152 protein-coding genes, 1 tRNA gene and 1 pseudogene are annotated in these 176,316 nt (G+C 72.0%); 66 read left to right on the top strand and 88 right to left on the bottom strand.

Going from position 1 to position 176,316, the window contains the following annotated elements; genetic code table 11:
* The first annotated feature begins 133 nt into the window (after positions 1 to 133).
* Positions 134 to 1,570, top strand: coding sequence for a carboxylesterase/lipase family protein (locus AC3WRT_RS07520; RefSeq protein ID WP_492720840.1), 1,437 nt, complete (start codon positions 134 to 136; stop codon positions 1,568 to 1,570).
* A gap of 64 nt (positions 1,571 to 1,634) precedes the next feature.
* Here AC3WRT_RS07520 and AC3WRT_RS07515 read toward each other — a convergent pair whose 3' ends face one another.
* From AC3WRT_RS07515 to AC3WRT_RS07505, 3 genes are all read right to left on the bottom strand, one after another.
* Complete coding sequence (locus tag AC3WRT_RS07515) at positions 1,635 to 2,279, bottom strand: superoxide dismutase (RefSeq protein ID WP_492720839.1); 645 nt, start codon at positions 2,277 to 2,279, stop codon at positions 1,635 to 1,637.
* Between the two features lie 102 nt (positions 2,280 to 2,381).
* The gene (locus AC3WRT_RS07510) at positions 2,382 to 2,852 is read right to left on the bottom strand and encodes a heme-degrading domain-containing protein (RefSeq protein WP_492720838.1); all 471 of its coding nucleotides are present in this window, start codon (positions 2,850 to 2,852) and stop codon (positions 2,382 to 2,384) included.
* 31 nt (positions 2,853 to 2,883) lie between these two features.
* On the bottom strand, positions 2,884 to 6,330 hold the full coding sequence (locus AC3WRT_RS07505; protein ID WP_492720837.1) for a DEAD/DEAH box helicase: 3,447 nt from the start codon (positions 6,328 to 6,330) through the stop codon (positions 2,884 to 2,886).
* Positions 6,331 to 6,397: 67 nt separating this feature from the next.
* Between AC3WRT_RS07505 and AC3WRT_RS07500 the strand changes: the two genes are divergently transcribed.
* Entirely contained in the window at positions 6,398 to 6,889 is a 492-nt protein-coding gene (locus tag AC3WRT_RS07500) for an acyl-CoA thioesterase (protein ID WP_492720836.1), read from the top strand.
* Complete coding sequence (locus AC3WRT_RS07495) at positions 6,886 to 7,377, top strand: hypothetical protein (RefSeq protein WP_492720835.1); 492 nt, start codon at positions 6,886 to 6,888, stop codon at positions 7,375 to 7,377. The genes AC3WRT_RS07500 and AC3WRT_RS07495 overlap by 4 nt, the downstream gene beginning before the upstream one ends.
* A 122-nt stretch (positions 7,378 to 7,499) precedes the next feature.
* On the opposite strand, the gene AC3WRT_RS07490 is transcribed toward AC3WRT_RS07495, so the two are convergent.
* Positions 7,500 to 11,021 (bottom strand): ATP-binding cassette domain-containing protein, encoded by a 3,522-nt coding sequence (locus AC3WRT_RS07490; RefSeq protein ID WP_492720834.1) that lies wholly within the window; start codon positions 11,019 to 11,021, stop codon positions 7,500 to 7,502.
* Between the two features lie 74 nt (positions 11,022 to 11,095).
* Positions 11,096 to 11,284: a hypothetical protein gene (locus tag AC3WRT_RS07485; RefSeq protein ID WP_492720833.1), complete on the bottom strand. Its 189-nt coding sequence runs from the start codon at positions 11,282 to 11,284 to the stop codon at positions 11,096 to 11,098.
* 269 nt (positions 11,285 to 11,553) lie between these two features.
* On the opposite strand from AC3WRT_RS07485, the gene AC3WRT_RS07480 reads away from it, so the two are divergent.
* Positions 11,554 to 12,741, top strand: coding sequence for a carboxylate-amine ligase (locus tag AC3WRT_RS07480; RefSeq protein ID WP_492720832.1), 1,188 nt, complete (start codon positions 11,554 to 11,556; stop codon positions 12,739 to 12,741).
* A 42-nt stretch (positions 12,742 to 12,783) separates the two neighbouring features.
* Positions 12,784 to 14,268, top strand: coding sequence for an aminotransferase class I/II-fold pyridoxal phosphate-dependent enzyme (locus tag AC3WRT_RS07475; protein WP_492720831.1), 1,485 nt, complete (start codon positions 12,784 to 12,786; stop codon positions 14,266 to 14,268).
* Here the strand turns inward: AC3WRT_RS07475 and AC3WRT_RS07470 are convergent.
* From AC3WRT_RS07470 to AC3WRT_RS07460, 3 genes are read right to left on the bottom strand one after another with little or no spacing between them, the layout of a single operon-like run.
* Positions 14,255 to 15,079, bottom strand: a complete 825-nt coding sequence (locus AC3WRT_RS07470) for an SDR family NAD(P)-dependent oxidoreductase (protein ID WP_492720830.1) — start codon at positions 15,077 to 15,079, stop codon at positions 14,255 to 14,257. The two genes, AC3WRT_RS07475 and AC3WRT_RS07470, sit on opposite strands and share 14 nt — an antisense overlap.
* Positions 15,080 to 15,089: 10 nt before the next feature.
* Positions 15,090 to 16,061 (bottom strand): NADPH:quinone oxidoreductase family protein, encoded by a 972-nt coding sequence (locus tag AC3WRT_RS07465; protein WP_492720829.1) that lies wholly within the window; start codon positions 16,059 to 16,061, stop codon positions 15,090 to 15,092.
* Positions 16,058 to 18,343: an exo-beta-d-1,3/1,6-glucosidase gene (locus tag AC3WRT_RS07460; RefSeq protein WP_492720828.1), complete on the bottom strand. Its 2,286-nt coding sequence runs from the start codon at positions 18,341 to 18,343 to the stop codon at positions 16,058 to 16,060. Before AC3WRT_RS07460 ends, AC3WRT_RS07465 begins: the two co-directional genes overlap by 4 nt.
* Positions 18,344 to 18,384: 41 nt before the next feature.
* On the opposite strand from AC3WRT_RS07460, the gene AC3WRT_RS07455 reads away from it, so the two are divergent.
* The gene (locus AC3WRT_RS07455) at positions 18,385 to 19,650 is read left to right on the top strand and encodes a DUF4921 family protein (RefSeq protein WP_492720827.1); all 1,266 of its coding nucleotides are present in this window, start codon (positions 18,385 to 18,387) and stop codon (positions 19,648 to 19,650) included.
* A 2-nt stretch (positions 19,651 to 19,652) separates the two neighbouring features.
* Here AC3WRT_RS07455 and AC3WRT_RS07450 read toward each other — a convergent pair.
* The 3 genes and pseudogenes from AC3WRT_RS07450 to AC3WRT_RS07440 form a co-directional block, all read right to left on the bottom strand.
* Positions 19,653 to 19,933, bottom strand: a pseudogene (locus AC3WRT_RS07450) (DUF3072 domain-containing protein).
* Between the two features lie 20 nt (positions 19,934 to 19,953).
* A complete protein-coding gene (locus tag AC3WRT_RS07445; RefSeq protein ID WP_492720826.1) occupies positions 19,954 to 20,163 on the bottom strand; it encodes a hypothetical protein in 210 nt (69 codons plus the stop codon).
* A gap of 867 nt (positions 20,164 to 21,030) precedes the next feature.
* Positions 21,031 to 22,476 carry a flavin-containing monooxygenase gene (locus AC3WRT_RS07440; RefSeq protein ID WP_492720825.1) on the bottom strand — a complete coding sequence of 482 codons (1,446 nt, stop codon included), beginning with the start codon at positions 22,474 to 22,476 and terminating at the stop codon, positions 21,031 to 21,033.
* Between the two features lie 76 nt (positions 22,477 to 22,552).
* Here AC3WRT_RS07440 and AC3WRT_RS07435 point away from each other — a divergent pair, with 76 nt between their 5' ends.
* Entirely contained in the window at positions 22,553 to 24,574 is a 2,022-nt protein-coding gene (locus AC3WRT_RS07435) for an oxidoreductase (RefSeq protein WP_492720824.1), read from the top strand.
* Positions 24,575 to 24,616: 42 nt separating this feature from the next.
* Here the strand turns inward: AC3WRT_RS07435 and AC3WRT_RS07430 are convergent, their stop codons facing one another.
* From AC3WRT_RS07430 to AC3WRT_RS07405, 6 genes are all read right to left on the bottom strand, one after another.
* Positions 24,617 to 25,918 carry an adenylate/guanylate cyclase domain-containing protein gene (locus AC3WRT_RS07430; protein ID WP_492720823.1) on the bottom strand — a complete coding sequence of 434 codons (1,302 nt, stop codon included), beginning with the start codon at positions 25,916 to 25,918 and terminating at the stop codon, positions 24,617 to 24,619.
* Between the two features lie 32 nt (positions 25,919 to 25,950).
* Positions 25,951 to 27,237 carry a glycosyltransferase gene (locus tag AC3WRT_RS07425; RefSeq protein ID WP_492720822.1) on the bottom strand — a complete coding sequence of 429 codons (1,287 nt, stop codon included), beginning with the start codon at positions 27,235 to 27,237 and terminating at the stop codon, positions 25,951 to 25,953.
* A gap of 1 nt (position 27,238) precedes the next feature.
* Positions 27,239 to 28,273 (bottom strand): LLM class flavin-dependent oxidoreductase, encoded by a 1,035-nt coding sequence (locus AC3WRT_RS07420; protein ID WP_492720821.1) that lies wholly within the window; start codon positions 28,271 to 28,273, stop codon positions 27,239 to 27,241.
* Positions 28,270 to 28,812 carry a 2'-5' RNA ligase family protein gene (locus AC3WRT_RS07415; protein ID WP_492720820.1) on the bottom strand — a complete coding sequence of 181 codons (543 nt, stop codon included), beginning with the start codon at positions 28,810 to 28,812 and terminating at the stop codon, positions 28,270 to 28,272. The genes AC3WRT_RS07420 and AC3WRT_RS07415 overlap by 4 nt, the downstream gene beginning before the upstream one ends.
* Positions 28,813 to 28,814: 2 nt before the next feature.
* Positions 28,815 to 29,705 (bottom strand): P-loop NTPase family protein, encoded by an 891-nt coding sequence (locus AC3WRT_RS07410; protein WP_492720819.1) that lies wholly within the window; start codon positions 29,703 to 29,705, stop codon positions 28,815 to 28,817.
* A gap of 83 nt (positions 29,706 to 29,788) precedes the next feature.
* The gene (locus AC3WRT_RS07405) at positions 29,789 to 30,226 is read right to left on the bottom strand and encodes a MarR family winged helix-turn-helix transcriptional regulator (protein WP_492720818.1); all 438 of its coding nucleotides are present in this window, start codon (positions 30,224 to 30,226) and stop codon (positions 29,789 to 29,791) included.
* Between the two features lie 88 nt (positions 30,227 to 30,314).
* On the opposite strand from AC3WRT_RS07405, the gene AC3WRT_RS07400 reads away from it, so the two are divergent.
* From AC3WRT_RS07400 to AC3WRT_RS07390, 3 genes are all read left to right on the top strand, one after another.
* Entirely contained in the window at positions 30,315 to 32,171 is a 1,857-nt protein-coding gene (locus AC3WRT_RS07400) for an ABC transporter ATP-binding protein (protein WP_492720817.1), read from the top strand.
* A gap of 80 nt (positions 32,172 to 32,251) precedes the next feature.
* Positions 32,252 to 32,770 carry a PH domain-containing protein gene (locus AC3WRT_RS07395; protein ID WP_492720816.1) on the top strand — a complete coding sequence of 173 codons (519 nt, stop codon included), beginning with the start codon at positions 32,252 to 32,254 and terminating at the stop codon, positions 32,768 to 32,770.
* Positions 32,767 to 34,257, top strand: a complete 1,491-nt coding sequence (locus tag AC3WRT_RS07390) for a PH domain-containing protein (RefSeq protein WP_492720815.1) — start codon at positions 32,767 to 32,769, stop codon at positions 34,255 to 34,257. The genes AC3WRT_RS07395 and AC3WRT_RS07390 overlap by 4 nt, the downstream gene beginning before the upstream one ends.
* 16 nt (positions 34,258 to 34,273) lie before the next feature.
* Here the strand turns inward: AC3WRT_RS07390 and AC3WRT_RS07385 are convergent, their stop codons facing one another.
* Positions 34,274 to 35,317 (bottom strand): LacI family DNA-binding transcriptional regulator, encoded by a 1,044-nt coding sequence (locus tag AC3WRT_RS07385; protein ID WP_492720814.1) that lies wholly within the window; start codon positions 35,315 to 35,317, stop codon positions 34,274 to 34,276.
* A gap of 7 nt (positions 35,318 to 35,324) precedes the next feature.
* Positions 35,325 to 37,775, bottom strand: a complete 2,451-nt coding sequence (locus AC3WRT_RS07380; protein WP_492720813.1) for a glycoside hydrolase family 3 N-terminal domain-containing protein — start codon at positions 37,773 to 37,775, stop codon at positions 35,325 to 35,327.
* Positions 37,776 to 38,033: 258 nt separating this feature from the next.
* On the opposite strand from AC3WRT_RS07380, the gene AC3WRT_RS07375 reads away from it, so the two are divergent.
* The 3 genes from AC3WRT_RS07375 (at position 38,034) to AC3WRT_RS07365 (ending at position 41,158) form a co-directional block, all read left to right on the top strand.
* The gene (locus tag AC3WRT_RS07375) at positions 38,034 to 39,383 is read left to right on the top strand and encodes an extracellular solute-binding protein (protein ID WP_492720812.1); all 1,350 of its coding nucleotides are present in this window, start codon (positions 38,034 to 38,036) and stop codon (positions 39,381 to 39,383) included.
* A 77-nt stretch (positions 39,384 to 39,460) separates the two neighbouring features.
* Positions 39,461 to 40,306, top strand: coding sequence for a carbohydrate ABC transporter permease (locus tag AC3WRT_RS07370; RefSeq protein WP_492720848.1), 846 nt, complete (start codon positions 39,461 to 39,463; stop codon positions 40,304 to 40,306).
* A gap of 3 nt (positions 40,307 to 40,309) precedes the next feature.
* Positions 40,310 to 41,158, top strand: a complete 849-nt coding sequence (locus AC3WRT_RS07365) for a carbohydrate ABC transporter permease (RefSeq protein ID WP_492720811.1) — start codon at positions 40,310 to 40,312, stop codon at positions 41,156 to 41,158.
* A gap of 24 nt (positions 41,159 to 41,182) precedes the next feature.
* Here AC3WRT_RS07365 and AC3WRT_RS07360 read toward each other — a convergent pair whose 3' ends face one another.
* A complete protein-coding gene (locus AC3WRT_RS07360) occupies positions 41,183 to 43,003 on the bottom strand; it encodes a BCCT family transporter (RefSeq protein ID WP_492720810.1) in 1,821 nt (606 codons plus the stop codon).
* 200 nt (positions 43,004 to 43,203) lie between these two features.
* Positions 43,204 to 44,607, bottom strand: a complete 1,404-nt coding sequence (locus AC3WRT_RS07355; RefSeq protein ID WP_492720809.1) for a cation:dicarboxylate symporter family transporter — start codon at positions 44,605 to 44,607, stop codon at positions 43,204 to 43,206.
* A gap of 116 nt (positions 44,608 to 44,723) precedes the next feature.
* Here AC3WRT_RS07355 and AC3WRT_RS07350 point away from each other — a divergent pair, with 116 nt between their 5' ends.
* Genes AC3WRT_RS07350 through AC3WRT_RS07340 form a run of 3 tightly spaced genes read left to right on the top strand, consistent with a single transcriptional unit; the run spans position 44,724 to position 47,319 of the window.
* Positions 44,724 to 46,370, top strand: coding sequence for a sensor histidine kinase (locus tag AC3WRT_RS07350; protein ID WP_492720808.1), 1,647 nt, complete (start codon positions 44,724 to 44,726; stop codon positions 46,368 to 46,370).
* Positions 46,363 to 47,061, top strand: coding sequence for a response regulator (locus AC3WRT_RS07345; RefSeq protein WP_492720807.1), 699 nt, complete (start codon positions 46,363 to 46,365; stop codon positions 47,059 to 47,061). Before AC3WRT_RS07350 ends, AC3WRT_RS07345 begins: the two co-directional genes overlap by 8 nt.
* 48 nt (positions 47,062 to 47,109) lie before the next feature.
* Positions 47,110 to 47,319 (top strand): hypothetical protein, encoded by a 210-nt coding sequence (locus AC3WRT_RS07340; protein WP_492720806.1) that lies wholly within the window; start codon positions 47,110 to 47,112, stop codon positions 47,317 to 47,319.
* Between the two features lie 34 nt (positions 47,320 to 47,353).
* Here AC3WRT_RS07340 and AC3WRT_RS07335 read toward each other — a convergent pair whose 3' ends face one another.
* Together AC3WRT_RS07335 and AC3WRT_RS07330 are read right to left on the bottom strand one after the other, a co-directional pair.
* Positions 47,354 to 48,778: a carboxyl transferase domain-containing protein gene (locus AC3WRT_RS07335; RefSeq protein ID WP_492720805.1), complete on the bottom strand. Its 1,425-nt coding sequence runs from the start codon at positions 48,776 to 48,778 to the stop codon at positions 47,354 to 47,356.
* A complete protein-coding gene (locus AC3WRT_RS07330; RefSeq protein WP_492720804.1) occupies positions 48,778 to 49,953 on the bottom strand; it encodes a CaiB/BaiF CoA transferase family protein in 1,176 nt (391 codons plus the stop codon). Before AC3WRT_RS07330 ends, AC3WRT_RS07335 begins: the two co-directional genes overlap by 1 nt.
* Positions 49,954 to 50,260: 307 nt before the next feature.
* Between AC3WRT_RS07330 and AC3WRT_RS07325 the strand changes: the two genes are divergently transcribed.
* The gene (locus AC3WRT_RS07325; RefSeq protein WP_492720803.1) at positions 50,261 to 51,667 is read left to right on the top strand and encodes an alkaline phosphatase PhoX; all 1,407 of its coding nucleotides are present in this window, start codon (positions 50,261 to 50,263) and stop codon (positions 51,665 to 51,667) included.
* 90 nt (positions 51,668 to 51,757) lie between these two features.
* Here the strand turns inward: AC3WRT_RS07325 and AC3WRT_RS07320 are convergent, their stop codons facing one another.
* From AC3WRT_RS07320 to AC3WRT_RS07305, 4 genes are all read right to left on the bottom strand, one after another.
* Complete coding sequence (locus tag AC3WRT_RS07320) at positions 51,758 to 53,287, bottom strand: peptide MFS transporter (RefSeq protein ID WP_492720802.1); 1,530 nt, start codon at positions 53,285 to 53,287, stop codon at positions 51,758 to 51,760.
* 78 nt (positions 53,288 to 53,365) lie between these two features.
* Positions 53,366 to 55,045: a 5,6-dimethylbenzimidazole synthase gene (bluB, locus tag AC3WRT_RS07315; RefSeq protein ID WP_492720801.1), complete on the bottom strand. Its 1,680-nt coding sequence runs from the start codon at positions 55,043 to 55,045 to the stop codon at positions 53,366 to 53,368.
* A gap of 19 nt (positions 55,046 to 55,064) precedes the next feature.
* Positions 55,065 to 55,916, bottom strand: coding sequence for an SDR family NAD(P)-dependent oxidoreductase (locus AC3WRT_RS07310; protein WP_492720800.1), 852 nt, complete (start codon positions 55,914 to 55,916; stop codon positions 55,065 to 55,067).
* A gap of 34 nt (positions 55,917 to 55,950) precedes the next feature.
* Entirely contained in the window at positions 55,951 to 56,463 is a 513-nt protein-coding gene (locus AC3WRT_RS07305; RefSeq protein WP_492720799.1) for a MarR family winged helix-turn-helix transcriptional regulator, read from the bottom strand.
* Between the two features lie 130 nt (positions 56,464 to 56,593).
* On the opposite strand from AC3WRT_RS07305, the gene AC3WRT_RS07300 reads away from it, so the two are divergent.
* Positions 56,594 to 57,922, top strand: coding sequence for an MFS transporter (locus tag AC3WRT_RS07300; RefSeq protein ID WP_492720798.1), 1,329 nt, complete (start codon positions 56,594 to 56,596; stop codon positions 57,920 to 57,922).
* Between the two features lie 142 nt (positions 57,923 to 58,064).
* The gene (locus AC3WRT_RS07295; RefSeq protein WP_492720797.1) at positions 58,065 to 58,412 is read left to right on the top strand and encodes a hypothetical protein; all 348 of its coding nucleotides are present in this window, start codon (positions 58,065 to 58,067) and stop codon (positions 58,410 to 58,412) included.
* A 61-nt stretch (positions 58,413 to 58,473) separates the two neighbouring features.
* On the opposite strand, the gene AC3WRT_RS07290 is transcribed toward AC3WRT_RS07295, so the two are convergent.
* A complete protein-coding gene (locus tag AC3WRT_RS07290) occupies positions 58,474 to 59,619 on the bottom strand; it encodes an aminotransferase class I/II-fold pyridoxal phosphate-dependent enzyme (protein WP_492720847.1) in 1,146 nt (381 codons plus the stop codon).
* 132 nt (positions 59,620 to 59,751) lie between these two features.
* Here AC3WRT_RS07290 and AC3WRT_RS07285 point away from each other — a divergent pair, with 132 nt between their 5' ends.
* Positions 59,752 to 60,285: a phosphoribosyltransferase gene (locus tag AC3WRT_RS07285; RefSeq protein ID WP_492720796.1), complete on the top strand. Its 534-nt coding sequence runs from the start codon at positions 59,752 to 59,754 to the stop codon at positions 60,283 to 60,285.
* On the opposite strand, the gene AC3WRT_RS07280 is transcribed toward AC3WRT_RS07285, so the two are convergent.
* Positions 60,260 to 60,700 carry an SRPBCC family protein gene (locus AC3WRT_RS07280; protein ID WP_492720795.1) on the bottom strand — a complete coding sequence of 147 codons (441 nt, stop codon included), beginning with the start codon at positions 60,698 to 60,700 and terminating at the stop codon, positions 60,260 to 60,262. The two genes, AC3WRT_RS07285 and AC3WRT_RS07280, sit on opposite strands and share 26 nt — an antisense overlap.
* Before the next feature lie 84 nt (positions 60,701 to 60,784).
* Between AC3WRT_RS07280 and AC3WRT_RS07275 the strand changes: the two genes are divergently transcribed.
* Positions 60,785 to 61,657 (top strand): LLM class F420-dependent oxidoreductase, encoded by an 873-nt coding sequence (locus tag AC3WRT_RS07275; protein WP_492720794.1) that lies wholly within the window; start codon positions 60,785 to 60,787, stop codon positions 61,655 to 61,657.
* A gap of 62 nt (positions 61,658 to 61,719) precedes the next feature.
* Here AC3WRT_RS07275 and AC3WRT_RS07270 read toward each other — a convergent pair whose 3' ends face one another.
* The 3 genes from AC3WRT_RS07270 to AC3WRT_RS07260 all read right to left on the bottom strand — a co-directional run bounded on the left by AC3WRT_RS07270 (position 61,720) and on the right by AC3WRT_RS07260 (position 65,781).
* Entirely contained in the window at positions 61,720 to 62,622 is a 903-nt protein-coding gene (locus tag AC3WRT_RS07270) for a DUF2705 family protein (RefSeq protein WP_492720793.1), read from the bottom strand.
* The gene (locus tag AC3WRT_RS07265; protein ID WP_492720792.1) at positions 62,619 to 65,459 is read right to left on the bottom strand and encodes an alpha/beta fold hydrolase; all 2,841 of its coding nucleotides are present in this window, start codon (positions 65,457 to 65,459) and stop codon (positions 62,619 to 62,621) included. The genes AC3WRT_RS07270 and AC3WRT_RS07265 overlap by 4 nt, the downstream gene beginning before the upstream one ends.
* A 73-nt stretch (positions 65,460 to 65,532) precedes the next feature.
* Complete coding sequence (locus AC3WRT_RS07260; protein WP_492720791.1) at positions 65,533 to 65,781, bottom strand: hypothetical protein; 249 nt, start codon at positions 65,779 to 65,781, stop codon at positions 65,533 to 65,535.
* A 72-nt stretch (positions 65,782 to 65,853) separates the two neighbouring features.
* On the opposite strand from AC3WRT_RS07260, the gene tpx reads away from it, so the two are divergent.
* The gene (gene tpx / locus AC3WRT_RS07255; RefSeq protein ID WP_492720790.1) at positions 65,854 to 66,348 is read left to right on the top strand and encodes a thiol peroxidase; all 495 of its coding nucleotides are present in this window, start codon (positions 65,854 to 65,856) and stop codon (positions 66,346 to 66,348) included.
* 34 nt (positions 66,349 to 66,382) lie between these two features.
* Here tpx and glpK read toward each other — a convergent pair whose 3' ends face one another.
* Positions 66,383 to 67,909, bottom strand: coding sequence for a glycerol kinase GlpK (gene glpK, locus AC3WRT_RS07250; RefSeq protein ID WP_492720789.1), 1,527 nt, complete (start codon positions 67,907 to 67,909; stop codon positions 66,383 to 66,385).
* Positions 67,910 to 68,225: 316 nt separating this feature from the next.
* Between glpK and AC3WRT_RS07245 the strand changes: the two genes are divergently transcribed.
* The 4 genes from AC3WRT_RS07245 (at position 68,226) to AC3WRT_RS07230 (ending at position 72,802) form a co-directional block, all read left to right on the top strand.
* Entirely contained in the window at positions 68,226 to 68,621 is a 396-nt protein-coding gene (locus AC3WRT_RS07245) for a hypothetical protein (protein ID WP_492720788.1), read from the top strand.
* Between the two features lie 169 nt (positions 68,622 to 68,790).
* Positions 68,791 to 70,515: a glycerol-3-phosphate dehydrogenase/oxidase gene (locus tag AC3WRT_RS07240; protein WP_492720787.1), complete on the top strand. Its 1,725-nt coding sequence runs from the start codon at positions 68,791 to 68,793 to the stop codon at positions 70,513 to 70,515.
* Between the two features lie 88 nt (positions 70,516 to 70,603).
* Positions 70,604 to 71,842 (top strand): hypothetical protein, encoded by a 1,239-nt coding sequence (locus AC3WRT_RS07235; protein WP_492720786.1) that lies wholly within the window; start codon positions 70,604 to 70,606, stop codon positions 71,840 to 71,842.
* Positions 71,843 to 71,872: 30 nt separating this feature from the next.
* Positions 71,873 to 72,802, top strand: a complete 930-nt coding sequence (locus AC3WRT_RS07230) for a carbohydrate kinase family protein (RefSeq protein ID WP_492720846.1) — start codon at positions 71,873 to 71,875, stop codon at positions 72,800 to 72,802.
* Here AC3WRT_RS07230 and AC3WRT_RS07225 read toward each other — a convergent pair.
* Positions 72,779 to 73,207, bottom strand: coding sequence for a VOC family protein (locus AC3WRT_RS07225; RefSeq protein ID WP_492720785.1), 429 nt, complete (start codon positions 73,205 to 73,207; stop codon positions 72,779 to 72,781). The two genes, AC3WRT_RS07230 and AC3WRT_RS07225, sit on opposite strands and share 24 nt — an antisense overlap.
* A 69-nt stretch (positions 73,208 to 73,276) precedes the next feature.
* Positions 73,277 to 74,146: a DNA-formamidopyrimidine glycosylase family protein gene (locus tag AC3WRT_RS07220; RefSeq protein ID WP_492720784.1), complete on the bottom strand. Its 870-nt coding sequence runs from the start codon at positions 74,144 to 74,146 to the stop codon at positions 73,277 to 73,279.
* Between the two features lie 124 nt (positions 74,147 to 74,270).
* Between AC3WRT_RS07220 and AC3WRT_RS07215 the strand changes: the two genes are divergently transcribed.
* A complete protein-coding gene (locus tag AC3WRT_RS07215) occupies positions 74,271 to 75,158 on the top strand; it encodes a hypothetical protein (RefSeq protein WP_492720783.1) in 888 nt (295 codons plus the stop codon).
* A gap of 58 nt (positions 75,159 to 75,216) precedes the next feature.
* On the opposite strand, the gene AC3WRT_RS07210 is transcribed toward AC3WRT_RS07215, so the two are convergent.
* The 6 genes from AC3WRT_RS07210 to AC3WRT_RS07185 all read right to left on the bottom strand — a co-directional run bounded on the left by AC3WRT_RS07210 (position 75,217) and on the right by AC3WRT_RS07185 (position 86,182).
* Positions 75,217 to 77,319, bottom strand: coding sequence for a multicopper oxidase family protein (locus AC3WRT_RS07210; RefSeq protein WP_492720782.1), 2,103 nt, complete (start codon positions 77,317 to 77,319; stop codon positions 75,217 to 75,219).
* A gap of 219 nt (positions 77,320 to 77,538) precedes the next feature.
* Positions 77,539 to 82,443: an ATP-dependent helicase gene (locus tag AC3WRT_RS07205; protein ID WP_492720781.1), complete on the bottom strand. Its 4,905-nt coding sequence runs from the start codon at positions 82,441 to 82,443 to the stop codon at positions 77,539 to 77,541.
* 101 nt (positions 82,444 to 82,544) lie between these two features.
* Complete coding sequence (locus AC3WRT_RS07200) at positions 82,545 to 82,730, bottom strand: universal stress protein (protein WP_492720845.1); 186 nt, start codon at positions 82,728 to 82,730, stop codon at positions 82,545 to 82,547.
* A gap of 129 nt (positions 82,731 to 82,859) precedes the next feature.
* Positions 82,860 to 84,722 (bottom strand): SelB domain-containing protein, encoded by a 1,863-nt coding sequence (locus AC3WRT_RS07195; protein ID WP_492720780.1) that lies wholly within the window; start codon positions 84,720 to 84,722, stop codon positions 82,860 to 82,862.
* 1 nt (position 84,723) lies between these two features.
* Entirely contained in the window at positions 84,724 to 86,052 is a 1,329-nt protein-coding gene (gene selA, locus AC3WRT_RS07190; RefSeq protein WP_492720779.1) for an L-seryl-tRNA(Sec) selenium transferase, read from the bottom strand.
* A gap of 34 nt (positions 86,053 to 86,086) precedes the next feature.
* Positions 86,087 to 86,182: transfer RNA gene (locus AC3WRT_RS07185), tRNA-Sec, on the bottom strand.
* Positions 86,183 to 86,231: 49 nt separating this feature from the next.
* On the opposite strand from AC3WRT_RS07185, the gene selD reads away from it, so the two are divergent.
* Together selD and AC3WRT_RS07175 are read left to right on the top strand one after the other, a co-directional pair.
* Positions 86,232 to 87,227, top strand: coding sequence for a selenide, water dikinase SelD (gene selD / locus AC3WRT_RS07180; RefSeq protein ID WP_492720778.1), 996 nt, complete (start codon positions 86,232 to 86,234; stop codon positions 87,225 to 87,227).
* 18 nt (positions 87,228 to 87,245) lie between these two features.
* Positions 87,246 to 87,644: a rhodanese-like domain-containing protein gene (locus AC3WRT_RS07175; RefSeq protein ID WP_492720777.1), complete on the top strand. Its 399-nt coding sequence runs from the start codon at positions 87,246 to 87,248 to the stop codon at positions 87,642 to 87,644.
* 24 nt (positions 87,645 to 87,668) lie between these two features.
* On the opposite strand, the gene AC3WRT_RS07170 is transcribed toward AC3WRT_RS07175, so the two are convergent.
* Genes AC3WRT_RS07170 through fdh form a run of 4 tightly spaced genes read right to left on the bottom strand, consistent with a single transcriptional unit; the run spans position 87,669 to position 94,666 of the window.
* Positions 87,669 to 89,036, bottom strand: coding sequence for an OFA family MFS transporter (locus tag AC3WRT_RS07170; protein ID WP_492720776.1), 1,368 nt, complete (start codon positions 89,034 to 89,036; stop codon positions 87,669 to 87,671).
* Positions 89,037 to 89,095: 59 nt separating this feature from the next.
* Positions 89,096 to 90,211 carry an NrfD/PsrC family molybdoenzyme membrane anchor subunit gene (gene nrfD / locus AC3WRT_RS07165; RefSeq protein ID WP_492720775.1) on the bottom strand — a complete coding sequence of 372 codons (1,116 nt, stop codon included), beginning with the start codon at positions 90,209 to 90,211 and terminating at the stop codon, positions 89,096 to 89,098.
* Complete coding sequence (locus AC3WRT_RS07160) at positions 90,208 to 91,341, bottom strand: 4Fe-4S dicluster domain-containing protein (protein ID WP_492720774.1); 1,134 nt, start codon at positions 91,339 to 91,341, stop codon at positions 90,208 to 90,210. Before AC3WRT_RS07160 ends, nrfD begins: the two co-directional genes overlap by 4 nt.
* Positions 91,342 to 91,345: 4 nt before the next feature.
* Positions 91,346 to 94,666 (bottom strand): formate dehydrogenase, encoded by a 3,321-nt coding sequence (gene fdh, locus AC3WRT_RS07155; protein ID WP_492720773.1) that lies wholly within the window; start codon positions 94,664 to 94,666, stop codon positions 91,346 to 91,348.
* A gap of 138 nt (positions 94,667 to 94,804) precedes the next feature.
* Here fdh and AC3WRT_RS07150 point away from each other — a divergent pair, with 138 nt between their 5' ends.
* Positions 94,805 to 95,902, top strand: a complete 1,098-nt coding sequence (locus AC3WRT_RS07150) for an FUSC family protein (protein ID WP_492720772.1) — start codon at positions 94,805 to 94,807, stop codon at positions 95,900 to 95,902.
* Here the strand turns inward: AC3WRT_RS07150 and AC3WRT_RS07145 are convergent.
* Positions 95,869 to 97,002 (bottom strand): alpha/beta hydrolase, encoded by a 1,134-nt coding sequence (locus AC3WRT_RS07145; RefSeq protein ID WP_492720771.1) that lies wholly within the window; start codon positions 97,000 to 97,002, stop codon positions 95,869 to 95,871. The genes AC3WRT_RS07150 and AC3WRT_RS07145 overlap by 34 nt on opposite strands.
* Positions 97,003 to 97,141: 139 nt before the next feature.
* Here AC3WRT_RS07145 and AC3WRT_RS07140 point away from each other — a divergent pair, with 139 nt between their 5' ends.
* The 4 genes from AC3WRT_RS07140 (at position 97,142) to AC3WRT_RS07125 (ending at position 101,770) form a co-directional block, all read left to right on the top strand.
* Positions 97,142 to 99,691 carry a DEAD/DEAH box helicase gene (locus tag AC3WRT_RS07140; protein ID WP_492720770.1) on the top strand — a complete coding sequence of 850 codons (2,550 nt, stop codon included), beginning with the start codon at positions 97,142 to 97,144 and terminating at the stop codon, positions 99,689 to 99,691.
* 3 nt (positions 99,692 to 99,694) lie between these two features.
* Positions 99,695 to 100,579 (top strand): acyl-CoA thioester hydrolase/BAAT C-terminal domain-containing protein, encoded by an 885-nt coding sequence (locus AC3WRT_RS07135; RefSeq protein WP_492720769.1) that lies wholly within the window; start codon positions 99,695 to 99,697, stop codon positions 100,577 to 100,579.
* Between the two features lie 107 nt (positions 100,580 to 100,686).
* A complete protein-coding gene (locus AC3WRT_RS07130; protein ID WP_492720768.1) occupies positions 100,687 to 100,878 on the top strand; it encodes a hypothetical protein in 192 nt (63 codons plus the stop codon).
* A 106-nt stretch (positions 100,879 to 100,984) separates the two neighbouring features.
* Entirely contained in the window at positions 100,985 to 101,770 is a 786-nt protein-coding gene (locus AC3WRT_RS07125; protein ID WP_492720767.1) for a DUF1206 domain-containing protein, read from the top strand.
* Positions 101,771 to 101,857: 87 nt separating this feature from the next.
* Here AC3WRT_RS07125 and AC3WRT_RS07120 read toward each other — a convergent pair whose 3' ends face one another.
* From AC3WRT_RS07120 to AC3WRT_RS07110, 3 genes are read right to left on the bottom strand one after another with little or no spacing between them, the layout of a single operon-like run.
* A complete protein-coding gene (locus AC3WRT_RS07120; RefSeq protein WP_492720766.1) occupies positions 101,858 to 102,589 on the bottom strand; it encodes a phosphatase PAP2 family protein in 732 nt (243 codons plus the stop codon).
* Positions 102,586 to 103,329: a phosphatase PAP2 family protein gene (locus AC3WRT_RS07115; RefSeq protein WP_492720765.1), complete on the bottom strand. Its 744-nt coding sequence runs from the start codon at positions 103,327 to 103,329 to the stop codon at positions 102,586 to 102,588. Before AC3WRT_RS07115 ends, AC3WRT_RS07120 begins: the two co-directional genes overlap by 4 nt.
* Complete coding sequence (locus AC3WRT_RS07110; RefSeq protein ID WP_492720764.1) at positions 103,322 to 104,323, bottom strand: diacylglycerol/lipid kinase family protein; 1,002 nt, start codon at positions 104,321 to 104,323, stop codon at positions 103,322 to 103,324. Before AC3WRT_RS07110 ends, AC3WRT_RS07115 begins: the two co-directional genes overlap by 8 nt.
* A 140-nt stretch (positions 104,324 to 104,463) precedes the next feature.
* Between AC3WRT_RS07110 and AC3WRT_RS07105 the strand changes: the two genes are divergently transcribed.
* A complete protein-coding gene (locus AC3WRT_RS07105) occupies positions 104,464 to 105,102 on the top strand; it encodes a DUF1345 domain-containing protein (RefSeq protein WP_492720763.1) in 639 nt (212 codons plus the stop codon).
* A gap of 8 nt (positions 105,103 to 105,110) precedes the next feature.
* On the opposite strand, the gene AC3WRT_RS07100 is transcribed toward AC3WRT_RS07105, so the two are convergent.
* Together AC3WRT_RS07100 and AC3WRT_RS07095 are read right to left on the bottom strand one after the other, a co-directional pair.
* Positions 105,111 to 106,409, bottom strand: a complete 1,299-nt coding sequence (locus AC3WRT_RS07100) for an ATP-grasp domain-containing protein (RefSeq protein ID WP_492720762.1) — start codon at positions 106,407 to 106,409, stop codon at positions 105,111 to 105,113.
* Between the two features lie 10 nt (positions 106,410 to 106,419).
* Positions 106,420 to 107,169, bottom strand: a complete 750-nt coding sequence (locus tag AC3WRT_RS07095; RefSeq protein WP_492720761.1) for an alpha/beta hydrolase — start codon at positions 107,167 to 107,169, stop codon at positions 106,420 to 106,422.
* Positions 107,170 to 107,342: 173 nt separating this feature from the next.
* On the opposite strand from AC3WRT_RS07095, the gene AC3WRT_RS07090 reads away from it, so the two are divergent.
* Positions 107,343 to 108,074, top strand: coding sequence for an ANTAR domain-containing protein (locus AC3WRT_RS07090; RefSeq protein ID WP_492720760.1), 732 nt, complete (start codon positions 107,343 to 107,345; stop codon positions 108,072 to 108,074).
* On the top strand, positions 108,071 to 108,781 hold the full coding sequence (locus tag AC3WRT_RS07085; RefSeq protein WP_492720759.1) for a GAF and ANTAR domain-containing protein: 711 nt from the start codon (positions 108,071 to 108,073) through the stop codon (positions 108,779 to 108,781). Before AC3WRT_RS07090 ends, AC3WRT_RS07085 begins: the two co-directional genes overlap by 4 nt.
* Before the next feature lie 91 nt (positions 108,782 to 108,872).
* Here the strand turns inward: AC3WRT_RS07085 and AC3WRT_RS07080 are convergent, their stop codons facing one another.
* Together AC3WRT_RS07080 and AC3WRT_RS07075 are read right to left on the bottom strand one after the other, a co-directional pair.
* Entirely contained in the window at positions 108,873 to 110,318 is a 1,446-nt protein-coding gene (locus tag AC3WRT_RS07080; protein WP_492720758.1) for an MFS transporter, read from the bottom strand.
* Positions 110,319 to 110,335: 17 nt separating this feature from the next.
* Entirely contained in the window at positions 110,336 to 111,661 is a 1,326-nt protein-coding gene (locus AC3WRT_RS07075) for a M20/M25/M40 family metallo-hydrolase (RefSeq protein WP_492720757.1), read from the bottom strand.
* A 307-nt stretch (positions 111,662 to 111,968) separates the two neighbouring features.
* On the opposite strand from AC3WRT_RS07075, the gene AC3WRT_RS07070 reads away from it, so the two are divergent.
* Positions 111,969 to 113,597 (top strand): LLM class flavin-dependent oxidoreductase, encoded by a 1,629-nt coding sequence (locus AC3WRT_RS07070; RefSeq protein ID WP_492720756.1) that lies wholly within the window; start codon positions 111,969 to 111,971, stop codon positions 113,595 to 113,597.
* Between the two features lie 99 nt (positions 113,598 to 113,696).
* Here the strand turns inward: AC3WRT_RS07070 and AC3WRT_RS07065 are convergent, their stop codons facing one another.
* Positions 113,697 to 114,257: a type 1 glutamine amidotransferase domain-containing protein gene (locus tag AC3WRT_RS07065; RefSeq protein ID WP_492720755.1), complete on the bottom strand. Its 561-nt coding sequence runs from the start codon at positions 114,255 to 114,257 to the stop codon at positions 113,697 to 113,699.
* A gap of 155 nt (positions 114,258 to 114,412) precedes the next feature.
* Between AC3WRT_RS07065 and AC3WRT_RS07060 the strand changes: the two genes are divergently transcribed.
* Together AC3WRT_RS07060 and AC3WRT_RS07055 are read left to right on the top strand one after the other, a co-directional pair.
* Positions 114,413 to 115,132, top strand: a complete 720-nt coding sequence (locus AC3WRT_RS07060) for an MBL fold metallo-hydrolase (protein WP_492720754.1) — start codon at positions 114,413 to 114,415, stop codon at positions 115,130 to 115,132.
* Between the two features lie 132 nt (positions 115,133 to 115,264).
* Positions 115,265 to 116,251, top strand: coding sequence for an LLM class F420-dependent oxidoreductase (locus AC3WRT_RS07055; RefSeq protein WP_492720753.1), 987 nt, complete (start codon positions 115,265 to 115,267; stop codon positions 116,249 to 116,251).
* Positions 116,252 to 116,269: 18 nt separating this feature from the next.
* Here AC3WRT_RS07055 and AC3WRT_RS07050 read toward each other — a convergent pair whose 3' ends face one another.
* Together AC3WRT_RS07050 and AC3WRT_RS07045 are read right to left on the bottom strand one after the other, a co-directional pair.
* Entirely contained in the window at positions 116,270 to 116,794 is a 525-nt protein-coding gene (locus AC3WRT_RS07050; protein WP_492720752.1) for a DUF4395 domain-containing protein, read from the bottom strand.
* Between the two features lie 80 nt (positions 116,795 to 116,874).
* Positions 116,875 to 118,395: an MFS transporter gene (locus tag AC3WRT_RS07045; protein ID WP_492720751.1), complete on the bottom strand. Its 1,521-nt coding sequence runs from the start codon at positions 118,393 to 118,395 to the stop codon at positions 116,875 to 116,877.
* An 80-nt stretch (positions 118,396 to 118,475) separates the two neighbouring features.
* Here AC3WRT_RS07045 and AC3WRT_RS07040 point away from each other — a divergent pair, with 80 nt between their 5' ends.
* The 3 genes from AC3WRT_RS07040 (at position 118,476) to AC3WRT_RS07030 (ending at position 120,421) form a co-directional block, all read left to right on the top strand.
* Positions 118,476 to 119,273 carry a deoxyribonuclease IV gene (locus tag AC3WRT_RS07040; RefSeq protein ID WP_492720750.1) on the top strand — a complete coding sequence of 266 codons (798 nt, stop codon included), beginning with the start codon at positions 118,476 to 118,478 and terminating at the stop codon, positions 119,271 to 119,273.
* Between the two features lie 290 nt (positions 119,274 to 119,563).
* Positions 119,564 to 119,968, top strand: a complete 405-nt coding sequence (locus tag AC3WRT_RS07035; protein ID WP_492720749.1) for a DUF6855 family protein — start codon at positions 119,564 to 119,566, stop codon at positions 119,966 to 119,968.
* 51 nt (positions 119,969 to 120,019) lie between these two features.
* Positions 120,020 to 120,421 (top strand): DUF3224 domain-containing protein, encoded by a 402-nt coding sequence (locus AC3WRT_RS07030; RefSeq protein WP_492720748.1) that lies wholly within the window; start codon positions 120,020 to 120,022, stop codon positions 120,419 to 120,421.
* A gap of 108 nt (positions 120,422 to 120,529) precedes the next feature.
* On the opposite strand, the gene AC3WRT_RS07025 is transcribed toward AC3WRT_RS07030, so the two are convergent.
* The gene (locus AC3WRT_RS07025; protein ID WP_492720747.1) at positions 120,530 to 125,650 is read right to left on the bottom strand and encodes a GH92 family glycosyl hydrolase; all 5,121 of its coding nucleotides are present in this window, start codon (positions 125,648 to 125,650) and stop codon (positions 120,530 to 120,532) included.
* A 222-nt stretch (positions 125,651 to 125,872) separates the two neighbouring features.
* Between AC3WRT_RS07025 and AC3WRT_RS07020 the strand changes: the two genes are divergently transcribed.
* Positions 125,873 to 126,904 (top strand): LacI family DNA-binding transcriptional regulator, encoded by a 1,032-nt coding sequence (locus AC3WRT_RS07020; protein ID WP_492720746.1) that lies wholly within the window; start codon positions 125,873 to 125,875, stop codon positions 126,902 to 126,904.
* A gap of 121 nt (positions 126,905 to 127,025) precedes the next feature.
* Entirely contained in the window at positions 127,026 to 128,072 is a 1,047-nt protein-coding gene (locus tag AC3WRT_RS07015) for a class I mannose-6-phosphate isomerase (RefSeq protein WP_492720745.1), read from the top strand.
* 21 nt (positions 128,073 to 128,093) lie between these two features.
* Here the strand turns inward: AC3WRT_RS07015 and AC3WRT_RS07010 are convergent, their stop codons facing one another.
* The gene (locus AC3WRT_RS07010) at positions 128,094 to 128,963 is read right to left on the bottom strand and encodes an ABC transporter permease (protein ID WP_492720744.1); all 870 of its coding nucleotides are present in this window, start codon (positions 128,961 to 128,963) and stop codon (positions 128,094 to 128,096) included.
* Positions 128,960 to 130,009, bottom strand: a complete 1,050-nt coding sequence (locus AC3WRT_RS07005; RefSeq protein ID WP_492720743.1) for an ATP-binding cassette domain-containing protein — start codon at positions 130,007 to 130,009, stop codon at positions 128,960 to 128,962. The genes AC3WRT_RS07010 and AC3WRT_RS07005 overlap by 4 nt, the downstream gene beginning before the upstream one ends.
* Before the next feature lie 277 nt (positions 130,010 to 130,286).
* On the opposite strand from AC3WRT_RS07005, the gene AC3WRT_RS07000 reads away from it, so the two are divergent.
* A complete protein-coding gene (locus AC3WRT_RS07000) occupies positions 130,287 to 130,694 on the top strand; it encodes a helix-turn-helix domain-containing protein (protein ID WP_492720742.1) in 408 nt (135 codons plus the stop codon).
* Positions 130,695 to 130,750: 56 nt separating this feature from the next.
* Here the strand turns inward: AC3WRT_RS07000 and AC3WRT_RS06995 are convergent, their stop codons facing one another.
* On the bottom strand, positions 130,751 to 131,704 hold the full coding sequence (locus AC3WRT_RS06995) for a phage tail tip lysozyme (RefSeq protein WP_492720741.1): 954 nt from the start codon (positions 131,702 to 131,704) through the stop codon (positions 130,751 to 130,753).
* A 13-nt stretch (positions 131,705 to 131,717) separates the two neighbouring features.
* The gene (locus tag AC3WRT_RS06990) at positions 131,718 to 133,502 is read right to left on the bottom strand and encodes a peptidoglycan-binding protein (RefSeq protein WP_492720740.1); all 1,785 of its coding nucleotides are present in this window, start codon (positions 133,500 to 133,502) and stop codon (positions 131,718 to 131,720) included.
* Between the two features lie 304 nt (positions 133,503 to 133,806).
* Here AC3WRT_RS06990 and AC3WRT_RS06985 point away from each other — a divergent pair, with 304 nt between their 5' ends.
* A complete protein-coding gene (locus AC3WRT_RS06985; RefSeq protein WP_492720739.1) occupies positions 133,807 to 134,310 on the top strand; it encodes a helix-turn-helix domain-containing protein in 504 nt (167 codons plus the stop codon).
* A gap of 152 nt (positions 134,311 to 134,462) precedes the next feature.
* Here the strand turns inward: AC3WRT_RS06985 and AC3WRT_RS06980 are convergent, their stop codons facing one another.
* Positions 134,463 to 135,074, bottom strand: a complete 612-nt coding sequence (locus tag AC3WRT_RS06980) for a ClpP family protease (RefSeq protein WP_492720844.1) — start codon at positions 135,072 to 135,074, stop codon at positions 134,463 to 134,465.
* Between the two features lie 23 nt (positions 135,075 to 135,097).
* The gene (locus AC3WRT_RS06975) at positions 135,098 to 135,706 is read right to left on the bottom strand and encodes an ATP-dependent Clp protease proteolytic subunit (RefSeq protein WP_492720738.1); all 609 of its coding nucleotides are present in this window, start codon (positions 135,704 to 135,706) and stop codon (positions 135,098 to 135,100) included.
* Positions 135,707 to 135,865: 159 nt separating this feature from the next.
* On the opposite strand from AC3WRT_RS06975, the gene AC3WRT_RS06970 reads away from it, so the two are divergent.
* Entirely contained in the window at positions 135,866 to 137,512 is a 1,647-nt protein-coding gene (locus AC3WRT_RS06970; protein ID WP_492720737.1) for an FAD-binding dehydrogenase, read from the top strand.
* Between the two features lie 13 nt (positions 137,513 to 137,525).
* Here AC3WRT_RS06970 and AC3WRT_RS06965 read toward each other — a convergent pair whose 3' ends face one another.
* The 5 genes from AC3WRT_RS06965 to AC3WRT_RS06945 form a co-directional block, all read right to left on the bottom strand.
* The gene (locus AC3WRT_RS06965; RefSeq protein WP_492720736.1) at positions 137,526 to 138,608 is read right to left on the bottom strand and encodes a DNA polymerase IV; all 1,083 of its coding nucleotides are present in this window, start codon (positions 138,606 to 138,608) and stop codon (positions 137,526 to 137,528) included.
* A 33-nt stretch (positions 138,609 to 138,641) separates the two neighbouring features.
* Positions 138,642 to 139,109, bottom strand: coding sequence for a hypothetical protein (locus AC3WRT_RS06960; protein ID WP_492720735.1), 468 nt, complete (start codon positions 139,107 to 139,109; stop codon positions 138,642 to 138,644).
* 94 nt (positions 139,110 to 139,203) lie between these two features.
* Positions 139,204 to 140,250, bottom strand: a complete 1,047-nt coding sequence (locus tag AC3WRT_RS06955; RefSeq protein WP_492720734.1) for a hypothetical protein — start codon at positions 140,248 to 140,250, stop codon at positions 139,204 to 139,206.
* 145 nt (positions 140,251 to 140,395) lie between these two features.
* Positions 140,396 to 142,612, bottom strand: coding sequence for a penicillin acylase family protein (locus tag AC3WRT_RS06950; RefSeq protein WP_492720733.1), 2,217 nt, complete (start codon positions 142,610 to 142,612; stop codon positions 140,396 to 140,398).
* Between the two features lie 14 nt (positions 142,613 to 142,626).
* A complete protein-coding gene (locus tag AC3WRT_RS06945; protein WP_492720732.1) occupies positions 142,627 to 143,076 on the bottom strand; it encodes a hypothetical protein in 450 nt (149 codons plus the stop codon).
* Positions 143,077 to 143,117: 41 nt separating this feature from the next.
* On the opposite strand from AC3WRT_RS06945, the gene AC3WRT_RS06940 reads away from it, so the two are divergent.
* The 3 genes from AC3WRT_RS06940 (at position 143,118) to AC3WRT_RS06930 (ending at position 145,034) form a co-directional block, all read left to right on the top strand.
* Positions 143,118 to 143,513 (top strand): DUF2237 family protein, encoded by a 396-nt coding sequence (locus AC3WRT_RS06940; protein WP_492720731.1) that lies wholly within the window; start codon positions 143,118 to 143,120, stop codon positions 143,511 to 143,513.
* Positions 143,510 to 144,289 carry a pentapeptide repeat-containing protein gene (locus tag AC3WRT_RS06935; protein ID WP_492720730.1) on the top strand — a complete coding sequence of 260 codons (780 nt, stop codon included), beginning with the start codon at positions 143,510 to 143,512 and terminating at the stop codon, positions 144,287 to 144,289. Before AC3WRT_RS06940 ends, AC3WRT_RS06935 begins: the two co-directional genes overlap by 4 nt.
* A gap of 97 nt (positions 144,290 to 144,386) precedes the next feature.
* Complete coding sequence (locus AC3WRT_RS06930; RefSeq protein ID WP_492720729.1) at positions 144,387 to 145,034, top strand: hypothetical protein; 648 nt, start codon at positions 144,387 to 144,389, stop codon at positions 145,032 to 145,034.
* Between the two features lie 28 nt (positions 145,035 to 145,062).
* Here AC3WRT_RS06930 and AC3WRT_RS06925 read toward each other — a convergent pair whose 3' ends face one another.
* Positions 145,063 to 146,043 (bottom strand): DUF389 domain-containing protein, encoded by a 981-nt coding sequence (locus AC3WRT_RS06925; protein WP_492720728.1) that lies wholly within the window; start codon positions 146,041 to 146,043, stop codon positions 145,063 to 145,065.
* Between the two features lie 112 nt (positions 146,044 to 146,155).
* On the opposite strand from AC3WRT_RS06925, the gene AC3WRT_RS06920 reads away from it, so the two are divergent.
* Entirely contained in the window at positions 146,156 to 147,070 is a 915-nt protein-coding gene (locus AC3WRT_RS06920; protein WP_492720727.1) for a cation diffusion facilitator family transporter, read from the top strand.
* Positions 147,071 to 147,122: 52 nt separating this feature from the next.
* Entirely contained in the window at positions 147,123 to 148,313 is a 1,191-nt protein-coding gene (locus tag AC3WRT_RS06915) for an MFS transporter (protein WP_492720726.1), read from the top strand.
* On the opposite strand, the gene AC3WRT_RS06910 is transcribed toward AC3WRT_RS06915, so the two are convergent.
* Both AC3WRT_RS06910 and AC3WRT_RS06905 read right to left on the bottom strand, forming a co-directional pair.
* The gene (locus AC3WRT_RS06910; RefSeq protein WP_492720843.1) at positions 148,276 to 148,773 is read right to left on the bottom strand and encodes an aminotransferase class I/II-fold pyridoxal phosphate-dependent enzyme; all 498 of its coding nucleotides are present in this window, start codon (positions 148,771 to 148,773) and stop codon (positions 148,276 to 148,278) included. The two genes, AC3WRT_RS06915 and AC3WRT_RS06910, sit on opposite strands and share 38 nt — an antisense overlap.
* The gene (locus tag AC3WRT_RS06905; protein WP_492720725.1) at positions 148,674 to 149,741 is read right to left on the bottom strand and encodes an aminotransferase-like domain-containing protein; all 1,068 of its coding nucleotides are present in this window, start codon (positions 149,739 to 149,741) and stop codon (positions 148,674 to 148,676) included. Before AC3WRT_RS06905 ends, AC3WRT_RS06910 begins: the two co-directional genes overlap by 100 nt.
* Positions 149,742 to 149,821: 80 nt before the next feature.
* Between AC3WRT_RS06905 and AC3WRT_RS06900 the strand changes: the two genes are divergently transcribed.
* Together AC3WRT_RS06900 and AC3WRT_RS06895 are read left to right on the top strand one after the other, a co-directional pair.
* Positions 149,822 to 151,147: an APC family permease gene (locus tag AC3WRT_RS06900; RefSeq protein ID WP_492720724.1), complete on the top strand. Its 1,326-nt coding sequence runs from the start codon at positions 149,822 to 149,824 to the stop codon at positions 151,145 to 151,147.
* 116 nt (positions 151,148 to 151,263) lie between these two features.
* Complete coding sequence (locus tag AC3WRT_RS06895) at positions 151,264 to 153,216, top strand: APC family permease (protein ID WP_492720723.1); 1,953 nt, start codon at positions 151,264 to 151,266, stop codon at positions 153,214 to 153,216.
* A gap of 33 nt (positions 153,217 to 153,249) precedes the next feature.
* On the opposite strand, the gene AC3WRT_RS06890 is transcribed toward AC3WRT_RS06895, so the two are convergent.
* On the bottom strand, positions 153,250 to 153,783 hold the full coding sequence (locus AC3WRT_RS06890) for a GNAT family N-acetyltransferase (RefSeq protein ID WP_492720722.1): 534 nt from the start codon (positions 153,781 to 153,783) through the stop codon (positions 153,250 to 153,252).
* A 359-nt stretch (positions 153,784 to 154,142) separates the two neighbouring features.
* Between AC3WRT_RS06890 and AC3WRT_RS06885 the strand changes: the two genes are divergently transcribed.
* The 4 genes from AC3WRT_RS06885 (at position 154,143) to AC3WRT_RS06870 (ending at position 157,448) form a co-directional block, all read left to right on the top strand.
* Positions 154,143 to 154,622, top strand: coding sequence for a helix-turn-helix transcriptional regulator (locus AC3WRT_RS06885; protein WP_492720721.1), 480 nt, complete (start codon positions 154,143 to 154,145; stop codon positions 154,620 to 154,622).
* Entirely contained in the window at positions 154,595 to 155,632 is a 1,038-nt protein-coding gene (locus tag AC3WRT_RS06880) for a GTP pyrophosphokinase (protein ID WP_492720720.1), read from the top strand. The genes AC3WRT_RS06885 and AC3WRT_RS06880 overlap by 28 nt, the downstream gene beginning before the upstream one ends.
* Before the next feature lie 109 nt (positions 155,633 to 155,741).
* Positions 155,742 to 156,173 carry a YciI family protein gene (locus tag AC3WRT_RS06875; RefSeq protein WP_492720719.1) on the top strand — a complete coding sequence of 144 codons (432 nt, stop codon included), beginning with the start codon at positions 155,742 to 155,744 and terminating at the stop codon, positions 156,171 to 156,173.
* Positions 156,174 to 157,448 (top strand): DUF6596 domain-containing protein, encoded by a 1,275-nt coding sequence (locus tag AC3WRT_RS06870; RefSeq protein WP_492720718.1) that lies wholly within the window; start codon positions 156,174 to 156,176, stop codon positions 157,446 to 157,448.
* Here AC3WRT_RS06870 and AC3WRT_RS06865 read toward each other — a convergent pair.
* Positions 157,435 to 157,965 (bottom strand): DinB family protein, encoded by a 531-nt coding sequence (locus AC3WRT_RS06865; protein ID WP_492720717.1) that lies wholly within the window; start codon positions 157,963 to 157,965, stop codon positions 157,435 to 157,437. The two genes, AC3WRT_RS06870 and AC3WRT_RS06865, sit on opposite strands and share 14 nt — an antisense overlap.
* A gap of 69 nt (positions 157,966 to 158,034) precedes the next feature.
* On the opposite strand from AC3WRT_RS06865, the gene AC3WRT_RS06860 reads away from it, so the two are divergent.
* The 3 genes from AC3WRT_RS06860 to AC3WRT_RS06850 are packed head-to-tail and all read left to right on the top strand — an operon-like array spanning position 158,035 to position 161,456.
* On the top strand, positions 158,035 to 158,664 hold the full coding sequence (locus tag AC3WRT_RS06860; protein WP_492720716.1) for a LysE family translocator: 630 nt from the start codon (positions 158,035 to 158,037) through the stop codon (positions 158,662 to 158,664).
* 33 nt (positions 158,665 to 158,697) lie between these two features.
* A complete protein-coding gene (locus AC3WRT_RS06855) occupies positions 158,698 to 160,176 on the top strand; it encodes an FAD-binding oxidoreductase (protein ID WP_492720715.1) in 1,479 nt (492 codons plus the stop codon).
* The gene (locus AC3WRT_RS06850) at positions 160,173 to 161,456 is read left to right on the top strand and encodes a class I SAM-dependent methyltransferase (protein WP_492720714.1); all 1,284 of its coding nucleotides are present in this window, start codon (positions 160,173 to 160,175) and stop codon (positions 161,454 to 161,456) included. Before AC3WRT_RS06855 ends, AC3WRT_RS06850 begins: the two co-directional genes overlap by 4 nt.
* A gap of 12 nt (positions 161,457 to 161,468) precedes the next feature.
* Here AC3WRT_RS06850 and AC3WRT_RS06845 read toward each other — a convergent pair whose 3' ends face one another.
* On the bottom strand, positions 161,469 to 162,026 hold the full coding sequence (locus AC3WRT_RS06845) for a hemerythrin domain-containing protein (protein ID WP_492720712.1): 558 nt from the start codon (positions 162,024 to 162,026) through the stop codon (positions 161,469 to 161,471).
* Positions 162,027 to 162,210: 184 nt separating this feature from the next.
* Between AC3WRT_RS06845 and AC3WRT_RS06840 the strand changes: the two genes are divergently transcribed.
* The gene (locus AC3WRT_RS06840; RefSeq protein WP_492720709.1) at positions 162,211 to 162,783 is read left to right on the top strand and encodes a DoxX family protein; all 573 of its coding nucleotides are present in this window, start codon (positions 162,211 to 162,213) and stop codon (positions 162,781 to 162,783) included.
* A 289-nt stretch (positions 162,784 to 163,072) separates the two neighbouring features.
* Positions 163,073 to 163,612: a hypothetical protein gene (locus tag AC3WRT_RS06835; RefSeq protein ID WP_492720706.1), complete on the top strand. Its 540-nt coding sequence runs from the start codon at positions 163,073 to 163,075 to the stop codon at positions 163,610 to 163,612.
* Between the two features lie 52 nt (positions 163,613 to 163,664).
* Here AC3WRT_RS06835 and AC3WRT_RS06830 read toward each other — a convergent pair whose 3' ends face one another.
* The 4 genes from AC3WRT_RS06830 to AC3WRT_RS06815 all read right to left on the bottom strand — a co-directional run bounded on the left by AC3WRT_RS06830 (position 163,665) and on the right by AC3WRT_RS06815 (position 165,605).
* On the bottom strand, positions 163,665 to 164,450 hold the full coding sequence (locus AC3WRT_RS06830) for an LLM class flavin-dependent oxidoreductase (protein WP_492720703.1): 786 nt from the start codon (positions 164,448 to 164,450) through the stop codon (positions 163,665 to 163,667).
* Positions 164,451 to 164,511: 61 nt separating this feature from the next.
* On the bottom strand, positions 164,512 to 164,772 hold the full coding sequence (locus tag AC3WRT_RS06825; protein WP_492720699.1) for a metal-sensitive transcriptional regulator: 261 nt from the start codon (positions 164,770 to 164,772) through the stop codon (positions 164,512 to 164,514).
* Between the two features lie 75 nt (positions 164,773 to 164,847).
* A complete protein-coding gene (locus AC3WRT_RS06820; RefSeq protein WP_492720697.1) occupies positions 164,848 to 165,183 on the bottom strand; it encodes a YnfA family protein in 336 nt (111 codons plus the stop codon).
* A 23-nt stretch (positions 165,184 to 165,206) separates the two neighbouring features.
* Complete coding sequence (locus AC3WRT_RS06815) at positions 165,207 to 165,605, bottom strand: VOC family protein (RefSeq protein WP_492720696.1); 399 nt, start codon at positions 165,603 to 165,605, stop codon at positions 165,207 to 165,209.
* 129 nt (positions 165,606 to 165,734) lie between these two features.
* On the opposite strand from AC3WRT_RS06815, the gene AC3WRT_RS06810 reads away from it, so the two are divergent.
* Positions 165,735 to 165,956: a hypothetical protein gene (locus tag AC3WRT_RS06810; RefSeq protein ID WP_492720694.1), complete on the top strand. Its 222-nt coding sequence runs from the start codon at positions 165,735 to 165,737 to the stop codon at positions 165,954 to 165,956.
* On the opposite strand, the gene AC3WRT_RS06805 is transcribed toward AC3WRT_RS06810, so the two are convergent.
* A complete protein-coding gene (locus AC3WRT_RS06805) occupies positions 165,953 to 166,573 on the bottom strand; it encodes a class I SAM-dependent methyltransferase (protein WP_492720692.1) in 621 nt (206 codons plus the stop codon). The genes AC3WRT_RS06810 and AC3WRT_RS06805 overlap by 4 nt on opposite strands.
* A 134-nt stretch (positions 166,574 to 166,707) precedes the next feature.
* Here AC3WRT_RS06805 and AC3WRT_RS06800 point away from each other — a divergent pair, with 134 nt between their 5' ends.
* The gene (locus AC3WRT_RS06800; protein ID WP_492720688.1) at positions 166,708 to 167,229 is read left to right on the top strand and encodes a flavodoxin family protein; all 522 of its coding nucleotides are present in this window, start codon (positions 166,708 to 166,710) and stop codon (positions 167,227 to 167,229) included.
* Positions 167,230 to 167,237: 8 nt separating this feature from the next.
* Here the strand turns inward: AC3WRT_RS06800 and AC3WRT_RS06795 are convergent, their stop codons facing one another.
* The 9 genes from AC3WRT_RS06795 to AC3WRT_RS06755 all read right to left on the bottom strand — a co-directional run bounded on the left by AC3WRT_RS06795 (position 167,238) and on the right by AC3WRT_RS06755 (position 176,208).
* Positions 167,238 to 168,188, bottom strand: a complete 951-nt coding sequence (locus tag AC3WRT_RS06795; protein ID WP_492720686.1) for an alpha/beta fold hydrolase — start codon at positions 168,186 to 168,188, stop codon at positions 167,238 to 167,240.
* Between the two features lie 9 nt (positions 168,189 to 168,197).
* Complete coding sequence (locus tag AC3WRT_RS06790; protein WP_492720842.1) at positions 168,198 to 169,433, bottom strand: RNA polymerase sigma factor; 1,236 nt, start codon at positions 169,431 to 169,433, stop codon at positions 168,198 to 168,200.
* 13 nt (positions 169,434 to 169,446) lie between these two features.
* On the bottom strand, positions 169,447 to 169,827 hold the full coding sequence (locus AC3WRT_RS06785) for a YciI family protein (RefSeq protein ID WP_492720684.1): 381 nt from the start codon (positions 169,825 to 169,827) through the stop codon (positions 169,447 to 169,449).
* A 116-nt stretch (positions 169,828 to 169,943) separates the two neighbouring features.
* Complete coding sequence (locus AC3WRT_RS06780; RefSeq protein ID WP_492720682.1) at positions 169,944 to 170,315, bottom strand: VOC family protein; 372 nt, start codon at positions 170,313 to 170,315, stop codon at positions 169,944 to 169,946.
* 35 nt (positions 170,316 to 170,350) lie between these two features.
* On the bottom strand, positions 170,351 to 171,361 hold the full coding sequence (locus AC3WRT_RS06775; RefSeq protein ID WP_492720679.1) for a sugar phosphate isomerase/epimerase family protein: 1,011 nt from the start codon (positions 171,359 to 171,361) through the stop codon (positions 170,351 to 170,353).
* A 189-nt stretch (positions 171,362 to 171,550) separates the two neighbouring features.
* Complete coding sequence (locus tag AC3WRT_RS06770) at positions 171,551 to 172,672, bottom strand: sugar phosphate isomerase/epimerase family protein (RefSeq protein ID WP_492720677.1); 1,122 nt, start codon at positions 172,670 to 172,672, stop codon at positions 171,551 to 171,553.
* A gap of 97 nt (positions 172,673 to 172,769) precedes the next feature.
* A complete protein-coding gene (locus AC3WRT_RS06765; RefSeq protein WP_492720675.1) occupies positions 172,770 to 174,002 on the bottom strand; it encodes a Gfo/Idh/MocA family protein in 1,233 nt (410 codons plus the stop codon).
* 97 nt (positions 174,003 to 174,099) lie between these two features.
* The gene (locus AC3WRT_RS06760) at positions 174,100 to 175,161 is read right to left on the bottom strand and encodes a substrate-binding domain-containing protein (RefSeq protein ID WP_492720672.1); all 1,062 of its coding nucleotides are present in this window, start codon (positions 175,159 to 175,161) and stop codon (positions 174,100 to 174,102) included.
* A gap of 84 nt (positions 175,162 to 175,245) precedes the next feature.
* Positions 175,246 to 176,208, bottom strand: a complete 963-nt coding sequence (locus AC3WRT_RS06755) for an ABC transporter permease (protein WP_492720841.1) — start codon at positions 176,206 to 176,208, stop codon at positions 175,246 to 175,248.
* Between the last annotated feature and the right edge of the window lie 108 nt (positions 176,209 to 176,316).

The raw sequence follows: 176,316 nt of genomic DNA, 5'->3' as shown, positions 1-176,316 counted from the left end.
ACCCCCACTCCCTCCGTCGAGTGGGCACTTTCCCACGCCCCCGCTCACGGGCAGCGCCTCGCCCGACCCACGGCCTGAACAGGTCGCCGATATCAGCTGGCGCGCCGACCGGTGGGCTGAGGATGATCGCCCTGTGGACGTCGACATCACAGTCACCGGTGGCCTGGTGCGCGGCCGAGCCGAGGCCGACCTCGTGGTCTTCCGCGGGATCCCGTACGCCGCGCCGCCCGAGCGGTTCGGTGTTCCGCAGCCGGTGATCCCCTGGGACGGCCCGCGCGCGGCAACCAGCTTCGGGCCGCCACCCCCGCAGTCCGCGAGCTTCGGCATGGACCACCAGGCCGCCGACGACGGCGACGACTGGCTGACGGTCAACGTGTGGTCTCCCGACCTCGGCGGCGGGCTGCCGGTCATGGTGTGGATCCAGGGCGGTGCCTATACGTTCGGCATGTCCGGGCTCCCGGAGTACGACGGCAGCAACCTCGCTCGAGACGGCGTCGTCGTGGTGACCTTCAACTACCGCGTCGGGCTCGAGGGCTTCGGCCACGTCGACGGGACGATCGCCAACCGCGGCCTGCTGGACCAGGTGGCGGCGCTCGAGTGGGTGCAGCTCAACATCCGCGCGTTCGGCGGCGACCCCGGCCGCGTCACCACGTTCGGCCAGTCGGCGGGGGGCGGGTCGGTGGCGGCGCTGATGGCCATGCCGCGAGCGGCCGGACTGTTCCACCGCGCGATCGCGCAGAGCGTGCCGGGCACGTACTTCACGCCCGAGCTGGCCGCTGACATCACACGAGAGTGCGCCGCCGAGCTGGGACTCGACCCTTCCCAGCTGCTCGAGGTGGAGCCTCGACTGTTGCCTGCCGCGGCCGATGCCGTCGCAGCGAGGATGGGTGAGTACGTGGGCCGGTGGGGAGCGGCTGCACACGCGTCCACCCCGTTCGCGCCGGTCGTCGACGGCGACGTGCTGCCCACGACGCCATGGCAGGGACTGACCGGACAGGTGGAGCTCCTCGTCGGGCACACGCGTCACGAGCAGCGGTTGTTGACGGCCCTGAGCGGGATGCTGGGCGAGATCACCGAGGCACAGGCCGTCGAGACCGCGCTCGTCTTCGGGCCTGATCCGCAGCGCTACCGGGAGAGCTTCCCGGACCCCGAGAAGCTCTACGAGGTGGTGCGCTCGGACTGGCTCTTCCGGATGCCGTCGCTGAAGCTCGCCCAGGCGCAGCTCGCGGCGGGTGGCACGGCCTACCTCTACGAGCTGACGTGGCCCGCTCCGGGCATGGGTGGCGCCTTCGGCGCCTGCCACGGTCTCGACGTGCCACTGGTGTTCGGCAACCTCACGACCGGACAGCCGGCGATGCTGATCGGCACGCCGACCGCGGAGGCCCAGGCCGTGTCGGACCAGATGCGCCACGCGTGGACGGCGTTCGCGACGAACGGCGACCCTGGCTGGCCGACCCATGACACCGGCCTGACTCGGATCTTCGACGTCGACCCGGCGGTCACCGACTATCCCGAGCAGGTGTCCCGCGAGATCTGGAAGGACTACCCGGAGGTGCTCGACCTGGCCTGAGCGCCCGGGCACCGCGAAGGGCGGGCACCCGACGGTGCCCGCCCCTGCCGATGCTGACAACCGGTCAGGCGGGGATGATGAGTCCCTGGGTCGCCTTGGCACGCTCGAGGCGAGCAGCGACGTCCTGCCAGTTGACGACGTTCCACCAGGCCTTGACGTAGTCGGCCTTGACGTTCTCGTACTGGAGGTAGAAGGCGTGCTCCCACATGTCGAGCTGGAGCAGCGGGATCTGGCCCACGGGGATGTTGCCCTGCTGGTCGAACAGCTGCATGATGTGCGGCCGCGCGGCGATGGTGTCCCAAGCGAGGATCGACCAGCCGGAGCCCTGGATCGCGTTGGCGTTGGCGCTGAAGTGCGCCTGGAACTTCTCGAAGCCGCCGAAGTACTCGTCGATCGCGGCCTTGACCTCGCCCTCGGGCTGGCCACCACCGTCAGGGCTCATGTTCTTCCAGAACACGGAGTGGTTGGTGTGCCCGCCGAGGTGGAAGGCGAGGTTCTTCTCGACTCCGTTGAGCGCAGCGTAGTCGCCGGACTCACGCAGCTCCTCCAGCTTCGCGACGGCTGCGTTGGCGCCGTCGACGTAGGTCTTGTGGTGCTTGCTGTGGTGCAGCTCCATGATGCGAGCGCTGATGTGCGGCTCGAGGGCGGCGTAGTCGTAGTCGAGATCGGGAAGCGTGTAAGCCACTTGTCGTTCCTTTCTGGAGACCATTCGGCTCCGCCCACTCTATGCCGCAGCGCAGGAGCGTCGACAAGGTGTGGGAGAGCGCGGCTGCGGGTTCGTACCCACTTGTCCCACCCTCCGACTTCGACCTCACTTGAGGTCAAGGAACCCCGCGAGCGTCTCGACGACGAGCTGGTGATCGTCGCGCTGCGGCAGGCCCGACACCGCGATGGTGCCGACGCAGCCGACGTCGCGGACGACGACCGGGAAGGCACCGCCGTGGGCGGCGTAGGCGGCCGGGTCGAGGCGAGAGCTCTCCTCGAACGTCTTGCCGGCGGCGCGGAACTGCTCACCGACGTAGAGGGAGGAGTGGCCGTAGCGGTCTACGACGGCGCTCTTGCGCTCGAGCCAGCCGTCGTTGTCGGCCGTCGCGCCGGGCAGCGCTGCGTGAAAGAGCCGCTGGCCGTTGCGCCGGATCGAGATCGCCACCGGCAAGGCCGAGGCTCGGGCCGCTTCTCGCAGTGCGACGCCCACCGCCCACGCCGTGTCGTCGTCGAAGCGGTCGAAGACGAGCCGGGCCTCCTGGGCGGCGAGCTCGTCGAGGGTGGGGTTCTGGGTCACGGCCCGATTGTGCACCTGACCGGGCCGTGCATCACGAGAGCGCCAGCAGGTCGCGCACGTCGTCGGCGGTGATGGCGCCCGAGAGGGCCCCGCCCTCGTCGACGACGCGCTGGAACAGGTCGCGCTTGCGCTCCTGCAGCGCGACGACCTTCTCCTCGATGGTGCCGGCCGACACGAGCCGGTAGACGGTGACCGGCCGGTCCTGCCCGATGCGGTGGGCGCGGTCGATGGCCTGCGCCTCGGCCGCAGGGTTCCACCACGGGTCGAGCACGTAGACGTAGTCGGCCTCGGTGAGCGTCAGTCCGAAGCCGCCGGCCTTGAGGCTGATGAGGAAGGCGACCGCCTCCCCCTCGCGGAAACCACGCACGACGGCCTGGCGGTCGGTCGTGGACCCGTCGAGGTATGCCGTGTCGAGCCCGGCGCGGGTCAGCGCGGACTCGACGAGGCGCAGGAAACCGGTGAACTGGCTGAAGACCAGCGCGCGGTGCCCCTCGGCGGCCAGCTCGCGCAGCTGGTCGACGAGGAAGTCGATCTTGGCCGCGGTCGCCTTGCCGGCGTGGACCTCGTCGACGAGGACGGGGTCGAGGGCGAGCTGGCGCAGCCGGGTCAGCGCAGCCAGGATCGCGACGCGGTTGGACTCGGGGTCCTCGAGCAGGCCGAGAACGCGCTGCCGCTCACGCTGCAGGTGCTGGTCGTAGATGTGCCGGTGGACCGGGTGCGGGTCGAGGGCCATGACCTGGATCTGCTTGGGCGGCAGGTCGACCGCGACCTGCTCCTTGGTGCGCCGCAGCATCAGCGGGCGGATGCGCCGGCGCAGCAGGTCGAGCAGCTCGGGGCGCTCGCCCGACTCGATCGGCTTGCGGTAGCTCTTCGTGAAGACGTCCGGTCGCGGGTAGAGGCCGGGGGCCGTGAGCGAGAGCAGGGACCAGAGGTCCATCAGGGAGTTCTCGAGGGGCGTGCCGGTGACGGCGATGGTGAAGGGGGCGCCGAGCCGGCGCACGGCGACGTGGGTCTTGGCCTGGCGGTTCTTGACGAACTGAGCCTCGTCGAGCACCACGCCGCCCCAGCGCACGCCGTGGAAGGCGGCGTCGTCGAGGCGCAGGACGGCATACGAGGTGATGACGACCTCGGCGCCGGCCACGGTGTCGGCGAGCGACTGGCCGCGCTTGCGCTCGGTCGCGGTCACCGCCACGGACGCCAGGTGTGGCGCGAAGGTCTCGAGCTCGCCCATCCACGTGCCGACGACGCTCGTCGGGGCGACGACGAGCACCGGGCCCCGACCATCGGGACCGCGGTCGCCGAGCTCTCCGCGGTCGTGGGCCCGCACGAGCGCCGCGATGACCTGGAGTGTCTTGCCCAGGCCCATGTCGTCGGCGAGGATGCCGCCGATGCGGGCGTCCCACAGCCGCGCGAGCCAGCGGTAGCCGTCGAGCTGATAGGGCCGCAGGGTCGCCCGGAGGTCGGGCGGCACCTCGGCCAGCGGTCCGGCGTCCAGGGAGCCGAGCGCCTCGACGTTGGCGGCCCACCGGGCGCTCTGCTCGTCGACGACGCCGAGTGCCGCGAGCTCGTCCCAGAGGTCGGCGTGGTGGGCGCTGAGGCGCAGCGCACCGGTCTCGGGGTCGGCGATGTCGCGGGCCTCCTCGATGAGGTCGCGCAGCCGGTGCAGCTCGGGGCGGTCGAGGCGGAAGAACGACCCCGACTCGAGCAGCATGATGTCGTCGCCGCGCGCGAGCGCGCCGAAGAGCGGCTCGAAGGGCACCTCCTCACCGTCGACCTCGACGGAGACCCGCAGGTCGAACCAGTCACCGGGGTCGGGGTCGCTGCCCTCCTGCCGCCCGCCTCCGGCGCCGACGTCGCCCACCTCGGTGGCGCCGAGCCGCACCACCGGGGCTGAGGTGACCTCCTCGAAGGCCGGGAGGTCGTCGTCGATCTCGACCGTGACGTGCTCGTCGGCCTCGAGCAGGGGCAGGGTGTCGGCGACGAACCGGGCCGCATCCAGGCCGGTGAGCACGACTCGGGGAACGAGATAGGCGTGGCCGCCGAGGTCGGAGCGCAGCGCCCCCGGCACCGGTCGCAGCGACGTGGCGGCCTGCACCGCGGCGGACTCGGCGTCACGGTCGCGCCCACCGACGGTGCCGAAGCGTTGCGTCGTGAAGGGACGCGGCGTGCCGTCGTAGGCGTGGCCGAGGTCGAGGCGTACCTCCCCGGGCACGTCGCTGACGACCCGGACGTGCACGGTGACGACCTCGGGCTGGACGTCCTCGGGCAGGTCGGGAGCGGGCAGGGGCACCTCGGAACGCACCCGGAGCCGCTGGCGCAGCCCCGGCACCACGGTGCGCAGGAAGCGGCCCCGCTCGTCGGCCGGCACCCGCAGCCCGGCGAGCGCCGAGGCGAGCGCGTCCGGACCCAGGTCGAGGTCCTGCTCGAGCGGGACGAACGCCAGCGAGCCGTCGTCGCCCTCGATCGCGAAGGCGTGCACCGGGTCACCGAGGAGCAGCCGTTCGCCGGTGGCCTCGGGCGGCAACCCCTCGACCTCGAGGTCGAGGTCGAGGTCACCGCTGCCGTCGCCGGCCCGCCTCACGAGCAGGACGAGGGTCGCAGCGTCGTCGGCGACGTGCACTGGCCCCGTGACGCCCTCGCCGGGCAGGATCTCGATGCCGGCGGCGCGCGCCTCGCGCAGCAGCGGCCAGACGTCCGGGCTCGCGTCGAGCGACAACGGCGGGGTCGCGGAGAAGTAGGTGGTGCCTCCCGAGCCGCGGCGGGCGACGTCGTGCAGACGGCCCATGATCCGCTCGTGCTCGGGCAGGAAGCGGATGCCAGGGCGCCACTGCGGCAGGGCGTCGTGCCACGAGAGGGTGCGGTGCCACGTGCCGGCCCGTGTCCAGCGGGTCGGGCGCAGGCCGTAGCTGAGCTCCGGCACCCCGCGTCGTCCGCGCTGGTCGCGGTAGACCGTGTCGACGAACAGCCCGGCCGGCATGAGGTCGCCCCGGGCCTCGGGCCGCTCGGGCGCGGGTGCGGGGCGGTCGGTCCGCGGACGCACGTGGCCGAGCACGTCGGACCAGTGCGGGGCGTGGGCGGTCGGCGCGGGGACCGGCTGCGCGAGGTCGGCCCCACCGTCGTCGTCCGCACCCGACGCCGGTTCGAGCACGTGGCCGTGGGCGATGTCGCGGGCGACCAGCATCAGGGCCACGACGTGCTTGCAGTCGGCGGCGACCGGACAGCTGCACCGGCCGCTCCACAGGTGGGAGCGGCCCTTCGGGTGCGGCCGAGCCTCGATGATCGTCTGGTACGTCTCGCTGCTGCTGCCCTCGATGGTGCCCAGCAGCATCATCCCGTCTGCGCGCGTGGCGAACGAGCGCACGCGGCGCTGAACGGCATACGCCTGCCCGCGCTCGAAGGTGCGGCTGCCCACCTGCTGGGCGATGTCGGGGTCGGTGACGTCACCGACCCACGTCGCCCGACCTACGCTCCACGCCACCCCAGCACTGTACGTTCGCCCGCCGACACCGCCGCGTCTCGTCCACAGGGTCGGGCAGGATGGCCGTATGCCGACCCCGCCGCCCTCGACCGGCTCCACCGACCCGCGCTCGCTGACGCTCGCCGACTTCCCGGTGCACCGCCGGGTGAGCACCCGGTGGTCCGACAACGACATGTACGGCCACCTCAACAACGCCGTCTACTACGAGCTGTTCGACTCCGCCATCAACGGGTGGCAGGCGGAGCACGTGACCGTCGACCCGCTGACCGACGCGACCCAAGGGGTCGTCGCGGAGTCGTCGTGCGCGTTCTACGCCGAGGTCGCGTTCCCGGCGCCGTTGGTCGTGGGCGTACGCGTGGTGCGCCTCGGGCGCAGCAGCGTCACCTACCAGCTCGGGCTCTTCGTCGATCCCGAGCGCGGTGCCACGCCCGACCCGGCCATCAAGGCGCTCGGGCACTGGGTGCACGTCGAGATCGACGCCGCCACGCGGCGGCCGACCCCGATCCCGCAGCACCTGCGGGCGCTCATGCAGGCGGCGGCGGTGGAGGCCCCGGCATGACGCCGGACTGGCTCGAGGAGACCTGGGAGGGGTGGACGGCTCGCGTCGCATCCGACCTCGCGGCCCTGACCGAGGACGACTGGATGACCTTCACGGTCCACGTGCCCTCCCAGGCGTCGAGTGCGCATGCCGCCGCGCAGGCTCCCCACCGGTGGCGCCGGCCGGGGGGACGGTCGGATGGGCGAACGGATGGTCGGCCGGGCCCCACCCGCGTGCCGGACGTCTTCGTGCAGGTGCGCCGCCTCGGGGACGTGCTGGCGCTCGAGTGCATCGGCGACACGGAGTTCGAGGGCCTGACCGAGCTGAGCCGCGACCAGCAGTCGGCCCTCACGGACCTCGGCTGGGAGCGCCAGGGCAGGGAGCCGGAGTTCAGCAGCACCTTCACCGACGGAGTGGCCGCCGCCGACCTCGTGCACGCGAGCCTCACCGAGGTCCTCGGCGCCACGACGCCCGCCGACGTCGACATCCGCCGCGCACCCCGACCGTAGGCGCTGAAGGTCAGGCGTCGACGGACGACCGTTGGTGCGCGTGATCGCGAGACACGCCGTACGACACGCCGTGACTCCTGCCCGGGGTCGACCACCGGTCGTCCGTCCGCAGGACTGGTCCATCACCCGGCGAGATGGGCCCACCTCTGGGAGAGGTCGCGCCACGGGGCCGCCTCGACGACCCGGCCGCGCTCGAGGACGACGACCCGGTCGGCCTGCGCCAGGGCGGCTGCCTTGCTCGTCGCGCCGATGACGGTCGCCCCGCCCGATCGCAGTGCAGCCCAGAGCTCGATCTCGGTGGCGGCATCGAGCGCCGAGGACACGTCGTCGGCCAGCAGCAGGTCGGCCCCACAGGCGAGCGCCCGCGCGAGGGCAAGGCGCTGCACCTGTCCGCCGGACAGCCGGACCCCGCGGTGGCCGACGAGCGCCTCCGGGCCGCCGGCCTCGGCGACGTCCCGTTCCATGCGGGCCGTCGCGAGTGCAGGCTCGACGCGACGGTCGCCGTGGTCGAGCGCGATGTTGCCGGTGAAGCTCCCGGACAGCACCCGTGGCACCTGTGCGATGTGCGAGACCCGACCGGGCCGCAGGTCGACCTCCGGCTCGGACAGGGCGCGCCCGTTCCAGAGCACCTGACCGGTGTGGGCGGTCAGCCCGGCCAACGAGGAGAGCAGGCTGGACTTGCCCGAGCCGACCTGGCCGAGCAGGAGAACCAGCTCGCCCGCGTGCACGGTGAGGTCGACGTCCTGCACGCCGATGGTGCCGTCGTCGTGAACCGCGGTCAGGCCGCGGAGCGTGAGGGTGTGCAGCGCCTCGCGCGGCCCGGGCTCCGGGTCGTCCGCGGTGCCGCGCACGAGGTCCATGCCCGGAGGGAGGTCCACCAGGTCGCCACCGCCGGCGAGCTCGCTCGTGGCGGTCATCCAGGCGCGCACGCCGGGCGCCTCGGTCACGACCGAGCCGGCGACCCGGCCGAACCAGTCGAAGCCGCTGACCGCGTTGGCGACGAGGAGCGTGATGGCGAGGGGCCACGTGCCATGGAGGAAGCCTGCCCACGCCGCGACGACACCGCACTGCACCATGACGACCGGCACACCGTCGAGCAGGGCCTGGACCCGGTGCTCCCGCACGGCTGCGTCGACCCGTCCTCCGTCGACCTGGTGCAGGTGCTGGTGCACCTGCGGGGTGGCCGCGGCGAGCTTGACCGTGCGGATCGACTCGAGCCCTGAGACCAGGGCCCTGCCGAAGTCGGCCCTTGCCGTGGAGGCTGCGGCTGCCGATCGCCCGGCCACCGGCCGTCCCAGGGTCGAGGCGAGCGCGGACACGACCATCACCACGAGCAGGACCGCACCGGCGAGCCACGTCCCGGCGATCAGCGCGGTCACCGAGGCGACGACGAGTCCGTTCGTGAAGTCGACCCAGCGGTCGGTGTAGCGGGCCAGTCGGTCGGCGTCCATGGTGCGGGCGACCACCTCGCCGGGCGGGGTGCGCACGAGCCGGCGCTGCGCGGTCTGGCCGGCGAGCACCGCGGCGCGCACGCGGAGTCGAACCTCGACCCACCAGTGGGGATAGGAACGGAAGGCCTGCGACAGCAGGAGCGGGCCGATGACGAGCGAGACGACCAGTGCCGCGGTCAGCAAGCCCGGATTCTGTCCGGCCTGCAGGTCGGTGACGATGAGTCCCCAGATCCAGCCGGTGAGGGCGCCGAACGCTCCGGTCAGCGAGGCGACGAGGAAGAGGGAGGCGCCGACCAGGCCCCACTGCGGCTGGATGCGCACGGCGTGGAGCACCTGCCGAGCCAGGCTCGGGATCGGAGCGAGCGCGGGAGGCGGCGGCGGGGTGGTACTGCGACGCGCCGAGCCGATCGCGGTGTCGTCGTGGTGGTGCTCCTCGACGGCCACCTCGTGGGCAGCCGCCTCCAGCAACCGGCGGAACGGCCCGTCGACGGTGGCCAGCCTCTCGCGCGGGCCGTGCTGGACGACGCGACCCGCCTCGAGGACGGCAACCTGCTCGGCCCGCTCCGTCGTCGACAGGCGGTGGGCGACGAGGATGCCGGTGCGACCGGAGATCAGCCGGTCCGCGGCCCGGACCACCCGCGCCTCCGTGACCGGGTCCATGCGGGCCGTGGCCTCGTCGAGCACGACGACGCGCACGTCGCGCACGAGGAGACGGGCAAATGCCACGAGCTGCTCCTCGCCCGCCGACAGCGTCGTCCCGCCCGGGCCGAGCATCGTGTCCAGTCCGGCGGGCAGCCCGCCCACCCAGTCGGTGAGCCCCAGCTCGGCGACCGCAGCCTCGACGCGAGCCCGCGGCGCATCACCGAAGAGCGTCATGTTCTCCGCGAGCGTGCCGGCGAGCACCTCGGTGCGCTGGGTCACGACACCGACGGCGGCACGCAGCTGCTGCAGGTCGAGGTCGAGGACGTCGGTGCCACCCAGCAGCACCGTGCCCCTCGGCGGCTCCACCGCCCGGGACAGCAGCGAGGCGAGCGTGGACTTGCCGGAACCCGTCCGGCCGACGAGCGCGCAGGTGTGCCCGGCCGGCACGACGAGATGGACGTTGCGGAGGGCGAACGTGCCGGTGCCGTAACTGAACTCGAGACCGCGGAACTCCACGTCGAGCGGGCGGTCGGGCAGGGGCAGCCCGCCCGTCGGCTCCGCCGGTGACCCGAGCATCGCGCGCAGGCGTAGCACCGCGCCGAACCCCTCCTGCAGGTCGGGCAGGTGCCGTGCCAGCATGTCGACGCCGCCGACGAACATCGTCGTCACGAGAAAGAGGGTGACCAGTCGCGCCGTCGACAGGTCACCGGCGAGCACGAGGGCGGTGCCGACCACGGCCACCGCGGCCAACGCGCCATGGAGGAGGCCGCCGCTGCGTCGGGTGATCCGGGCCTCGACCTGGAGCACCCTGTCGAGCGCCGCGTGGACCCGGGCCGCCATCCGGGCGTTGCGGCGCAAGACGTGCGCCTGCCCCAGCGCGGTGCGCAGGTCGTCGCGGGCGGCCACGCCCTCCTCCGTGGACGCTGCATGGTCGGTCCAGGCGGCCTCCTCGACGACCTTGCGCTCGGCGACCTGTGGCAGCAGCCGGCGCACGACCCAGTACGTCGCGAAACCCGTGAGCGGGAAGAGAACCGCGGCGGGCCACCAGGCGAGGCTCGCGACGACCCACAGTGGCCCTGAGGCGAGCAGGGTGCGCACGGCCTGCCACACGCCCCAACGCATGAGCTGGCCGACCTCCCAGGTGTCGTCGTCGATGCGGTCGAGCACCTCGCCCACCGCCTGCTCGGACAGCTCGGACAGCGGCTGGGACATCGCGGCGTCGAGCAGGTCCGCGCGCAGCGCGCCCTCGGCCCGGTCGCACACGGTCGCCCAGATCGTCTTGGCGACCGTGTCGATGAGGGCGCCGCCGACGACGCAGATCGCCAGCAGCGCGACCAGCGTCGAGGTGGCGTCCTCGGCCAGCCGACCGGCGACCATCGAACCGAGCGATGCCGCGACGGCACCGACCAGGGACAACGTGAAGCACGCGATCGTGAGCGGGCGACGGACGCGGCGCCAGTCGACGGGGACACGACCCTCCGGCGTCCCCCCAACTCGGAAAGACCCGCCCGGCTTCGTGCCGCTTGCGTCGTCGTACCCCACCCTCGTCATCGTCACAGTCCCTGAACGGTACCGACGACCACGGACAGCCCGCCTCCGGTTTTCCCGCCCGCGCCGCGACGTCCTCAGAACGCGCCGGAGCGAGGGCGGTAGCGCCGCAAAGCAGCGATGACCTGGCCCTCGCGGTGGGTGAGCTGGACCAGCTCGTTGCGCAGCGGGTCGCAAGGTCCGCGCCGGGTGCGCTCCCGGACCCGGACCTCGTCCATGCGGTCCTGCAGCTCGACCAGCTCGCGGATGAGCTCTCGGACGCCCATCGTGGATGTCCTCGGTGTGCCTGAAGAAGTGGCAGTGGTGGATGTCATCGGAATCTCCCGACGGGCGCCTCGCCCTGTCGCCTGGCCCACTGCGGTTGTAGGCACCACAACCATGAGGCTTCGTCAGCAACCATGTCAAACCGGATGCAGCCGTGGGGATTCGGCGTTTCCCACGAACCGCGGTGGGTACGGGGAGTTGAGCGTTGAACAGAAGGCGCGACGCCCCGGGCTGGGGAGGATCGCCGGCCCCGGAGACAGGAGCGCCGCCCGTGCCTGCAGCACCTCTGAGACCCAGCACGCTTCCCGAGCCCGTCGCCTCGACGGCGCCCAGTGACAGCCCACCTCTACCGAGCATCGGTGTGGAGGAGGAGTTCCTGCTCCTCGACCGGGCCACCGGACTGCCCGTCCCGGTGGCCGGCCCGGTGCTGGCCCGAGCCAGGTTCGTCGGCGGGTGCGGCGATGCCGCCCTGCAGACAGAGGTCCTCCGCTCACAGGTGGAGACCGCGACCCCCGTGTGCCACAGCCTCGACGACGTGCTCGCCAGCCTTCGCGGCTCGAGGCACGCCCTCGCGGTCGCGGCCGAGGCCCACCACGTCGGCCTCGGGTCGGTGGGCGCGTCGCCCGACTGCCAGCTCGAGCAGCCGGTCACGCAGAACACCCGCTACCTCGCCATGCGGCGCCAGGCGCCCGCCCTGCTCGACGAGCAGCTGGTCAACGGGATGCACGTGCACGTCCAGGTGCCCAGCCGCGCGCTGGGCGTCCAGGTGATGAACCGGATCCGACCGTATCTGCCTGTGCTGCTGGCCTTTTCGGCCAACTCGCCCGTCTGGCGGGGACGTGACAGCGGCTTCGCGAGCTGGCGCGCGGTGCACACGCAGCGGTGGCCCGTCGAGGGGGCCCCTCCGCGCTTCGTCGACCTCGACGACCACGACCGTCAGGTGGCCGCCCTGATCCGGACCGGCGTCATCCTGGACGTCGGGATGGTCTACTGGCAGGTCCGGCTCAGTGAGCGCCTCCCCACCGTGGAGGTGCGGGTCGCCGACGTCGCGCCCGACGTCGCGAGCGCGGCCGCGTTCGCCGGGCTGGTCCGGGGGCTCGTCGTCGAGGCGCTCGCCGACGAGGCCGCCGGGCAGCCGTGCCCCAACCCCCCGGCCGCGCTGCTGCGGGCTGCGTCGTGGCAGGCCGCACGCCACGGCCTCGGCGGCGAGCTGGTCGTGCCCAGCTCGCTGTCGGACTCGTCGGACGGCATGCCTCGGATGGAGCCGGCCGCGTCCGTGGTGCTCGAGCTCGCTTCTCGTTGCGCCGACCGCATCGGCGCAGACGGGGACCTCCTTCTGCGCCTTGTCAGCTCGGTGCTCGAGAAGGGCAACGGCGCGCAGCAGCAACGGCGAGCTCTCGCAAGGGGAGGCCTGCCGGCCCTGGTGGACCTCGTGTGTCACTCGCCACACGACGCCTGACGCCTCTGCGTCACCGCTCCCGAGGCGGGGTACTTGGTGGCCGTGGAGACGAACCAGACAGCAGACCAGCAGGCCGGGCTCGACCAGGACACGACCCCGGTCCTCGACACCATCTCGAACTTCCGGGAGCAGGACCTCTACCCATTCTCCCTACCGGGGCACCGCTTCGGGAGGGGCATCGACGAGCGAACGGCCAGCGTGCTCTCGAGGGGCGCCTTCGAGGCCGACGTCATCATGGCCAAGTCATCGGTCGGTGACGCCGAGAAGCTGTATGCCGCCGCCGTCGGGGCCCGAGACGCCGTCTTCACGACGTGCGGCTCCAGCATCTCCATCCACACCTGCCTGCTGACGATCATCGGTCCCGGCGAGAAGGTGCTCGTGGACCGCAACGTGCACAAGTCCGTGGTCGCGAGCCTGATCCTGGCCGGCGCTCAGCCGGTGTGGCTGCGGCCTTCCTGGGACCACGAGCGCGAGATCGCGCATCCGGCGACGACGGAGACGGTCAAGCAGATGCTCGAGGACGACCCCGAGATCCGCGCCGTCATGCTGATCACGCCGACCGAGTACGGCACCGGCGCGGACGTCAAGGGTGTGGCCGACCTGTGCCACGAGCGGGGCCTCCCGCTCATGGTCGACGAGGCCTGGGGTGGTCACTTCGGCTTCCACCCCGACCCACCGACGGCTGCCGTCAAGGCGGGGGCCGACCTGTCGGTCCAGAGCCTGCACAAGGCAGACGGCGGCCTGTGCCAGGCCTCGATGATCCTTGTCGGGGGTGACATCGTCGACACGGTCGACCTACGGCTGCGGCTCGACCTCATCACGACGACGAGCCCCTCGCCGCTCATGTTCGGCTCGATCGACGGGTGGCGCCGCCACCTGGCGCTCAACGGCAAGGAGCTCATCGACGGCGCCCTCAAGCGCGCGGCCATGATGCGCGAGCGCCTGGGCGCCATCGAGGGCTTCACGGTCATCGGTGAGGAGATCCACGAGACCACGGGCGTCGCCGAGTGGGACCCGCTGAAGCTGAGCGTCGACGTGACGGCCCTCGGGGTCACCGGCTACCAGGTGAAGGACTGGTTGGAGTCGGAGTGCCAGATCGCCGCCCAGCTGGGCGACGCCCGCCGCATCGTGTTCTCGCTGACGTACGCCGACGACGACGAGGCGATGGAGAGGCTCGGCGACGCGATGGAGAAGCTCGCGGCCGCTCCGCCCCAGGAGCAGCGGCCGGCACCGGCCATCCCGCCGCTCGAGGAGCTCGACCTCGAGCAGGCCATGTCCCCGCGGGAGGCCTTCTTCGCCGAGACGGAGCAGGTGGAGGACCCGGTGGGTCGCGTCGCCGCCGAGATGGTGAGCCCCTACCCGCCCGGCGTGCCGGCGGTCCTCCCCGGTGAGCGCTTCAACCAGGCGGTCGTCGACTACCTCCGGGCCGGGAAGGCTGCGGGCATGACGATCCCCGACGCCTCCGATCCGGATCTGACGACCTTCCGCGTGGTCAAGGCGGCCGCCGAGGGGCTCACGAAGGGCTGAGCGGCGTCCGGGCGGTGCGGCGCGCCGCCCGCCGCATCGCGGCGGTGTAGAGCGGGCGGACGTAACGCTTGGCCCGCCAGGCCAGGTGCCCCTCACGGTCGGTGAGGATGACATCGCGGCGGGCGTCGATGCCGCGCAGGACGGTGGCGGCGACCTCCTCGGCGCTGCGCCGGGAGCCGCTGACCATCTTCTTCCCGGCCGCCTCCATCTCGCTGTCGGCCCCCTGGAACGACGCCCCGAGGTTGGTGCGGAAGAAGGACGGGCAGACGACCGACACGTCGATGCCATGTGGCGAGAGCTCGTGGCTGAGCGTCTCGCTGAGGGCGACGACACCGGCCTTGACCGTGTTGTAGGCGGCCATCCCGGGCGCGTGCACGAGTCCGGCGAGCGAGGCGGTGTTGACGATGTGGCCGCTGCCCTGGCCCTTCAGAAGGGGCGTGAAGGTGCGGCAGCCACGGACCACTCCGAGCAGGTTGATGTCGATGATCCAGTCCCATTCGTCGATCGTCGCGACGTCGATACGCCCGCCCGCAGCGACGCCCGCGTTGTTGACGAGCAGGTCGAGCCCACCCCATGTCGTGCGGACGCGGTCCAGGGCAGCGGCCCAGTGCTCGTCCCGTCGGACGTCGAGCGTGAGGTATGCCGCGGCGTCCGGCAGCGCGTCGGGCCGCTCCTTCAGCACGTCAGTCGCGAGCACCTGGTCGCCGCGCGCGACCATGGCGCGGACGAGGGCGAGCCCCAGACCTGACGCGGCGCCGGTGACGAGAACGCGGCGCGGGGAGGTGGGCTGACGGCGGGGGCGGGACGGCATACGCCCCAACCTACTGTCGGACGGTGAGCGTCACCTTGCCGTGGGCGCGGCGCTCGTCGATCTCGGTGAGCGCGGCCACGACGTCCTCGAGCGGGTGGCGGCTGCCGATCGGCGGGGCGAGCCCGCCGGTGACGAGGAGCGGCAGGATCGCGTCCCACTGGGTGCGCAGGTAGGACGCGTCGGGTGTCCAGAAGGCGCCCCAGCCGACGCCGACCACGCTGAGGTTGTTCAGGAGCAGCCGGTTGACCTTGACCTCGGGAATCTGCCCGGCGGTGAAGCCGATGACGAGCACCCGTCCCTCTGGGGCAAGGCAGCGCAGGCTGTCGGTGAAGCGGTCGCCGCCGACCGGGTCGACGACCACGTCGACGCCGCGGCCCCCGGTCAGCTCCTTGGCAGCTTCGAGGAACCCCTCGGCGAGAAGGATGTGGTGGGCCCCGGCGGCCCGTGCCGTCTCGATCTTGTCCTCGGACGACACGACGGCGATCACGCGCGCGTCCATGGCGCGCGCCAGCTGGATGGCCGCCGTGCCGATGCCGCCGGCGGCGCCGTGGACGAGGACGTCCTCGCCGCGCTCGAGCTGCCCGCGTCGGGTCAGCGCGAAGTGCACGGTGAGGTAGTTCATCGGCAGCGCCGCCCCGACCTGGAACGGCACGTCGTCGGGCAGGGGGAAGACGAGGGCCTCAGGCACAGCGACGGTCTCGGCGAAGGCCCCGAGGACAGGGAAGGCAGCGACGCGGTCGCCCGGGTGGAACCCCGTTCCCTCGCCCGCCTCCCGCACGATGCCCGCACACTCCGCGCCCGGCACGAACGGCAGGTCCGGGCGCAGCTGGTAGAGCCCGCGCGTCATGAGTACGTCGGGGAAGCTGAGGCCCGCCTCGTGCACGTCCACGAGGACGTCGCCTGCTCGGAGGGTCGGCTCGGGCACCTCCTCGACGGTGACGGCGGACGGTCCCTCGAGGCTCGTGATGCGCGCTGCTCTCATGGGCCGACCCTAAAGGTCACACCGAGCAGGTCGGCGTCGCGGGAGCTTCGACCGACGCGCAGCTCGAAGTCGCCGGGCTCGACGACGCGCCGACCGGCAGCGTCGACGACCGAGCAGGCGGCGGCGGGGACCTCGAGGCGCGCGGTCACCGACTCACCAGGCGGCACCGTCACACGACGGAACGCCTTGAGCTCCTTCGCTGCCCACGTGACGCTGGTGACGAGGTCGGTGACGTACGCCTGCACGACCTCGTATGCCGTCCGGTCGCCCGTGTTGGTCAGCGTGACCTCTGCGGCGACGACGTCCTCGGGCGAGACCTCGGTGACGTCGAGCACGAGGTCGGACCACTCGACGGTCGTGTAGCTGAGGCCCTCGCCGAAGACGAACTGCGGCTCCTGCGTCAGGTCGGCGTAGCGGTGGCCGTGCTGTCCACGGACCTGGTTGTAGTAGGTGGGCTGCTGGCCGACGTGACGCGGGACGGAGACGGGGAGACGACCCGCCGGCTCGATGTGGCCGAGGACGAGCTCGGCGATGGCACGTCCGCCACGCATACCGGGACTGAACGCCTCGATGACGGCAGCGGCGCGCAGGGCGCTGGGAGGCAGGACGTTGGGCTTGGAGTGGAGCAGGACGACCACGACCGGCGTGCCGGCGTCGTCGAGAGCGTCCACGAGGGCGTCGAGGAGCGCGACCTGGCCGCCTTGGAGGTCGAGGGTCGCGGTCGAACAGCCTTCTCCCGTCAGGGAGATCGTGTCACCGAGCACGACCACGGCGAGGTCGGCGGCACGCGCCGTCGCCACCGCGGCGGCCAGCTGGTCGGGGTCGACGGGTGCCGCGGCCGAGATCGGCGGGCGGGGCTGGCCGTCTGGGAGGACCGGCCCCTCCGGGTCGGGGACGAGGCTCTCGATGTCGGCGCCGCGGGCATGGGTGACGGTCCACGTCGACGGGACGACGGCGCGGAAGCCGTCGAGCACGGTCTCGACGGTCTCGCGCGGGTGGCCGTCGGGCATCCAGTCGACCTGGCCCGACGCGCCGGCCCAGTCGCCGAGGTTGGCCTGCGGGTCGTCGGCGTTGGGCCCCAGGACGGCTACGGTGCGCGGGACGTCGATGGCGGCATACGGAAGCGTGCCGTCGTTCGTCAGGAGCACGAGCGAGCGTCGAGCCCCCTCGAGGTTGAGGGCGGCGTGCTCGGCGACGCCGATGACCAGCCGCTGTCGCTCGGGGTCCGGCGGGCGCGGGTTCTCGAAGAGACCGAGCTCGAGCTTGAGCCGCAGCACCCGGCGAGCGGCCTGGTCGATCTGGTCCTCGTCGAGGAGGCCCCGGGCCACGGCTTCCTGCGCGGCGTCGAAGAAGGCGGGCGTCGTCATGACGAGGTCGTTGCCGGCGTGGACGGCGACGGTAGCGGCCTCGACGTCATCGGCGCAGACCTTCTGCTCCCACACCATGCGGCCGACGTTGTCCCAGTCGGTGACCAAGGTGCCGGTGAAGCCCCACTCCCCCTTGAGCACCTCGTCCAGCAGCCAGCGGTTCGCCGTGACGGGGACGCCGTCGATGGCCTGGTAGCCGAGCATGAAGGTGCGGCAGCCCTCCTGCACCGCGCGCTCGAAGGGTGGCAGGAACCACGACGCGAGCTTGCGGCGGCTGAGGTCGGCCTCGCTCGCGTCGCGCCCGCCCTGCGTCTCCGAGTAGCCGGCGAAGTGCTTGGCGCAGGCGAGGATCGCGGTCGGGTCCGTGAGGCCGTCGCCCTGGTAGCCGCGGACCATCGCCGCGCCGAGCTCGCCGATGAGGTGCGGGTCCTCGCCGAAGGTCTCGCCGACGCGGCCCCAGCGCAGGTCCCGGGTGATGCAGAGCACGGGCGAGAAGGTCCAGTGGACGCCCGTCGCAGACACCTCGACCGCCGTGACGCGTGCTGCCTGCTCGACGAGGTCCGGGTCCCACGAGCACGCCATGCCGAGCTGCGTGGGGAAGATCGTGGCCCCCGGCCAGAAGGAGTGGCCGTGGATGCAGTCGTCCGCGGTCAGCAGCGGGATGCCGAGCCGGGTCTGCTCGGCCAGGGCGATGGCCTGGTGCATGCGTTCGGGCGAAGTGTGCAGGATCGAGCCCGCCAGCTTCGTATGGACCGTGTCCGCGACGTCGCCGCGGGCGTCGAGCTGGAGCATCTGGCCGACCTTCTCCGGCAACGTCATCCGACCGATCAGGTCGTCGAGACGCTCCTCGACGGGGAGCGACGGGTCACGGTAGGGCGGAGAGGTCGGGGCGGGCGTGTGGGCGTCGTCGGTCACGAGACGACGCTAGCCGACCCACCCGGACCTAGGCTGGCTGCGTGATCGAGCCCCTGACGCGCCTGCCCGACGGGACCATCAAGCAGATCAGCCCCATCACGGGGACCAAGGTGTGGACCCTCCCCGGCCGGGCCGCGCGGCCTCTGGGGCAGCCGAGCCGCCACCCGCAGCCGATCGACCCGCACGACCACGACCGGCACTGTGCCTTCTGCTGGGCCCGCATGCGGGAGACCACTCCGGAGATCGCGAGGCTGGTGCGCGACGCCGACGGGTGGCGCGACGTGCGGGGGCTGCTCGTCGAGCAGCTGGACGACACCGTCCCGCAGTTCCGGCTCATCCCGAACCTCTTCGAGATCCTCAGCTACGACTACTGGCACCTGGCCCACGGCTGGGAGCCGACGGCCGACTCCACGGCTCGGCGGACGGCATACCTCTCGACGCCCAGCGGGCGCGAGCACGTCACCGCCCTCGCGCGTATCCGGATGCGTGCCCGTGGCAGCGCCGGCGCGGAGGCCGTACCGCTCAGCGCGAGCGACCTTGAGCGCGAGGCCGTCGCTCTCTTCGCAGGCAACCACCAGGTCGTCGTCGCTCGCCGACACTTCGTCGACGGCGCGACGGACGAGTCGCAGCTCGCGGGGTCGGGGACCCTGACGCCCGAGGAGCACTGGAAGTACGTCGAGTTCACCATCCGGGCCATCCGCGATCTCTACCGGGACAACGACTGCGCGCAGTACGTGTCGGCCTACCAGAACTGGCTCGCGCCGGCCGGGGCGTCCTTCGACCACCTCCACAAGCAGGTCGTCGCGATCGACGAGCTCGGCGCCCAGCAGGCGCGGGAGGTGGCGCGATTGCGCAGCGAGCCGGACATGTTCGCCCGGTGGGGCGCCCGGTATGCCGTCGAGCAGGGGCTCGTCGTCGCGCACACCGAGCATGCGGTCGCCTTCGCCGGCGTCGGACACCACTACCCCGCCCTGGTGGTGCACGTGACGGACGGCAACGGCTGCCCCTGGGAGATGAGCGAGGAGCAGGTGCGCGACTTCTCCGACCTGGTCCACGCCTGCCACGCGGCGACAGGGGTGCACGTGCCCTCGAACGAGGAGTGGCACCACCGGCCGCCGTCGGTCGACCTGCCGATGCCGCTGCGGGCCGTGGTCAAGTGGCGGGTGTCGACGCTGGGCGGCTTCGAGGGTGGCACGAACATCTCCGTCAACACGATCGACCCGTGGAGCGTGCAGGAGCGCACGGTGACGAACCTGCGCCGGCTGGCGGCCGACGGACTGGTGTCGGACCGTCTCGAGATCCCCTGACGTCAGACCTGGCTGCCGTGGCCCTCGGTGCGACCCTCGCCGACCCCGCGACCGGTGGCGGACTGGAGCCGGTCGATGTGCTCGGACGCCTGCGCCTTGGTGAGGTCGGCGGGCAGGCTCTCGCCTGCCTCACGAGCCAGGGTTTCGAGGTAGCTGCGCTGCGCGCCGGTCATGGCCTCGTCGCCGGTACCCAGTCCTCTAGGTCCTTGACCGTGGAGTCGCCGGACGCCCCCGCACTGGTCGCACCGATGACATCCTTCGAAGGTGTGTTCGATTCGCTCATGACTCGCTCATACCCACTGGTCAGCCAGGTGTCGCAGCCCGGTCGAGCGCCGTCTGGAGGGCGGCTGCTGCCGCATCGACGTCGTGCGCCGTCCAGGGCGGCCCTCCGAGCTGCGCCCACGCGCAGCCGTCGGGGCGGATCACGGCCAGGAACGTCGACGTCCTCGGCGGCCCGCCGGTGGCCGGGGCCCAGCGGTCGACGATGGTGCCGCGAAGCAGGGTGGCGCTCACGGCGCCATTCCGGAGCTTCGTGGCAGTGGCGTTCGCGCACGCGGTGGCGCCAGCCAGCAGCGCTGGACCCATGGCGAGCGGGCGGTGTCGTGGGGGAACCATGACGGTGCAGGTCATGGTGCGAGCCACGCGCCCGGGGTCGGGCGTGGTCCCCGGGCGACCCGGGTCGGGGCCCGGAACGGCTGAGCTGGTCCACCTCTGCGCGCCGGAGGCATGGACGAGGGCATCGACCGACAGACCGGTCCACGGGACGGCCTCCTTGCAGTCGGGCGCGGGCGGGAGCTGACCGGGGCAGGCGTCAGCGTCGGGGCCCCGGTGCACGGTGACGGTTTCGTCCGCGACCGACTCCGGGTCTGGGCGCCAGCGGCCGTCGATCCGCAGCGGACCGGATCCCGAGCCTCGAACGTTCGTCGTGGAGCAGGCCCTCAGGTCGACGGGTGTCATCCGCGGTGTAGAGGGGGCGGCCGGTCCGGAGGTCGGCTGCAGGACCACCTGGGGTGACGGCGGCGGCCGGTGCTGCGGCGCCGCGGTGGTGCATCCTCCGACGGTCGACCCCACGGCGACGGCCAGCAGCAGCACGACGCGCCGGGGCCTCCTTCCGCGAGCGCGTGTTCGCGCCTGGAGAGCAGGGTGGCGCACGTCGCCGGTCACCAGGTCATTGTCCATGGAGCCACGCAAGCCTGATGGCTGCTGCACGGAGTGCGTGCCGTCAGAAGGGCGGCAACTCAGGAGCAATGGGCGGCGGCCCTTCCGGCGGACCGGCTCCTGCAGCGGCATCTCTGAGGCTCGCACGCCAGTCCGTGGGGAAGGTGGCGTAGCGACTGCCGGCGACCGTGTCCAGGCGAGCCCGTCGTCCTCGACGGGCTCTCAACGGGCGAACGCCATGGCCTGGGTCACGTCGCCGCGTAGCATGTCGCGCCGGTCGAGGAGGTAGTTCTGGCGCATGAGCCAGGGCGCCCCGTCGCCCTGCCGGGGGAGCTCGTCCGCCGCGCGCCGCACGTAGCCCGAAGCGAGCGGCAGCAGCGGCTGGCCCTCCATCCCCTCGGGCGCCTGCGGCGTCGCGACCCGCCAGGCGTGCTGCTGCATGTGGTTCACCAGCCGGCAGACGTAGCGGCTCGCGAGGTCGGCCCTCAGCGTCCACGAGGCGTTGACGTAGCCGACGCACACGGCGAGGTTGGGCACGCCGGCGAACATCAGTCCGCGATACACCGTGAGGTCGCCCGTGGGTCGCGGCTCGCCGTCGACGGTGAGAGCGATGCCGCCGGCGATCTTGATGCGCAGCCCGGTCGCCGTCACGACGATGTCGGCGTCGAGCTCGCGGCCCGAATGGAGGCGTATGCCGTGTGGCACGAAGGTCTCGATCGTGTCGGTGACGACGTGGGCCCGTCCACTGCGGACGGCCTCGAACAGGTCGGCATCGGGCACGACGCAGAGGCGCTGGTCCCACGGGTCGTAGGTCGGGGTGAAGTGGTCGGCGACGAGATCGGTCGAGCCCAGCGACCTCGCAGCGCCCTTGGACAGCAACGACCTCATGACGGCGGGGCGACGGCGGCTCAGCTCGTAGGCACCCATCGTCGCGAGCACGCTCTTGTAGCGGGCGGCGGTCCCGGCCGCACGAGCCGGCAGCACTTTCTGGAGCACATCGCGAGCCCTGTCCTGCCGCGGCAGCGAGGCGATCCACGTCGGCGTGCGCTGCAGCATGGTCACGTCGGCGCCCCGGTCGGCGAGCGCCGGCACGAGCGTGACGGCGGTGGCACCCGACCCGACGACGACGACCTTGCGGCCCGCCACGTCGAGATCATCCGGCCAGAACTGCGGGTGCACGACGTCACCCTCGAACGACTCCAGGCCGGGCAGCTGCGGGTCGTGCGGCCGCTCGTAGTCGTAGTAGCCGCTGCAGAGGTAGAGGAAGCCGCAGGTCAGCTGCTCGCGTACTTGATCGTGCTCGACCGTCACCGTCCAGCGGGCGTCCTCGCTCGACCAGTCAGCACCGACAACCCTGTGCCGCAGACGGATTCGTTCGGCGATGCCGTACTTCCCGGCCGTCTCGTGCAGGTAGTCGAGGATCTTCGGGCCGTCGGCGATCGCGTCGGGGTCGGTCCACGGCTCGAACGGGAAGCCGAGCGTCATCATGTCGGAGTCGGACCGGACGCCCGGGTAGCGGAAGAGGTCCCACGTGCCGCCGAGCGAGTCCCGCGCCTCGAGGATCGCCCAGGTCCGCGACGGGCTCATGGTCGAGAGGCGGTAGCCGGCGCCGATGCCGGACAGGCCGGCCCCGACGACCAGGACGTCCAGGTGCTCGAGATCGCTCATCTCGCCATTCTCACCCACTGTGACGCATGCCGCGCGACCGCCTACCGGACGGTAACCAGCGGCTACCCTCGGGCGGGTGACGACGGCATACCCCTCCCTGCTCGAACCGCTCGACCTCGGCTTCACGACGCTGCGCAACCGCGTCGTCATGGGGTCGATGCACACGGGCCTGGAGGACCGCGCCAGGGACTTCGACCGGCTCGCCGCCTACTACGCCGAACGGGCCCGCGGCGAAGTCGGCCTTCTCGTCACCGGCGGCTTCGCCCCCAACCTCGCGGGCGCGCTCTACCCCGGCAGCTCGGTGCTCGTCACGGCCCGACAGGCCCGCCGACACCGCGTCATCACGAACGCCGTGCACCGCGAGGGCGGGAAGATCGCTCTCCAGATCCTCCACGCGGGCCGCTACGCCTACCACCCGCTCGCCGTCTCCGCGTCGGCGATCAAGTCCCCGATCTCCCCCTTCGCGCCGCGGGCGCTCAGCCACCGCGGCATCCGGAGCACCGTCGCGGCCTACGCCCGCTGTGCGCGCCTGGCGCGCGAGGCCGGCTACGACGGCGTCGAGATCATGGGATCCGAGGGATACCTGATCAACCAGTTCCTCGCGCCGCGCACCAACGCGCGCACCGACGAGTGGGGTGGCTCCGCCGAGAACCGCAGTCGCCTCGCGGTCGAGGTCGTCCGTGCGGTCCGCGAGGCGGCCGGCCCCGACTTCGTCCTCGTCTACCGCCTCTCGATGCTCGACCTCGTGCCCGACGGGCAGTCCTGGGAGGAGGTCGTCGCCCTGGCCAGGAAGGTCGAGGCGGCCGGCGCGACGATTCTCAACACCGGCATCGGCTGGCACGAGGCGCGCGTCCCCACCATCGTGACCTCCGTGCCGCGCGGCGCCTTCACGCGCGTCACCGCGAAGCTCCGCCCCGAGGTCACTGTCCCGATCGTCACGTCCAACCGCATCTCGATGCCCGACCTCGCCGAGCGCGTCATCGCCGACGGCAGCGCCGACCTCGTCTCGATGGCGCGCCCCTTCCTCGCCGACCCGGACTGGGTGGCCAAGGCCGCGGGCGACCGCGCCGACGAGATCAACACCTGCATCGCCTGCAACCAGGCGTGCCTCGACCACACCTTCGCCCGGCAGACGGCGACCTGCCTCGTGAACCCGAGGGCCGTCCGCGAGACGACGCTCGTGCTCGCCCCCAGTCGTCGCTCCAAGCACGTCGCCGTCGTCGGCGCCGGTCCGGCCGGCCTCGCGGGCGCGGTCGCCCTGACCGAGCGCGGCCACCGCGTCGAGGTGTTCGAGGCCGCCGACGAGCTCGGCGGCCAGTTCGCCATCGCCATGCGGATCCCCGGCAAGGAGGAGTTCGCCGAGACCATCCGCTACTACCGCAGGCGACTCGAGCTCGGCGGCGTCAAGGTCCACCTCGGCCGCCGCGCCGAGATGGCCGACCTCATCGACTTCGACGAGGTCGTCGTCGCCACGGGCGTCGAGCCACGGGTGCCCGACGTCCCGGGCATCGACCACCCCATGGTCGTGACGTATGCCGCCGCGGTCCGCGGCGAGGCACCGCTCGGTCAGCGCGTGGCCGTCATGGGCGCCGGCGGGATCGGCGTCGACGTCTCCGAGTTCCTCACCCACGTCGAGTCACCGATCACGATCGAGCGGTGGATGGCGGAGTGGGGCGTCGGCGAGCCGGATGCGTCCCGCGGAGGGCTCGTGGAGCCGCAGCCGTCGCCGTCACCGCGTGAGGTGCACCTGCTCCAGCGCAAGCGCACCCCGATCGGCAAGGGCCTCGGCAAGACGACGGGCTGGGTGCACCGAGCGGCTCTGAAGGCCAAGGGAGTCCACCACCACGTCGGGGTCAACTACGAGCACATCGACGACGCCGGGCTGCACATCACCCACGGCGAGGACCGCTCCGACCCGCAGGTGCTCGCCGTCGACACCATCGTGCTCTGCACCGGCCAGGAGTCCGTCAACACCCTGGGTCCCGAGCTCGCGGCCGCCGGTGTGAGGGTGCACGTCATCGGCGGCGCCGACGTGGCGGCCGAGCTCGACGCCGAGCGCGCCATCCGCCAGGCCACCGAGCTCGCCACCACCATCTGACGCGAGCGTCTGACGCGAGCGCAGCCCGGCGCCGAGTCGCCCTCAGTCGTCGGCGTCCGCCTCCGCGCCTGTTCCGGCATCGAGCAGGAAGGTGCGCATCGGGCCCTTGCTCTTGACGAGGATCGTGCCGCGAGGGTGCACCATGAAGCCCGGTCCGAGGGCAGCCGCCACGCGCTCAGTCACCTGAATCTGCCCGGGCAGCCCGTGGGACTCCATCCGGCTGGCCGTGTTGACCGTGTCGCCCCAGAGGTCGTAGATGAACTTCCGCCGCCCGATCACCCCTGCGACGGCGGGTCCGGTGTCGATCCCGATACGCACGGCGAGCCACTCGCAGCCCGGCTCCCGCGCGATGGCCGCGATCTCCTCGCGCATCGCGAGCGCCACCCTGGCAACCGCCTGGAGGTGGTCCGGTCGCCGCTCGGGCATGCCCCCCGCCACCATGTAGGCGTCGCCGATCGTCTTGATCTTCTCGACCGCCTGCACTCCGGCCTCCCGGTCGAAGGCCGTGAAGATGCGGTCGAGGAGCGCGACGAGCTCGTCCGGAGGCATGACCTGGGTCCGCTCGGTGAAGCCGACGATGTCCGCGAACAGGACGGTCACGGCCTCGTAGTGCTCCGCGATGACGCCCGTGCTCCGTTTGAGCTGTTCGGCGATCGGGCCGGGCAGGACGTTGAGCAGCAGGCGCTCCGACCGCTCCTGCTCGACCTCGAGGGCGATGCGCGCCCGCTCGCGCTGCTCGACGAAGTAGCCGAGCATGGCGTAGGCGCTGACGGTCACGCCCACGACGTTGAGCACGAAGAACGTGACGACGAAGCCGGTCGGCAGGCCCGCCGGCTGCTCCGACAGCTTCGGGTCGAGCAGCGCGAGCGTCACGACCGCCGCGCAGTACGCCACGAGCCAGCCGACCGAGCGCCGGACGCCCATCAGCGCGAGCGCGGCGAGCGGCACGAAGAGCGCCCACAGCACCATGCCGCTCGACGCGACGAAACCGCCGAGCGAGGCCTGGAGCAGGCAGGGAAGCACGAGGAAGACCGTGAGCTGCGTCGTGCGGAAGACGCCGAAGCGCCGCGTCCGTGAGAGGACGACGAGCCCCACGACGGTGATCACCTGGTAGGTGGCCGGTATCGCGGCCGACACCGGATGACCGTAGGCGAGATAGGTGCCGACCCAGATGGCGGAGAGCAGCGCGATGAACACGGAGGCGAAGATCAGCATCCCCTGGCGCAGGCGCTCGTCCTGCGACCGATCGGACCGGGCCCCGATCTCGGCGAGACGCTCGACGATGCGGACGACGGCCCCTCTGAGGCCGGCCCGGGGAAGGGGGAGCACGTCGGATGCGCCCATGCCGCGATGCTACGGCGGAGGACGTCCGTCCCTCAGGCCATTCGGGGTTGCCTCGCGAGGTGGTCGTCGACGAGGGCGGCGGCCTCTCCGGCGCCGTCCTCGGCCCCCACGCGCTCACCGAGGGCGTGTGCCGCCGCGCGGGCTCCCGGGGAGAGCGCCGCCTCGAGCGCCTGCTCGAGCCGAGCGGCCGTGAGGTCCTTGCGCGGTATCGGAGGCGGGGCGACGCCGAGGTCGGCCATCCGGCGGCCCCAGTAGGGCTGGTCGGCGGCGTGCGGCACGACGACCTGCGGCACCCCGGCTCGCACTGCGGCGGCCGTCGTGCCCGCGCCGCCGTGGTGGACGACCACCGCGCAGCGCGGGAAGAGCAGGTCGTGCGGAGCGGAGCGGATCCCGATCGCGTCGGGCGTCCGGTCCACCGTCAACCCGGCGAGGCCCTCACTGACGACGCCGCGGACACCCAAGCGGCCGAGAACGGTGTCGACGTCGCTCGCCACGCCCGCCGGGTCGGGCGTCGGCATCGACCCGAAGCCGACGAAGAGGGGCGGCTCCCCCTCCGCCAGGAACGACTCGAGCGCCGGGTCCAGCGCATCGCCACCGGCGCGCTCGCGCACCCAGTAGCCGGTCTGGCGCAGCGCCGGTGGCCAGTCGGCTGCCGGGGGGACGACCTGCGGGCTGGCCGCCAGGATCGTAGGCGTGCGTTCTGCAGCGGCGACGTAGTCGCGGAATCGTCGGCGTGGCAGACCCTTTCGCGCCCGGACGAGGTCGCCGGGGGGCCGGAAGAGGTCGAGGGCCACCCGACCCGCGAGGGTGCTCCACGCAAGGTTGACCCACGAGCTGCCGCGATGGCGCACGCTCAGCCCGGTCGACTGGCCGTGGGCGCTCGGCCACACCGGCGCGAAGATCGCATACAGATGCGGCTTGGCCGGCCGCTGGTTCGGCCCACCGGTATCCAGCAGCGCGTCCACGAGGTCGAAGGTGAGCGCCCCGGACACCACCGCGTCCGCCTGGTCGACGAGACGGCGCACATCACCGGCGAGCAGCTCGGCGGTCCCGGCCATGAGCTGACGCATGAGCCGGGCCTCCCGGACCTGGGTCCGGCCCGACCCCCGCAGCGACTCGCGCCCCGGCCCCTCCCGGACCGGCCCCTCGAGGTCGAACGACAGCGGCTCGAAGTCGACTCCGCTCCCAGCCACGACGTGACCTAGGTCGGCGGGCGCGGCGAGCGACACGGCATGTCCCATCCGCCGCAGGCGCTGTCCGAGTGCGACGAGCGGCTCGACGTCACCGCGAGAGCCCATCCCGAGCAGCAGGACCCGCACGTCAGTCCCCGCCGAGCTGGGCGCGGACGCGCGGCACGACCTCCTCGGCGTAGAGGCGGATGCACTCCATGCGCTGGTCGTGCGGGAGGGTGCCGAAGGAGTACTTCAGCTGGAAGCGGGAGAGGCCGAGAACCTTTGCGGTGTCGACGATCTTGACGGCGACGGTGTCGGGCGAACCGCAGTAGACGGCCCCTCCGGGGCCGAGCTGCTGGAGCGCCTGCTCCTTGCCCATCGGCGCCCAGCGCCGCTCGCGACCGAGCTTGTTCATGTAGGGCAGGAAGTGCGGCATGAAGTCGTCGCGGGCCTGCTCGTCGGTGGCCGCGACGTAGCCCGGCGAGTGGACGCCGATCGGCAGCTCGGGCTTGCCCATCTCGGAGAGTGCGCGGCGGTAGAGGTCGGCGAGCGGAGCGAACTGACGGGCCGACCCGCCGATGATCGCGATGACGACGGGGAAGCCGTAGTGCGCGGCGCGCACGACCGACTGGGGCGTGCCGCCGACGCCGACCCACACCGGCAGGTGGCCGGACTCCGTTGCGGGCATGACCTTCTCGACCTGCACGGGCGGGCGGATCGAGCCCTGCCAGCGGACCGGCTGCTCGGCCACGACGGCCGCCAGCAGGTCCAGCTTCTCCTCGAAGAGCATCTCGTAGTCGGCGAGGTCGAGCCCGAAGAGTGGGAACGACTCGATGAACGAGCCTCTGCCGACAGTGATCTCGGCACGGCCGTGGCTGATCGCGTCGACCGTCGAGAAGCGCTGGAAGACGCGGACCGGGTCGTCGCTCGACAGGACGGTGACCGAGGTGCCGAGCCGGATGTGCTCCGTGCGGCCGGCCAGCCCGGCGAGGAGCACGTCAGGGGCGCTCACGGCGTAGTCGTCGCGGTGGTGCTCGCCGATGCCGAAGAAGTCGAGGCCGAGCCGGTCGGCGAGCTCACCCTCGGCAAGTACCTCCCGGATGACCGTTGCGGGGTGGAGCGGGGCGCCGTCGGGGCCGTTGGCGATGTCGCCGAACGTGTCGAGTCCGAGTTCGAGGCTCATGACCCCATCGTAGGTATGCCGCCGACGCGCCACGTGCGGCCGGCGGTCGGGTCCCAGCGGCGCACCGACTCGATCGCACCGTCGAGCGCGCGGGCGCGTCCGAGGACGTCGAGCGCCTCGCCGACCTGGCTCGACGCCAGGCCACGAGCGATCGTCACGTGGGGCGTCCAGCGAGCCGGGCGGACGTGCTCCGGCACGTCGGGGCACGTCGCCATGGCCGCAGCCACCGCGTGGTGCAGCAGGAGCAGGTCGGACGTGGGGACCACGAGCCTGGCGAGGACGTGGCGTCGCGAGCCCATGACGACCAAGGGCCCGAGGGCGACGCTCAACGCCGGCATACCGGCCAGCGCCCGGACGATTCGGGTCTCGACCACGGCCGGCACGCTCCCGGCGGCCGACAGCGTCACGTGGGGCGCGTTCGTCGCCCCCTCGTGACGGGCCTGGCTCGGGAGCCCGGCCTCGGCGAGGGCCATCCACTCGCGCCGGACCTCAGCGTCGGTGCCGGCGTCGAAGAGGCCCTCGACCGAGTGCAGCGGCACGGTCAGGCGATTCGGTAGGACTGAGGGCGGCCGGGGCGGGCAGCACGGGCGTCCAGACCGAGGTGGTCGGCGACGAACGCACGGACAGCAGCCGTGTGTTCGTCCCACCGACCGTCGCCGACCGGGACGACGAGCGTCGGCAGGTCGAGCCCGGCGACGACCTCGAGCTCCAGCTCACGCCGCTCACGCATGAGCTCGACGTAGCCGTCGAACCCCTCGAGACCGCGGCGCCGTCCGCGGCCCTGGCGCGTGTGGTAGTCGATGACGCGCTCCAGCCAGTCCGCGGACCGCTCCCCGGCGGCTCGTTCGAGGACCGGCCGGGGCTCGCCCGCGTCGAGGTAGACGAGCGCCGGCGCGTGCGACCGCACGGCATGGACGAGACCTGCGACGTGGCGTCTGACGACCTCGGTCGGCTGGTCGGCTCGCGCCACGAGGGCGCACACCGGGTTCTGCAGGAGGACGCACTCCCAGACCTGCACGACTCCCGGGTCGGCAGCCGGCTCCGTCCGGCCGAAGCGGCGCCAGCTGTCGGTGAGCACCCGGGAGTGGACGTCGGCCGCCAGCGCGCCGTCGTAGGCGTCGTGGGTCCGGAGTCGCTCGACCAGGGCCGCGGGCAGCGTCGGGTGCAGCGCGTGGCGCACGAGCCACAGGTCGTCGCGCTGTTCCGCGGCACCGAGCAGGGCCCGGGACATCTCGGGAGACTCCGCGGCGATGCCGAGCAGGTCCTCGGTGCCGAGCACGGCGACCTGCTCGAGGTCGACGGGGTGGTCGACCCGCCCTTCCGGCCAGTGCTGGACCTCGACCTGCTGGTCGGCGAGCCACGCTGCGATCGCGTGGGCGGTCGTGCTCTTGCCCGAGCCGGGGAGTCCTTCGACCATGACGAGGCCGTTCACTGCACCACCCACCAGATCTGACCGACCTCGCCCGGCCACGCGTGCTGCCCCTTGGCGGCAGGGAAGTTTATGACATCCGAGGCTCAGGGGTCCCGCGGGTCGAGCTTGCCGAGGATGGCGGCGAGGGAGGTGCGCTCGCGGTCGCTGAGGCCCCCGAAGAACTCCTCCGCGCCCGCCCGTCGGGCGTCGTCGACATCCGCGAGCACGGACGCGCCGAGCGGGGTGAGCGTGACGGTCATCGCGCGCCGGTCGGCGGGGTCGGGCGAGCGCTGGACGAGGCCGCGGGACTCGAGCCGGTCGACGACGTCGGTGGCCGAGCGAGCCGCGATGCGCAGGTGGTCGGCGACGACGCCGAGACGTGTGGGGCCGTGGTGCCCGATCACCCGGAGCGCGCGGGCGTCGTGGGGGGAGAGGTCGGGCCCGAGGCCGCTCGCCCAGCGGCGCCGGAGGGCGCGGGCCGCGCCCATGAGCAGCTCGTCGAGGGCGGGCTCGTCGGGGGACGGCTCGTCGGCATCGCGCATGGGCAGCAGCATACGTGAGAGTTGGCTCTTACCTCATAGTGAGGTAACCTCATCATCATGAACCGGAGAACAGATATGGAGTGACCACATGAACGACACCACCGGCAGACCAGGCGGCCGCGGCGGCCGCCAGCCCGGACGCATCGACCCGAAGGACCTGGCCCAGCTCGCCGAGTCACCCGTCTCGGTGCGACGGGTCGCGGGCCTCTTCCGCGCCCACGCCCGCACCGTCGCCGTGGTGACCGCACTGATCGTGGCGATCTCGGTCATCTCGATGGCCCAGCCCTTCCTGCTCCGCGCCGTCATCGACGACGCACTCCCCCACCAGGACGTCCGCCTGCTGCTCCTGGCCGTCGGCGGCATGCTCGCCGTCACGGTCGTCACCCAGCTGCTCGGCGTCGTGCAGACCTGGCTGACCACCAGTGTCGGCCAGCGCGTCATGCACGGCCTGCGCACCGACGTCTTCCGGCACCTGCAGCGCCAGTCCGTCGCCTTCTTCACCCGCACCCGCAGCGGCGAGGTCCAGTCGCGCCTCACCCACGACATCAGCGGCATGCAGACGGTCATCACCTCGACGGCCACCTCCATCGCCAGCAACGTCACCACCGCCGTCGCCACCGCGATCGCCATGGTCGCCCTCAGCCCCCGGCTCTCGCTGCTGTCACTGCTGGTCGTCCCGCCGGCCGTCCTGATGACCCGCAAGGTCGCCCTGCTCCGCCGGGACATCACCGCCCAGCGCCAGCGCCGGCTCGCCGACCTCCACAGCCAGGTCGAGGAGGGCCTCACCGTCAGCGGCGCCACCCTCGTCAAGACCCTCGGTGCAGGCCACGCCACCGCCGACCGCTTCGCCGCGACCTCAACCGACCTGATCGACCTCGAGCTGCGCTCGCAGCTCGCCGGCCGCTGGCGGATGGCGACGATGCAGATCGTCTTCGCCGCGATCCCGGCCCTCATCTATCTCGCGGCCGGCTTCCCGGCGACCTCGGGCGGCATGACCATCGGCACGCTCATCGCGTTCACCACGCTGCAGGCCGGCATCTTCCGTCCCCTCATGGGCCTGCTCGACGTCGGCGCCCAGTGGGTCACCTCGATGGCCCTGTTCAGCCGGATCTTCGGCTACCTCGACCTGCCCGTCGAGGTTGCCCCGCCAGCCGATCCCGTTGCGGTGCAGCACGACCGGCTGCGCGGCGAGGTCCGCTTCGAGGGCGTCGGCTTCAGCCACGACCCGAGCGCCACCGAGCCCACGTATGCCGTCGACGACGTCACGCTCCACGTGCCGGCCGGCACGACGCTGGCGCTCGTCGGCGAGACCGGGTCGGGCAAGTCGAGCCTCGCCGGCCTGCTCGCCCGGCTCCACGACCCGCAGTCAGGACGCGTCACCATCGACGGGATCGACCTGCGCGACCTCGACCCGGCCGACCTGGCCCGCATCGTCGGCGTCGTCTCGCAGGACACCTACCTCGTGCACGCCTCCATCCGCGACAACCTCCTGCTCGCGGCCCCCGGGGCGAGCGACGACGAGCTGTGGCAGGCCCTGGCCGCCGCCCAGGTCGCGCCGCTGGTCGCGAGCCTGTCCGAGGGTCTCGACACGGTCGTCGGCGCCCGCGGCCACCGCTTCTCCGGCGGCGAGAAGCAGCGCCTGGCCATCGCCCGCACGCTGCTGCGCAACCCCCGCGTGCTCATCCTCGACGAGGCGACGAGCGCGCTCGACAACGAGACGGAGCGCGGGCTGCAGGCCGCGATCGACCGGCTCATGGCCGGCCGCACCACCCTCACCATCGCGCACCGCCTCTCGACCATCCGCGATGCCGAGCAGATCGCGGTACTGGACCGAAGCCGGGTCGTCGAGCTCGGCGACCACGACGACCTCCTGGCCCGGGGCGGCCGCTACGCACGCCTCGTCGAGGCGCGGGAGGGCTCGGCTCACGAGGCGCTCGCGGCCTGAGCGTCCCGCCACCAAGGGGGCGGGGACGGCATACCTCGGTCGCCTGCCGTCTCGTGACCTCCGTGTGGCACCGTGGGGCCGTGGAAGCAGCCGACGAGCCCGTGCTTCGCGAGCCCGTGCTCCGGGAGCCCGCGCACCGGGTGTCACCCCGCGCCGTCCTCATGTGGACCGTCCAGGCCCTCGTCGTGCTGGCCGTGCTGCTGGCCGCCCAGGTGGTCTGGTGGCTCGCCGACGACGCCCCGTCACGCACCCCGCACTGGGTTGTCGGCGCGGTCTGGCTGGTGGCCGGCGCGGCGTACGCCGTGGCGATGCCGCAGTGGCGCTACCGGGTGCACCGCTGGGAGGCGACCCCGCGGGCGATCTACACCCAGAGCGGCTGGCTGTGGCAGGAGCGCCGCATCGCGCCGATCAGCCGGGTGCAGACGGTCGACCTGCATCGCGGGCCTGTCGCGCAGCTGCTCGGCCTCGCCGCCGTGACCGTGACGACCGCCTCCGCCGCCGGGCCCGTCACCATCCACGGGCTCGACCTGCCCGTGGCCCGCGAGCTCGTCGACGCCCTGACCGCCGCAGCCGTGGCCGAGGCGGGCGACGCGACGTGAGCGAGGAGACCGACGGCTGGCGGCGGCTCGACGCCCGGATGCTGCTCGTCCACCCCCTCGAGACCCTGATCCGCTTCCTCCCGGCGCTCATCGCGATCGTCCTCTTCCGGGCCGGCTCCGACGGAAACGACCGGTGGGAGCTGTATGCCGTCCCGCTCATCGTCGCGTTCGGCGTGCTGCGCTGGGTCACGACGCGCTACCGCATCGCCGACGGGCAGATCGAGCTGCGGCGTGGCCTGGTGACGAAGCAGACGACCACGGCGCGGCTCGACAAGGTGCGCGCCATCGACCTGACCGCCCAGGTGCACCACCGGCTGCTCGGGCTGGCCAAGGTCGAGGTCTCGACGGCGGGCGGCGGTCACGACCGCTTGGTCCTCGACTCGCTGAGCGTCGACGCCGGGCGCCGGCTGCGGGCCGAGCTGCTCCACCGCGTCGACCCCGCGGTGACCGGCCTGCCGGCGCCCACCGGAGCACCGGTGGACAGCGACGACATCCCCGACGAGACCTCGCCCCCGGTCGGTGACGAGCTGCTCCTGAGCCTGGACCCGTCGTGGATCCGCTACGCACCCTTCACCGTGACCGGCCTGGCGAGTGCGGCCGCGATCCTCGGCTTCGTGTCGCAGGGTTTCTCGCGCTTCTCGCAGGAGCGGTCGGTCTTCCGTGTCGGCGCCTCGCTGGTCGCACGGCTGTCGTGGTGGGTCGACGTGCTGCTCCTCCTCGGCGTCGTCTCGCTCCTCGCGGTCGGGGCCTACGTCCTGACGTTCTGGGGCTTCCGCCTGACCCGCAACCGCCTCGGCACCCTGCACACCCGCCGGGGCCTGCTGACCAACCGCGAGACGAGCATCGACGCGGCGCGTGTGCGCGGCATCCGGCTCGACGAGCCGCTCGGCCTCCGTCTCGTCGGGGCCCGACGGCTCAAGGTCGTCACGACCGGGCTCAGGCGCGAGCGCGGAGGCTCCGACTGGCTGTGCCCCCCGGCCCCGGCGGACGTCGTGACGCCCCTCGCCCTCCGCATCCGACCCGACGAGGCCGCCGTGTCAGGGACGCTCGTCCCCCATGGTCCCGCCGCGCGGCGCCGCCGGATGACCCGCGCGCTCGGGCCCGCCTCGCTCGTCGCCGCGGCGCTCGTGGCAGCACGGGTCCTCTGGGGCTGGCACGGGTCGCTGCTCCTGGTCGTGCCGATGCTCCTCGTCGCCGCAGTGGCGCTCGGCCGCGACCGCTACCGCGCCCTGGGCCACGCCGTGACGCCTGACCAGCTCGTCTCGCGTCACGGCTCGCTCGACCGGCAGCGGGTCGTGCTCGACCGCGACGGCATCATCGGCTGGAAGGTCGAGCAGTCGTTCTTCCAGCGGCGCGCGGGGGTCGCGACGCTCGTCGCGACGACCGCGGCCGGCGCCCAGCACTACGACGTCATCGACGTTCCCGTCGAGCAGGCGTATGCCGTCCTGTCGCAGCTGAGTCCCGACCTGGTGGCCGAGTTCGTCTGAGCCTCAAGAGCCGCCGTCAGACGTACGAGCGGGACAGCTCGAGGGTCGACCCGCGCAGCACCAGCTCGGTGGCCAGCTCGACGTGGTGCGACTCGATGGTCTCGCCGGCCATGAGCCGCAGGGCGGTGCGCACCGCCACGCGCCCCATCTCGACCAGCGGCTGGCGGACGGTCGTGAGCGGCGGTGACGACATGCGCGCCAGCTGCGTGTCGTCGAAGCCGACGATGCTGAGGTCCTCGGGCACGCGCAGGCCCCGGGCCCTCGCGGCCTCCATGACGCCCACGGCGATCTCGTCGGAGGCGGCGAAGATCGCGGTCGGCGGCTCCGGCAGGTCGAGCAGGGCGGCGCCGCCCGCCACGCCGTCGGCGTACATGAAGTGGGAGGAGCGGACGTAGTCAGGCGGCAGCGGGACGCCGGCGCGCTCCAGGGCGGAGCGGAACCCGTGCATGCGCGCCTCGTTGCACGAGGCCCGCGGGTGGCCGCCGAGGAAGGCGATGCGCCGGTGCCCCAGCTCGAGCAGGTGTCTGGCGGCCGACTGACCACCCGCGAAGTTGGTCGAGCCCACACTCGTCACGTCCACCGACGGCAGCTCGATCGGGTCGATGACGACCAGGTGCACACCTGAGCGCGCCAGCGCTGCAACCTGCTCCGACGACATGACGCTCGTGACGGCGATGTAGGCTCCCACCCCCGATGCGGCGAGGTCGCGGGCCCACTCACCGGGCGGACCCTGCACGGGCGGGGCCCCGGTCCTTCGTCGGGTGACGACGACCAGAGTGCCCGACTCGGCCGCCGCGTCGACCACCCCCTGGATGATCTCGGCGGAGTAGGCGTGGAGGTCACCCTCGAAGGCGAGCTCGATCGCGGCGCCCACGGTCGAGACCTGTCGTCGCGGGCCCCGCGGTCGGTAGCCGTTGCGGTCGAGCAGCTCCTGGACGCGCTGCCGCGTCTCCTCCGACACGTCGCTGCGGCCGTTGACGACCTTCGACACGGTCGCCACCGACACGCCAGCCGAGGTCGCGATCTCGGCCAGCGTCGTGCGCGGCGACAAGGAGCTCATGGACGGGTTAGCGTCCGTACCCGGTCCGGGACACCTGTACCGGCGTCGTGAGCACGCGGTCGGCCCCGACAACGCGCGTCTCGCCCGTCAGCCGCAGGACGGCCCGGCAGGGCAGCTCGGCGGCGGAGCTGCCCACCATCAGGTGCAGGTCGCCCGGCTCCACGATGCGACGGAGATCGCGGCCGGTGAAGGCCATCCGGTCGCTGTGGAGCGTGAACGTCACGACTCGAGAGTCTAGGGGCTCGAGCTCGACCCGCACGAACCCCGCCAGCTGGAGCACCGGTCGGGTCACCTGAGCCACCGGGTCGTGGAGGTAGAGCTGGACGACCTCGGTGCCGGCCCGCTCCCCCGTGTTCGTCACCCGCGCGCTGACCCGGACCTCGCCATCCGTCGCGACCTCTGTCTCGCTCAGCTCTACCCCTTCGATCTCGAAGCTCGTGTAGGAGCGGCCGTAGCCGAAGGGGTAGAGGGGCGTCGGGTCGAGCGTGCTGATGCCGTGGTGACCGACCCCGAGCAACGGCTGCAGGTAGGTGCCCGGCTGCCCACCCGGCGACCGGGGGATCTGGACCGGCAGCCGGCCCGAGGGCTGCACCCGCCCCGAGAGCACGCCCGCGATGGCGGCCGCGCCCTCTTCGCCCGGCATGAACGCCTGGACGAGGCCGGCGGCCCGACCCGCGACGTCGCCCAACGCATACGGCCTCCCGGAGACGACGACCACGACGACGGCGGTGCCGGTCGCGATCAGCTGGGCGACCAGCTCGCCCTGCACGCCGGGCAGGCTGAGGTCGGGGGCGTCACAGCCCTCACCCGACGTGCCGTGGCCGAAGAGCCCGGCCAGGTCGCCGACCGCGACGACACACAGGTCGGCATCCCGGGCCGCGGCCACGGCCTCGGCGAGACCCGACCGGTCCGAGCCGCTCGTGGCGCACCCCTCGGCGTACTCGATGCTCGCGTCGGGCAGCTCGGACCGCAGCGCGTCGACGAGGGTCGGCACGGCGACGCCGAGGCCCTTTGCCGGGTAGCGCGGCAGCACGTGGTTGGGGAATGCGTAGCACCCCATGAACGTCCGGGGGTCTTGCGCCGCCGGGCCGACGACCGCGATCTTCGTGGGCCCGGGGCGCCCCGGAGCGCTGAGGGGCAGCACGTCCCCGGCGTCGAGCAGCACGATGCTGCGCTCCGCCATGGTGCGGGCCAGTCCCCGGTTGGTGGCCGAGTCGAGCTCGACCGTGGTCGCCCGCTCGACGGAGCCCTCCGGGGTCCAGTCCGGATCGAGCAGGCCGAGACGGATCTTCTGGAGCAGCACGCGTCTCGCGGCGCGGTCGACGACGGCCTCGTCGAGGTCACCGCTCTCGACGCGCTGCGCGAGTTGCTGCCCGTAGCCGAGGGTGTCGGGCAGCTCGACGTCGATCCCGGCCGACAGGGCGAGCGCCCCCGCGTCGTCCATGCTGCCGGCGACACGGTGCATCGAGGACAGGAACGGCACGGCCCAGTAGTCCGAGACGACGGTCCCCTCGAAGCCCCACGTGTCGCGGAGGATCTCGGTGAGCAGCCACGGGTCGGCGCCGGCCGGGACCCCGTCCACGTCGGAGTACGAGTTCATGACCGAGCCGACGCCGGCCACCCGCACGGCCATCTCGAACGGCGGCAGGATGACGTCGAGCAGCTCCCGGCGGCCCATCGGGACGGGCCCGTGGTTGCGGGCCGCCCGCGCCGCGGAATAGCCCGCGAAGTGCTTGAGCGTCGCGAGGACGCCGGCCCCCTGCAGCCCACGGACGTAGGCGGCGGCCAGCATCGACACGAGGTAGGGGTCCTCGCCCATGGTCTCCTCGACCCGGCCCCACCGGTAGTCGCGGACGACGTCGAGCACGGGCGAGAGGCCCTGGTGCACGCCCAGCGCCGCCATGTCGCGGCCGATCGCCGCAGCCATGGCCCCGACCAGCTCGGGGTCGAACGTCGCCCCCCAGGCGATCGCCGCCGGGTAGACCGTCGCGCCATATGCTGTGAAGCCGGTCAGGCACTCCTCGTGGACGATCGCCGGGATCCCCAGGCGCGACTGCCCGACGACGACCCGCTGCTGGCGCACGACCTCCGCGGCGCCCTCCGTGGGGGTGATCGGGATGCTGCCGTAGACGCGGGTCAGGTGCCCCAGGCCGTGCGCGGCCGCATCGGCCAGCGCGATCGTGCCCGACGCCGCGAAGACGTCCTGCATCGGTGCGACGTTGTGCAGCTCGTCGGGGAGGGGCGCCTCGCCGTGGACCGCGTCCACGTCGGCGTGGGAGTCGTCTGCGTCGGCGGGCGACATGTCGTTGAGCGCCCACCGGCTCCCGAGCTGGCCGATCCGCTCGGCGAGAGTGAGCCGGGCGAGCAGGTCGTCGACGCGCTCCTCCGGGGTGCGTGACGGGTCGCGCCAGACCTCGTCCAGCTCGGGGTCGGTCTGCATCGGGGTGGTCTCGGTCATGGTGGTCTCCTCGAGGCACGGACTCGTCGAAACTTTCGGGATACGGTCACGACCACAGGACGCCTGCGGTGGACTCGCGATAGGACGCGACGTGCCTACTTTGTACCCGGATACGTTTCCGTCACAACCCTTGACAACGAAAAGTATCGAAAACTATCGTCCTTGTCACCAAAGCTGTTGCGTGCCCGACGCCTCTAGCCGGCGCGTGCGACACCGGCCGGCCGGCCGCCCGCGGCCACGACACATGTGGAGATCAACGTGGATCCCAGAAGCACCTCTCGTCGTACCTTCCTCGGGCTCGCCATGGGCGTCCCCCTGGCCGGCGCCCTCGCGGCGTGCGGCAGCTCCGGACCGACCACCGGCACCGCGACGGGCGGCACCGGGGGCGCCGCCGGCTCCGGCGCCTCCTACTGGTTCTTGACCGGCGCACCCGGTGAGGGCATCCGCAAGGGCGCCGTCGACCGCTTCAACGCCGCCAATCCGAGCACCCAGATCGCCGCCACCGCGTTCCAGAACGACGCCTACAAGACGAAGATCAAGACGGCCATCGGCGCCGGCCAGGCGCCCACGATCATCTGGGGCTGGGGCGGTGGCGGCCTCAAGTCGTACGTCGACGCCAGCCAGGTCGAGGACCTCACCTCATGGTTCGAGCAGAACCCCGACGTCAAGGCGAAGCTCTTCCCCTCCTCGTTCGGCGCCGTGACGGTCGGCGGCAAGATCTACGCCATGCCGTGCGAGACCGTGCAGCCCATCGTGCTCTACTACAACAAGTCGGTCTTCCAGAAGGTCGGCGTGCAGCCCCCCACCTCGTGGGACGACATCATGGCCCTGGTCCCGAAGTTCAACGACGCGGGTATCGCCCCGTTCTCGCTGGGTGGACAGTCCCGGTGGACCAACATGATGTGGCTCGAGTTCCTCTTCGACCGGATCGGCGGCCCGGAGGTCTTCCAGGCCGCCTTCGAGGGCAAGAAGGACGCCTGGTCCAACCCCGACGCGATCGCCGCCCTCACCAAGGTGCAGGACCTCGTCAAGGCGGGCGGCTTCATCAAGGGCTTCTCCTCGATCACGGCCGACTCCAACGCCGACCAGGCGCTGCTCTACACCGGCAAGGCCGCCATGATGCTGCACGGCTCCTGGACGTACGGGAGCATGAAGAGCGACGGCGGCGACTTCGTCAAGGGCGGCCACCTCGGCTGGATGAACTTCCCGCCGGTGGCCGGCGGGAAGGGAGACCCGACCAACACCGTCGGCAACCCCGGCCAGTACCTCTCGATCTCGTCCAAGGCCACCGCGGCCGAGAAGGAGACGGCCAAGAAGTTCTTCAAGACGGGCGTGCTCGACCCGACCGAGGTCAAGGCCTGGATCGACACCGGCTCCATCCCGATCGTCAAGGGCGCCGACTCCAGCATCGGAAGCTCCGAGGACGCCGAGTTCCTGAAGTTCGTCTACGGGGTGTCGAGCAACGCCAAGGTCTTCGCGCAGTCGTGGGACCAGGCCCTGCCGCCCAGCGCCGCCGAGACGCTCCTCGACAACATCGCGAAGCTCTTCCAGCTGAGCATCACTCCCGAGCAGTTCGCCACCAACCTCAACGCGGTCACGAACTCGTGACCGTCGCCAGCGTCGGGTCCGTCAGACCGGCACCGTCCCACCCGGACCAGAGCGTTCACGGTCGAACGCTCTGGTGGCTGGCGGTCCCGGCGCTGGTCTTCTTCGTCGCCTTCGGCGTCATCCCGCTCGTCGGCGTACTCCTGCTCAGCTTCACCACGTGGGACGGGATCGGCGAGGTGGTGCCCTCGGGGCTCACCAGCTGGAGGTCCGTGCTCACCGACCCGGGTCTGCCGCACGCGATGTGGGTCACCTTCCAGGTGGCGGCCCTCTCCTGGCTGTTCCAGACCCCGATGGCCATCCTGCTCGGGGTCTTCCTGGCCGGGGCACAGCGGTACCGGGCATTCCTCTCGGTGCTCTACTTCATCCCGCTGCTGCTCAGCTCTGCGGCGATCGCGATCACCTTCAAGGCCCTGCTCGACCCCAACTTCGGCATCGGCACCGGTCTCGGGCTGCCGTTCCTGTCCCAGGACTGGCTCGGTGAGCCGACGCTCGCGCTCGCCGTCGTCGTCTTCGTCGTGTCCTGGCAGTTCATCCCGTTCCACTCGCTGATCTACCAGGGCGCCGTGCGCCAGATCCCGACCTCGATGTATGAGGCCGCCCAGATCGACGGCGCCGGCCGGATGCGCCAGTTCTTCTCGATCACGCTGCCGCAGCTGAAGAACACCATCATCACGTCCTCCACGCTGATGGTCGTCGGCTCGCTGACCTTCTTCGACCTCATCTACGTGCTCACGGCCGGCGGTCCGGGGGATGCCACCCGGGTGCTCGCCCTCGACATGTACAAGCGGGGTTTCCAGGCGAACCTGATGGGTCCGGCGAGTGCCATCGGCGTCATCCTCGTCGTCGTCGGACTCCTGCTCGCCCTGCTGTTCCGACGCATCGGCGGCGGCGAGCAGACCGCCAGCCAGCTCGAGGGGGCCTGAGCCATGGCCTCCAGAGGGCAGCAGACCACACGAATCCGCAGCAGGAACTGGGTCGGCGGACTGCTCAGCTGGTTCTGGCTCGCCGTGGTGATCTTGCCGATCTACTGGATCATCATCACGAGCATCAAGAGCCAGTCCGAGTACTTCGTCACCAACCCGTTCGCGCCGCCGGCCGAGCCGACCCTCGCGGCCTACCGTCTCGTCGTCGAGTCGGGCTTCATCCGCTACTTCTTCAACAGCGTCATCGTCACGATCGGCGCTGTCGTGCCGGCGGTCCTCGTGTCGTTCATGGCCGCGTTCGCGATCATCAGGAGCCGGCCCAGCCGGTTCGTCAGGTCCTCGAACGCCGTCTTCCTCATGGGTCTGGCGATCCCCCTGCAGGCCACGATCATCCCGATCTACCTCATCATCATCCGCCTGCATCTCTACGACACCCTGCTGGCGCTGATCCTGCCGTCGATCGCCTTCGCGATCCCGCTCTCGGTCCTCGTGCTGTCGAACTTCATCCGCGACGTGCCCAACGAGCTCTTCGAGTCGATGCGCCTCGACGGCTGCAGCGAGTGGCAGACGCTCTGGCGGCTCGCGCTCCCGCTGACGCGCCCGGCCCTGGTGACAGTGACGATCTACAACGCGCTGCTCATCTGGAACGGCTTCCTGCTCCCCCTGGTCCTGACCCAGAGCCCGAACCTGCGGGTGCTGCCGCTCGCGCTGTGGACCTTCCAGGGCCAGTACGGCATCAACGTCCCGGCGATCCTCGCCGCCGTGCTGCTGACCGCCCTGCCGATCCTCGCGCTGTACATCGTCGGTCGTCGGCAACTGCTGAGCGGCCTGACGGCCGGGTTCACCAAGTAGCCGACGCGCCAGCGTCATGCCGGGTCAGAGGCGCATGGACGCGCCCACCTTCTCGGTCTCCTCGCCGACCTGGCCGGCGAGCCCGTCCTCGGCCGCCACGTCCTTGGCCTCGATGCTGTCGCCGACCGGGTCGGTCTGGACCAGCTCGCCGACTCCCTCGCCGGGCGCGGTCTCCTCGAACGTCAGCGCGAAGTCGTCACCGTGCTCGCTGACGCCCGCGACGACAGCCTGCTCGACGGCCGCGACGGCATACTGCCTCCGGACGACCTGCGGGTCGCGCGACAGGTCCTTCACGAGGGCGACCGCGAGCCCGACCATGATGACGAGGAAGGGCAGGGCCGCCACGATCGTGACGTTCTGCAGGCCCGACAGGGCGTCCTCACCGCCGATGAGCAGCATGATCGCGGCGACGGCGCCGGTGGCGGCGCCCCAGAAGATCACGGTCTTCTTCGACGGCTCGAGCGTGCCCTTCTCCGAGAGCGTGCCCATGACGATCGATGCGGCGTCGGCACCGGACACGAAGAAGATCGCGACGAGGAGCATGACGACGACCGCCGTCACGGTCGGCCAGGGCAGGTTGCCCAGCATCGCGAAGAGCGAGCCCTCGGGCGAGGCCTGGCCGGCGATGTCCTGGCCGTGCTGCTGCTGGTCGATGCCGGCGCCGCCGAAGATCGCGAACCAGATGAGCGAGACCACCGACGGGACGAGCAGCACGCCGGAGACGAACTGGCGGATCGTGCGGCCGCGCGAGATGCGGGCGATGAACATGCCGACGAACGGCGTCCAGCTGACCCACCACGCCCAGTAGAAGATCGTCCAGCCGGCGAGCCAGTCCTTCATGCCGTCCCCGCCCGCGGCGTCGGTGCGGGCAGACATCATCGCGAGGTCCTTGAAGTAGGAGCCGATGGTCGTCGGGACGAGGTTGAGGATGAAGACCGTCGGGCCGACGACGAAGACGAACACGGCCAGGGCGAGCGCGAGCACCATGTTGATGTTCGAGAGCCACTGGATCCCCTTGGCGACACCGGAGACGGCCGACAGGATGAAGCAGACCGTCAGCACCACGATGACGCCGATGAGCACGCCGTTGCCGACGGGCCCGATGCCGGCGACGATCTCGAGGCCCGAGCCGATCTGCAGGGCCCCGAGCCCGAGCGAGGTGGCCGAGCCGAAGAGGGTCGCGAAGATCGCGAAGATGTCGATGACCCGACCGGCCGGGCCGTTGGCGCGCTTCTCGCCGAAGATCGGGGCGAAGGCCGAGCTGATGAGCAGCGAACGGCCCTTGCGGAAGACGCCGTACGCGACGGCGAGGCCGACGACGGCGTAGATCGCCCACGGGTGCAGCGACCAGTGGAACATCGTCGTCGCCATGGCGGTCTGCACCGCGGCCGGGTTGCCCGCGGCGCCCGTGCCGGGCGGCGGCTTCACGAGGTGGCTCAGCGGCTCGGTCACGCCGTAGAACATCAGGCCGATGCCCATGCCGGCCGAGAACATCATCGCCACCCACGACGACGTGCGGAACTCCGGAGCCTCACCGTCGCCGCCGAGCGGGATGTTGCCGTACTTGCTGGCCGCCAGCCAGATGACGAAGACGACGAAGCCGGAGGCGACGAGCGAGAAGAGCCAGCCGGTGTTGTGGACGACGAAGTCGAGGCCGGCTGAGGCGCTCGTGCTGAGGCTCTCGGTGCCGAGGGCGCCCCACAGGACGAAGGCGATGGCCACACCGGCAGCGACGCCGAAGACGACCTTGTCGACCCGCGACGGCGGGGCCTGGTCGTGGTTCACCGGTGGCGGCTCGAGCGCCGGGTGCAGCGCGTCGTCGGGGCTCTTGGTCAGTTCACTCATACGTCATGACGGCACCCGGCGAAGGTGCCGTCCGTCTCCTCACGTTACGTGTCACAGCTGTCTCGTTTCGGCGTCCACTGTGCCGAACGACGGTGGGCAAGCGCAAAACGAGGCGTGACGACGTGACGGTGCCCGACGGCATACGAAACGGTCAAAGGGCCACAAACCGTGCGGTTTGTGGCCCTTCGACGGTGGGAGAGTCAGCGCGTGGAGCCGACCAGCTCCGGCTCGCGGGCGGGGATGCCCGAGGCGTCGCTCTCGTCGACCGCCTCGTCGTGCGAGTCGACCATGCTGGCCTCGTCGAAGCGGTCCTGGCCGGAGAGGACCCGGGCCGCCTTGTCGCGGTCGATCTCGCCGACCCACGTGCCGATCAGGACCGTCGCGATGGCGTTGCCGGCGAAGTTCGTCAGCGCGCGGGCCTCGCTCATGAGGCGGTCGATGCCGACGATGAAGCCGACGCCCGGGACGAGGTCGGGGCGGTGGCTCTGCAGGCCACCTGCGAGGGTGGCGAGGCCGGCACCGCTGACGCCGGCGGCGCCCTTGCTCGCGATGATCATGAAGACGAGCAGGCCGATCTGCTGGCCGATGCTGAACGGCTTGTCCATGGCCTCGGCGATGAAGAGGCTCGCCATCGTCAGGTAGATCGCGGTGCCGTCGAGGTTGAACGAGTAACCGGTCGGCACGGTGATGCCCACGACCGGGCGGGAGACGCCGAGGTGCTCCATCTTGGCGATGAGGCGCGGCAGGGCCGACTCCGACGACGACGTCGACAGGATGAGGAGGAACTCGCGGCCGAGGTAGCGGAAGAGCGAGAAGACGTTCATCCCCGTGACGACCTTGAGGATGCTGCCGAGGAAGGCGAAGACGAAGATCGCACACGTCGCGTAGAAGGCGAGCATCAGCAGGCCGAGGCTCTTGAGCGAGCCGATGCCGGTGGCGCCGACCAGGGCGGCCATGGCGCCGAAGGCGCCGATCGGGGCGACCCACATGACCATCGCCATGAGGCGGAAGACGAGGCGCTCGAGGTGCTTGATGCCCGTGAGGATCGGCTCCCCCGCCCGGCCCATGCTCTGCAGGGCGAAGCCGACGAGCAGGGCGATGAGCAGCGCCTGGAGCACCGAGCCCGACGTCAGCGCGGAGACGAGCGTGTCGGGGATGAGGCCCAGGACGAAGTCGACCGCGCCCTCGGAATTCTCGGCGAGCTGGGCCTGCCCCGACTTGGCCACCGCGTCGGTGAGGTCGAGGCCGGCGCCCGGCTTGACGATGTTGCCGACGACGAGGCCGATGCCCAGCGCGACGGTTGACATGGTGATGAAGTAGCCGAGGGCGAGACCGCCGACCTTGCCGACCTGGGCGGCGCGGCGCACCGAGCCGATGCCGAGGACGATGGTGCAGAAGATGATCGGCGTGATCATCATCTTGATGAGGTTGACGAAGCCGGTCCCGAGGGGCTTGAGGCTCTTGCCCACCTCGGGGAAGGCCCAGCCGACCAGGATGCCGGCGACCATCGCCACGATGACGGCGATGTAGAGGAAATGGGTGCGGTCGCGCTTCCGAGTCGTGCCCGGGCGGGCGTCGACGGCGCTGTCGGCGGTGGAACTCACGGTGACCTCCGTTGGCTGGGTCCCGTGCTGGGCACGGGACCGGTGAATGTGTCGAGGCTGCCCCCACGAGTGGTTATGGTCACCTTTGTGTTCATTGAGTTCTCACGGCCGGTCGTATGCCGTTGAGCTCGCTCGCCCGCCTGCGCCGAGCCGCCGCCCGGGCGCTGAGGGCACCCGCGCGCTGGAGCGTCGCGGGGCAGACCTTCGCGCTGCAGGTCCTCATCGCCGTGCTCGTCGTCGGCGCGGGCCTCCTGGGGGCCTACGGCCAGACCCAGCGCGCCGGCGACCAGGAGGCCATCTCGCGGGCGCTCGCCGTGGCCGAGACGATGGCCTCGACCCCGGAGGTGGCGGCGGCGGTGCAGGGGCCGGACCCGTCGGCCGCGCTGCAGCCGTATGCCGAACGGGTGCGGGCCGAGACGGCCACCGACTTCGTCGTCGTGATGAGCCGGGACGGGATCCGCTACACGCACCCGGACCCGGCGCAGATCGGCAGGAAGTTCATCGGGCACACGGAGGAGGCGCTCGCGGGCGGGGTCGTCGAGGAGGACTACACCGGCACGCTCGGGCCGTCCTCGCGCGTCGTGGTCCCGGTGACCGACCGGGGGAAGGTGGTCGCCCTCGTGTCCGTCGGCATCCGCAAGGCCGCCGTCGGTGAGCGCGTCCGCGCCCAGCTGCCGGGCCTGCTCCTCGCGGGACTCGTGGCGGCGCTGCTGTCCGGCCTCGGCACCGGCCTGGTGGCCCGGCGCATCCGGCGGCAGACGCACGGCCTCGGTGAGCAGCAGCTGCGCGAGATGTACGAGTACTACGACGCCGTGCTCCACGCGGTCACCGAGGGGCTGGTCATCACCGACCTCGACGCCCGGTTGCGGCTCGCCAACGACGAGGCGGTGCGCCTGCTCGCCCTGCCCGCCGACGCGGTCGGGCGCCCCGTCGCGGAGCTGGGCCTCGGCGACGCACTCACGGCCGCGCTGACCGACGACGCCGTGCACGAGGACGAGCTGCAGGTCACGTCGGCCCGGGTGCTCGTGCTCAACCGCGGCCCCGCCCGCTGGGAGGGCCGGCTGCTCGGCCACGTCGCGACGCTGCGCGACCGCACCGACCTAGAGGCGCTCACCGGCGAGCTCGACTCGGCCCGGGGCCTCACCGAGGCGTTGCGCTCCCAGGCGCACGAGTCGGCGAACCGGCTGCACACCATCGTGAGCCTCATCGAGCTCGGGCACACGGACCGGGCGCTCGACTTCGCCACCGACGAGCTGCAGGTCTCGCAGGTGCTCACCGACCGCGTCGTCGGCTCCGTCGACGAGCCGGCCCTGACGGCCCTGCTCCTCGGCAAGGCCGCCGAGGCGCACGAGCGTGGCATCGCCTTCGAGATCGCACCCGGCGCGCACTGGCCGCGCGACGTGGCGCCGACCCGCGACCTCGTCACCATCGTCGGCAACCTCATCGACAACGCCCTCGACGCCGTGGCCGGCGAGTCCGGGTCGCTGCAGCCGGAACGCCGCGTGCGCTTCGACTCGCGGGTCGAGGGGGCGTATGCCGTGCTCGAGGTCTCCGACGACGGGCCGGGTCTGCCGCCGGGCGCCGTCGGCGACGCCTTCCGGCGTGGTTGGTCGACGAAGGAGCAGGGCCGTGCCGGGCGCCGCGGGATCGGGCTGGCCCTGGTGGGCCAGACGGTCGACCGCCTCGGCGGGACGCTCCAGGTCTCGGGGCCACCCGGTGCGACGTTCGTGGTGCGGCTGCCGTTCGGGGGGACCGATGGCTGAGGGCGGGGCGTCCGGCGTGCTGCGGGTCCTCGTCGTCGAGGACGAGCCGATCGCGGCGGAGGCCCACACGGCATACGTCGGCAGGGTCGAGGGTTTCGAGGTCGCCGCGACGGTCGGCACGTCGCAGGCGGCGCTGAAAGCGTTGCAGGACAAGGCGATCGACGTCGTGCTGCTCGACATGAACCTTCCCGACCGCCATGGGCTGGACGTCGTGCGGGCCATGCGCGCCGCCGGCCACCGGGCCGACGTCATCGCCGTCACGTCGGCTCGCGACCTGGACGTCGTGCGCGCGGCCGTGTCGCTCGGGATCGTGCAGTATCTCTTGAAGCCGTTCGTCTTCGCCACACTGCGCGACCGGTTGCTCGCCTATCGCGCCTACCGGGAGCAGCTGACGAGCGGCGCCGAGGTCGGGACGCAGGCGGAGGTCGACGAGGTGTTCGCCGGCGCGCGCGTGGCCGCCGAGGGACGGTTGCCCAAGGGCATGGGCGAGGAGCTGCTCGGGCGGGTGTCGCGCCTGCTGCGGGAGGCCGACGGCGGCCGCTCGGCGAGCGAGCTCGGCGACGAGCTCGGGGTCAGCCGCGTGACCGCGCGCCGCTACGCCGAGTACCTCTGCGACACAAGGGTGGTCGTGCGTCGGTCGCGGTATGCCGGCGCGGGCCGTCCCGAGGTCGAGTACCTCTGGGCCCGCTGAGCCCAGGATCCCTGCGGGCGCTCGGGCCGGGCGAGTAGCGGTCCTGACGTGACCGAGAAGCAGGTCCATCGCTACATCAGCGGCCAGAACCAGTCGGCCACCAAGGTCGCCATGACGGCGCCGGTGATCCAGCGCCAGTTGGAGCGGATCCAGATGGCCGCGCCCGTGGAGCAGCGGCCGACGGCCGACGGGCGACGGGCGACGGGCGACGGGCGACGGGCGACGGGCGACGGGCGACGGCGAGTATGCCGTCGCTGACGACGCTGGCGCCGACGCTGACGCCGGAACCGGCCTAGGACTGGCGGCGCAGGGCGGCCGCACACTCCGCGACGACGGCGAGCGCCAGTGCGGCCGCGGTGTCGTGGGCCGGCTCCGGGACGATCCGGCTGACGATCCCTCGGGCTGCGAGGTCGCGAACCCCGACCTGCTGCAGCTCGGCCATCTCCGGGGCGTGCGAGACGTCGCCGTGCACGATCGCGCTCGCACCCTCCGGCGGCAGTGGCGAGAGCCACGCGTGCTCCGCCGCGATCACCTCCCGAGCCGGCAGGAGCGCGAGCGCCCCTCCCCCACAGCCCTGTCCGAGCACGACGGACACCGTGGGCACCGTCATCGTCGTCAACGTGGCGATGCACCGGGCGATCTCGCCGGCGATGGCGCGCTCCTCGGCGTGCGCCGACAGCTCGGCGCCGGGGGTGTCGATGACCGTGACGAGCGGCATACCCAGCTCCTCGGCGAGGCGCATCGCGCGCCGGGCCTCACGGAGCGCCCCGGGACCCATCGGCGACGTCGGCGACTGCCGCGCCCGGTCTTGGCCCACGAGCACGCACGGCTGACCGTCGAGGCGGGTGAGCGCGACGAGCATCGTCGAGTCCCGCTCGCCCTCGTCGGTGCCGCGCAGCCGCAGCGTGCCCGTCGCCCCGAAGCGCAGCAGCTCGCGCACCCCCGCCCGGTCGGGCCGGCGGGTCGCCTCGATCGACTCCCATGCCGTCAGGTGGCAGCTCGGCTCGCCCTCGCGGCGGTCGAGGCGCGGCTCGGTCGGCCCGTCGACGAGGACGCCGAGCGCCCGGTCGACGAGCATCGGCAGGTCCTCGGCGGCGACGACCGCGTCGAGCACGCCCTTCGCGGCGAGGTTCTCGGCCGTCTGCACCCCCGGCGGGAACGGCTCACCGTTGAGGGCCTCGTAGACCTTGGGCCCGAGGAAGCCGACGAGCGCACCCGGCTCGGCCACGGTCACGTGCCCCAGCGAACCCCAGGACGCGTAGACGCCGCCGGTGGTGGGGTGGCGCAGGTGCACGAGGTAGGGCAGGCGGGCAGCACGGTGCGCCATCAGGGCTCGCGAGATCTCGACCATCTCGACGAAGGCCGGCGTCCCCTCCTGCATCCGCGTGCCGCCGGATGCCGTCGAGGCGAGGACGGGCAGGCCCTCCGCCGTCGCGCGCCGGACGGCGGCGGTGATGCGCTGCGCGGCGGCCTGCCCGATCGAGCCGGCGAGGAAGCGGAACTCGTTGACGACGACGGCCACGGGCCGGCCGCGCACCAGGCCGCGGCCCGTCAGCACCGACTCGTCGGTGCCGGCCTTGGCCGCAGCAGCGTCCAGCTGGCGCCGGTATTCCTCCGGCTGGCCGCTGAGGTCGATCGGCTGGTCCCACGACTCGAAGGAGCCGCTGTCGAGCACGAGGTCGAGCAGCTCGTGCGCCGTCCAGGGGCGGCGCGCCATCACTCCTCCTTCAGCCAGGCGCGGATCGCCGCGCCGTCCTCGTCGAGGGTCGGGGGCGCCTCGTGGTCGCGGTGGGTCACCTCGGTGCCGTCGCCGTCGAAGAAGCGCAGCGGAGGTCCGGGCAGCGTGACGCGGCCGAGCGTCGGGTGCTCCACCTCGACGAGCAGGCCCTGGCTCAGGGTCTGGTCCCACGCATACACCTCGTCGAGGGTGCGCACCTTGCCGGCGGGCACCCCGACCTCGGCGAGCCGTGCCAGCAGCGGCTCGGCGTCCCAGTCGGCGAAGGCGGACTCGACGGCCTCGATGACGCGGTCGCGGGCGGCGACCCGCTCGGCGTTGGTCGCGAGCCCCTCCGCGGCCGGGTCGAGCCCGAAGGCCGCGCACAGCCGCTCCCACAGGCCCTCGCTGCCGACCGCGATCTGCACCGAGCCGTCGCGGCAGTGGAAGAGCCCGTACGGCGAGATCGACGGGTGGTGGTTGCCCGCGGAGCGGCCCACCTCACCGGCCACGGTCCAGCGCGTCCCCTGGAAGGCGTGGACCCCGACGACGGCGGCGAGCAGCGACGTGCGCACCACCGTGCCCCTGCCGGTGCGGTGGCGTTCGCTCAGCGCGGAGACCACCCCGAAGGCGCCGTACATGCCGGAGAGCAGGTCGGCGATGGGGACACCGACGCGCTGGGGGTCGTCGGGTCCGGAGCCGGTCAGTGACATGACGCCGGCCTCGCCCTGGGCGATCTGGTCATAGCCCGCGCGGCCCCCCTCGGGCCCGTCGTGCCCGAAGCCGGTGATCGACAGTACGACGAGGCGCGGGTTGCGCTCCATGAGGGACTCGATGCCGAGACCGAGCCGCTCGAGCACGCCCGTGCGGAAGTTCTCGACGAGCACGTCGGCCCGGTCGACGAGCGCGAGCAGCACGTCGCGGTCGGCGTCGTCCTTGAGGTCGAGGGTGATCGACTCCTTGTTGCGGTTGGCGGACAGGAAGTACGTCGACTCGCGCCGGCCCTCCTCGCCGACGAACGGCGGACCCCACCCGCGGGTGTCGTCCCCGCGGCCGGGTGCCTCGACCTTGATGACACGTGCGCCTTGGTCGGCGAGCATCATCGTCGCGTGCGGACCGGCGAGGGCGCGCGAGAGGTCGACGACGAGGACGTCGGAGAGAGGTCCGTGAGCGGTCATTTCAGTCACCATCCGGGGAGGATCAGGGGGTCCACAGGAGCAACGGGGCCGGCGATGACCATGATGTCGCTGTAGGTGAGGGTCTGCTCGTAGTACACCGGCTCGCTGACCGTGTCGCGCGCGGTTCGCCGGCATGAGCGTGCCGTTCGTGGAGAACGGACGCACGTCGACGATGGTCGAGCTGATCGGGCGAGGCGGGGGGCGAGGTGAGGGAGCTGTTCACGACTGCGCCATCTCGCGTTTGGGCGAGCCGACGCACGGATCCGGCATGGTCGGTTCCGACAACTCACCACGAAAGGGCACTCGAATGACCTCATCGATCAACCGCCGCGGGTTCTTGGGAGGCGCCGCGGCCACCGGGCTGGGAATCGCCATCACGGGCAGCATCGACGTCCTCGCCGGGTCGGGCAGCGCCCTCGCGGCGCCGCGCTCCTCGGCCGGCTACGGACCGCTGGTCCCGGACCCCAAGGGCCTGCTGTCGCTGCCGGCCGGCTTCTCGTACCGCGTCGTGACCCAGAGCGGGGTCACGCCGACCGCCGACGGCGTCCCCACCGCCAGCGACCCCGACGCCAACGGCGTGTTCCCGCGGGGCACCGGCTCCACGATTGTCAACAACCACGAGATCGGCGGCAGCGAGCCGTTCACGGTGCCGCCGCTGGCCGGGCTGACCTACGACGAGGGCGCCCGCGGCGGCACGTCGAACATCGAGGTGGACGCCGAGGGCAGCCGAGTCCGCGAGTACACCAGCGTGGCGGGAACGCACAACAACTGCGCCGGTGGCGTGACCCCCTGGGGCACCTGGCTCACCTGCGAGGAGACGGAGCAGCGTCGTGGCGGCCGGTACCTCGAGGACCACGGGTACGTGTTCGAGGTCGACCCGGCCAGCCAGGAGGCCAACCTCGGCAAGAGCCCGGTCCCGCTCAAGTTCCTCGGCCGCTTCTCGCACGAGGCGGTCGCGGTCGACCCGACGACCCATGCCATCTACGAGACCGAGGATGCCGGCGGCCCCAACGGCCTGTACTTCCGGTGGACTCCGCCCACGGGCTTCACCGGCGGCAAGGACGCGCTCCGCGAGCTCGCCCTCGGCGAGGGCGGGGACACGGCCGGTCAGCTCGAGGCGATGAGCTGCTACCGCGGCGACCGACACATCCCCGACCTGTCCCTCGCCACCCAGGCCGGCACCCGGTACAAGGTGGTGTGGAAGGCGGTGCCCGACCGCGACGCCCGGACCACCTCCGTGCGCAAGCAGTTCGCCGACGACGAGATCACCCGCAGCCGCAAGCTCGAGGGGGCCTGGTGGGGCGACGGCGGCGCCTACTTCGTGGCCAGCTTCGCCCGCAACAGCGACGGCAGCGTCAACGAGCACGACGGCCAGGTGTGGTTCTACGACTCCCGCACCGAGACCGTGACGCTGAGGTCGATCTTCGCGGTGAACCCGGACCCGGACGTCGACACCGACAGCTACGACGGGCCGGACAACATGACCCTCTCGCCATACGGCGGCATCATCCTCGCCGAGGACGGTGAGGGCATCCAGCACCTCGCCGGGGTGACCGACCAGGGCAAGTCCTACCCGCTGGCTCGCAACGAGCTCAACGGCAGCGAGTTCACCGGACCGGCCTTCAGCCCCGACGGCAAGGTGCTGTTCGCCAACATCCAGTCACCCGGCCACGTCTTCGCCATCACCGGACCCTGGAGCCGGCCGAGCAACTAACGCCCCTGACCGCGAACCCGGTTCGAGGCGATCGCGACACCGAGGTGCCGCCGGGATCACCTCGAACCGGGGGTGGGTCCGGCGGTTACCTCAGTGCGCGTAGACGCGGTCGCCGGTGTGCAGCTCGGCCGTCGACATCTTGCGACGGATCCACGGCACGAGGAGGAGCAGCACCCCGGCGACGACGAGCGTGATGACGCCGTTGACGAGGTAGTACGCCGCGTCGCTGAGGCCGCCCATCGCCTGGATGAGCTGGGCTGCGATGGCCTGGCCCGCCGCGCTGCCGAGGAACCACAGCGCCATGGCCTGGCTCGCGAAGGCCCGCGGGGCGAGCCGCGTGGTGGCCGACAGGCCCACGGGCGAGAGGCAGAGCTCGCCGATCGTCTGCATCACGAAGATGCCACCGAGGATGTAGACCGGCGCCGTGTTGCCCTGGTAGGACGCGAAGGCCCAGGCCATGGCGAGCGCCGACAGGCCGATCAGCGTCACCCCGAGGACGAACTTCATCGGCGTCGACGGGAAGCGACCGGCCCGCTTGGTCCAGATCCAGCCGAAGATCGGCGCGAGCAGCACGATGGCGAGCGGGTTGATCGACTGGAACCACTCGGGGTCGATCTTCACGCCGGCCGTCTCCGTGACGGTGTTCTTGGCGGCGAAGAGCGCCATCTTGCCGGCCGCCTGCTCGAAGATCATCCAGAAGAGCATCGCCCCGATCCACAACGGGAGGTAGGCCGCGAGGTGCGACTTCTCCTCGCGCTCGACCTTGGGGCTGCGGAACATCATCGTGAAGTAGGCGATCGGCGTCAGCACCGCGACGATCGAGATCGCGTCGATGACCTGCTCGAGCACCGTGTCCCGCCAGGAGCCCGCCAGCATGACGATCAGGACGAAGGCGACGACGGCGCCGATGGCGAGGGCCGTCACGCGGCCCCGCTCCTGCGGCGCCAGCGGGTTGGGCACGTCGTCGACGGCCGGACCCAGGGCCCTGCGTCCGGCGATGAACCACACGATGGCGATGGCCATTCCGACCGCCGCGGCGGAGAAGCCGGCGTGGTAGCCGTAGTGCTCGCGCAACCACCCGACGACGAGCGGCGAGAAGAACGAGCCGATGTTGATCGACATGTAGAAGATCGAGAAGCCGCCGTCGCGGCGGGCGTCCTCGGGCTTGTAGAGCGTGCCGACCATGGCGGACACGTTGGGCTTGAGCAGGCCGGTGCCGAGCGCGACGAGCGCGATGCCGAGCCAGGCGGTCGCCCCGGCGGGGATCGCCAGGCAGACGTGACCGGCCATGATGACGACGGCGCCGTAGAGGGTCGACCGTCGGGCACCGAAGACGCGGTCAGCGGTGAAGCCACCGATGATCGACAGCAGGTAGACCGAGGCGCCGTAGATCGCGACGACGGCCGTGCCGGTGGTCTCGTCGATGCCGAGGCCGCCGTTGGCAGCCGTGTCGATGAGGAAGTAGAGCAGGATGGCGCGCATCCCGTAGTAGGAGAAGCGCTCCCACAGCTCGACGAAGAACAGCGTGGACAGACCCTTGGGGTGGCCGAAGAAGGCGCGGTCGTCGGCGGTCGCCCCCTGCTGCGGTGTCGGTGGTCGATCCTGCGTCTGTGTGGACATGTGTTTCTCCCAGCCCCTCGTGAGGGCAGTACGACGGTTGGACAACCAACCCAAAATAGGTGCCCATCTGCGCCGGACTCAAACCGGGAAAGTGCGCGCTACGCCTTCCCGCAGGGCAAGGGCGTCCTTCACGAGACCCGTCGCCAGGGCCGCACCCACGCCCTCACCTGCACTGATGCGCAGGTCGAGGAGGGGCTCGAGGGCGAGCTCACGCAGCACGAGGGCGTGGCCCTTCTCACGTGAGCGCTGGCCGGCCACGAGGTGCGCGGCGACTGCCGGCTCGAGCCGGACGGCGGCGAGCGCGCACACCGACGTCGCGAGCCCGTCGAGCACCACCACGCCGCCCGCCTCCGCGACGCCGAGCACGACCCCCGTGAGGACGGCGAGCTCCCCGCCACCGAGCCGGCGGACGGCGTCGGCGGCGTCGACGGCGTCGAGGCGTCCGACGCGCGCGCGGGCCTTCGCGACGACCTCCCGTTTGCGCTCGATCATCGGGGCGTCGGCGGACGACCCCCGACCGACGACGTCTTCCGCGGGCACGTCGAGCAGCGCCGCGGCGACAGCAGCCGCCACCGTGGTGTTGCCGACCCCGACCTCCCCGAGGGCGACGGGGCCGGCGCCCGCCAGCGCGCGACCGCGCTCGCGTCCCAGCGCCAGCAGGGCGGCATACATCGTCTCCTCGAGCGCATCGGTGGTGACGAGATCCCCTCCGGTGCACCCGATCCCGGCATCGATCAGCTCGACGTCGAGGTCCGCCGCGCGCGCGGCGACGGCTCCCATCGACGTGCCCTCGCGGGTGGCGCGGGCCACGTCGGCGGTGACCGACCGGTCGAAGGCGCTGATGCCGTATGCCGTCACGGCGTGGTCCGCGGCCGCGACCACGAGGGTGCCCCGGCCGTCCACGGCCTCCAGCGCGGTGATGCGGTCGAGGACGGTGTCGAGGACGCCGAGCGAGCCCGGGACGGTGAGGAGGTCGTCGGAGCGGTCGCGGGCCGCCACGACGGCGGCCGGCCCGGGGGCGCGTAGGTGCGAGGGCGGGGCGTCGCGCTCGGTCCAGCGCTCGCGCATGACGACCTGCTCGAGCGGCAGCCGCCGGGACCAGCCGGATCGCTCGAGCCCCGGCTCCGGCGGGCGCTCGTCCGGCCAGCCGAGGCAGAGCCAGCCGAGGGTCTCCACCCCCTCGGGGAGCCCGAGGAGGTCGGCCAGCTCGGCCGGCTCGAAGAGGGTGACCCAGCCGAGCCCGAGCCCGTGGGCGCGGGCGGTGAGCCAGAGGTTCTCGATGGCGGCGGCGCACGACCAGAGGTCGGCGTCGGGGAAGGTGGCCCGGCCGAGCACCCCGGCGGCCGGGGTGCGGCGGTCACAGGCGACGACGACGCCGACGGGTGCCTCGCGGATCCCCTCGAGGCGCAGGTCCAGCAGCCCACGGGCCGACGCCTCGGTCATGCCGGCGGCCTGGCGCAGGCGGCAGCGGTCGGCCATGAGGGCGGCCGACTCGCGGGTCGCGGCCTCGGTCACGACGACGAAGCGCCAGGGCTGCGAGTGCCCGACGGAGGGGCCACGGTGGCCGGCAGCGAGCACCGCGGTGAGCACCTCGTCGGGCACGGGGTCGGGGCGGAAGCGGCGGATGTCGCGCCGCGCCCCGACGACCCGCTCGAGCGACGCGATGTCGTCGGGCAGGGCCCACGCGTCGGGCGCCTGCGCCCGCTCGGCAGACGACGACGGGTCGCCGATCGTCGGGACGGGCCTTCGGAAGCTCACGCGCCCGAGCCTAGTTCGGTCACTCGATCCAGGACCGGGTGACGCCCAGCACGCGGCCGCCGTCGGTGTCGGCGAGGGACATCCCGACGAAGGCCCTCGCTCCCTCGGAGGTCTGCCACCGGAAGCGGTAGTCGGTGGCGGTCACCGCGTCGGCGATGGCCACCGCGGCGTCGCGCGACGACTGGGCGTTGGCGAAGGCACCCGCGGAGCGGGCGAGGTAGGCGGCGAGCTGGGCGGCATACGGGTCGTCGGCGCCGCCGCTGTCGGCCGCCTCGGGACGGGCCACGTTGTCGACGAAGTCGCTGGCCACGGCTGCCGGCTCGATGACCGAGACGTGCACGCCGTGGGCCAGCATGACGACGGCGAGCGACTGCATGAAGCCCTCGACGGCGAACTTCGCCCCGCAGTAGGCGTCGGCGAACGGCTGCCCGACGGCGCCACCGACGCTCGTCACGGTCAGGACGTGCCCCGAGCCGGCTGCGCGCATGTGCGGCAGGACGAGCTTCGTCAGCGCGACAGGTCCGAGGTAGTTGACCTCCAGCTGGTCGCGCACCTCGTCGATCGTCAGCTGCTCGGCCGTCGCGACCGCGCCACGGCCCGCGTTGTTGACGAGGACGTCGATGCGGCCGTGGTCGGCCAGGACGCCCTCGACGCACCGACGAGAAGCCTCGTGGTCGGTGACGTCGAGCGCTCGCACCTCCACCTCGGCGCCCGCCTCGGCCGCCGCCTCGGTGAGCGCCGTCGCGCGCGACGGGTCACGCATCGTGGCCACGACCGTCAGCCCGCGGCGCGCCAGCTCGACGGCCGTGTGCAGGCCCATGCCCGAGGAGGTGCCGGTGACGAGGGCGACCGGCTTCCCGTTGTGGCTCATGGGGGCGACGCTACGCCCGTGGCGGTCGGCCGGGTCAGGCGTCGATCTCGTCGAGCCCGGCGATGACGATCTCCAGGAGCCGGGCCAGCTCGTGCCGCTCGTCGTCGGACAGGTCGCGCAGCGTGTCGCTCTCGACGACGTTCGACTCGCGCACGGCCGCACTGAACAGCGCCCAGCCGTCCTTGGTGAGCGAGACGAGCGTGCGGGTGCGGTTGGACTCGTCGGGCCGACGCTCGAGCAGGCCCCGGCCGGCCATCTTGTCGAGACGGTGGGTCATCGAGGAGGGGGCGACGTTGGACAGGTCGGCCAGCTGGGTGGGCGTCAGGCAGGTGTCGCCGGCGCGCGCGAGGGCGGCGAGCACCGACCACTCCCCCTGCGTGAGGTCGAGGTCGGCGAACTGGCGCACATACCACTGGTCGAGCCTCTTCGTCACCGCGTACACGGCCGTGATGACGCGCTGCACCGACTCCTCGCCGCCCGCCGCGACGTAGGTCGCGACGTCCGCTGCGTGCTCCTGCTGCGCGGACCGCCGCCGCTTCGCTGCCATGGGCGCATTGTCGCACTCGTGCGCGCACCTGCTAACGTTTCGAAGTCGAACTTCGATCCCGAAATATTCGATGCCGAAGCTGCGTTGACACCCCAGTCCGCCTCCAACCCCCAGAAAGGGTGTGAAACCCGTGCGCACCAAGCTGCTCATCCTGGCGTCCTCGATCGGCATGCTGGGCTGGGGCACCGTGCTGCCCTACCAGTACGCGTATGCGGCCAACACCCGCGGTTGGGGCGCGCTCGCGGCCGCTCTGGCCAGCACCCTCTTCTCGGTCGGCGCGCTCGTCGCCGCCCCCTTCGCCGGCCGCCTCAGCGACCGCTTCGACCCGGTCGCCGTGGCGGTCGTGGCCAAGCTGCTCGCCGCCGTCGGGGTCGGGAGCCTCGTCTGGGCGGAGTCCGCCCCGGCCTTCCTGCTCGGCATGTTCGTCTTCGGTCTGGGCCTGACCGCCTCCGGCCCTGCCGCCTCCGTGCTCGTGCTGCGCTGGGCCCGGAGCACCGACCGGCGCAAGGTCTTCGCCTACAAGTTCACGGCGGAGTCGATCGGCATGGCCGTCGGCGCCTTCGTCGCCGGCCAGTTCGTCGACCTGGAGAACACCGACGGCATGACGTTCGCGTTCCTCGCCGCGGGGGCCGGCTTCACCCTGTCCGCCGTGCTCATCCACGTCGCCGGCCTGGGCGCTCCCAGGGAGGTCGCCACGGACCTCGCCGCGGACGGCGCCGAGGCGCGCGTCGGCACCGCTGAGGCGCTGCGCCGGATCTTCGCAGTGCCCGCCCTGCGCTGGACCGCGGTCGTCACGGTGGCCCTCGCGCTCGGCTTCTACGCCCAGTTCGAGTCGGGCCTGCCGGCCTACGCCCTGACCGTCCTCGACGTCCACGAGTCCGCCATCGGTCTGGCCGCCGCGGTGAACTGCGCCGTCATCGTCGCCCTGCAAGTCGTCGTCGTGCGCCTCACCGCGAGGCGCAACGCCGCCAGCCTGCTCATGGTCGTCGGCATGATCTGGGTGCTTTCATGGGTCGTCCTCTCGGTCGCCCAGCTGACGCCCGAGGTCGCCTCGGCGCTCTTCGTCACGACCTTCGGCATCTTCGCCGTCGGCGAGACGATGTACGCCCCGGTGCTCAACCCGCTCACCGCGAGCCTCGCTCCTCGCGGGCTGGTCGGCACGACGCTCGGCACCTTCACGGCGATCCAGACGACCTTCTCGGCCGTCGGGCCGCTCGTCGCGGGCGCCCTGCTCGGCCTGGGTCTGGCTCCCGGCTTCCTCGGCCTGCACATCGTCATCAGCCTCGTCGCCGTCTACGGCGCCTGGCGCCTGCGGACCGCGCTGCGTACCCGCCGTGTCGACGAGCGTGTCGACGAGCGTGTCGACGAGCGTCAGGAAGCCACGACCGCAGCGGGCTCGGACGTCGCCGTGGGGTCGGCTGCGCCGGGGCCTGCCCAGGCGTCGGTCGTCGTCGCCTGACCTGCACCGCTCCAGGCCAGGCCCAGCCACCTGTGCGGTGGCTGGGCCTGGCTCATAGGGGAGGAAGTCAGGACCAAGGCCTCTTACGGGAGTGCGCCCGGCGAGCCATGCTGGAGGTAGGAAAAGGAAGGAGGTGAGGTCAATGACACAGCTCCTTCAGAAGGAACGTGTGGGGACCGAACGTCTTCCGAGACTGTTCCGCAGCCGCACGTCGGACTACACGCTCATGGTCATCGGAGCCCTGGTCGCCGCGTTGGGTGCGTACACGTATCTGGCGCCGGCCACCTGGGTCCTGGCGGGACTGAGCGCAGCGTGGTACCTCGGCAGCTGGATCGTCGGTGGCGTACTGCTCACCGCAGGCTTCGGCCTGCTCGGCGCAAGCATCCGCGACCGGTCCGGCTACTGGACCGCTGGCGCCGTGGTCAGCTTCGTGCTCGGCACGCTGGCCCTGGCCGGGGCGGTCATGGCTGCGGTACTGCTGATCATCTGATCACCGAGAAGAGGTGAGGCCAGATCGAAGCCCCCAGCAGCTGGGGGCTTCGGTGCCGGCGTCAGCGCCCGTTGAACGCCTCGATCCGCTCGATCGCCTCGCCGACCGCCGTGGCGCCGGCCGCGAAGCTGAGCCGCACCGAGTGGGCGCCGGCGCGGTCGTCGAAGTCGCCGCCGGGGGTGATGGCCACGCCCACCTCCTCCAGCAGGGCGCTGGCGTATGCCGTCGAGTCGGCCCACCGGGTCAGCTGCGGTCCGAGGTCGGCCCAGTAGTAGAACGCGCCGTCGGGCGGTGCGGACTCACCCCACCCGAGCCGAGGTGCGTTGTCCAGCAACAGCTTCCGGGTGCGTGCGAACTCGGCGACCGCCTCGTCGCACTCGCGGTAGGACTCCTCCGCGAAGGCCGACACGGCGGCATACTGCGCCGGCGCGGGCGGGCACAACGCGACGTTGCCGGCGAGCGCGTCGACGGGGCGCACGAGGTCGTCGGGCAGCAACATCCAGCCGAGCCGCCAGCCCGTCATGCCCCAGTACTTGCTGAACGAGGAGATGACGAGCGAGGTGTCGCCGAGCTCCCACGCGCACACGCCGCGAGGGTCGGCCGCACCGGGTTCGGGATAGGTGACGCCGTGGTAGATCTCGTCGCTGACGAGGCGCACACCGTGGGCGGCGCACCAGTCGGTGATCGCGGTCAGCTCGGCCCGGTCGACCATGGTGCCGGTCGGGTTGGCGGGGGAGGCGACGATGAGCCCGGCGAGCGGCCCGTCGGCCTGGGCGGCGTCGAGCAGGTCGGGCGTCGGCTGGAAGCGTGACTCCGGGCCGCAGTCGATCTCGACGACCTCGCAGCCGAGCGAGCCGAGGATGTTGCGGTAGGCGGGGTAGCCGGGGCGGGCGAGGGCCACGCGGTCGCCCACCTCGAAGGCGGCGAGGAAGGCGAGGACAAAGGCACCGGACGATCCGGTCGTGATGGCCACCCGGGCCGGGTCGACGTCCAGGTCGTACCAGCGGCCGTAGTGGGCGGCGATCTCGGCGCGCAGCTCCCGGATGCCGAGGGCCGAGGTGTACGTCAGGGCGCGGCCGGAGCCGTGGGGGCGGGCGGCCGCCTCCGACACGAGGGTGGGCGCGCCACCCGAGGGCTCCCCCGCACACAGTGAGACGACGTCGCGCCCCTCGGCCCGCAGCACGGCCACGCGGTCGAGCACGTCCATGACCTGGAAGGGCGCCACCTGCGAGCGCCGGGAGGGGTGGAGCGGTCGGGTCGAGGAGGTCACGCGGCCAGTCTGCCGCAGACCTCGACACCCGGAACACGCCGTTCACCGCGCCTCGCTAACCTCGGCCTCATGACGACAGCCCACCACGCAGACGCCTCGGAGCTCGTCGACAAGGAGGTGTTGACCTGGGACGGCTACGGCACCGCCGTGCGGGAGCTCGCCCAGCTGGTCGCCGACTCGAGCTTCCGGCCGGAGGTGCTCGTGGCCGTCGCCCGCGGTGGCCTGATTCCCGGCGGGGGCCTGTCCTATGCGCTCGGCGTCAAGCTCACCGACGCCATCAACGTCGAGTTCTACACCGATGTCGAGCAGACCCTGCCCGACCCGGTGCTGCTGGCACCGCATCTCGACACCGACAGCCTGAGGGGCCGCCGCGTCCTCGTCGTCGACGACGTCGCGGACTCCGGCCGGACGCTGGCGCTGGTGCTCGAACTGCTGCAGCGGCACGGCGCCGAGGCGCGGAGCGCGGTGCTGTACGGCAAGCCGCGCTCGGTCGTGACGCCGGACTACGTGTGGCGCCAGACCGACCTGTGGATCGTCTTCCCGTGGTCGGCGCAGCCGCCGGTCTCCGGTTCCCAGGTCACCGCGACTCCAGGATCGTCCTGATCCGGGCGAGGTCCTTCGTCATGGCACTTCGCATCGCCGCCGCCATCGGTCTCGCACCGATGGCCGCGAACCCGCTGGGCTTGCCGTTGTTGCGCAGCACCATCCGGGTGGCGCCCCCGTCGGCGGTCTCCCACTCGTACGTCGTCCGCATCGGGAAGGGCTTGCCGTCCGTCTGCATGACGAGCCGAGTGCCGGGGACGAGCTCGACGATCTCGTAGACGTACTCGATCCGTCGCCCGAGGAACCGCGCGACGAACGCGAGCCGGCTCCCCACTCTCATCGGCGGTGGCGTCTGCCAGTCGACCGACTCGATGTTGGAGTACCACTCGGGCGCATGGGACGGGTCGCCGGCATACGCGGCGACCTCGCCCACGGGCCTCGCGATGACCGTCGCGACCTGCACGTCGACCGCCATCGCCTGCCTCCTCACCGCCTGGTCCCTGATCCGGTGATTCTCTCGCACCGGACGTCCCCAGCAAGCGGACGTACTGTGCATGGCATGGACCTCGGACTGCACCTCGCCAACTTCACGTGGAGCGGCGGCTCCGCCACCTTCGTCGACGACCTGGTCCGCACCGCGCGGACCGCGGAGGACGTCGGCTTCACCAAGCTCTCCGTCATGGACCACGTCTGGCAGATCGGGCCGGTCGGGCCGAAGGAGCACGAGATGCTCGAGGCGTACACCGCCCTCGGCTTCCTCGCCGCCGTGACGGAGCGCGTCCAGCTCCTCGCCTGGGTCACGGCGACGGTCTACCGCGAGCCGGGTCTGCTGGCGAAGGAGGTCACGACCCTCGACGTGCTCTCGAAGGGTCGCGCCATGCTCGGCATCGGCGCCGCCTGGAACGAGGAGGAGTGCGTCGGTCTCGGCCTGCCCTTCCCGGGCACGGCCGAGCGGTTCGAGCGCCTCGAGGAGACGCTGCAGATCTGCCTGCAGATGTGGAGCGACAGCGAGGAGCCGTATGCCGGGAAGCACTACCGGCTCGGCCGCACCCTCAACTCGCCGCAGTCGGTGCAGCGTCCGCACCCGCCGATCCTCATCGGTGGCGGCGGGGAGAAGAAGACGCTGCGGATGGTCGCCCAGTACGCCCAGGCCTGCAACCTGTTCGACAGCCCCGACCTCGCGCACAAGCTCGACGTGCTCCGCGGGCACTGCGAGACGCTGGGCCGCGACTACGACGAGATCCAGAAGACCGTCATGGGGCCGGTCGAGCCGGGGCCGAACGGCGAGAACGTCGACGCCACCCTCGAGCACCTGCGTGACCTCGCCGGCCTCGGAGTGACTCACATGCACATGCGCGCGGAGGACGGCTCTCGTACGGACTGGCTCGAGCTCATCGGCGAGCGGATCATCCCCGAGGCCGCGAAGTTCTGACCCGCGGCCTCGGCGCCACCGCCCCGCCGCTGGCTCAGCCGACGACGGCGTACGGGTAGGGCTCAGCTGAGGATGTCGACACGGCGGAAGCGGCGGTAGGCCAGCATGGTGAAGGCGACCGCCCAGACGAGCGACCACAGCGAGCCGTGGAGCAGGTCGGTCCAGTCGGGCGAGACGGCGAGGGCGTCCTGCCAGGCCCGTGAGTAGTGCCCCGGGAAGGCGTTGCGGTAGGGGTCGAGCGCGTCAAGCTGGTCGAGGATGTTGAACAGGATGCTGACGAGCACGGCGCCGCCGACCGCGGCGAGCGGGGCGTCCGAACGCGTGCCGATCCAGAAGGCGATGGCGGCGATGGGCAGCAGCGTCACGAAGATGTAGGCCATCGCCAGCGCCAGCCGGGGAAGGAACTGGCCCCAGCTCAGGTTCTCGCCCAGCGGGTTGGTCAGCGGGTCCCAGCCGTAGGCGATGCCGCCGACGAGCAGACCCCACGCGGGCAGGAGCACGGTGGCGAGCAGCGTCGAGGCGACGCCGATCACGAGCTTGCTCGTCAGCAGGCGCGCCCGCTGCACCGGTGCGATGAGCAGGTATCGCAGCGACGACCAGGACGCCTCCGCCGGCACGGCGTCGCCGCAGAAGAGGGCGGCGAGCAGCACGAGGAGCAGCTCGGAGGCGAGGAAGACGAGCACGAGGCTGAAGTTCGCCGCGCCGCTCTGGGCGAGGTCGAAGATCCGGGTCGAGGCCCCTCCGCGGCTGTTGCTGGAGCGCTGCCCGAAGGCAAACGCCCCGACGAGGATCAGCGGGAGGGCGAGCAGCAGGCCGAAGGCCCACGTCGTACGCCGTCGTCCCCACTGCCGGCGCAGCTCGGCTCGCCACGACAGCGGGTCGCGCACCTGCTCGACATCGGTGCCTCCGTGGGCTGCAGCGGGCGAGATGGCCTCGAGCAGCGCGTCTCCGGGCTTGTCGCTCATCGCGCCCTCACCTGCCTCAGTCGCTCGACGAGGGAGGCGCCCTCGTCTCCGGGCTCGCCGGCACCGGCGGGGGCACTGGCCGACGAGATGACTCCGAGGAAGACCTCCTCGAGGTGGCGGCGGCCGCTGACGCCGACGACGGGCAGCCCCGCCGTGACGGCGGCCGCGACCACCTCGGCGCGCCCCCGGTCGGCCACGACGACGATCCGGGTCGGGGTGTCGACCCGCACCTCGGTGACGCCGTCCGCAGCCTCGAGGGCGTGCACCCCGGCGCTGAGAACGTGGTGGTCGACGTGCTCGGGCAGGTCGAGGACCGTCGTGTCGTCGCTGTCGACGAGCTCGGCGACAGGGCCCTGGGTGATGACCCGGCCGGCGTGCATGACGACGACGTGGGTGCACGTCATCTCGACCTCGGCCAGCAGGTGGCTCGAGACGACGACGGTGCGCCCGGTCTCGGCGTAGCGGCGCAGGATCGGGCGCATCGCCGCGATCTGGGGAGGGTCGAGGCCGTTGGTGGGCTCGTCGAGGATGAGCAGCTCCGGCAGGCCGAGCATGGCCTGCGCGATGCCGAGGCGCTGCTTCATGCCGTGGCTGTAGGACTTGACGGGTCGGTCGACCGCGCCGCCGAGGGCAGCGACGTCGAGCGCTTCGTCGAAGTGGGCGTCCTCAGGCGCTCGGCCCGTGGCCGACCAGTAGGCCTCGAGGTTCTGGCGTCCGGTCAGGTGCGGCAGGAAGCCAGGCCCCTCGATCAGGGCCCCGACTCGTGCCAGCACCCGCGAGCCGGCCGTGACCGGCTCGCCGAGCACGTGGACGCTGCCGGCGTCTGAGGAGATGAGGCCCATGACCATGCGCATCGTCGTCGTCTTGCCGGCGCCGTTGGGGCCGAGCAGCCCCACCACCTGGCCCTTCTCGGCGCGCCAGGTCACGTTGTCGACGGCGCGGTGACCGTCGGCGTACGTCTTGACGAGGCCCTCGACGACGAGGGGGATGTCCGCGACGTCGGGACGCGCCGGCAGGTGGCGACGGCGCTGGCGCCGCACGAACCAGCCGGCGAGCGCCGCGAGCAGCAGGAGCGCGAGGGCGGACGACGCGAGGAGCGTCTCGGTGTCGAGGCCACCGGCGACAGTGCCGTCGACCGCAGCGCCGGCGGCCACGGGCAGGGTGAGCGTGCTCGCCCCGGAGATCCGGACGACGCTCGGCGTGCGTGAGTTGGAGTAGGTCGACTCGGTGCTCGTCAGCAGCACGCGCCATCGCGTGCCGGCGGGCAGGTCGTAGGTGGCGGCCGGGAGCGAGATCGTCACGGGGGTGGGCCGGCCCGGCGTCACGGAGAGCAGCACCGGTGCCACGAGCGGGTTGGTCAGCGTCACCGAGCCGCCGGTGACGCGCCACACCGACGCGAAGAGCGTCACGTCCGGAGAGTCCGACGTGACGGTGAGGCGCATCGTCGGCGAGCCGACGACCGTGGTCGCCTCGGCGATGGGCTGCGTGTCGAGCGCCGCTGACTGCCCCGGGAGCGCTGCAATCTGGTAGGTCGAGAGATTGACCCCGAGGGCCGCGAGACCGGGCACGGCGATGAGCGATGCGGGCTGCCCGCCCGGCGGGTGCACCAGCACCCCCGAGTCGGTCGCGAGCGGCAGCTCCTTCGTCTGGAGCGGGGACCCCGACAGGCCCGGGTATGCCGTCAGGCTGTGGAGCGTCGTCGGCTGACCCTGGCGGCCGGCCGGCGTGCCGAACGTGAAAGCCGCCGTGGGAAGGGCCGACCCGCGAGGTGCCTTGTCGCGGACGTAGTGGTCGAGCCAGGTGTAGGACGCCTCCATCTCCTCCGCCTCGTGCGTGCTGGCGGCGTCGTGGCCACCGTCGCTCCACCGGACGGCATACGGCGTGCCGGTGACGGCGAGCGCCGACGCGTTGGCGTCGGCCTGGTCGAGCCCGAAGAGGGAGTCGCCGATGCCCTGGACGAGGAAGGTCGGCGCAGTCACCGCGTTCATCGTCGGCTCGGGACTGTGGGCGTGCAGCAGCGCCGTGAGCTCCGGCGTCGCGGCGCCGGTTTCGGAGGCCTGGACGAAGAGGCGGCAGATCGTCGGGTCGAAGCGACCGCAGCCGGCAGCGCCAGGCCCCGCGTCCTGGCCGCCACCTCCGCGCAGCGCCGAGAGGAAGAAGTTGGTCGCCCAGACCTGCTTGAAGGGTCCGGCGACGTTGATCGGGGAGCGTCCCGCGGCCGTGGTCGCGGGCTTGGTCAGCGCGGCCTGCGGGAAGAAGGCGTCGGCGAGGTCGTTCCAGGTGATGGCGGACACCACGCCGTCGACGCGCCGGTCCGCCCCGGCCAGCATCAGGCCCAGCGCGCCGCCGTAGGAGGCGCCCATGACACCTGCGCGAGGGTCTCCCGGGGCGTCGAGCTCGACGTCCGGGCGCTTGGCCGCGAGGTCGAGCAGCTTTCTGGCGTCGGCGATCTCGTAGGCGGGGTCGTTGAGGTGGATCCGGCCACCGGACTGGCCGTGCCCGCGTGCGCTCCACGCGATGACGACGTAGCCGCGCCCGTGCAGGTCGTTCGCCTGGCTCGTCACCGAGTCCTTGGTGCCGCCGAAGCCGTGGGCGAGCAGGACGACGGGGTGCTTGCCGCTCGCCTGCGGCCAGACCGAGACGTCGAGGCCCACCGGCGTGCCGTCCGGCTCGGGCCCGACCGGGACCGTGGTGGCCTGCGGTGTGACGGCATCGGTCGCAGAGGCGGCGGGGGCCGCCGTCGCGACCTCCTGCGCCGCGAGGGCGGCCGGGGCGGGCGCCAGCGTCAGGCTCGACCCGAGGACGAGCGCGGCGAGGAGGGGTGCCCGGACCGACATGCCCACATCACATCACGCGGCCTCGGTGGGACCGTCATCGAGCGTCCAGCCCTGGGCGGCTGCGGACCGCCGGTCAGTCGCGGGTGAGCCGCTGCTCGAGCACGTAGGCCACGACGATGCATACGACGAGCACCAAGCCGGGGGGCAGGAAGCGCGCGGCACCCTCGAGGCCCAGCCACTCGTAGGGGGCGGTGCTGAACTGGAAGAGCGACAGGTCGAGCAGGTAGCGCACGATCGGCAGCACGCCGAAGACGATGCCGACCACCCCGACGAGGTTGATGACGAAGCGCGAACGCGCTGCAGGGTCCGGCGACTCGCTCATGCCGCAAACCTACGGCTCCGGCTGCCGGCGCCCGTGTCGAGGCTGGCGCGGCGGCCCGTGTTAGATACGTCCATGGCCACCACCTTCCTCGGAGACACCCGCGTCCGCACCATCGGCGACCTGCCGGCCGTGGGCTCCCCCGCCCCGGCGTACACCCTGACCGGCACCGACCTGCGCGACGACGTGACCCTGCCCGCCGGCAAGCGCGTGGTGCTCAACATCTTCCCGAGCGTCGACACGGGCGTCTGCGCCGCGAGCGTCCGGCGCTTCAACGAGCTCGCTGTCGGCCTCGAGAACACCACGGTCGTCTGCGTCTCTGCCGACCTGCCGTTCGCGCTGAACCGCTTCTGCGGCGCCGAGGGCGTCGAGAACGTCGTCGTCGCCTCGTCGTTCCGATCCGGGTTCGGCTACGACTACGGCGTGCGGATGGAGGACGGCGGCTTCGCCGGGCTGCTCGCCCGCGCGGTCGTCGTCATCGGCGCCGACGGCACCGTCCTGCACACCGAGCTGGTCCCGGCCATTGCCCAGGAGCCGGACTACGACGCCGCGATCGCCGCGCTGGGCTGATCGTCGAGCCCCTCGCGCGGCGGCTGGCCGCCGGTCACGGCGTGTCGTCGTCGACCCAGTCGAGGGTGCGCTGGACCGCCTTCTTCCACGTGCGGAAGAGGCGCTCGCGCTCGTGCTCGTCGAGCTGCGGGCTCCACCGGCGGTCCTCGCCCCAGTTGTCGCAGATGTCGTCGGTGCTCTCCCAGTAGCCGACGGCGAGGCCGGCCGCATATGCCGCGCCTAGGGCCGTCGTCTCGGCCACGACGGGGCGCACGACGTCGACGCCGAGCAGGTCGGCCTGGAACTGCATGAGGGTCTCGTTGACGACCATCCCGCCGTCGACCCGCAGCTCAGTGAGCGGCACTCCGGAGTCGGCGTCCATCGCCTCGAGCACCTCGCGGGTCTGGAATGCCGTGGCCTCCAAGGCTGCCCGGGCGATGTGGCCCTTGTTGACGTAGCGCGTCAGACCGACGAGCGCGCCGCGCGCGTCGGGCCGCCAGTGCGGCGCGAAGAGGCCCGAGAACGCTGGCACGAAGTAGGCGCCGCCGTTGTCCTCGACGGTGGCGGCGAGCGTCTCCACCTCCTTGGCGTCCTTGATCAGGCCGAGGTTGTCGCGCAGCCACTGGACGAGGGAGCCGGTGACGGCGATGGAGCCCTCAAGGGCATAGACCGGCTTGGCGTCACCGAGCTGGTAGCAGACGGTCGTCAGCAGGCCGTTCTTCGAGGCGACGATCTCTTCGCCGGTGTTGAGGAGCATGAAGTTGCCGGTGCCGTAGGTGTTCTTCGCCGTGCCGACCTCGAGGCAGGCCTGGCCGAACGTGGCGGCCTGCTGGTCGCCCAGGATGCCCGCGACGGGGACGTCGATGAGGATGCCGGGCTGGCACGTGCCGTAGACCTCCGACGACGACCGAATCTCGGGGAGCATCGCGAGCGGCACACCGATGGCCTCGGCGATGGAGGCGTCCCAGTCGAGGGTGCGCAGGTCCATCAGCAGGGTGCGTGAGGCGTTCGTGACGTCGGTGACGTGAACGCCGCCGTCGGCCGCCCCGCCCGTGAGGTTCCAGAGCAGCCAGGTGTCGACGGTGCCGAAGAGGAGCTCGCCTGCCTCTGCGCGCTCGCGGGCACCCTCGACGTGGTCGAGGATCCAGCGCGCCTTGGGGCCTGCGAAGTACGTCGCCAGCGGCAGCCCTGTGACGTCCTTGAAGCGCTCGGTCCCCCCGTCGTGGGCCAGGGCGTCGCAGATCGCCTGGGTGCGCGTGTCCTGCCAGACGATCGCGTTGTGAACCGGCCGACCCGTCACCCGGTCCCACACGACGGTCGTCTCGCGCTGGTTCGTGATGCCCACCGCTGCGATGTGCGTGGCGTTGAGGTTGGCCTTGCCGAGGGCGCCGCCGACGACCGCCCGGGTGTTCTGCCAGATCTCCATGGGGTCGTGCTCGACCCACCCGGCACGCGGGAACACCTGCCGGTGCTCGAGCTGGTCGACGGCCACGACGCGGCCGCTGCGGTCGAACACCATGGCGCGGGTGCTCGTCGTCCCCTGGTCGATGGACACGACATGGCCTTGCTGCTGCGTCGGCATGACGAGACCGTACCGTCGCGCCGTCCGGGCGTCACCCGTGCACGACGCGGCGCGCGTCGGTGGGCTCGCCGGCGCATCGCTGGTTGCTTTGCAGCACAATGGGATTGGTTGTCCGCAAGGCTTGACCGGGGTATCGAACAAGCGTTCTACGTGGGTATGGACGACGCGCTGGCCGTGAGGACCCACCCTTGGTCCGACGCTGCCCCGCAGGATGACGCCGTCGTCGACCTCGACCACCTGGCGGGGCTCTGCCGGTCGAGAGCGAGAGGGACGCGAGCCCGTTCGGCGGCGTGAGCTGCCGATCCTTCAGCGCACCGTGCGCAAGCACGTGGCCGAGTCCCTGCTGACCCACGTGATGCCGGCCCTCGTCAGCGAGCTGCTCGAGGCGGCCGCCGATGACCTGTCTCGCACCGCACCGGACGAGGCACTGTCCGAGGCGCTGTCCGACCTCGAGGCGCAGGCCGACGCCGAGCTGCGGGTCATCGCGTCGGTCGAGCGCTGCAAGGCCGTCCTCGACGCCGTCGGCCTCGAGGCGTTGGCTCGCATCTACGACACCCACCCTCGCGACTGGCTCGACGGCGTGCGCAACACGCCAGCGATCGCCGAGACACTTCCCGATCCCCCGTCGCCCGAGTCCCATTCACCTCCATCGCCTGCACCCGAGTCGCGGGCGCCCCGTCCGTCGACCGATCCCGAGCCGCCGCCCTTCTGAGTGACGTCACCCCGGCATCGGTCGAGGGTAGTAGGCAGAGCAACCGCACGCGGTGGTCTACGAGCGCTCCACAGTCAGCTGGTACCGGGCTCGCCGGACGGGACGCCCCTGCTAACGGCCGGACCGATCGTTAGAGTGGCGGTCTCGGCAGCGACGTGGAGGGGAAGCGATGACGAGCCCAGTTCGGCTGGACACGGAGTACCGGGCGCGGGCGTCGAAGCGCTTGGCCACCAAGCAGTTCGACGTGCTCGTGGTCGGCGGTGGCGTGACCGGCGCCGGCGCGGCCCTCGACGCCGCGACCCGTGGCCTCTCGACCGCCCTCGTCGAGCAGCGCGACTTCGGGTCGGGCACCTCCTCCCGCTCCTCGAAGCTCTTCCACGGCGGGCTGCGCTACCTCGAGCAGATGAACTTCGACCTCGTCCGCGAGGCGCTCAAGGAGCGCGAGCTCATGCTCAGCCGCATCGCCCCGCACCTGGTCAAGCCCGTCTCGTTCCTCTACCCGCTCACGGGTCGAGGCTGGGAGCGCCCCTACGTCTCGGCGGGTCTCACCCTCTACGACACCATGGGCGGCGCCCGCTCCGTGCCACGGCACAAGCAGCTGACCCGCACCGGCGCCCTCAAGCTCGCCCCGGCCCTCAGGCGGGAGGCGCTCACCGGCGCGCTGCTCTACTACGACGCCCAGGCTGACGACGCCCGGCACACGCTGACCACGGTCCGCACCGCGGCGGCATACGGCGCCACGGTCGTGGCCTCCGCGCGCGTCGTCGAGCTGCTCCGCGCGGGCGAGCGCGTCGTCGGTGCGCTCGTCGAGGACGTCGAGACCGGCGAGCGCACCGAGGTCAGGGCATCCGTCGTCATCAACTGCACCGGTGTCTGGACCGACGACATCCAGACGATGGCGGGCGGTCGCGGCCGCTTCCACGTGCGCGCGAGCAAGGGCGTGCACATCGTCGTGCCCCGCGACCGGATCAACTCCGAGACCGGGCTCATCCTGCGCACCGAGAAGTCCGTCCTCTTCGTCATCCCGTGGGGCACCCACTGGATCATCGGCACGACCGACACCGACTGGGAGCTCGACCTCGCGCACCCGGCCGCCACCCGCGCCGACATCGACTACCTCCTCGAGCACGTCAACTCCGTGCTCAAGGTGCCGCTCACGCACGACGACATCCAGGGCGTCTACGCGGGGTTGCGGCCCCTGCTGTCCGGCGAGAGCGAGGACACCAGCCAGCTCTCGCGCGAGCACGCGGTCGCCCGTCCCCAGCCCGGGCTCATCTCCATCGCCGGCGGGAAGTACACCACCTACCGCGTCATGGCAGCCGACGCCGTCGACGCCGCACGCCAGGACATCGGCGGCGACGTCTCCGACAGCGTCACCGAGTTCATCCCGCTCTCGGGAGCCGAGGGCTACGTGGCACTGGTCAACCAGATCGACCGGCTGGCCCGCCACCAGGGCCTGCCGGTGTGGCGCATCACCCATCTGCTCGAGCGCTACGGATCGCTCGTCCACGAGCTCTTCGCCCTCGCCGAGGCCGACCGCTCCCTCTACGAGCCGTTGCCGGGCGCCGAGGAGTACCTCACCGTCGAGGCGTTGTATGCCGCCACGCACGAGGGCGCGCTGCACCTCGACGACGTCCTGGCGCGGCGCACCCGCATCTCCATCGAGACGCCGAGCCGTGGCGTCGACAGCGCCCGCGCCGTCGCCGAGGTCGTTGCGCCCGTGCTCGGCTGGGACGCCGAACGGGTGGAGGCGGAGGTGTCGGGCTACCTCGCCCGAGTGCAGGCGGAGCTCGACTCCCAGAAGGAGCTCGCCGACTCGGAGGCCAACGCCGAGCGCCTCAGCGCCCCGGACGCGCGTCGCATCCCGGTGAGCCGCGCGAACGAGCTCGCCTGACCGCTTCGCGGGTCACATCTCGGCCCTCACGGCCGCCGGAAGCCTCGACAAGGGCTCCCTGGTCCGGCTGCATTCCTAGACTGACGGCATGAGGACTCGACGCGGCCTGCCCGCCATGGCTGCAGCACTGGCGGCGCTCGCGCTGCTCGCGGCGGGGTGCGGCACGCCGAACCCGGCGGCGCAGGCCCATCTCCAGGGCCACGCGGCGGGCCACACCGGCCCGATCACCTCCACGGGTCCGGGCACGGGCGGCACGACGGAGACATCCGGCCATGCGACCGCGAAGCCGGTCGCCCCCGTCGCCCCGGCGGCGCTGCGCGCCGGGGAGACCGTGGGCACGGTGACGCCCCCGGTCTCCTACACGCCGAAGGCGCCGACCATCGGCACGGACGACTACCGCTGCTTCGTCCTGGACCCGAAGCTCATGCGCGACGAGTTCGTCACCGGCTTCGACATCGCGCCCGGGCAGCCGCAGGAGGTGCACCACGTCATCCTCTTCCGGGTGCCACCCTCCGGGGCAGCGGCGGCAAGGGCCCGTGATGCCGAGTCGGGCGGCACGGGCTGGACGTGCTTCGGCGGCGCGGGCCTCGGCTCGCGCGGCGGCAGCCTCGATGACGCACCGTGGGTCGGGGCGTGGGCCCCGGGTGGCCGGGAGAACGTCCTACCGGCTGACGTGGGCATCCCGATGGAGCGCGGCTCGCTGCTCGTCATGCAGGTCCACTACAACCTGCGCCACGGCGTCACCCCGGACCGGACCTCGGTGAAGCTGCGCCTCTCGGCCTCCACGAAGCTCAAGGCGCTGGAGACCATGCTCTACCCCGCCCCGGTCGAGCTCCCTTGCCGCTCGGGCAAGTCCGGCCCGCTCTGCGACCGGAGCGCGGCCGTGGCCGACGTCGCGAAGCGCTTCGGCGCCATGTCGGCACCCATCGTCAACGGCCTGCTGCTCGTCTGCCAGGGCACCATCATCCCGACTCCCGGCCCGACCCAGTCCTGCACCCGCAAGATCGAGCAGGCCGCGACCATCCGCGCCGTCGCCGGACACATGCACCTGCTCGGGTCCTCGCTGCGCATCGACCTGAACCCGGACACCCCTCGGGCGCGCACGCTCCTCGACATCAAGACGTGGGACTTCGACAACCAGGGAGCCGTGCCGATCCCGGCGACGACAATCGAGCCCGGTGACTCCATCCGAGTCAGCTGCACGCACGACCAGGCCTGGCGCGACAAGCTGCCTGACCTGCAGGGCCTTCCCGAGCGCTACGTGGTCTGGGGCGAGGGCACCACCGACGAGATGTGCCTCGGGCTGCTCAGTGTCACGCGGCCGTGACCACGGTCGGCCGTGCACAATGTGGCCGTGATGACTGACGTCCTCGTCGTCGGCGGCGCCGGCGTCGACACCATCGTGCGCGTCGACTCCCTGCCCGTCCCGCTCGCCGACTCCCACGTCGTACCGCCCATCGACACGGTCGTGGGGCACACGGGCAGCGGGGTGGCGCTCGGCTGCCACCGCCTCGGCCTGGCCACGTGCTTCGTCGACGTCATCGGCGACGACCACGAGGGGCGGATGCTGCTGTCCCGCTTCGCCGCCGAGGCCCTGCGCTTCGAGCACGTCGTCCACCCGAGCGGCACCCGTCGGGCGGTCAACCTCGTCGACCCGACCGGTCGGAGGATGTCGCTCTACGACCCACGCCATCCCTACGACCTCGCGCCCGACCCGGCCCTCTGGCGCCGACCGCTGGCCCTGACCCGGCACGTGCACGCCTCCATCATGCCGTGGACGGTCGGGGCGCTCGAGGACGCCACGGCCGCCGGGCTGACCACGTCGACCGACCTGCACGACTGGGACGGGCGCAACCCGCACCACCAGCCGTTCGCGTATGCCGCCGACCTCGTCTTCGTCTCCGGCTCGCGCCTGCAGGGGGTCGAGGACGACGTCGTCGCCGACGTGCTCGACCGAGGGCGCGCACGCCTCGTCGTGGTCATGGACGGTGCCAGCGGCAGCCGCGTGACGGTCCGCGACGGTGGCTCGTTCGCCGAGCCGGCGGTGGACCTCACGGGCCGGACCGCCGTCGACTCCAACGGCGCCGGAGACGCCTACGTCTCGGCGTTCCTGCACGCCTGGCTGTCGGGCGGGGACGCGCGCGCCGCCGCCCGCGCCGGCACGGTGGCAGGCGCCTGGGCGTGCGGCACGGCGGGGACGCACTCGAGCCTCATCGACGCCGACGAGCTCGCTCGCCGGCTCGACGAGCACTTCGGCGGAGCGTCAGGCGGGCGCGGGTTCTCCTGACCTCTCACCGGCGATGTTCAGTAGCCAGGCCGTGCCGAAGCGGTCGGTCACCATGCCGAACTCGTCGCCCCACACCTGCTTCTCGAGGGGCATGGTCACCGTGCCACCATCGCAGAGCCCTTCCCAGTAGCGGTGCAGCTCACCGTTGTCGTCGCCACTGAGGCTCACCGTGATGTTGGAACCTGACTCGTAGGGCCTGCCCTCGGGGTTGTCCGAGGCCATGATCGTGTAGCCGCTGGGCGTCTCCAGCTGGGCGTGCATCACCTTGTCGGCGTCAGGACCGCTGTTGCCGAAGTCGGCGAAGGTCGACACGTTCAGCTCGCCCCCGAAGACCTTCTGGTAGAACTCCATCGCCGCTCTGGCGTCGTCCTTGAAACCGATGTACGGGTTGAGGCGGGTCGCCATGATCGTGCTCCTTCCGGGAGGGGTGGACGCCACCACGGTAGGACTGCAGCGTGCCGTGCGGTGGCGCTTTCAGTAGGAGCGGCGTGAACGGGCGGCGCCCCGGTCGGAACCCAGCGGCGACTGGGGTCGCCCGTCGTCGGTCGGTCCCAGGCCGCCCTGGCAGCCCGGGCAGTAGAACATCGTGCGCTCGCGGGTCGGTTCACCGATCATCGCGACCCGGACCGTGGTGCCGCAGCGTCGGCACGGCCGGCCGCTGCGCGCGTGCACGTAGTGCGTCTCGTCGTTGCGGTAGCTGCCGGTGCTCGACTGCACCGCATGACGGCGACCGTTGTCGATCAGCCGGTGGGCCCTGGCCACGATGCGCTCGACGGTCCCACGCCCGAGCGTCTCGCCGGTAGCCCAGGGCGGCACGCGCTCGAGGAAGAGCGTCTCCGCGCACCACATCGTGCCGACCCCGGCAAGGTTGCGCTGGTCGAGCAGCGCCTGTCCCACCGGCACGGGGCTGCCCATCACGTTGTCCGCGGCGCGGGCGGCATCCCAGTCGGGCCCGAGGACGTCGGGGCCGAGGTGTCCCACGACGTCCGCCTCGTGGGCCGTCGGCACGAGGTCGAGCATCCCGAGCCGCAGCCCGAGGGCCGTCCAGTCCGGTGCGGCGACGAGGGCCCGCAGCTGAGGGTTGCGCCGCCACCGGCCGGCGAGCCCGGGCGTGGCCTCGATGCGCCACTGACCCTCCATCCGCAGGTGCGAGTGCAGGGTGAGGCCGCCCTCCACCCGGTGCATCACGTGCTTGCCGCGGCTGACCACCTCGAGCGTCGTACGGCCCGTGAGGTCGGCGGTGGAGATCTCGGGCCAGCGCAGGTCCGACTCGACGATCTCGCGCCCCGCGAGCGCCTCGTGGAGCCGGGTGGCCGTGCGCCAGACTGTGTCTCCCTCGGGCACGGCACCTCCTGCTGACTGGTCGTCCTCGTGCGCGGTTGCGCGTCCGTCCAGCCTATTCAGGGGCGGCGCACGCGTGGTGGTCGCAATAGCATCGCGACGTGCCCGTCACCGACTCCGATGTCCCGTGATCGGCCCCTACGCCTCAGCCGGGGCCTGGGGCGCCCGCAACGGCCCGGCGTTCATCCGGCGGCTGCTCGACCGTGAACGTGCCGGCACGTACGTCGCGCTCATCCTCGTCGATCTCGCCCTCGTGGCGATCTCGGCCACAGTGCAGGTGGCCCTCCTGCTGGTGACTCGCAACGAGCCCCTGTGGCTGCGGTCGCTAGGCGTCGGTGGCTTCGCGCTCGTCACGGCGGGAGCGGTGATGTGGCTGGTCGAGGCGGTTTCGCGTTGGTGGTGGAGCGGCCGGCGACCCGGCCGGCTCGTGCTCTCCCCCGCGCCCTCCGGTGCTGTCTCGACGGCCGTCCCGCGTTCGCGGGCTGCCCTCGCGACACCGCTGACGAACGCGGTCCTCATCACCGCCTGGTGCGTCTTCATGGTCGTGCTAACGGCCGGGGTGGCGTGGGTCGCCGCGCTCGTCGGCCTGCTTGCGTTCGCGGCCGGCTCACGGCTGCTGCCCTTCGTGCTGGGCCGGGTGTCCCCGGGTGGCGTCTACCTGACGCCGACGGCCATCGAGCTGCGCTGGGGCGTGCGCTCGACAAGCGTTCCCTGGGAGGCCGTCACTGGGGAGCCCGACGACCTTGCGCACGGCCTGCATGGAGCCGAGGAGCTCGCCGGAACGCGCACCTTCCCCGTGGACATCCCGCTCGACGTCACGGACCGGCCGGCTCCCGGGAGGGTCGCGGTGCCCGTCGCGTACCTCTCGGTCAGCGGCCCGGCGCTCACCGCGCTCATCGGGTGGTATGCCGCCCGGCCGGACTTGCGGGTCCACCTCGGCACGCTTCCCTCCCTCGAGTGGCGGCCGACGGCGCCGAGCGCCGTGACGATGGCCGATGACGATCCCTTCCGGTGAGACGGCCTGAGTCGGTCCGCCCCGTCCGACCTCGGTGCCGGCCCTCGTCAGCGCCTGGTCAGGGTGATGGCTGACCAGGCTGCGCCGGCCCGATCCGGTAGGGCCGCATCATCTCGTTGTCCTCGTGCTCGAGGATGTGGCAGTGCCAGACGAACTGGCCGGCCCGGCTGAACCTCGCGCGAATCCGGGTCACCTCGCCGGGATAGGCGGTGACCGTCTCCTTGAAGCCGCTCTCCCAGGGCTCTCGCGGACGAGGAGGGCCGACGAGCCGAGCCGGAGGCTCGGCCTCTCCCTCGGCGTTGACGACCAGCCCCTGGCGGTTGAGGACCTCGAACGTCGTCTCGTGGACGTGAATGGGGTGGGCGTCTGCGGTGAAGTTGTGGATCTCCCAGACCTCCGTGTCGCCGACACCGGGATTCTCGGTCACGCCCTCCTCCCACATCATCCCGACCGGCAGGTCGTCGGCGTCCAGGTCGCCGAGCATCGCCTGCGCGGGCCCATCCCAGACACTGGAGGCGATCTCGACGAGGGCGAGCCGTCGGGTGCGCGTGGCGGTGGGAAGTGGAGGAACAGGCGGCATGACGAGGAACTGCGCAGGGGTGCTCGGATCGGGAGCGACCGCCGGGACCACCCGGAACTGCAGCACCTGCCCGGTCGTGGCAGGGTCTGCAGAGTCGAAGTCGTCGTCCGGCGCACCGCCACCGAAGGGCTCGTCCGGCCCCACGTTGCGAAGGACGTACCTGCCCACCGGGACGTCGGTGAAGTCCACGATGAGGTCGGCCCGCTCCGCCGGCGACATCAGCAGCCGGTTCTGGTTGTCGCCAGTGAGGTCCACGGGGGTGGCCAGGAAGCCACCCTCGTTGCCGATGGCCCAGGCCGCGACGCCGGGGATCCGCCCGAAGTCCAGGATGAGGAACCGGGCCTGGCAGCCGTTGAGGACCCGCAGGCGGTACCGCCGCTGCTCGACCTGCTGGAAGGGCCACGTGTTGCCGTTGACGATGAGCGTGTTGCCGAAGAACTCGGGGTTCCAGATCGGGGAGAGGTCGGAGTCAGGGATGTAGCCCGGCTTGTGCGCCGTGGCAGCGTCGAAGAACTCGCGGCTGTCGGGATAGAAGAGCGAGCCGTCCGCGTTGAAGGCACGGTCCTGGATCGCGAGGGGGATCTCGTAGTACGTCTTGCGGGACGGGAACCGGTCTCTCTCTCTGGGCGCCGGCCCAGGCAGCACCGCAGTGCGGCGGGTCCGGCGGTCACGGATCGCCCGCTCGCCCTCAGGTCCCCCTCTGACGAGGAAGAAGCCGGCTGGTCCGGCATACACGTTGACGCGCGTCATGCCGAGAGTGTGGTCGTGGTACCAGAGGGTCGACTCCCGCTGGTTCACCGGGTACTGGAAGACGGCGTATCCCTGCCTCCAGCTCGCGCCGAACCCGTTGGCGGCCTTGCGCTTGAAGAAGGAGTGCCAGGTACCCGTCGTGGCGTAGCCGCCGGGGATGTTCCTGGCGGCCGGGAGGTACCACGCCTGGGGGTAGCCGTCGCTCTCGTCGCCGACGCCCACGGCGCCGTGCACGTGCACGACCATGGGCACCGGTCCCTCGTACCGCCCGGGAGTGGCCGCGAAGGTCGGCCGCATGTCGCGGTCCGTGGTGCCGCCGGGCGGGTTGGCCCAGTGCAGCGTCGGGTCGACCGGCAGCAGGTGCGGCAGGTAGTTGCCGTGGTCGTCCACGAGACCGTTGACCCACTTGATGCGGACCGGCCGCCGCCACCTCGCCTCGATCGTGAGTGAGGGAGCGTGGTGGAGCAACAGGCCCCTCTTGCTCGCCGAGCTAAGCGGCCCGTAGCCCCACACCATGGTCGCCGGCAGTCCTGCGGGAAGCATCTGCTGGCGGAACTGCTTCACCGAGATCTCGTAGTAGTCCGCGTTCTGGCCACCCCTGAGAGTCACCGTGCCGGCGCGAGGCATCGCCGGTGGGATGAGCAGTGGCGTGACGAACTTCGGCACCCCCGCAGGGTCCAGCGTGCCGCCCGGGATGGCGGCCACCGCCCGACTCGTCCCACCCGGCGCGTAGGTGTAGAGCACGAATCCGGCACCCGCCACCCCCGCTGCCCGGATGAAGGCCCGCCGGCTCAGTGGCCGGCCCCGCACCTCATCGTCACGTCCGCTCACGGTCCCCACCCGTCCCTTTGCAACGACCGATGGCTCATGGCCACCGCCCCGGCCAACGAGTCCTGGCGCTCCCCTCGACCAGCGTGGCACCAGCGGGTGGCGCCAGAGCGGTGATTGGGAATTCCCTGTGAGCCGAGTGCACGGGAGCCGGTGAGGATTCCCTTGTTTGTCAACATTTCTCGCACTCTTGACCGCGGACGAGCCACGGTCGAGCGCAGCTCAGCGACGCAAGCGGAGGCCTCGCGGGGTCATGTGGAAGCCGGCGTGCGAGAGCGCCTGGACGAGTGGGTGGTCGGAGCCGAGCACCGAGGCGCCGTCGGCCTTCTCGACGGTCAGTCTGCCGAGTGCACCCTCGCGAACGGCAAGGGCCAGGGCGTCGGCCGCAGCCTGGAGGTGCTCGGGGTCGTCGGACCAGCACAGCATCGTCTTGCCCCCGCGCTCGACGTAGAGCACGAGCTCGCCGTCGACGAGGACGACGAGGGCGCCGGCCTTGCGTCCCGGCTGGTGGCCCTTGCGGCGGGACCGGGTCCTGGCCGCGGTCTCGTCGGCGTCGGGCTCCTCGGCAGCGTCGGTCAGCCCGCGCTCCGGCCAGCCGATCGCTGCGCCGTACGGGTTGGCGGGGTCGCTCGCCGCGAGAACCAGCGCCGGCGGTCCGGTGCGCTCGCGAGCCCGCTGGCCGCCGCGCCCGGGAGCCGCGGCGGGCGAGGCCCCGAGCCACTCGTCGCCGTCCGCCGGGTCCACCCGGCGCCCGCCGGCACCGGGGTCGTCGGCGCCGCCGGGCAGTCTCGACATCGAGCGGAGCCGGTCGACCGCGCCCGTCGAGGCGAACTGCGAGGCGCCGAGGCCCTCGACGAAGTAGCCGCGCCGCACCTTCCCGGCCTCCTCGGCGGCGGCGAGGACCCGGTACACGGCCGCGAAGCCTCCGGGGACGTCCTCGGTGACGACCGAGCCTCGGGTCAGCACGCCGTAGCGGTCGAGGAGCAGCTCGGCGTTGGTGACGGCGCGCACGGTGGGGTCGGTCTCCGCGGGAGGCAGCGCCGTCCAGCGACCGACACCGGTCGAGGGCCCGGACCCGACCGCCCGACTCGCGGCGAGCGCCTTGGTCGCCGCGGCGTCCTCCGCCGCCTCGACCTGCGCCGAGCTCGTGCCGGCGAGGGGACCGCGCAGCGAACCGAAGCGACCCAGCGAACCGCGCCGGCCGGCATACCTGGTCGACCGGGGGCCGGACGAGGTGCGCTTGTGGGCGGTGCGGCCGCCGGCGAGGAGCGCGCGCAGCGGCGCGATGGTGTCGTTGGTGACGCGGCCCGACCAGAGCAGCGACCACAGCGCGTCGCCCAGCTCGGTGTCGCCGAGGCCGACGCGCCTCGAGAGGGCTCGGAAGAAGTACGCGCCGCCACCCTCGAGAGCGTCGAGGACGGCGCGCTCGTCGTCGGTGAGCTCCACGACCTCTGGCGGGGTCAGGGTGAGGTGCGCGGCGTCGGCCAGGTGCAGGCTGACCCAGCCGTCGTCGCCGGGGAGCGAGCCGTGCCCGCGCCAGACGACCTCGCCGGAGCTCATCACCTCGTCGAGCAGGGCCGGGCGGTAGTCGGCGACGCGAGCCGGCAGGACGAGCGACTCGAGGGCGCTCGCCGGCAGGACCGCGCCGGTCAGCTGCTCCACGGCGCGGAGCAGGCCCTCTCGTCCCCGCAGCCCCCCGCCGACACCCTGCCACTGGGGCAGGAAGCGGGCGAGGTCGGGCTGGGCGACGGGCTCGACCTCGTGGCGCAGCACGGCGAGGGACCGGCGACGGAGCAGCCGGAGCACCTCGGCGTCGCAGAACTCGGGGCCGTGGCCACCGCCGTTCTCGGCGGGGAGGAGCTCGCCCTCGACGACCCGGCCGGCCGAGACGAGCCGGCGCAAGGCGTCGTGGACGACGGCAGGCCCGACACCCCACCACGCCGCCACGGTCTGGACCGCGAAGGGGCCGTGGGTGCGGGCGAACCGCGCGACGAGGTCGGCGAGCGGGTCGGGCACCGGCTCGAGGAACACCTGGGGCACCCCGACCGGCAGCGCGGTGCCGAGGGCGTCGCGCAGGCGGGCGGCGTCCTCGATGGCGGCCCAGCGGTCCTCTCCGCCGACGCGCACGGCGAGAACCCGGCGGGCCGCCTCGAGCTCCGTGAGAGCCGACTCGACGGCGGCCGGCTCGAAGCCCTCGGCCGCCCGGGCGACGACGTCACGCACCGAGAGCGGGCCGAGCACGCGGAGCAGGTCGGCGACGTCCTCGGCGTCCCGTGCACCTCGCTCGGGCGTCAGCCGCTGCAGCTCGGCCTCGGTGCGGGCGACGGCCTCGGGGTCGAGCAGGTCGCGCAGCGCGAGGGCCTCGCCCTGGCCGAGCAGCTCGGACAGCAGCGACGGGTCCAGCGCGAGCGCGGCGGCTCGGCGCTCCGCGAGCGGGGAGTCGCCCTCGTAGAGGTACTGCGCGACGTAGCCGAAGACGAGCGACTTGGCGAAGGGGCTCGGCTGGTTGGACTCGATGTCGATGACCTTGACCGCGCGCGAGCGGATGTCGCCCATCAGCTCGACGAGGCCCGGCACGTCGAAGACGTCCTGGACGCACTCGCGCACCGCCTCGAGGACGATCGGGAAGCTGGGGTACTGGCTGGCGACCTCGAGCAGCTGCGCGGCACGCTGGCGCTGCTGCCACAGCGGCTGGCGGCGGTCGGGGCGGCGGCGCGGCAGGAGCAGGGCTCGTGCCGCGCACTCGCGGAATCGCGCTGCGAACAAAGCGGATCCGCCGATCTCCTGCGTGACGAGCTCACTCACCTCCTCCGGCTCGAGGGTGACGAGCTCGACGAGCTGCTGCCCGATCGCCGCGCCGTCCTCGAACTCGAGGTCGGGCAGCCGGAAGACGATGCCGTCGTCGCCGTGCATGGCCTGCACGTCGATGCCGAAGCGCTCACGCATCCGGGCCGCGACGCAGAGCGCCCACGGCGCGTGCACCTGGCCGCCGAAGGGCGAGAGGACCGCGACGCGCCAGTCACCGATCTCGTCGCGGAAGCGCTCGACGACGATGGTGCGGTCGTCGGGGACGTGCCGCGTCGCCTCCTTCTGCTCGGTGAGGTAGCCGATGAGGTTGTCGGCCGCCCACTCGTCGAGTCCCGCGGCGGTCACGCGGGCACGGGCCCGCTCCGGGCTGAGGCCGACGATCTCGCGGACGAAACCGCCCAGGGCCCGGCCCAGTTCGGCCGGGCGGCCCTGCTGGTCGCCCTTCCAGAACGGCAGCTTGCCTGCCTGCCCCGGCGCCGGCGTCACCAGGACACGGTCGTGGGTGATGTCCTCGATGCGCCACGTCGACGTGCCGAGGGTGAAGACGTCACCGACGCGCGACTCGTAGACCATCTCCTCGTCGAGCTCGCCGACCCTGCGACCGGGCCCCTCCCCGGAGGCGAGGAACACGGCATACAACCCCCGGTCGGGGATGGTGCCGCCGCTCGTCACGGCAAGGCGCTGGGCGCCGCGGCGGCCGGAGAGCGTGTCGGTGACGCGGTCCCAGACAATGCGCGGGCGCAGCTCGGCGAACTCGTCGGACGGGTAGCGGCCGGCGAGCATGTCGAGGGTCGCCTCGAGCACCGAGCGCGGCAGCGAGGCGAAGCTCGCCGACCGGTGCACGAGCGCCTCGACGTCGGCGACGCTCCAGTCATCCATGGCGCACATCGCGACAACCTGCTGGGCGAGCACGTCGACGGGGTTGGCCGGGACGCGCAGCGACTCGATGGCGCCCGCCCGCATGCGCTCGACGACGACGGCGGTCTGCACGAGATCCCCCCGGAACTTGGGGAACAGCACGCCCTTGCTGACGGCGCCCACCTGGTGGCCGGCACGGCCGACACGCTGGAGGCCGCTCGCCACCGACGGCGGGCTCTCGACCTGGATGACGAGGTCGACCGCGCCCATGTCGATGCCGAGCTCGAGGCTGCTCGTGGCGACCACGGCCGGCAGGCGCCCGGCCTTGAGGTCCTCCTCGATGGAGGCGCGGTGCTCCTTGCTGACGGAGCCGTGGTGGGCGCGGGCCAGCACGGCCGGAGCGCCCTGCGAGACTCCGGCCTGGGCCATGACCTGGGCCGGCGGCTTCGTCGAGAGCGCGGCGAGGCTGGGCACGGGCAGTCCCTCCTGCTCGGCGAGGCGCTCCTCCCAGATCTCGTTGAGTCGCGATGTGAGCCGCTCGGCGAGGCGGCGGGAGTTGGCGAACACGAGCGTCGAGCGGTGGTCGGCGATGAGGTCGACGATGCGCTCCTCGACGTGCGGCCAGATGCTCGCCTGCGGCGCGTTGCCGGCGGCCGGACCCGAGAGGTCGGGCACCCCCGGCGAGATCTCGGCGGGAGCGCCGGACAGCTCTCCCATGTCGGGGACGGGCACGACGACGTCGAGCTCCCACTGCTTGGTCGACGCGGGCTGGACGATCTCGACCGGACGGCCACCGGCGAGGTAACGGGCAACCTCCTCGACGGGGCGGACCGTGGCCGAGAGCCCGACCCGCTGGGCGGGACGGGGCAGCAGGGCGTCGAGGCGCTCGAGCGTGAGCGCGAGGTGCGCCCCCCGCTTGGTGCCCGCGACGGCGTGGACCTCGTCGACGATGACCGTCTCGACGCCCTTGAGCGCCTCGCGCACCGACGAGGTGAGCATGAGGAAGAGCGACTCGGGGGTGGTGATGAGGATGTCGGTGGGCGTGCGCGCGAACGCCCGGCGCTCGTTGGCCGGGGTGTCGCCCGACCGGACGCTCACGCTGATGTCCGGCGGCGCCAGCTCGAGCCGGGCGGCGGCGTGGCCGATGCCCACAAGGGGCGCGCGCAGGTTGCGCTCGACGTCGACCGCGAGCGCCTTCATCGGCGAGACGTAGAGGACGCGGCAGCGCTCGAGGCGCTCCTCGGGCACGGGCTGGCTCGCCATCCGGTCGATGGCCCACAGGAACGCCGACAGCGTCTTGCCCGACCCGGTCGGCGCCACGACGACGGTGTGGTGACCCGAGCTGATCGCGTCCCACGCCCCCGCCTGGGCGGTGGTGGGCGCGTTGAAGCTGCTCCGGAACCACGCGGCGGTCGCCGGAGAGAAACGGTCGAGCACGTCAGCCCGCTTGCCCTTCGCCATCGGGCCCAGCCTGCCATCCCCCACCGACACGGCAAGAGCCGCCGGACTGCACGGACTGGCGTATGCCGTCCGGCGCGCCGGCCAGCGGGACGTCAGGTACGTCAGTGGCGGTCGTGGAACACCAGCACGGGGCAGTGTGCGTGCTCGGAGCACGCGGAGCTGACCGACCCGAGCAGCAACCCGGCGAAGCCGCCGTGACCCCGGCTGCCGACGATCAGGAGCGAGGCCCCCTCACCGGCCTTGACGCGGACGGTCCGGGGTGTCCCGTGCTCGACGAGCGCCTCCAGGCCGGGTGGGCGCTCGTCCCCGAAGACCTTCGCGCGCGTGTCGTTGAGGACCGTGCCGGCATCGAGGTCGGGCCGTCAGTTCCCGTCGACCGGGACGTTTAAGCTCGGGGCCAGTGGTCCCGTCCCGCGTCAGCGCCGCACCTCACGGTGCGAGCCGTCCAGCCGCCGGGTCCAGCCGCGCCCGTCGAGGTGCTCGAGCAGCGGGATGACGGTGCGCCGGGTCGAGTCCATGGCGACGCGGGCGTCGCTCGTGGTGAAGGGCTGCGGCAGGGCAGCCAGGACGCGCATGGCCCGGGCTGGCGCGGACGGCAGCAGCAGCACGTCGTCGGGAAGCCGCAGCAGCCGGCCGGCGCGCACCGCGGCAGCGACCTCGCGGGGGCCGAGCCCGGCGGCCTCGAGCTCACGCTGCTCGGGAGAGGCGAAGGGCCGCTCGCCGAGCCGTTGCTCGATGAGGCGCAGCGCGGCCTCGACGGCCGGTGCCAGCGTCGCCGCCGCACCCGGAAGGGCGATCCTGCCGTCCCGCGACTCCAGCCCGCACGCGGCGGCGAGCTCAGGCACCAGCGCCCGGTCGGGGACGCCGGCGGCCGCCCGCGCGGCCTCGAGGCTGAGCGCCGGGTCGAGCGGCTCGGCCTCGGCGCGCGCGGCGACAGCCGCCCGCAAGCGCCGACCCCACCGCGTCCAGGCTGCGTCGTCGACGAGCCAGCGGCCCCGCCGCGTGACGCCTGCCGCCGGCGAGTCCCCGACGTCGCCGTCGTCCTCGACCGGGATGCCGAGGCGACGCGCCTGCAGGACGGTCAGCGCCTCACGGCGCGCGACCTCCCGCACGAGGTCGGGCGTGCCGGTCAACGAGCCGACCTCGACGGCTCGTCGGGCCGCGGCACCCCGCCGCTCGAGCCGGGGCGGGTCGACGTCCACGACCATCGCGCCGGTGACGGCTCGGGACCCGGGGTCGCGCAGGATGACGCGGTCGCCCGCGGCGAGCGCCAGCTCGGCCGGCAGGGCGAGACGCACGGCGAGGCGGCCGCCGCGAGTGCTTCCCAGGGGTCGCGCGTGCACCTCGACCGCGAGCGTGCCGACGTGGAGCATCAGTCGCGACGGCAGCTCGCGGGGCCCACCAGAGCCGCCGGACCCAACCCACTCGCCGGACTCCCCCACGCCGGCCGACGCCGCCTCGACGACGTCGAGGGTGCTCGTGACGTGCCAGGCATCCGGCGTGAGCAGGACTGTGCCACGACCGATCTCGTCAGCGCCGACTCCGCGCAGGTTCACCGCGACGCGTGCCACCGCCGCCACCTCGTCGCGCGGCCGCTCGAGGGCCTGCAGCCCTCGCACCGTGGCGCGGCGCTCGCGCCCGTCCGGTCCACGCAGTGCCAGCTCGTCGCCGGGCCGCAGGGTCCCCTCGCCCAGGGTGCCCGTCACGACGGTCCCCGCACCACGGATCGTGAACGAGCGGTCCACCCAGAGCCGCGCGCGGCCACCCGTGCGCGGAGTGGGGAGGGTTGCCACGAGCCGGTCGAGGGCCGACCGGAGCTCGTCGAGCCCCGCTCCGGTGTGCGCCGACACGGCGAGCGCTTCGCACCCTGCCAGCGACGACCGGGAGACCCGCCCGCGGGCCTCGGCGAGCGCGGGCGCCGGGTCGGCGAGGTCGCTGCGCGTCACGACGAGCAGTCCACGGTCGAGGCCGAGGGCGTCGACCGCTGCGAGGTGCTCCTCGGACTGCCGGCGCCAGCCCTCGTCGGCGGCGACGACGAGCACGACCGCCGGGGCTGGGCCGAGCCCGGCGAGCATGTTGCCGATGAAGCGCTCGTGGCCCGGGACGTCGACGAACGCGATCTGCTCACCGGACGGGAGGGCCGTCCACGCATACCCCAGGTCGATGGTCATCCCGCGCCGGTGCTCCTCCTCCCACCGGTCCGGCTCGATGCCGGTGAGGGCGCGCACGAGCGTCGACTTGCCGTGGTCGACGTGCCCGGCCGTGGCGACGACCCGCACCTCAGCCCCCGCTGGCCAGGGCGGCGAGGGCGGCCCGGACGGCGCGCTCGACGTCGCCGTCGGACGGCTCGGGCACGCAGCGCAGGTCCACCAGGCACCGTCCCCGCTCGACCCGCGCGACCACTCCCGGCTCGCCGGTGCGCAACAGCTCCGCGCACCCTTCCGGGAGGGCGAGCGCGCAGCCGGGCAGCGGCACGCCGGGCCCACCGCCGCCGCCGACGCGCCCCTCCACGTCCACGACGTCGACGGGCAGGTCGGCCGAGCCGAGGGCGTATGCCATCCGCTCGGTCCGCGCCCGAAGCGCCGTCGCGTCGGCGTGGAGGTAGGCCGTCACCGGCGGCACCGGGCCGCGGAGCGTCGCCTCGAGGGCAGCGAGCGTGAGCTTGTCGACCCGCAGCGCCCGGGCCAGCGGGTGCCGGCGCAGGCGCTCCACGGTGGCCGCGTCCCCGAGGAGCAGACCGGCCTGCGGGCCGCCGAGCAGCTTGTCGCCGCTGGCGGTGACGACCGTCGCGCCGGCGAGCAGCGTCGTGGTCGCGTCGGGCTCGTCCGGCAGGAGCGGGTCGGGCGCCAGCAGGCCGCTGCCGATGTCGACGACGAGCGGGACCCCGAGCGAGGTGAGCTGCTCGACGGATGCTGCGCCCGTGAAGCCCTCGACGCGGAAGTTGCTCGGGTGCACCTTGAGGATGCAGCCGGTGTCGGGCCCGACCGCCTCGGCGTAGTCGGTGGCGCGGGTGCGGTTCGTCGTGCCGACCTCACGCAGCCGGGCGCCGGTCGACTCGATGAGGTCGGGCAGCCTGAAGCCGTCGCCGATCTCGACCATCTCGCCCCGGCTGACGATGACGTCGCGTCCGGCCGCGAGAGCCGTCGTCGCGAGGACGAGCGCAGCGGCGCCGTTGTTGACGACCAGGGCGTCGCCGGCTGCGGGCACGGCGTCACGCAGGGCGGCCAGCGTGCCGCGGCCGCGCCGGGCCCGCGCGCCCGTGCCGGTGTCGAACTCGACGTCGACGTAGCCCGCGGCCGCGGTGACGGCCTCGACGGCAGCGTCGGACAAGGGCGCCCGGCCGATGTTGGTGTGCACGACCACCCCGGTGGCATTGAGCAGGGTTCGCAGCATCGTGCTGGACAGCGGGAGCGCCGACCGCGCCGCCGCGGCGACCTCCTCGGGAGCGATGCGACCCGCGCGGGCCTCCTCCTGGGCCGACCTGACCGCCCGCAGCACGGCGGCCGGCCCGTGCCGGGCGCTGGCCTCGACGAGCGCCGGGTCGGCAAGCAGGACGTCGGTGCGCGGGATCCGGCGCCTCGGGTCGGTCTGCCCCACCTCTGGGGTCACTGCCGTCACCTCGCCCTCGACGCGCCTGCTGGTCTGGCGGAGGTGGACGGGAATCGAACCCGCCAGGCCGAGATGCTCGGCCTCACCGGTTTTGAAGACCGGGGGGACCACCAGGTGCCCAGACACCTCCACGGGCCACCGTACCCATCAGCCGCGTGGCCCCGACCTAGGGTTGTCCCATGGTCGCGACCCAGCAGCCCACGCTCCGGCTCACGCAGTACGCCCACGGCGGCGGGTGCGCCTGCAAGATCCCGCCCGGGGAGCTCGAGGAGATGGTGCGCGGCCTCACCGGCGAGAGCCATCCGGACCTCATCGTCGGGCTCGACCACGGCGACGACGCCGCAGCCGTGCGCATCGAGGGCGGCCTCGCCATCCTCGCGACCGCGGACTTCTTCACGCCCGTCGTCGACGACGCGTACGACTGGGGCCGCATCGCCGCGGCCAACGCCCTCTCCGACGTGTATGCCATGGGCGGGCGCCCGGTGCTGGCCGTGAACCTGCTGGGGTGGCCGCGCGACGTGCTGCCGCCCGAGCTGGCGGCGGAGGTGCTCCGCGGTGGGCTCGACGTCGGCCGAGCCGCCGGCTGCCCCGTCGCCGGCGGGCACAGCATCGACGACCCGGAGCCGAAGTACGGCATGGCCGTCACCGGCGTTGCCGACCCCGACCGGTTGCTGCGCAACGACGCCGCCGAGGCGGGACTGCCGCTCAGCCTCACCAAGCCGCTCGGCGTCGGGGTCCTCAACAACCGCCACAAGGCGACCGGCGAGGTCTTCCCGGAGGCGGTCGCCTCGATGGTCGCGCTCAACGCGGAGGCCGGCGCGGCTGCCGTGGCGGCCGGCCTGCGGGCCGCCACCGACGTCACCGGGTTCGGCCTGCTCGGTCACCTCTACAAGATGGCCCGCGCCTCCGGCGTCAGTGCCGTCGTCGACGCCGCCGCCGTCCCCTACCTCGAGGGAGCGCGTGCCTCGCTGGCCGACGGCTTCGTGCCCGGCGGCAGCCGGCGCAACCTCGACTGGGTGCAGCCCCACCTCGACGCCTCCGTCGACCTCGACGAGCTGCTCCTGCTCGCCGACGCCCAGACCAGCGGCGGACTGCTCGTCGCCGGCGAGATCCCCGGCGGCACCGTCATCGGTGAGCTGGTCCCGCGCGGCGAGAAGGTCCTCATCGTGCGATGAGCGGGGTATGTGCCCGCCATGAGCACGGTCGACGACGTCCTCGAGCAGGCCCGAGACCGGCTGTGCCGGCTGCTGCCCGAGCAGGCCTGGGAGGAGCTGGCGTCCGGGGCGCTGCTGGTCGACACGCGTACGGACCGGCAGCGGGCCCGGCAGGGAGATCTTCCGGGCGCGGTCGTCATCGACCGCACGGTGCTGGAGTGGCGGCTCGACCCGACCAGCCCGGTGCGGATCCCCGAGGCGAGCGGGCCCGACGTGCGGGTCATCGTGATCTGTCGCCAGGGCTACAGCAGCTCGTTCGCCGCCGAGTCGTTGCGGCGCATCGGGCTGAGCCTGGCCACCGACGTCATCGGGGGCGTCGAGGCGTGGCTGGCGGCCGGGCTCCCGACGACGCAGGAACCGGCCGACGTGCGCCAGTGACCGGAGACCTGCGTTCTCGCCGAGTCAGCGACGGCTCATGACGCGTTCGTGCCGCGGCGGCTTCGTCACGAGCGGGATGACGAGCGAGACCAGGGTGATGATGCCGATGACGGTGAAGCCCAGCGTGTAGGCCTTCTCGCTGCCGATCAGCGATGAGATGAGCAGCGGTCCGACGACGCCGCCGATGCTCCAGCCGATGAGCATCAGGCCGTAGATGGCGCCGACGTTCCTGACGCCGAAGAACTTCCCGGCCGTCGACGGCATCGTGCCGAAGGCGCCGCCGTAGCAGAGGTAGACGAGGGCTGCGAGGACGGCGAAGAACGCCTTGTTGGACACGTGCGGGATGAGCAGGAGGCACACGCCCTGGATGCCCAGGATCCCGAGGAAGGCCGGCATCTTGCCGACGAGGTCGGACAGCCAGCCCCAGAAGATGCGGCCGGCGCCGTTGAAGAGGCCCAGGACGCCGACGAGGGCGGCCGCGGCGGCGGTCGAGTAGCCGGCCACGTCGCTCGCCGTCCCCGCGGCTACGCCGATCAGCGAGATGCCCGCGATGACGCTCATGGTGAGGATCCCCGTGAGCAGGTACCACTGCCGCGTGTGCAGGGCCTCGCTCGGCTCGAAGTCGCCTGCGGCCGGAGCAGCGGCGGTGTCCTCCCGGTCCACCGGGGCGGTGGAGGCCCCGCCTCGCGCGCCGTGCGCGTCAGCCGTGTCTGCCCTGCCGGCCGTGCCCGCCGCGCCTCCCGAGTCGGCAGGGCCGGCGGTGAGGTCCGGCAGGACGGTCGGGTTGCGGAAGACGGACGTGCAGACGAGCAGGATGACGAGGTAGCCGATGCCGAGCCAGAGGAAGGCCTTGGTCGGCACGCTCGGCGTCTGGTCGATGAGCGCCTGTCCGACGGGTGCGGTGACGACGGCGCCGAAGCCGAATCCTGCCACGGCGAGACCGGTGATCAGTCCCGGCTTGTCGGGGAACCACTTCTGCAGCATGGCGATCGGCACGATGTAGACCATGCCGAGGCCGAACCCGCCGATGACGCCGTAGCCCAGCACCAGCAGCCAGAAGGCGTCGGGCGACTGGGCGAACGACGCGAGGATGACGCCGACGGCATAGATGACGCCGCCCGTCATGGCCACGACGCGGGGACCTCGTGCGTCCTGGATCCGGCCACCGACGTAGCTGCCGATGAAGATCATCCCGATGACGACGCTGAAGGGCACGGCGGCCTTGGACTTCGACCAGCCGAAGGCCTGGTCGCTCTGCAGCGCCTTGGCGAAGACGCTCCACGCGTAGACGGCCCCGATGGCCAGCTGCACGAGCACCCCGGCGACGAGGATGAGCCAGCGGTTGCCGCCCTGGGTGTGGGTGGCGGACGGTGCGACGGCGGCCTTGCTCATGACGTCTCCTCTCCTCGACGGCGCACCGTTGCGCCGCCGGTCGGCATCTCGTGGGGCTCCTAGCGTGCGGTCGTGATGGAGTCGTCGAGCACGCCTGCAGCCCGGCGACGTTCCAGACGCTCGCGCTGCGGCTCCACGGTGTACTTCGGGTCGATCGCTGATGCCATACCCGCCTCGAAGACCCCGAAGCGCGTGCACACCGACCCGGCCATCAGGGCGAGCCCACTGACGGCGGCGCCGACCCTCGATCGGCCGACCGTCAGGGCGCCGACGGCGCCCGCGACGGTGAGGATCTTGCTGGCCTTGAGCAGCCGGCCCGCCTTGCCGGTGCGCAGCGGCTCCGACAGGAGGGGACCGAGCTTGTGCTGCATGCGTTCGAAGGCGAGCGTCTCGACGACGGCGCTCACGGCGGCCAGTCGCCGGGCTGGGCCGTTCTCGCGGGCGGGGACGGTGAGCAGGGCCAGCCCGGATGCGGCGAGGTTGGCCGAGCTGACGAAGACGAACGGCAGCTCGCGGTAGGACTCGTGCCACGTCGGCGTCGCAGTGTCGGCGAGCAGCACCGCCGTGTAGGCCGCCAGCGGCGGTCCGAAGAGCGCGGACCCCGCCGTCGCCGGAGTGTCCGCGAGCTCCAGGAGCCGCGACACCCGGGTCAGGACGGTGCCGGGACCGGTTGCGCCGGAACCGCGTTCGATGAGCAGCGGGCCGAACTCCGACGCCAGGGCCATGGACGAGAAGCCGCTGAAGGCGGTGAGGATCCACGAACCGACCGACATCGGGGAGGTCAGCTTGACGGTGCGCATCATGTTGAGGGCGCGGCTGGGCTTGCCGAGGTCCATCGCCAGGGCGCCGCCACCCAGCGCGGCGGCGGCGAGCGCCGCAACGCGGCCTGCCCGACGCAGCGCCGGATAACCACGGGCCGCCCCACCGGCAGCGAGCAGCGCGGAGCCACCGGCGACCCCACCGAGGAAGAGGTATGTCGCCACCTCCTTCTCCCACGGTGCCGGCTTGACGATGTGGCGCCCGTAGTAGCTGTCGAAGGTGATGTCGGGGACCATGAGCGACTCGTCGCGCCGGCGGGGACGGTCGCCGTCCTGGCCGGCCGAGCCCTTGGCCCCGTCGTGGCGGCGGCGCTCGCGCTCCGGCGGCCGGTCGGCGTCGAAGGGGTTGGTCGTCATGGGCGCCTCCTGCCCACGAACGCCGCAGCTGCCATGCCGAGCATCGCCAGACCGGCATAGCCAGCCTTGCGGAACATGTCGGGCAGGTCCGCCGTGGTGACTCGGGGGTCCGGCGGCAGGCCATAGACCTCAGGCTCGTCGAGGAGCAGGAAGGTCGAGCCGGTGCCGCCCACGCCGTCGCGGTCGTCGACGCCGTAGAGCCGGGCCTCGGGGTAGCCGAGCTCGTGCAGCTCGGCCACTCGCGCCCGGGCAGTGGCGTGCAGCTCGTCGAGGTCGCCGAACTTGATCGAGGTGGTCGGGCACGCCTGGGCGCACGCCGGGGTCTGGCCGGCGCCCAGCCGGTCGTAGCACAAGGTGCATTTCTGGGCGATGCCGACGTTCTTGACCTCGCCGTTCGACGCGGCGTACGACGGTGGGTTCTTGTGCGAGCCGTCACCGGGCGCGCCCTTGATGCTGATGCCGTGCGACTGACCGGTCTTCTCGTGCCCCTCGTCGCCGCGCCGGCGCTCGATGACCCCGAAGGGGCACGCCGCCACGCAGTAGCCGCAGCCGTTGCACACGTCGTCCTGGACCACGACGCTGCCGAACTCGGTGCGGAAGAGGGAGCCGGTCGGGCACACGTCGAGGCACGCCGCGTGGGTACAGTGCTTGCAGACGTCGGAGGACATCAGCCAGCGCACGTCGGGAACCGCGGTGTCAGTGGGACCGGGTCCCGCGGCCGCGCCGGACCGCACGTCGCCGGGCGCGGTGCTTGTGGCGGTGGCCGTGCCGCCGCCTCCGCCGCCCGGGAGCGCAACCTCGTTGCCCGAGCGCACCGACGGCATACCCAGGGAGACGAGCTTACGGCCCGACTCCCGCGCTTTCTCGATGCGATCGCTCGATTGCTCCACGAAGGCGACGTGCCGCCACGTGCTGGCACCGAGGGCGCCGGTGTTGTCGTAGGACTGGTTGAGCAGGTCGAGGCCGTCCTCCGGGATGCCGTTCCACTCCTTGCACGCCACCTCGCACGCCTTGCAGCCGATGCAGATGGAGGTGTCCGTGAAGAACCCCTTGCGTGGCTCGTGTCGGTCCCACGCGGCATCCGTTGCCGGGTCGGTGGGTCCCGAGAGCTGGGTGCGCCAGAAGCCCATCAGCTCATCCTCCTCTCGTGTCCGGTGTCGAGTGCGGATGTCCGGTGCGCAACTCGTTGCTCGTCATGACGGTGCTGCCGGCTCGCGACTGGTACTCCGCGACCAGCCGGAGCAGCGCCTCCCCGGTGGGGCGACGTCCGGGAACGATGTCGCATGAACCGGCCTTGCTCTCCTGGATCTGGACGTTGGGGTCGAGCGCGACGCCGAGCAGGTCGTTGGCCGCGTCACCGCTCACCACCGCATCCCGGCCGACACCCCAGTGGTAGGGCAGGCCGACCTGGTGGATGGTGCGTCCGCGGATGGTGAGCGGGGTCATCCGCTTGGTCACCATGACGCGCGCCTCGATGGCTGCACGGCCCGAGACGATGGTGGCCCAGCCGCCGTTGTCCAGTCCCCGCTCCTGCGCGAGCTCCGGGGAGACCTCGCAGAAGAACTCGGGTTGCAGCTCGGACAGGTACGGCAGCCACCGGCTCATCCCGCCGGCCGTGTGGTGCTCCGTGAGGCGGTAGGTCGTGAAGACGTACGGGTAGACGTCGGAGCCCGGCGCACCCGCGGACGGAGCCCACAGGTTGTCCTTGCGGGGGAAGACCTTGCGCGCCGGGTTGGACTGCTGCCCGTAGAGCGGGTTGCCGACCGGAGACTCCTGCGGCTCGTAGTGCGTGGGGAGCGGCCCGTCGAGCATCCCCCTCGGCGCGAAGAGCCAGCCCTTGCCGTCGGCCTGCATGACGAACGGGTCGTCTCCGGCCAGCCCCTCTGGACCGCCGGTGCCGGGCTCGGGTCGGTAGCTCGGCTCCTTGTCGGGCACGAAGTCCGGTACGTCGTGGCCGGTCCACCTGCCCTGCTCGGCGTCCCACCAGATGTAGCGCTTCCGCTCGCTCCACGGCTTGCCGTCGAGGTCGGCGGACGCGCGGTTGTAGAGGATGCGCCGGTTGGCCGGCCAGGCCCAGCCCCAGTCGAGGGCGGTGAGGTCCTGCTCGCGGCCCGGCGTGCGGTTGGCGGCGTGGTTGACGCCGTCGGCGTAGACGCCGGTGTAGATCCAGCAGCCGCCGTCGGTCGAGCCGTCGGCCCTCATCTCGGTGTAGGCCGAGAGCGGCTGACCGGCCTTCTCGCCGGTGAGGTGCCGGCCGTTGATCTCGGCCAGGACCCCCTCGGCGTCGATCTCGCCGTCCGCGTCCAGGGGGTAGTCCCAGTTGAGGTCGAGCAGCGGGCGGTCCCGCTCGTCCGTGGAGTCGGCCAGCAGCTCGCGCACGCGGTTGCCCAGCTCGTAGAAGAACTGCAGCTCGCTCTGGCAGTCACCCGACGGCGGGACCGCCTTGTGGTGCCACTGGAGCATCCGCTGGGTCTGGGTGAAGGAGCCGCTCTTCTCGGTGTGCGCTGCGGCCGGGAGGAAGAAGACCTCGGTCTCGATGTCCTCGGTCTTGAGCTCGCCGGAGGCGATCTCGGGCCCGTCCTTCCAGAAGGTGGCCGACTCGATCATGTTGAAGTCACGCACGACGAGCCACTTGAGGTGCGACATGGCCTGCCGCTGCATCCGGCCGTGGGCGGACCCGACGGCGGGGTTCTGGCCGAGCAGGAAGTAGCCCTCGACCTTGTCGTCGAGCATCGCCATCGTCGTCTGGTAGGTCCCGTGGGCGCCCGTCAGCTTCGGCAGGTAGTCGAAGCACCAGTTGTTCTCAGCGGTCGCGGCCTTGCCCCAGTACGCCTTGAGCAGGCTCACGGCATACGTGTCGGCGTTGGCCCAGAAGCCCTTCTGCGACTTGCTGCCGATCGTGGTGACGTAGTCGTCCCAGGTGTCGTGCAGACCGACGACCGGCATCGCGAGGTAGCCCGGCAGGATGTTGTAGAGGGTTGGGATGTCGGTCGACCCCTGGATGCTGGCGTGACCGCGCAGCGCCATGATGCCGCCGCCGGGCCGACCCATGTTGCCGAGCAGCAGCTGGACGATCGCGGCCGTGCGGATGAACTGCGCCCCGAGCGTGTGCTGGGTCCAGCCGACCGCGTAGACGAACGCAGTCGTGCGGTCGCGGCCGCTGTTCTCGGTCACCGACCGCGCGAGGTAGTGGAAGTCGTCGACGCTGATGCCGCACGTCTCGGCCACCATCTCAGGCGTGTAGCGCGAGTAGTGCCGCTTGAGGACCTGGAAGACCGTGCGCGGATCCTGGAGCGTCTCGTCGCGGGCCACGCGGGTGTCCTCGAGGGCGGGGCCACCGGAGCCGTGCTCGTCACCGGCGGAACGGGCGGAGGCGGACTGGCCGTGCTCGTGCGCGGCAGCGGGACCACCGATCGTCATCGAGTCGTCGTCACCCTCGGCGCTGGCGTAGGCCCACGTCTCCTGCGAGTAGTTGCCCTTGTCGTCGTCGTAGCCGGAGAAGAGCCCGTCGAGGTCCTCGGTGTCCTTGAACTCCTTGCTGATCAGCGTCGCCGCGTTGGTGTAGGCGACGACGTACTCCCTGAAGTACAGCTCGTTGTCGAGGATGTACTTGATGAGGGCACCGAGCAGCACGACGTCGCTGCCCGCACGGATGGGGATGTGCTTGTCAGAGGTCGCCGACGTGCGCGTGAATCGCGGGTCGACGTGGATGACCTTGGCGCCCTTGAGGCGTGCCTCCGTCACCCACTGGTACCCCACCGGATGGCACTCGGCCATGTTGGAGCCCTGGATGACGATGCAGTCCGAGTTGGACAGGTCCTGCAGGTACTGGGTCGCGCCACCGCGCCCGAACGAGGACCCCAGACTGGGGACCGTGGAGGAGTGTCAAATACGGGCTTGGTTCTCGATCTGGATGGCGCCGGCTGCGGTGAACAGCTTCTTGATGAGGTAGTTCTCCTCGTTGTCGAGCGTCGCGCCGCCCAGTGACGCGATGCCCATGGTGCGGCGCAGCGGCCGCCCCTGCTCGTCGGTGTCCTGCCAGGTGCGGCGCCGCGACTCGACGAAGCGCTGCGCCACCATCTCGACGGCCTTCGAGAGCTCGATCGGCTCCCAGTCAGTGCCACCGGGGCGGCGGTAGAGCGCCTTGCGCTGGCGTCCGGGGTTGTTGACGAGCTGTTCGCTCGCGGAGCCCTTGGGGCAGAGCCGCCCGCGCGACACCGGCGAGTCCGGGTCGCCCTCGATCTGGACGACGTGGCCGTCCTTGACGAAGACCCGCTGCCCGCAGCCGACGGCGCAGTAGGGGCAGACGCTCTGCACGACCTTGTCCGCCGTGGCGGTGCGGGGCGTCAGGCCACGGGTGTGCGCGGAGGTGACGGCGGGACCACGTCCGAGGAAGTCACCGGAGCTGACCTGTCTGACGACGGGCCAGGACAGGAACGTCTTCTTCACATCCACGGCGGAACCTTCCTCGGCTGGGCCTCGACGGGGTAGGGCGGCAGCTCCATGCAAGCACGTCCCGATGGTGGCCGCCAGAGGGGAGATACCCACTGAGGGGCCTGCGGCACCGCCGCCCCGACCTGCGATCGTGGAGGGGTGACCAGTGCCCGCCGCCCCAGTCGCGCCGACTCCCCCGCCAGCCCTCGCCGCACCGGCCACCTGACCCGCAGCCTGCTCACGGTCGGCCCCCACCAGGGCGCGCACCGGGTGGCCCTGCGGGCGGGCGTGTCCGTCCTCGTGCCGCTGCTCGTCCTCGTCCTCGCCGGGCGCGTCGCGTGGACGCCGTATGCCGCGTTCGGTGCCTTCACGTCGCTCTACGGGCGCCACCACTCCCGGCCCGAGCGAGCCGGTATGCAGGTGGTTGCCGGTGCCTTCCTCGTCCTCGCGGTGGCCCTCGGGGTGCTCGCGTCGCTGATCCCCGACACCCGGTGGGTGGTCGTGCCGGTGGCGGCGCTGCTGGCGGCCGGCGGGTCGCTGGCCTCGGACGCGTACCGCTGGCACCCGCCGGGTCCGCTCTTCATCGTCTTCGGGTTCGCCGTGTGCGCCATGGTGCCCGCCACGCCGTCGACGATGCCGGTCGCGGTCGGTGTCGCCGGGGCCAGCGCCTTCTTCTCCCTCCTGGTGGCGCACGTCGGCGTGCTCCGCGAGCCAGGCTCGTGGTCGCCGCCGGTGCTGCCGGCGCCGCGCTTCCGCGACGCGCTCGCGCCGAGCGGCGCCGTCGCGCACCTGCTGCGATACGTCGTGGCGCTGTCGCTGGCCGGAGCCATCGCCACCGCCCTCGACTGGCAGCACCCCTACTGGGCCATGGTCGCCGCCGTGGTCGTCCTGTCCGGGCCCGACCTGCGCTCCCGGCTCACGCGGGGCGTCCAGCGGGTCATCGGCACGCTGCTCGGTCTGGGGGTGGCGGCGGCGGTCCTCGTCTGGCACCCCCATGGCGTTGTGGTCGTCGTGCTCATCGTCGTGCTGCAGGTGCTCACCGAGCTGTTCGTGGGCCGCAACTACGCGATCGCGCTGCTCTTCATCACGCCACTGGCCCTGCTGATGGGACAGCTCGCCCATCCCTCACCGATCGCCCCGCTGCTGCGCGACCGGCTGTTGGAGACCGTGCTCGGGGCGCTCGTGGGCGCGGTCGTCCTGCTGCTCGTCCCCGACCGCGCCAGTCAGCCGGCAGGACGGAAGCCGGGGAGCGACTGACCGAGCCAGACGAGGGAGGACCGGAGGAAGGGCAGGAAGATCGACACCCGGTGGCCGCCGGTCTTGAGCAGGACCGAGGTCACCGACATCGGCGGGCGGGCGTAGCGGAGGACCTCTGCGGTCGTCGGGTAGGCGAGCGAGTCGGAGCGGCTCGCCATCACGTACATCGCGATGGGCGGTGGGTCTGCCCGCACGACGCGCACCAGGTCGTAGCCGCGGGCCGCCGACGAGCCCGGGGTGATGGGGTCGTACGCACGCGAGAAGTCGGGACGGAAGTACCCCTCGAGGACGATCGAGCCTCCGAAGACGTCGGGGTGGCGAACGCCGAGCATCGCGGAGCACCAGCCGCCGAAGGAGTACCCGAGCGTGGCCCACGACGTCCGGGTCGTCTGCACGGCGAAGTGGTCGACCACCCAGGTCGGGATGTCGTGGGCCAGCCACGTCTCGTCCTGCGGACCGGCCCCGCTCGGCGCGTTCACGCACTCGGTGTCGAGCGCGGTCGGACTGTTGATCTGGGGGATGACGACCACTGACGGGGCGAGCTGGTGCGCGGCGACGAGCGCGTCGAGCGTCTGGTCGATGTGGATGGTCGTGACGTAGCTCTCGGGATGACCGGGTATCCCGTGCAGCGCCATGATCACGGGGTACCTCGTCGCCGCCCTCGCGTCGTAGCCCGACGGGAGGTGGACGAGGACCTCGGCCGTGATGTGGCTGCGAGGTCCCGTGATCGTGTAGCGCTGGATCCGTTGGCCCGGGGCCGGCAGGGCCGGAAGCACCCGAGGCGCCGGCACCTTGCCGAGCCCGGGCCCCTTGGCCTGCGCCTCGACGGCCTGGCGTGCCGTCCCGCCGGCGTGCGACGCGGTCACGCTGGCCCCGGACCCGAAGAGGTCGCCCCAGCTGACGTAGAAGAGGTACTGGTCGTTGAGCACGGCTCCGGCGAACAGGAGCACGGTGACGGTGAGCACGAGCGCCTCGGTGCCGCGAGCGAGGGCACCGGCCCAACGACGGCCGGTCCGAGGCAGGCCGAGGACGAGCAGGCCGAACGCGATGAGGGCGAGCAGTCCCAGCACGACGAGCAGCCCGCCGCTGGTCAGCTCCATGGCTCCTCCTCGCCCGGCGTGCTCGTTCGTCGTCCTCGACGCTAGGGACCGAGGCTGAGATCCCGTTGGGTGTCCGCGCGGAGCCGGCCGGACGGTTCCTGTGGGTTCGTCGGGTGGCCGCGCCGGACGGCATACTCGCGTGGTGACGAAGAACCTCACCGAGCGCATCCCGCGGGACCCCGATCCCGACGGCCTCTACGAGGTCTTCACCGGGTGGACGACCGAGCGCGGCCTGTCCCTCTACCCGCACCAGGAGGAGGCCTTCCTCGAGATCCTGAGCGGCAGCAACCTCATCCTGTCGACGCCCACCGGCTCCGGGAAGTCGCTCGTCGCGACGGCCGCGCACCTCACGGCCCTCGCGGACGACCGCGTCAGCTTCTACACGGCGCCGATCAAGGCGCTGGTCTCCGAGAAGTTCTTCGCCCTGTGCGAGCAGTTCGGCGCCGACAACGTCGGGATGGTGACCGGCGACGCATCGGTCAACGCCGACGCCCCGATCATCTGCTGCACCGCCGAGATCCTCGCCAACCTCGCACTCCGAGAAGGCAGCTCGGCTGACGTCGGCCTCGTGGTCATGGACGAGTTCCACTTCTACTCCGAGCCGGACCGCGGCTGGGCGTGGCAGGTGCCGATCCTCGAGCTGCCGCAGGCGCAGTTCGTCCTCATGTCGGCCACGCTGGGCGACGTCGCGATGTTCCGCGACGACCTGACGCGGCGCACAGGCCGCTCCACGGCCGTCATCACCGGCACGGAGCGCCCCGTCCCGCTCGAGTTCTCGTATGCCGTCACACCCCTCCACGAGACGATCGAGGAGCTGCTCGAGAAGGACCGCGCGCCGGTCTACGTCGTCCACTTCACGCAGGCGGCCGCGCTCGAGCGGGCACAGAGCCTGATGGCCGTCAAGATCACGACGCGCGAGGAACGCGAGGCGATCGCCGCTCGGATCGGCAGCTTCCGCTTCGGCGCCGGTTTCGGGCGCACGCTGTCGCGGCTCGTGCGCCACGGCATCGGCGTGCACCACGCCGGGATGCTGCCCAAGTACCGCCGCCTCGTCGAGCAGCTCGCCCAGGACGGTCTGCTCAAGGTCATCTGCGGCACCGACACCCTCGGCGTCGGCATCAACGTCCCGATCCGCACCGTGCTGCTGACGGGCCTGACGAAGTTCGACGGCACGAAGCAGCGGCTGCTCAAGGCACGCGAGTTCCACCAGATCGTGGGGCGTGCGGGTCGTGCGGGCTTCGATGCCCGCGGCTGGGTGGTGGCCCAGGCACCCGACCACGTCGTCGAGAACCTCCGCGCCGTCGAGAAGGCGGGCGACGACCCCAAGAAGCAGAAGAAGATCCAGCGCAAGAAGGCACCCGATGGCTTCGTCAACTGGTCCGAGGAGACGTTCGAGCGGCTGATCGTCGCCGAGCCGGAGCCGCTCCAGCCGCGCCTGCGGGTGTCGCACTCGATGCTCGTCAACCTCCTTGCACGAGAGGGCAACCCGGTTGCGCACGCCGTGCGCCTGCTGTCGGACAACCACCACGAGGCCAAGGACCAGCGGCGCCTGCAACGGCACGCGCTCGTGCTCGCGAAGGAGCTCCTCACGTCGGGTGTCGTCGAGCGCCTGTCGTCCGTCGAGGAGTCGGGTCGCCGCCACGCGCTGACCATCGACCTGCAGCGCGACTTCGCCCTCAACCAGCCGCTCGCGCCGTTCGCGCTCGCGGTCATGGACACCCTCGACCCGGAGGGCGACTCCTACGCAAAGGATCTCGTCTCGGTCATCGAGGCGATCCTCGAGGACCCCCGCCAGGTGCTGTGGGCCCAGGAGTCCAAGGCCCGCGGCGAGGCCGTCGCGGCGATGAAGCTCGACGGCATCGAGTACGAGGAGCGGATGGAGCGGCTGGAGGAGGTCACCTGGCCCAAGCCGCTCGCCGACCTGCTCGAGGTGACGCTCGCGGCCTACCGGCAGACCCATCCGTGGATCTCGCAGGACGCGCTGTCGCCGAAGTCGGTCGTGCGGGAGATGTACGAGCGCGGCATGACCTTCAACGAGTTCATCTCCTACTACGGCCTGTCCCGGTCGGAGGGGCTCGTGCTGCGCTACCTCACCGACGCGTACCGGGCCCTGCGCCGCACGGTCCCAGAGAGCCATCGCACCGAGGAGCTCGAGGACATCATCGAGTGGCTCGGCGAGCTGGTGCGCCAGACCGACTCGAGCCTGCTCGACGAGTGGGAGGACCTCGTCAACCCCAGCGACGCCGTGCTCGCGCAGACCGACGTCGCTCCGCCGGCCCGGCCGATCACGGCCAACGAGCGCGCCTTCACCGTGATGATCCGCAACGCCATGTTCCACCGGGTCGAGCTCGCCTCGCGCGACGAGTGGGAGGCTCTCGGTGACCTCGAGTCCCGCGTCGCGGAGCTGACCGACCCTCCGCAGAAGGTCCTCATGGACGCCCAGGCGTGGAACGACGCGCTCGGCGCCTACTACGACGAGCACGACGCCATCGCGACCGACCAGGGTGCGCGCTCGCCCGCACTGCTGCAGGTGGAGCGGACCCCGAGCGAGTGGCGCCTGCGCCAGGTCGTCGTCGACCCGGACGAGTACAAGGACTGGGGCATCACGGCGGTCGTCGACCTCGCGGCCAGCGACGACGTCGGCGCGGCCGTCCTCACGGTGACCGGCTTCGAGCGCCTGGGCGGCTGACCGGTGGCAGTGCGCGAGCGGGCGGTCGACCACGACGGTGTCCTCGTCGAGCCGGACGACGGCGGCAACGGCACGGGGGTGCTCGTGCTGTCGGGTTCGAGTGGCCGCGTCGAGCGCGACCGCGCCCACCTGCTCGCCTCCGCCGGGGTCTCCGCCGCGCTGACCTACCGCTGGTTCGGTGGCGACGGACAGCCGGCCGGCATCTGGGAGCACCCCCTCGAGTCCTTCACGCCGGCGGTGACCACCCTCGCCGAGCGTTGCGACCGGGTGGTCCTCCTGGGCGCCTCCAAGTCGGCCGAGGCCTTCCTCGCGTATGCCGTCGATGACCCCGCGGTGGATGCCGTGGTCGCGCTCTCGCCAAGTCACGTCGTGTGGGCCAACCTCGGCCCCGGCCCGGACGGCGCACTGCGCCCACAGCACTCGTCATGGTCGCGGGGCGGCCGGCCGCTGCCCTTCGTGCCCTACGACGACGACGCCGCACCGGTGGGTGACCCACCCGCCTTCGACGGCGTCTACGCCCAGAGCCTTCGCACCAACGCCGACCAGGTGCCGGCGGCGACCATCCCGGTGGAGCGCTTCTTCGGGGACGTGCTCCTCGTCGCCGGTGGCGACGACAGGGTGTGGCCCTCGGTGGCGTCCGCCCGAGCGGTGCAGGACCGGCGCCGAGCCCTCGAGCTGCCGACGACGGTCGTGACCCACCCACGGGCCGGGCACCGCGTGCTGCTGCCCGGTGAGGCACGGATGGTCGGCGGGCAGCGGATGGCCCGCGGCGGCACCGAGGCCGCCGACCGGGAGCTCGGCGCACGGGCTGGCCGGAGATCCAGCGCGTCCTCGACCTCGGCTGAGTCGACCTCGGGCGGGGACGTGGCGGCCACGGATCTGAGGTAGCCGGGAACCCGGCATACGCCGTCCTCCCGATGTGCGCGGGCGGGCCCGCGACGGAGGCTGGCGGGGTCAGCACGACACCGACCTTCCGAGAACACGAGGACCCGACCATGCTCTCCCCGCACATCATTCGCGCCCTTCTCGCCCAGCGCGAGGCTGACCTCCAGCGGTCCGCCGAGCTCGCGCGCCTCCGCCGCCCGGGGCCCGCACCGGAGCCGGCACCGGAGCCCTTCGTCGCCCCGGCCGGCAGCGGAACGGCAGCTCGTCACCGCGGCCGGCGCCGCCACCTGCGGCTCGTGTGAGGGCTCCGCCTGGAGGGCTCTGCGCGAGAAGTGCCGGTCAGACTGCCCACGCGGGTATGTTCCCGAGTGGCCCATCGGGGACCCTCTGACCGACAGGATCACGTGCATGGACTCCACTGACCTCAGGCTCGCATCGCGGCGGGCGGGCGACCATCCCGTTCTCGAGACGGCCGCGCGCATCGGCTACGCCGTCAACGGCGTGCTCCACATCCTCATCGGGGCGATCGCCCTGCGGCTCGCCTTCGGCTCGAAGGGCGCGAGCGCCGACCAGTCCGGCGCGCTGGGCTCGATGGCCGACAACACGTTCGGCCACATCACCCTGTGGGTGGCCGTCGTCGCCTGGCTGGGGCTTGCGGTGTGGCAGGTGACCGAGGCCATCTCCGGCGTCTTCGAGACGAGCGACCGGATCAAGGCGGCCGCCAAGGCCGTCGTCTACCTGGCCCTGTCGTGGACCGCGTTCCGCTTCGCCAGTGGGGGGAGGTCCTCGAGCAAGAGCCAGTCGACCGACTTCACCGCCGCGCTCATGAAGCAGCCCGCCGGCCAGTGGCTCGTCGCGGCTGTCGGCCTCGTGGTCGTCGGCATCGGCGCCTACCACGTCTACAAGGGCTGGAAGAAGAAGTTCCTCATGGACCTCGAGACGCACCCCGGCAAGTGGATCGTCAAGGCCGGCCGGGTCGGCTACATCGCCAAGGGAGTCGCCCTCGCCATCGTCGGCGGTCTCTTCGTCCTGGCGGCCGTGCGCCACAAGCCGAGCGAGGCCCGCGGCCTCGACGGTGCCCTGCGCAACCTGCTCGGCGCCCCCGGCGGCCCGGTGCTGCTCGCCCTCGTCGCCCTCGGCCTCATCGCCTTCGGCGTCTACTGCTTCGGGCGCGCGCGGCACGCCGACGTCTGAGCCGCCGGGGAGACCTCTTCACTGACCAGAAACGGCGATGGCCGGGAACCCACTCGGGCTCCCGGCCATCGCCGTCTCTTCGGTGCCTCAGCGGCTCGCCGCGCTGGGAACCGGCTCCATCAGCGCGTCTCGGGTCGTGCGGCGTCGCAGATAGTTCCAGGCCAGGAGCGCGCAGACGATCCCGTTCACCGCCCCGACGAGGATGTCGAGGAGGTGGTGCATGCCCCGGTAGAGGCGCGCGTAGCCGACGAGGAGCGGCACGACGGCGCAGACAACGGTGACGAGGCGGCGCAGCCAGACCGTCTGGATGCGCTGGGCCATCAGGGCGAAGGTGAGGTAGAGCGCCGTCGAGGCGCCCATGTGTCCGCTCGGGTAGCTCGAGGTGGGCGGGGCGGGGTCGAGGTGCTTGACCGTCGGACGCGGCCGGTCCGCGATGGCCGTGGCCGCGACGAACACGCTCGCCTGGACGGCGATCGCGACGGCGGGCACGACGGCATACCACCACTGCTTGGTGCGCCACCAGATCAGCGCAACGGCCAGCACACAGACGCCGATGACGATCTCGGTGTTGCCGATGTGCGACCAGACCATCGTGACGGAGTCCATGAAGGCGGTCCGCCCCGAGGCGACCGACCTGCTGAGGTCGTTCTCGGCGGGCAGGCCGCCCAAGGGGCCCATGATGAGGAATCCGGCGCCGACGATCGCAGCGAAGAGCACGAGCGCCGGCGCCACGGCGCGCACGGCGGCGTCACGCAGGGCCGAGCCGACCGGTGGCCGCGAGGAGTCGATCTCGTAGCGGTGGACGAAGGTGCGGTTCACGGGCTGCCTTTCGATGACTCGGGCCCGACGTCCCCCTCCGGCGGAGGGGATTCGTCCGGGCCCTGGGGGTTCCACCCGAGGTAGCCGACGTAGGACGCCGTGGCGAGTCCCACACCGAAGATGATCCCGGCGAGGACGTCGGAGGGGTAGTGCACGCCGAGGAAGACGCGGTCCAGGGCGGTGACCAGGACGTATGCCGTGAGCCCGCCGACCAGCCACCGGCGGGCCACCGGCGACAGCAGGGGCCAGAGCAGCAGCGTCATCACCGTCGCGATGGCCGCCGCGTTGGCGACGTGACCGGACGGGAAGCTGTAGCCCGGCGCGCTCGACACGGGGTCGCTGACGACGGGGCGGGCCCGGCGCACGATCTCCTTGAGCACGAGCTGGAGGTTCCAGGCGACCATCATCGTGACGAACGCCCACAGGCAGCGGGTCGCGAGCTCGCGGTGGCGGCGCCACACGACCAGGCACACGGCGGAGGCCACGATGTAGAGCCGCCAGGGCTGCGTGACCTCCTGCACGACCAGCCAGGTCGTCCTCAGCCAGGGGTTGTCGCGCGTGATGTCGGTCGCGGCGACGATGAGCCGCTGGTCCAGGTCGATGACGGGCCGGAGCTTCTCGCGCACGACGAAGGCCAGGACCGTGACGGGGACCGCGAAGGCGAGTCCCGAACCGACGGCCTTGAGCAGGCGCCGTCCGCGTCCCTCAGGTCGGACGTGGATCCGCTGCGGGTCAGCCAACGCGCACCACCAACGACTCGGGCAGCGTGCGGATGGCGAGCGCGCGGTGCCCACCGACGGCGTCCCCGTCGATCTCGGCCTCGACCGGGCGCTGCGCGAGGACGTTGAGGGCCGGTGCCACGAGCCGGTCGAGCCGGTTGTGCCCTGCGCGGTGCCGGGTGACGACGTCGGCCACGATGGAGGCCCAGCCGAATGCCCCCCGCGGCGCCAGCACCACGGCGTCGAGGCGGCCGTCGTCGACGAGGGCCTCGGGCATCAGCTCGACCCCACCCTGCAGCGTCCCGCAGTTGCCGACGATCACGGCCCGGGCATGACGCCGGACGCGGTCGCTGGCTGCGCCCACGACGCCCTCGCCACCGGATGCCTGGACCTCCACCGTGAACCCGCGTCCGGAGATCTTCTTGCCGGCGGCGAGGACGTAGGCGACCCAGCCGACGGCCTCCTTCACCTTCTCGTTGGTGTCGGCCATGATCTGGCCGTCGAGGCCGAAACCGGTCATGACGAGGAAGATCTCCTCGTCGTCGTCGAGCTGGGGCGGTGACTCCTTGGTGGCGCGGCTCGACTCCGGCTCGGGCAGGTCGTCGCCGAGGCGGACGACACCGACGTCGATGCACCGGTCGTGGCCCTGCACGATGGCGCGAGCCGCGTCGGCCAGCGAGCCGACGGGCAGGCCGAGGTTGCGGGCGAGCAGGTTGCCCGTGCCACCGGGCAGCAGCCCGAGGGCGACGTCGGTGCCGACGAGGGCCGACGCGACCGCACGGACCGTGCCGTCCCCGCCGAGCGAGGCCACGACGTCGGCGCCGGCCCGCACCGCCTCGTGGGCCTGCTTCTCGCCGGTCTCCTCCGCCGTGGTCTCGACCCAGGTCGGCTCGGGCCAGCCCTGCTCGGCGCAGACCTTGCCCACGGTGTCCTTGGCGTCGTCGAGGTCATCGACCCGCAAGGGGTTGTAGACGACGGTGAGCGCCCGGCGAGCACTGGGAACGGTGTCAGACATGTGGGGGATCCTAGGACTCGTGGAGCGGAGGGGTTCAGCCGTCGGATCGGCCACCACCTGACATACCCGGGGCGGGTTCCCAGCCCACCACCAGCCAGCACCCAGCCCCGCTTGCTCCACCGGGCGGTAGCCTCCCGACCGTGGCCAGGATCCGGACCCGTCTCACGCTCGCGTTCCTCGTCGGAGCCCTCGCCGGGGTGCTGCTGCCGTTGGGCCCGGCCCGCGGTGCGCTCGTGCACACGCTCGCGGGCTTCGTCGTCGGCGGCCTCGTGTTCGCCGTGCCACTGCTGCTGCACGTGCTGGGCCACGACGCCCCGGCGACCAGGCAGCGTGCCGAGGGACGCGACGGCGACGCGGCCTGGTACGACGTCGTGGTCATCCTCGTCGGGCTCGCCAGCCTCGCCGGGGTGGCCATCCTCCTCGTCGGTGGCCGCGGCCCGCGAAGCACCCAGGTCATCGACGCCCTCGTCGGCGTCGGGACGGTCGCGGTCGGCTGGCTCTGCGTCCACACCGTCTACGTGCTGCGCTACGCGCGCGTCTACTACGCGAGCGCCAAGCCGCCCATCGACTTCAACCAGGACGAGGAGCCGACCTTCTCGGACTTCGCCTACTTCTCCTTCAACCTCGGCATGGCCTACCAGGTGTCGGACACCGACCTGCGCACCTCCGAGGTGCGCCGCGTCGTCCTCGGGCACACGATGCTCGCCTACCTCTACGGCACGATCGTCATCGCCTCGGCCATCAACCTCGTCGCCGGCATCGGCGGTTCGCTCGGCTGAGCCGCCGCTCAGCCGAGCCCGAGCCGCGCTGTCTCGTCCTTGACCCACAGCCCGATGAGGCCGCCGAAGTGGGCCAGGAAGCGGTCGCGCTCGTGCGCGGGATAGGTCGTCACGACGGTCGAGCGCAGCAGGTGGGCGAACGCGTCGGACTTCACCCACTCGAGCACGGCGGCGTCGAGGTGCGGCAGGTGGCGGTCGCACCAGGCCCAGTAGGCGGCGGTGTCGAAGTACTCGTCGGCGATCGCCAGGTAGGCGTCGAGCTTCTCCTCGTCGCTGAGGTCGTCCCGGTCGGCCACGTCGAAGTAGCGGCGCATCTCGAGGTCCATCGGGCCCTGCCGGCCGGTGATGAGGCAGAAGGCCGACCAGCGCACGAGCGCCTTGATGGCCCACGGGAAGTAGTAGTGCAGTGACGTGACGGCGACGTCGGGGCAGGCGTTGGCGTAGTCGATCGGGTAGACGTCGTCGCCCTTGACGAGCATCTCGCACGAGTTGAACTCCCAGCCGAACATCGCGTTGACGATCCGGCTGATGGCTGCGGTCTGCTTGCCGGCGGACGGCTGGAGGAAGTCGTAGCTCACGACATACCGGTTGTGCATCGGCTGCTCCGGCCGGAAGTCCATGACCATCGTCTCGGGGCCGATCGACAGCGCTCGCGCAAAGTGGTCGTACTCGACGGTGGACTGCAGGTGCATGAGCATCTCGCCCGACTCGTCGTAGGCCTTGACAAGGTCGCGCTCGTCGTCGATCCGGGAGACGCCGCGCCACCCGCCGCCGTCGAAGGGCTTCATGTACATCGGGTAGCCCAGCTGGTTGGCGATGGCCTTGAGGTCGAAGGGCCGGTTGTACTTCGCCGACGTGTAGGCCCAGCGGACGTTGTCGAGAGGGTGCTTGTAGGGCACGAGCCACGTGTCGGGGACCTTGAGTCCCAACCGCATCAGGGCGACGTAGGCGCTGTGCTTCTCCATCGACTGGAAGGTGAAGGGGCTGTTGAGCAGGTAGGTGTCGTTCATCAGCGCGGCCTTCTTGAGCCACTCCCGGGGGTGGTAGTACCAGTGGGCGAGGCGGTCGATGACGAGCTCGGTGCGCACCGGCTGACGCAGGTCGAACGGCTCGATCGTGAGGCGCTCACTCGTCAGCTCGTGCGTCACCCCGTCCTCGGTCGTGATCGGCCCGACCAGCGCGAGCAGCGCCTCGAAGGCGGTGGGCCAGTCCTCCTCGGCTCCGAGCAGCAGCCCGATCAGATGCGTCCTGGTCGGCGGAGCGCTCGTCGGAGTGGAGGGGTCCTGCTGCGAGGCGAGGTCGGTCATCGTGCTGCTCCTACCGTCGGGGCCGGTTGCTCGACTGCGATCCTTGCAGGGTCGGCGCCATCTGTCGCTGCAGCAGCTCGAGCAGGTGCGGGACGAAGGCCGCCTCCCACGAGCGCCAGTCATGGCGGCCCGGCACCTCGGTGAACGAGACGTCGTGCCCGCTGGCGGCGAGCGCCTGCGCCAGCTGCCGGTTGTTGGCCAGGTTGCCCTCGTCGGTGCCGCACGTGATGACGATCGGCGCGTCGGTGCGGCGCCGGCGCCCCCGTCGCACGCGCGCGACGAAGGCCGTGACGCGTTCCCAGAACTCGAAGTCCTCCTCGTCGTCGACGCGCTTGCGGAAGAAGGACCCCGACTGCAGGAAGAGCGCCCCGAAGGTCCCCGGGTGCTCCCACTCCGCCTGCAGCGACGCGAGCGCACCGAGGCTGGCTCCCATGAGGACGGGCAGCCCGTCGACGGCGTATGCCGTCCGCACCCTCGGCAGCACGTGGTCGGTCAGCGCCTCGGCCCAGAGGGGGTTGGCGGCATACCGCTCGTTGCGCGGGCCGGGCTCGAGCAGCACGACGCGGGTGGCCGGGATGCACCGCTCGGCAGTCGCGGCGCGCAGCACCGAGAGCAGGTGGGCGCGCCGGGAGTACTCCGGTCCGTCGTGCGCGACGAGCAGCGGGAGCGGGTCGCTGCGCCTCGTGCCCACCGGCGTCACGATGGCGAGATCGACCTCGCCCACGGGGGTGTCGGGAAGGGTGAGTCGCGTCCTGGCCATCGTCGGTGACCCTATCCGGGTCAAGGTTCATGCGCGGTCCCCCGGCACCCGGCGTAGAGTCGAGGAGTCGGCTCGGCACGAGCAGGGTCGGCACCAGCGGCAGGAGGCGCGTTGCACCGTGTGTGGCACGCGAGGGCCCGCCACGCCGCCTCTACCGCCGAGGACGGCGCGCGATGACCGATGACTCGACGGGACCCAGCTCGCGCCAGCGCGCGACCATCCTCGCGGCCCTGACCCGCGGCATCGCCCGGGACGTCGACCGGCTGCCTCTGGCCGAGCGGCTCTGCCACGCGTACGTCGAGGTCTTCGGCGGGGCCGGCGCGGCGATCACGATCGGCTACCGGCAGCCGGACCGCCTGACGCTGTGCGCCAGCGACGCCACCGTCGCCCGCCTCGATGGGCTCCAGGAGGTGTTGGGCGAGGGGCCCGGCTGGGACGCCTTCGAGACCCGCAGCGTCGTGGAGGCGGACCTGGCCGGACCGACTCCCTGGAACCTGTTCACCCCGACGGTGCGAGAGGAGCTCGGAAGCCTGTGGGTGTGCGCGGCACCGATGCGCCCCGACGACCACGCCATGGGCGTCGTCATGGTCTACGAGGCCTCGTCTGCCGCCGTGCTCGGCGACCCGCCGCTCGCACAGTTCCTCGCCGATGCCGTCGGCGCTGCCCTGCTCGGCCACGGGGCGCTGCTCGGCGACGACACCCGGCCGTGGGCGGTTCGCCAGCGCGTGCACCAGGCGGTCGGGATGGTGATCGCCCAGCTCGCGATCTCACCGCTCGATGCCATGGCCGTGATCCGGGCCCACGCCTATGCGCAGGACACCACCGTGGAAGCCGTGGCCGCGCTCGTCCTCGACCGGGTTCTCGACTTCACCGACGCGGGCCCCACATCGAAGGACTCCTCATGACCTCGAAGACCGCCACCCAGGTGCTCGCCGAGGCGACGGCGGCCATGGTGGACGTCCACGACGTGACGGGCCTGCTCACCCGCCTGCTGCATGACGGTGCGGCGTCCATCGGCGTCGACGGGATGGGTCTGCTCGTGGAGGACTCCGACGACTCGCTCGAGCTGCTCGTGTCGACGTCCCACACGATGGCGCAGCTCGAGGCGCTCCAGGTCGGCCAGGACGAGGGTCCCTGCGTCGACTGCTTCCACTCCGCAGTTCCTGTTTCCGCGCTGGGCGAGAGCACGATCCGGCTGCGCTGGCCGGTAGCCGGGGCGGCGATCGTCCAGGCCGGCTTCGGCGCGGTCCACACCTTCCCCCTCCTGTGGCAGGGGTCGGCCCTCGGTGCGCTCAACGTCTTCACCCACAGCGACGCCGAGCTCGAGGACGTGCAGCTCGAGATGGCGCAGGCGTTCACTGACATGTGCACGATCTGCATCCTGCAGAGCCAGACGCTCGACCGGCGCCAGGTCCGCAGCTCGCTGCACGAGGCACTCCAGGGCCGCGTCGTCATCGAGCAGGCCAAGGGCGCCCTCGCCTACGTCCACGGCATCGACATGGCCGCCGCCTACGAGCTGCTCATCGCAGAGGCACATGAGCACGGGTCGTCGGTGACGCAGGTCGCCGGCGACGTGCTCATCCGGGCCCAGCGGCAGCGAACCGGCGGCTGACCCGTCGCAGGGTCAGGCCCGTGCAACCACCGCGGGGGTCGGTTGGGAGCGCCTCGGACCGCCGATCCTACGGGGGCCCCAGCCGACAGGCCTAGGCCCGCGACGTCGGGCCCGGTCGACCGTGGACGACGGCGAGGAGAACCGCTGCCACCAGGGCGGTGACCCCGCAGACGGCCCACACCGTGAGGTAGCCGGAGACCGACGCGTGCGCCGTCGCCTCGGCGTCCACCGTCCCGGTCGACGCGAGGGCGATCGCGAAGACGCTCGAGGCGAAGGCTCCGCCGATCGTCTTGGTGGTGTTGGTCATTCCCGTCGTCTGGCCCGTGTGGGTGGCGGGCGCGGCCGCGGCGGCCGCCGCCGGGAGACCGGCGACGAGCGCTCCCGAGCCGAGGCCGGCGACCACCATGTTGGTCAGCGTCTGCGCGAGGCTGGCGTGGAAGGGCAGGAAGAGCAGGTAGCCCACGGCCACCAGCAGGGCCGCGCCGACCATCGCGCGCCGGGTGCCGAACCGCCGACCCACGACAGGCAGCAGGAGGGCGCCGGCCGCCAGCGCCAGGACGTAGCCGCCGATGAGGAGCGAGACCCGTCCGGCCGAGGCACCGAGCCCGTAGCCGGTGACCGCCGGGTCAGTGCGGGCGAAGGTCGACAGCGGGATCTGGGCGCCGAGCACCGAGACCCCGAAGAGGAACGCGGTCGCCTGGACCGGCCACTGGGCCGGCGCGCCCAGCACCCGCAGGTCCACGAGCGGTTCGGGATGGGCCAGCTCCACCCGGGCGAAGGGCACCAGGGCCACCAGGCCAGCGACGACGAGCGCCCACGGCCACGGGCTGGTGGGCCCGACCACTCGCAGCAGGACCAGCCCGCCCATCACCAGGCCGAGGGCGAGCGTGATGAGCCAGAAGCCGCGCCAGTCCACGGAGCCCGAGGCGAGCACCGGCGACTCCTCGACGCCGAACCAGATCGCGAGCAGGGCGAGCGTCACGACGACGGCAGGCAGGGCGAGGAGCGCTGTCATGCCGAGAGACTCGGCCAGGGCGCCACTGGTCAGGGCGCCCACGATGACCCCGAGCTCGAGACCGGCGACGAGCAGCCCGGCGGCGCCGCGCACACGCCGCTCGTCCCCCCGGGTGCGACGGTGGATGATCGCGACCTCCATCGGCAGCCACACGACGTAGAAGCCCTGGATGGCCCAGGCGACGAGGAAGAGCCCGAAGCTCGGCGCGAACGCGACGCCCCACGACGCAACAGCCGTGACGACCGTCGACAGCAGCAGCACCTTCCGGTGGCCGATGAGGTCGCCGAGCCGGGCGAGCAGCGGCACGACGAGCGCCGAGACGATCAGCTGCGCCGCCTCGAACCAGTTGACGTCGGCGTCCTTGATCGACAGGTTGCGGGCGATGTCGGTGAAGAGCGGCGTGTAGTAGCCCTGCAGCACACCGCTCGCGAGCTCGACGCAGAGGAGGAAGCCGACGACCTTCGTTATCGGGCTGCGCGCCACGGCACGGGTGGCGTCGGAGACGGCGGTGCTGTCGGGCATGCGGATCCTCTTCTCGATCAGAGTTGTGCGATGAGTCGGCGGTACCACGTGATGCCGTCTCGGAGGTCGGCGACCGCGATCCGCTCGTCCACTCCGTGGATCGCGGCCCGCTGGGCGTCGGTCATCCGGAACGGCGTGAAGCGGTAGACGCGCGGCCACACGCGGTGGAAGTGGCGCGAGTCCGTGGCCGCGAGCATGACGTACGGCACGGCCACCGTTCCCGGGAAGACCTCGGCCAGCGTCGACTCCAGGAGCGCGTATGCCGTGTCGTCCGTCGGGGACACGGGGCTGGGTTCGTTGCCGCTGACCAGCGTCACCTCGACGTGGGAGTCCTTGACGGTGTTGCGGATCCGCTCGACGGCGCCGACGACGGACTCGCCGACCATGACCCGCATGTTGACGTGGGCGCGGGCGGTGGCGGCGATGACGTTGGCGCCGGGCGACCCCGACAGCTGGGTGACGGCGACGGTCGTCCTCACGAGCGCTGCCGTCTCGTGGCCGAGCCGGGGAAGGACCCGGGAGAGCACGGGGCGCAGCCGGCGCGCCTGGCCGAAGACCGCGGCATACGGCATACGCGCGTGGGCACCGGCGCGCTCGAGCATGTCGACGGTGGCGTCGGGCAGATGGCTGGGGAAGGGCCGGCGCTCCAGCCGCAGGATCGCGCGGGCGAGCCGGCTCGTCGCGCCCATCCGGCGCGGCGCCGAGGCATGGCCGCCGTCGCCGTGCGCCGTCAGCACGATGTCGACGGTGCCCTTCTCGGAGACGCCGATGACGGCCATGGGTGCATCGACACCCGGGAGCACGCCCTGCACGATGGCGCCGCCCTCGTCGACGACGAACCACGGCTCGACCGTGCGCTCGCGCAGGAGGGCCACGGCGTCCTCAGCCGCACGCCCCGACACCTCCTCGTTGCTGCCGAACGACAACCACACGTCGCGCCCTGGAGTGACGCCATCCGCGACGAGGCCCTCGACCGCCTGGCAGATCGCGACGAGCGAGCCCTTGCAGTCGAGCGCCCCACGCCCCCAGACCTGGCCGTCCTCGAGCACACCGGCGAAGGGAGGGTGGGCCCACGCCGAGGGGTCACCGACGGGCACCACGTCGAGGTGCGCCATGAGCACGACCGGAGCCTCCCGCGTCCGCCCCGGCCAGCGCACGAGCAGCGCGTCGCCGCAGATCCGCTCGACCTCGCACGCCTCGTGCAGCCGCGGGAACCGCTCGCGCAGCTCGGCGAGCATCGCCTCGAAGGCTGCCCGGTCCTCTCGGACGGGGTCCCAGTCGGAGACGGTCGGGATGCGGATGAGCGCCTGCAGCGCCTCGACGGCGGCGTCGTCCCCGTTCATGACCCGGAGCGTATGCCGTGCGACGGGCTGCACGTCCCCCGACGACGAATCAGGATCGCTGTCTTTGCCATCGACAGACAGGGGTGTGGGGGCATCGAGCTGCAGGACGAGACGCGCGACGGGCGCGTGTTCAGTGTCGACTCGGGCCGGGCGACGAGACCATCCCGCAACCCCCACGAGACCCTGCCGACCTTCCCGCCCCTGCTCTAAACCCTGTACGTGGCCCGCGGCCGACCGGTCGCGTGCCCCCATGGTCTGATGGGAACGACCGCGAGGCGACGAGCGCGACAGCCCTTGGGAGGCCAACGTGACCGACTACGGGCACGAGCTGCAGTTCGGGGTTTTCGCGAGCCCCGAAGCATCGCGGGTGCACGAGACGCTGGAGCTGGCGCAGCTGGCCGACGTCCTCGGCCTCGACCTCTTCACGGTCCAGGACCACCCGTACAACGCCAAGCACGTCGACACCATGGCCCTGCTGACGGCAGTGGCCACGCGCACCAACGCCATCCGGGTCGCCGCCAACGTCGCCAACCTCCCGTTGCGCCCGCCCGTGAGCCTCGCCAAGCAGGTGGCGACGCTCGACGTCCTCAGCGGCGGTCGTGCCGAGCTGGGCCTGGGCACCGGCGCCTTCTGGGACGCGATCGTCGCCGCGGGTGGCGAGCGCCGCAGCCCCAAGGAAGCCGTCGACGCCCTCGTCGGGGCCGTTCACGTCATCCGGGGCGTCTGGGGCCAGGACCGCGATCGCCCCGGCGCCCGGTCGGTGACCGTCGACGGTGAGCACTACTCGGTGGCGGGCCTGCACGCCGGTCCGTTCCCGGTGCACCCCGTCGAGATCTGGCTGGGCGCGTACAAGCCGCGCATGCTCCGGGTCACGGCCCGGCTCGCCGACGGCTGGCTGCCGAGCATGGGGTACGCCGAGCCGGGGGCTCTGGGTGGCCTGAACGCCGTCATTGACGAGGCCGCCGAGCGCGCCGGCCGTGGCCCTCAGGCGATCCGTCGGATGTACAACGTCTTCGGCTCCTTCGGCACCGGCCGCGACTTCCTGCGCGGGACCGCCGACGACTGGGCCGAGCAGCTCGCCGGGCTGGCGCTCAGCGAGGGGATGAGCACGTTCATCCTGGGCACCGACGACCCGGACGCGCTCCGCCGGTATGCCGTCGAGGTGGCACCCGCGGTCCGCGACCTCGTGGAGCGCGAGCGCTCGGGGCGCGCCGCGACCCCCTCGGCCGTCGACCGGGCGATCGAGAAGGAGGGGCCCGCCGGCGAGGAGCCGGCCTCGGGCTCGCGGCCCATCGAGGCAGCAGGAGCCTCGGGCCGCCGTCCGCTCGAGGTGCGTCCGACACCCGACGACGGCACCCGTCTGAGCGCCGCGATGCCGTGGCGGGAGGACGACCGTCCCGTGGCCGCCGAACCCGACGACGCGGCATACTCCCCGGCGCAGCAGGCAGTGCCGCAGCACCTGGTCGACGTGCACGACCATCTGCGCGGCGAGCTGGCGCAGCTGCGCGACATCGTCGGTCAGGTGAGGCGCGGGTCCATGGGCGTCGGCGCCGCCCGCTCCGTGATCAACACGATGGCGATCCGACAGAACAACTGGACGCTCGGCGCCTACTGCGAGACGTACTGCCGCCTCGTCACCGGTCACCACACCCTGGAGGACCGGAGCATCTTCGTGCACCTGCGTGGCGCGGCGCCCGAGCTCGCACCGGTGATCGACCGCCTGGAGCAGGAGCACCACGTCATCGCCGACGTGCTCGACCAGCTGGACGAGGCGCTGGTGGGGCTCGTCGGGACCGACGCCTACGGCCGCACGGGGTCCGCTGCGCTCGACGAGGTCCAGCGAACCCTGGATCTGCTCACCGACACGCTCCTGTCCCACCTCGCCTACGAGGAGCGAGAGCTCCTGCACCCGCTGGCACGCCACGGTTTCGGCTGAGCGACAAAGCCTTTGGTCCCGGACAGGGGCCACCCCTCCCGGCAGGGGTCCGGGAGGGGTGGCGATCAGGGGCCGCCGGCGCGGCGCGCTGGGGGCTGGTCAGCCCTGCGTGCCCGAGGTCTTCGAGGCGGAGCCGTGCTCGAGGGCCTCGACGACGGCGCCGCAGAAGTCGGGCAGGTCGTCGGGTTTGCGGCTCGTGATGAGGTTGCCGTCGACGACGAGGGACTCGTCGACCCACTCTCCACCGGCGTTGCGGATGTCGGTCTGCAGGCTCGGCCAGGACGTGAGGCGGCGGCCCTCGAGCACGCCCGCCTCGACGAGCGTCCACGGCGCGTGGCAGATGGCTGCCACCGGGTGGCCGGAGGCGAAGGCCTCGCGGGCGAACGCCACGGCGTCCTCGTGCATGCGCAGGTTGTCGGGATTGGCGACACCGCCCGGCAGGACGAGGGCGTCGAAGTCGTCGACCTTGGCGTCGGCGACCGTGACGTCGACCTTCTTGGTGTCGCCCTTGTCGAGGTGGTTGAACATCTGGACCTCGCCGCTCTCGGGAGCGACGAGGACGGCCTCGTGCCCGGCGTCGGTGACGGCCTTCCAGGGCTCGGTCAGCTCGACCTGCTCGATGCCCTCGTTCGCAACGAGAAATGCGACTCGCTTGGCCACGTCGTCCTCCTCTGGTCGCCCCGGGTCGGGGCGTTCGGGTGTCTGGGGTGGCGTTTCGCGCCACTGTCGGCTCCTACCCACCGAGGACTCGGGCATCACCGGGCATCACCGGGCATCACCGGGCACGGCCCGGGGCAGGCCGTTAGGGTCGGCCCATGGCCAAGGACCTCGTCGTTCCGCTCGTCCCCGGCGTCTGGCGCATCCCGCTCGTGCGCGACTTCGTGAACGGCTTCATCCTTCGCGACGACGACGGCCAGGTGACCCTGGTCGACATGGGCCTGAAGAGCTCGGGGCCCAAGGTCATCGCGGCTCTCGGCGCCATCGGCTCGGCACCCTCGGACGTCACGCGGCTGCTGTTGACCCACGCCCACCCCGACCATGCTGGTGGCGCGGCGCACGTGGCCCGCGAGACGGGCCGCGCCTTCACCGTCCACCGCGACGACGCGGCATACGCCAGCAAGGGCTCCTCGCCGCCGCGCGACCGCAGCTTCCTGCTGGGCCGGCTCTTCGACCGCCTCTCGCGGCCGGGGAAGGACTTCGAGCCGGTCACCGTCGAGCACGAGATGGTCGACGGCGAGGTGCTGCCGATCGCCGGGGGACTGCGGGTCGTCCACACGCCCGGCCACTCCCCCGGGCACGTCTCGCTGCTGCACGAGACCTCGCGCACGCTCATCACCGGCGACGCCATCTTCAACGTCCGGGGCCTGCGCTGGCCGATCAGGTCGTTCTGCACGGATTTCCGGATGACGCAGCAGACGGCACACCTGCTCGGTGAGCTGGACTACGACGTCGCGGCCTTCACGCACGGCGCCGAGCTGCGCGACCGCCCGCGCGAGGCGATCCGCGGGTTCCTCAGCCGGCACCGGCCGGACTGACCCCAGATCCACAGTCCTGTCCACAACTGTGGACACACCTTGTACGCCGGTGTGCTCGCGCGGCTCCCCACGGGTGGCGCAACACTCGACACGCGGTCGTGACGGTGGCGGTGGATCGGGTACGACGGACGCGTGACGAACTTCGGATACACCCTGATGACCGAGCAGAGCGGTCCCAAGGACCTCGTGCGCTGGGCCGCTCGCGCCGAGCAGGTCGGCTTCGACTTCGAGGTGTCGAGCGACCACTTCTCACCGTGGCTCACCGAGCAGGGCCATGCCCCGTATGCGTGGTCGGTGCTGGGAGCCGTGGCTCAGGCCACCGAGCGCGTCGAGCTCATGACCTACGTGACGTGTCCGACGATGCGCTACCACCCTGCAGTCGTGGCGCAGAAGGCCGCGACGCTGCAGCTGCTCTCCGACGGCCGCTTCACCCTCGGGCTGGGCAGCGGCGAGAGCCTCAACGAGCACGTCGTCGGTGAGGGCTGGCCCGGCGTCGTGACACGTCAGGAGATGCTCGTCGAGGCCATCGAGATCATCCGCAAGCTGCACTCGGGCGAGCTGGTGACCCACCACGGCGACTACTTCGACGTGGACTCCGCCCGGGTCTGGGACGTGCCCGACATCCTCGTGCCGGTCGCCGTGGCCGTGAGCGGCGACGCCTCGATCGAGCGCCTCGCCCCGCTGGCCGACCACATGATCTCCGTCGAGCCCAAGCCCGACCTCATCGAGACCTGGAACCGCACCGAGGGCGCCGAGCGCATCGGCTCGGGAGCACGGGCCATCGGGCAGATCCCGATCAGCTGGGACACCGACGAGGCGGCGGCGGTCGCGCGGGCCCACGAGCAGTTCCGCTGGTTCGGCGGCGGCTGGTCGGTCAACTCGGACCTGCCCACGCCCGCCGGGTTCGCGGGTGCCACGCAGTTCGTCCGTCCCGAGGACGTTGCCGAGTCCATCCCCTGCGGCCCGGACCTCGACAAGGTGGTGGAGGCCGTGCGTGCCTACTGGGAGGCCGGCTTCACCGACATCGCCCTCGTGCAGATCGGCGGCGACGCCCAGGAGCGCTTCTTCGACGAGGCGGCCGAGCCGCTGCTCGAGAAGCTGCGCGCCGCCGCGGGCTGAGCCCGGTCGGGCGCGGCGTCAGCCGACGCCGTGGGCGCTCTGGGCGCTGCGCCGACGGGTGATGTCGGCGCAGTCGAGGCAGACCTCCTCGGGGATGACGCCGAGTCGCATGAGGCCGGAGAAGATGATGCAGCCGACGCAGATGCCGAAGATCGACTCGAGCGCCGGGAAGAGCACCATGACGGCGCCGATGACGACGACGCCCGCGACCGCACCGGTCGAGCCCGTCACGAGGCTGACCACCCAGAGCGCGGTCGCGGCGACCGTCATGACGGCGCCGATGGTCGCCGCGAACCGCTTGGGCGGGCCGGCCGTGGGTCGACGTGCCGCGGAGACGGAGGGTCGGATCCACCGCTGCACGAGCCGGGCGATCGGGCTGGCCGAGGGGCCGAACGCTGCCCGCAGGGAGAAGTCGACGGCGAGGACGGCATACAGCCACCACTGCGACGTCGCCAGGGCGACCACTCCGATGACGAGCACGACGGCCGCGATGAGCCGGACCGTCACGTCGTCGACGACGGCGGGGAAGCGAGAGGCGCTCATCCACCCATTATGGCCTGCATAAGTCGTGGTTATGCAATCGCAGGTCAGCATCCGGAACATCCTCCCGCCGCTGGGGGCCGTCAGCGCGAGCGCAGGACGCGCAGGGCGATGACTGCACAGCCAACGAACAGCGCGGCACCGACGCCGGCTACGACGGCAAGGCTCATGGTGAAGGCGCCCTGTGCAGCCGTGACGAGCTCGTGGGCGGCTGACTGTGGCAGCGCGCTCGCAGTCCGGATGGCGCCGGTGAGCGAGTCGAGCGCGGCGGTCGTGGCATCGGAGGTGTGCGCGGCGGCATACGACCCCAGCTGGTCGCGGTAGACGAACGTCGCGAGCGACCCGAGGCCGGCGATGCCGACGGCGATCCCGAACTCACCGGAGGTCTCGGACAGCGAGGCGACGGAGCCGGCGCGCTCCGGTGGCGCGGACTGCATCATGACGCCCATCGTCAGCGTCGACGGCAGCATGATGCCGAACGACGTCAGGCACATCCCGAGGACGAGCAGACCGAGCCCCTGGGCCGGACCGACCTGCGTGTAGAGCGCGAGGCCCGCGGCGCAGAGGAGCAGGCCGGTTGCCATGGTGCGGGCCGTGCCGAGTCGCTGGGCGATCCGAGCCGACGAGGCGGAGCCGACGAGCAGGGCGACGTTGGCCGGAAGCATCCACAGGCCCGCGCCCAGCGGATCGAGGCCGGCCACGAGCTGGAGCCACTGGGAGATCAGGAACGACACGCCCGCCATGACGACACCGCCGACGAGCATGACCGCGAGCGCCGTCGAGAAGGCCCGGCTGCGGAAGAGCGCGAGGTCCACGAGCGGGTTGGCGATGCGACGCTGTCGACGGACGAAGACGAGGCCGAGCGCGCACCCGACGGACATGGTGAGCGCAGCGGTCGTCGTGCTGCCGCCGCGGGCGATCTCCTTGAAGCCGTAGATGACGGGCAGGATCGCGGCGAGGGAGAGCACCGAGCTGGCGAGGTCGACCGGCGCACCGGCCCGGCGGTCGGACTCCGGGAGCACCCGGTGGCCGACGACGACGAGCAGCACCATGAAGGGCACTCCGAGCAGGAACGCCGAGCCCCACCAGAAGTGCTGGAGCAGGATGCCGCCGACGAGCGGCCCGACGGCCATGCCGCCCATGAAGCACGAGTACCAGACGCCGATCGCGCTCATCATCGACTTCTCGTCGGCAAAGATCGTGCGGATCAGGCCCATCGTCGACGGCATGAGCGTGGCGCCGGCGATGCCGAGCACAGCGCGCCAGAAGATCAGCTGGCCGGGGCTCGACGAGTAGGCCGCGGCGGCGCTCGCGATGCCGAAGGCGACGGCACCGATGAGCAGCAGGCGCTTCCGGCCGATGCGGTCCCCGACCGCGCCCATCGTCACGAGGAAGCCGGCGAGGACGAACGAGTAGATGTCGAGCATCCACAGCTGCTGCGTCGTGCTCGCACCGAGGTCGGCGGACAGCTCGGGCAGCGCGAGGTAGAGGACGCTGACGTCGAGGGACAGCAGTAGCGCCGTGAGGGCGAGGACGCCGAGCGCGAGCCAGGGGTTGCGCGTCGACGGGCCGGTGATGGTCTGGGTCGCGGTTGTCGTCGTCATGCCCCTTCGTCGAACGAGGCCACGCCACCTCGACACGGTGGCGCGAAATCGCTGTGGGCCGGGCGGCATACGCTGGCGCCATGGCTCTACACATCGGCGCGCACGTCGACCAGGAGGACCCGATCGCCGAGGCGAAGGCACGTGGGGCGTCGCTCTCGCAGCTCTTCCTCGGCGACCCGCAGAGCTACAAGGGACCCGTGATCCGGTATGCCGGTGGTGCGGAGGCGCTCGAGGCGGACGCCGCCGCGGCGGGCATCGACCTCTACGTCCACGCGCCCTACCCGATCAACGTCGCCAGCCTCAACAACCGCATCCGGATCCCCGGGCGCAAGCTGCTCCAGCAGCACCTCACCGCAGCGGCCGAGATCGGCGCCAAGGGCGTCATCGTCCACGGCGGCCACCTCGGCGCCGACGAGGACGCCGCGAAGGGCTTCGACAACTGGCGCAAGTGCATCGACGGGCTCGACCTGCCGGTGCCACTGCTCATCGAGAACACAGCCGGCGGTGACAACGCCATGGCCCGCCGTCTCGAGGCGATCGCCCGCCTGTGGGACGCGATCGGCCAGGCGTCGGGCAGCGAGCACGTCGGCTTCTGCCTCGACACCTGCCACGCGCACGCCGGCGGCAACGACCTCGGCACCGTCGTCGACGAGGTGCGCGCCATCACCGGGCGCATCGACCTCGTGCACGCCAACGACTCCCGCGACGAGTTCGACTCCGGCGCCGACCGGCACACCAACTTCGGGTCGGGGCACATCGCGGGCGAGGCGCTCGCCGGGGTCATCCGGGCGGCCGGCGCTCCAGTCGTGTGCGAGACACCCGGCGGTCTCGAGGGGCAGACGGCGGACATCGCCTGGCTGCGGTCGCAGGCCGACTGACCCCTCCCGCTCCCAGCGCACTCCCAGGATGTCTTTACGGTCCCTTTGCCCAACGGGCCACCGCAGGCGCCTACGTTACTCAGGTATCGCGTTCGGGCCGTCGACGAAGCCGGTCCGTCGCGCCCGCACCCCGGCGTCGCGTCCCGCCGTCCCCTCCTCGGTGGCGGGCCGCGGCGCTGGTCCGTCGGCCATCCGGTCAGCGAGGAGCGACATCCTGATGCCAACTTGACGCCGTGCTGACGAGGCCGGAGTACAAAGGGTCGGGAGAGCGCCGACGAGGGAGGACCACCGTGACCGGGACGGGCAGGCCCGAGGACCCGTGGCTGCTGCGCACCCCACCGGGCACGTCGGAGTACACCATGCACCGCGACGACAGCGCCGCGCCGGCGCAGCTCGTCTGCCAGGTCGGGTCCACGCGCCTGACCTACGACGCCCGCGTCCTGGACGATCTCCACGCCTGGCTGGGCGAGCAGGGTGACTGGGTGCCGCTGGGAGCCGCCGACGAGCAGAAGCCGGCCAAGGAAGGCACCGTCGAGGCATGGGCGCGGTCCGGTTCCAACCCGCTCGGCGGGTGGTACGGCCTGCGCAAGGGCTATCGGGGCCGGGTCGGGATGTACCTGCCGCCCCTGCTCGAGGAGCTGGGCCTCGCCGAGGTGGAGCACCAGCCGCGCAACAACCGCATGCGTGCCCTCTGACGCGTGCCGGATCCTGTGGCCCGGCGGCTCCTGTCTCGGTAGCGTCGGCGCATGCTGAGCACCTCCACCTTCACGACGTCCGACTTCGAGGTCACCGACTACGCCCCCGACGTGGTGACGGCGCTGCCGACCGGCCACCTTCGCATGCGCAAGGCGTATGCCGGCGAGGTAGAGGGTCGCAGCGTCACGCAGTTCACGTCGGCGTTCGACCAGACCTCGGGCGTCGGCACGTACGTCGCCCTGGAGTCGTTCGAGGGCGTCGTCGCCGGCCGTCGGGGCTCGTTCAACTTCGTGCACGCGGCGTCGACGAGCGGCGCGGACCGGTCGAACGAATACGGCCTCATCGTGCCGGGTAGCGGCACCGACGAGCTGGCCGGCATCGAGGGGACCGTGCAGCTGCGCGTCGACGCCGACGGCACCCACCGCATGGACTTCGACCACAACCTGGGCTGACACCGTCGAAGGGCCACGAACCGGGGCCTTGCGGCCGCAAGGGCCCGGTTCGTGGCCCTTCGACGGTTGGGGGTGCGAGGGGGCGTGTCCCTCGCACCACGTTCCGGGCTACCGGACGGTCACCGTGAGCGAGCCCGCCACGTCGGACCGCGAGTCCGACACGAGGACGCGAACGGCATACGTGCCGGCGGTAGTCCAGGCGTGGCCGCCCTTGACGGTGGCCGTGCCGTCGGCTCCGACCGTCACGGTCGCATCCTCCGTCACGGAGCCGTCGCCCCACTCGACGCGGGCCGTGTAGCCGGAGTCCGCGGGGACGCCGCCCGAGGCGGTGCCGAGGGTGACGTCGGTGTCCGCACCAGAAGCCGCGGTGACGTCATCCGCTGCGGCGACCTGCAGGGCCGAACCGTTGTCGGCCACCGCGAAGACGTGGATCCGGCCGGCCGAGGCCGGGTCACCGGTCTGCGTCGGGAGGGTCACCGACTCGACCGTCTTGCCGGCCGGCACCGTCAGTGGCGCCGTCGCGAAGAGCTTCACCTGGCATCCGTCGGTGCCCGTGCCGTTGAGGCGGTAGGCCATCTGGATGGCGACGACGTTGCCGAACTGCGGTGAGCCGCACCAGTCGCCGTACTGCACCTTGTAGCTCGTGCTCGAGCCGTCGGTGAAGTTCACGGTGGCCGTGGTGTCCTGGTTCTTCTGCGTCGCCGTCCCGATGAGCGACAGCTTCGTTGCCCCCGGGGCGAGGGTCACCGCGAGGGTCTGGCCCGCACCGGTGGCGTTGTCCTTCTCACCGACCGGGATGCCCGGCATCGAGAACCGCAGGTCCGTCCCGGGCACCGTCAGCAGCTTGCCCGGAACGCCGCCGGCGGCGACGAGCGCCTCGCGGGACAGGCCCGCGCGGTCGCCGTCGCACGGGACAGAGTCGCCGACGTTGCCGAAGCAGACCGAGTCGAACCCTGCGGCATACGCCGGCTTGGACGCCTGGTGGACGGTGGCCTCCCCGAGCGCGGAGCCGCCGTCGTTCGCCGTCGTGACGGTGACCTTGGGCTGGTACGGCCCCGGCTTGCCCCACGTGTGGGTGCCGCGGACGGTGTACGAGCCGAGGTCGCCGGCCTCGATGGTGCCGGCCGAGGTGGTGCCGTCACCCCACGCGATGGTCGCCGTGGCCGTGGCCGACGGGTCCTGGCCCTGGCCGACGCCACCGGAGAAGGTCGCGACCGTGCCCGACCAGGCGGTGTCCTCGGCGACCTCGAACGGCTGGGCCGCCGACACCTTGATGCCGGTGTTCTGCGCCTTGGAGCCGTCGGTCAACAGCTCGAGCTCGGCAAGGTTCGCAGCCGCGCCCCCGGCCGTGGCCGTGACCACGAGTCGGTACGCCGTGAACGTGCCGGCGTGCGCGATCTCGAACGGACGCGTCTGCACCCGCCACGGGAAGACCTGCCCCGTACGCGCGTCGAGCGTCTGCCAGGTCTTGCCGTCGTCCTTGCTGCCCTCGAGGCGCCACGCCGACGGGTCGCCGGCCTTCGGTCCCGAGGTGACGGTGTACCAGGTGGCTCGCTGGCCGACGCCCGAGAGGGCGAAGGTCACGGACGGCGTCGCCGAGGTGAAGGCCACCGACGTCCGCGACGTGTTGTCGAAGAGCGCCTTGGCGTCGTCGCCCGACGCGAGGTCGGTCGCCGTCGCGGTGCCGCGGCCGGGCCCGGTCGCGTCCTTGAGCGGCTTCGGGGCCTCGGTGCCCTGCGTCAGCGACGGCGGGGCGTCCTGGGCGCGGGAGCCGAAGTCCGACGGCTTGGCACCCATCGCGAAGTCGACCGTGGTCGGGCCCGTGAGCTCGTCCTGGCTGATCGACACGCTCTTGTGCTTCTTGCCGTCGATCGTGACGCCCTGGACGTAGATCGAGTCCTCGGAGTTGCCCGGCGCGTTGACGACGAGGTCGCCCTGCGTGCGCTTGACCCGCACCTGCTCGAACTTCGGTGAGCCGATCGCCCAGTTGGCCGAGCCGACCTGCAGCGGGTAGATGCCGAGCGAGCTCAGGACGTACCACGCCGACATCTCGCCGTTGTCCTCGTCGCCGGGGTAGCCCTGGCCGATCTCGCCACCGACGTAGAGGCGACGCATAATCTCGCGGACCTTCTCGGCCGTCTTCCACTGCTGGCCGGTCCAGTCGTACATGTACGCGATGTGGTGGCTGACCTGGTTGCTCTGGCCGAGCTGTCCCATGCGGACGTCTCGCGCCTCGACCATCTCGTGGATGACACCGCCGTAGCCGCCGGGCTTGGTCGCCGTCTCCGGCGTCGCGAAGAACGTGTCGAGCTTCTTCGCGAGCGCGTCTCGGCCGCCGTAGAGGTTCGCGAGGCCGTTGCCGTCGAACGGCGCGTGGAAGGCGAAGTTCCAGCCGTTCGTCTCGGTGTAGTCCCCGCCCCAGTCCTCCGGGTCGAAGTCCGACGGGAAGGAGCCGTCGGCGGCGCGGCCCTGGAAGAAGCCGACCTTCGGGTTGAAGAGGTTGCCGTAGTGCGTCGAGCGCTCGAGGAAGTACTTCGACTCCTCGGTGAGCTGGGCGCGGCGGGCCTGCGGCGTGGCGGGGTCCTTGGCGAGCTTGGCCGCCATGGTCCCGATGCCGAAGTCGTTGACGAGTCCCTCGAGACCCCACGACACGCTCTCCCCGGTGTTGGTGCTCGTGTAGCCGAGGAAGGTGGAGGTGTCGAGGCCCTTGCGTCCGACGGCGCTCGACGTGGGCAGCACCGTGGCGTTCTTCACGGCCGCGTCGTATGCAGCGAGCGGGTCGGGCAGCTTGACACCCTTGGCGTAGGCGTCGGCGAACGCCACGTCGGAGCTGGTGCCGGTCATGAGGTCGGCGTAGCCCGGCGAGCTCCACCGCGCGACCCAGCCGCCGTCGCGGTACTGCTGCACGAAGCCGTCGGCGATCTCGGCCGCCACCTCCGGGTAGAGCAGGCTGTAGGCCGGCCAGGCCGTGCGGTAGGTGTCCCAGAAGCCGTTGTTGACGTAGATCTTGCCGTCCTTGACCGCGGCGTTCGTCGCCGTCGCGGTTGCCGAACCGCTCTTCCCCGCAACGGGGCTCGCGTACTGGTAGTGCGGAGCCGCAGCCGTGCCGGTGTTCTCGAACTGGCTGTTGGGGTAGAGGTTGAGCCGGTAGAGGTTGGAGTAGAGCGTCGTCCGCTCGGGGTCGTTGGCGCCCTTGACACTGACGACGCCGAGCCGGCCGTTCCAGTCCGTCTTGGCAGCGGCGCGCACGGCGTCGAAGTCGCGGGCGGCGAGCTCGAGGGCGTGGCTCTTCTTCGCCTGGTCGAGCGAGATGAACGACGTCGAGAGCTTGAGCGTGACCTGCTTGTTCGTGCTCGTGTCGAAGCTCGCGTAGCGGGTGCCGGCGTGACCGTTCGGTGCGGTGCCGACCGCCGTGGCGGCCCGGTCGAACGTGCCGTAGACGAACATCCGGCTGCGGCCGGCGGACAGGCCGCTGCCGTTGTCGACCCAGCCGGTCATCGTGCCGGTGGCCGCGTCGACGGTGAAGGTGCCGTTGTCGTCGATGGTGTCGAGCACGAGGCTCCCCTTGCTCGCCGAGGCGGGGAAGGTGAAGCGGTAGACGCCGCCGTGGTCGGCCGGGGCCGTCTCGGCGGTGAGGCCGCCGGCGAGGGCCACCTTGTAGTAGTCGGGGTGGGCCACCTCGGTCGCGTGGTCGAAGGAGAGGCCCCGACCCGATGCGCTGCCCGTCGGGGTTCCGGTCGCGATCGACGGCATGACCGACATCTGGTTGCGGTCGCCCATCCAGGGGCTCGGCTCGTGCGAGACCGCCAGTCCTTGCAGCACAGGCAGGTTCGCTGCGTTGTTCTGCGCCTGGTAGTAGTACTCCCACGACTGCGAGTTGGCGTTCGTCACCGGGGTGAAGAACGTGAAGCCGTTGGGCAGCGCGCTGATCGGCAGGTTGTTGCCACGCGAGAAGCTGCCCGAGGCGTTGGTGCCGCGGCGGACGTCCACGTAGTTCGTCAGGTCCGCGCCGTCGATGACGGCGGGTGAGGCCTGCACCCGGACGTCGTCGACCCAGCCGCCGAAGCGGGTGTCCTTCGTGGCGCCCGCGGCGTTGTCGTAGCCGATGAGGACGCGGTCGATGGTCTTGCCGGCGGCGACCTTGCCGACGTCGAGCGAGACCGCGTTCCACTGGTTCGCGTAGAGGATCTTGCCCTTGCCCTGGCCGCTCGGGCTCGCAGCCACGCCGTGCTGGTCGTCGGCGCCGAGGTCGGAGAGGTACGTGCCGTCCGTGAAGCGGACGTCGAGGGCGGCATACGTCGACGGGTACTCGAGGTCACCGGCGATCATGTCCGGGAAGATCTTGTAGCTCAGCTGCGTCGTCGGGGTGACCGGGAGGTCGACGTCGAAGAGCCGGTTCCAGGCATAGCCGCGACCGTCGGCAGTGTGACCGCCGGAGTAGCGCAGCGCCTTGACGCCGGTCCAGCCGACGAGCGGCTTGATGTTGAAGCCCGAGATCGGCCCCGAGCCGACGACGGTCCGCATCGGCGTCGCCGGGCCGGACCCCGTGCTGCCGTCGGAGAGGTCCCAGTCGGCGAGCTGGACGGTGCCGCCCGAGTGGATCGCGGTCACGTTCAGCCGGTAGTACGCATACGTCGCCGGCGTCGTGACGTCGAAGGTGCGCTTGGCGAAGCGTCCGGAGAAGTCGATGCCGGTCCGGCGGTCGAGGTCGGTCCACGTCGTGCCGTCCGTGGACCCCTGGAGCGTGAAGTCCTTCGGGTCGCGGTCCGGCGCGTCGTTGGCCGACGTCAGCGAGTAGCGGACCGCCTTGGCCGGGGTGCCGAGCTGGTAGCGCACCCAGCCGCTCGAGGCGAAGGCGAGCCACTTGCTGTCGGGGTTGGCGTCGGCGAGGTTCGCCGCGACCTCCCCCGGTGCGTTCTCGGCGCTCGCCGTGACGCCGACGACCGAGCCGAGGAGGCTGCCGTCGCTGCTCGCGGTGCCGGAGACGTTCTGCTGCCGCGGGCCGCTGTCACCGACCTCGACGGTCGACAGCTGCGGCTGCGGCTGGCCCGGCTCGAAGGACGTCGAGAAGTCACCCGCTCCCGCGTCTGCGGTGGGTGCCGTGAGCGGCGCCGCGGCGGCGGCGCCGAGGGTGTCCGCGTGGGCGGGTCCGGCGACCGCACCTGCGGTCGACGTCGCCAGGAGTGCCAGGGCGATGACGCCTCTGTGGATCCCGGATCTGAGGGACATGGTTCCTCCGTGCTCGTCGTTGAGCCGTGCTCGATGTGGGGGACGTCGACGGCCCTTGAGCCGCCTGCGACCGGCCGAGACTCGCGCCCTCGGACAAAAGGTGTCAACAGCCCGAACCGATCTTGTCCGGTCAGGACATCGAATCGGACAGAAGGGACGTCGCGGGTGGCGCCGGGGGGATCCCGCGTTGCGGTTCGAGCGCTCGCTCGTCAGACTGCGGGCATGACAGCGTTGTCTGACCACCGGACAGCCATCCGACCGACGATGGCCGACGTCGCGGCCGAGGCCCACGTCTCGGTCAAGACCGTCTCGCGGGTGGTCAACCACGAGGCCGGGGTCCGCCCCGACACGGCCGAGCGCGTCCGCGCGGTCATCGAGCGGCTCGGCTTCCGGCGCCACGACGGCGCCCGGCTGATGCGGCAGGGGCGCACCTTCACCATCGCGCTCGTCGTCGAGGACCTCGCCAACCCGTTCTACTCCCAGGTGGGGGCAGCGGTGGAGCGCGAGGCGCGGATCCGCCAGCACCAGCTCATCACCGCCTCCGCGGAGGGCTCGCCGACCCGTGAGCGCGCCGTCATCGAGGCCTTGATCAACCGGCGCGTCGACGGGATCGTCGTCGTGCCGGCCGACGAGGGTGCGTCGTCCGACCCGGCCATCGTGGCGAGCGGGACCCCGATCGTCTTCATGGACCGTCCGGTGCGCGGCACTCCCCGCGACACCGTCCTCAGCGACAACCACGGCGGCATCCGCAGCGCCGTCGAGCACCTCGTGGCCCACGGGCACCGGAGCATCGCCTTCTTCGGCGACGACCCCGCCTTCTGGACCGCGCGCCAGCGCCGCGAGGCCTTCGTGGCGACCCACCAGTCCCTCGGGTTGCCCGGCCCGCCTCGGGTGGCCATGGGCCCTCACACGCCGGCGTCGGCGCGCGACGCCCTGACCCGGTGGACCGAGCCGCCCGAGCCGACGACCGCTGTCATCAGCGGCAACAACCGGATCACGCTCGCCGTGCTGCGCGCGCTGCGCGAGCTGCGCCTGCCGCTCTCGCTCGTCGGCTACGACGACTTCGAGCTCGCAGACCTCATCGAGCCGCCCGTGACGGTCGTCCACCAGGACCCCGCCGCCTTGGGCCAGAAGGCGGCGCAGCAGCTCTTCGCCCGCTTGCTCGGGGACGAGTCACCGCCGCAGACGGTCGTCATGCCGACCCGCCTCATCGTCAGGGCGTCCGGCGTGCGACGAGGGTTGACGCTGCGATGAGCCGCCCGACGTCCGGCTCGAGGTCCCACTCGAGGTCCCACCAGGCGTCCCACTCGAGTCCCACGCCAGGTCCGACTAGGCGTCCCCTCCGACCACCACCCACCCGAGGAGCAACCCCACCGTGTCCGCACCGACCACGCAGCTGGCCTCCCAGCCGACTCCCCTCCAGCTCAACACCCCCCGCCGCTTCTACCGCGGCGGCGAGCGCATCCTCGGCTTCCGCGGGCTCGAGGTCCCGGACGACTTCGACGGCTATCGGCCGGAGGACTGGCTGGCGTCGACGACACGGCTCTTCGCCGAGGGTGGCGAGGGCGTCACGATGCTTGCGGACGGGACGCCGCTGCCCGGCGCCCTGGCCGCGGACCCCGAGCACTGGCTCGGCCCCGACCACGTCGCCGCCCACGGCGCCGTGCCGGGCCTGCTGACCAAGCTCCTCGACAGCGGTGAGCGGCTGCCCGTGCACTCGCACCCGACCCGCGCCTTCGCGGCCCGGCACCTCGACTGCGACCACGGCAAGACGGAGGCGTGGATCGTGCTCGACGCCGAGCCGGGCGCCTGCGTGTGGCTCGGCTTCCGCGACGGACTCTCCGCCGACGACCTCGCCGCGTTCGTGGACGCCCAGGACGACCGGCTGCTCGCGGCGCTCAACCGTCTCGAGGTCCGCGCGGGCGACACCGTCCTGGTGCCGGGTGGCCAGCCGCACGCGATCGGCGAGGGCGTGCTCGTCCTCGAGCTGCAGGAGCCGACCGACCTGTCGGTCATGCTCGAGCACCGACGTTTCGGGCTCGAGGAGGCGCACGCCTTCCTCGGGCTGTCGGTCCCCGTGGCGCTCGAGAGTGTCGACCGCGCTCCCCTCACCCCCGCGACGCTCTCGCACCTGCGCCGACGGTGGACCGATGTCGAGGGTGCGGGGCACGCCCTGCCGGAGGAGGCGTCCGAGTACTTCCGTGCCGAGGTGCTCCGTGCGACCGAGGGGTCGCCGGCCTCGGGCCGGGCGGCCTTCGCCGTGACCGTCGTCGTGGCGGGCGCGGGCGCGCTGTCGACGGGGACGGACGCGCCCCGCACCACCGAGGTGGCGCGGGGCGACGTGCTGCTCGTCCCGTACGGCGCCGGAGACGTGCGCCTCGAGGGCGACGTCACGGTCGTCCGCTGCATGCCGCCGGCCTGAGCTCGAGCGGCCGTCAGCCGGTCAGTCGGTCGTGCGACGGATGAAGGCGCGCACGGCCAGCGGGGCGACCGCGGCCGTGATGAGCACCGACCAGATGATGGTCGTCAAGATGGGGTGCTGCAGGGGCAGGGCGGCGTCGGCCGGCGCGGGAGGCACGTTGCCCCACAGCTCGCGCATGGACTGCACCAGCGAGCTGATGGGGTTCCACTCCGCGATGGTGCGAAGCCACGGCGTCATGCCCTCGGTCGGCGCGAAGGTGTTGGCCAGGAACGTCACCGGGAAGATCGTGGTGAACATCAGGCCGTTGACCGCCTCCGGAGAGCGCATCGAGGAGCCGACGAGGACGCCCACCCAGATCATCGCGAAGCCGAAGAGGAGCAGCAGGCCGAAGGCGAGCAAGGCCTCGCCGATGCTGCCGCGGATGCGCCAGCCGATGGCGAGGCCGGTGACCGACATGACGAAGATGCCGATGCTTGAGTGGATGAGGCTGTAGATGCTGCGGCCGACGAGCACCGACGACCGGGCGATCGGCAGCGAACGGAAGCGGTCGATGATGCCCTTGCCGAGGTCCATGTTGAGGCCTATCGCCACGATGAACGACGCGAAGGCCATGGTCTGGGCCATGATCCCGGGCAGCAGCCACTCGCGGTAGGAGCCGCTGTCGGTCCGGATCGAGCCGCCGAAGACGAAGGCGAAGAGCAGCACGAACATCACCGGCTGGATGGTGACGTCGGTGAGCGCCTCAGGCTGGCGCTTGATGTGCTTGAGGTTGCGCCACACCATCGTCGTGATCTGGCGCAGGCGCCCGGGCGGCTCGTAGTCGCGCGGCCCGGCCGACGCGGCCGCGGGGGCCGTGACGGTGGTGGCGGTCGTGGTGGCCCTGTCGGTCATCGGGACTCCTCGGCGGAGACGGAGGTGGTGTCGGTGGTCGCGGCAGAGTCGGCCGAGTCGGGAGCCCCCGACTCGGCGCGGTGGCCGGTGAGGCTGAGGAAGACGTCGTCGAGGCTCGGACGCTGCAGCCCGAGGTCGTCGAGGACGATCTCGCTGCGCTCGAAGACGGCTGCCACGCGTGTCATGTCGGACAGCCCCTCGGCCGGCGCGGTGAGCCGACGCGCGGGGACGTCGACGTGGACGTCCTCGACGTGCGAGGCCAGCAGGGCGCGCGCAGCCTCGAGCTGGTCGGCGTGCGAGACGGTGAGGACGATGGCTGCCTGCCCCGACTGGTCCTTCAGCTCGAGCGGGGTGCCGTCGGCGATGATGCGCCCGTGGTCGATGACGACGATGCGGTCGGCCAGCTGGTCGGCCTCCTCGAGGTACTGCGTCGTGAGCAGCAGCGTCGTGCCGTCGCGGACCAGGCCGCGCAGCACGTCCCAGAGCTCCACCCGGCTGCGCGGGTCCAGACCTGTCGTGGGCTCGTCGAGGAAGAGCACGGGCGGGGTGGCGATGAGGCTGACCGCGAGGTCGAGCCTTCGGCGCATGCCGCCGCTGTAGTCCTTGACGACCTTGTTGCCGGCGTCGGTGAGCGAGAAGCGCTCGAGCAGCTCGCCGGAGAGACGGCGCACCTGTGCCTTGGGCAGGCCGTAGAGCGAGCCCATGAGCCGGAGGTTCTCGCGGCCGGTGAGCAGCTCGTCGACGGTTGCCGCCTGGCCGGTGAGGCCCATGCTGCGGCGCACCTTCTCGGGATCTCGCCTGACGTCGTGCCCGGCCACGCGGGCGGAGCCGCTCGTCGGCGGGCTGAGCGTCGTCATCATGCGGACGGTCGTGGTCTTGCCGGCCCCGTTGGGACCCAGCAGACCGAGGACCGTACCCTGCGGCACGGAGAAGCTGACGTCGTCGACGGCGGTCATGTCACCGAAGCGTTTGACGAGGTGCTCGGCCTCGATGGCCGGCCCGGTGAACCGGTCGCGCGCGGCGAGCGCGTCGGTGGTGATGGTCATGTGCTGACTCCCCAGTCGGTGGTGCGTGCGTGAGATGCGTGCACTGCGGTGACGCCCCGCAGGCCCGGACTGCTGCGTGGGGACGACCCTAGGCGTCACCACCGACAAGGGTCATCGATGAAGTGAACGCCGTCAACATCTTTCTCCCCGACCCCCGGGCGCGCGGGCACCAGCACCACGGAGTTCGCCCACGGCGTACGCCCTCGGTGTCCTGGTGCGGCGCGAGCGGCGTGCTCCCGTGCGACGCTGGACGGACGCACCGAGATCGGAGACGGCCATGACCCAGATCGCCCCGCACGCGCACCCCGGCGTCCGCACCCCCCTGCTGCGCGAGGTCTACGGTCGGCTGCTGCGCGGGCTGCGCACCCGTCAGGGACGCACCCTCGCCGAGGTCGCCGCGCGCGCCGGCATCTCGGTCGCCTATCTCTCCGAGGTCGAGCGCGGCCTCAAGGAGCCGTCGTCGGAGGTCCTCGAGGCGGTCTGCATCGCGCTCGGCTCCAGCATCACCGGCCTTGTCGGCGCGGCCCACCGGGACCTGCGCGAGCTCACCTCCGAGGGCGCTCCTGCCGGGCGCGTCCTCGACCTCACCTCACGGGTCGGCTCGAGCATCGTGGCACCGGTCGAGGCGACGCCCTCGACCGGCACCCTCTCCGACACGACGGGGTCGGTGCTGCTCGCGGCCTGACCCACATCGAAAGAGCAGTCCGTCCGCGCGCGGACGAACTGCTCTTTCGATGTGGGTCAGTCGACGAGACTGCCCCACGTGTTGTTGCCGACGACGCCGTCGACCACCAGGCCCGTCTTCGACTGGTAGGCCCGCACGGCCGAGGAGGTCGCCGGCCCGAAGGACCCGTCGACGGTCAGGGAGTAGCCCGCGTCGACGAGCTCACGCTGCAGTCCCTTGACGGCCTCACCGCTGCTTCCCTCCCGTAGCACCGGCAGGATCGAGAACCACGTGTTGTCGCCGACGACGCCGTCGACCGACAGCCCGTGGGCCGACTGGTAGCTGCGCACCGCCGACTCGGTGGCCGACCCGAAGGCGCCGTCCGCCGCGACGCTCCGCCCCGACGCGCGCAGCATGTACTGAAGCGTGCGCACCGCTGAGCCGTTGCTGCCGTTGCGCAGCACCGGCAGGCTCGTCTCCGTCGTGCCTCCGCCGGTGCCACCCGAGCCGTACCTGCGCAGCACGTCGTTGGCGTATGCGATGCGCTGGGTCGTCGCGCACGTGCCGCACCGCTCGAACTTCTGCATGAAGACGGTCGTGGCGGAGTCGACGGTCGTCGACGAGCGCAGGCTCGCCAGGCCGAAGCCGGAGAAGGTCGTCAGCTCGTACCACGTGAAGTCGAGCTGCGCGGTGAGGCCGTAGCGGCTGCGACCGCTCAGCCCGGCGTACCAGACCATGTTGTCGCGGGAGTCGGTGTCCCAACGCCCGCCCTCGCTCCACTGGGCGATGCCCATGCCCGGGCCACCGGCCTGGTTGGCGTAGGGGTTGATCGGGCTGCCCGACTCCTGGATGAGGTTGCCGAGAATCCCGGCGGACTGGCGTTCGGTCAGGCCCTTGGACACGAAGTAGTCGAAGGCGATCTCGTCGTTGGAGGCGGCGAGGGCGCTCGGCGCCGCGACGACCCCGAGGATCGCCACGGCCACGCCGGCGAGCATCCCGGCGAGGATCCTGCGGGTGGTGCTGGTCTTCATCTGATCCTCCGGTCTACGCGAGCAGCTTGCTCCACGTGTTGGGGCCCACGACCGCGTCTGCGTCGAGGGCGTGGGCGGTCTGGAAGGACTTCACTGCGGAGGCGGTGCCCGAGCCGAACACGCCGTCGGCCGCGACGGCATACCCCTGGCCGGTGAGGGCGGTCTGGACACCGCGAACGGCGTCGGAGGTCTGGCCCTCGCTGCACGTGACGGCCAGGGGCGACTCCCACGTCGCGCGCCCGATGACGCCGTCGGCGCTCAGGCCCTTCGACTGCTGGAAGGAGATGACGACGGACCTCGTCCCCGAGCCGAATGACCCGTCGACCGTGAGGCTTCGTCCCGAGTGGCGCAGGAGGTACTGCGCCGCCGTGACGCGGAAGCCGGTGTTGCCCTGCTGCAGCGTCGGCCACGTGCGGGTGGGCACGGGCGCCGGGTTGCTCGTGCCGAGCCGGGCCGCCACGTCGGAGCGCAGCTGGGGGAGCTTGGCGTACAGGGCGTTTCCCGGGCAGTCGGTGTCGAGGAAGTCTCGGTGGCCGTAGATGTCCTCGGGGCCGAGGCCGTACGTCTGGCAGAGGTACGCGCAGAGCGCGACGAGGGCGTTCCACTGGGACGCGGTGGGCAGCGCGGTCGTGTAGGTGCCCTCGTTCTCGATGCCGATCGACGTCGAGTTCTGCCCCGTGCAGTGGGCGCCGAGCGGGAAGACCGTGCTCGACCCCGAGCCGAGACCCTCGATGGAGCGGTGGCGGCCCTCCATCGTGTAGCCACCGCGGCTGATCGTGAACTGCTGGCCCGAGTCGATCCAGCCGCGGGCGAAATGCCACGACTGGATGTTGCGGGCCAGGGAGTATGCCGCGGCCTGGGAGTAGTCGGTCGTGTTGGCCGAGGCTGTGTGGTGGACGAGGATCTTCTGCGGTGGCCCGGTCATGCTCACCGTGCCGGTCGTCGGTTGGGCTCCCCACGTGGCGCAGGACGCGATCGTGGGGCGCGCGACGGAGGCGTTGGCGGGGCCGGCCTTGCCGACCGTGAGCGCCCCGGCCGCGGGGGGGGGGGGGGGGCCGGCGCACGCGTCGGCGTCCCAGGCGATGCTCGTGCGGATGTCGACGTGCGCGTGGTCGTCGTGCGCCGGGTAGCCCGGGCCGAAGATGCCGCCGAAGCCGGCGTAGCGGGCCTGCTTGGCGATGCTGCAGATCGAGGTCGAGCTGTCACCGGGCACGAGGTCCAGGGCGCCACCGGTGAGGTGGACGCTGTTGCTCGCGCCGCCGACGGACGCGTTGCACGTCGAGTCGCGGTAGCCGGACGTGACCTTGAGCGGGTGGTCGCCGAGCTGGTGGCGAAGCGCCTCCGCCCGCCACAGCGCCCGCTTCATGTTCTCCTTGTTGGCCGCCGTGCCGGTGAAGCCTCGACCGCAGTTGTAGCTCGCCTCGGCGTAGGTGAAGTGCACCGGCGAGCAGTCCGGGTCCTGCAGCGCGTAGATCTTCGAGAAGGTCGCGGGCCCGGCGATCCCGTCGGCGGTGAGGCCGTACGCCTTCTGGAAGTTGGTGACGGCTGTCTTCGTCTGCGCCCCGAAGGACCCGTCCATGCCCATGACCTGGCCGCGGGGGACCCAGCCGGCGACGCGGATCTGCAGCTGGGTGACGTCCGAGCCGGAGCTGCCGGAGCTCAGCGTGCGGGGCCACGAGTAGCACTCGTCGGCGTGGGCCGTGGGCGCCGTGGCCGTTACGGTCGCCGTGGCGACGCCGAGGCCTCCGAGCGCGAGTGCTGCGGCGGCGAGGGCGTGGGTGAGTCGGTTCCTGCGCATGCGATGTCCCTTTCGTGAGGTGCCTGTCCCTACAGGCCGAGACTGTCCGAGCGGTGTGCGGATCGCGCGCCGAGTGCATGGGGAGCACTCCCCGTGCAGGTGCCTCGATGCGGGCCGTGCTCCACACCGTCTCGCTCCGCGCAGGCGCAGCCCACGGACAACCCGGACAACGGGGCCGGACATCGGTCGTCCGAGTTGCGGGGACGGCATACCTCCCGCACGATGCGAAGGCGGGACCTCGACGCTCCCGCCTTCGCTCTCGTCGGTCACGTCGCCGTGGCCACAGACCGCATCAGGGGACGGTATGGACGACGATTTCGGGAGGACGTTGCGACGGCTGCGCAAGCGCGCGGGCCTGACGCAGGAGGCTCTGGCCGAACGGTCGGGCCTCAGCGTCGAGGGGATCAGCGCGCTCGAGCGTGGCCAGCGGCGCCACCCGCGGGCCGACACGATCGACCTGCTCGCAGCGGGGCTCCGGCTGGGTCCCGACGGGCGGCGCTCTCTCGTCGAGGCCGCCGCTCGCGCCCTTCCCGACCGCGAGCACGGGGAGTGCCCGAGCGACCAGCTCTACCTCGACCTCAGGGGCCACGACATGCACGCGCCGCTCAGCACCCTGCGCGGCCTGACCTTCCTGGTCGGGTCACTGGGCGGGGACGCACGAGACGTGCCGGACGACGTCGGTCGGGCCGCCGCGATCTCCCGGCCGCTCGTGTCCGGCTCTCGTGTCCTCATCCTGCTGGACGGCGGCGCAGACGCTGCGCAGGTGGAGCGGACGCTGCCAGCCGACCGTGCGGACGTCGAGGCGTGACCTGGCTGACTCGCGTCGACCAGTTGCCGGGTGGGCGTGACGGATACAGCTGCTGAGAGCCCTCGGCGCCGGGTCACTCGACCGAGCACCTCGCACGCTGGCACTCTGGCACCGCACGGATCGGCGTGCCACAGATTGGACGAAGCCGCCGGTCAGGGCGCGACCGGCAACGCCTGCGCTGCGCGCTCCACGACGTGGTCGACGATGCCGAATTCCACCGCCTCCTCCGCCGTGAGGACCTTGTCGCGGTCGGTGTCGACGCGCAGCTGCTCGACGGAGCGTCCCGTGTGGTGGCTCAGCACCTCCTCGACCTGGGCCCGCACGCGGAGCAGCTCGTCGGCCTGGAGGGCGAGGTCGCTCACCGTGCCCTGGCCGCCGGCGGACGGCTGGTGGAGCAGCACCCGAGCGTGGCGCAGCGCGAAGCGCCGACCCGACTCACCTGCTGCGAGCAGGACCGCGGCCGCAGACGCCGCCTGCCCCAGGCAGTAGGTCGCGATCGGCGGCTGGACGAACTGCATGGTGTCGTAGATCGCCATGAGGGCGGTGAAGGAACCGCCAGAGCTGTTCACGTAGAGGGACACCTCACGCTCGGGTGCGACGTCCGCGAGATGGAGCAGCTGGGCCATCACGACGTTGGCGACACCGTCGTCGATCTCCGTGCCCACGAAGATGATCCGCTCCTGGAGCAGGCGACTGTAGATGTCGAAGCTGCGCTCACCTGCCGGCGTCCGCTCGACGACGTAGGGCATCGTGTAGCTGCTCATCGCCGGTTGCGACAGCGACCTGTTCATCGCAGGCCCACCTTGCGCTCGACGCCGACCGGGCGGACGTCGGTCAGGGTGCTGACGACGTGGTCGACGATGCCGTATGCCGCAGCCTCCTCTGCGCTGAACCAGCGGTCACGCTCACTGTCGCGGGTGATCTGCTCGACGGTCTGCCCGGTGTGCCGGGCCTGGAGCTCGTTGACGCGCTGCTTGACGGCCTTGAGGTTGGCGGCCTGGACCTCGACGTCGGCCGCGGTGCCCTGGATGCCGGCCGAGGGCTGGTGCATCATGATCCGCGCATTCGGCAGCGCGAAGCGCTTCCCCGGGGTGCCTGCGCCGAGCAGGAACTGCCCCATGGAGGCAGCGAAACCGACTGCGAGAGTGGAGACGTCGTTCGGGATGACCCGCATCGTGTCGTAGATGGCGAGGCCCGCAGTGACCGACCCACCGGGGCTGTTGACGTAGAGGCTGATGTCGGCGCGGGGGTCCCGGGCCGAGAGCAGCAGCAGCTGGGCGGTGATGCGGTTGGCGATCGGGTCGTCGACCTCCGCCCCGAGCACGATGATCCGCTGGTGGAGCAGCTGCATCGACAGCTGGTCGTCCAGGAGGGCTGGCATGGGGTTCTCGGTCATGCACCCAGCGTGCAGGCCCAGCCGCAGCGGTGGAATCCCGCTCTGCCTCCGGCGGATTCGCCGACGGCGTACGCGAGCGGCGGGCAACGGCTAGTCAGCGCTGTCGGCCAGATGGCTCGACCTCCGGCTCGCGGAGTCGTGGGTGACATGATCTGACCCATGGAAACCGACGTCGTCGTCGTGGGAGCCGGCCTCGCCGGGCTCGTCGCCACCGCAGAGCTCACCGAGCGCGGCAAGCGGGTCGTGCTCGTGGACCAGGAGGGCGAGCAGTCCCTCGGCGGCCAGGCCTTCTGGAGCTTCGGGGGCCTCTTCCTCGTCGACAGCCCCGAGCAGCGGCGCATGGGCATCAAGGACGGCCTCGAGCTCGCCACGCAGGACTGGATGGGTTCGGCGCAGTTCGACCGCGAGGAGGACTTCTGGCCTCGGAAGTGGGCCGAGGCATACCTCCACTTCGCGGCCGGCGAGAAGCGCGCGTGGCTGCACGAGCGGGGCCACCGCCTCTTCCCCGTCGTCGGCTGGGCCGAGCGCGGCGACGGCCGCGCCGACGGGCACGGCAACTCCGTGCCGCGCTTCCACATCACGTGGGGCACCGGCCCGGGTCTCGTCGAGCCGTTCGAGCGCCGGGTCCGCGCAGCCGAGGCGAGCGGCCGGGTGACCTTCGCCTTCCGACACCGCGTCGACGAGCTCGTCGAGACCGCAGGCGCGGTGACTGGCGTCCGCGGTCACGTCCTCGTCGACGACGGCGCCGAGCGTGGCCGGCCGAGCAGCCGTGAGGAGGTCCGCGACTTCGAGATCGCAGCGCAGGCGGTCGTCGTGACGAGCGGCGGAATCGGCGGCGACCACGACCTGGTGCGGCGCAACTGGCCCGCGCGACTCGGCACGCCGCCGGCCCGCATGGTCGCCGGCGTCCCCGCCCACGTGGACGGCCGGATGCTGGGCATCACCCAGTCCGCCGGCGGCCGGGTCATCAACCCGGACCGGATGTGGCACTACACGGAGGGCCTGCGCAACTGGGACCCCGTGTGGGACAACCACGGCATCCGCGTGCTGCCCGGCCCGTCGTCGCTGTGGCTCGACGCGCGGGGCCGACGCTTCCCCGCGCCGTACTTCCCCGGCTTCGACACCCTCGGCACGCTGGGGCACATCATGCGCAGCGGCCACGACTACTCGTGGTTCGTGCTGACCCAGCGGATCATCGAGAAGGAGTTCGCGCTCTCGGGCTCCGAGCAGAACCCCGACCTCACCGGCAGGGACGTCAGGCAGGTGCTCGGCCGGGCCCGCGGCGGAGCACCCGGTCCGGTCGAGGCGTTCAAGCGCCATGGCGAGGACTTCGTCGTGGCCGACACCCTCGCGGACCTGGTGCGCCGGATGAACGCCCTCACGGGTGACGGGCTCATCGACCTCGAGTCGCTGCGCCGCACCATCGGGGCGCGCGACAACGAGCTGGACAACGACTTCACCAAGGACGCGCAGGTCACCGCCATCCGCGGCGCGCGGAACTACCGTGGCGACAGGCTGATTCGCGTGGCGAGCCCGCACAAGCTGCTCGACCCGAAGGCCGGCCCGCTCATCGCGGTCCGCCTCAACATCCTGACGCGCAAGACGCTCGGCGGGCTCGAGACCGACCTCGCAGGACGGGTGCTCCGTGCCGACGGCGAGCCGCTGCCCGGCGTGTATGCCGCGGGCGAGGTCAGCGGCTTCGGCGGGGGCGGGATGCACGGCTACAACTCCCTCGAGGGCACCTTCCTCGGCGGTTGCCTCTTCAGCGGTCGCACCGCCGGCCGGGCGGTCGCCGCCGCCCTCTGACCGCGGCGACGCGTCAGAGGCGGCCCCGCACGGGCGTGCGCTCGACGGGGTCGCCCTCCTCCGGCATCACCATCTCGGCCCGGACACCGAGCAGGCGCACCTCCCGATCAGGGTCGAGCCTCCCGGCGAGGGCGACGGCTGCAGCGACGACGTCGTCCCGCTCACTCGTCGGCGCCGGCAGCTTGCTGGCCTTCGTCTGCGTGAAGAAGGGCGCGTACCGGACCTTGAGGGTGACCCGGAAGACCGGCCGCCCCTCCTTGACGGTGTCGTCGAAGACCTCGGAGGCGAGCACCCGGACCGCGTCACGCACCTCGTCAGGCGTCGTCAGGTTGCGTTGGTAGGTGGTCTCGCGGCTGTGTCCCCGAGCCACCCACGGCGAGTCGTCCACCACGGCGGAGCCGAGCCCGCGACCCAGCTCGGAGTACCAGCGCCCCATCCGTGGGCCGAACTCGGCGACCAGGACGGACTCCTCGGCATCCGCGAGCTGACGCACCGTCTCGATCCCATGCGCGGCAAGGCGTTTGGACACCTTGGAGCCCACGCCCCACAGGTCGATGGTGGGTCGCTCACCCATGACCTCGAACCAGTTCTCACGAGTCAGCCGGAAGACACCACGAGGCTTGCCGAAGCCGGTCGCGATCTTGGCACGCACCTTGTTGTCCCCGATGCCGACGGAACAGTGCAGCTCGGTCGCGTCGAGCACCGTGGCGCGGGCCCGGTCGGCGAAGGCCTCGGGGTCGTCGGTTCCGACACCGAGGAACGCCTCGTCCCAGCCGAGCACCTCGACCACCACACCGAGCGAGCGCAGCGCGTCCATCACCTGCCCGGACGCCTCGGTGTACGCGGGGGCGTCGACGGGCAGGATCACCGCATCGGGCACCTTGCGCGCGGCCAGCCGCAGCGGCATGCCCGACCCCACACCGAACTGACGGGCCTCGTAGCTGGCCGTGGACACCACGGCCCGCTCGGTCGGGTCCCCCCGGCCGCCGACGATCACCGGCCGGCCGGCGAGCTCCGGTCGCCGCAGCACCTCGACCGCGGCGATGAACTGGTCGAGGTCGACGTGCAGCACCCAGTGGGCCGGGCCGGCGCTCATCTCGCCATTGTGCCCGGCCGGCCGAGGCGCGGGTCAGCCGCGAGGGAAGCCATCGCGCCGACCGGTTCGCCGCGACCGGTCCTTGACCGGCTTGCCGCCCCGGAAGGTGTAGACGGCCGGTCCCTCGTCGTGCGCCGGCCCCTGGAGGTCGTCGGCGTCCTCGACGTCGTCGGCGTGGTGGACGGTCCCGGACTCCTGCAACTCGACCTCGCCGGCCGCGTCGACCCCTTCGGCCTCGTCCGCCTGGTCGTCCACCTCGAACTCGTCGTCATCGTCGAAGAGGTCCGGGCCGGGACCTGCTGCATCGTCCTGCTCATGGGCCGCGACCATGACGCCGTGGAAGAGCATGGCGGCCGAAAGTGCCGTCAGCGCGAAGGCCGACACGGCGAGGGGCAGTCCGGTGTGGGCGCCACCGATCTCCGAGCGGAGCAGGTGCAGCCCACCGGCGCCCGCTCCGACGACCGCGGCGCCGACGAACCAGATGATCGTGGCCCGGGTCATTGATTTCCCCACGGGGTCACTCTGGCACACGCACCAGCCGCTGCCGCGCAGCGCTGGGCCGACGCCCTCGGCGCCGCAACCGGTTCGGCGTGCGTCAGCGTGCCGGGCGATCTGACCAGATCAACTCACGAACGGTTCGTGGGCTCGCCGCCGTGCCGACCTTCGTCTCGGTGACGGCGCTGCGCGCGACGGCCGTCGAGGATCGAGGCGACGTCTTTCCCGTCTTCGGCTTCGCCGCGTTCGGCTTCGATGCCTTCGTCCTGGCGGCCTCTGGCTTGGCTGCCGTGGGCTTGGGAGCCTTGCCGGCCGGGAATGGCTTCGACGCCTTGGGCGACGTCGCGCCGCGCGGCGCTGCAGGCACCGTGACGGTCACCGTGGCGGGGCTCGGGTCCAGCGCATCCAGTGAGAGCGTCAGCGCCTCGGCCGCCGGGGTCGACGCCCGCACCATCGCGCCGAGCCCAGGGACGGAGGGCCCGGGGACGGAGGGCCCGGGGACGGAGGGCCCGGCGGTCGCTCGGTCTGCCGCCGCCTCCGGGAGGGCGGGCGATGCGGTCCCGACCGAGGTGGCACGGGCCGAGGGGATGGCGGAGCTCGACGACGTCGCGGACGGCTCGTCGACCGCAGGGACCGCCGACGACACGGAGGCGGAAGGCCCAACGCCCGCCGTCGCGGTGGGCGAGGGTGCTGCCGGTGTGCGGAGGGCGGCATACGCAGCCTCGGACTCGACGGCCCGCGTCCCGTCGACGGCGACCGGCGAGCCGGCCACGGTGCCCGCCGGGCGCCGGTCGTGGGTCGTGACGGAGCCGACGATGAGGGCGGCCACCGCCACCCCGAGCAGGACGCCCGCCCCGCGGGGTCCACCCACGCGTGCCAGCGAGAAGGGGCCGCGGACGAGCGCGGCACTCGCGGTGAGCAGGGTCGAGACCCCAACGACGACAAGGCCGCCCGTGGGGCCGCCGACGAGGCAGCTGAAGGCGACGAGAGCGGCGAGCGTGGTGAAGCCCGGGATCGCGCCCTCGGGAACGCGGGGACGTGCAGGGTCGGCGAGCAGGTCGACCGGTTCGATCAGCAGGCCCGGACGCTCGGGCAGCGTGAAGGCGGCGTCGTCGAGGGCCGCCCAATGGGACAAATCGGACTTCACGGACACAGTGTGTCGGACCAGGTCCTCGTCCTGCTGCACCGGCCCCCCACCTTCCGTCGTGGGCGGAGTGGACTGCTCCGCGAGAACTCTAGGGCCCAGAGTCAGCCTTTGCACCACAAAGGGTAAAAGAAAGGCAAAGCGGCCTTCAGCGCTTGTCCAGTTGAGCGGGGTGCAGAGTGCCCACGAGCCACGCCGGCGTCTGGTCGGCGAAGTGCACGTCGCCGGCGTCACCGCTCGCCCCGAACGGCACGACCCAGCGGCTGGCGTCGCGGTCGACCAGGTCCCAGACGTAGCGTGCGACCGGGCCGCCGTAGCACTGGTCCGTCACGCCGGGGGCGCTCGCGGCCGCCAGCACGCATCCCTTGTCGCCGCCGACCGGGGCGCGCGGCACCGTGGGCACCAACCCGGCCGATGCCGTGGCGTCGCGACCGACGTCGAGGGCGTGTGCCGGCGAGAGCCAGTGGCGCTCGCCCCAGACGGCGCCCGAGCCCGTGCCCGTGCCCGGGCTCGGCGCGGGGCCCCTCCCCCGGCCAGTCTCCGCGGCCACCCGCTCGAGGGCCACGCGCACGCCCTGTGCGACGTCGATCCCGTGCTCGGGACCCAGCCGCGCCATCGAGTGCCAGCCGACGCCGATCTGGGTGACGACGTCGGTCCACGCGGCGAAGAGCGGCGAGATCCCGGCCGGCTCGTGCAGGGCCGCGAGGCTCGGGTGCTCGGCGAACCACCGGACCAGCGAGGTGCGCCAGGACGCGAAGAGCGCCGCGCCGCAGCTGCCCGCATCGCTGTGTCCGTCCCACGCGAGCAGCTCCTGCCGGACGTCGTCGGCCGGCCCGGAGACGTCGGCCGCTGCGACGAGCTCGCACATGAGCGGCGCCTGCCCGTTGAGGGTGTCGACGTGGATGGCCGCGCAGTCGTCAGCCGTGAGGGCCGTGCGCGACTCGATGAGCGCACGGATCCGGTTGGCACGGAAGGGAGTCGCGTACTCCACGCCGAGCCCGCCGCCGCTGGCCCGGTCGTTCGCGCTGACCATGAGGTCGCGGACCTCCTGCGCCGGTCCCCGGCGGTAGCCGTGCCAGGTGTGCCGCGCGTCCCAGGCCGGCACCGGCAGGACGGTCCCCACCGCGTCGCGCTCGGGAACCCGGCCCACGACGAGGTGGCGCATGCGGCCCGACACGTCGGCGACGAGGACGCTGTTGACCGGCTCCACCCAGCGGGAGAGCGCCTCCTCGACGTCGGCGACCGTCCGCGAGCGCAGCAGCGGCAGCAGGGCCCCGAAGCCGAGATCCTCCTCGACCTGCGTCGGCGTACGCAGGCTGCGGGCAGGTGGGGGCGCCCCGCGAGGCTGCTCACCCTCGCCGGTCCACTCCCGAGCCGCCCTGACCTCCGCGGCCGCGCGGTCGAGCTCCGCCTCGAGGCCGCTCACGATGGGTCCGCGCGCCGTGACGACCACCGGCACGCGAACGTCCGCGCCGTCGCGCACCCGCACCGTCTCGGTGAAGCTGCTCACCGGCTGCCACCCGTCGATCCCACGAGCCTCCAGCAGCGGGCCCCCATTCGCGTCGACTCCCTTGTGCCGCAGTGACTCCACCGTCAGGTCCTGGTAGTCGGCCATGGCGTTCGTGATGCCCCACGCGACCGAGCCGGTGTGCGCGAAGTGCTGCACGCCCGGGACCCCGGGGAAGGTGAAGCCCACGACGTCGAACTCGTCGCAGGCCAGCCCCACCTGCTGGTAGCAGCCGGGCAGCTCGATCGTGCGGTGCGGGTCGCCAGCCACGAGCGGCAGGCCGCTCGCCGTGCGGTGCCCCCCGACGACCCAGGCGTTGCTCCCCGACGCCTGCGCGCGCTCGGCGCCCTCCGCGTCGAACATCGGTAGCGCGTCCGCGCCGAGGTGGTCGGCGACGTGTGCGTTGAAGAGCTTGGACGGGAAGGTGCCGAAGAGCAGGTGGATGCCCCAGAAGATGCCGAGCGGCGTCCAGGGCTCCCACGGACGGGGAGCGGCGGCATACGAACGCAGGCCGAGCGACGCGATCTCGGGGGTGTCCACGAGCCCCTCCGCGAGCGTGTCGTTGACCCCGTCGACGTATGCCGTCAGCCACGCCTGCGTCTGGGCGTCGAGTCGCTCGAAGCAGCGGCGGACGGTCGGCTCGAGGCACACCTGCCGGGCGAAGCGGTCCCAGGGGAGGCCTGCGGCGCCGACGTACTCGGCGGTGCGGCCCTCCATGCGCCACCGGTGGTGCTCCACCTGCCACCCGCGGTCGAGCGCGGTGACGCGCCCCTGCAGCCGGGCGAGCGCCAGGACGTCGGGGGCCGTGAGGTGCGGGATGCCGAGGCCGTCACGCCGCACCTGCGGCCGCTCGGTCACTCAGCCGCCGCCGGTCACTCGTGCGACCGCGCGAAGCGGCTCTCGATCTCGCGCAGGAAGGCGTCGGAGATCCGGCGGTACTGCTGGCCGGTCAGGGTGATGGGGTCGCCGACCTGGAGGTGCAGGACGCTGCGCCCGGGATCGAGGCGCAGCTGCGGGTCGGCCATCATCGTGCCGCCGTTCTCCATCAGGGAACGGGCCACGACGCGCACCTCGTTGAGGGCGTTGCCGTCCTTGCCCTCGACGCCGCGCAGGCGGTGGACGAAGTAGCCCTCGAGGACGAGCAGCATGTTGTTGAAGTACTCGTACTCGAGGGAGTCGAGAGCCCCCTCGAGTCCGGAGACATCGGCGTCACCGTGGTCGCGGGCGGCTCGGGCGACCTCCTGGAACATCGCGATCTGCGACTCCATCCGGGAGCGGCAGGCGTCGATGTAGTCCTGCTCGTACTCCTCGACCCCCAGCATGGCCCCAGCGTAGCGAGCCGAGGGGCCGGTAGGTTGGCGTCATGGCAGGCCGTGAACGCAACGTCCTCGGCGGCGAGCTCGAGTCGTGCGGCACCGACCCGATGACCGGCTTCTACCGCGACGGCTTCTGCACCACCGGCCCCGAGGACCGTGGCAGCCACACCGTCTGCGTCGTCGCGACTGCGGAGTTCCTCGAGCACCAGCGCAGCGTCGGCAACGACCTGGTGACGCCCCGGCCGGAGTGGCGCTTCCCCGGCCTGACCCCGGGCGACCGGTGGTGCGTCGTCGCGAGCCGCTGGCTGCAGGCCCACCAGGACGGTGCGGCCGCGCCGGTTCTCCTCGCTGCGACCCACGAGCGGGCCCTCGAGGTGATGCCGCTCCAGCTGCTGCAGTCCTATGCCGTCGACATCCCCGACGACCCCGGGTCGCTGCTGTGACCACGAGCCCGGGGCGGCTCGAGGCCGACTGCAGCCGGTGCTTCGGGCTCTGCTGCGTCGCCCTGCCCTTCGCGCGGTCGGCCGACTTCCCCGTCGACAAGGCCGGGGGTGAGCCGTGCCGCAACCTGCTCGCCGACCACCGGTGCGGCATCCACGACCGCCTGTCCGCCGAGGGCTGGCGCGGCTGCGTGACCTTCGAGTGCTTCGGCGCGGGCCAGCAGGTCTCGCAGGTCACCTTCAGAGGGGTCTCGTGGAGCGAGGCGCCCGACCAGGCTCCGAGGATGTATGCCGTCCTGCCCGTCATGCGGCAGCTGCACGAGATGATCGCCCACCTGCTCGAGGCGCTCGAGCTGGAGACCGACGGCACCACCCGAGCCGCGCTGGCCGTGGCTCGTCGCGAGGTCGACGCCGCCACGGCGGGCGGACCGGAGGAGGTGCTGGCCGTCGACCTCGTGGCGCTGCGGTCCAGGGTGGGTGAGCTCCTGCGGACCGCGAGCGCGACCGCGCGGGGGCACCGTCGGCGGCGTGACGGCATACGGAAGGTTCCGCGACGGGTGCGGGCCGGTGCCGACCTCGTCGGTGCAGACCTGCGGGCCCGGGACCTGCGCACGGCCGACCTCAGGGGCGCGCTGCTCATCGCCGCCGACCTGCGCGACGCCGACCTGCGCTGGGCCGACCTGCTCGGAGCGGACCTGCGCGACGCCGACCTGCGCGGTGCCCGGCTGGACGGAGCGCTCTTCCTCACCCGGCCGCAGCTCGCCGCTGCGCGCACCTGAGTCCTGACCGCCAGGATCATTCCCCCATAAGCGCTACGCCGGGACCCCCCAGCACGCACAATCGAGCCACTGTCCCCGTCGAGCACCGGAGTCGACCGTGCGCCGAGCCCAGGCCACAGCTGTTGCCGGGCTGCTCGCTGCGCTGGGCCTGGCCGGCTGCTCCTCCGGGACCCCGCAGGTCGAGCTGAGCCAGGTGGTGGGGGCCACGGGAGCCACGGGGCCGCCGGCGCCGACCCAGACCGTGACCGTCACGCAGATCGACACCCGGACGGTCACTGCGACGGCGAGGGTGCTCGTGACCGCAACGGTCACGGCCACGCCGACCGTCACCGTGACGGCGCTGCCGCACCCGAGCCTCACCACGAGCACCGTCTTCAACCGGCCCGCCGCCCTGGCCGGCTACGGCAACCTGGTGAGCGACGTGCGGGTCCTGGACCGGATGGCCCTGACCGGCAGTGCGGCAGCCCTCCAGCTGGACCTGCTGGCCCAGCACCTCGCCCAGCTACGCGCCAACGGCCCACCGCCCGGGCTCGACGCCCCCAGCTACTACGGACGGCTGGGCTCGCTGGTGCTCTTCGCGCAGGCAGCCTCCGGGGAAACTGCGGCGAACTCGCCTGTGGCACAAAGCCGCTACGCCGTCATCCGGCAGGAGACCGCCGTGCTGCTCTCGCTCGTCAATGGCGCGCTCGCGACGACCTTCGCGCTGCCGGCGCCCGTCCCACGGCCGACCACGACAACTCGCTGAGTCGGCAACCGCCGCCAGCTGCGGTGGCTCAGCTGCGGTGAGGCGGCTCTGCGTGGACGCGGCGACTCAGCCTCGAGTGGGACCTCGGAGCCGGCACCCGTGACCAGACGGCGCGCTGCAGGGCCAGGGTGACCCACCCCGCGAGGGCCATGCCGACGATGTTGAGGACGAGCTGCAGCCCGCTCCCGCGCACCTCGGCCCACGCGCCGAAGGCGAGGCCGAGCGCCACGTTGCCTGCAGCGGGGATGGTGGTCACGGAGATGAAGACCCCGCTCAGGCCGCCGACCTTGGCGGATGTCAACGACAGCACGCCCGCCGCTGCCGCGAGGACGGCGACGATGAACGACCACTTGTCCGGTGAGTAGATGAACCCGGTCGCCGGCCGCTTGCCCGTGATGTCCTCGAGCGTCACCCAGCCCAGGGCGCGCCCGGCGAGGCCGGCCAGGCACGTGACGAGGATGGCGACGCCGAAGCCGACGACCAGGGCTCGGGCGGCGACGGCCAGCAGAAGCGGCCGCCGGCGCACGAGGGCCACGCCGAGCGCGGCGATGGCGCCGAACTCGGGGCCGAGGACCATCGCGCCGATGACCAGGATCTGCGAGTCGAGGACGATGGCGATGCCGGCGATGAGGGTCGCGAGCGACATGAACGACAGGAACGTCCAGTTCAGCTCGCTGTCGTCGTACGAGCGCTGCGCCACCTGGGCCCATACGACGGCGTCGGCGCTGCTGCCGGGCGTCTCCTCGTCGGCCTGGAAGCCGGCGCGCGAGATCCACGTCGTCACCGGTTCGATCTGCAGCATCCCGCCCTCGTGCACGCCGAGGTCGCGGAGCCGGTCGACGAGCACGTTGGCGCCCTCGCGGGCCACGTGCGCCTCCACGACGTCGCCCACGGGACGGACGGCGGCGCCCCGCACGACCGACAGCGTGCTCACCGCGGTGGAGTCGGCGAGCACCTGCGTGACCTGCTCGGTCAGCTCGCTCGGGATGGTGGCGGTCAGTCTCAGCATGTCCGACAGTCTGCCGCGCGGTTGACACCCCGGCCCTCCCCGCCGACAGTGACATCGAGAGATCAGTTCCGGCGAAGGGGGCCCCCATGAGCCATGGCGGCGGGTCCCCCACGTGAGCCGCTCCCACGGCCACACGCACGGCGCCACCGGTCACGCGGGAGGACGGCACCGCTGGCGGCTCGCGGTCGCCTTCGGGCTCGTGGCGGCATACTTCGTCGTCGAGCTCGTCTCGGGCCTCGTGTCCGGCTCGCTCGCGCTGCTCTCCGACGCCGGCCACCTGGCCGCCGACGTCGTCACCCTCGGCGCCGCGCTCGTCGCCACGCGGATCGCGACGCGCGCCGACACGACCGGTCGACGCACCTTCGGGTCGTACCGCGCCGAGGTCTTCGCCTCCGGGCTCGCGGTGCTGCTCATGCTCGGCGTCTCGGTCTACATCGCCGTCGAGGCGATCGGGCGCATCGGGTCGAGCCCCGAGATCGCCTCGGGCACCATGCTCGTCGTCGGCGTGATCGGCCTCGTCGTCAACCTCGCCGCCCTGCTCCTGCTGCGCGGTGGCGCGGCGGAGAGCCTCAACGTCAAGGGCGCCTACCTCGAGGTGGTCGGCGACACCGTGGGCTCCATCGGCGTCATCGCCGCGGCCCTGCTCGTCCGGGCGACCGGGAGCGCGCGGTGGGACACCGTCGTCGCGCTCGCCATCGCGGTCTTCGTCGCCGTGCGCGCCGTCGGGCTGGGTCGTGAGGTGCTCGCCGTCCTCGGCCAGCACGCCCCGACCGGCCTCGAGCCCACCGAGCTGCTGACCGCGCTCGCCGAGGTGCCGAAGGTCACCGAGGTGCACGACCTCCACGTGTGGACGCTGACCTCGGGGATGGACGTCGCGACCGCGCACCTCGTCACGGCACGCGCGGACGCCGGACCGGAGGTGCTCGACGCGGCCAGCCGCATGCTGCGCGAGCGCTTCCACGTCGCCCACGCCACGCTGCAGGTCGAGACCACCGACCGGAGCCAGTGCCGAGGCGCCGACTGGTGAGGACCTCCCGGGACCTTGACGGCGGGTCCCGCGACCGACAGGGTGACCGACCGTGACCCTTCAGGCGCGGTTGTCCCCCCTGCTGCGGGCTCGGCTCGCCGCCGGCACCGCCTTCTTCGTGCAGGGCCTGCTCTTCATCTCCCTGACGACCCGGCTCCCCCAGGTGCAGCTGAAGTGGTCGCTCGACGAGCTCGCCGTCAGCGGACTGCTCCTCATGGTGGTCCTGCTCGCCGGGCTGGGTTCGGTCGTCGCCGAGGTCGTGGCGGCACGCTCGTCGAGCGCCGTGGTCGTACGGGTGGGGCTCGTCCTCGCGACCGTGGGCTTTGCGGCGCTGCTCGTCGCGCCGGCGTTCGGCATCTTCGTCGCCGGGCTCGCCGCCTACGGCCTGGCCCTCGGGCTCGTCGACGCGTCCTCGAACATGCAGGCGGTCACGGTCGAGCACCTCTACGGCCGCCCGATCCTGCCCTCGTTCCATGCCTTCTGGACCGCCGGCGGCATCCTCGGCACGCTCGTCACGCTCGCGACGTCAGGCGTGCAGCTCGGCCCCGCGCTGCTGCCGCTGCTCGCCTTCCCGGTCGCGGCTCTGGCCGCGCCCTACGTGCGCCGCGACCGCCTCGTCGAGACGGACGCGACCGTGGACGTACCCTGGCGGCGAATCGTGCTGATCGGCGTCGCGCTGGTCCTCTTCTACATGGTCGACACGGCCGCGACGACGTGGGGCCCGGTCTACCTCGACGGCACCCTGAACGCCCCGACCAACCTCGCCGCCCTGGCCACCCTGCCCTACCTCGTCGCGACACTGCTCGCCCGCGCGGTGGGCGACGGCCTCGTCGACCGGCACGGAGCCGTCTGGCTCCTGCGGATCAGCGGTGTGGTCGCCTCGGCCTCCCTCGCCGTCATCGTCTTCGCACCGACGTGGCCAGTCGCCGTCGTCGGCTTCACCGTGCTCGGCGGGGCCGTCGCGACGATTGCGCCCCTCAGCTTCTCGGCCGCCGGGGCGCTCGCCGGTGGTGAGGGCGACTCGGCCGGCGAGCACATCGACAAGACCGATCAGGTCGTGGCGCGCTTCAACCAGTTCAACTACGTCGGAGCGCTGCTGGGCGCCGTCCTCACCGGCGCGGTCGGCTCCGACAACCTGCGCCTGGGCTTCGCCGTCCCGATGGTCCTCGTGCTCGGGATCATCCCGCTCGCGACGCAGTTCGCCATCATCCGTCGGCGGGGTGTCCCGACTCCATCGAGCTGAGGACGTCCCGCAGCACAGCCAAGGCGGGCGCGATGCCCTCGAGGGGTATGCCGCCGACGCCGAACGCGAGCCCGTGGCGGGCCGGCTGTTCCAGGTACCGGACGGACAGCGGCTCGACGAAGACGCCTGCGCTCGCAGCGTTTCGGGCCACCTCCACGTCGTCGATGGCGGGATCGCCCAGCATCGTGCACAGGTGCAGTCCGGCGGCCGAAGGGATGACCTCGAGCCAGTCGGCGAGCCCGTCGCGCCTCGTGAGCCCGTCCAGCAGGGCCTCCCGCCGAGCGCGGTAGACCTTCGCGGCGCGCCGCACGTGCGCGGCATGGTGGCCCTCGGCGAGGAAGTCGGCGAGCGCCCCCTGGGTCACCGCGTCACCGTCCCAGACGCTGACGCGTTTGGCCTCGCGCAGGGCAGCCGTGAGGGAGGTCGGGGCCACGGCATACCCGACCCGGAGCGCCGGCAGCAGCGACTTGGAGAAGGATCCGACGTAGACGACGCGACCATCCCGGTCGAGGCTCTGCAACGGCTCGAGGGGTCGGTCGGCGAACCGGAACTCGCTGTCGTAGTCGTCCTCGATGCCACGGCATCGTGCCGGACCGCCCACTCCAGCAGGGCGATCCGTCGTGAGCGAGACATCGCCACACCGGTCGGGTGCTGGTGCGAGGGCGTCACGTAGACGACACGCGCTGTCTCGGGCAGCGCCTCCACGACGATGCCCTCGCCGTCGACCGGGACGCCACGCACCACGGCGCGGTGGGTCGTGAAGAGCCGGGCCGCAGCCGCGTAGCAGGGGTCCTCCACCGCGACGACGTCACCGGGCTCGACCAGGACGCGCGCGATGAGGTCGAGCGCCTGCTGCGCCCCTGAGGTGGTCACCACGTCCTCCGCCGAGGCGACGACGGAGCGGGACAGACCGGCATACCTCGCGATCTCCGCCTCGAGGCGGCTCGCCGCACGAGGCGAGGAGAGCTCGTCGTACGTGCCCGCGGACAGCCGGCTGCGCCGCAGCGTGCCGCTGACCAGACGTCGCCAGGTCGCGAGGGGGAAGAGCGACTCGTCGGGCACACCGACGGAGAAGTCGTGGGCCGCGCCCGCCGGTCCGGGCGCCGGTTGCCCACCGGTCGACCACAGGGGCACCGGTGTGACCGCCCCCGTCCGGGCCCGGCGTCCAGCTCCCCGCCCCGGCAGCATGCAGCCGGCCGCGACGAAGGTGCCGGCGCCGCGGCGGCTCTCGAGCAGCTCCTCCGCGACGAGCCGGTCGTATGCCGTCGTGACGGTGCCGCGCGACACCCCCAGCGTCGCCGCGAGGTCCCGGGAGGCCGGCACCCGGTCTCCCCCGGCAAGACGGCCGTCGAGGACGGCGGTGCGCAGCTGGGCGTAGATCTGGGCGGCGAGGTCACCGGAACCGGTCACGGTGACGTGGAGGTCCATCATCGCAACCTAGGGTGGACCAAACCAGTTGGCAAGAAGTGGCTCTTCTGACCGGTCCAATCGACGACCACTCTGAGGGCATGGCGACGACCCGAGGCATCACCCGGTCCGACCGCGCCGCTGCCGGCTCCGGAACGGGCAGCGTCTCGGCCGCGACCCGCGGCGCCCTGACCGTCGCCCAGGGCACGGCCCTGTCCGTCGGTGCGGTTCTGGGGACCGGGGTCATCACCCTGCCTGCCCTGGCGGCGGAGGTCGCCGGCCCGGCCTCGCTCCTCGCGTGGGCGGCGCTCGTGCTGCTCTCCGTGCCCCTGGCCAGCACCTTCGCGGCCCTCGGGGCGCGCCACCCGGACAGCGGAGGCGTCTCGACCTACGTCCGTCGTGCCTTCGGCGACCGGGCCGCCGGGGCGGTCGGCTGGTGCTTCTACTTCGCGATCCCGGTCGGAGCGCCTCCGGCGTCGATGATGGCGGGCGGCTACGTCGCCGACGTCGTGGGCGGCGGCCGCACCACCTCGGTCGTGGTGGCGGCGGCACTCGTCCTCGGCACTGGCGTGATGAACCTGGCCGGGCTGCGCTTCTCGGGCCGGGTCCAGCTCGGGCTCGCGAGCGTCCTGGCCCTGCTCATCACGGCGACCATCGCCGTCGCGCTGCCGCACGGGAGCACGGCGTCCCTGAGCCCCTTCGCCCCGAACGGCTGGGCAGCCGTGGGCACGGCCGCAACCGTGCTCGTGTGGGGCTTCGCCGGCTGGGAGGCCGTCGCCTCGCTGGCCGCGGACTACCGCGACCCCCGCCGCGACGTGCCCCGGTCCACGGGCATCGCCGTCGCGGTCGTCGGCGTGCTCTACCTGGGACTGGCCGCGACGAGCGTCCTCGTGCTCGGGCCCGCCACGGGTCGCAGCCAGGCACCGCTCTCGGACCTCATGGCGATCGCCCTCGGCGGCCAGGCGCGCGTCGTGACGGCCGTCGCCGCGGTCCTGCTCACCGTCGGGGCCATGAACGCGTACTACGCCGGCGGGTCGAGGCTGGGGGCGGCGCTGGCCCGCGACGGCGCGCTGCCGCAGTGGCTGGCGAAAGGCGGCGAGGCCGGTCAGGTACCGCGCCGCAGCATCGCCCTCGTGACGGTCGCCTCGGCCGTCTCCTTGCTGCTCGCCGTCGTGCTCGACCTCGGCCTGACGCCGCTGATGCTGCTGGCGACCGGTTGCTTCACGCTCGTCTACGTCCTCGGCACCGCCGCTGCCCTGCGGCTGCTGCCGCAGCGCACCCTCGGCTGGTGGACGGCCGCCGTCGCCTTCACGTCGGCCCTGGCCCTGCTCGTGGCCAACGGCGTCCACGCCCTGTGGGCCCTCGCGGTCGTCGGCCTGTCCCTGGCCTACCAGTCCCGCAGACGCCGGTCGGCCGCGCGCAGCTGATTCCGCCCTCCTTGGCGGCGACCCTCTGTGGCACCGCGTCCAGCGGCGTTCAGCAGCGGCCGGCGGCGCCCAGCCATGTCCGGCACTCCCAGCGGCGCGCCCTAGACTTCGCCGCCGTGACGACACAGCGGACGGAACGTACCCCACTCAAACGGTGGTTCCTCGACGCCGAGGAGGCCGACCCCGGCGGCTACTACGAGCGGGAGAGCGAGGCCCGGGAGCAGAAGCACGTGCAGCCGTGGTGGCGGGTCATGTGCCTCACGGGTGTCGACTACTTCTCAACGCTCGGCTACCAGCCGGGCATCGCGGCCCTCGCCGCCGGCGCCCTCTCCCCGGTTGCGACCCTCGTACTCGTGCTCATCACGCTCTTCGGGGCGCTGCCGATGTACCGCCGGGTCGCCGCCGAGAGCCCGCACGGCGACGGCAGCCTGTCGATGCTGGAGCGGCTGCTGTCCTACTGGCCGAGCAAGATCCTCGTGCTCTGTCTCATCGGCTTCGTGGCGACCGGCTTCGTCATCACGATCACCCTCTCCGCCGCCGACGCGAGCGCCCACCTCATCGAGAACCCCTACCTGAAGTCCACGTTGACCGGCCGGCAGGTCGGCGTCACCCTGGCGCTGCTCCTGTGCCTCGCCGGCATCTTCCTCAAGGGCTTCAAGGAGGCGATCGGCATCGCCGTCGTCCTCGTGGTCGCGTATCTCGGGCTGAGCTTCGTCGTGCTCGTCAGCGGGGTGATCGCGATCGGCGACCACCCGACGGCCTTCAGCGACTGGATCTCGGCCATGACGTCGGCGCACTCGGCGCCGTTCGGGATCATCGGCGCCTCCCTGCTCGTCTTCCCGGCGCTGGCCCTCGGTCTCTCCGGCTTCGAGACGGGGGTCGTCGTCATGCCGCTCGTGAAGGGCGACCCGACCGACACCGCGGAGAAGCCCGAGGGCCGCATCCGCAACGCCCGCAAGCTGCTCACGACCGCCGCGCTCATCATGAGCGTGCTGCTCATCGGGTCCTCGCTCGTCACGACGCTGCTGATCCCGCCCCCCGCCTTCCAGCCCGGCGGCCCGGCCAACGGGCGCGCGCTGGCCTACCTCGCCCACGACCTGCTCGGTGAGGGCTTCGGCACGGTCTACGACGTGTCGACCATCGGCATCCTGTGGTTCGCCGGAGCGTCCGCGATGGCAGGGCTGCTCAACATCGTGCCGCGCTACCTGCCGCGCTACGGCATGGCGCCGGACTGGGCGCGGTCCACCAGGCCCCTGGTGCTCGTCCTGTCGTTCATCGCTGCCGCCGTGACGCTCGCCTTCCAGGCCAACGTCGACGAGCAGGCGGGGGCGTATGCCACCGGCGTGCTCGCGCTCATGACCTCCGCCGCGATCGCCGTGTTCCTGACGGAGCTGCGGCGGGGCCACCGCGCGGCAGCGGCATTCTTCGCCGTGGTCAGCGCGATCTTCGTCTACACGATCACCATCACGATCGAGCAGCGCCCCGAGGGTCTCGTCATCGCGCTGATCTTCATCGCGCTCATCGTCGTCATCAGCGTCTGGTCCCGCATCGTGCGGTCGACGGAGCTGCGGGTGCAGCGGGTGGTCTATGACGACAGCGCGCGGGCGATCCTCGACGATGCCGTCCTGGGGCCGCAGCCGTTGCGCTTCATCGCGAACAAGATCAACGCCGGCGACCGCGACGAGTACCGGGCGAAGTCCCTCGACGTGCGGATGCGCAACCATCTCAACGCCAGGCAGGGCGCGATCTTCCTCGAGGTCGAGATCAGCGACGCGAGCGACTTCGCCACCACCGTGCACGTCGGCTCGGCCGTCGTCGGCGGGCATTACATCCTGCGCGCGACGGGGCCGTCCGTGCCCAACGTGCTGGCGGCCGTGCTGCTCGACGTGCGCGACCGGGTGAGCAAGCCGCCGCACATCTACTTCGAGTGGAGCGAGAAGGCGCCCGGGCAGAACGTGCTGCGCTTCCTGCTCGCCGGCGAGGGCGACATCCCGCCGCTGACGCACGAGATCATCCGCAGGGCCGAGCCCGACGCCGCCCGCCGGCCGCAGGTGCACGTCGGCGGCTGAGCGGCGCCGCGCGGCTGAGCGGGGCCTTGCGACTCAGGCCCGGTCGGCCCAGCGCCCGGGTGTCGCGCGGTAGACGCGGGACGCTCCCTCGTACCACTTCTCCATGACCCCGAGGTCGTCCATGCCGAGCCGCCGGCAGACGGCCTGGGACCGCTCGTTCGCCGTGTGGGTGATGGCGTAGATCTCGGGGAGGCCGCCGTCGAAGCCGTGCTGCATGACCGCAGTCGCGGCCTCGGTCGCGAAACCGTGGCCCCACGAGTCGGGGTGCAGGTGCCACCCGAGCTCCACCTCGCCGTCGTCGGCGTTCGGGAGGGTCAGCAGGATGACCGAGCCGGCGATCACGCCGGTCTCGCGCACCTGGACCGCCCAGAAGCCGAGCGGCGGTGTCTCGCTGCGCTCCTGGTAACGGTCGATGCGGGCGTGCGCCTCGTCGAGGTCCTTCATCAGGACCGGCTCCCCGTCGCCCAGCCACTTCACGACCTCGATGCGGCCCTGGATGTCGAGCAGGCGGTCCGCCTCGTCGTGCGACCAGGGACGGATGATCAGGCGGGTGGTGTGGAGCTCCATGGCGCCACGCTCGCACTCGACTCGACGTGCGTCCAGAGGATTCCCGGCGCCCCGCCGGCGCTCCGGCGGCGCGACGCGCACCACGCCGACCGTTCCGCCGCCCGCTGTGCGTTGGGTCCTCCAGTGACGCGCACGCTCCCGACCACGCGTAGTCACACACAATGACCGCTGAGTCACCCCAAGACCCAACGCACAGCCTCTGCGGCAACAGCCATCATGCGGCCGCATCAGCACGCCAGCCAGCCCTCCCCGCCGGGACTCGGCAAGGTCGTCCACATCCCTCCTGGCCGGGCCGGCCTTTGTCCACAGGACTGCTTTCTCGACGACGCGCCGGCGCCCCGGCCGGTCACCCTGCGTCCATGACCGTCCCCATCAGCCATGGGCCCGACGCCTTCGGCAACGCGCTGCGCCACGTGCGCCGCACCTACCTGCTGAGCCAGCGCGGGCTCGCCGACCGGCTGGGCGTCTCGCACAGCCGCATCTCCCGGCTCGAGAGCGGTCATCACGGCCTCACGCTCGACGCCGCGCTGTCGCTCTACCGCGTGCTGGGCTTCAGCATCGAACTCACCCACCTCTTCCCGTGCCCCGCCAGCGACGACATCCAACCGCGGTGCCACGACTGGGACGACGACGGCGCCGTCGGACACGTCGACGCGGCGCTGCGTGCGTTCCCGGCCCATGCGGCGGTGGGCCCGGGCATCCCCACGTGGTGGGGCGTGCGGCATGGCTGGGGAGCGTCGGACAGGGAGGACCTCTGTGGTTCCGTGACCGCCGGTCGCCGCCGGAGCTGGCGGCACGGCAGGATGGCCGCATGTCCGACAGCGATGGTGCAGGCGTGAGCGACGACGCGACGACCGTGCCGAGCGAGATCAGCGAGGCTGCCCGGGCGTATGCCGCCGTCCGCCCCGAGGTCGAGGCCGCCACCGGCCTGTTCGTCGAGATGGTGACCCTGCTGCTCGACGAGGCCGGGATCAACTACCTCAGCGTCAGCGGCCGCACCAAGTCCGTTGCCTCGTTCGCCTCCAAGGCCGAGCGACGCCGCGACGGTGAGCTGCTCTACCCCGAGCCGCTCACCGACATCACCGACCAGATCGGCGTGCGCGTCATCACCTACGTCCACGACGACGTCGCCGCCGTCGCCGAGCTGCTCGCCGAGGAGCTCGCCGTGCTCGACGACCGGGACATGGGCCTGGAGACGGCGCGCTCCGGCCGGTTCGGCTACGCCAGCCGCCACCTGCTCGTCGCGGTCGACGCCAGCCGCACCGTCCCCGCCTCCTACCAACCGCTGCGACGTCGGAGCGCGTCGGTCCAGATCCGCACCGTGCTGCAGCACGCCTGGGCCGAGTTCGAGCACGACATCCGCTACAAGGGCACCGTCCCCGAGGAGCACGCGCACGACCTGGACCGCCGCTTCACCCTGGCCGCCGGGCTCATCGAGCTCGCCGATCGCGAGTTCTCGGCCATCCGCGACCGGCTCCAGATGGCGCTGCCCGCGACCCCACCGGACGCGGCCGAGCAGGACGCACGCATCAGCGCCCAGGACCTCGCCAAGTTCCTCGCCGCCGAGTATGCCGACGCCGGCTGGTCGCGCACCGACCACTACACCTGGGTCTCCGGCCTGCTGCTCGAGCTGGGCATCACCTCCGTCGATGCGCTGGCCGAGGTCATCGCTCCGGTCGACGGGGCCGACCTCATCGAGCGGATGGGCTACAAGTACCCTCCCGGCGCGGTGCGCCGGCTCGACGACGCCCTGCTCGCCACCTTCGGCACGCGCTACCTCGACCTCGAGGGCAACGCCCACCGCAGGGCGTCCCTGGAGGGCCGCCTGGAGCGCCTCGCGGGCGGGTGATCCGAACCGATCTCGGCAACGTGTCGATTTCCGGTGCTCGAGTTCGTCAGGATGATGTGGCGAGGGTCGCCACCTGCGCATCGCGCACCTGAACGAGAAGGAGCCGGCCATGGCCGACACATACGTCTACATGATCCACGAGGGCGACTGGGACTCCGACGCGTACCTCGGTGGCAACACCACCACGGACGCCGGTCCGGCCGGCAAGGACCCGGGCGCTCCCGGCGCGGCACCCGACACCGACGGGATGTTCCCGGAGCACACCGCCTTCCAGAAGGCCGTCGCCAACCTGGGCGCCCGTGTCGTCGGCGGTGCGGCCCTGCAGAACAGCCGCCACGGCGGCACGGTCGTCCCCGGCGCCGCGGGCCGCCTCGTCGAGGACGCCGTCTACACCGACGGTCCCTTCGCGGACACCTCCGAGGTCATCACCGGCTTCTACATGGTGGAGACCGACGACGAGGACACCGCTCGCCGCATCGCGGCACTCGTGCCGACCGGCGGCCACATCGAGTGGCGCAAGGTCTTCCCGACGGGGATGTGAGTGCCACTCGGGACAGGTGAGTTCGAGGAGGCGTGGCCGCGCATCGTGCGCGCCCTCGCCTCCTTCACCGGGAGCCTCGACGAGGCCGAGGAGTACGCCGCCGAGGCCGTCGCCCGCGCCGCCGCCCACGAGGGCGACGGCGGGGCGCCGATCGAGTCGTATGCCGCGTGGTGCACCTCGGTGGCCAAACGGGCCTGGCTCGACGACTCCCGGCGCCGGAGCGTCGAGCGACGTCTGGCTCCCGAGCTCGCCCGCCCCGAGACGGACCCCCGGTCCGGGCACCTCACCGATCGCACCGTCATGGATGCCGACGACCTCTCCCGCGAGGGCCTCGACGACCGCCTCGCCCTGCTCTTCGTCGCCTGCGACGAGGCGATCTCCCCCGCGTCCCGGATGGTCCTCGCTCTGCGCGTCGTGTGCGGCCTCACCATCCCGGAGATCGCCGGCCACCTCGGGGTGCAGGACACGGCGGCGGCCGCCCGCCTCACCCGTGCGAAGCGCGCCCTCGCCGACGCGCGTGGCGCCTTCCACGTCCCTGACGTGACCGAGCGGGCACGCCGCCTTCCGGTTGTGACCGCCTGTGTCGCAGGGATGTTCACGGTCGCCCACCGCACCGTTCTGGACCCGGCCGACGGTCTCGCCGATACCGGACGCCAGGCCCTGTCCATCGCCGACGCGCTCGTCGCGGCCTATCCCGACGACAGCGAGGTGCGAGGGCTGCGCGCCGTCATCCGCCTCGGCCTGGCGCGCCGTCCCGGCCGTGTCGACGACAGCGGGACGGGCCTCGCCCTGGACGAGGTCGACCGGACCCGTTGGGACCTCACCCTGCTGCGGGCCGGCCTCGACGACGCGACGGTCGCGGCCGCGGGCGACGGGCGCTTCGCGATCGAGGCGGCGATCGCCGGCCTGCACTCGAGCGCAAGCTCGTTCGAGCGCACCGACTGGCCGCGCATCGTCCAGCTCTACGGCGCGCTCGAGGACCGCTGGCCCTCTCCCTCGGTCCGGGTCGCCCGCCTCGTCGCCACGGCCCACAGCATCCTCGCGACCACCTCGAACGGGCGGCCCCTGGCCTCCGTGGAGGCGGAGCTGGTGGCGCTGGAAGGCGGCGCCCCGGCATACGCCAGCCGTGACGCGAGCCTCGCCCTCGCCGACCTCGAGTGGCGCACCGGACGGCGGGAACAGGCGTCAGCCCGCTACCGCGACCTCGCAGACGTCATGCCCGTCGAACCGCTGCGACGCTTCTGCCTGCGTCGGGCGGGTCTCACTCGCCCGTGACGCCGTCGATCGCCTCGCGCAGGAAGTCCGCGTGGCCGTTGTGGCGGGCGTACTCCTCGATCATGTGCAGCAGGATCCAGCGCAGCGTGAACTGCTGGTTGTCCTTGCGCGACAGCGTGGCCGAGCGGAACTCGAGCCCGCCGGCGGCCAGCGCCGCGTCGATGTCGCGACGCGCCTGCGCGACGGACTCGTCCATGAGGCGGCGCAGCTCCTGGGGACCGTCGTCGCGAGCGGACGTCATCTCCCAGTCGGGGTCGGCGTCCCAGTCGGCGCCCGCCCACGGCTCCGGCACGGGTCGGCCGTGCAGCACCTCCCCGAACCAGCTCGCCTCGTTGAGCGCGACGTGCTTGAGCAGGCCGCCGAGCGTGAGCGTCGACGGCGAAAGCGGCTGGGCCAGCTGTTCGCCCGAGAGCCCCTCGGTCTTGAGCCGGAGGGTGTCGCGGTGGTAGTCGAGGAAGGCGACGAGCGTCGTGGCCTCGTCGGCGGCGAGCGGAGGATCGGTGCGCTGGGACGTCATGGCCCCAGACGCTAGTGTCCGAGCCGCGAAATACGCCTGCCTTTTGAGCGGGGCCGGGAGCACACTGCGATGGTGCCGTCATCCAGCCAATGGGTCGCGTTCCTCGTCGCGTCGATCCTCTTCATCCAGGTCCCGGGCCCCAGCCTGCTCTTCACCATCGGCCGGGCCCTCACCGTCGGCCGGCGCGCGGCGCTGCTCTCAGTCGTCGGCAACGCCATCGGCGTCACCGCCCAGGCGGTCCTCGTCGCCGTTGGGCTCGGCGCAGTGGTCGCCACGAGCATCACCGCCTACACGGTCATCAAGCTCGCCGGCGCGGCATACGTGATCTGGCTCGGCATCCAGGCGATCCGTCACCGGCGCGAGGCGCGAGAGGCGCTGGAGCGGCAGGTCTCGGCGCGGCGGGGCCACGCCCTGCGCGTCGGCTTCGTCGTCGGCCTCACCAACCCCAAGACGATCCTCTTCTTCGTGGCCTTCCTTCCGCAGTTCGTCGACGGCCGCGCTGGGCACGTCGGTGCCCAGATGGCCCTGCTCGGCGGCGTCTTCGGCGTGATGGCGGTCTGCAGCGACAGCATGTGGGCCCTGCTGGCGGCTCGGGCGCGCGAGTGGTTCGCGCGCAAGCCCGCCCGGCTCGACGCCCTCGGGGCCACCGGAGGCGTCATGATGGTCGGCCTCGGCGCGACGATGCTGGCCAATGAGTAGCCGCGTGCTGACGAGATCTGTTTGACTGCGATGGTGGCATCGCCTCAGGTGACGGCTCCGGCGGATCGGCCCGAGACCCCTCAACGGCTCCGCGAGCACGAGCAAGCGCTCGAGCGGGTGAAGCAGGCGTATGCCGCCCTGCCGCCCGACCTCCCGGTGCGGCTGGCCAAGCGCACCTCGAACCTCTTCCGCACCCGTAGTGCCACCGATGCGCCACGTCTGGACCTGTCGGCGCTCCGGGGCGTCATCCAGGTCCGTCCGGGCGTCGACGGCGGCCCCGCGAGCGCGCTGGTGGGCGGGCTGACGACCTACGAGCAGCTCGTCGACGAGCTGCTGCCGCACGGCTACGTGCCGCTCGTCGTGCCGCAGCTGCGGACCATCACGATCGGTGGGGCGGTGACCGGGCTCGGCATCGAGGCCGCGTCGTTCCGCAACGGCCTGCCCCACGAGTCGGTCCTCGAGATGCGGATCCTGACCGGCAACGGCGACATCGTGACCGCGACGCCCGACGGCGAGCACGCCGACCTCTTCCGGACCTTCCCCAACTCCTACGGCTCGCTCGGCTACGCCCTCGACCTCGTCATCGAGCTCGAGCCGGCCCGGCCGTACGTGGCGCTGCGCCACGTGCGCTTCGACTCGGTTACTGCCCTGACCGACGCCGTGGGCGACGTGATGGGCTCGCAGACGTGGGACAGCGACCGGGTGGACTTCGTCGACGGCGTCGTCTTCGGCCCGACCGAGGCATACGTCACCCTGGGACGCTGGACCGACCACCTCGAGGACCAGGCCCGCCCCAGCGACTACACCGGCGACCAGGTCTTCTACCGCTCCATCCAGCAGCGACGCACCGACGTGCTGACGGCCCACGACTACCTGTGGAGGTGGGACACCGACTGGTTCTGGTGCAGCCGCGCCTTCGGCGCCCAGAACCCGACGGTCCGCCGCCTCTGGCCCAGACACCTGCTGCGCAGCGACGTCTACTGGAAGATCGTCGCCTTCGAGAACCGGCACCGGGTCATGGCCCGGATCGACCGGCTCCGTGGCCTGCCCGACCGTGAGCGCGTCGTGCAGGACGTGGAGATCCCACTCGACCGGACGGCCGAGTTCGTCGACTGGTTCCTGCGGGAGGTGCCCATCGAGCCGGTCTGGCTGTGCCCGATCCAGCTGCGCGGCAGTGGGTACACGGACCCGGTGGGACCACGCGAAGAGCAGGACGGGGCCGCACCCCCGTGGCCCCTCTATCCGATGAGAATCGACGAGCGCTACGTCAACGTCGGCTTCTGGTCGACCGTCCCCGTCGCGCCAGGCGCGCAGGACGGCGACGTCAACCGCCGTGTCGAGGCGGAGGTCACCCGCCTCGGCGGCCACAAGTCCCTCTACTCCGACGCCTACTACGACGAGGCCACCTTCGCCGCCCTCTACGGCGGCACGGCATACGCCCCCGTCAAAGGCAGGTACGACCCGAGGGGACGGTTCCCGTCCCTCTACGAGAAGGCGGTGCAGGCTCGATGACGATGACCGTGGGACAGGCGTTCGACTGCGTGTTCGGCCCCCACGCACCCGTGCGGGTGGTGGCTTGGGACGGCTCGGAGGGCGGCAGCCCTGACGGGCTCGTGATCCGGCTGACCAGCCCGGACGCGCTCAACCACGTCCTGGCGGCGCCCGGTGACCTCGGGCTGGCTCGCGCGTACCTGCACGGCGACCTCGTCATCGACGGGATGGACGAGGCCGACCCCTACGAGGTGCTCCGCGTCTTCAGCGACGGGCTGACACCGCGCCGGCCCCGGGGGCGCGACGCCGCCGAGCTGGCCCGGTTCCTGGCCCACCACAGGCTGCACCCGCCGGCCCTGCCCCCGGAGGAGACGCCGAGCCCGCTCAGGCGGATGGCGCACGGCCTGCGCCACGGGCGGGCGCGCGACGCCGCGGCGATCAGCCACCACTACGACGTGTCCAACACGTTCTACGAGAACGTGTTGGGTCCGTCGATGACCTACACGTGCGCCTGCTTCCCCACCGACGAGGCCTCGCTCGAGGAGGCCCAGGCGTACAAGTACGACCTCGTCGCCCAGAAGCTCGGCCTGAAGTCGGGCATGCGGCTGCTCGACGTCGGCTGCGGCTGGGGCGGCATGGTGCGCCACGCCGTCAAGCACTACGGCGTCACCGCGCTCGGCGTCACCCTGTCGCGCGAGCAGGCCGCGTGGGGGCAGGCCGCGATCGAGGCCGACGGCATCGGGGACCGCGCCGAGGTGCGCCACGGCGACTACCGCGACGTCACCGAGCGAGGCTTCGACGCCATCAGCTCCATCGGCCTGACCGAGCACATCGGCGTCAAGAACTACCCGGCATACTTCCGGTTCCTGCGCGAGCGCCTCCGCGACGAGGGGCGCCTGCTCAACCACTGCATCACCCGTCCCGACAACCAGCACGCCGGCCTGCCGGCGCGCGGGTTCATCAACCGCTACGTCTTCCCCGACGGCGAGCTGACCGGCAGCGGCGACATCGTGCGGGTGATGGAGGACGAGGGCTTCGAGGTGCGCCACCACGAGAACCTCCGCGAGCACTACGCCCGCACCTGCGCGGCCTGGAACGCCAACCTCGCCAAGAGCTGGGACGACTGCGTCGAGCTCGCCGGTCTAGGTCGCGCCCGGGTCTGGGGTCTCTACCTCGCCGGATCCCGACTTGCCTTCGAGCGCAACGAGATCCAGCTGCACCAGGTCCTGGCGTCGCGAACGAGCCGCGAAGGGGTGTCCGGCTTCCCGCTGCGGCCCAGGTTCGAGCCGGCCGACGCCTGAGCCAGCCGCGGGTCAGTCAGACCCGCCGAGGTCGACGTCGTACGCCTCGTAGACGAGGTCGCCGCCTCTCTGCCGGTGCCGGACCAGCCGGCCGACGAGTGCGGTCAGCTCCTCGCGGAAGACCGGCAGGTCAGCCAGCGTGCCGCCGTGCTCGAGCACGACGAGGTAGCCGTGGATCGCCGCGCGCAGATCGCGGTGCTCGCGCAGCAGCCGCTCGACGCGGCCCGAGAGCCGCGGGGCGCTGCGCCGCGCGCGGTCGTAGATGCCGCCCGGGCTCTCGGTCAGCGCGATGTGCTCGTCGAAGTCGTGGGCCAGCTCGGCGAGAGCCGCACGGACCCGCTCGCGCCAGGCGCCGCCGCGTGCGATCGGCGCCTCCAGCGCGAGATCCACCGCTGCGACGGACTCGCGCAGCTCGGAGCGGTGGCGGCGGACGCGCTCGAGGTGGACGGCGAGGTCGACAGCCGTCTCGACCCGGCCGCGATCGAACCCGTGGGCGTCGACCGCACCCTCCACGAGCAGGGGCGGGATGGCGACAGCCACCGGGATGGCGGCATTCGGCTGGACGTTCATGGCGCGACCTCCGTGCCCTCCATGGTCGCCCTGCTCGCCCCGTTCGTCCAGACCAGGGCTGCTGAAGATTTCCCCTTGGACACGTGGCTGGTCCTTGCCCCCGCCGGGAAACAACCGTGGATCGGCGACGTTGCCGGCTTCTCCCGGTGGGTACGCCTTCACCATCCAACGTGGAGGAGGTCTCATGGACATCGGAAGACTTGCCGCGCGCGCGGTGATCGGTGGACTCTTCGTCGGGCACGGGACCCAGAAGCTGTTCGGCTGGTTCGGCGGGCCGGGCCTCGAGGGGACCGAGCAGATGATGGGCGCGCTCGACATGCGGCCAACGCGCGCCAACGCCCTCGCCGCCGGCATCAGCGAGACCGCGGGCGGCGCTCTGGTCGTGCTCGGCGCAGCTACTCCGGCAGCGGCCGCGAGCCTGATCGGCACCATGGCCACGGCGATCTACAAGGTCCACAAGCCGAACGGGCCCTGGGTCGCGCAGGGCGGCTGGGAGTACAACGCCGTCCTCATCGCCGCCTTGACCGCACTCATCGACGCCGGTCCCGGTGACGTCTCGGTCGATTCTCGGCTCGGGCGCCAGACGTGGGGACCGGGCTGGGCCCTGGGCGGACTCGCGGCGGGCGTTGCCGCCTCGGCAGCCGCCGTGACCCTGGGCCGGCACGGCTCCTCGGGAGCGACACCGTCGCCCACCGACCCGGTTGCCCAGGCGGCCGCGGGCGACACACCTGGGGATCCGGTCACCGCAGTCGACTGAAACCCACTGAGGCCGACCGACGCCACACCCGGGCTGACCCGGCCCACACCTGGATCGGCCGCTCACTGCACGCTCCTCCCGCGAGGCGCCGACCGGCATGCGGTGTCGGGCGTACCGTCGCACCCCGGGACCGAGGGGCGCCGTCGGCCTGCAGCCTGCGGCGCCGGTGCGAGACCCAGGACTCCGTCCCGACCAGCACGTGTCGCGGGAGGAGGTCTCCACGTCACGATGCGGTGTCATCCAGTGTGCAAGTCCCCGCTGCGCGGCGGCGCCGCCATACGTTGCCGTCGTGAGCCACATGGGTCAGCTGGTAGCAGCCGGTGCCGCCATGCTCGGCGCTGCCGGCCTGCTCTCCGGGTGCGTCCAGCCGGCCAGGACCGCGGCCCAGCCACGGGCGTCCACGACGACGGTGGTGCCCGGATGCCCTCCTGTGGCGCTCGAGGCGAGCCGGCACGTCGTCATCGACTTCACGGACTTCGTGGTGCACGGCGGCGTCACGTACTCGGCCCTGGTGGACGCCCCCAGGGTCTCGACCACCGTGACGCCGGGGCAGCTCGGGCCGGAGCTGTTTCGCGTGACCTGCACCTTCTCCACCCTCAACGCGCGCACGCAGGTGGAGCTGCCGGAGCCCACCGAGCACTCGGCCGGCTACCTCCCCGCGCAGTCCCCGGTGTTCGCCGTTCAGGGCTGGCCCGCGTCCTGTCGGCTGGCGGCCCAGCACGACGGCAGGTGGGTCGTCTACGTCGCGACCCTCGACACCGCAGCGACGTCGACGTTCGACGGGTGCGGGCTCGAGACGGACCGGCAGGTCGACCCCACCCGTTCGTGAGGGCGGAGGACACGCTGCCCCTTCGACGCCGCCGTCAACGGAAGCTACCGGCTCAGGGGCCTGCCTCGACGATCTGTCGGACCTCGGCGAGGTCGAGGTCGAAGGGACCGATCCGGGTCAGCACCCACGAAGCGCCGCTGTCGAGCCAGGGCGCGGGGTCCTGCTCCGGCCGCAGGTCCATCACCACCTCGAATCCCGGCGCCGGGTCGTGCCGGGCCAGGTCGGCGGTCACGACCTCGAGGTCGTCGGGCCGGTCCAGGCCGATGACGAAGAAGCCGTCGTACCTCGCGGCCCGGCGCACGGGCGCGCGGTTGCCGAAGCGCCCGGCCAGCCAGATCGGCACCTCGGGTGCCGGCCGCATGCGGACGTCGCGGGCTGTGTAGCGCGCTCCGTCGTGACTCACCTGCTCACCGGACAGCAGGGCGGTGAGGAGGTCCAGACCCTCGTCGAGCATGCGGGCGCGCGCCCGCGGGTCGGGCTCGTCGCCGAAGGAGCTGAACTCCCCCACCCAGTCGTCGCCCAGCCCCAGGCCGAGAACGAACCGGCCACCCGAGAGCACCGCCAGGCTCGCAGCCTGTTGTGCCAGCACCTGCGGCCGGCGCCGCGCCAACGGCGTCACCATCGGCCCGAAGAGCATCCGCTCGGTCCGGAGTGCGACGGCCGCGCAGCAGGTCCACACGTCGGCGATCGCGGTGACCCGCTCGCCGTACTGCAGGTGGTCCCAGACGAAGAAGCCGTCCCAGCCGGCAGCCTCGGCCGTGGCGGCCAGGTCGCCGACCACCCGAGGGTCGGCGAGGGAGTCGAAGGGGGCGACGAAGAGCCCGCGGCGCGTGGTCATGACCCTGATCATGCCGACCCCGCGCTCGAATGTGACTGAGGCTCCTCAGGTCAGGGAGCCGTCAGGCCAGCGAGAGGAAGAGCTTCTCCAGCTGGGCGACGTCCATCTCCTCGCCGTCCGGGTTCTTCAGGCACGTACGCAGACCGGTCGCGATGACGGCGAAGCCGGCCCGGTCGAGCGCCTTGGAGACGGCGGCGAGCTGCGTGACGATGTCCTTGCAGTCGCGCCCCTCCTCGATCATCTTGACGATGCCGCCGATCTGGCCGCGGGCGCGGTTGAGGCGGCGGATGACCGCCTGCATCTCGTCGAGGTCGAGCTCCACGGCGTCCTCCCAGGTGGTTGCTTAAACCACCAATATACCCCCGGCCGTATGCGTCCACGCCGTCACGCAGACCGCTCAGCCCGAACGGGGCGCGTACATGATGAGCGCGACGCCGACGAGGCACACGGCCGCGCCCGCGACGTCCCAGCGGTCGGGGCGGAAGCCGTCGGCGACCATGCCCCACACCAGCGACCCCGCGACGAAGACGCCACCGTAGGCGGCGAGGATGCGCCCGAAGTGCGCATCGGGCTGGAGGGTCGTGACGAAGCCGTAGAGGCCCAGGGCCACGACGCCGGCTCCGGCCCAGATCCAGCCGCGATGCTCGCGCACCCCCTGCCAGATCAGCCAGGCGCCCCCGATCTCGGCGATGGCGGCGAGCACGAACAGCGCGATCGAGCGAGTGACGGTCACGCGCGCCATCCTCGCACTCGGGCTCAGAGGTCCCCCGCCGCGCGCCGCTCCTCGTCGCTGCGCAGGATGCAGAACTCGTTGCCCTCGCGGTCGGCCAGCACGACCCAGCCGCGGCCGTCGTCGGTGCGGCAGTCCTGCACGACCGTCGCACCGAGCCCGGTGACGCGCGCGACCTCCTCGTCGCGGGGGCGGTCGGTGGGGCGCAGGTCGAGGTGGAGGCGGTTGCGCCCCTGCTTCACGTCCTCCACCTCGATGAAGAGCAGCCGGTGCGACTGGTCGGGCGAGAAGATCATGCACTCCTCGTGCCCCGGCTCGTTGGGGTCCGTTGGGTCCTCGTGGTAGCCGAGGAGGTCGGCCCACCAGACGGACTGCGCGTAGGCGTCGAGGGCGTTGACGGTCGTGTGCGAGAGCGCGAGTGCCATGCGGCCATCCTGCAGCGCGCCCGTTCACCGAACCACTCCTTTACGTCCCGGCGTGTCAACACGCGTTGACGAGCGCGAGCACCCGGCATACGCTGTCAACACGAGTTGACAAACGGACGGCGGACCGGAGTGACGAGAGAGGTCGACGACATTCTGGAGCTCGCTCGCGCCACGGGTGACGACGACCCCCGCGCAGCCCTCGCCGCGGCGCGGGAGCTGCGGCGGGCGGCCGACCGCACGGAGGCCGCCGTCGTGCGCCGCGCCCGCAACAGCGGCCTCGCGTGGGTCGAGATCGCGGAGCAGCTCGGCGTCAGCCGCCAGGCGGTGCACAAGAAGTACGGTCGGCGCTAGCCCTCGCGACGCAGCACGACGACGGTGTCGAGCGCGACACGCTCACCGTCGTCCGTCTCGACGGGACGCTCCCGGATGCCGGACTGCTCCTCGACGGCAGGCAGCCCCTCGACGGCGGCGAGCACCTCGTCGGGGTCGTAGAGCACGGCCGGGTCCTGCGGGCCGCCCCATCCCTGCGTGAGGTTGCGGCCGGCGTGGCCCACCACGACGACACGCCCCCCGGGCCGCACGGCCTCGACCGCCGCCCGCAACGCCTGGCGCCACTCGTCGGCGGGCAGCTGGAGGTAGCACAGCAGCGCGAGGTCGTATGCCGCCGGGCCGCCCGGCGCGGGCTGCGTGGCGTCGGCGACCAGCGCCGTCAGCCGGCCGGCGCGGTCGCCGAGCCGGTCGGTGGCCAGCGAGCGCATCCGGCCGACCGCCACCTCCGAGTAGTCCGAGGCGACGACGGTCCACCCCTGCTCGACCATCCAGATCGCGTTGCGGCCCTCGCCTGCCGCCAGGTCGATCGCGTGACCCGGCGTCAGCGGGCCGATGATCTCCGCCACGAAGCGGTTGGGCTCGACGGACCAGACGAGGTCGATCGCGGCATACCGCTCATCCCAGGACCTGGCGTCCACGATCGTCTCCTCGTCGTCGGTGGCTCGCCGGGTGGCGCCGCCGATCCCATTGTGGCGCGAGGGGTCTCGTCCGTCACGATTCCCGGGCGTACCGCCCGGCGATGCGTAGCGTGGAGTGCGGAAAGGCATTCACCATGAGCGTCCTCATCGTCCACGAGTCCCTCTTCGGCAACACCCACGAGATCGCCGACGCCATCGCCGACGGACTGCGGCACGGCAGAACGCCGGGTGACGGCGGGGTCCGCGTCGTCCACGTCGACGACGCACCCACTGCGCTCGACGACGAGGTCGAGCTGCTCCTCGTCGGCGGTCCCACCCACGCGCTCGGGATGACCCGGCCGAAGACGCGGGAGGACGCGGTGACCCAGGGTGGCGCCGGGGCGCGCGAGGGAGTGCGCGAGTGGATCGAGACCGTGAGCCCGCGCCCCGAGCTGCCGGTCGTCACCTTCGACACCCGGATCCACGTCAGGCTCGTCCCGGGATCAGCAGCCAACGCAGCCGCGAAGTCCTTGCGGCATCACGGTTTCCGCCGGGCGGAACGCGGCGAGACGTTCTGGGTCGAGGGCACCTCCGGGCCGGTCGCGGACGGCGAGCTCGACCGTGCCCGGGCGTGGGGCGAGAAGCTCACAGCCCGAATGGCGCACGGCGTCGCCTGACAGCTTCCTCAGCCAGCCGTCCGACCCAGCGACTCCAGCCACGGCTGGAGGTGGGCGATCACGGCGTCGGGGTCCTCGAGCTGCGGAGTGTGACCGACGTCCTCGAGGTATGCCGTCTGCCACGCCGGGTTGAGCCGTGCGGCACGTCGTGCGGCCGACACCGGCACGAGGCGGTCGCGCGTGCCGTGGATGAGCAGGACCGGGCGGTCGACGTCGCGGATGACCCGGTCGTACGCACGCCGGCCGCGAAGCACCCGCAGCAGCGAGCGGGCGGCTCCGAGGAACTCACCCTCGGGGTCGGGCAGCGAACGGCGCCACGCCGCGAGCTCGACCCCGGCCTCGATCACGTCGGGGTCGGCGCGTGACGGGTCGGCGAAGCACAGCGCCACGGTCCCGAGCACCCGCTGCCGGTCGTCGAAACGCGCGTTGTACTGGGTCAGCACCAGCTCGCCGACGCGGGGGACGGCATACATGGCGAAGGTCGCGGCGACCTGGGGGTCCATCCGGGCGCCGGGGTTGGGAAGGGCCGGGTCGACGAGGGCCAGCCCCACGACCTGCTCCGGCCGGCGGTCTGCGAGCAGGAGGCTCACCATGCCGCCCATCGAGTTGCCGACGAGCACGACCGGAGCTCCGAGGACCTGGTGGATGAAGCGGCTGAGCAGCGCGGCGTTGTGGTTGACGCTCGTGTCACGGCCGAGCGCCGGCGTCAGCCCGAAACCGGGCAGGTCGATCGCGACGACCCGGTGCCGGCGGTTGAGCGTAGGGGCGACGCCGACCCAGTTGAGGTGCGAGCCACCGAGCCCGTGGACGAGGACGACGGGCGGCCCCTCGGCCTCCTGGGGGTCCTTGGGCCCGCCGAAGTCCACCCAGTGCACGGGGCCCTCGAGGTCGATGGTGCCCCCGACGCCGCCCCAGCGGGACGCGAGGTGGAGCGGCACGGCGTCGGGAAGGCTCCTCATGACCGCAGGCTACCGCCGGTCACCGGGGTGGGCCGCCGCCTCCAGCGCACGTCCGCGCAGGTGGTCCGACTCGCGCAGGTTGTCGCTGAGCGCGGCGGCACGCTCCCACTCGACGGCCGCCTCCGGCCACCGCCCGAGGCGACCGAGCAGCTCTGCCCGCACCGCGTGGAACGCGGGGTAGCGGTCGAGCTCGAGGCCGTCGAGCAGCCGGAGCGCGGGGCCGGGGCCGTCCACCTCCGCCACGGCGACCGCCCGGTTGAGCCGCACGACGTCGGTCGGTGCGAACCGCAGCAGGTGGTCGTAGAGGGCCACGACCTGGCCCCAGTCGGTGTGCGCGGCGTCTGCCGCGTCGGTGTGCACGGCGTTGATGGCCGCCTGGAGCTGGTAGGGGCCGGGAGCGCCCCGACGCAGGCACCGGCGTACGAGCGCGTGCCCCTCGGTGAGGAGGCCGGCGTCCCAGGCCGAGCGGTCCTGGCCCGCGAGCACCACGAGCGCACCCGACGCATCGGTGCGGGCCGGGCGCCTCGCCTCGGTCAGGAGCATGAGCGCCAGCAGGCCCAGCGCCTCCGGCTCGTCGGGCATCAGCTCGACGAGCACCCGACCGAGCCGGATCGCCTCGGCGGCCAGGTCCGGTCGGCCCAGGTCGTCGCCGGCACTTGCCGTGTGCCCCTCGGTGAAGACGAGGTAGAGCACAGCGAGCACCGATGCGAGCCGCGCGGGGAGGTCCTCGTCACGCGGGACGCGGTAGGGGATACCGGCAGTGCGGATCTTGCTCTTGGCCCGTACCAGGCGCTGGGCCATCGTGGTCTCCGGCACGAGGAAGGCGCGGGCGATCTCCGGCGTCGTCAGGCCGCCGAGCAGCCGCAGGGTCAGTGCCACCTGCGCCTCCCTGGACAGGGCCGGGTGGCAGCAGGTGAAGATCAGCCGCAGGCGGTCGTCCTGCACCGGTCCTCCCTCCTTCGCCTCCTCCGGCGAGTGCAGCAGCATCGCCTCCGCGTGCCGCGCCTGCCTCGTCGACTCCCGGCGCAGCCGGTCGATCGCCCGGCGACGAGCGGTCGTGATGATCCAGCCGGACGGACTGGGCGGCATACCTTCCCGGGGCCAGCGCTCGACGGCGACGGTGAAGGCGTCCTGCACGGCGTCCTCGGCCAGGTCCACGTCGCCCAGAGTCCGGATGAGCACGGACACGGCGCGGCCGTGCTCGGCACGGAAGACGCGCGCGATGTCCGCGCCCGAGACCGTCATGTCGTCCGTGCCGTCACCGGTCGGTCGGCGCCTGGCCGGGCTCGTCGTCACCCTGGAACGGGCGCACCTCGACGGGCAGGCCGGTCGCGCCGGCGATCCGCTCGGCCCAGCCGAGCACCGAGTCGTAGTCGTCGGAACGGACGATCGACAGGCCCCCGAGGTGCTCCTTCGCCTCGATGAACGGCCCGTCGGTGAGCACCGCATCGGCGACCGCGTCGCTCTTGCGGATCGTCGTGGCGCTGCCCTGGTCGGCGAGGCCGCCGGCGAAGACCCAGCCGCCCGCCGCGCGGATGTCGGCGTTGACGACCTCGAGGTCGGCCATGACGCGCGAGAGGTCGAGGTCCTCGGGCGGCGGGCCGTCGGGCGAGAACAGGCTGATCAGGTACGTCTTCATGGTGGTCTCCTCCTGCCGGCCGGGCCGGCTGTCCCGGGCGCACCCTCCGTGCGCCCTTCACCCCCTACACGAACGGGCGCTGCAGGGATCGACAGTCCGTCGGGGCGGATCCGGCGCTAACCACGGGGCCGCTGCTCGACGAGGCCGACGAGGTTGCCCTCGGAGTCGACGACGAAGGCCATCCACTCGTCGGTCCCGGCCGGCCCGAGCGTGTCGTCGTCGTGGCCGAAGATGACGCGCGGCTCGCTGCGCACCTCGACCTCGCTCGCCCTCAGCCGCTCGACGGTGGCGTCGAGGTCGTCGACCCGCAGGTAGTGCAGCGCGCTCGGCGCACCCTGGTCGAGCAGCAGCCGGACGCCGCCCACGTCGAAGAAGACGAGGCCCGGCGGGTCGAACGTCGCGAGCGGTTCGGCTCCGAGCAGGTCACGGTAGAAGGCGGTGGCCCGGCCGAGGTCGTCGGCGTGCTGGGCGATCTGGACGAGTCCCATGCCCCGACGGTAGACCCGCCGGGGCCCCGCGCGCGTCAGTCCTTGGAGCTGCTGAAGGCGGCATCGAACGCCGCCTCCGGCTTGTCGAAGTTGAGGGCTCGCACGAAATCCAGCGCTCCGGGCGCCCCGACGAGGCGGTCCATGCCGGCGTCCTCCCACTCGATCGAGATGGGGCCGTCGTAGCCGATCGCGTTGAGGGTGCGGAAGCAGTCCTCCCACGGCACGTCGCCGTGCCCGGTGGAGACGAAGTCCCAGCCGCGGCGCGGGTCGCCCCACGGCAGGTGCGAGCCCAGACGACCGTTGCGGCCGTTGCCGGTTCGCTTGCGGGTGTCCTTGCAGTCGACGTGGTAGATCCGGTCCCTGAAGTCCCAGATGAAGCCCGCCGGGTCGAGGTCCTGCCACACCATGTGGCTCGGGTCCCAGTTGAGGCCGAACGCCTCGCGGTGACCGATCGCCTCGAGCGTGGCGACGGTGCTCCAGTAGTCGTAGGCGATCTCGCTCGGGTGCACCTCGTGGGCGAACTTCACGCCGACCTCGTCGAAGACGTCGAGGATCGGGTTCCACCGGCGGGCGAAGTCGGCGTAGCCCTCCTGGATGACGTCGTCCCCGACCGGCGGGAACATCGCGACGTACTTCCAGATCGCCGAGCCGGTGAAGCCGATGACCGTGTCGACGCCGAGCTTGGCGGCGGCGCGGGCCGTGTCGGCCATCCGCGCGGCGGCCCGCTGGCGCACGCCCTCGGGGTCGCCGTCACCCCAGACCGCTGCCGGCAGGATGTCCTGGTGACGCTGGTCGATGGGGTCGTCGCAGACGGCCTGGCCGACGAGGTGGTTCGAGACGGCCCAGACCTTGAGGCCGTGGCGCTGCAGGATCTCGTGACGGGAGTCGACGTAGCCCTCCTCGTTCAGGGCCCGGTCGACCTCGAAGTGGTCGCCCCAGCAGGCGAGCTCGAGGCCGTCGTAGCCCCACTCCCCAGCGAGCTTGCACACCTGCTCGAAGGGCAGGTCTGCCCACTGTCCGGTGAAGAGCGTGATCGGTCGGGCCATCGTGGGTCTCCTGGTCGTGGGTCGGTGTACGGCGTGGTCGGCCGATGCATCGGGATCGGTGCCGCCGGACGAGCCTCGCTTGTAGCATTCAGCTCGTCCTTCTTGACAGAGACGGGCGAAGCCGGTCCCCGGGGAGCGCGCCGCTGCAACGGCATCTGCACTCCCCGGGGCCCGGTGTTTACGTGCGTGTCAGCCGCGCAGCGCAGCCATGTTGTCGTAGCTGACCTTCGCGAACTCCAGCGACTGGCCGGGGCTGGCGACGCCACCGGGAGCGTTGTCCTGCTCGTACATCGGGTTGTGGTAGCCCTTGGCGCCGGTCTGCGTCAGGAACGACCTGTAGTCGATGTCGCCAGTGCCGAAGGGCACCATCTCGTAGCCGTTCGCCAGGTCGGGGCGGGCGTCGCCGTCCTTGGCATGGAAGAGCGGGAACCGGATCGGCTGGGCCTGCACCACGCCGAGCGGGTTGAAGACCGACTGCACCGTCGAGCCGTCGGCAGCCGTGTAGGCCGTGTGCTTGAACTTCGCGACGTGCGCCCAGTAGATGTCCATCTCGAGGTAGACGTACTTCGGGTCGGTGTTGGCCAGGAAGTACTCGAGACGGCGGATGCCGGACGAGCGGGTCGGTCGACCGAGGTCGTCGAGCGGACCGCTGTCCAGCAAGAAGCTGTACGCGGTGTCGTGGTTGTGCGTGTACAGCTTGAGGCCGTGCGAGGCGGCCCGGGCTCCCAGGACGTTCCATCGCTCCGCGGCAGCAGCCCAGTCGGCCAGGTAGGCACTGCCCGTCGGGTCACTGCCCGTGCCGATGTGCTGCATGCCGAGGATGTTGGCGACCTCGCACGCCGCGTCGAACGAGGCGAGCGTCGCGTCGTTGATGACGGAGGGGACGGAGCCGTGGTTGCCCTCGGCCTCGAGCCCGTTGTCGTCGAGCCACGTGCGCAGCAGCTGTGCGCCCGCGACGTTGTTGACGTTGCCGCCCGGGGCGTTGGCGCTCTGGCCGAAGCCGGCGAACTCGACCTGCTTGTAACCGATCCGGCCGAGCTCCTCGAAGACGGCTTTGAAGCCGGAGGCGTAGGGGCTGGTGGACGGGTCGCGCGAGATGGCGTCGCGAACCGTGTAGAGGATGATGCCGCGCTTGCCGGGCGGCACCACCACACCGTTGGCGGCGGAGGGTGCCGCAGTCGCAACGCCGGCGCCGGCGACGGCGGTCACGGCAGCGGCTGCTGCCATCCCGGTCGAGGCGGCCAGGAACTGCCGACGGTTGAGGCCGAGGCCCTTGGCCAGCTTGAGCGGGTTGACGTCGTTGTCGTGCATGAGAGCTTGCTCCTTCTGGGGGTGACAGAGACGAGACGCGCGGATCGGGCCGGATCTCCTTGTCCGACAAACGAGGTCTTGTGTAGGTCCGCAGCGTTCAGGACGTGGCCGACGATGTCGCGCGGGCCCCGTCGATCGGGGTCCAGGACCCCTCCCGCTCCACGCTCGTCTCGACCGCCGACAGGATCCGCTGCACCTGGAGCCCGTCGGAGAAGGAAGGCCGGGGGTCGGAGCCCTCGGCGATGGCGGTCAGCAGGTCGACCGCCTGGTGGGTGAAGCCGTGCTCGTAGCCGAGCAGGTGACCGGGCGGCCACCAGGACGCCACGTAGGGGTGGGTGGCCTCCGTGACGAGCACCCGGGTGAAGCCCGCGTCGCGGCTCGGGACGCGCCCGTCGAAGACGTGGAGCACGTTCAGGTCCTCGAAGTCGAAGGCGATCGAGCCCTCGGTCCCGTTGACCTCCAGGCGGATCGCGTTCTTGCGGCCGCTGGCGAAACGCGTCGCCTCGAAGGTGGCGAGCGCCCCTCCGCTGGTCCGTGAGACGAACACTGCCGCGTCGTCCACCGTCACGGGGCCGGTGCTGGCGGAGCCGTTCTGCGCGGCCGTGGCGCTGATCCCCCCGGTGCCGACGTTCGCCGCGTCGGCCAGCGGGCGCTCCCGCACGAACGTCTCGGTGAGCGCCGAGACGCCGGTGAGGTGCTCGCCCGTGACGAACTGCGCGAGGTCGATGATGTGGGCGCCGATGTCGCCCAGTGCTCCCGAACCTGCCCGCTCCTTCTGCAGCCGCCACGTGAGCGGCGACTGCGGGTCCACGAGCCAGTCCTGCAGGTAGGCCCCGCGCACGTGGACGATCCGGCCCAGCCGTCCCTCGGAGACCAGCTGCCGCGCATACGCGATGGCCGGCACCCGGCGGTAGGTGAACCCCACCATCGAGCGGACGCCACGCCCCCTGGCGGCCGCGGCCGCCGCGACCATCGCCTCGGCCTCCCCGACCGAGTTGGCCAGCGGCTTCTCGCACAGCACGTGCTTGCCCGCCTCGAGCGCGGCGACGGCGATCTCCGCATGCGTATCGCCCGGCGTGCAGATGTCGATGACGTCGATGTCGTCGCGCTCGAGCAGGCGCCGCCAGTCGGTCTCGACGCAGGCCCACCCGAATCGGTCGGCAGTCTCGCGTGCCGCCGCCTCGTTGCGCCCGGCCACCGCGACGAGACTCGGCGTCACCGGCACGTCGAAGTAGCTGCGGGCGTTGCGCCAGGCCTGGGAGTGGGCGCGGCCCATGAAGGCGTAGCCGATCATCCCGATCCCGAGGGTGGGCTTGCTGGGTGTGGTCATGACGTCCTCACATCCGACGTGGGGGTGGCACCGCTGACGGTCTCGACGTTCCTGCGGGAGGCGCCCGCGCCACTCGGTCGGCGCGGGCACCGACCGGTCAGGACTCGAAGCCGAGGGGCAGGTACTGGTCGACGTTCTCCTTGGTCACCACGGGCGCGTTGAGCACGACGCGACGCGGGACCTCGACCTGGACCAGGTCGCTGATGCCCTTGCCCTGCGCGATGAGCCGGGCGAGCCTGATGCCGTCCGCAGCCTGGGTGGGCGGGTAGACGACGGTCGCCTCCATCTTGCCCTCCTTGATCCAGCGCATCGCGTTGGCGGAGCCGGCGCCGCCGATGAACGCCATCTCGTGACGGTTGGCCTGGTCGAGGGCAGCCATGACGCCGACCCCCTGGTCGTCGTCGTGGTTCCACAGGATGTCGATCTTCGGTGCCGCCTGGAGCAGGTTGGCGGCCTGGCGGTTGCCGGACTCGACGGTGAACTCGGCCGCGACGCGGTTGTCGACGGTCTGGCTGCACGCCTTGAGCGCGTCGGCGAAGCCCTTGCTGCGGTCCTGCGTCAGCGGGAGGGCGTCGATGCCGGCGATCTCGGTGATGACCGGGTTGGTGAGCTTCTTGTCCTTGACGAGCTTGCAGGCGTAGGTCCCGGCCGAGACGCCCATGCCGTAGTTGTCGCCGAGCACGGTCGTGCGTGCGGCGAAGGGGCTGGAGAACTCACGGTCGACGTTGATGACGGGGATCCCGGCGTCCATCGCCTTCGTCGCGACCTCCGTGAGGGCGGCGCCGTCGGTGGGCAGCAGGACGATCGCGTCGACCTTGTCGTTGATGAACGTCTCGATCTGGCTGATCTGGAGGCTGGCGTCGTTGGTGCCCTCCGCCGCCTTGAGCTCCACGTCGCTGTACTTCTTGGCCTCGGCGAGCGCCGAGCTGTTGATCGCGGCGAGCCAGCCGTGGTCGGCGGCCGGTCCGGAGAAGCCGATGACGACCTTCTTGCCGGGGGCGTCGTTGTCGCTCGCCGCGTTGGCACCAGTCTGCTGGGTGGAGGCCGCGGGAGTCGTGGCCGGGTCGTTGCTGGTGCACCCCGCGGCGACCAGCGCCGAGCTGAGGATGGTCGCCAGGACGGCGACGCGCTTGGTCGAACGGGAGAGTGATGCGGACACGCTGACTCCTATGTGAGCGAAGAGGGTGGTGCGGTGTGAGTGGTGCTGTGCCGTGCTGGTGGTGCTGCTGACCTGGCCTCTCGGCTAGCCCGACCGCGTGCGGGACACCCGCTGCTGGAGCAGGACGGCGGCGACGATGATCGCCCCCTTGGCCACCGCCTGCGTCGACGTGTCCAGGTTGTTCAGGGTGAACACGTTGCTCAGCGTCGTGAAGATCAGGACGCCGAGGACGGTGCCGACGACCGTGCCGCGGCCGCCGGAGAGTAGGGTGCCGCCGATGACGACGGCAGCGATGGCGTCGAGCTCGTACAGCTGGCCGTGGGTCGAGGTGCCGGTCGTCGTGCGGGCCATGAGCATGACCGCCGCGATGCCGCAGGCGATCCCGAGGAGGATGTAGAGGTACATCGTCTGCCGCTGCACGCGGATGCCGGCGAGGCGAGCCGCCTCGGGGTTGCCGCCGATGGCCAGCGTGCGTCGGCCGAACGTCGTGCGGTTGAGCAGGACCCAGCCGACGACGGCGACGACCGCGAAGACCAGGACGAGGACGGGGACCCCGAGGACGCTGCCGCCGAAGAACTCGACGAAGCCGCGCTCCCTGACGATCTGGGTGCGCCGCTTGGCGATGAGCTCGGCGAGGCCGCGGGCGGCGGCGAGCATCGCCAGGGTCACGATGAAGGGCGCGATCCGGCCGTAGGCCACGAGTACCCCGTTGACGAGTCCGCAGGCGCCTCCGACGGCGACCGCGGCGAAGACCATGACGATCCAGTGGTAGTTCGCGGCCATCGTCTGGGTGGCGACGGTCGTGGCCCACACCGAGGACAGGGCGACGATTGCTCCGACCGACAGGTCGATGCCGCCGCCCGAGATGACGAAGGTCATGCCGACGCTGACGACACCGATCGTCGCGCCGAAGCGCAGGATGGTGAGGGCGTTCTCGGGGCTGGCGAAGCGGTCACCGGCGGTGACGATGCCGACGATGACGAGGAGCACGAGGGCGAGCACGAGGCCCGCGCTGCGGCCGGCCGGTCCGCTGAGGAAGCTGCCCAGGCCGCTGCTCCGCGAGGCCGCGACGCCACCGACCGGTGGACCGCTCGGCGTGCTGGGTGCCCCCGCCTCGCTGCCCCCGCCCCCCCGCTACCCCGCCTGGTGGATCTT

The sequence above is a fragment of the Terrabacter sp. FW104-15G4B genome (assembly GCF_058790095.1).
Note: the sequence above shows the minus strand (reverse complement) of the source record. Positions and strands in the feature narration are given on the sequence as shown.

Excerpts from the sequence above, each read along its gene's own strand:
- AC3WRT_RS07280 (WP_492720795.1), bottom strand. The coding sequence starts at position 60,700 with ATGGCGGTCGACGTGCAGGTCGCGACGGTCATCGCGAGGCCCGTGGGC.
- AC3WRT_RS07405 (WP_492720818.1), bottom strand. The coding sequence starts at position 30,226 with ATGCGCGATGCCGACGAGCCGTCCCCCGACGAGCCCGCCCTCGACGAG.
- AC3WRT_RS06790 (WP_492720842.1), bottom strand. The coding sequence starts at position 169,433 with ATGACGGTCTCGGGCGCGGACATCGCGCGCGTCTTCCGTGCCGAGCAC.
- AC3WRT_RS07290 (WP_492720847.1), bottom strand. The coding sequence starts at position 59,619 with ATGGACGTGCTCGACCGCGTGGCCGTGCTGCGGGCCGAGGGGCGCGAC.
- AC3WRT_RS06980 (WP_492720844.1), bottom strand. The coding sequence starts at position 135,074 with ATGAGCAGCTACACGATGCCCTACGTCGTCGAGCGGACGCCGGCAGGT.
- AC3WRT_RS07235 (WP_492720786.1), top strand. The coding sequence starts at position 70,604 with ATGAGGACTCGACGCGGCCTGCCCGCCATGGCTGCAGCACTGGCGGCG.
- AC3WRT_RS06945 (WP_492720732.1), bottom strand. The coding sequence starts at position 143,076 with ATGCTGGGGGTCGAGGAGTACGAGCAGGACTACATCGACGCCTGCCGC.
- AC3WRT_RS06770 (WP_492720677.1), bottom strand. The coding sequence starts at position 172,672 with ATGCACGACAACGACGTCAACCCGCTCAAGCTGGCCAAGGGCCTCGGC.
- AC3WRT_RS07095 (WP_492720761.1), bottom strand. The coding sequence starts at position 107,169 with ATGGCCAGGACGCGACTCACCCTTCCCGACACCCCCGTGGGCGAGGTC.
- AC3WRT_RS06925 (WP_492720728.1), bottom strand. The coding sequence starts at position 146,043 with ATGCTGAGACTGACCGCCACCATCCCGAGCGAGCTGACCGAGCAGGTC.
- AC3WRT_RS06865 (WP_492720717.1), bottom strand. The coding sequence starts at position 157,965 with ATGACGTCCCAGCGCACCGATCCTCCGCTCGCCGCCGACGAGGCCACG.
- AC3WRT_RS06830 (WP_492720703.1), bottom strand. The coding sequence starts at position 164,450 with ATGACCACGCGCCGCGGGCTCTTCGTCGCCCCCTTCGACTCCCTCGCC.
- AC3WRT_RS07100 (WP_492720762.1), bottom strand. The coding sequence starts at position 106,409 with ATGACCGACCTCGCCTCGCAGCAGGACCCCTCCACTCCGACGAGCGCT.
- AC3WRT_RS06985 (WP_492720739.1), top strand. The coding sequence starts at position 133,807 with ATGGACGACGATTTCGGGAGGACGTTGCGACGGCTGCGCAAGCGCGCG.
- AC3WRT_RS06840 (WP_492720709.1), top strand. The coding sequence starts at position 162,211 with ATGGACATCGGAAGACTTGCCGCGCGCGCGGTGATCGGTGGACTCTTC.
- AC3WRT_RS07305 (WP_492720799.1), bottom strand. The coding sequence starts at position 56,463 with ATGGCAGCGAAGCGGCGGCGGTCCGCGCAGCAGGAGCACGCAGCGGAC.
- selD (WP_492720778.1), top strand. The coding sequence starts at position 86,232 with ATGGTCGCGACCCAGCAGCCCACGCTCCGGCTCACGCAGTACGCCCAC.
- AC3WRT_RS07040 (WP_492720750.1), top strand. The coding sequence starts at position 118,476 with ATGGCTCTACACATCGGCGCGCACGTCGACCAGGAGGACCCGATCGCC.
- AC3WRT_RS06960 (WP_492720735.1), bottom strand. The coding sequence starts at position 139,109 with ATGACCCGGGCCACGATCATCTGGTTCGTCGGCGCCGCGGTCGTCGGA.
- AC3WRT_RS07345 (WP_492720807.1), top strand. The coding sequence starts at position 46,363 with ATGGCTGAGGGCGGGGCGTCCGGCGTGCTGCGGGTCCTCGTCGTCGAG.
- AC3WRT_RS06860 (WP_492720716.1), top strand. The coding sequence starts at position 158,035 with ATGGTGCCGTCATCCAGCCAATGGGTCGCGTTCCTCGTCGCGTCGATC.
- AC3WRT_RS07420 (WP_492720821.1), bottom strand. The coding sequence starts at position 28,273 with ATGAGCCTCGAACTCGGACTCGACACGTTCGGCGACATCGCCAACGGC.
- AC3WRT_RS06940 (WP_492720731.1), top strand. The coding sequence starts at position 143,118 with ATGGCAGGCCGTGAACGCAACGTCCTCGGCGGCGAGCTCGAGTCGTGC.
- AC3WRT_RS07160 (WP_492720774.1), bottom strand. The coding sequence starts at position 91,341 with ATGGGCTTCTGGCGCACCCAGCTCTCGGGACCCACCGACCCGGCAACG.
- AC3WRT_RS07260 (WP_492720791.1), bottom strand. The coding sequence starts at position 65,781 with ATGAGCGAGTCGCCGGACCCTGCAGCGCGTTCGCGCTTCGTCATCAAC.
- AC3WRT_RS07005 (WP_492720743.1), bottom strand. The coding sequence starts at position 130,009 with ATGACCATCACCACCGACGCGCTCGCCGCGCGCGACCGGTTCACCGGG.
- AC3WRT_RS07175 (WP_492720777.1), top strand. The coding sequence starts at position 87,246 with ATGAGCACGGTCGACGACGTCCTCGAGCAGGCCCGAGACCGGCTGTGC.
- AC3WRT_RS07295 (WP_492720797.1), top strand. The coding sequence starts at position 58,065 with ATGACACAGCTCCTTCAGAAGGAACGTGTGGGGACCGAACGTCTTCCG.
- AC3WRT_RS07010 (WP_492720744.1), bottom strand. The coding sequence starts at position 128,963 with ATGACCGACAGGGCCACCACGACCGCCACCACCGTCACGGCCCCCGCG.
- AC3WRT_RS06905 (WP_492720725.1), bottom strand. The coding sequence starts at position 149,741 with ATGGACCTCCACGTCACCGTGACCGGTTCCGGTGACCTCGCCGCCCAG.
- AC3WRT_RS07385 (WP_492720814.1), bottom strand. The coding sequence starts at position 35,317 with ATGAGCTCCTTGTCGCCGCGCACGACGCTGGCCGAGATCGCGACCTCG.
- AC3WRT_RS06990 (WP_492720740.1), bottom strand. The coding sequence starts at position 133,502 with ATGCGCAGGAACCGACTCACCCACGCCCTCGCCGCCGCAGCACTCGCG.
- AC3WRT_RS07125 (WP_492720767.1), top strand. The coding sequence starts at position 100,985 with ATGGACTCCACTGACCTCAGGCTCGCATCGCGGCGGGCGGGCGACCAT.
- AC3WRT_RS07030 (WP_492720748.1), top strand. The coding sequence starts at position 120,020 with ATGCTGAGCACCTCCACCTTCACGACGTCCGACTTCGAGGTCACCGAC.
- AC3WRT_RS07500 (WP_492720836.1), top strand. The coding sequence starts at position 6,398 with ATGCCGACCCCGCCGCCCTCGACCGGCTCCACCGACCCGCGCTCGCTG.
- AC3WRT_RS06795 (WP_492720686.1), bottom strand. The coding sequence starts at position 168,188 with ATGAGGAGCCTTCCCGACGCCGTGCCGCTCCACCTCGCGTCCCGCTGG.
- glpK (WP_492720789.1), bottom strand. The coding sequence starts at position 67,909 with ATGCCGACGCAGCAGCAAGGCCATGTCGTGTCCATCGACCAGGGGACG.
- AC3WRT_RS07270 (WP_492720793.1), bottom strand. The coding sequence starts at position 62,622 with ATGAGCGACAAGCCCGGAGACGCGCTGCTCGAGGCCATCTCGCCCGCT.
- AC3WRT_RS07080 (WP_492720758.1), bottom strand. The coding sequence starts at position 110,318 with ATGCCCGACAGCACCGCCGTCTCCGACGCCACCCGTGCCGTGGCGCGC.
- AC3WRT_RS07045 (WP_492720751.1), bottom strand. The coding sequence starts at position 118,395 with ATGACGACGACAACCGCGACCCAGACCATCACCGGCCCGTCGACGCGC.
- AC3WRT_RS07060 (WP_492720754.1), top strand. The coding sequence starts at position 114,413 with ATGGCCAAGGACCTCGTCGTTCCGCTCGTCCCCGGCGTCTGGCGCATC.
- AC3WRT_RS07490 (WP_492720834.1), bottom strand. The coding sequence starts at position 11,021 with ATGACGAGGGTGGGGTACGACGACGCAAGCGGCACGAAGCCGGGCGGG.
- AC3WRT_RS07310 (WP_492720800.1), bottom strand. The coding sequence starts at position 55,916 with ATGAGCCACAACGGGAAGCCGGTCGCCCTCGTCACCGGCACCTCCTCG.
- AC3WRT_RS07225 (WP_492720785.1), bottom strand. The coding sequence starts at position 73,207 with ATGGCGACCCGCCTCAACCCGTACATCGGTTTCAAGGACGACGCCAGA.
- AC3WRT_RS07365 (WP_492720811.1), top strand. The coding sequence starts at position 40,310 with ATGGCCTCCAGAGGGCAGCAGACCACACGAATCCGCAGCAGGAACTGG.
- AC3WRT_RS07000 (WP_492720742.1), top strand. The coding sequence starts at position 130,287 with ATGACCCAGATCGCCCCGCACGCGCACCCCGGCGTCCGCACCCCCCTG.
- AC3WRT_RS07145 (WP_492720771.1), bottom strand. The coding sequence starts at position 97,002 with ATGGAGCTGACCAGCGGCGGGCTGCTCGTCGTGCTGGGACTGCTCGCC.
- AC3WRT_RS07485 (WP_492720833.1), bottom strand. The coding sequence starts at position 11,284 with ATGGGCGTCCGAGAGCTCATCCGCGAGCTGGTCGAGCTGCAGGACCGC.
- AC3WRT_RS07515 (WP_492720839.1), bottom strand. The coding sequence starts at position 2,279 with ATGGTCTCCAGAAAGGAACGACAAGTGGCTTACACGCTTCCCGATCTC.
- AC3WRT_RS07320 (WP_492720802.1), bottom strand. The coding sequence starts at position 53,287 with ATGTCCACACAGACGCAGGATCGACCACCGACACCGCAGCAGGGGGCG.
- AC3WRT_RS06880 (WP_492720720.1), top strand. The coding sequence starts at position 154,595 with ATGTCCGACAGCGATGGTGCAGGCGTGAGCGACGACGCGACGACCGTG.
- AC3WRT_RS06965 (WP_492720736.1), bottom strand. The coding sequence starts at position 138,608 with ATGAGCGCCGGCCCGGCCCACTGGGTGCTGCACGTCGACCTCGACCAG.
- AC3WRT_RS07085 (WP_492720759.1), top strand. The coding sequence starts at position 108,071 with ATGACCTCGAAGACCGCCACCCAGGTGCTCGCCGAGGCGACGGCGGCC.
- AC3WRT_RS07090 (WP_492720760.1), top strand. The coding sequence starts at position 107,343 with ATGACCGATGACTCGACGGGACCCAGCTCGCGCCAGCGCGCGACCATC.
- AC3WRT_RS06775 (WP_492720679.1), bottom strand. The coding sequence starts at position 171,361 with ATGGCCCGACCGATCACGCTCTTCACCGGACAGTGGGCAGACCTGCCC.
- AC3WRT_RS06800 (WP_492720688.1), top strand. The coding sequence starts at position 166,708 with ATGAGCGTCCTCATCGTCCACGAGTCCCTCTTCGGCAACACCCACGAG.
- AC3WRT_RS07020 (WP_492720746.1), top strand. The coding sequence starts at position 125,873 with ATGACAGCGTTGTCTGACCACCGGACAGCCATCCGACCGACGATGGCC.
- AC3WRT_RS07205 (WP_492720781.1), bottom strand. The coding sequence starts at position 82,443 with ATGGCGAAGGGCAAGCGGGCTGACGTGCTCGACCGTTTCTCTCCGGCG.
- AC3WRT_RS07330 (WP_492720804.1), bottom strand. The coding sequence starts at position 49,953 with ATGACCGCTCACGGACCTCTCTCCGACGTCCTCGTCGTCGACCTCTCG.
- AC3WRT_RS07130 (WP_492720768.1), top strand. The coding sequence starts at position 100,687 with ATGCTCTCCCCGCACATCATTCGCGCCCTTCTCGCCCAGCGCGAGGCT.
- AC3WRT_RS07335 (WP_492720805.1), bottom strand. The coding sequence starts at position 48,778 with ATGGCGCGCCGCCCCTGGACGGCGCACGAGCTGCTCGACCTCGTGCTC.
- AC3WRT_RS07050 (WP_492720752.1), bottom strand. The coding sequence starts at position 116,794 with ATGAGCGCCTCTCGCTTCCCCGCCGTCGTCGACGACGTGACGGTCCGG.
- AC3WRT_RS07110 (WP_492720764.1), bottom strand. The coding sequence starts at position 104,323 with ATGTCTGACACCGTTCCCAGTGCTCGCCGGGCGCTCACCGTCGTCTAC.
- AC3WRT_RS06850 (WP_492720714.1), top strand. The coding sequence starts at position 160,173 with ATGACGATGACCGTGGGACAGGCGTTCGACTGCGTGTTCGGCCCCCAC.
- AC3WRT_RS06845 (WP_492720712.1), bottom strand. The coding sequence starts at position 162,026 with ATGAACGTCCAGCCGAATGCCGCCATCCCGGTGGCTGTCGCCATCCCG.
- AC3WRT_RS07430 (WP_492720823.1), bottom strand. The coding sequence starts at position 25,918 with ATGGGCGCATCCGACGTGCTCCCCCTTCCCCGGGCCGGCCTCAGAGGG.
- AC3WRT_RS06975 (WP_492720738.1), bottom strand. The coding sequence starts at position 135,706 with ATGACCGAGAACCCCATGCCAGCCCTCCTGGACGACCAGCTGTCGATG.
- AC3WRT_RS07470 (WP_492720830.1), bottom strand. The coding sequence starts at position 15,079 with ATGCCGTCCCGCCCCCGCCGTCAGCCCACCTCCCCGCGCCGCGTTCTC.
- AC3WRT_RS06995 (WP_492720741.1), bottom strand. The coding sequence starts at position 131,704 with ATGAAGACCAGCACCACCCGCAGGATCCTCGCCGGGATGCTCGCCGGC.
- nrfD (WP_492720775.1), bottom strand. The coding sequence starts at position 90,211 with ATGACGACCAACCCCTTCGACGCCGACCGGCCGCCGGAGCGCGAGCGC.
- AC3WRT_RS07275 (WP_492720794.1), top strand. The coding sequence starts at position 60,785 with ATGGACCTCGGACTGCACCTCGCCAACTTCACGTGGAGCGGCGGCTCC.
- AC3WRT_RS07230 (WP_492720846.1), top strand. The coding sequence starts at position 71,873 with ATGACTGACGTCCTCGTCGTCGGCGGCGCCGGCGTCGACACCATCGTG.
- AC3WRT_RS07325 (WP_492720803.1), top strand. The coding sequence starts at position 50,261 with ATGACCTCATCGATCAACCGCCGCGGGTTCTTGGGAGGCGCCGCGGCC.
- AC3WRT_RS07440 (WP_492720825.1), bottom strand. The coding sequence starts at position 22,476 with ATGAGCGATCTCGAGCACCTGGACGTCCTGGTCGTCGGGGCCGGCCTG.
- AC3WRT_RS07465 (WP_492720829.1), bottom strand. The coding sequence starts at position 16,061 with ATGAGAGCAGCGCGCATCACGAGCCTCGAGGGACCGTCCGCCGTCACC.
- AC3WRT_RS07285 (WP_492720796.1), top strand. The coding sequence starts at position 59,752 with ATGACGACAGCCCACCACGCAGACGCCTCGGAGCTCGTCGACAAGGAG.
- AC3WRT_RS07075 (WP_492720757.1), bottom strand. The coding sequence starts at position 111,661 with ATGAACGGGGACGACGCCGCCGTCGAGGCGCTGCAGGCGCTCATCCGC.
- AC3WRT_RS07380 (WP_492720813.1), bottom strand. The coding sequence starts at position 37,775 with ATGACCGAGACCACCCCGATGCAGACCGACCCCGAGCTGGACGAGGTC.
- tpx (WP_492720790.1), top strand. The coding sequence starts at position 65,854 with ATGGCCACCACCTTCCTCGGAGACACCCGCGTCCGCACCATCGGCGAC.
- AC3WRT_RS07265 (WP_492720792.1), bottom strand. The coding sequence starts at position 65,459 with ATGTCGGTCCGGGCACCCCTCCTCGCCGCGCTCGTCCTCGGGTCGAGC.
- AC3WRT_RS07400 (WP_492720817.1), top strand. The coding sequence starts at position 30,315 with ATGAACGACACCACCGGCAGACCAGGCGGCCGCGGCGGCCGCCAGCCC.
- AC3WRT_RS07170 (WP_492720776.1), bottom strand. The coding sequence starts at position 89,036 with ATGAGCAAGGCCGCCGTCGCACCGTCCGCCACCCACACCCAGGGCGGC.
- AC3WRT_RS07350 (WP_492720808.1), top strand. The coding sequence starts at position 44,724 with ATGCCGTTGAGCTCGCTCGCCCGCCTGCGCCGAGCCGCCGCCCGGGCG.
- AC3WRT_RS07495 (WP_492720835.1), top strand. The coding sequence starts at position 6,886 with ATGACGCCGGACTGGCTCGAGGAGACCTGGGAGGGGTGGACGGCTCGC.
- AC3WRT_RS07360 (WP_492720810.1), bottom strand. The coding sequence starts at position 43,003 with ATGAGTGAACTGACCAAGAGCCCCGACGACGCGCTGCACCCGGCGCTC.
- AC3WRT_RS06780 (WP_492720682.1), bottom strand. The coding sequence starts at position 170,315 with ATGGGACTCGTCCAGATCGCCCAGCACGCCGACGACCTCGGCCGGGCC.
- AC3WRT_RS06885 (WP_492720721.1), top strand. The coding sequence starts at position 154,143 with ATGACCGTCCCCATCAGCCATGGGCCCGACGCCTTCGGCAACGCGCTG.
- AC3WRT_RS06900 (WP_492720724.1), top strand. The coding sequence starts at position 149,822 with ATGGCGACGACCCGAGGCATCACCCGGTCCGACCGCGCCGCTGCCGGC.
- AC3WRT_RS06785 (WP_492720684.1), bottom strand. The coding sequence starts at position 169,827 with ATGAAGACGTACCTGATCAGCCTGTTCTCGCCCGACGGCCCGCCGCCC.
- AC3WRT_RS07025 (WP_492720747.1), bottom strand. The coding sequence starts at position 125,650 with ATGTCCCTCAGATCCGGGATCCACAGAGGCGTCATCGCCCTGGCACTC.
- AC3WRT_RS06890 (WP_492720722.1), bottom strand. The coding sequence starts at position 153,783 with ATGGAGCTCCACACCACCCGCCTGATCATCCGTCCCTGGTCGCACGAC.
- AC3WRT_RS06765 (WP_492720675.1), bottom strand. The coding sequence starts at position 174,002 with ATGACCACACCCAGCAAGCCCACCCTCGGGATCGGGATGATCGGCTAC.
- AC3WRT_RS07240 (WP_492720787.1), top strand. The coding sequence starts at position 68,791 with ATGACGAGCCCAGTTCGGCTGGACACGGAGTACCGGGCGCGGGCGTCG.
- AC3WRT_RS06875 (WP_492720719.1), top strand. The coding sequence starts at position 155,742 with ATGGCCGACACATACGTCTACATGATCCACGAGGGCGACTGGGACTCC.
- AC3WRT_RS06970 (WP_492720737.1), top strand. The coding sequence starts at position 135,866 with ATGGAAACCGACGTCGTCGTCGTGGGAGCCGGCCTCGCCGGGCTCGTC.
- AC3WRT_RS06815 (WP_492720696.1), bottom strand. The coding sequence starts at position 165,605 with ATGGCACTCGCGCTCTCGCACACGACCGTCAACGCCCTCGACGCCTAC.